The 230,686-nt window shown below is 50.5% G+C and carries 187 protein-coding genes and 1 CRISPR repeat array (1 of these 188 cut by a window edge); of the genes, 113 read left to right on the top strand and 74 right to left on the bottom strand.

Going from position 1 to position 230,686, the window contains the following annotated elements; genetic code table 11:
- The 6 genes from pepT to aroQ all read right to left on the bottom strand — a co-directional run.
- On the bottom strand, positions 1-317 hold the beginning of the coding sequence (gene pepT / locus BLX24_RS16740; protein ID WP_071504310.1) for a peptidase T. Its footprint begins 949 nt before the window's first position; 317 of the gene's 1,266 nt are visible here — the first part of the coding sequence; the start codon lies at positions 315-317; its stop codon lies off the left edge, out of view.
- Between the two features lie 18 nt (positions 318-335).
- Positions 336-800: a pyrophosphohydrolase domain-containing protein gene (locus tag BLX24_RS16735; protein ID WP_071504309.1), complete on the bottom strand. Its 465-nt coding sequence runs from the start codon at positions 798-800 to the stop codon at positions 336-338.
- Positions 801-1,103: 303 nt separating this feature from the next.
- Entirely contained in the window at positions 1,104-1,502 is a 399-nt protein-coding gene (locus tag BLX24_RS16730) for a GxxExxY protein (RefSeq protein ID WP_071504308.1), read from the bottom strand.
- A gap of 680 nt (positions 1,503-2,182) precedes the next feature.
- Positions 2,183-2,749, bottom strand: coding sequence for a MarC family protein (locus tag BLX24_RS16725; RefSeq protein ID WP_071504307.1), 567 nt, complete (start codon positions 2,747-2,749; stop codon positions 2,183-2,185).
- A gap of 39 nt (positions 2,750-2,788) precedes the next feature.
- Positions 2,789-3,826, bottom strand: coding sequence for an aminotransferase class V-fold PLP-dependent enzyme (locus BLX24_RS16720; protein WP_071504306.1), 1,038 nt, complete (start codon positions 3,824-3,826; stop codon positions 2,789-2,791).
- On the bottom strand, positions 3,823-4,245 hold the full coding sequence (aroQ, locus tag BLX24_RS16715) for a type II 3-dehydroquinate dehydratase (RefSeq protein WP_071504305.1): 423 nt from the start codon (positions 4,243-4,245) through the stop codon (positions 3,823-3,825). The genes BLX24_RS16720 and aroQ overlap by 4 nt, the downstream gene beginning before the upstream one ends.
- Positions 4,246-4,261: 16 nt before the next feature.
- Between aroQ and xerD the strand changes: the two genes are divergently transcribed.
- Positions 4,262-5,179: a site-specific tyrosine recombinase XerD gene (xerD, locus tag BLX24_RS16710; protein WP_071504304.1), complete on the top strand. Its 918-nt coding sequence runs from the start codon at positions 4,262-4,264 to the stop codon at positions 5,177-5,179.
- Between the two features lie 126 nt (positions 5,180-5,305).
- Here xerD and BLX24_RS16705 read toward each other — a convergent pair whose 3' ends face one another.
- Entirely contained in the window at positions 5,306-5,842 is a 537-nt protein-coding gene (locus BLX24_RS16705) for a DUF8685 domain-containing protein (RefSeq protein WP_071504303.1), read from the bottom strand.
- 79 nt (positions 5,843-5,921) lie between these two features.
- On the bottom strand, positions 5,922-6,503 hold the full coding sequence (locus tag BLX24_RS16700) for a class I SAM-dependent methyltransferase (protein ID WP_071504302.1): 582 nt from the start codon (positions 6,501-6,503) through the stop codon (positions 5,922-5,924).
- Between the two features lie 650 nt (positions 6,504-7,153).
- Between BLX24_RS16700 and BLX24_RS16695 the strand changes: the two genes are divergently transcribed.
- Positions 7,154-8,347, top strand: a complete 1,194-nt coding sequence (locus BLX24_RS16695) for an aminotransferase class V-fold PLP-dependent enzyme (RefSeq protein ID WP_071504301.1) — start codon at positions 7,154-7,156, stop codon at positions 8,345-8,347.
- Between the two features lie 118 nt (positions 8,348-8,465).
- On the opposite strand, the gene gloA2 is transcribed toward BLX24_RS16695, so the two are convergent.
- From gloA2 to BLX24_RS16675, 4 genes are all read right to left on the bottom strand, one after another.
- A complete protein-coding gene (gene gloA2 / locus BLX24_RS16690) occupies positions 8,466-8,855 on the bottom strand; it encodes an SMU1112c/YaeR family gloxylase I-like metalloprotein (RefSeq protein ID WP_071504300.1) in 390 nt (129 codons plus the stop codon).
- A gap of 10 nt (positions 8,856-8,865) precedes the next feature.
- The gene (locus tag BLX24_RS16685; RefSeq protein ID WP_071504299.1) at positions 8,866-9,099 is read right to left on the bottom strand and encodes a hypothetical protein; all 234 of its coding nucleotides are present in this window, start codon (positions 9,097-9,099) and stop codon (positions 8,866-8,868) included.
- Positions 9,096-9,596: a SixA phosphatase family protein gene (locus BLX24_RS16680; RefSeq protein WP_071504298.1), complete on the bottom strand. Its 501-nt coding sequence runs from the start codon at positions 9,594-9,596 to the stop codon at positions 9,096-9,098. Before BLX24_RS16680 ends, BLX24_RS16685 begins: the two co-directional genes overlap by 4 nt.
- Before the next feature lie 210 nt (positions 9,597-9,806).
- Positions 9,807-10,052 (bottom strand): hypothetical protein, encoded by a 246-nt coding sequence (locus BLX24_RS16675; RefSeq protein WP_071504297.1) that lies wholly within the window; start codon positions 10,050-10,052, stop codon positions 9,807-9,809.
- Between the two features lie 202 nt (positions 10,053-10,254).
- On the opposite strand from BLX24_RS16675, the gene gnd reads away from it, so the two are divergent.
- Positions 10,255-11,151: a phosphogluconate dehydrogenase (NAD(+)-dependent, decarboxylating) gene (gnd, locus tag BLX24_RS16670; protein ID WP_071504296.1), complete on the top strand. Its 897-nt coding sequence runs from the start codon at positions 10,255-10,257 to the stop codon at positions 11,149-11,151.
- Between the two features lie 78 nt (positions 11,152-11,229).
- On the opposite strand, the gene BLX24_RS16665 is transcribed toward gnd, so the two are convergent.
- Positions 11,230-12,645, bottom strand: a complete 1,416-nt coding sequence (locus BLX24_RS16665) for a pyridoxal phosphate-dependent decarboxylase family protein (RefSeq protein ID WP_071504295.1) — start codon at positions 12,643-12,645, stop codon at positions 11,230-11,232.
- A gap of 142 nt (positions 12,646-12,787) precedes the next feature.
- On the opposite strand from BLX24_RS16665, the gene BLX24_RS16660 reads away from it, so the two are divergent.
- The 5 genes from BLX24_RS16660 to BLX24_RS16640 all read left to right on the top strand — a co-directional run bounded on the left by BLX24_RS16660 (position 12,788) and on the right by BLX24_RS16640 (position 17,263).
- Positions 12,788-13,495 carry a hypothetical protein gene (locus tag BLX24_RS16660; protein ID WP_071504294.1) on the top strand — a complete coding sequence of 236 codons (708 nt, stop codon included), beginning with the start codon at positions 12,788-12,790 and terminating at the stop codon, positions 13,493-13,495.
- Positions 13,496-13,624: 129 nt separating this feature from the next.
- Complete coding sequence (locus tag BLX24_RS16655; RefSeq protein WP_071504293.1) at positions 13,625-14,695, top strand: fatty acid desaturase family protein; 1,071 nt, start codon at positions 13,625-13,627, stop codon at positions 14,693-14,695.
- 18 nt (positions 14,696-14,713) lie between these two features.
- Positions 14,714-15,154 carry a hypothetical protein gene (locus tag BLX24_RS16650; RefSeq protein WP_071504292.1) on the top strand — a complete coding sequence of 147 codons (441 nt, stop codon included), beginning with the start codon at positions 14,714-14,716 and terminating at the stop codon, positions 15,152-15,154.
- Between the two features lie 103 nt (positions 15,155-15,257).
- Positions 15,258-16,148, top strand: coding sequence for a trypsin-like peptidase domain-containing protein (locus tag BLX24_RS16645; RefSeq protein WP_071504291.1), 891 nt, complete (start codon positions 15,258-15,260; stop codon positions 16,146-16,148).
- A gap of 29 nt (positions 16,149-16,177) precedes the next feature.
- On the top strand, positions 16,178-17,263 hold the full coding sequence (locus tag BLX24_RS16640) for a M20 family metallo-hydrolase (protein ID WP_071504290.1): 1,086 nt from the start codon (positions 16,178-16,180) through the stop codon (positions 17,261-17,263).
- A gap of 73 nt (positions 17,264-17,336) precedes the next feature.
- Here the strand turns inward: BLX24_RS16640 and BLX24_RS16635 are convergent, their stop codons facing one another.
- The 7 genes from BLX24_RS16635 to BLX24_RS16605 form a co-directional block, all read right to left on the bottom strand.
- On the bottom strand, positions 17,337-18,614 hold the full coding sequence (locus tag BLX24_RS16635) for a hemolysin family protein (RefSeq protein WP_071504289.1): 1,278 nt from the start codon (positions 18,612-18,614) through the stop codon (positions 17,337-17,339).
- 9 nt (positions 18,615-18,623) lie between these two features.
- On the bottom strand, positions 18,624-18,854 hold the full coding sequence (locus BLX24_RS16630; protein WP_071504362.1) for a hypothetical protein: 231 nt from the start codon (positions 18,852-18,854) through the stop codon (positions 18,624-18,626).
- A gap of 238 nt (positions 18,855-19,092) precedes the next feature.
- The gene (ccsA, locus tag BLX24_RS16625; RefSeq protein ID WP_071504288.1) at positions 19,093-21,756 is read right to left on the bottom strand and encodes a cytochrome c biogenesis protein CcsA; all 2,664 of its coding nucleotides are present in this window, start codon (positions 21,754-21,756) and stop codon (positions 19,093-19,095) included.
- 79 nt (positions 21,757-21,835) lie between these two features.
- Positions 21,836-22,270 (bottom strand): cytochrome c maturation protein CcmE domain-containing protein, encoded by a 435-nt coding sequence (locus tag BLX24_RS16620; protein ID WP_071504287.1) that lies wholly within the window; start codon positions 22,268-22,270, stop codon positions 21,836-21,838.
- Positions 22,271-22,296: 26 nt separating this feature from the next.
- Positions 22,297-22,512 (bottom strand): CcmD family protein, encoded by a 216-nt coding sequence (locus BLX24_RS16615; RefSeq protein WP_071504286.1) that lies wholly within the window; start codon positions 22,510-22,512, stop codon positions 22,297-22,299.
- Between the two features lie 90 nt (positions 22,513-22,602).
- Entirely contained in the window at positions 22,603-23,262 is a 660-nt protein-coding gene (gene ccsA, locus BLX24_RS16610) for a cytochrome c biogenesis protein CcsA (protein ID WP_071504285.1), read from the bottom strand.
- 33 nt (positions 23,263-23,295) lie between these two features.
- A complete protein-coding gene (locus BLX24_RS16605) occupies positions 23,296-23,958 on the bottom strand; it encodes a heme exporter protein CcmB (protein WP_143092701.1) in 663 nt (220 codons plus the stop codon).
- Between the two features lie 277 nt (positions 23,959-24,235).
- Here BLX24_RS16605 and BLX24_RS31735 point away from each other — a divergent pair, with 277 nt between their 5' ends.
- On the top strand, positions 24,236-24,460 hold the full coding sequence (locus BLX24_RS31735; protein ID WP_083422020.1) for a FeoA family protein: 225 nt from the start codon (positions 24,236-24,238) through the stop codon (positions 24,458-24,460).
- Between the two features lie 12 nt (positions 24,461-24,472).
- A complete protein-coding gene (feoB, locus tag BLX24_RS16600) occupies positions 24,473-26,647 on the top strand; it encodes a ferrous iron transport protein B (protein ID WP_083422019.1) in 2,175 nt (724 codons plus the stop codon).
- 434 nt (positions 26,648-27,081) lie between these two features.
- Here the strand turns inward: feoB and BLX24_RS16595 are convergent, their stop codons facing one another.
- Complete coding sequence (locus BLX24_RS16595; protein ID WP_071504282.1) at positions 27,082-28,584, bottom strand: bifunctional ADP-dependent NAD(P)H-hydrate dehydratase/NAD(P)H-hydrate epimerase; 1,503 nt, start codon at positions 28,582-28,584, stop codon at positions 27,082-27,084.
- A 231-nt stretch (positions 28,585-28,815) separates the two neighbouring features.
- Between BLX24_RS16595 and rplS the strand changes: the two genes are divergently transcribed.
- Genes rplS through BLX24_RS16580 form a run of 3 tightly spaced genes read left to right on the top strand, consistent with a single transcriptional unit; the run spans position 28,816 to position 30,997 of the window.
- Positions 28,816-29,181: a 50S ribosomal protein L19 gene (rplS, locus tag BLX24_RS16590; protein ID WP_071504281.1), complete on the top strand. Its 366-nt coding sequence runs from the start codon at positions 28,816-28,818 to the stop codon at positions 29,179-29,181.
- Between the two features lie 60 nt (positions 29,182-29,241).
- Positions 29,242-30,015 carry a diaminopimelate epimerase gene (gene dapF, locus BLX24_RS16585; RefSeq protein WP_071504280.1) on the top strand — a complete coding sequence of 258 codons (774 nt, stop codon included), beginning with the start codon at positions 29,242-29,244 and terminating at the stop codon, positions 30,013-30,015.
- Positions 30,016-30,067: 52 nt separating this feature from the next.
- Positions 30,068-30,997, top strand: coding sequence for a bestrophin family protein (locus BLX24_RS16580; RefSeq protein ID WP_071504279.1), 930 nt, complete (start codon positions 30,068-30,070; stop codon positions 30,995-30,997).
- A gap of 8 nt (positions 30,998-31,005) precedes the next feature.
- Here the strand turns inward: BLX24_RS16580 and BLX24_RS16575 are convergent, their stop codons facing one another.
- Positions 31,006-31,314: a rhodanese-like domain-containing protein gene (locus BLX24_RS16575; protein WP_071504278.1), complete on the bottom strand. Its 309-nt coding sequence runs from the start codon at positions 31,312-31,314 to the stop codon at positions 31,006-31,008.
- A 120-nt stretch (positions 31,315-31,434) separates the two neighbouring features.
- Between BLX24_RS16575 and htpG the strand changes: the two genes are divergently transcribed.
- Positions 31,435-33,267, top strand: a complete 1,833-nt coding sequence (gene htpG, locus BLX24_RS16570; protein ID WP_071504277.1) for a molecular chaperone HtpG — start codon at positions 31,435-31,437, stop codon at positions 33,265-33,267.
- Positions 33,268-33,316: 49 nt separating this feature from the next.
- On the opposite strand, the gene BLX24_RS16565 is transcribed toward htpG, so the two are convergent.
- Positions 33,317-33,922 carry a DUF4126 domain-containing protein gene (locus tag BLX24_RS16565; protein ID WP_071504361.1) on the bottom strand — a complete coding sequence of 202 codons (606 nt, stop codon included), beginning with the start codon at positions 33,920-33,922 and terminating at the stop codon, positions 33,317-33,319.
- Positions 33,923-34,137: 215 nt separating this feature from the next.
- Here BLX24_RS16565 and BLX24_RS16560 point away from each other — a divergent pair, with 215 nt between their 5' ends.
- The 10 genes from BLX24_RS16560 (at position 34,138) to BLX24_RS16515 (ending at position 57,940) form a co-directional block, all read left to right on the top strand.
- Complete coding sequence (locus tag BLX24_RS16560) at positions 34,138-34,719, top strand: LutC/YkgG family protein (protein ID WP_071504276.1); 582 nt, start codon at positions 34,138-34,140, stop codon at positions 34,717-34,719.
- A gap of 83 nt (positions 34,720-34,802) precedes the next feature.
- Positions 34,803-35,393 (top strand): GNAT family N-acetyltransferase, encoded by a 591-nt coding sequence (locus BLX24_RS16555; protein WP_083422018.1) that lies wholly within the window; start codon positions 34,803-34,805, stop codon positions 35,391-35,393.
- Between the two features lie 111 nt (positions 35,394-35,504).
- Complete coding sequence (cmk, locus tag BLX24_RS16550) at positions 35,505-36,221, top strand: (d)CMP kinase (protein ID WP_071504360.1); 717 nt, start codon at positions 35,505-35,507, stop codon at positions 36,219-36,221.
- Positions 36,218-37,285, top strand: coding sequence for an NAD(P)/FAD-dependent oxidoreductase (locus tag BLX24_RS16545; protein WP_071504275.1), 1,068 nt, complete (start codon positions 36,218-36,220; stop codon positions 37,283-37,285). Before cmk ends, BLX24_RS16545 begins: the two co-directional genes overlap by 4 nt.
- Before the next feature lie 22 nt (positions 37,286-37,307).
- Positions 37,308-40,544 carry a TolB-like translocation protein gene (locus BLX24_RS16540; RefSeq protein ID WP_071504274.1) on the top strand — a complete coding sequence of 1,079 codons (3,237 nt, stop codon included), beginning with the start codon at positions 37,308-37,310 and terminating at the stop codon, positions 40,542-40,544.
- Between the two features lie 558 nt (positions 40,545-41,102).
- Positions 41,103-52,109 (top strand): SdrD B-like domain-containing protein, encoded by an 11,007-nt coding sequence (locus BLX24_RS16535; RefSeq protein WP_374755009.1) that lies wholly within the window; start codon positions 41,103-41,105, stop codon positions 52,107-52,109.
- A 5-nt stretch (positions 52,110-52,114) separates the two neighbouring features.
- Positions 52,115-53,092, top strand: coding sequence for a PorP/SprF family type IX secretion system membrane protein (locus BLX24_RS16530; protein WP_071504272.1), 978 nt, complete (start codon positions 52,115-52,117; stop codon positions 53,090-53,092).
- 206 nt (positions 53,093-53,298) lie between these two features.
- Entirely contained in the window at positions 53,299-55,701 is a 2,403-nt protein-coding gene (locus BLX24_RS16525; protein ID WP_071504271.1) for an OmpA family protein, read from the top strand.
- Positions 55,702-55,834: 133 nt separating this feature from the next.
- Positions 55,835-56,779: a PorP/SprF family type IX secretion system membrane protein gene (locus tag BLX24_RS16520; RefSeq protein WP_071504359.1), complete on the top strand. Its 945-nt coding sequence runs from the start codon at positions 55,835-55,837 to the stop codon at positions 56,777-56,779.
- 81 nt (positions 56,780-56,860) lie between these two features.
- Positions 56,861-57,940: an AAA family ATPase gene (locus BLX24_RS16515; RefSeq protein WP_071504358.1), complete on the top strand. Its 1,080-nt coding sequence runs from the start codon at positions 56,861-56,863 to the stop codon at positions 57,938-57,940.
- Here the strand turns inward: BLX24_RS16515 and BLX24_RS16510 are convergent, their stop codons facing one another.
- Positions 57,941-58,507 carry a cupin domain-containing protein gene (locus BLX24_RS16510; RefSeq protein WP_071504270.1) on the bottom strand — a complete coding sequence of 189 codons (567 nt, stop codon included), beginning with the start codon at positions 58,505-58,507 and terminating at the stop codon, positions 57,941-57,943.
- 296 nt (positions 58,508-58,803) lie between these two features.
- Between BLX24_RS16510 and BLX24_RS16505 the strand changes: the two genes are divergently transcribed.
- From BLX24_RS16505 to BLX24_RS16495, 3 genes are read left to right on the top strand one after another with little or no spacing between them, the layout of a single operon-like run.
- Positions 58,804-59,865, top strand: a complete 1,062-nt coding sequence (locus BLX24_RS16505) for a sensor histidine kinase (RefSeq protein WP_229201829.1) — start codon at positions 58,804-58,806, stop codon at positions 59,863-59,865.
- Between the two features lie 2 nt (positions 59,866-59,867).
- Positions 59,868-60,953 (top strand): sensor histidine kinase, encoded by a 1,086-nt coding sequence (locus BLX24_RS16500; RefSeq protein WP_071504269.1) that lies wholly within the window; start codon positions 59,868-59,870, stop codon positions 60,951-60,953.
- 42 nt (positions 60,954-60,995) lie between these two features.
- On the top strand, positions 60,996-61,787 hold the full coding sequence (locus BLX24_RS16495) for a LytR/AlgR family response regulator transcription factor (protein ID WP_071504268.1): 792 nt from the start codon (positions 60,996-60,998) through the stop codon (positions 61,785-61,787).
- A 1-nt stretch (position 61,788) separates the two neighbouring features.
- Here the strand turns inward: BLX24_RS16495 and BLX24_RS16490 are convergent, their stop codons facing one another.
- Together BLX24_RS16490 and BLX24_RS16485 are read right to left on the bottom strand one after the other, a co-directional pair.
- Positions 61,789-62,271 (bottom strand): low affinity iron permease family protein, encoded by a 483-nt coding sequence (locus BLX24_RS16490; RefSeq protein ID WP_071504356.1) that lies wholly within the window; start codon positions 62,269-62,271, stop codon positions 61,789-61,791.
- A gap of 98 nt (positions 62,272-62,369) precedes the next feature.
- The gene (locus BLX24_RS16485) at positions 62,370-63,452 is read right to left on the bottom strand and encodes a glycoside hydrolase family 76 protein (RefSeq protein ID WP_218160702.1); all 1,083 of its coding nucleotides are present in this window, start codon (positions 63,450-63,452) and stop codon (positions 62,370-62,372) included.
- A 220-nt stretch (positions 63,453-63,672) separates the two neighbouring features.
- Here BLX24_RS16485 and BLX24_RS16480 point away from each other — a divergent pair, with 220 nt between their 5' ends.
- On the top strand, positions 63,673-65,544 hold the full coding sequence (locus tag BLX24_RS16480; RefSeq protein WP_071504267.1) for an ABC transporter ATP-binding protein: 1,872 nt from the start codon (positions 63,673-63,675) through the stop codon (positions 65,542-65,544).
- A gap of 30 nt (positions 65,545-65,574) precedes the next feature.
- Here BLX24_RS16480 and BLX24_RS16475 read toward each other — a convergent pair whose 3' ends face one another.
- From BLX24_RS16475 to BLX24_RS16460, 4 genes are read right to left on the bottom strand one after another with little or no spacing between them, the layout of a single operon-like run.
- Positions 65,575-66,720 carry a site-2 protease family protein gene (locus tag BLX24_RS16475; protein ID WP_071504266.1) on the bottom strand — a complete coding sequence of 382 codons (1,146 nt, stop codon included), beginning with the start codon at positions 66,718-66,720 and terminating at the stop codon, positions 65,575-65,577.
- A gap of 9 nt (positions 66,721-66,729) precedes the next feature.
- A complete protein-coding gene (locus tag BLX24_RS16470) occupies positions 66,730-67,368 on the bottom strand; it encodes a DUF8845 family protein (protein WP_071504265.1) in 639 nt (212 codons plus the stop codon).
- Positions 67,369-67,370: 2 nt separating this feature from the next.
- Positions 67,371-67,862 carry an RNA polymerase sigma factor gene (locus BLX24_RS16465; protein WP_071504264.1) on the bottom strand — a complete coding sequence of 164 codons (492 nt, stop codon included), beginning with the start codon at positions 67,860-67,862 and terminating at the stop codon, positions 67,371-67,373.
- Between the two features lie 36 nt (positions 67,863-67,898).
- Complete coding sequence (locus BLX24_RS16460; RefSeq protein ID WP_071504263.1) at positions 67,899-68,756, bottom strand: TraB/GumN family protein; 858 nt, start codon at positions 68,754-68,756, stop codon at positions 67,899-67,901.
- A 111-nt stretch (positions 68,757-68,867) separates the two neighbouring features.
- Here BLX24_RS16460 and BLX24_RS16455 point away from each other — a divergent pair, with 111 nt between their 5' ends.
- Positions 68,868-69,569 (top strand): NUDIX hydrolase, encoded by a 702-nt coding sequence (locus BLX24_RS16455; RefSeq protein ID WP_071504262.1) that lies wholly within the window; start codon positions 68,868-68,870, stop codon positions 69,567-69,569.
- 259 nt (positions 69,570-69,828) lie between these two features.
- A complete protein-coding gene (gene xylA, locus BLX24_RS16450) occupies positions 69,829-71,160 on the top strand; it encodes a xylose isomerase (protein WP_071504261.1) in 1,332 nt (443 codons plus the stop codon).
- A gap of 152 nt (positions 71,161-71,312) precedes the next feature.
- Here xylA and BLX24_RS16445 read toward each other — a convergent pair whose 3' ends face one another.
- The 4 genes from BLX24_RS16445 to BLX24_RS16430 form a co-directional block, all read right to left on the bottom strand.
- A complete protein-coding gene (locus BLX24_RS16445) occupies positions 71,313-72,056 on the bottom strand; it encodes a GLPGLI family protein (RefSeq protein WP_071504260.1) in 744 nt (247 codons plus the stop codon).
- Between the two features lie 76 nt (positions 72,057-72,132).
- Positions 72,133-74,985 (bottom strand): TonB-dependent receptor, encoded by a 2,853-nt coding sequence (locus BLX24_RS16440; protein WP_071504259.1) that lies wholly within the window; start codon positions 74,983-74,985, stop codon positions 72,133-72,135.
- A gap of 259 nt (positions 74,986-75,244) precedes the next feature.
- Positions 75,245-75,472: a hypothetical protein gene (locus BLX24_RS16435; RefSeq protein ID WP_071504258.1), complete on the bottom strand. Its 228-nt coding sequence runs from the start codon at positions 75,470-75,472 to the stop codon at positions 75,245-75,247.
- A gap of 73 nt (positions 75,473-75,545) precedes the next feature.
- On the bottom strand, positions 75,546-76,829 hold the full coding sequence (locus BLX24_RS16430; protein WP_177225857.1) for a TlpA family protein disulfide reductase: 1,284 nt from the start codon (positions 76,827-76,829) through the stop codon (positions 75,546-75,548).
- A 447-nt stretch (positions 76,830-77,276) separates the two neighbouring features.
- On the opposite strand from BLX24_RS16430, the gene BLX24_RS16425 reads away from it, so the two are divergent.
- Complete coding sequence (locus tag BLX24_RS16425) at positions 77,277-77,645, top strand: helix-turn-helix domain-containing protein (RefSeq protein WP_071504256.1); 369 nt, start codon at positions 77,277-77,279, stop codon at positions 77,643-77,645.
- 97 nt (positions 77,646-77,742) lie between these two features.
- Here BLX24_RS16425 and BLX24_RS16420 read toward each other — a convergent pair whose 3' ends face one another.
- Entirely contained in the window at positions 77,743-79,011 is a 1,269-nt protein-coding gene (locus BLX24_RS16420) for a sensor histidine kinase (RefSeq protein WP_071504255.1), read from the bottom strand.
- 209 nt (positions 79,012-79,220) lie between these two features.
- Between BLX24_RS16420 and BLX24_RS16415 the strand changes: the two genes are divergently transcribed.
- Positions 79,221-79,697, top strand: a complete 477-nt coding sequence (locus BLX24_RS16415) for a response regulator (RefSeq protein WP_071504254.1) — start codon at positions 79,221-79,223, stop codon at positions 79,695-79,697.
- A 46-nt stretch (positions 79,698-79,743) separates the two neighbouring features.
- Here the strand turns inward: BLX24_RS16415 and BLX24_RS16410 are convergent, their stop codons facing one another.
- On the bottom strand, positions 79,744-82,416 hold the full coding sequence (locus tag BLX24_RS16410; protein WP_071504253.1) for an MGH1-like glycoside hydrolase domain-containing protein: 2,673 nt from the start codon (positions 82,414-82,416) through the stop codon (positions 79,744-79,746).
- Between the two features lie 731 nt (positions 82,417-83,147).
- Here BLX24_RS16410 and BLX24_RS16405 point away from each other — a divergent pair.
- The 11 genes from BLX24_RS16405 to BLX24_RS16355 all read left to right on the top strand — a co-directional run bounded on the left by BLX24_RS16405 (position 83,148) and on the right by BLX24_RS16355 (position 101,682).
- Positions 83,148-85,379: a hypothetical protein gene (locus BLX24_RS16405; RefSeq protein WP_071504252.1), complete on the top strand. Its 2,232-nt coding sequence runs from the start codon at positions 83,148-83,150 to the stop codon at positions 85,377-85,379.
- 83 nt (positions 85,380-85,462) lie between these two features.
- Positions 85,463-90,718, top strand: a complete 5,256-nt coding sequence (locus tag BLX24_RS16400) for a beta strand repeat-containing protein (protein ID WP_143092699.1) — start codon at positions 85,463-85,465, stop codon at positions 90,716-90,718.
- A 96-nt stretch (positions 90,719-90,814) separates the two neighbouring features.
- Positions 90,815-92,212 (top strand): hypothetical protein, encoded by a 1,398-nt coding sequence (locus BLX24_RS16395; RefSeq protein WP_143092698.1) that lies wholly within the window; start codon positions 90,815-90,817, stop codon positions 92,210-92,212.
- A 32-nt stretch (positions 92,213-92,244) separates the two neighbouring features.
- Positions 92,245-92,838 carry a hypothetical protein gene (locus tag BLX24_RS16390; protein WP_229201828.1) on the top strand — a complete coding sequence of 198 codons (594 nt, stop codon included), beginning with the start codon at positions 92,245-92,247 and terminating at the stop codon, positions 92,836-92,838.
- A 168-nt stretch (positions 92,839-93,006) separates the two neighbouring features.
- On the top strand, positions 93,007-93,405 hold the full coding sequence (locus tag BLX24_RS16385; protein WP_143092697.1) for a hypothetical protein: 399 nt from the start codon (positions 93,007-93,009) through the stop codon (positions 93,403-93,405).
- An 18-nt stretch (positions 93,406-93,423) separates the two neighbouring features.
- Complete coding sequence (locus tag BLX24_RS16380; RefSeq protein ID WP_071504248.1) at positions 93,424-94,266, top strand: hypothetical protein; 843 nt, start codon at positions 93,424-93,426, stop codon at positions 94,264-94,266.
- 303 nt (positions 94,267-94,569) lie between these two features.
- Positions 94,570-95,619, top strand: coding sequence for a hypothetical protein (locus BLX24_RS16375; protein ID WP_071504247.1), 1,050 nt, complete (start codon positions 94,570-94,572; stop codon positions 95,617-95,619).
- 103 nt (positions 95,620-95,722) lie between these two features.
- Entirely contained in the window at positions 95,723-97,921 is a 2,199-nt protein-coding gene (locus tag BLX24_RS16370) for a S9 family peptidase (RefSeq protein ID WP_071504246.1), read from the top strand.
- A gap of 143 nt (positions 97,922-98,064) precedes the next feature.
- Entirely contained in the window at positions 98,065-99,576 is a 1,512-nt protein-coding gene (locus tag BLX24_RS16365) for a D-apionate lactonase family protein (RefSeq protein WP_071504245.1), read from the top strand.
- A 251-nt stretch (positions 99,577-99,827) separates the two neighbouring features.
- A complete protein-coding gene (locus tag BLX24_RS16360) occupies positions 99,828-101,111 on the top strand; it encodes an acetyl-CoA hydrolase/transferase family protein (RefSeq protein ID WP_071504244.1) in 1,284 nt (427 codons plus the stop codon).
- A 196-nt stretch (positions 101,112-101,307) separates the two neighbouring features.
- Positions 101,308-101,682: a group III truncated hemoglobin gene (locus BLX24_RS16355; RefSeq protein WP_071504243.1), complete on the top strand. Its 375-nt coding sequence runs from the start codon at positions 101,308-101,310 to the stop codon at positions 101,680-101,682.
- A gap of 46 nt (positions 101,683-101,728) precedes the next feature.
- Here BLX24_RS16355 and BLX24_RS16350 read toward each other — a convergent pair whose 3' ends face one another.
- From BLX24_RS16350 to rplU, 8 genes are all read right to left on the bottom strand, one after another.
- Entirely contained in the window at positions 101,729-103,474 is a 1,746-nt protein-coding gene (locus BLX24_RS16350; RefSeq protein WP_071504242.1) for a M14 family metallopeptidase, read from the bottom strand.
- Positions 103,475-103,480: 6 nt separating this feature from the next.
- The gene (locus tag BLX24_RS16345) at positions 103,481-105,163 is read right to left on the bottom strand and encodes a M14 family metallopeptidase (protein ID WP_071504241.1); all 1,683 of its coding nucleotides are present in this window, start codon (positions 105,161-105,163) and stop codon (positions 103,481-103,483) included.
- Between the two features lie 154 nt (positions 105,164-105,317).
- The gene (locus BLX24_RS32740) at positions 105,318-106,151 is read right to left on the bottom strand and encodes a hypothetical protein (protein ID WP_071504240.1); all 834 of its coding nucleotides are present in this window, start codon (positions 106,149-106,151) and stop codon (positions 105,318-105,320) included.
- Positions 106,152-106,271: 120 nt separating this feature from the next.
- Positions 106,272-107,567, bottom strand: a complete 1,296-nt coding sequence (gene nhaD, locus BLX24_RS16335; protein ID WP_071504353.1) for a sodium:proton antiporter NhaD — start codon at positions 107,565-107,567, stop codon at positions 106,272-106,274.
- A gap of 1 nt (position 107,568) precedes the next feature.
- Positions 107,569-108,975, bottom strand: coding sequence for a DUF5723 family protein (locus BLX24_RS16330; protein WP_071504239.1), 1,407 nt, complete (start codon positions 108,973-108,975; stop codon positions 107,569-107,571).
- Between the two features lie 122 nt (positions 108,976-109,097).
- Positions 109,098-109,700 carry a NifU family protein gene (locus BLX24_RS16325; protein ID WP_071504238.1) on the bottom strand — a complete coding sequence of 201 codons (603 nt, stop codon included), beginning with the start codon at positions 109,698-109,700 and terminating at the stop codon, positions 109,098-109,100.
- A 186-nt stretch (positions 109,701-109,886) separates the two neighbouring features.
- On the bottom strand, positions 109,887-110,144 hold the full coding sequence (rpmA, locus tag BLX24_RS16320; RefSeq protein WP_071504237.1) for a 50S ribosomal protein L27: 258 nt from the start codon (positions 110,142-110,144) through the stop codon (positions 109,887-109,889).
- A gap of 43 nt (positions 110,145-110,187) precedes the next feature.
- Positions 110,188-110,505, bottom strand: coding sequence for a 50S ribosomal protein L21 (gene rplU, locus BLX24_RS16315; protein WP_071504236.1), 318 nt, complete (start codon positions 110,503-110,505; stop codon positions 110,188-110,190).
- A gap of 109 nt (positions 110,506-110,614) precedes the next feature.
- Between rplU and BLX24_RS16310 the strand changes: the two genes are divergently transcribed.
- A complete protein-coding gene (locus BLX24_RS16310) occupies positions 110,615-111,280 on the top strand; it encodes a Uma2 family endonuclease (protein ID WP_071504235.1) in 666 nt (221 codons plus the stop codon).
- Here the strand turns inward: BLX24_RS16310 and BLX24_RS16305 are convergent.
- Positions 111,263-111,616 (bottom strand): LytTR family DNA-binding domain-containing protein, encoded by a 354-nt coding sequence (locus tag BLX24_RS16305; RefSeq protein ID WP_071504234.1) that lies wholly within the window; start codon positions 111,614-111,616, stop codon positions 111,263-111,265. The genes BLX24_RS16310 and BLX24_RS16305 overlap by 18 nt on opposite strands.
- Positions 111,617-111,822: 206 nt before the next feature.
- Positions 111,823-112,266, bottom strand: a complete 444-nt coding sequence (locus BLX24_RS16300) for a PaaI family thioesterase (protein WP_071504233.1) — start codon at positions 112,264-112,266, stop codon at positions 111,823-111,825.
- A gap of 216 nt (positions 112,267-112,482) precedes the next feature.
- Here BLX24_RS16300 and BLX24_RS16295 point away from each other — a divergent pair, with 216 nt between their 5' ends.
- The 6 genes from BLX24_RS16295 (at position 112,483) to BLX24_RS16270 (ending at position 117,838) form a co-directional block, all read left to right on the top strand.
- On the top strand, positions 112,483-113,253 hold the full coding sequence (locus BLX24_RS16295; protein ID WP_071504232.1) for a phosphosulfolactate synthase: 771 nt from the start codon (positions 112,483-112,485) through the stop codon (positions 113,251-113,253).
- Between the two features lie 54 nt (positions 113,254-113,307).
- Positions 113,308-113,961 (top strand): DedA family protein, encoded by a 654-nt coding sequence (locus tag BLX24_RS16290; RefSeq protein WP_071504231.1) that lies wholly within the window; start codon positions 113,308-113,310, stop codon positions 113,959-113,961.
- A 29-nt stretch (positions 113,962-113,990) separates the two neighbouring features.
- The gene (locus BLX24_RS16285; protein ID WP_071504230.1) at positions 113,991-114,866 is read left to right on the top strand and encodes an aldo/keto reductase; all 876 of its coding nucleotides are present in this window, start codon (positions 113,991-113,993) and stop codon (positions 114,864-114,866) included.
- Positions 114,867-115,098: 232 nt separating this feature from the next.
- Positions 115,099-115,881 carry a shikimate dehydrogenase family protein gene (locus BLX24_RS16280; protein WP_071504352.1) on the top strand — a complete coding sequence of 261 codons (783 nt, stop codon included), beginning with the start codon at positions 115,099-115,101 and terminating at the stop codon, positions 115,879-115,881.
- 4 nt (positions 115,882-115,885) lie between these two features.
- Entirely contained in the window at positions 115,886-117,052 is a 1,167-nt protein-coding gene (gene nagA, locus BLX24_RS16275) for an N-acetylglucosamine-6-phosphate deacetylase (RefSeq protein WP_071504229.1), read from the top strand.
- A gap of 183 nt (positions 117,053-117,235) precedes the next feature.
- Positions 117,236-117,838, top strand: a complete 603-nt coding sequence (locus BLX24_RS16270) for a Uma2 family endonuclease (RefSeq protein WP_229201827.1) — start codon at positions 117,236-117,238, stop codon at positions 117,836-117,838.
- Here the strand turns inward: BLX24_RS16270 and ribD are convergent.
- A complete protein-coding gene (gene ribD, locus BLX24_RS16265; protein ID WP_071504227.1) occupies positions 117,819-118,886 on the bottom strand; it encodes a bifunctional diaminohydroxyphosphoribosylaminopyrimidine deaminase/5-amino-6-(5-phosphoribosylamino)uracil reductase RibD in 1,068 nt (355 codons plus the stop codon). The genes BLX24_RS16270 and ribD overlap by 20 nt on opposite strands.
- Before the next feature lie 24 nt (positions 118,887-118,910).
- Positions 118,911-120,443 carry a P-loop NTPase family protein gene (locus BLX24_RS16260; RefSeq protein WP_071504226.1) on the bottom strand — a complete coding sequence of 511 codons (1,533 nt, stop codon included), beginning with the start codon at positions 120,441-120,443 and terminating at the stop codon, positions 118,911-118,913.
- Positions 120,444-120,722: 279 nt separating this feature from the next.
- Here BLX24_RS16260 and BLX24_RS16255 point away from each other — a divergent pair, with 279 nt between their 5' ends.
- Together BLX24_RS16255 and BLX24_RS16250 are read left to right on the top strand one after the other, a co-directional pair.
- A complete protein-coding gene (locus tag BLX24_RS16255; RefSeq protein ID WP_071504225.1) occupies positions 120,723-121,418 on the top strand; it encodes a head GIN domain-containing protein in 696 nt (231 codons plus the stop codon).
- Between the two features lie 179 nt (positions 121,419-121,597).
- On the top strand, positions 121,598-122,671 hold the full coding sequence (locus BLX24_RS16250; protein WP_071504224.1) for an endonuclease/exonuclease/phosphatase family protein: 1,074 nt from the start codon (positions 121,598-121,600) through the stop codon (positions 122,669-122,671).
- 185 nt (positions 122,672-122,856) lie between these two features.
- Here BLX24_RS16250 and BLX24_RS32180 read toward each other — a convergent pair whose 3' ends face one another.
- A complete protein-coding gene (locus BLX24_RS32180) occupies positions 122,857-123,018 on the bottom strand; it encodes a lmo0937 family membrane protein (protein ID WP_143092696.1) in 162 nt (53 codons plus the stop codon).
- 508 nt (positions 123,019-123,526) lie between these two features.
- Here BLX24_RS32180 and BLX24_RS16245 point away from each other — a divergent pair.
- Together BLX24_RS16245 and BLX24_RS16240 are read left to right on the top strand one after the other, a co-directional pair.
- On the top strand, positions 123,527-123,892 hold the full coding sequence (locus tag BLX24_RS16245; RefSeq protein WP_071504351.1) for a response regulator transcription factor: 366 nt from the start codon (positions 123,527-123,529) through the stop codon (positions 123,890-123,892).
- Between the two features lie 233 nt (positions 123,893-124,125).
- The gene (locus BLX24_RS16240) at positions 124,126-125,604 is read left to right on the top strand and encodes a sigma-54-dependent transcriptional regulator (protein ID WP_071504223.1); all 1,479 of its coding nucleotides are present in this window, start codon (positions 124,126-124,128) and stop codon (positions 125,602-125,604) included.
- A gap of 96 nt (positions 125,605-125,700) precedes the next feature.
- Here the strand turns inward: BLX24_RS16240 and BLX24_RS16235 are convergent, their stop codons facing one another.
- On the bottom strand, positions 125,701-126,348 hold the full coding sequence (locus BLX24_RS16235) for a porin family protein (protein ID WP_071504222.1): 648 nt from the start codon (positions 126,346-126,348) through the stop codon (positions 125,701-125,703).
- Between the two features lie 272 nt (positions 126,349-126,620).
- Between BLX24_RS16235 and BLX24_RS16230 the strand changes: the two genes are divergently transcribed.
- The 7 genes from BLX24_RS16230 to BLX24_RS16200 all read left to right on the top strand — a co-directional run bounded on the left by BLX24_RS16230 (position 126,621) and on the right by BLX24_RS16200 (position 133,247).
- Positions 126,621-128,465, top strand: coding sequence for a sensor histidine kinase (locus BLX24_RS16230; RefSeq protein WP_071504221.1), 1,845 nt, complete (start codon positions 126,621-126,623; stop codon positions 128,463-128,465).
- 70 nt (positions 128,466-128,535) lie between these two features.
- Complete coding sequence (locus tag BLX24_RS16225; protein WP_071504220.1) at positions 128,536-128,958, top strand: response regulator; 423 nt, start codon at positions 128,536-128,538, stop codon at positions 128,956-128,958.
- 160 nt (positions 128,959-129,118) lie between these two features.
- Positions 129,119-130,600 carry a hybrid sensor histidine kinase/response regulator gene (locus BLX24_RS16220; RefSeq protein ID WP_071504219.1) on the top strand — a complete coding sequence of 494 codons (1,482 nt, stop codon included), beginning with the start codon at positions 129,119-129,121 and terminating at the stop codon, positions 130,598-130,600.
- A gap of 383 nt (positions 130,601-130,983) precedes the next feature.
- Positions 130,984-131,169 (top strand): DUF2188 domain-containing protein, encoded by a 186-nt coding sequence (locus tag BLX24_RS16215; RefSeq protein ID WP_229201826.1) that lies wholly within the window; start codon positions 130,984-130,986, stop codon positions 131,167-131,169.
- Positions 131,170-131,227: 58 nt separating this feature from the next.
- On the top strand, positions 131,228-131,644 hold the full coding sequence (locus tag BLX24_RS16210; RefSeq protein WP_071504217.1) for a four-helix bundle copper-binding protein: 417 nt from the start codon (positions 131,228-131,230) through the stop codon (positions 131,642-131,644).
- A 243-nt stretch (positions 131,645-131,887) separates the two neighbouring features.
- The gene (locus tag BLX24_RS16205) at positions 131,888-132,394 is read left to right on the top strand and encodes a pyridoxamine 5'-phosphate oxidase family protein (protein ID WP_071504216.1); all 507 of its coding nucleotides are present in this window, start codon (positions 131,888-131,890) and stop codon (positions 132,392-132,394) included.
- Positions 132,395-132,515: 121 nt separating this feature from the next.
- Positions 132,516-133,247 carry a DUF3891 family protein gene (locus BLX24_RS16200; RefSeq protein WP_071504215.1) on the top strand — a complete coding sequence of 244 codons (732 nt, stop codon included), beginning with the start codon at positions 132,516-132,518 and terminating at the stop codon, positions 133,245-133,247.
- A gap of 56 nt (positions 133,248-133,303) precedes the next feature.
- Here the strand turns inward: BLX24_RS16200 and glgX are convergent, their stop codons facing one another.
- From glgX to BLX24_RS16160, 9 genes are all read right to left on the bottom strand, one after another.
- A complete protein-coding gene (gene glgX, locus BLX24_RS16195; RefSeq protein ID WP_071504214.1) occupies positions 133,304-135,430 on the bottom strand; it encodes a glycogen debranching protein GlgX in 2,127 nt (708 codons plus the stop codon).
- 166 nt (positions 135,431-135,596) lie between these two features.
- The gene (locus tag BLX24_RS16190; protein WP_071504213.1) at positions 135,597-136,448 is read right to left on the bottom strand and encodes an SDR family oxidoreductase; all 852 of its coding nucleotides are present in this window, start codon (positions 136,446-136,448) and stop codon (positions 135,597-135,599) included.
- A gap of 104 nt (positions 136,449-136,552) precedes the next feature.
- On the bottom strand, positions 136,553-137,416 hold the full coding sequence (locus tag BLX24_RS16185) for an AraC family transcriptional regulator (RefSeq protein ID WP_071504212.1): 864 nt from the start codon (positions 137,414-137,416) through the stop codon (positions 136,553-136,555).
- 131 nt (positions 137,417-137,547) lie between these two features.
- A complete protein-coding gene (locus tag BLX24_RS16180; protein WP_071504211.1) occupies positions 137,548-138,003 on the bottom strand; it encodes a ferritin-like domain-containing protein in 456 nt (151 codons plus the stop codon).
- Between the two features lie 103 nt (positions 138,004-138,106).
- Complete coding sequence (locus BLX24_RS16175) at positions 138,107-138,454, bottom strand: DUF3140 domain-containing protein (protein ID WP_071504210.1); 348 nt, start codon at positions 138,452-138,454, stop codon at positions 138,107-138,109.
- Between the two features lie 3 nt (positions 138,455-138,457).
- Positions 138,458-138,673, bottom strand: coding sequence for a hypervirulence associated TUDOR domain-containing protein (locus BLX24_RS16170; protein ID WP_071504209.1), 216 nt, complete (start codon positions 138,671-138,673; stop codon positions 138,458-138,460).
- Positions 138,674-138,691: 18 nt separating this feature from the next.
- Entirely contained in the window at positions 138,692-139,402 is a 711-nt protein-coding gene (locus BLX24_RS16165; RefSeq protein ID WP_071504208.1) for a YiaD family glycine zipper/OmpA-like lipoprotein, read from the bottom strand.
- 304 nt (positions 139,403-139,706) lie between these two features.
- Positions 139,707-139,925, bottom strand: a complete 219-nt coding sequence (locus tag BLX24_RS31730) for a type II toxin-antitoxin system VapC family toxin (protein WP_262482994.1) — start codon at positions 139,923-139,925, stop codon at positions 139,707-139,709.
- A 69-nt stretch (positions 139,926-139,994) separates the two neighbouring features.
- On the bottom strand, positions 139,995-141,647 hold the full coding sequence (locus tag BLX24_RS16160; RefSeq protein ID WP_071504207.1) for an Ig-like domain-containing domain: 1,653 nt from the start codon (positions 141,645-141,647) through the stop codon (positions 139,995-139,997).
- Positions 141,648-141,844: 197 nt separating this feature from the next.
- Here BLX24_RS16160 and BLX24_RS16155 point away from each other — a divergent pair, with 197 nt between their 5' ends.
- The 9 genes from BLX24_RS16155 to BLX24_RS16115 all read left to right on the top strand — a co-directional run bounded on the left by BLX24_RS16155 (position 141,845) and on the right by BLX24_RS16115 (position 152,999).
- A complete protein-coding gene (locus tag BLX24_RS16155; protein WP_071504206.1) occupies positions 141,845-142,537 on the top strand; it encodes a hypothetical protein in 693 nt (230 codons plus the stop codon).
- Positions 142,534-143,829, top strand: coding sequence for a hypothetical protein (locus BLX24_RS16150; protein ID WP_229201825.1), 1,296 nt, complete (start codon positions 142,534-142,536; stop codon positions 143,827-143,829). Before BLX24_RS16155 ends, BLX24_RS16150 begins: the two co-directional genes overlap by 4 nt.
- An 18-nt stretch (positions 143,830-143,847) precedes the next feature.
- The gene (locus BLX24_RS16145; RefSeq protein WP_071504205.1) at positions 143,848-144,222 is read left to right on the top strand and encodes a hypothetical protein; all 375 of its coding nucleotides are present in this window, start codon (positions 143,848-143,850) and stop codon (positions 144,220-144,222) included.
- A gap of 211 nt (positions 144,223-144,433) precedes the next feature.
- Entirely contained in the window at positions 144,434-145,912 is a 1,479-nt protein-coding gene (locus tag BLX24_RS16140; protein WP_071504204.1) for a hypothetical protein, read from the top strand.
- A 43-nt stretch (positions 145,913-145,955) separates the two neighbouring features.
- A complete protein-coding gene (locus tag BLX24_RS16135) occupies positions 145,956-146,171 on the top strand; it encodes a hypothetical protein (protein WP_071504203.1) in 216 nt (71 codons plus the stop codon).
- Positions 146,164-146,583 (top strand): PIN domain-containing protein, encoded by a 420-nt coding sequence (locus BLX24_RS16130; protein ID WP_071504202.1) that lies wholly within the window; start codon positions 146,164-146,166, stop codon positions 146,581-146,583. The genes BLX24_RS16135 and BLX24_RS16130 overlap by 8 nt, the downstream gene beginning before the upstream one ends.
- A gap of 62 nt (positions 146,584-146,645) precedes the next feature.
- On the top strand, positions 146,646-150,212 hold the full coding sequence (locus tag BLX24_RS16125) for a hypothetical protein (protein WP_071504201.1): 3,567 nt from the start codon (positions 146,646-146,648) through the stop codon (positions 150,210-150,212).
- A 60-nt stretch (positions 150,213-150,272) separates the two neighbouring features.
- Positions 150,273-151,601, top strand: a complete 1,329-nt coding sequence (locus tag BLX24_RS16120; RefSeq protein ID WP_071504200.1) for a hypothetical protein — start codon at positions 150,273-150,275, stop codon at positions 151,599-151,601.
- 123 nt (positions 151,602-151,724) lie between these two features.
- The gene (locus tag BLX24_RS16115; RefSeq protein WP_071504199.1) at positions 151,725-152,999 is read left to right on the top strand and encodes a WG repeat-containing protein; all 1,275 of its coding nucleotides are present in this window, start codon (positions 151,725-151,727) and stop codon (positions 152,997-152,999) included.
- Positions 153,000-153,007: 8 nt separating this feature from the next.
- On the opposite strand, the gene BLX24_RS16110 is transcribed toward BLX24_RS16115, so the two are convergent.
- From BLX24_RS16110 to BLX24_RS16100, 3 genes are all read right to left on the bottom strand, one after another.
- Positions 153,008-153,754: a hypothetical protein gene (locus BLX24_RS16110; protein ID WP_143092695.1), complete on the bottom strand. Its 747-nt coding sequence runs from the start codon at positions 153,752-153,754 to the stop codon at positions 153,008-153,010.
- 163 nt (positions 153,755-153,917) lie between these two features.
- Positions 153,918-154,847 carry a hypothetical protein gene (locus BLX24_RS16105; protein WP_071504197.1) on the bottom strand — a complete coding sequence of 310 codons (930 nt, stop codon included), beginning with the start codon at positions 154,845-154,847 and terminating at the stop codon, positions 153,918-153,920.
- 28 nt (positions 154,848-154,875) lie between these two features.
- Positions 154,876-155,208, bottom strand: a complete 333-nt coding sequence (locus BLX24_RS16100; RefSeq protein WP_071504196.1) for a PKD domain-containing protein — start codon at positions 155,206-155,208, stop codon at positions 154,876-154,878.
- A gap of 219 nt (positions 155,209-155,427) precedes the next feature.
- Here BLX24_RS16100 and BLX24_RS16095 point away from each other — a divergent pair, with 219 nt between their 5' ends.
- Positions 155,428-159,126, top strand: coding sequence for a PAS domain S-box protein (locus tag BLX24_RS16095; RefSeq protein ID WP_083422012.1), 3,699 nt, complete (start codon positions 155,428-155,430; stop codon positions 159,124-159,126).
- 306 nt (positions 159,127-159,432) lie between these two features.
- Here the strand turns inward: BLX24_RS16095 and BLX24_RS16090 are convergent, their stop codons facing one another.
- The gene (locus BLX24_RS16090) at positions 159,433-160,029 is read right to left on the bottom strand and encodes a 3-keto-disaccharide hydrolase (RefSeq protein ID WP_071504195.1); all 597 of its coding nucleotides are present in this window, start codon (positions 160,027-160,029) and stop codon (positions 159,433-159,435) included.
- A 202-nt stretch (positions 160,030-160,231) separates the two neighbouring features.
- Here BLX24_RS16090 and BLX24_RS16085 point away from each other — a divergent pair, with 202 nt between their 5' ends.
- From BLX24_RS16085 to BLX24_RS16055, 7 genes are all read left to right on the top strand, one after another.
- Positions 160,232-160,669 carry a response regulator gene (locus tag BLX24_RS16085; RefSeq protein ID WP_071504194.1) on the top strand — a complete coding sequence of 146 codons (438 nt, stop codon included), beginning with the start codon at positions 160,232-160,234 and terminating at the stop codon, positions 160,667-160,669.
- 146 nt (positions 160,670-160,815) lie between these two features.
- A complete protein-coding gene (locus BLX24_RS16080) occupies positions 160,816-163,080 on the top strand; it encodes an ATP-binding protein (protein WP_262482993.1) in 2,265 nt (754 codons plus the stop codon).
- 26 nt (positions 163,081-163,106) lie between these two features.
- Positions 163,107-163,553: a response regulator gene (locus BLX24_RS16075; RefSeq protein WP_071504193.1), complete on the top strand. Its 447-nt coding sequence runs from the start codon at positions 163,107-163,109 to the stop codon at positions 163,551-163,553.
- A 5-nt stretch (positions 163,554-163,558) separates the two neighbouring features.
- Entirely contained in the window at positions 163,559-164,155 is a 597-nt protein-coding gene (locus BLX24_RS16070) for a biliverdin-producing heme oxygenase (protein WP_071504192.1), read from the top strand.
- Positions 164,156-164,157: 2 nt separating this feature from the next.
- A complete protein-coding gene (locus BLX24_RS16065; RefSeq protein ID WP_071504191.1) occupies positions 164,158-164,550 on the top strand; it encodes a response regulator in 393 nt (130 codons plus the stop codon).
- Between the two features lie 173 nt (positions 164,551-164,723).
- Positions 164,724-165,551, top strand: coding sequence for a 4,5-DOPA-extradiol-dioxygenase (gene ygiD, locus BLX24_RS16060; protein WP_071504347.1), 828 nt, complete (start codon positions 164,724-164,726; stop codon positions 165,549-165,551).
- A 53-nt stretch (positions 165,552-165,604) separates the two neighbouring features.
- The gene (locus BLX24_RS16055) at positions 165,605-166,246 is read left to right on the top strand and encodes a YceI family protein (protein ID WP_229201824.1); all 642 of its coding nucleotides are present in this window, start codon (positions 165,605-165,607) and stop codon (positions 166,244-166,246) included.
- A gap of 179 nt (positions 166,247-166,425) precedes the next feature.
- On the opposite strand, the gene BLX24_RS16050 is transcribed toward BLX24_RS16055, so the two are convergent.
- The 4 genes from BLX24_RS16050 to BLX24_RS16035 form a co-directional block, all read right to left on the bottom strand.
- Positions 166,426-167,256, bottom strand: coding sequence for a molybdopterin-dependent oxidoreductase (locus tag BLX24_RS16050; RefSeq protein ID WP_071504189.1), 831 nt, complete (start codon positions 167,254-167,256; stop codon positions 166,426-166,428).
- Entirely contained in the window at positions 167,219-167,908 is a 690-nt protein-coding gene (locus BLX24_RS16045) for a cytochrome b/b6 domain-containing protein (protein WP_071504188.1), read from the bottom strand. The genes BLX24_RS16050 and BLX24_RS16045 overlap by 38 nt, the downstream gene beginning before the upstream one ends.
- 101 nt (positions 167,909-168,009) lie before the next feature.
- Positions 168,010-169,914, bottom strand: a complete 1,905-nt coding sequence (locus BLX24_RS16040) for a CocE/NonD family hydrolase (protein WP_071504187.1) — start codon at positions 169,912-169,914, stop codon at positions 168,010-168,012.
- Positions 169,915-169,999: 85 nt separating this feature from the next.
- Entirely contained in the window at positions 170,000-170,803 is an 804-nt protein-coding gene (locus BLX24_RS16035) for a transglutaminase domain-containing protein (RefSeq protein ID WP_071504186.1), read from the bottom strand.
- Between the two features lie 259 nt (positions 170,804-171,062).
- On the opposite strand from BLX24_RS16035, the gene BLX24_RS16030 reads away from it, so the two are divergent.
- The 10 genes from BLX24_RS16030 (at position 171,063) to cas4 (ending at position 180,821) form a co-directional block, all read left to right on the top strand.
- Entirely contained in the window at positions 171,063-171,947 is an 885-nt protein-coding gene (locus BLX24_RS16030; protein WP_071504185.1) for a helix-turn-helix transcriptional regulator, read from the top strand.
- A 145-nt stretch (positions 171,948-172,092) separates the two neighbouring features.
- Positions 172,093-173,985, top strand: coding sequence for a TIGR02556 family CRISPR-associated protein (locus BLX24_RS16025; RefSeq protein ID WP_071504184.1), 1,893 nt, complete (start codon positions 172,093-172,095; stop codon positions 173,983-173,985).
- A 5-nt stretch (positions 173,986-173,990) separates the two neighbouring features.
- Positions 173,991-174,887 carry a type I-B CRISPR-associated protein Cas7/Csh2 gene (cas7b, locus tag BLX24_RS16020; RefSeq protein ID WP_071504183.1) on the top strand — a complete coding sequence of 299 codons (897 nt, stop codon included), beginning with the start codon at positions 173,991-173,993 and terminating at the stop codon, positions 174,885-174,887.
- The gene (gene cas5b, locus BLX24_RS16015) at positions 174,884-175,636 is read left to right on the top strand and encodes a type I-B CRISPR-associated protein Cas5b (protein WP_071504182.1); all 753 of its coding nucleotides are present in this window, start codon (positions 174,884-174,886) and stop codon (positions 175,634-175,636) included. Before cas7b ends, cas5b begins: the two co-directional genes overlap by 4 nt.
- Positions 175,636-178,065 (top strand): CRISPR-associated helicase/endonuclease Cas3, encoded by a 2,430-nt coding sequence (locus tag BLX24_RS16010; RefSeq protein WP_083422011.1) that lies wholly within the window; start codon positions 175,636-175,638, stop codon positions 178,063-178,065. Before cas5b ends, BLX24_RS16010 begins: the two co-directional genes overlap by 1 nt.
- A complete protein-coding gene (locus BLX24_RS16005) occupies positions 178,062-178,775 on the top strand; it encodes a CRISPR-associated endonuclease Cas6 (protein ID WP_229201823.1) in 714 nt (237 codons plus the stop codon). The genes BLX24_RS16010 and BLX24_RS16005 overlap by 4 nt, the downstream gene beginning before the upstream one ends.
- Positions 178,776-178,834: 59 nt before the next feature.
- A complete protein-coding gene (gene cas1 / locus BLX24_RS16000) occupies positions 178,835-179,608 on the top strand; it encodes a CRISPR-associated endonuclease Cas1 (RefSeq protein WP_310590786.1) in 774 nt (257 codons plus the stop codon).
- Between the two features lie 26 nt (positions 179,609-179,634).
- The gene (locus tag BLX24_RS34000) at positions 179,635-179,871 is read left to right on the top strand and encodes a hypothetical protein (protein ID WP_310590785.1); all 237 of its coding nucleotides are present in this window, start codon (positions 179,635-179,637) and stop codon (positions 179,869-179,871) included.
- Between the two features lie 52 nt (positions 179,872-179,923).
- Positions 179,924-180,214 carry a CRISPR-associated endonuclease Cas2 gene (gene cas2 / locus BLX24_RS15995; RefSeq protein ID WP_071504180.1) on the top strand — a complete coding sequence of 97 codons (291 nt, stop codon included), beginning with the start codon at positions 179,924-179,926 and terminating at the stop codon, positions 180,212-180,214.
- Between the two features lie 34 nt (positions 180,215-180,248).
- Complete coding sequence (gene cas4, locus BLX24_RS15990; protein ID WP_071504179.1) at positions 180,249-180,821, top strand: CRISPR-associated protein Cas4; 573 nt, start codon at positions 180,249-180,251, stop codon at positions 180,819-180,821.
- A gap of 196 nt (positions 180,822-181,017) precedes the next feature.
- A CRISPR array of direct repeats spans positions 181,018-189,096; the repeat unit is 37 nt; unit sequence CTCCGTGAGCATCATCCAGCAAAAGAAGGATTGAAAC.
- 76 nt (positions 189,097-189,172) lie between these two features.
- Here the strand turns inward: cas4 and BLX24_RS15985 are convergent.
- Entirely contained in the window at positions 189,173-193,558 is a 4,386-nt protein-coding gene (locus BLX24_RS15985; RefSeq protein ID WP_071504178.1) for a beta strand repeat-containing protein, read from the bottom strand.
- 420 nt (positions 193,559-193,978) lie between these two features.
- Between BLX24_RS15985 and BLX24_RS15980 the strand changes: the two genes are divergently transcribed.
- Positions 193,979-194,260, top strand: a complete 282-nt coding sequence (locus BLX24_RS15980) for a DUF427 domain-containing protein (RefSeq protein WP_071504177.1) — start codon at positions 193,979-193,981, stop codon at positions 194,258-194,260.
- Between the two features lie 78 nt (positions 194,261-194,338).
- On the opposite strand, the gene BLX24_RS15975 is transcribed toward BLX24_RS15980, so the two are convergent.
- Positions 194,339-196,819 carry a TonB-dependent receptor gene (locus tag BLX24_RS15975; protein ID WP_071504345.1) on the bottom strand — a complete coding sequence of 827 codons (2,481 nt, stop codon included), beginning with the start codon at positions 196,817-196,819 and terminating at the stop codon, positions 194,339-194,341.
- 267 nt (positions 196,820-197,086) lie between these two features.
- Here BLX24_RS15975 and BLX24_RS15970 point away from each other — a divergent pair, with 267 nt between their 5' ends.
- The 11 genes from BLX24_RS15970 to BLX24_RS15920 all read left to right on the top strand — a co-directional run bounded on the left by BLX24_RS15970 (position 197,087) and on the right by BLX24_RS15920 (position 210,327).
- Positions 197,087-197,380 carry a hypothetical protein gene (locus tag BLX24_RS15970; RefSeq protein WP_071504176.1) on the top strand — a complete coding sequence of 98 codons (294 nt, stop codon included), beginning with the start codon at positions 197,087-197,089 and terminating at the stop codon, positions 197,378-197,380.
- Between the two features lie 26 nt (positions 197,381-197,406).
- Entirely contained in the window at positions 197,407-198,117 is a 711-nt protein-coding gene (locus tag BLX24_RS15965) for an ABC transporter ATP-binding protein (protein ID WP_071504175.1), read from the top strand.
- Positions 198,118-198,238: 121 nt separating this feature from the next.
- Positions 198,239-199,699, top strand: a complete 1,461-nt coding sequence (locus tag BLX24_RS15960) for a sensor histidine kinase (protein WP_071504174.1) — start codon at positions 198,239-198,241, stop codon at positions 199,697-199,699.
- A 148-nt stretch (positions 199,700-199,847) separates the two neighbouring features.
- Entirely contained in the window at positions 199,848-201,194 is a 1,347-nt protein-coding gene (locus BLX24_RS15955; protein WP_071504344.1) for a TolC family protein, read from the top strand.
- Positions 201,195-201,254: 60 nt separating this feature from the next.
- On the top strand, positions 201,255-202,397 hold the full coding sequence (locus BLX24_RS15950; RefSeq protein WP_071504343.1) for an efflux RND transporter periplasmic adaptor subunit: 1,143 nt from the start codon (positions 201,255-201,257) through the stop codon (positions 202,395-202,397).
- Positions 202,394-205,576: an efflux RND transporter permease subunit gene (locus BLX24_RS15945; protein ID WP_071504173.1), complete on the top strand. Its 3,183-nt coding sequence runs from the start codon at positions 202,394-202,396 to the stop codon at positions 205,574-205,576. Before BLX24_RS15950 ends, BLX24_RS15945 begins: the two co-directional genes overlap by 4 nt.
- Positions 205,577-205,636: 60 nt before the next feature.
- Complete coding sequence (locus BLX24_RS15940) at positions 205,637-207,190, top strand: ABC transporter permease/substrate-binding protein (protein WP_071504172.1); 1,554 nt, start codon at positions 205,637-205,639, stop codon at positions 207,188-207,190.
- A 97-nt stretch (positions 207,191-207,287) separates the two neighbouring features.
- On the top strand, positions 207,288-207,965 hold the full coding sequence (locus BLX24_RS15935) for a hypothetical protein (RefSeq protein ID WP_071504171.1): 678 nt from the start codon (positions 207,288-207,290) through the stop codon (positions 207,963-207,965).
- Between the two features lie 174 nt (positions 207,966-208,139).
- Positions 208,140-209,369, top strand: coding sequence for a sterol desaturase family protein (locus BLX24_RS15930; RefSeq protein WP_229201822.1), 1,230 nt, complete (start codon positions 208,140-208,142; stop codon positions 209,367-209,369).
- Between the two features lie 39 nt (positions 209,370-209,408).
- The gene (locus BLX24_RS15925) at positions 209,409-210,020 is read left to right on the top strand and encodes a peroxiredoxin family protein (protein WP_071504170.1); all 612 of its coding nucleotides are present in this window, start codon (positions 209,409-209,411) and stop codon (positions 210,018-210,020) included.
- Between the two features lie 52 nt (positions 210,021-210,072).
- On the top strand, positions 210,073-210,327 hold the full coding sequence (locus BLX24_RS15920) for a hypothetical protein (RefSeq protein WP_071504169.1): 255 nt from the start codon (positions 210,073-210,075) through the stop codon (positions 210,325-210,327).
- 63 nt (positions 210,328-210,390) lie between these two features.
- Here BLX24_RS15920 and BLX24_RS15915 read toward each other — a convergent pair whose 3' ends face one another.
- From BLX24_RS15915 to BLX24_RS15895, 5 genes are all read right to left on the bottom strand, one after another.
- A complete protein-coding gene (locus BLX24_RS15915; RefSeq protein ID WP_071504168.1) occupies positions 210,391-212,820 on the bottom strand; it encodes a TonB-dependent receptor in 2,430 nt (809 codons plus the stop codon).
- Between the two features lie 300 nt (positions 212,821-213,120).
- Positions 213,121-213,921, bottom strand: coding sequence for a LytR/AlgR family response regulator transcription factor (locus BLX24_RS15910; RefSeq protein WP_071504167.1), 801 nt, complete (start codon positions 213,919-213,921; stop codon positions 213,121-213,123).
- 3 nt (positions 213,922-213,924) lie between these two features.
- Positions 213,925-215,454, bottom strand: a complete 1,530-nt coding sequence (locus tag BLX24_RS15905) for a histidine kinase (protein ID WP_071504166.1) — start codon at positions 215,452-215,454, stop codon at positions 213,925-213,927.
- 13 nt (positions 215,455-215,467) lie between these two features.
- Positions 215,468-216,121 (bottom strand): hypothetical protein, encoded by a 654-nt coding sequence (locus BLX24_RS15900; protein ID WP_071504165.1) that lies wholly within the window; start codon positions 216,119-216,121, stop codon positions 215,468-215,470.
- A gap of 86 nt (positions 216,122-216,207) precedes the next feature.
- Positions 216,208-218,403: a TonB-dependent receptor gene (locus BLX24_RS15895; protein WP_071504164.1), complete on the bottom strand. Its 2,196-nt coding sequence runs from the start codon at positions 218,401-218,403 to the stop codon at positions 216,208-216,210.
- Positions 218,404-218,655: 252 nt separating this feature from the next.
- Here BLX24_RS15895 and BLX24_RS15890 point away from each other — a divergent pair, with 252 nt between their 5' ends.
- The 13 genes from BLX24_RS15890 to BLX24_RS32735 all read left to right on the top strand — a co-directional run bounded on the left by BLX24_RS15890 (position 218,656) and on the right by BLX24_RS32735 (position 230,660).
- Positions 218,656-219,033: a response regulator gene (locus BLX24_RS15890; RefSeq protein WP_071504163.1), complete on the top strand. Its 378-nt coding sequence runs from the start codon at positions 218,656-218,658 to the stop codon at positions 219,031-219,033.
- A gap of 89 nt (positions 219,034-219,122) precedes the next feature.
- A complete protein-coding gene (locus BLX24_RS15885; RefSeq protein WP_071504162.1) occupies positions 219,123-219,884 on the top strand; it encodes an MBL fold metallo-hydrolase in 762 nt (253 codons plus the stop codon).
- 53 nt (positions 219,885-219,937) lie between these two features.
- Complete coding sequence (locus tag BLX24_RS15880) at positions 219,938-220,936, top strand: oxygenase MpaB family protein (protein WP_071504161.1); 999 nt, start codon at positions 219,938-219,940, stop codon at positions 220,934-220,936.
- A gap of 176 nt (positions 220,937-221,112) precedes the next feature.
- A complete protein-coding gene (mnmE, locus tag BLX24_RS15875) occupies positions 221,113-222,486 on the top strand; it encodes a tRNA uridine-5-carboxymethylaminomethyl(34) synthesis GTPase MnmE (protein WP_071504341.1) in 1,374 nt (457 codons plus the stop codon).
- Between the two features lie 238 nt (positions 222,487-222,724).
- Positions 222,725-223,285 carry a helix-turn-helix domain-containing protein gene (locus BLX24_RS15870; RefSeq protein ID WP_071504160.1) on the top strand — a complete coding sequence of 187 codons (561 nt, stop codon included), beginning with the start codon at positions 222,725-222,727 and terminating at the stop codon, positions 223,283-223,285.
- Positions 223,282-224,400: a site-specific integrase gene (locus tag BLX24_RS15865; RefSeq protein ID WP_071504159.1), complete on the top strand. Its 1,119-nt coding sequence runs from the start codon at positions 223,282-223,284 to the stop codon at positions 224,398-224,400. Before BLX24_RS15870 ends, BLX24_RS15865 begins: the two co-directional genes overlap by 4 nt.
- A gap of 198 nt (positions 224,401-224,598) precedes the next feature.
- Complete coding sequence (locus tag BLX24_RS15860; protein ID WP_177225856.1) at positions 224,599-225,021, top strand: helix-turn-helix domain-containing protein; 423 nt, start codon at positions 224,599-224,601, stop codon at positions 225,019-225,021.
- Positions 225,018-225,881, top strand: a complete 864-nt coding sequence (locus BLX24_RS15855; RefSeq protein WP_071504157.1) for a hypothetical protein — start codon at positions 225,018-225,020, stop codon at positions 225,879-225,881. The genes BLX24_RS15860 and BLX24_RS15855 overlap by 4 nt, the downstream gene beginning before the upstream one ends.
- Before the next feature lie 77 nt (positions 225,882-225,958).
- Positions 225,959-227,191: a P-loop NTPase family protein gene (locus BLX24_RS15850; protein ID WP_071504156.1), complete on the top strand. Its 1,233-nt coding sequence runs from the start codon at positions 225,959-225,961 to the stop codon at positions 227,189-227,191.
- 82 nt (positions 227,192-227,273) lie between these two features.
- Positions 227,274-228,407, top strand: coding sequence for a PriCT-2 domain-containing protein (locus tag BLX24_RS15845; protein WP_071504155.1), 1,134 nt, complete (start codon positions 227,274-227,276; stop codon positions 228,405-228,407).
- 15 nt (positions 228,408-228,422) lie between these two features.
- A complete protein-coding gene (locus BLX24_RS15840; RefSeq protein ID WP_071504154.1) occupies positions 228,423-228,932 on the top strand; it encodes a hypothetical protein in 510 nt (169 codons plus the stop codon).
- Positions 228,919-230,409, top strand: a complete 1,491-nt coding sequence (locus BLX24_RS15835; protein ID WP_071504153.1) for a terminase large subunit — start codon at positions 228,919-228,921, stop codon at positions 230,407-230,409. Before BLX24_RS15840 ends, BLX24_RS15835 begins: the two co-directional genes overlap by 14 nt.
- 92 nt (positions 230,410-230,501) lie before the next feature.
- Complete coding sequence (locus BLX24_RS32735; protein ID WP_177225855.1) at positions 230,502-230,660, top strand: hypothetical protein; 159 nt, start codon at positions 230,502-230,504, stop codon at positions 230,658-230,660.
- The last annotated feature ends 26 nt before the right edge of the window (positions 230,661-230,686 follow it).

The following is a 230,686-nucleotide window of genomic DNA, read 5'->3' as shown; positions in this document are numbered from 1 at the left end:
CTGCCGTCGTAGTTGTAATGAATAATCGGCTTCACCCCGGCTCCGGTTACGTCCGGCGAGGTATCTACGTGCGAGCAGAAGCAGATGACCGGCACATTCGGTTTATCCGTATTGGCCGGAATGGTGGCATACACGTACCCGAACGGGTCGAGTTCAGCGTCGGCAATGCCCATGTCCAGTAATTCCTGCACCAGCACGCGGCTTAGGTTTTTCTGCTTTTCGGTCGATGGGTTAGCCGTTGACTGTGGGTCCGACTGGGTATCGATCTGTACGTAGCGCAGAAAACGGTCAACGACGGTGAACGAATAGGGTTTCATAGACGGGAAAGAAGCCTGTTAATTTAAAATTGAAACGAGATCGGCCGGTGAATAGTTAACGTTTTTCAGCGTTTTCTGATCGGCGGTCCGGTAAACGAGGTATTTGCCGTCGGACTCAATATAATGGCATTCGACGCCTTTGGCCTGATAATGCGCCACAGTGGCTTCGGCTTCTTCGACTGTATGGCAGGCTTTGCTGAGGTTCGACCGCTGTACTTCGTCGAACAGTGTTTTAAATTTCCCGCCCAGCCCAAACTCAAGGATGGCACCGGCCAGGACGTATTGCAGGTCGCAGAGCGCATCGGCTACTTCGACAATATCGTTTTGGGCAATGGCTGTTTCAAGCTCTTTCAATTCTTCGGCTAATAACGCGATCCGTAACTGGCAACGGTTTTCGGCCGGAATCTGAGGGGTTTCCAGAATCGGATGATGAAACGTACGGTGAAATTCCGCAACGTCGTTTAAGGCGTCTGGTGACTGCATAACAGGACTATGATTCGGACTGTGATTAGTATGGTTCAATGATTGAATGATTAAGTGATTCGGACTGTGATTGGTATGATTCAATGATTAAGTGTTCGGACTGTGATTGGTATGATTCAATGATTAAGTGATTCGGACTGTGATTAGTATGATTCAATGATTAAGTGATTCGGACTGTGATTGGTATGATTCAATGATTCGGGCTGTGATTAGTATGATTCAATGATTGAATGATTAAGTGTTCGGAATGTGATTAGTATGATTCAATGATTACGCTGATTTTGGCTCAATGCTCGTACTGAATCAGGGTAATGGTTTAAATTTATTGTTGCTGACCCGCTTGAACTGGAGACTCCGGCTGCCAAAATTAATGAGTAAGCCGATTTCCAGGTTATAGGCTTCGAGGTAATTTATGGCCTGAGCGAGATGAACGTCTTCCAACTGGATAACGGCCTTGAGCTCAACAGCCAGTATGTCTTCAATTAAAAAATCAACACGCCGTTTGCCGATCAATTGTTGCCGGTAGTAAACGGGCATGACGAACTCGCGTTTATGCTCAATACCAGCCAGGTCGAGCTCAATGGACAAGGCTCTCTGGTATATTACTTCCTGAAAGCCATTTCCAATCTGTTTGTGTACCTCCATAGCACATCCGATAATCCGGCCGGTCAATTCGGAATGTTTATACTGGTGGTCAATCATCGTCTCAATGTTTTGGTGAGTGAATACGCTGACGTCTGTTCATCAGCGCCAAACCATATTTAGACGATATACCTCAAGCCAAGTAGCTATCTGTTTTAAGATTAAATGAGCTTGCTGATTAAAACACGATCTGCCACATCTTCACTCCTGAAAATCATAGGTCCGCAATCCTGTCATTCATTCAATCACAAAAATCATAGGTCCGCAATCCTGTCATTCATTCAATCACAAAAATCATAGGTCCGCAATCCTGTCATTCATTCAATCACAAAAATCATAGGTCCGCAATCCTGTCATTCATTCAATCACAAAAATCATAGGTCCGCAATCCTGTCATTCATTCAATCACAAAAATCATAGGTCCGCAATCCTGTCATTCATTCAATCACAAAAATCATAGGTCCGCAATCCTGTCATTCATTCAATCACAAAAATCATAGGTCCGCAATCCTGTCATTCATTCAATCACAAAAATCATAGGTCCGCAATCCTGTCATTCATTCAATCACAAAAATCACAGGTCCGCAATCCTGTCATTCATTCAATCACAAAAATCACAGGTCCGCAATCCTGTCACTCCTTCAATCACAAAAATCACAGGTCCGCAATCCTGTCATTCATTCAATCACAAAAATCACAGGTCCGCAATCCTGTCACTCATTCAATCATAAAAATCATAGTCAGAAGTTACTCTTGAACAGTTTAATGGCAATAGCGAGGAGGATGATGCCGAAAATTTTCCGGAGCACATTCAGCCCGCCGGGACCTATGCGTGTTTCGAGCCACTCCGAAGCCCGCAACACAATATAAATCAGGGCCAGATTGATCAGAATTCCGCCAATGATGTTGATTGTCTGATACTCAGCTTTGAGCGAGAGCAGGGTCGTTAAGGTACCGGCCCCGGCAATAAGCGGAAACGCAATCGGCACAATGTGGGTAGCCCCCCCCGTTGAGACTTCCGCTTTAAAAATGGTTCTTCCCAGAATCATCTCCAGCCCGATCAGAAAAATGATCAGCGCTCCGGCTACGGCAAACGACGATACATCGACTCCGAAGAGCTTCAGAATGCTTTCGCCCAGAAAAAGAAACAACAGCATGAGCAGGCCCGACGCCAGTGTTGCTTTCTCCGATTCAATCTTCCCGACCTTCTGGCGAAGGTCAATGATAACCGGCAGTGAGCCGACGATATCAATCACCGAAAACAGAATGAGCGTTACCGAGATGACTTCTTTAAAGTTGAGTTCCATAGGTTGATGACATGATAAGAAGCGGCAAAGATCGGCACATTACGCACGGAAACCGTATTCCTGACGTAAAAAGTCTTTTAAATTTCCGATCTCTTCGGCTGTTATGGCCGGGAAATTGGCAATCCGGAAGGTGTTATCTTTCCAGTTGCCGTAGCCGCTGCCCAAGATCAGGCCAGCCTGTTTTGCCTTCGTTTTCACCGCTTTAATATCCGCCTCCGCGCCTGTCACGGCAATGACTGTATCCGACCGGACAGCCCCCTCCGCGTCTTCTGCACCGATCAGCGGCCGGAAGGGCGAGCGGGCCAAATCCTGCTCAAAAAAAGCGTACCAGCCGGCAGCCCGCTGCCGGATCAGCTGATCGGTTACGGCAATGTCCGGGATTTGCTGCAATACCCGCATGAGCAGGTAAATGCCCAGGCCGTTGGGGGTGTAAGGCGTCTGAAACTTCCGGAAATTGTCGTGCATAAACAACAGACTGTTGTAGTGCGCCTGTTCGCCGATGCGTTCTGCCTGTTCGAGGGCCTGCGGGGAGTACACCAGCACCGCCAGCCCCGCCGGTAGGCCGAAGCATTTTTGTACGGAGGCAAACCAGACGTCGGCCAGCGCCCAGTCGAATTGAAGCCCTGCCATCGACGATACCGCATCAACCGCAATCAGGCCACTGAATTGTTGCCGGAACGTGGCCAGCATCGACATCGGTACCTGGGTGCCGTTGGAGGTCTCATTCTGGACAATGCACAGCACGTCGGCCTCGCTGATGGTATAAGGTGGTTTGATGCGGTGGGCATACTGCCGCCACTTCTCTCCAAAAGCGCCGTTGGTGGCGTGCAGGCTGGTCTCGGCGGTCAGCGATTGGGCAACTACTTCCCAGCACTCCGTTGCCGAAGACGTAAAGGCAATATGGTATCCAGCCGGAATGGCCAGTTTTTCGCGCAGGAGCCGCATGGTTTCGGCCACTATGCCCATAAATTCCGGACTGCGGTGGTTCTGGCTGACGATGCCATCACGCAGGGCTTCCGCAGCATAATCAGCTACCTGCGGGTATATTTTCGACGGACCAGGATAAAACGTAATCATAGGCTGAGCAAATAGCGAACGGCCATCTCGTAGCCCATTAGCCCCAGACCAACCACAACCCCTTTGCATTTGGCCGACAGATAGCTGTGATGACGGAATGCCTCACGGGCGTGTACGTTGGAAATATGCACCTCAACGGCCGGTGCCGTTACCGCCGATAAGGCGTCGGCAATGGCAATGGAGGTATGGGTGTAAGCACCGGCGTTAATCACGATGCCGTCGATGGTAAAGCCCAGCTCATGAATTTTATCGATCAGTTCGCCTTCGTGATTTGACTGAAAATAGTGAATTTGCACGTCGGGAAACTGTTGCTCCAGCGTTTCGAGGTAGTCGATAAATGTCCGGCTGCCGTAAATATGGGGTTCTCGTTTGCCTAACAGATTGAGATTAGGGCCGTTCAGTACCAGAATTTTTTTCATGCGTAAATAAAGGAGTATGTGGCAAAGTTATATAAACGCATTCAAGAACTACCTGACCCTCGAGCGTTCGCTGTCAGAAAACTCCGTAGAAGCGTATCTGCACGATGTAGCGAAGCTTTGGGAATACCTTGAGCTGATGGGGCAGGAGTCGGGCCATGACGTACCGTCGCCGTTTCAGGTGACGGAAAAACACCTGATGAATTTCCTGAAATACCTGGCCGAAATGGGCTTGTCGGCCCACAGTCAGGCGCGGATTCTGTCGGGGCTGAAAGCGTTTTATAAGTATTTACTGCTGGAAAACCTGATTCAGCACGATCCGACGCAGCTGGTCGAAGCCCCGAAGCTGGGCCGGAAATTACCGGATACGCTCAGCTTTCCGGAAATTGAGGCCATGCTCGCCGCCGTTGACCTGTCGACGCCGGGCGGCACGCGCGACCGTGCGATGCTCGAAACACTCTATAGCTCGGGCCTGCGGGTGTCGGAACTGCTGGATCTCCGGCTGACCAACTGCCACTTTGACGTGGGATTTATCCGGGTTTTCGGGAAAGGCAGTAAAGTGCGGCTCGTACCGATCGGAAAAGATGCCATTCATTACACAAGTCTCTACATTGAGCATGTGCGGCAGGGGCTGGAAGTACAGAAAGGAGCCGAGGATCTGGTGTTTCTGAATCTGCGGGGTGGAGGATTATCGCGGGTATCGGTGTTTAAGACCATACAGCGGCTGGCGCTGGAGGCAGGGATTCAGAAGTCGATCAGCCCGCATACCTTCCGCCATTCGTTTGCAACCCATTTGATTGAGGGCGGGGCCGATTTGCGGGCGGTACAACAGATGCTGGGCCACGAATCCATCACGACAACGGAGATTTATACGCACCTCGACCGCGATTACCTCAAACAGACTCTGATCGATTATCACCCGAGAAGCCGACGGTAAGGGCACAAAAAAATCCCCGCCATCACGAAAGCGGGGATTCCACTGTCTCTGTTTTAACCCTAGTCCAATACACTATTTTATCTGTCTGTACCTAAAAGTAAATGTAGCCATAATCATGCCAATTTCCTAGCTATCTGCCGAGGATTTATCTCCGGTAAAGCCCTGAACACTATTTTTGAATAATAAGTTGAATGAAGTGAGACTCCCGTATATACGGGTGATGTATTGCTGGATGTTTATTTTCGCTTCGTCGTCGAGCTCGCTGGCATTTACCCGCTGCTCGAGTACGCGCAGCCGGTCGCGGATCATGACAATTTTATGGAAGAATGTGTCGATCGGTATTTCCTTGGTTGCCAGGTCGTTTCGCCCCGGCTTCAGGATGAGCTTACCGCCTTTCCACCTGTCGCCGAGGGGGATTATTTCAGTCTGATCAACCCATTTCTGCAGGATGCGTGAAAGCGATTGCTCCACATCAAACAGACTGACAAGGTCACTGTCGGGTTCGATTTGTTCGATGACATCGAGCGGGGTGTCAAATTTTATGACTTTGACACCTTCTTCCACGAATGTAATGGTATATCCGGTAGATTTAAGATTGATAATAACCCCTACGCCGAATTCGCTGTGACGGACGCGTGAGCCAATACCCAGTAATAGCTGCATAGTACGGAAAGCTGTTTTTATGGCCTCAACCGGCAAATCATGTGCCAGGGAAGAGGGCCGGATGCATTAAGCGTAAAAATTAGTGAGGCCGGAAAACACGGCAGTCGAAAACGCCCTTTGATGTGGTTACGACAGTTTCGTCAACCAACTGAACACCAGCCATAATTTCAGTCCAATAGGTATCGCTGTGCTTATGCTGGTTGATCGTAATCAGGAATAAACCATCGGGTTTCAGAAACTGTGAATACCGTTGCAGGGTTTTCAGGATGTGTTTGCTGTAATAAACGGACTCGCTGAAAACGATCATGTCGAACGTGCCTTCCGGCGTGTACCGGTCCATATCTGCCACCAGATAGGTACATTTCGGATCGGCGTCAGCCCGCGCGGCGTCAATGGCTCTGTCTGAAATATCGAGGCCGACGAAGCGCCCGTAGTTCTGTTGCTGAAGGCGTTGCTGCAAAAGACCTTCGCCGCACCCGATTTCGAGAATGTCGGGTTGATCCGGCTTTAAAAATTTTATGTACCCGACCACAACGCTGAAACGACCTAATTCATCGAGGGCTTTCAGACCATGCCACAGGCCTTTATCGTACTGATAATTCCAGCGGTCGCGGTTGACACGGAAAACTTTTCGTTTGATAAGCGAAAGGATAGAACTCATGGGTATCCTGGCCTTGGTTTATACGCCAAAGAAACGTGTTTTTCCTTAACTTGCCTATTGCTGGTTTAACGGCCGACCACGTGGGGTGTGGCTTTATTGGGCGACCACGTGGGATGTGGCTTTATTGGGCGACCACGTGGGATGTGGCTTTATTGGGCGACCACGTGGGATGTGGCTTTATTGGGCGACCACGTGGGATGTGGCTTTATTGGGCGACCACGTGGGATGTGGCTTTATTGGGCGACCACGTGGGATGTGGCTTTATTGGGCGACCACGTGGGATGTGGCTTTATTGGGCGACCACGTGGGATGTGGCTTTATTGGGCGACCACGTGGGATGTGGCTTTATTGGGCGACCACGTGGGATGTGGCTTTATTGGGCGACCACGTGGGATGTGGCTTTATTGGGCGACCACGTGGGATGTGGCTTTATTGGGCGACCACGTGGGATGTGGCTTTATTGGGCGACCACGTGGGATGTGGCTTTATTGGGCGACCACGTGGGATGTGGCTTTATTGGGCGACCACGTGGGATGTGGCTTTATTGGGCGACCACGTGGGATGTGGCTTTATTGGGCGACCACGTGGGATGTGGCTTTATTGGGCGACCACGTGGGGTCGCCCCTACGGTATTTCAATAAACAATCTGTATGTCAATCACCCATCATCAACTGACCAGTCAGAAACATCTGTTTGCGTTGCCTGCCAACGTGCATTATATCAATTGTGCAACCCGTGGTCCGTTTAGCTTGTCGGTGGCACAGGCAGGGCATGCGGCTATCGACGGGCAACTGAATCCGTTCGGGTTACCGCCGGATGCGTTTTTTTCGGGAGCCATTAGCGTACGGGAACTGTTCTCGCAGCTCATCAATGCCAATGATCCGGACCGGATTGCGGTCATTTCGTCGGTGTCGTATGGCATGGCGGTTGTTGCCCGCAATCTGCACCGGAAACCGGGGATTAAAGCTGGTCAGCACATCCTGCAGATTGATGCGGAGTTCCCGAGCGATGTCTATGCCTGGGATCGTGTAACCACCGGACTGGGCCTGACCATCAAAACGGTTGCGATGCCGCAGGTGCCCGACGGTGAATCGGTCAGTGCCCGCTGGAATGAGGCAATACTGGCGGCAATCGAACCGGATACGGCGATGGTTGTTGTCCCGCATGTGCACTGGATGTATGGTAACCGGTTTGACCTGGTTGCCATCGGCGAACGGGCGCGGTCGGTAGGAGCGTGGCTGGTCGTTGATGGTACACAATCGGTCAGCGCCTTGCCGTTTGATGTCGCTGCAATTCGGCCGGATGCGCTGGTTTGTGCGGCTTACAAATGGATGATGGGCCCGTATTCGACGGGTTTAGCTTATTTCGGTGAAGCATTCGACGGTGGCGTACCGCTGGAGGAGACCTGGATGAACCGCCTGAACAGCAATCAGTTTCACCGCCTGACCGACTATCAGCCGGCTTATCGGGAGAAGGCATACCGCTATAATATGGGAGAACACTCGCATTTTACGCACATGCCGATGCTGGAAGCGGCACTGACCCAGCTGATGGGCTGGCAGCCTGAGCGTATCCAGACGTATTGTGCCGGTTTGCTGGACGAGCATCTGCCGGCATTTGCCCGTCTGGGATGCCGCATCGAACCGGCCGCCGGGCGGGGGAATCACCTGGTGGGTGTCTGGCTACCCGAAACGGCCGACCCGATGGCGGTGCAGCACGTTTTACAACAAAAGCGGGTGTCGGTTTCCGCCCGTGGCCGTGCGCTGCGTGTTGCCCCCAACGTGTATAACGAACCGGAAGATATCGCGGCCTTGACCGAAGCGCTTGCCGGATGCGGTTTTTAGTTTTGGTTGCCGGGTTCTGGTGGCTACCGGATTTTGAGTTGTAGTGGTGGCATGAGCTGGTTTAACCCGGCAACTCAGCGCCAACAGCAACAAAAAAACTCCGGTAACCCAAAACCGGCTAGAGCGAATAGAGTTCGAGCGGCAGGCCGTCGGGGTCTGCGAAGAAGGTAAAGCGCTTGCCGGTCAGCTCGTCAATGCGGATGGGCTCCGGTTCTACCCCTTTTGCCCGCAGGTCTGCCACGGCCTCGTCGATGTCTGTAACCGCAAAGGCCAGATGGCGGAGACCGGTGGCTTCCGGCCGCGACGGGCGACGGGGCGGATCAGGAAACGAAAAGAGTTCAATCTGATACTGCCCGTTTACCGCCAGATCAAGCTTGTACGACTGGCGTTCGGCCCGGTAAAACTCCTGAATGATGGTCAGGCCGAGCACTTCGGTGTAAAACTGTTTTGCCCGTTGATAGTCCGAGCTGATGATAGCAATGTGGTGTACGGCGTTTAGCAGGGCCATGCGTCAGGCGTTATTTCGTGTTAACAGTATCAAGACCGGTTGTGTCAATGGCCGTGCCATCGATAACGGCGTTAGTATCCCGTCCGGATTGGCCCGGAAGGGCCCCGCCCGGAAGGGCACGTTCCAGTTGTTTGCGTTTGTTCCAGGGAGCGGTCGTGCGGCGCGCCATATCAATGGTAATCAGGATAACGACCAGCAAAAAAGCAATAAAGACAGTAATAAAGATGCGTTTGTTACGGTTCATTGCGGTAACTGTTTGGGTGCAATGTAATAACTCAGATTTCCGGTCCGGCCCGATACGTCGGCCCAGTTCAGGTCATCAAAAGTAATAGCTGCAACCGAACCTTTACTCATCGAACCGATATCCTGATGGGTTAAAAATTCCGAAAAGTAAGAAACATCGGGATTGTGTCCCACAATCATTACGGACGAAAAGGTTTCCGGCTGTTCATTGACCGTTGCCAGATAAGCACGGGGGCCGCCGTCAAAAAGATGCTCATTAAAGATAATGCTGTCCGTGTCATAGCCCAGCTGTTCGGCAATGACCTTGGCTGTATCGCGGGCCCGGTTGGCTGTGCTGCTGATGATCACATCAGGTTTTACCGTTTTACTTTTCAGGTGAACACCCATCCGCGCGGCGGCCATAATACCGTCAGGAACTAAATCGCGGTCATGGTCTTGCTGAAAGATGGCACGATCTTCGGCTTTGGCGTGGCGGACAACATACAGAGTTCGTTGCATAGGTTAAGTCGTTTAATGAAGAGATAGGTTATGTAAAGCGTTCAGGTACGTAAAGATGGTAAATATGTACTGTTTAACCTTTATGACTCAGAATTTTACTAAGCTATATACGTTGACAGATGCCGGAAAACAGCTGTTTTGTTTAGTGAACGTTTCACAAAACGCCCTCTGCCGCTACGGTAAGGACGCAGCAGCAGAGGGACGCGGGTGTTAACTGTAAGAAGGTTTGTCGATGTCAGGCTTGTTCAGATTGCGGTTCGGATGTTTCATCGGCAAATCGGCCGACGGGTTATCGCCATCCATGTATTTGTCTTCAAATTCGTCGGGTTCCGGCTCCGGAACGTCGTCCATTTGAGCCGCCGGGCCATTAATCCCCTCTGCTGACCGATCACTCATGCCCTTTGGCGAAATGGCTTGTTTCGCCCGGATTTCGTCTTCATTTGGTTTGTTCTCCATAACGATAACTGGTTTCTGAAAAAAACTCCGGACACCCTGAATTGTTCAGGTGAAGAAGGCGGTTGCAGGGCCGTAAAGCGGTAAACGGTCTGCGGCTGCCGACAATGCGGCAAGGATTTGAACAATTTTACGACTTACTTTGTAGCACAAATAGACAGCAGTGGCTGTCTGCGGTTGTTATTGTTGATAAACTTGCTACCAGATGCATATCGGATTTATTGGCCTGGGCAAGATGGGGTATAACCTCGTCGTGAACCTGCTACGGCACAAGCACACAGTTGTCGGCTACGACATTAACGAGGAACTGGTTAATGGGATCAAAGCCGAAGGCGCCGAAGGCGTTACCACTCTCGAAGCACTTTATGAGTCATTGCCGGAGCCGCGTGTGTTATGGCTGATGATTCCGGCAGGCCCGCTGGTTGATACGGTAATCAATCAATTGCTGGCGTTCCTGCACCCCGGCGATACCCTGATCGATGGCGGTAATTCACATTATCAGGACTCGGTCCGGCGCCATCAGTTTCTGAAGGAGCGGGGCATTGGTTATGTCGATTGCGGTACGTCGGGTGGTATGTCGGGCGCGCTGAACGGTGCCTGTACCATGTACGGCGGTGACCCGGAGGTGGTCGAGCCACTGCACCAGGTCTTCAAGGATATTTCGGTGGAAAACGGTTCGCTTTACACCGGCCCGGCCGGTAGCGGTCACTTCACGAAAATGGTGCATAACGGTATTGAGTACGGTATGATGCAGTCCATTGCCGAAGGGTTTGAAGTGCTCGAAAAAAGCCAGTTCCCGTTTGATTATGAAGCGGTTGCCCGTTTATGGAACAATGGCTCGGTAATCCGCAGCTGGCTGATGGAACTGACTGAAAATGCGTTCCGGAAAGATGCAAAACTGGATGAAATCAAGGGCCGGATGCATTCGTCGGGCGAAGGTAAATGGACGCTAGAAACGGCGCTCGATCTGGGTGTACCAACGCCGGTTATTGCGCTCTCGCTGCTGATGCGTTACCGGTCTTTACAGGATGATACGTTTACCGGGAAAGTAGTGGCCGCCCTGCGCAATGAGTTCGGCGGACACGCAGTAGAGAAAAAATAACGATACCGGCTATCATAGAAGGCCCCTGAAGAGCAAAGACGCTGATCGTGTTACTGCATTTTCAGGGGCCTTAATTAATTATACCATACCCCGTATTTCCGTTAAAAGTGCATCCAGATCATGGGTAGTCGTGAGTGGATTCATAATCGAGACGCGCAGGTAAACCGCCCCGTTCAGCGTTGTCTGAACAATGTAAAACCGCCCTTCGGCTAACAGTCGTTGCCGGATAAGGCTGTTGCGCTCATTTACAGCTGCCATATCGTTTTCCGGCTGATAGCGAAAACACACAATATTACTTTCGGGCCACAGCGCCAGCGTAAAGTCAGGCGCGCTGGCAACTGCCCCGGCAAAATACTGTGCCAGACTGTGTAGCCGCTCTATGTTTTCGGCCAGTATCTTTTCTCCGTACGTTTTCAGAATGGCGTAAATCTTAACGCTCATCATCAGCTTTGTGCACTCAAACGTCCGTTTGCCTGAGTTAAACCAGTCGGTCGATTGCTGATCGGCCCACAGGTATTGTGCCTGCTGGTGGAACGTCTGAAACGCATCCTTGTTGCGACGGAAAACCAGTGCCGTTGCCAGGGCCGGGACCATCAGCATTTTATGCCAGTCGACAACCACGGAGTCGGCGCGGTTAATGCCGGTGACCAGATGCCGGTATTGCTCTGAAAATACGACCGCCCCGCCATGGGCTCCGTCGACATGCAGCCATAACCCGTTTTTTTCGCAGAAGTCGGCTATCGGCGGAATGGTATCGTAGGCACCCGTGGAGGTAGAACAGGCGCTTGCTACCACAGCAAAGACCCTGAGTCCGTCTGCTTGTGCCTGCCGGAAATAATCGCCGAGGAGTTCCGTCCGCATCTGAAAACGGTCATTTACCGGAATTTTAATGATACCCCCAGTGCCTAACCCCATGATGCGGGCCGCCCGGTCGACACAGTAGTGGGCTTCTTCCGAAACCATGATGGCCAGTTTTTCGCTGCTCCCCGCTTGCCAGACCGTTGGCGCATGAACCGCGCGGGCCGCCAGCAGGGCCGTCAGGTTGGCCAGTGTACCGCCCGAAGTCAGCAAGCCCGACGACGTCTGCGGGTCAAAGCCGATGCGTTGGGCCAACAACTCCGACACAATGCGCTCCAGGGGGTTTGAGACAAGCCCCATTTCGTAGACGGCCATACCGTTGTTAAGCAGACCCGACAGCAGGCCGGCCAACGCTGCCACCGGCAGGGGAGGAGCGACCTGATGCCCCATATAGCGGGGATGATGTAAGTGCGTCGACCGGCTGATTACCTCATTGAAAAAGGCATTCAGGTCGCCGGAACCCTCTGCAAAATCAGCTTGCCAGTACCGGTAGTTTTCGTCGGGTGATTGATACGGAATAACCGTAGACAGGGTTTGATCCTGAGCCGATTGCAGATAGCCGGCCAGCTGGTCGACAAGGTCGTGGGCTTGCCGGCGGAAATTCTCTGCCGAATAGGCATTGGTAAGAAGCTCCATGTGTTGTTGTACAATTGTCAGGATAAAAGTAGCGGCTTACTCCTCTTGCTCAAAACAATAGCCGGAAACTATGCGATTATGTGTTCTTTTGTAACCGTATTAACCCGTGTGCTTTGTATTAACCCGTTATTAAAACCACTTTATGCGTAAATTACTACTTCCTCTTCTGGGGCTGGCGCTAAGTCTGACCGCACAGGCGCAGGCGTTTTTACCTTCCATTGACCGCTTTTCGGGCAGTAAGCCTGGTTATCTTATCACCAAATCGGGTGAACGCATTGACTTCATACTGGATGATCTGGACCGTAAAAAAGGACTGATTATCCGGGTCGAAGGCAAAACAACGGATGGAAAAAAGTTTAAGTATGAAGCGGCTGACATTCAGGAACTGGGTTTAAATCCGTCTGATTATGCGAAGTTCAGTTCGGTCATGAACAGCACAAGTTCGATTGTAAAGGCACAAAAAACAAAAGTCAGTGAGTCAACGCGGAACCTGGTTATCTTTTCGCAGGAGCATCTGGACGATCAGGACCGGGATGTGTTGGTGCAACTGGTGAATCCAGGTTTCGACTCCCGGATTAAGGTATTCGACGATCCGTTTGCTACCCAGACAATGGGGGTTGGGGTTTATGGCATGCAGGTCACCGGTGGTATGGACAAGTCATTCTATGTCAAAGCCAATGGCAAGGTATTCCGGTTAAAGAAAAAGAATTACGACGAATATTTTCCGATTCTGTTCGGCTCGTGTCCGGCGGTTATGTCGAAATACGGAAAAGGCTTTGCCTGGCGCGACTTCAACGAGCATGTCTTTTTGCTGGATCAGGAGTGTGGCGGCGAGATCAGTGCAAAGTAGTAAATAGGATTATGCCCCGCAGGTTTGATTCGGGGGATTAAATCGATATGTTTGATAAACGGCAATTCGCAGGCGCTTATTGCCGTTTATGATATATACCCGATTGTTCGACCCCTAAACTGAGCCTGCATGAAGCAACTTGGAACGATTCACGACCCGACCTTCTCTCCCAAACCCCATACTGCCCTCGACCGCTTCTATCTCCGTTTTATTAAAGACGAACGCGACCTGCCCTTTGCTTACCTGATCGTCAAACTAACCTTCACTCTTATTCCGCTGGCCGTACTGCTGTTTCTGCCATTCATTAACGGATGGCTCTGGGCGTTGCTGGCAACGGGTTATCTGGTACTGAATAATCTGGTTTTCAAAGGTCCATATGGACTAATGCTGCATTGTACCAGCCACCGGCCGTTATTTAAACCGGAATATAAATGGATGAACTACCACCTGACGTGGGTAATCAGTTTGTTTTTCGGGCAGACACCGGAGACCTACTTCAGCCATCACATTGGCATGCACCATCCCGAAAACAACATTGATCCGGATGAAAGCAGTACCATGGCGTATCAGCGCGACAGCTTCCGGAGTTTTATGGCCTATTTTGGTGACTTTTTCTTTTTCGGTATTGCCGAGCTGGCTGCTTATCTGAAAAAGAAAAACCGGATCAAGCTCTTATACAGGGCATTGCTGGGCGAATTCTGCTTTCTGGCGATGGTTGCAGTGCTTTGTTTTGTTAACCTCGCCGCAACAATGGTGGTGTTTATCATACCGTTCCTGATCTATCGGTTTGTGGCCATGGTCGGTAATTTTACCCAGCATGCCTTTGTGGATGCCAATGACCCGAATAATCCTTACCGGAACAGCATTACCTGTATCAATGTGAAATACAATCATAAGTGCTGGAACGATGGCTATCACATTAGCCACCATTACCGGCCGGCCATGCACTGGACCGAGCACCCTTCTTTTTTTCTGAAGACGGCCGATAAGTATGTGCAGAATCAGGCGATTGTTTTTGACGGGCTCGACTTTCTGAAGGTTTTTTATTACCTGATGAATAAGCGTTATGATGTATTGGCCAGTCATATGGTAAACATCAACGGGGCGTTCCGCGATGAGGCAGAAGCCATTGCCGTCATGCGTGCCCGGACGCAGCGGATTGCACCGGTTAATATACCCAAAACCCTGGAACTGGCGTAGGTCCATTTGTCTTCACTGATGGCAGGTCAGGTGCCATATATCCTGGCAGGGTTGCGCGCCGGTATGGAGTCCATGCCGGCTTTTTTAGGTATCAACGGCACGACTATCAGGGAGCATCCGCCGGAAGCGATGCAGGGCGTCGGCCATTTAGAAAACTCCCCTCTGAACCCGAATATCCCGAAACGTACGGAAGGCGAACGGGGGCAACAGAATAATCGCTGGTTTTGCCGGATATTGGTTTTTGGGGCGATAGTGGTCGCCGGCCTGGCCATTCAGAAATGCCGGCAGCCCCGGGACAGCACCAACGGCGTGTATACTGATACGACCAGCCGTGCGGAGCCAGCCGCTGTTGACGATACATCGACAGCCAGCAAACGCCGCGTTGAGCAAACAAACGGTCAGGTTTATGACTCAACTGGTTCGGGGCCGCCGGGTACACGGGACTCCTCAAACCAATAATTGAACCGACGACCATATAAAGAATAACAGACAGTGTTGGTGGATGATGCGGTTGGTTGTATGTTTGTGGTATAACAGACCATTATCGACTTACCATTACTGTATGTTTGTAGACGCTATTGAGCGCATTAATCAGTTCACGCGGCCTTTGCATTCGATTATTCGTCTGTACGGTCACAGTGAAATCATTCCCGGCAGTGCCACCCTTTTTTTTGTTAACGACGAAGCGTGTGCCATCACCTGTAAACACGTTGCTGAATTAATCGTAACCGCTGACAGTATTTACCGGAATTACCTTGATTTTCTGGGCGAACGGCGTCATTTGGTAAAAGACGGCCATTATGGCAAACATTTATCGAAACTTGAGGAAAAGTATAAGCTCCGGCCGGAAAGCATGGTCCGTATCCGCAACAACTTTCACAACTGTGTGGATACGTTTTCTGAGCTGAAAGTAGACATGCACCCCCATGTTGATCTGGCGCTGATCCGTTTTCTGGGATACAATCAGATCCTGTATCAGTCTCATGCCCGCTTTTTGAAAGACAGCAGCAAGATAAAACCCGGACGCAGTTTATGCCGGTTAGGATATCCTTTTCCTGACTTTACGAATTTCCGGTTTAATCCCATGATTGACGATATTGAGTGGACGGCGGAGGGACGGTCAAGTTCGCCTCCCTTTCCGATCGATGGCATCGTTACCCGTTTGATTTCCGAACAGAATATGCCCGGTATTTCGGGAGTCGAAATCAGTACGCCGGGGTTACGCGGGCAAAGCGGCGGACCTTTATTTGATATAAACGGAGTGATATACGGGCTTCAGAGTTCGACCCGGCATTTACATCTTGGCTTTGACATTGAAGATCGTGAAGTACTGGTAAACGGGCGTAAAGCAAAGGTGTCTAACTACCCGTTTCTGAATGTCGGGCAATGTGTCCATGTCGATGTTATTAAGAACTTTCTAAGGGAGCGCGGGGTGAAATTCCGTGAAGAATAGGTATCTTTGACTAACAATGCCCACAAATTATGTCTCTGTTAACTGATATATCTTCCCGTCAGGCCGTCTTAACAGAAGCCGCTATTGAGCTGCTTAAACGCCTGATTGCTACGCCTTCGTTTAGCCGTGAAGAGGACCGGACGGCCCTGCTGCTCGAAGCGTTTCTGACTGATCAAAACATTCCTTTTCAGCGTAAAAAAAATAATATCTGGGCGTATAATCTGCACTTTGACCCGACCAAACCAACGGTTTTGCTGAACTCTCATCATGATACGGTGAAGCCGAATAAATCATGGACCCTTGACCCCTTTGCGCCAATTGTCCGTGATGGCAAACTGTACGGGCTGGGCAGTAACGATGCCGGCGGGTGTCTGGTTTCCCTGATTGCGACGTTCTGCTACTTTTATGATCGTGCCGATCTGAGCTACAATGTCATGCTGGCGATTTCGGCCGAAGAAGAAATTTCGGGCCGGGATGGCCTTGAGCTGATTGTCGATGATCTGCCGCCGATCAGTTTCGCTATTGTTGGTGAGCCTACCGAGATGCATCTGGCGGTAGCAGAAAAAGGCTTATTGGTGCTGGACTGTACGGCACGCGGCCGATCAGGACATGCCGCCCGCAACGAAGGCGAAAATGCTATCTACAAAGCGATTCAGGATATCAACTGGCTGACAACCTACCAGTTTCCGAAAGTATCGCCGACACTGGGACCGGTAAAAATGTCGGTAACCATTATCAACGCCGGTACGCAGCATAACGTGGTGCCGGATGCCTGTACCTTTACGGTTGATGTGCGGGTGACCGAGCAATATACCCTTGAAGAGGTAATTGCCATTATCCGCGAAAACATTGCTTCAGAGGTCAATCCGCGTTCGATCCGGCTGAAGCCGTCGAGCATTCCGGTTGACCATCCGATTATTCAGGCCGGTATAGCGATGGGGCGTAAACCGTACGGTTCACCGACTACTTCAGATCAGGCATTGCTTGACTGTCCGTCGCTGAAATGTGGCCCCGGCCATTCAGAGCGTTCGCATACGGCCGATGAATTTATCTACCTGCACGAAATCGAAGAAGGCATCGGCATGTATATTCAAATGCTGGAAAAGGTCGTGTAAAGACGCAATATTTTGCGTCTCATTTTTTGGTTACAGAAAGCTGGCGCATGCAGAGACGCAATATTTTGCGTCTCTACAACAAGTTGTTTACATAGACCTTGACGGTATTGATGCGGGTGCCGTCCATGGAATCGATGGTAAAGACAAACGGGGCAAAGTCAATGATTTCGCCGGTAGCCGGCAGGTCTTCATTTACGGCCAGAATCAATCCGCCAAGTGTGTCGTAATCACCTTCCGGAATGTCCCAGCCGTAGGTTTCGTTCAGGTAGTCTATTTCATGGCGCGCACTCAGCAACCACGTATGTTCGTCGAGTTGCCGCTCTACCCAGTCTTCGTTGGCGTCAAATTCGTCCTGAATCTCGCCGAAAATCTGTTCCACGATATCTTCTACAGTAATGATGCCGGCTGTACCGCCGAACTCATCAACGACCAGCGCAATGCTTTTCCGTTCGGAAAGAAACCGTATCAACAGGTCGTTGGCGGGCATCGTTTCCGGAATCGTCAGAATCGGGGTCAGGATACTGGCAATAGAGGACGGCTTTTTGAAGAGAGCCAGGGCATGGCAATAACCGATCACATCGTCAATATTGTCACGATAAACCAGAATTTTCGAGTGGCCGCTTTCCTGAAACGCTTTCCGGAGTTCATCCAGCGTATCTTCAACATCTACGGCACACACTTCCCGGCGTGGCACGAGGCAATCCCGTACCCGTACATCCTTAAACTCAATGGCATTGTTCAGAATACGGGTATCTACCTCAATTTCCTCTTCAGGTGATACCTTCTGATTAACCTGCTGGAGATAATGGTTTAAGTCTGTAAGCCCGAAAACCGGTTTGATCTCCGGTGATTTTTGTCGCAGAATATAGCGGATAAACAACCGTGCCGTGCCAACCAGCAACCGTACAATCGGAGCAATGGCCTGATAAATGACCCAGATCGGGATCGCCAGGCGTTCCATGAAGGCATCCGGGTGAATCAGGGCCAGGCTTTTGGGCAGATAATCGGCAAATGGCAGAAAAAAAGTGGTCAGTATAATGGTTTCCAGCAAGATAACAATGGCTGGGTTGTCGTAGTTATCGGGCAGAACCGACACCAGAACCGGATCAAGGGCCAATACACCAAAAACGGCGTACAGCACCAGAAAAAGCGTGTTACCGGTCAGCGTTGTGCCAACGAATAAGATTGGTTTTTTGAGGAAACCGTAGACCAGTTTTTCTCCCAGCGGGCTGTTTTTTCGTTGTAGTTCGAAATACAAGCGGTTTACCGAGGCGTAGGCTGTCTCAACTGCGGAGAAAAAGCCTGCCAGAATCAACGCCAGAAAAGCACCCAGCAATAAGCCGTATTCCATAGGAGGGAATTATTTTTTCTTCTTCTTTTTACGCTCAGCCATGTCCTTAATCGTTGGCGAGACTTCTTTATTTTCCTGACGACGCTTCACGCGGACAAATTGAAACGCCAGTAAAAATGCCAGTGCCAGCATCAAAAACGGATAGCTGTCCGCAAAGTTATTTGTCCGGCGGATTTCAAGCACCCAAAGTAAGAAACTGCCAATGGCCAGTGAGAGCAGAACGGTATCTTTCAGTTTCATGATCTGTAAGCAGCAATACATAAAAACGGGTACGGCGCCCGAATGTTCTGCCGTACCCAATGCTTGTTTAAATGAATAATGAGCAATGTGAAATGGATAATGAACAATGTAAAATGAATAATGAACAATGTAAAATGAATAATGGAAGGAATGCACCGGCTAAACCCCAAAGCATTCATTATTCATCAACCATTGTCCATTATTCATTAACTATTATTCATTTTACATTGCCCATTCGTTAATCCCGCAGCCTCATTTTAGAGAAATCACGGTAACGACGGACGGTTGATAGGCCAAAGCCGAGCACGACAATCAGCGTACCAATCCATAACAGGTTAATGTATGGTTTCTCAAGCGCTTTCATCACAATCCACTTCCGCTGGGTACGGTTGACGGCAAACGTGAACCGGCCCGTAGTCGGGTCAATTTCGTTCAGCTGAATCCGAAGGCCCAGTTCTTCGTTGGTTTCGGCTTTGCGGCCTACAACCCGGTCCTTGATGATAAAAGCAGGGGTAATGATATGCTCCTTATTTTTGTCGAGTACCCGTACAACGGCTTTTACCGCTGCATCCTGCGGCCCGAGCGTCATGCCCTCGATGTCGTTGGTCCGTACGACGTTATCCAGAATCGCTACATAGTCGTTGAGGAAAAAGGTGTCCTTGATCGCTACCTTGTAGGTTTCTGTCTTTTGCCACTCGGCCCCTTGTTCCGGATCCGGAATCGACGAAACGTAGGTGTACAGGTCGCGGCCGGCTTTACGCTTGATATCAGGCGAGGCCAGTAAACCCATTTTTTCGTTTACCTGTGCGCGCGGATAGAGCGAGAAAATCTTGCCGTCAGGCTCACGGTATTCTACTTCGTAATAAGTATTTTCCGGATAAACCGCCATGGTATCGCCTTTTTTGTGGTATACCTGCCCGTTCTGGATAATATCCCGCTGCGCCACACCGTGGAAATCGCCTTCAATGACCGACACCCATGAGCGTGGGACATAACCCGGTACGTCCCGGATTTCGATACGCTCGCCGCGGTAGGTCAGCTGGTAGTTATCCATTTTCTCCGGCTGGTTCATCCACAGCAACACGTTTTCTTTATTTTCGCGGTTGTTGTTCTTTGTGAATTCTTCCTGACGGGAAATCAGCAGACCGCTGTTGTTGAGCGATACCACGTGCGAATAACCGGATGAAAACAACACCCCGATCAGCATCAGTGCCAGACCAATATGCGCCACGGCACCGCCCGAAAGTTTGTAATTACCTTTCAGAATGCCAATCATAATGGTTGAATTGGTCACTAGCGCAAAAACCGACGAAACCAGCAAAACCATGTAGATCGGGTCACCGACTTTGGCCAGGGCAATGATGGCGGCACTGATCAGCAGGGTCACGATACCCGGCGTAACGAGGGCATTCAGATTACCTTTTTCAATTTTACGCCACCACAGGAACTGGCCGATGCCGGTCAGGATCGCAATCGCAACGAAAAACCAGATCTGAAATTTATTGTAGTGGGCTGCCTGATCGGCGGGAAGCGCCAGGTTCGATACTACACCAAACAGCTCGGCCACTTTGTTATAGACCGGAATAGACGTTGTGGCAATGACCTGGAAAGCGGCCAGTGACAGAATCGTTGCGCCGACAAAAATCCAGAATTCCTTGTTATACACGGCTACTTCCTGCTCATCGCCTGGCATCAGTTTCCATTTGCTGACCATCAGTGCTACCGAAAGCGCAATGAATGCCAGCAGATAAATCAGGAGCTGACCAGACAGACCCAGATCCGTAAACGAGTGGACCGAGGCATTACCAAGGATACCGCTCCGTGCCAGGAACGTCGAATAAATCACTAACAAAAACTGCGTAATAGTCAGGATAATGGCCGTTTTTAGTCCGGTAGAGCTTTTGCGGGCAATCAGCATGGTATGAATGGCACCAACCAGCACGAGCCACGGTACATAAACCGCATTTTCGACAGGGTCCCAGTTCCAGTAGCCGCCGAAGTTCAGCGTTTCGTAAGCCCAGTAGCCGCCCATCATAATACCAACACCCAGAACCAGGGCGCCCAGTGATGACCATGGCAGAGCCGGACGAATCCAGTCGAGGGGTTTATTTTGCCACAGACCGGCTATGCAGTACGCAAACGGAACCAGCGTCAGGGCAAAGCCAAGGAACAGGGTCGGCGGGTGAATCACCATCCAGTAATTTTGCAGGAGTGGGTTCAGACCGTTACCATCCTTTGGAATAAAATTCGGATCCATGGTAAAGACAGGTGCATCCGGAATCGCTTCTTTCAGCAGCAGGAAGGGCGAGCTGCCCAGCTTGAAGGTCTCGCCGAAAACCACACCCAGAATCATAGACGCGAGGAACGCCTGTACGAGGGCAAACACCGTCATCATCGGACCTTCCCACTGTTTACTGTTGCTATTGATCAGCCAGATTCCCAGCAAGGCATTCCAGAAAAGCCAAAGCAGGAAGCTTCCTTCCTGACCTTCCCAGAAACACGAAATCATGTATTTCAGCGGCAATGCCCGCGATGAATGACTCCACGCATAGTGGTACTCGAAATAATGGTTGTAGACAATGGAGAACAGGCAGTAAATGACACCGAGAATGGCTACTGCATGAACATAAAACGACCAGCGGGCCAGTTTCCGCCAGTCGTCACTGTTTTTGTCGGTTGCAGAAGCGGCCGGTGAAGCAGCCCTGGCAGTTGTTCGCCGGGAAGTTTTCACTACCGTACCGTCGGCCGAGGCATAAGCCAGTTCCGGCTCTTCGTCGGCCGGGACTACAGCGGTTTCTTGTCGGTTGAGTGCTGAAATGAAGTAGGCAATCGTCGACACCAGTGCCGTCACAAACGACAGAATGACAAAGAAATGACCTACATTACCAATTGTTGTATGCATAAGGCTTACATGGAATGAATCAGTGGATGTGTGAATGAGGCATTAGCATGACTAATCCGCCCATCCGGTCATACACTCATTAAACTTTTTTTGCTGTGTATTCTTTGGTCTCCAGTTTGTTTTCCTGGTATTTCGACGGGCACTTCAGCAGAATTTTATCTGCTTTAAAATGATTCCCCTGCATCGCGCCAATCACAACAACCTGTTCCGAGCGGTCGAAGTCCTGTGGTTTCGGGGCATTATAGATCACCTTGCAGGGTTTATTTTCATTATCGATCAGCGTAAACTCAAAGTGGTTCGGATCAATCTGCGGATCGTAAATCAGATCTGTTGCCTGGCCGCTGGTATTTTTCTGTAATTTACCAACGACGTGGATCATGTCGTTATCACCATTGCTGGCCATTTCCTGCGCTTTCGTAAAGGTTACGTATGAACTGGCGTCGCCGGCAGTAGACACGATAATACCGATCGCAATGGCGATCACGATAATGCCGAATATGTGAGAGATTTTCATGGTTTTAATAGAATAAAGGGAATAAATCAGGAAATCCGTGCCGCTGATTTTTGTGATTGTGTTTCCTTGACCTCTTTTTCCAGCTTACCTACTTGCCGGTCGAGCCGGATCAGATACGTGATAATACCTGCGAAAACGAGGGCTATTACCGCCACAACGACCCAGATTTTGCCGTCGGCCCGGAGCTGATCAGCCATCTCGACCTGCTCCTGAAGTAGGGATACTGTTGATAACAACGTCATACTGTATGTTTTTGGGTAACAAACATGAGCCAGATACTACAGTTCGTTACATTTTGTGAAACAGAAAAAGAAAATAAAACATTCCGCCGGTTATGCTTCCAGCACAGCGCGGATACGGCGTAGCCGCACCCGTACTTCCGTAATCCAGACGCCCAGCAGCGTAAACCCAATCACAGCCGGATAAAACACCAGACGCATCTGGCTATCCATGTCGTATTGCCCAAAGGCAGGATTGCCGCCGTTGCCGGGGTGCAGGGAATCTGTCAGACGGGGTAAGATGAAAATAAGCGGGATAAAGACCGCAAAGGCAAAAATATTGTACACCGCCGAAATCCGTGCGCGGCGCTGTTCATCATCGAACGAGCCGCGCAGAATCAGGTAGGCAAAATAAAGCAGCATGCCTACGGCAACACCGTTTAGTTTCGGGTCATTCGGCCAGGGGTCGCCCCAGGTAAAACTGGCCCAGGTCGATCCTGTCGCACAGCCCAGTATACCGAACAGAATGGCCGTATTAGCAAACTCAACCGCCACAAGATCATCGTCGGGCCGGCCATTCCGCAGGTATCTGACCGAGAAAATCATGGAGGTTAAGAGCAGGATAATCATCCCGAACCAAAGCGGTACGTGAAAATATACGTTCCGGATACTTTCGTTCAGGATAGGTTGCCGCGGAACGCCTCCGATCAGCCCCCAAAAGATGACGTATGTTAAGATTACAACGCTAACAATTTTCCACCAGGCAATGCGCATATACTTTATTGCAAAATCAGAACTAAGAAAAAATTAACTCCGCCATAAAAACGGAAACAACATCCATGAAAGTGCCAGTACGATGGCATCAATCGCCAGCAAAATACTGACCTCATCTAAGCTTACGCTACGATCAAGCCCATCAAGTGCATTTTTTGATACGCGAAGCAGCATAAGCAGCAACGGGAGAACTACCGGGAAACTCAGAATGGCCATCAATGTCGCTGAGTTCTCTGCCTTAGAGGCAATACCGGCAATCAGCGTAAGTGATCCTGCAAAGCCAATAGCGCCCAAAACCAGAGCGGCTATATACAACGGAATATCGTTGACGGGATTCCCTAACACAAAGGCATACACCCCAAAGCCAAGCCCCGCCAGCACCAGCATTAAAACCGTATTGTACAGAATTTTGGCAATGATAATCTGCTGCGGACTGGCCAGTGTATAATAGTAAAGCATCCGGCCGGCCCGTTCCTGAACAAAACTTTTGGCAATGGCATTAATGGCAGAAAAAAGCAGGATAATCCAGAACAGCGTATTCCAGACGATCGGAGTCAGCAGATTCCGGCGGGCGTTAAAACTCAGATAACAAACAAAAACGGCTCCTACAATGTAAAGGAGCATGCCATTGAGTGCATACCGCTGCCGCCATTCCAGTAAAAACTCTTTACGCATTAATGCGCTGATCTGTCGCATAGACCCTGTATCAAAAGTCGTTATCCTAAAACTTGTTACCCGCTTTAGGTACTATTGACTACAAAAATACGACAAAAAGCAATCGGTAGGGGGAGATTTCGCAGGTGATTGTGGTCAGCGGAGATACCTGCCGGCATACTGATTAAGATCATGGAGGAATAATTCCGGTAAAGTTTGGTAAAACAAACTTTCTGCCGTAAAATTGCGTTAATTTGAATGAGTCTAAATAGTTCTAAGGCTTATTTTTTACCCTGACGGACACCAACTGACTACCAACATGAGCAAAAGAAGTGTAGCTGACCTGAAAATTGGAGAAAGAGCCACCATTAAGTCATTTAATGATCAATGGATGTCTTTGAAGTTGCTGGAAATGGGTTGTCTGCCTGGTGCGGAGGTATGTTTACACTGCAAAGCTCCGCTTGGTGATCCGATTTGTTTAAATGTATCAGGCTACTGCTTATCGATGCGGAAGTCTGAGGCTGCCACGATTCTGGTAGAGTAAAGGAATGTAATTATGTCGAGTCGTGAACCGGCCGGACTACAACCGGCCAGGTCTTCCCGGATAGATTCATTGAAAGCGTCGCCTGTATTAGCTTTAATTGGTAATCCTAACGCTGGAAAGTCCTCCTTATTTAATCAGTTAACCGGTTTACGGCAGAAAACCGGAAATTTCCCGGGCGTAACGGTCGACAAAAAGTCGGGTACCTGCATGCTCGATGTCCAGACTGAGGCCACCGTCATTGACCTCCCCGGTGTTTACTCCATCTACCCTAAATCTCCTGACGAACAGATTGTAACTGATATTCTGGCTAATCCCGTTCACCCGGATTATCCGGATGTTGCCGTTGTTGTCGTCGATTCATCAAATATTCGCCGGAACCTGCTGCTGTTCACCCAGATTACCGATTTAGGGGTTCCGGTTGTGCTGGCTCTGAATATGCTGGATGTAGCCAAACAGCAGCATCAGGAAGTAAATGCCGTAAAGCTGGCCATGCGGCTTGGTGTACCGGTTGTCCGCGTCAATGCCCGTACGGGTGAAGGCCTTGATCTGTTGAAAAAAGCAGTTATCGGTCAGTTACGTCAGCCTACGCTGCCTGAACGCCTTTTCTTTGATCCGGCACAGGATGTGGCTGGTTTAATTGATGATACAAAGGCCCGGTACGGGCTTACGAATAATTACCTTGCGCTGCAATATATCATCCAGCACGACGGGTTTTCGTTTCTGAATCCGTCACAGCGGGTCGGTCTGGATGAAATTATTGATAAGCATCAGTTTGTCGAAACCGAATTTCAGGCCAAAGAAACCATTCAGCGCTATCAGCGGATTGCCGCAGTGGTGACCGATGCGGTAACCGACAGCCGGCCACTAAACCAGCCGACATGGAGCCAGAAGATGGACCGTGTTCTGATGCATCCGGTAGGCGGGTATATTTTCTTTGCGCTGATACTGCTTCTGATTTTTCAGGCGATTTTTGCCTGGGCTCAGCCTTTCATGGATGCCATCGACGAAGGAGTAGCCTATCTGAACGGCGCCCTGAAAGAAAGTTTGCCCCCGGGGGCTTTCACCGATTTACTAACGGATGGTATTCTGGCCGGTATTGGTGGCGTATTGGTGTTTATTCCGCAGATAGCAGCCTTATTTCTGTTGATTTCTATCCTGGAGGAGTCCGGATATATGTCGCGGGTAATGATTCTGATGGACCGGATTATGCGTCGCTTCGGCCTTAACGGACGGAGCGTAGTGCCGCTGATTTCCGGGGTAGCCTGTGCTGTTCCGGCCATTATGGCGACCCGCAGCATTGGTACCCGCCGTGAGCGTCTGATTACCATTATGGTCACGCCGCTGATGAGCTGTTCGGCCCGTTTGCCGATTTATACGATTTTGATTGCCCTGGTCGTACCTGATCAGCATGTGCTTGGTTTCCTGAATCTGCAGGGCCTGGTATTAATGGGTTTATACCTGCTTGGTCTTGTGGCAGCCTTATTGGCCGCATGGGTCTTCAAGAAACTGCTTCGGGTAAACGAACGGAGTTTCTTTATCATGGAACTGCCGACGTTTAAAATGCCCCGCTGGAATCACGTGGGCCTGACTGTATGGGAGAGCGTACGGGCGTTTGTCTGGGAAGCAGGCCGGGTTATTGTTGCCATTTCAATTGTGCTTTGGGTGCTGGCCAGCTATGGCCCGGGCGATTCGCTGGATCAGGCCGAAGCAAAAGCCCGTCAGCAGTATGCCGGACAGCCGGCAGCAGCCATCGACGGGCATGTAGCCTCGGAACGGCTGGAGGCATCGTATGCCGGCCGGTTTGGCCACGTGATTGAACCGGCTATTAAACCACTGGGTTACGACTGGAAAATCGGAATTGCCCTGCTCAGTTCGTTTGCTGCCCGCGAGGTCTTTGTGGGAACAATGGCTACCATTTACAGCATTGGGGGCAGTGATGCAGACGACGAATCAACCGTTCGGGAACGGCTACAGGCTGAGCGGAATCCGGAGACCGGCGGGGTGATGTATACTCCAGCCTTAGCCTATTCATTACTGGTATTTTACGTATTTGCGATGATGTGTATGAGTACCATCGCAACGACTTATCGGGAGACTAAAGAATGGAAATGGCCCGCCATACAGTTACTGTATATGACGGGCCTGGCGTATATGTCAGCGTTTGCTGTATATCAGCTATTCCGGTAGTAATCAATCTACCATAGTAAACCTTTGGATAGTAACGGGTAAATGAAATGGTAAAGGATATAGGTGAATAACGCCAGCGTAACTCCCCCCAATGCCACAGTCTGATCCAGACCTTGCGCCGCTTTTTTCGAAGAGCGGTTATTCCTCCAGTCTCGTTGCGCCAAATTTTTCATATATACGTATCGATTTAGTATTTGCTACGGGACAAAATTTGTGCCATCAAAGCAAATATTTTAGCGTACAACTACGGAATTTAGCATGCAGGTAGAAATACGGTTGCAGGCTTTACAGAGGGAGGCTTGCTGACATAAAAGAACTCGCTGGTAGATGGGATGCATTGAGAGGAGTGTAGAAAAAAGCCTACAGATGTGGCAGAAATTTCTACACTCCCCTTAGTGTTATAAATGTAAGGGGCTGATATATAGGTGTATGGCTTAGTTCTCCCAACGTAATGAATCGATCACATCAGAGGCCACCATACCAATCTGGCCGCGGGCGTCTGCGGCATGATCACCAGCCAGACCATGGCTGAAAACACCCAGAACCGCCGCTTCAACCGGGTCGTAACCCTGGGCCAGAAGAGCAGTCAGTACCCCAGTCAGCACATCGCCGGTACCGCCGGTGCTGAGTCCGGGGTTTCCGGTTGAGTTGAAGTGAATGTCACCTTCAGGAGTTGCGATAGCCGTATGGGCACCTTTCAATACCACCACGATCCGGAAACGGCGGGCGAAGTCCTGAAGAATTTCCAGTTTATCATAATCGTTTTGCCAGCGCTGGGTCAGCCGCTCAAATTCTTTCGGATGCGGTGTCAGAATACTGCGTTCGGGCAATAGGCCCAGCAGGTCACGGTTAGCGGCGAGCAGATTCAGGGCATCTGCATCAATGACCATCGGTTTCCGGATCGTAGTCAGAATATCGCGGAGCATCGCCAGTGTTTCCGGCGCCTTACCAATGCCCGGGCCGATGCCAATGGCGGCGTAATTGTTCGGGGGGAGGTTATCGACTTCGGTATGCCCCGTCAGGACATACGGATGGGTATCCGGCAGACACATAGCTTCGGGGACAGCCGTTTGTATGACGCTGTAACCACATAAAGGCGTCTGGACAGTTAATAACCCTACACCGGAGCGTAAACAGGCTTTGGCCGCCAGGACAGCCGCGCCAACCTTGCCATAACTGCCCGCCAGAAGCAGCGCATGCCCGAATGTCCCCTTGTTTGCATGGCGGTTCCGTTTCCGGATCAGCAGCCGGGCCTCTTCCGGCATGGTATAGTAATAGGATGTCGGGGCCTGGTCGATAAAGCGTTGATGGAGCTGGACATTAACAATATGCCATTCGCCGACAAACCGTTCGTTTTTGGGAAGCAGCAGCCCCAGCTTCGGCAGCTGAAAGGTGACGGTATAATCCGGTTCAATAATGATATCTTCTGCCTGATTGGGCTGGTCGGCATACAAGCCGCTGGCAATATCAACGGCAATGACCGTAGCCGGAGACCGGTTGATCCCCTGGATCACTTCTTTAATTATTCCCTCCGTCGGGCGCGACAGGCCCGAACCCAGAATCGCATCAATCACGATCTCATGGTGCCGGAGCGCCGGAATATCATGAGGCTGTTCGATGTAGATGGGGGCTGTAAGCAATTTTAATCGCCGGTGGTTATGGGCAAAATCGTCGGATTCACGCGGAGCGTAGCGCACCACATACACCTCAACCTGATAATCGAGCTGGATCAGCAACCGTGCAATGGCCATGCCATCGCCTCCGTTGTTGCCTAAACCACAGAAAACCTTAACGGGCCGGTTCGATGAAAAACGCACGCCATACCAGTTAACAAAGGCCTGGGCAGCGCGTTCCATGAGGTTAATCGGAGCGATCGGTTCATGTTGAATAGTATACTGATCAAGCGCGTGTATCTGATCGATATTAAGTATTTTCATGCGTGATTATGCGGAAACAAAAGGTTTATTTAGAATAGCAATTAGTTAAAAACAAGCCAACTGTACAAGCTGTACGCTTATTTCACCAACTTATCCATCAGTTATTCAAGAAATTAATACGGTGAGATTTTATCCTACCGAAAAAACGGCTATATTTGCGGCTCATTTCGCTTCGGCACCGGGTAGCCGGAGTGGTCCGACGTAAATTCCTATCTGACGATATATACAGTCATGAATGAACTGATTAAATTGGTAGAGGCTGAAAACGCATCACGTCGCAGCGAACTGCCAGAGTTTCGTGCCGGTGATACAGTTAATGTGCACGTGAAAATCCGCGAAGGTAACAAAGAGCGGATTCAGGTCTTTACAGGTACGGTTATCCAACGCCGTAACCCAAACACAAATGGCGAAACGTTCAGCGTTCGCAAGGTTTCTAACGGTATTGGTGTAGAGCGTACATTCCCGCTGCTGTCGCCAAACATCGAGAAAATCGAAGTAGTTCGTCTTGGTAAAGTACGCCGCGCCCGGTTGTTCTATCTCCGTGGCCGTCAAGGTAAAGCTGCACGCGTTAAAGAGCGTAAAGTTAAAAAAGCATAGTACTAGCCAGCACTACCAACTTATATAAAGCTGTCTGAAAGGACGGCTTTTATTTTTCCTATGAACTTCTACAAATACCAGGGGACAGGCAACGATTTTGTTATGATCGATGACCGCGCCGACAATTTTCCGGCCGGTGACCAGGCATTAATTGCCCGTCTGTGTGACCGTCGGTTTGGCATCGGTGCCGATGGCCTGATTTTGCTGCGTGTAGACCCCGACTATGATTTCCGGATGATCTATTTCAACGCCGACGGAGCAGAAGGAAGTATGTGTGGGAACGGCGGACGTTGTATTGTGCAGTTTGCCTATGACCTCGGCATATTCACCGATACAACGCGCTTTATTGCGGTCGATGGTGAACATACCGCCAGCGTATCCGACGATGTCGTATCTCTGAAAATGAGCAACGTGACGGGAATGGATATGCAGCAGGACTACACGTTTCTGAATACCGGTTCTCCGCATGTCGTCCGGTTTGTCGATGATCTGGAATCGTATGATGTTGTAGGCGTTGGTAAACAAATCCGCTACAGTGACACCTTTAAGCCAGGGGGGACCAACGTGAATTTTGTGCAGGTTATGCCCGACAAGACGCTATTTGTCCGGACCTATGAGCGTGGGGTTGAAGATGAAACCTATTCATGCGGTACGGGCGTAACGGCCGCTGCTTTAACAGCCTACAAGCAATTCGGTCTGCCAAGCCCGGTTTCAATCAGAGTACTGGGTGGACAGCTCCGTGTATCTTTTGAAGAAACAGGTGAAGCTACTTTCGAATCTATTTATCTGACCGGACCGGCCAAACAGGTTTTTACGGGAAGTGCAACAGTTTGATGAGTTTGTGGTTAGCATACTGACCACAAACTTATTCACTCATCGTTAGCACATGATTCTCTATAACCGGCATCACTGGCTGCGGGCCATCTGGCATTTTCATACGGGAAAAACAGCTATTTCCCTGATTAAGCGTTTATTCTTTGTCGGATTATATGTCACAGCGGTAACCATCACCGAACTGACTTTCTACGACATAAAGCTTTCGTATACGCCTGCCGAATTTTTCGGGGCTATGGGGATTCTGCTAAGCCTGCTCTTATTATTCCGCACCAATACGGCCTATGACCGCTTTTATGAAGGTCGCCGGACATGGGGCGCTCTTGTCAACACCACCCGGAATCTGGCCGTTCTTTATCACGCCATCCTGCCAAAAGAAGCCATTGAAGAGCGGCTCTATTTTGCCAAGACAATCTCTAACTTTCCGTTTGCACTGAAAAACCACCTGCGTGCCACCCGCGATTTTACTGAGCTGGATGAAGCCGTCATCGGCGGTATTGCCGAGCTGGAAAAACGCAGCCATGTACCGGGCGGAGTTGTCAGTCAGTTACGGAACCGTACAGAAGAACTCTACAGGAAAGGCACCATTTCCGACGCGCAATCCATCAATCTGAATACGCTCCTGATTCTGTTACTTGACATCAACGGTATTTGTGAGCGCATTAAAAGTACACCCATTCCGTTTTCCTATAATTTCTTCATCAAGTTTTTTATCACGGCCTACCTGATCGTATTGCCTTTTACGATCATTGAGGAGTTTGGTTATCTGACGATTCCGATTGTGTTGTTGGTATCGTATGTGATGGTCGGGCTGGAAATGATAGGCGAGGAGATTGAGGAACCGTTCGGGCTGGAGCGCAACAACCTGCCCCTCAACCAGCTTTCGCAGATGATGCGGGTAAATGTGCACGAGATTTTCGGCATTTACCTGCCACAGGTCGAAAAACAGGCCGCTATCCCTGATTTTATGGTAGTGAGCTAGTACAGTACTTATTCGGTTTCCAGAATACCACCGTTAAGGTGCAGGATCGTTTTTTTACTTAATTCCGGCTGGCGTAAGGCATCTTTGGCGGCAATGCGGCTGCGCACACCATTCGTACAGATAAAAATCAGGGTATCATACCGTGTCAACTCACCTTTGCGCTCGCGGATAGCAGGCAACGGAATGTTGAGACCACCAATATTAAATTCATCAAACTCCCATTCGTCGCGGACGTCAATAACAACCGTGTCAGGATTGTCCTGTAACTGCGTCAGTTCAGGCAGTGATATATCGTTGTAGGCAGGTTTGTCTTGCATACCGCTAAAACAAGGGCCGCAAACAGGAAGTTTCTGCCAATCTGTCAGCCAGGGGCGATCTGGAACAAAAATTGCCGGTCGGCCAATAACACAGTATTAAACCAATCAATTAGTCATTTTATGGAAGCCGTACAGACAGAAAAGGGGCAAATTTCCATCCACACGGAAAATATTTTTCCGATCATCAAGAAGTTCCTGTACTCTGACCATGAGATTTTCCTGCGTGAGCTCGTTTCCAACGCCGTTGATGCGACACAAAAACTGAAAAAGCTGGCGTCGTTTGGCGAAGTAAACAGCGAAATCGGCGACGACCTGAAAGTAACGGTAACGGTCGATGAAGAAGGCAAATCGATTACCATCAGCGATTCGGGTATCGGGATGACTGCTGATGAGATTAAGAAATACATTAACCAGATTGCCTTCTCAGGGGCATCTGAGTTCTTAGAGAAATATAAAGACAAAGTCGACGACAAGGGGGCCATCATCGGCCATTTTGGTCTGGGTTTCTACTCTGCCTTTATGGTTGCTGAGCAGGTAGAAATTGTTACCCGTTCGTACAAAGAAGGAGCGGAAGCTGCCCGCTGGGTATGTGATGGCTCAACCGAATTCGAAATTTCGGCGGCAGAACGGGCAGAACGCGGTACAGATGTGATTCTGCACATTGCCCTTGATTCGGAAGAATTCCTGAATAAGGCCCGCATCCGGTCAATTCTGGAAAAATACGGCCGGTTCCTGCCTGTACCGATTGAGTTCGATGGTGAAATTATCAACGACGCAACGCCGATCTGGACTAAAGCCCCGGCTGACCTGACAGACGAAGACTACAAGAAATTCTACCGCGAACTCTACCCGATGTCGGAAGAACCACTGTTCTGGATTCACCTGAACGTGGATTATCCGTTTAACCTGACAGGGGTATTGTACTTCCCGAAACTGAAAAACGACTTCCATGTGAAGCGGGAGAAAATCCAGCTGTACAGCCGTCAGGTGTTCATTACGGATGAAGTGAAAGACATTGTACCGGACTTCCTGATGTTGCTGCACGGGGTCATCGATTCGCCGGATATTCCTCTCAACGTATCGCGCAGCTTCCTGCAGGCAGATTCGAACGTGAAGAAGATCAACGGCTACATTACCCGTAAGGTGGCCGACAAACTGACAGAGTTGTTCAAAGCTGACCGGAAGGCGTTCGAAGAGAAGTTTGACGATATCGGATTGTTTATCAAATACGGGATCATCAGCGACGAAAAATTCAACGACAAGGCCAAAGAGTTTGCCCTTCTCAAAAACACAGAAGGCAAATTCTATACGTTTGATGAATACCGCGAGCACGTACAGGCAAACCAGACAGACAAAAATGACGCCGCAATCTGGCTGTATTCGACAGATCAGAAAGCACAGCACGGCTATATCGAGTCGGCAACCCGTCGCGGATATGATGTATTGGTGCTGGATACGGTGATCGATCCGCACTTTATCAATCACCTTGAGTATAAGCTGGAAAAAACGTCCCTGAAGCGGGTAGATGCTGATACGCTGGATAAACTGATTGACAAAGGATTGGCGAATCAGAGTGTGTTGTCGGAAGCCGATCAGACAAAGCTGAAAGAGCTGTTTGAGACAGTGCTTGATAATAAGAGTCTGAATGTCAGCGTAGAGGCAATGCCAGCCGACGAAATGCCGGTAACCATTACCTTACCGGAGTTTATGCGCCGGATGAAAGATATGTCACAGCTGAGCGGCGAGCAGTCATTCTACGGAGTCATGCCGATTACGTACAATCTGGTAGTTAACGCAAACCACCCGCTTGCCGACCGTGTACTGAAGCAAGGCGACGAAGCGGGTCAGAAACAACTGGTGAAGCAGTTGTATGATCTGGCACTGTTGTCGCAAAACATGCTGACAGGTGCCGATCTGACAGCGTTTGTAAAACGTACTGTAGAGACACTGTAAACAAGATACAGATCATTTGTTGTATGAAAGCCGGGATAACTCCCGGCTTTCATATTTTTGGCGGAAGCGGTCTGCGCTGCGTGGCGCGGGTAAACCAGACACGCCCCTTGCGGGCCAGCTGAGCGGCAAAAAACAAGACAACGACAAACAGGACCACAAACGCAAAAAGCGGTAGCAGAACGGCCAGAATAGAAAAGCCGAACGAGGCGGCATTTTCGGTGGTCGCTACTACGGGGTTAGCCAGTCCGCCTGTGGTGGCTGTTGAGCCAAGGCGCAGCAAACTGGTACCGGCCTGAATAAGTCCGGCTGAGCCACCGCCCAGCATGAGCCCGAGGCCCCAGTCCATAACAGGGTTATCGATTTTCAGAAACGAGGTGCTGAGTAGCGTACCTGCTACGATAGCGGCCGGAGCGGCCAGCGTATCCAACACATTATCGAGCCACGGAATATAATATGCCCCGATTTCGACAAGTGTAGCTATTCCCAGTAACAGCAACCCCGGCGTGGTGCTGATCCACTCAAAGCCTTGCATAGGAGCAATGATATGCAGCTTTGCCGCAATGCTGGCGATAAGCATGGGAACAAAAATCCGGAAGCCGCAACAGGCGGCCAAACCGATTCCTAAACAGGCACTGATAATCCAATCCCAGTTCATAATCATTCAGTTAAAAGAATGGGTGAATGTACGTAATTAAAATTTAATCAGATAGGGGAGGGGGGAAACCTGACAGTACAGGCACCTTCGGATTATAAAGTTGTATAACTTGCCATTTATAAACGCCTTTAACCCCGACACTGCCATAATCAACTGCTGAACCATAGGCAGGGTTTGGGTGACAGCATAAATAAAGTAACAAAACTGTGTAAACCATGAGCGTCCGCGATTCGATTCTGGCCAAAATCCGGAGTAACAACCTGACTGAATTACCGCTACCGGAAATCCCTTTTTTTAATGATGGTCGTACTGACCTGCTGGCCCGCTACAAGACAGTGCTGACGTCGATTGGCGGAACGCCCCGTGAGCTGGCAGAGGCCGAAACACTGGAAGATCTGATCCGGGAAGTATATCCGGATGCAGAACGGATTGCGTCGTCGGTCCCGCTGGCTGGTATTCCGCTGGTTACCATCAGTGATGAGACCGATAAGGCAACGTTGGAAGCCATGGATGTCGCGATTCTGAAGGGAGAATTTGCGGTGGCCGAAAACGCGGCGATCTGGGTGCCCGAAGCGAATATGCTGAACCGTGCCTTACCTTTTATTAGTCAGCATCTTGTCCTGCTTGTTGAAAAGGATAAGCTGGTGCTCAACATGCACGAAGCCTACGAACACATTGATACAGAGTCGCTAAGCTACGGCGTGTTCATTGCCGGTCCTTCGAAGACTGCGGATATTGAGCAGTCGCTGGTGATTGGGGCACACGGTGCCCGTAGCCTGGTCGTTGTGTTTCTGTAAGGCAGTTAGTTTTTGGCAACATTCTGTAGTAGTGGATTGTTATTCGGCTAACAAACGCGTAGTTTACGAAAAAAACGTATCCTTTGATTACATTTCAACTCAATACGTGCCGGCTTCGCCCCTGGCGGGATGGGGACGAAGAGTCGTTGGTTTATCATGCCAGTAACCGCCATATCTGGAATAATGTACGCGATTTTTTCCCGTATCCGTACACCCAGCGCGACGCCTATTCCTGGATACGGTCAAATAAGTCGTACCAGCAGCCCATGAATCTGGCTATTGAAGTCGATGGACAGGCGGTGGGGAATATTGGTTTTACGATTAAAGATGACATCTATCGGTATAATGCCGAAATCGGTTATTGGCTGGGAGAGGCTTACTGGAGTAAAGGAATCCTGTCTGAAGCGCTGCCGGTTATGGTAACCTATATTTTCAAATCGTTTCAGCTCAACCGGATTTTTGCCTGCGTACTGGAGGGTAATCAAGGCTCCATGCGTGTATTGGAAAAAGCAGGATTCCGGCCGGAGGCTATTCATCGGAAAGCAGCAATCAAGAACAATAAGTATCTGGATGAGCATGTATTTGCGCTGCTGAAACAGGAGTATCTGGAATCCGCAAAACGGGCTCCTTACGTAAAAGAACCGGAAAGTCAGACCTATAAGGACAAATGTTAAGCCTGCCTCTGAGCTACTTCTTGCTGGGGCTATGATGCATATTCTATGCCCCCTGCTAATTTCTTCGTTTCTTTGCGGGATAATTCGCTGCTCCGGCAGTCCGATGAATTTATGTCAAAAATCGTAATTGCTATTGATGGCTATTCGAGTTGTGGCAAGAGCACAACCGCAAAAGCTGTCGCCGCCCGACTGGGATATGCCTACATTGATACCGGTGCCATGTATCGCTCGGTTAGTTTATTCTTCAGCCAGAATCATGTTACGCTGACAAATACGAAAGAGGTACTTGCAGCTCTTGATCACATTCATATCACATTCCACTACAATCCGAAAACATGCCGGAACGAGACATACCTGAACGGGTTGAATGTAGAGGATGAAATCCGGAAGATGTACATCTCGAATATGGTGAGTGAGGTAAGTGTTATTCCTGAAGTACGCCGTGCTATGGTTGCCCAGCAGCAGAAGATGGGGCGTAAGCGGGGAGTCGTGATGGATGGCCGCGATATTGGCACTAAGGTATTCCCGGATGCAGAAGTTAAGATCTTCATGACGGCCGATACGCTGATCCGGGCCCAGCGCCGGCAGCAGGAGCTTCTGGCCAAAGGCGAGCTGGTTAACCTGGATGATATCATTCAGAATCTGGAGAAACGCGACCGGATTGACTCCACCAGAGCCGAAAGCCCTTTACGCCGTGCTGAGGATGCATTGCTGCTTGATACATCGAATATGAATCTTGAAGATCAGATCCAGTGGGTCGTTGACCGGGTCGGCGAGCAGGTTGAAGCCATTAAACAAAAAGAAGCGACAGACCCCAAAAGGTTATGAGGACCGCCGACTATCTGATTGTTGGTCAGGGTGTGGCCGGATCCGTACTTGCCTGGACATTAGATCAACTTGGTTGCAAGGTTGTTGTTACCAATGCACCCGAACTTCCGTCGGCCGCCCGTGTAGCGGCCGGTATTGTGAATCCGCTGACCGGCCGTAAGCTTGTACAGACCTGGCAGGCCGATACGCTGTTTCCGTTCCTGCATCAGTTCTATCGGGAGATTGAGCTTAAGCTTGGTGTCCGCTTTTTCCATCCACGGAATATCTATCGTCCGTTCCGGAATTTAGCCGAAAAAGACAGTTATCTATCAATAACAAAAGATCCTTCAGTGGCTAAATATATCATGGAAGGTACTGAGGATGAGATGTATAGTGATGTAATAAACAACCCGTTTGGTGGCTTGACCGTGACGCAGAGCGGGTGGGTTGATCTACCTGAATTTCTCAAAATTATCAAAGGCTATTTTCTTGAAAAAAATCAATATGCTGAAGTAAAGGTTGAGGCAGATTGGCTGGAAATGAACGGAGATTCAGTGGTTGTCGATAATCTGGAAGTTAAAAAAGTAATATTTTGCGACGGGGCGCAAGGCCACGAGAATCCGTTATTTAGCTGGCTTCCGTACAATCCTGTCAAAGGACAGGTTCTCACGGCGACGGTAAGTTATTATCCTATTAAGAATATAGTCAATCAAGGGATTTTTATTTTGCCGCTTCGGGACGGGTTAATAAAAATCGGGGCAACCTATTCGTGGCATGATCTGGATTGGCAAACAACAGAGGATGGTCGTGTGTTTCTGGAAAAGAAAGTACAGGAGCTGATCAAAGTACCCTATCAGATTGTGGCTCAACAAGCGGGCATCCGGCCGTCAACAAAAGACCGCCGCCCTTTTCTGGGGCTGCATCCGGAATATGCCTCTGTCGGTATTTTTGGCGGGCTTGGTACCAAAGGCGTATCGTTGGCGCCATACCTGGCCAGCCAATATGCGGGGTTTTTACTTAATAACGAAGAATTAGATCCGGAAACGAATATTAACCGGTGTCTTTCGTTATATTACCGAAGTTAATATTAAGGGCTTAGCGTTTTTTATGCGAAAACAATACCTTTTGCTGGTAAGTCTGCTGCTAGGGCTTTTGCCGGCGGCTGTGGCACAAAACTATCCATCCCAGGAGCAATTTGGTAAAAACCGTATTCAGTATCGGGAGTTCAACTGGAAGATTGTCAAGACAGCCAATTTCGAGATTTATTTTTATCAGGACGGTAATCAACTGGCAAATCTGACGGCACAATACGCCGAGTCTGAATTTGACCGGATTACTGAGCTATTGGGCTATACACCCTATAACCGCATAAAAATCTTTTTATTCAATTCGCCTGCTGAGCTAGCCCAGAGTAACATCGGCTTAAATGCCCTCGGTGATCTGAACGGCCGCGAGCTGGACATGGCAAAATCAAGGCTCGAAATCGCCTTTACCGGTGATCAGATGAGCTTCCGCCGGCAGCTGATCCGCGACGTTTCGATGTTGTTTGTGTATGACATGCTGTATGGTGGTAGTCTGAAAGATGCCCTTCAAAGCTCTTTACTGCTTACACTGCCAGACTGGTTTATGCCCGGAATTGCTTCCTACATTGCTGAAGGATGGAGCGTTGAGCTGGACGACTACATGCGGGATGTCGCCTTAACGCATCCTGTCCGTAAACCCTCGCTGCTTACAGGACGCGAAGCCGAACGCGTAGGCCATTCCATCTGGAATTATATTGTACAGAAATACGGACGGGATAATATCTCAAACATCCTGAACCTGACCCGTATTATCCGCAACGAACAAAGTAGTATACAGAGTACGCTGGGCGTACCGTATAGTCGTTTCCTGCGCGAGTGGCGAGACTATTATGTCGGTATGGCTGGTACGGTCAGTAAATCCTATCAGGAAAGTAAAGACGATTTCCGGATCAGACTGAAGGCCGGTGATGGTACTGCTACTCTGAATGATGTGAAACTGAGCCCTGATAAACAGTTTATTGCTTACACAACCGTACACGATGGCCGTTACAACATTGAGGTTGTGAATACAGGCAACCGGAAAAAAATGAGCATTGTCCAGGGGGGGTATCGTCTGGACGGGCATGCTACCTATACACGTACGCCGTTAGTGACCTGGCAGAAGGGAAATAATCTGGTAATTATTACTGAAGAACGCGGTAAGTCATACCTATATATATATAGTGACCTCGAAAAACGGCCTAAACAAAAAATCAAGCGGACAATCAATGGTTTAACCCAGATTGTAAGTGTTGATGCATCAGATGACGGAGGTAGTCTGGTGTTCAGTGCTGACCGCCGCGGGCAAAATGACCTGTTTTTGTACAGCATTAACCGTGGTAACTATGCCCAGCTAACCAATGATCTGTATGACGACATGAATCCGACCTTTGTCGGGCGTACTGCCGGGAAAATTGTTTTCTCATCGAACCGTAAGCTGGATACTCTTGGGGTTGATAAAGGTTCATACAAGACTATTCAGGATCGTTTCTCCCTGTTTTTACACGAAGGAGGTGCCCGCGCAACGACAGTCAGCCGCCTGACCGACTCATTATCAAACGCATACAGGCCAATTGCAGGTGGTGAGAATACCATTTACTTTCTTGGTTCGGCCAGTGGTATTCAGAACCTGTATCGCCTTAGTCTGCAAGACAGTACGATACGGCAAACAACCGCATTTGCCAGCAGCATTTATCAGTATGATCTGGCAACATCGGGTGGTGGATTTGTTTATAGCAGCCTCCGCGATGGCGATATGTATATCGGATACCGATCACAGTTACCACTTACGGCCTCCGTTGATCCGGCTCCTACTCAGCGCAATCAGCTGCTTGGTTTAGTAGCTAAACCGGTTATAAAAGAAGAGGTTAAAGCCCCGGTCCCTGTCGACACAGCCGCGCAAAATGGTAAGGCCGCCCCGGTAGATACGGTTAAGCGAATGGCGCTGGCTCCGGGCGAAGTAGATGTTGATAACTATAAGTTTGATCCGGACGTACTGAAAGCTGCTGAATATCGTCAGCGCCGTACATCAACTTCATTGTCTATTGGATCAGCGCTGCCACCACGTAATCGTCGCCGGGAGAACGTAACCATTCGCGGGCCATTCAACTATCAGGGTTTGTTTACTGTCAATGACGGCCAATCAAACTGGCGGGTCGATCCGATACGGGGCTTTGGTTTTCAGCAAAATGTAACGATGAATGATTTGCTGGAAAATCACGTCATAAATGCCGGTTTCTTTATTACAACAAATCTTCGTAACAGCGATTTATTTGCGGAATATAAGAACCTGAAGCACCGGATTGATTACGGCGCACGGTTTGACCGGCAAACATTATTTCTGGATAATCAGCTGCTTAGTCAGCGATACAGATACAACCGCGTTGCTTTTATGGCTTCGTATCCGGTGTCTGCTACGACGCGTTTTACCCTGTCACCGTTTTATGCATTAACCCGCCGGGTAGATTTATCTAATCTGGCACAGGCAGATATGACATCCGATTATGCTGGTATCCGGGCAGAAGCTGTATTCGATAATACGAAAACAAATGGTATGAACATGATTGCCGGTACAAAGGCAAAAGTACGTTTTGAAAACTATGCCGGTATCCGTTCCGCTTCCCAAAGTTTTAACCGCCTGTCACTTGATCTGCGCCATTATCAGAAAATTCACCGTGATCTGATTCTGGCCGGTCGTTTGTCATTCAGCCAGTCTGGTGGCGCAGCGCCCAAGCAGAGTACACTAGGCGGGATGGAGAACTGGATTGGTTCGCCGGATATTCAGAAAGAGAATGTCGCCACCAATCCGCTGAAGGTACCTAATCAGCTGGCTCCTGAGCGGGAAGATTTCCGTGATGTTTTCTTCCTGGATTTTGCATCAAATCTGCGCGGTTTCCGTTTGGGTAAACTGACGGGTAACAGCCACTTGTTGATGAATGTAGAACTGCGCATGCCACTGATTAAGTATCTATATCGTGGGAACATTACCTCAAATTTTCTGCGGAACCTGCAATTAGTGGCCTTCACCGATGTAGGGACGGCCTGGGTTGGCCGTGGCCCGTTTAATCGCCAGAACAGTCTGAATACAGAGATTATTGGTGGCGGAAACCTGCCTTTCCTGGCAACGGTAACAAACTTCAAAAATCCGTTTTTGATCGGATATGGTGCCGGTGCCCGTACCATGCTGTTTGGCTACTATGTTAAGTTCGATTATGCCTGGGGGCTTGAAAACAACGTTGTCAGCCGGCCGGTTGCTTATCTGACGCTGGGTTATGATTTTTAATATATCCGATATATGCTGTTACAAAAATACCCCTTCCCGACAGGAGGGGTATTTTTTTTGTAACGGTACCTTAAGGTCATAGGGAATTAGTTATCTTTGCCTGCACATTACGGCTACACACCGCTGATGTCTTTCTTACTTCCGATATATTCTCTCTTCCTGAACAATCTGATCGCCTGTATTTACCGTAAAGGCGTTAGATAAGACTATTCATAATACATGTCGTTTACGAACTAATGCCTGATTTTTGGCATAGTTTTGGCTAATTTGGGAAACTTTCCAGTTGCTGGGTTATAAGTAAACATACAGACATGAAAGTGTGGTCCTGAATTGCTTTTTGACGTACATTGTTTTGGCCAAATGCCTGATAGTCACCTTTGGATTAGTCATTTTTTTATCTTAACAAAGTGTATTGCAGGTTTTGGCATAATTTTAGTTAATTCTTAAGGAAATAAAAGTGCCGACAGGCATTTTGCGGAGAATGATATTTTATTTTTCGTGAACTGTTGTTTGCCGGTAACTGAAAATAAGTAGTACACCGCCCAAAACAAGTTGCAGATGAAAGTAACTTTTACATTGAGAACTGGTACGTGGCAACAAAGGCCAAACCAGTCTCGGCCCATTCAGTCAGCCGTTGTGGTGGACCGAAGCAGTAGGGTAATGATGGTGATGGGACAAATTGTTCAGTACTTATTACAGACAATTTGCCGAAGGCCCGTTTCGGCTACCTCCTCTCCGCCGGACGGGAGTGAGCGTGGGCAGGTGAAATCATTGGAACCAGGGCCTTTAGGACACGCCAGATCAGCTTTATCAGCGGGGATGCGCGTCGAACCCCCTGACGGCCGCGAACCACCACCATTGAAACAAAAAACGTTTTTGCAATTAATTCCAATTTACAAAATGAATGAGCAACCTTTACTGAAAGGCTCTTCCTGCCCACCTGAAACCCCTCCGCACCGATCGGAGCGGGGTTGGTTGTCTGCGGTCCGAAGAGCACTACTTCGGAGAGCGAGCAGTCCAGAGTATCAAACGTTTGGCGGGTTGACTCATCGGATGGCATTCGCTGGCAAGCAGGGTTGGGCTATTGGTAGCCTGATGATGCTGTGCATGTTGCTGATTGCTCCGTTGAGTAGTTCAGCCCAAGTAGCCAATGTGAACTTGTCTTTATCTAAAAAGATAAGTAACAAAACGCCAAACCTAAACGATGTTGTTTCTTACACTGTAACCGTTTCTAATGCGGGTCCGGCAAGTTCGACAGGGGTTGTGGTCAAAGACAGTCTTTCTACTGTCGGAGCACAGCTGTTAAGTGTTTCGGTACTTAACGGTGCCGGTTCTTATACATCTGTTGCTGCCAATGTGACTCAGTGGAATGTAGGAACACTGGCTTCAGGTCAGTCTGCAACGCTTGTACTGACAGCCCGCGTGATCGAACGTGGTGTGTCGTTCAATACTGCAGAAATTATCGCGGCAAGTGGTACGGACATTAACTCTTCGCCTGCTGTGCATAGCATCATTGAAGATGACTATGCCAATGCTTGTTTTACGGTACCATTATTATGGTATACCGGTGAAGAGTATACTGTTACTATCCCTATTCAGGGATTCACAGGTACACGTTGGTATTTAAACGGAAATGAGATCGGAACTTCCAGTGTTCCGGCAACCCTTGCTTCGATTGAAGCAAACGGCGACCTGGTGATTAAAAGTCCGGGCGTTTATTCGTTTGTAACATCATTGAGTGGTTGTGCAACCGGAAATTGCTGCGACATTATCGTGCAGCAAGGCCCGCTTGCGTCGCTTGGTGATTTTGTCTGGAGTGATAATAATGGTGACGGCCAGCAAACGGCCGGTGAGCCGGGTGTATCAGGTGTAGTTGTTACCCTGTACAGCCCGACCAGCACAACGCCGCTGGCATCAACGACAACCGATAGCAATGGCAGGTATTTATTCCCGAACTTATTGCCGGGTGAATACTATGTTGTGTTTACAACACCGGGCGGTTATACATTAACCGGTCAGAACTCAACGAATCCGTTGAGCGGAACGATTGCCGATACAGTGGATAGCGATGCCGACCTGCTTACAGGCCGGACACAGACTTATACACTGGTTGGTGGTGACAGTAACTTAACGGTTGATGCCGGTTTAATTCCGCTGAAGGCAACTCTGGGCAATTATGTCTGGGTTGATACGAACGGAAACGGTATCCAGGATCCGACAGAGACAACGGGCGTAAGCAGTGTAACGGTTACACTTTACAATGCCAATAACAATCAGGTTGTTTCTACACAGGTAACGGGCAGTACAGGACTCTATTCATTTACGGGTTTAAACGCCGGCTGCTATAAGGTAATGTTTACACTACCTTCCGGTTTTACCTTTACTACTCCGAAAGCCCCTGGCAGTACCACGGCTAACGATAGTGATGCCGGTGTCGGTGGTATGAGCGACGTTGTGTGCCTTACTGCCGGTCAGGTTAACCTGGATGTCGATGCGGGCGTAATTCCGCTCAGAGCCACATTGGGTAACTATGTGTGGGTAGACACAAACAGTAACGGTATTCAGGATAGCGGTGAGACAACCGGTGTGAATGGAGTGACCGTTGTGTTAACTGATGCGACCAGCGGTACTGTAGTCGCTACCCAGATTACCAGCGGGAACGGCAACTACCTGTTCACAAACCTGAATGCAGGTTGCTACAAAGTGACATTCACAACACCAGCGGGCTACACATTCACGGTGGCTAATGCCGCAGGCGCTACTGAAGCGACTGACAGCGACGCCGGTGTGGGTGGTATTACCGATACCGTATGTTTGACTGCCGGTCAGGTAAATCTGGATGTCGATGCGGGTGTTATTCCGCTGCGTGCATCTGTGGGTGATTTTGTCTGGGTAGATACAAATGGTAATGGTATTCAGGACAGTGGTGAAACCACCGGTGTAAGCGGGGTAACGGTTGTACTGACTGATGCCAATAGCGGTACTGTCGTTGGAACACAAATCACAGATAGCAATGGCAGGTATTTGTTTACAAACCTGAATGCAGGTTGCTACAAAATTACGTTTACGACGCCTGCAGGCTTTACCTTCTCACCAGCTAACGCGCCTGGCTCAACAAGCGCCAATAACAGCGATGCGGGTGCAGGTGGTACAACAAGCACATTCTGTCTGACCGCCGGTCAGGTTAACCTTGATATTGACGCGGGTCTTGTTCCGCTCAAAGCGACATTGGGTAACTTCGTCTGGATCGATACAAACAGCAATGGCGTTCAGGATCCAACGGAAATGGCTGGTTTGAATGGTGTAACAGTTGTGTTAACTGACGCCAACAGCGGCACCGTTGTAAGCACACAAATTACAGCGAACAATGGCAGCTATCTGTTCACTCAGCTGAACCCGGGTTGCTACAAAGTAACGTTCACGTTACCATCAGGTTATACCTTTACAATGGCTAACGCTGCCAATGCTACTGAAGCAACTGACAGCGACGCCGGTATAGGTGGTATAACCGATACCGTATGTCTGACTGCCGGTCAGGTGAATCTGGATGTTGATGCGGGTGTAATTCCAACCTGTGCGACTATTACGCTGGCAGTTAATAATGTAACGGTTTGCGCCGATCAGACTGCTTCTGTAGTAGCTACCGCTTCGGGAGTACAAAGCACAACGATCAACTGGTACCTGACTCCGGTTGGCGGCGATGTACTGTATACCACAACAAGTGGTCAATCATTAACAATCAATCCGACAACAACAACGATCTACTACGCAGAGGCAGTAACAGCCGGTGGTTGTAAGAGCGACCGTAAGCCGGTTATCGTAACGGTAACGGCAATCCCGCCAACACCAACCTGCCCTGAGCGTCTGACGGTTTGTTCAAACCTGCAGCAGACAATCAATCTGACAAATGTACCGATCAACCAGCCACGTCCGGGTAACCGTTTCGAATGGCACACCGGTGCGTTGCCAACATCGCCGCTTGTGACAAACATAACGGCTGTTGGTGCCGGTAAGTACTATCTGTTTGAAGTATCGCCAAACGGCTGTTTCAGCAACCCGACTGTATTAACAGTTGAAGGTATTGACTGCCGTTGTACAAATGTTGCCAGCCTGACAATCGGTCAGACCCCTGCCATCTGCGAAGGACAGTCAATTGTTCTGGTTGCTACATTAGGTGGTTCGGCATCAAGCCTGAGCTGGACAGCCGCAGGTTCTGGTACGTTCGTAACGACGACCGGTACAAGCACAACGTATGTACCATCGTTAGCGGATATTACACGAGGATTTGTTGAATTTACTGCCAGAACAAATGACCCTGACGGCACCGGTATTTGCTTGCCGGCAACCTTGTCACGCGTTGTTCAGATCAATGAGCGTCCGGACGCACCAATTGGTGTTGCCTGTGATGATACACTGGTTTGTCAGGGCAGCAGAACGAAGCTGATCGGATTTGCGCCGGGCAACCGGATTAACTGGTACTCTGCAACTGGTACGCTGATCGGGACAACGGAAAGCGGCGGTAAACTGACAATTGCTCCGAATGTAACATCAGTATACTACGCTGAATCAGTAAGCCCTGAAGGCTGCGTAAGCGGAACCCGTACCGCAGTAACTGTAACAGTAGGATTCTGTAATGCTGATCTGGCGGTAACGAAAAACGTTACACCGAGTGGGCCATATCGCTTAGGTCAGAAGATCACCTACATCGTTACTGCAACGAATAACGGCCCTGTTTCAGCTTCAGGTGTGACTGTAACTGACCGACTGCCTGCATCGCTGTCATTTGTCGCTGCAACTGCCTCAGTTGGATCGTACAATGCAGCAACAGGAATCTGGACTATCGGTGAACTGGCTACAGGTGCAAGCCGTAACCTGTTTGTTGAAGCGGTTATCAGAGCAGGTGGCTCCGTACGGAACGTAGCTGTTATCACGGGTACAAACGATGATCCGACTAAGCCGGAGAACAACACATCAACGGTTACGATCGGAATCGAAGAATGCTCGGTACAGCCGCCTTATATCCACTGTGCAATCACAGAGATCTGTAAGGATGGTAGTGGTACAACAATCTACGCAAACAACTGTAGCGGAAACGTAATCTGGTCGAATGGTGGTAATGGTACCTCTATTCAGGTGAATCCAACGGTAACAACAACTTATACAGCAAGCTGTGTAGTTGGTTCATGTACAAGCCAGGCGTCCAATCCGATTACGGTGACTGTAATCAGTGCACCAAGACCAACCATTCTGGCAAGTACTACCAGCATCTGTCCGGGAGGCTCAGTAAGCCTGACCGCGATTGGTTGCGATAATGGTACGATCAGCTGGTCTACAGGCGCTTCAGGTTCAGTAATTACCGTGAATAATATTCAGACGCGGACTACATATACTGCGACATGTTTTGTGAAAAACTGTCCGGGTGCTCCGGCTGAGCAAACAATCGATCTTGGTAATACACTTACCAAACCAACAATTGTTTGCAGCACAACGGTCGTGTGTCCTGGTGAGTCAGTAGAACTGACTGTTCAGAACTGTCTGGGTACGCCAATCTGGAACACAACTACGGAAACGACGACGCGAATCATTGTTCGTCCGACGGAAAGCAATAACCGCTACTCTGTAATCTGTAGAAACGGTACATGTAGCAGCCCTCAGTCAGATGATTATGTAATTAGTGTGGTTAGACCGGTTAGACCAACTGTTACGCCATCTAGCGCAACAATTTGTGCAAGTACCAGTGTAACATTGGTAGCAACTGGTTGCAACGGGAACGTGGTATGGAGCGATGCGGCACAGACAACGGGTAATACCCTGATTGTCCGTCCGGCTAACAGCATCAGCTACTTTGCTACCTGTCAGTTCCGGAGCTGCTCAGAGCGTTCTGAGTCAGCAGCAATAACGGTGGTTAACCCAACGGCTCCGTTGATCCGTGCAGACAAGCGTCTGATTTGTTCTGGTGAGCGGGTAATTCTGACGGCTGAAGGTTGTACCGGTGCGGTGGTATGGAGTGGTCTGACACAGACATCTGCCTCTATCGAAGTTATGCCTGGTGTAACAACTGATTACACGGCACGATGCCAGACCGGATCATGTTTGAGCGAAGCCTCGAACTCGCTACGCATTACTGTTAACTCAACGGGTACTGCACCGGTGATCAGAGCGCCACAGACAGTTGCCTGCAACGGCGAAGTTGTCTCTCTGACAGCAACAGGTTGCACCGGCGGTGTTGTCATGTGGTCAGATGGTCAGACAGGTACAGTTGCTTCAGTAACGGTTTCTGCTACAAACAACTTGTTCTACGCAATCTGTAAGCAAAGTGATCAGTGCGGTAGTCCACGTTCGAACACGATTTCGTTCAACATCCGGACAATTGCTAAACCAACGGTAGTGTGCAGCGATTCTGCGCTTTGCCCTGGCGAATCACTGGCGTTGACCGTTCAGAACTGCGAAGGTACACCATACTGGAGCACAGGTCAGGTTGGTCAGGTGAGTATCACCGTAAGTCCTACCGTGACAACCGGTTATAGTGTAACCTGCCGTTCAGGTGCTTGTGTAAGTCCTTCGTCAGATATTTACACAATCCGGATCATCCAGCCTGCGTCACTGACAGTAACTGCTTCAAAAACAGAACTGCAGCCAGGTGAAAGTGTACTGCTGACTGCATCAGGCTGTCAGGGTACAGTAACATGGAACGTAACAGGTGCACCTGCATCGACAACGTTACTGCTGCAACCAGATGCAACACGTACTTATATTGCTTATTGCCAGTATCGTACATGTCGTAGCGAGGGATCAGTAACAGTAACCGTAAGGCCGGTTGGTTGTCTGGCCAAAGCAGGTACGCTACGGACAGATACACCTGAAATATGCGCTACTTCGGATCGACTGGCTTTAAGAGCCGTTGCAAACGGTGGCCTTGTCGTGCCGAATGGATACTCTGTACTGTATGTCCTGACAAAAGGTACGGACAAAGTCATTCAGCAGACAAGCAACTCGCCAAGCTTCACAGTTGTCTCTGAAAATACAACGTACACGATTCATACACTCGTATATAACGCCAACCCATCAGATCCTAACTATCTGAATCTGTCAGGCGTAACACCGGGTGTGACAAGAGCATCGGATGTGATCAGCCTGATAGGTTCATCAAGAATATGTGCTGATCTGGATGTAACGGGTGCGCCGATACGAATTAAGTCGATCGCTCCTCCGGTACTCCATACTGATTACCTGACCATTTGCGCAGGTGCTTCGGTAACGATCACTGCATCGGGTTGCGAAGGTGGTGTTGTCCGTTGGATGAATGGTCAGACAGGAAATACGCTGGTAATCAATCCAGTTGTAACTACAATCTGGGAGATGGCTACATGTCTCAAAGATGGTTGTGAAAGCAGACCATCAGCAAGCATCGATATCTATGTCGTCATCCCGCGTCCGCCAACCATTGCTGCTGATAAAGCAAGCGTATGTGCTGGTGAAACAGTAGTACTGACAGCTGTAGGTTGTGAAGGTGGTTATCCGGAATGGTCAAATGGGGCAACAACATCTAGTATCACTGTGACCCCAACCGTCGGTAACAATACCTATCGTGCTAAGTGTATCCTCGGTGGAGGTGGTTGCATAAGCCCGTGGTCAGATAGTGTATCGATCGCTGTGGGTAACCCGAATGCGCCAACTGCCGGTGTGATGTCTGGTACAAGCGTCGTAACAAGCTACACAAGTTGTTTCGGGGCACCGATTATGCTGGTTGGCCAGGGATGTCCGGCTGGTAGTTATGTGATCTGGTCAAATGGTAACGTTGGCAGTACAATCACAGTAACGCCAGGTATCAATATGACTTACACGGCACAGTGCTGCTCGTCAACAAACTGTAAGAGTGCACCGTCGAGAACGATCACAGTTACAGTATTGCCAAAAGTTGGTATACCTGTAACGCGGGACCTGACGAGTACATGTCCGTTTAACACAGTTAACCTGGCACAAGGTGTAACAAGCAATGTAACGACTACAGGCGGTACGTTTGAGTTCTATACCTCAGAAACACCAAGTGCAGCAACCCGTGTTGCGAACCCTGGTTCGGTAGGTGTATCAGGCAGATACTATGTGGTAGAACGTTCTGCATCGGGCTGTTACAGTGCGGCATCGGTTATTAGTGTTGGTATTGTTTCGTGTGACGGTGCACAAACACCATGTGACCAGGCTAATCCAGTTACGGCAGATGCCGGAGCAGATGCGTCGATCTGTGCAGCGAAAACATACAAGCTGACCGGTAGAACAGGTGGTGCCGTTGCCACATCACAGTGGACAACATCAGGTAGCGGTAAATTTGATAATCCGTTTGCGCTGAATGCAACCTATACGCCATCGCTTGCCGATGTTCAGGCTGGCAGTGTCACTCTGACGCTGGCTGGCCGCTCGAACAACCTGGCTTGTCCGACAGCACTGGCGCAGGATGCCATGGTATTAACCATTCAGGGCATTAAGACAGTACCAACCGTCAGTGTGGTTCAAGGTGCCTTGAATCTCTGCTACGGCGACTCTGTAACGCTTGAAGCATCAGCTGGTAGTGGTTATCTGTGGAGCAATAAGGCAACTACCCAGCGGATCACAGTTAAGAAGACTGCTTCTTACAGCGTTCAGCTGATCGATGCCAACGGTTGTAGCTCACTGCCATCGGATGGGGTAATCGTAACGGTAGCAGACAAAGTGCCGGCGCCGATCGTTTCGAGTCTGCGCAACACATGCTCAGCCGTAACGGTTGACCTGAACACGGCAATCAGCAGCCTCAATACGGCAGGTAAAACGTACGAATTCCGTACCAGTGAGTCAGCAAGCTCTCCAACTGTGTTAACGCCGGCTTCGGTAGGTGTAGGTACTTACTACATCTTCGAACGCACACAAACAGGTTGTGTGAGTCTGCCAGGAAAGGTCGAAGTGAAAATCTTTGACTGTAAAACAGATACAGCACGGGCAGATGTAGCGATCACCAAGTCGGTGAACAAAACACGACTGAACCGTGGTGAGGTTGTAACGTACACGATTAAGGTAAAAAACAACGGCCCTCAGAAAGCAACAAACGTAAATGTACGTGATGTGCTGCCTCAAGGACTGGAGTTAATTCAGGGTGCGTACAACTTTAATCTGTCGGGTGGGGTCATTCTGAAAAGATATGATTCACTGGCTGTAGGTGCTGCCGACTCGATCAGCTTCCAGGCACGGTTGAGTAAGAAAGGAGATATCGTAAACACGGCTGAAGTAACTTATGCCGATCAGGTAGATCCGAATACGGCTAACAATAAGTCGACTGTAACAGTTGCTGATACATCGACGTCGTTCAAAGCCAGTACGTTGGGTATTGCCAAGGGTGTTAGCCAGTCTCGTATGATTGATGCCAATACAGCTGAGATCACATACGGCTTCTATTTGGTGAACTATGGTGACGAAGCACTGACAAAAGTTCGTGTCCAGGATGACTTAACAAATGTCTTCGCGTCTCATAGCATAGAAGAAGTAACGCTGACGTCATCGTCGAACTATAGCCCGACGCTGAAAATGAACAATAACTACACAGGCTTTGGCAGCAATATTCAATTGCTTGATTCTGCAAGCACACTGAATCCGAATGCTACAGCTTCGTTTACTATGCGAGTGAAGGTGAGACTGAACGCAAACGATACGACCCGTACATTCAATAACTCAGCGCTGGCTTCAGCCATGGGTGGTGCGGGTCGCCTCGAAGATGCGTCGGTAAGCGGTGCAGATCCGGATCCGGATGGTGATAAAAACCCGACAAACAATGCGGGTATAACAACCTTCCGTCTGACTCCTGAAACGGCAACTAACCTGATCGGTGTAGCCATGGCGGCCGCAACGAATAAGAAAGATGACGGTAGCTACGATGTAGTGTATACGATCACAGTGAAAAACTTTAGCGATAAAGTCCTGAATAATGTTCAGGTCACTGATAATCTGACACAAGCTTTCGGTGCGCCGGCCGCCTTCTCGGTACTTGGTTCTTCCGTTGTTCAGGGTAGCCTGACAGCGAATACAGCCTTCACCGGTGGCAGCAATCAGGAGATTCTGTTAGGTGGTACACTGGCTGCTAAAGAAACAGGTGTTGTTTCAGTGACGGTCAATGTGAAGCCAAATGGTAACAACGGTCCGTTCTATAACAGCGTTGTCGCAAAAGGTATCGTTGAAAGTACTACGGTTGTCGTTCAGGATGTATCAAACACAGGTGTAGATCCGAACCCGACAGGCGAGGTACCGACAGCTGTTCGTTTCGACCTGCCGGATGCCTTGATTGGTGTAGCGAAATCGGTTGGTACACCTACTCAGGTTGATGATGGTGTGTTCGATGTGGCTTACTCAATTAAGCTGACGAACTTAGGCCGCAATGATCTGACGAAAGTTCAGGTGGTGGATGATCTGACGAAGACCTTCAACACCGCCGTGATTATGAGCAGTGGTATCTCGGTATCTGCAACATCAGGTCTGATCGTGAACCCGCTTTACACAGGTCAGGGATCGCAGACTAAGCTGTTGAAAGATACAACAGCCAACGTGTTGCCGGCCGGTGCAAGCCGTGTTCTAAACTTCGTTGTCCGGGTGAATGTGGCCAATGCCAATACACAGACGTTCTACAACTCGGCAATCGCTACCGCCTTCAGTGGCAGTGCGATGGTAGCGGATACGTCTACAGCCGGTACCAATCCGGATCCGAACAATACACTCGATCCACGGACAAGCAATACGCCGACACCGGTTGTGTTGAACAGCGTACCGCTTCGTCCATACATCGGGGTAGCGCTTTCGGTGAAAGATACCGTACGTCAGGCTGATGGCAGCTATAACGTAACCTACATGGCAATTGTGAAAAACTACGCGACTGTGCCGATGACTAATGTTTCGCTGACGGATTCGTTGTCGAAAGTATTCAACGCACAGAATGGCGCAAGCTTCAAAGTAGTTGGCACAGCAATTGCTACAGGTAAGACAGGCTTGAAGATTAATACAGGCTACAACGGCTCAACGAGCGCTGATCTGTTAGTTCCGGGAAGCAGCACATTGCTGGCCGGTCAGAGCGATACCATCCGCTTTGTGGTCAATGTGAAGACCGACGGTACAACAGGCACGTTCCTGAACTCGGCAAGAGCGAAAGCGACAGCAGCGGGTAGTGAAATCACCGATATCTCGACAAACGGTCTGGTGCCAGACGTAAATGGCAACCGCAACCCGACAGACTCGAATGAAAGTGAAGCAACACCACTGAATCTGCGTATAAGCGATGTGGCTGTGTTTATTCCTGAAGGTTTCTCGCCAAACGGTGACGGTATCAACGACCGCTTCGTGATCCGGGGAGCTACAGGTACCGTGCAGTTAGAAGTCTTCAACCGCTGGGGTCATGTAGTTTATAAGAGCGACAACTACCAGAACGACTGGGATGGTACATCCAACACAGGCGTGAATGTAGGCGGTAACGGTGTACCGGATGGTACGTACTTCTACCGTGTCAAACTGAGCGATGGCCGTCAGTTCGTGCGTTACATGACGATTAACCGCTAATACTGATGTTTATCAAATTCTCTCTGAAAAAGAGTGCAATCGTCCTGCTGCTGGCCCTCGTGGCCGGCAGCGGCCGGGTGCACGCTCAGCAGGACAAGATGTTCTCGCAATACATGTTTAACATGATGGCGCTGAACCCTGCTTATGCCGGTAGCCGTGACGTACTCAGCATGACGGCTATGTACCGGAATCAGTGGACGGGCCTTGAAGGCGCCCCACAAACGGCGACGTTCACCGCAGATATGCCGCTTAACCGTGAGCGTGTCGGGGTGGGTTTGCAATTGTATAATGATCGGATCGGGGTGTATAACGAAACCGGCGCGTTTGCGTCGTATGCGTTCCGCATCAAACTGGGTTCGCGCTCAACGCTGGCTCTTGGTCTTCAGGGCGGTGTAACTAACCTGTCAGCTATGTTGACTGAAGTAAAACTGGTACCGGCCGGTGTTTCTGCCGACCCTGCTTTTGCTCAGAACATCAACAAAATGCTGCCAAACTTTGGTACCGGTATCTACATCAGTAATGACCGTTCGTACCTGAGTGTTTCTGTACCGCGTTTGCTGAAAAACAAGCTGTCTGACTATGATTCAGGCGTAAACCGTGCCGTTGTCCGGCGTCATGCCTATGCTGCTGCCGGATTCGTGGTTGGTCTGAGCCCTGTGCTGAAATTAAAGCCATCCATGTTAGTGAAGTATGCTGAAGGCGCTCCGCTTGGTTTCGATGGTAACGTCAACCTCTGGATTAACGACCGGGTGGCACTGGGGGTATCACTCCGGAAAAATCAGTTCTACTCATTTACCAGTTATACAAACGACGCCGTTGTGGGTATGCTGGAATTACAGTTGAGCGATCAGTTCCGTTTGGGATATGCTTATGACCGTACAGTAAGCCGTTTGGGTCAGGTTGCTCCCAGCTCACACGAATTGATGCTGCGTTACGAATTCGGATTCGGTAAAAACAAAATCCTTACGCCTCGTTATTTTTAATCGATGGATAAGGTAACCGATCAAAGAATAATGGAATAAAATTACATGCAGCGTATTTAAAATACTTTTCTCCGGTTTCTGGAAAAACTGACGGACTTCGGAACAGTATTTGCTATAAAAAGGGTACCTTCTAACAGATTTCTACGTCTGTTCAGAAAGTACCCTTTTTTCTTGGACTTTGCATCTTCTCACAACAATTACAGCGTATGAAACGACACTGTATACTCTGCTATGTACTGGTAGCGCTGGCTGGTCCGGTATTCGGGCAGTCACTAACGAAGCAGGGCGATAATCAGTTTAATCTGATGGCCTATTCAAAGGCGGCCGAATATTACGAGCAGGCACTTCAGAATACCAAATCAATGCCTGAAACAGATGTTCGGGCAGCCAAAGCCAAATTAGCATATAGTTACCGGCAAATCAGAGACACGCAGAAAGCAGAACAGGCTTACCGCGATCTGATTACCATGGGTGAGCTACCTGCTGAATACGTGCAGTGCTATCTGTATTACGCGCAGGCGTTAGCCAGTAACGGTAAATACCGGGAGGCGCAGGAGGCATACGAGAGATACAATGCCGTGCAGAAAGATGATCAGCGGGGGCCGCTCTTCTCGAAACTATACCGGGATGTCAGTTCACTCTCGAAAAATGCCGGCAGCTACAAAGTCGATTTCCTGAGCCTCAATACGAAAGCAGCTGAATTCAGTCCGGTCTACTACAAGGATGGTCTGGTATTCGTGTCGGCACAAGGCGGTGGCAATGGCATCAAACGCGTATTTAACTGGGATAATACGCCCTTTCTGGATCTCTATTATCTGCCGGAACGAAAAGAAATTAAAGGCGAAAAAACAGCTAGCCTGGGCGGGTCTGTGAATAAGAAACAACCGGTCACGCACAAAATCGGCCGGATCCTGGGAATGGATGATTACACGGCTCCTACCTCAAACGATACCCGGACAGTCGGGTATTATGGCGGCACAAATGTTAATGCCGGTCTTGGATATGAAGATGAGCCACTGACCGAATCGGCACGTTTTAGCCAGACATTGAACACTAAATACCACGAAGGCCCGGCTACATTTACTAAAGATGGTTCGCGGGTGGTATTTACCCGTAATAATTATAATAACGGTAAATACCGGGAATCTTCGGATGGGGTCAATAAGCTGAAATTATATACAACAGTCCAGACAAACGGCGACTGGCAGGCAGTCGAAGAACTGCCGTTCAACAGTAACGAATACTCAACGGGTCACCCTTCATTTAGCCCGGACGATAAATTGCTGTATTTCTCATCGGATATGCCCGGCGGATTTGGCGGAACGGATATTTACGTGACAAAACTGCAGGACGGGAAATGGTCAACACCGGTTAATTTAGGGAAGGAGATTAATACTAAGGGCAATGAAATGTTTCCGTTTGTTGATGAAAAAGGTAATCTCTATTTCTCATCGGACGGACAACCGGGCTTAGGCGATCTGGACATGTTTTTTGCCCAGCTGGAAAGTGACGGCGTGCATGCAAAATGGGTGCAAAACCTGGGCGAACCCCTGAATTCCAACAAAGATGATTTCGGCATTGTAACGGACGGTGAGCGTCGGGGAGGCTATTTCAGCAGTAACCGGAAGAATGGCGGTACTGACGATGATATTTACCGCTTCAAACGCGAAGGACCGTTGTATCCTTGCCGTGAACTGACGGTGGTTGTATTCGATTCTGAAACAAAAAAACCATTGGCCAATGCGTCATTGAAAGTTGATAATAAGACCAATGAGAGCGATAGCAAGGACCTGAAAACGGATAGTGACGGTAATATTCACCTGTGTCTGGACGCTGAAAATGACTTTCAGCTGGCTGCTGTAACCGAAGGCTACCTGGATAGTCAGATAGGTTTTTCAACAAAGGGCTTAACAGATGATATGCCGTCGCGTCTTGAAATTCCGCTGGCAAAGCCGAAAATAGTAGCACCGCCGGTAAGTGGGCTGGATCTGGCAAATTCAAAACTGCGTGGCAGGGTAACCACCCAGCAGGGGAAACAGCCGATGGTTGGCGTCAAGGTAATCCTGACCAACGAGTGTGATAAATCAAAGCAGGAAACGGTAACCGATGCCGACGGGGCCTATGAATTTGCCATAAAACCTGGTTGTGATTATTCACTCGAAGCGATTAAGGACAGCATGGGCACAACCGGTACCCGGATAACCAAAGAAGGGGCGGGTATTACTGATCTGACTATGTTCAGAAAAGGAGATGTAATCCGGATCGATAACATCTATTACAACCTGAACAAAGCGACAATTCGCGCTGACGCCGCAGTTGAACTGGACAAACTGGTTAGCCTGATGAAGAAATATCCGACGATGAAAATCGAACTACGGTCGCATACGGATAGCCGCGCAACGGCACAGTATAACAAGACCTTGTCGACAAACCGGGCAAAATCGGCGGTGGCCTACCTGAAAGCAAAAGGCATTAAGGCAACCCGTATGATCGCTAAAGGCTACGGCGAAAGCGAATTGCTGAACCAGTGTAAAGACGGGGCAAACTGTACGGAAGAAGAACACCAGCTTAACCGCCGGACAGAGATCAAAATTCTGTCCCTGCAATAAAACAAAAAGGAAAGGAAAAACTGCTGAATCAATCCGGGCAGACCGGGTTCTTCAGCAGTTTTTTTATACCTGCCAATCACGGAATGAATTAGGATTTTTGGCTGAAAAAGCCAATTTTCGGGGACAATTTCTGATGCTTATGTCTATGATTCACTGGTCAAAGCGAATTTTTGCTGTCGCACTGATAAGCGTACTTTGCGGGAAGCGTGCTCATGCTCAAAAAGAAACGCTTTACTATCAATACCAATTCAGCCCGATGACAATCAATCCGGCCGCTACCGGATTGCGTGAACAACTGCATATGACGGCTATGTTCCGTAAGAGAGGCTTTTTTGTACAGAGCAAACAGCAACAGCAAATGAGCGGTGGCGGCCAATCCTCCCAGACATTAGCCATGGATGGTGCCGTCGCCGATGGCAAGGTCGGGATCGGGCTACAGGCCGTTAATGACCGGCTGGGCACGTTGGGTACAACGGGTGTTTACGGCTCGCTGTCATACTGGATCAACCTGCCCGATGGAGCCACCGTATCGGTTGGCGGGTTGGCCGGGGTGAGCTTTTTGCCGGTATACGATCAGGTAAGCCTGACGAGTACAAACAAGGCCAACATGAGCTATGGCGGCGGAATTTATTATTATTCGGATACGTTTTTCGGCGGTGTGTCAATGCCGGAAGCTAAAAAAGGCGTGTATGGCTTAGGAACAGGCCAAGGTTCTTACCAAAGCGTACGGCCGCTTTTTATTCAGGCCGGGTATAAACTGGAATCAGGGGAAAATTTATCGCTGATCCCGTCTGTATTAGTCACACAGGCAACCGGCCGGCCGATCGGCATTGATGTCAACGCCAAAGCCTGGTTTATGGAAAAAGCGGGTTTGGGGCTTTCGTACCGCCACAATAGCCTGGGCTATCAGCCGGTCAGCTATGTGCAGGTATCGGCAGAGTATCAACTGTCAGATGCAATCCGGGTAGGCCTGACCTATAACTCAACCGCGCCGGAAGCACCGGTAAACACATTCCAGAAAAGTGTGTTTGAGTTGCTCTTCCGGTATGTCCCCAACCCACAAAAATTTACGTTCTGACATATTTTCTGTATATTAGGCTATTATTAAAAGGTAGTTTCTCCCTTGAAAAACGAGTCAGACAATTCAGAATTACGTACCGTGTTCGGAGGTTGGAAAAAATGTGATGATGAGGTAGGGGAGCGGATTCATAATTTCCATATTCCAAATGACCTGGAGCGCGAATTTCCGATTGCGCCCCACTTTGTACAACGCTTCGGGCAGTACCCGAACTATATTTATTTCAGCGATGATTTCCGGCCGACGGTCCGTGATTTGTTACAGAGTCGCGGCTTTAGTGTTATCAATTCATCGCTGCGGATGACGGAAAAAGGCTGGCAAACGGTTGAACAAATACTGGAACACCCCGACGGCATTTTGCTCAAACTCGAACTAATGGGGGATCGCTTCTGCCGGATACATGGCTATTTTCAACAGGAAGACGTGACCAGGGCGTTGCTAAGTGACGTTTACGAACATAAATACCAACACGAAGAAAATCAGACCCACATCTACCTGATCCAAAGCGGGATGGGTGGGCTGCATACAGAACGGGTAGAAATAAAACCGCCTGACATCGACCTCGAACTGCATTATAACGACGATTTTCTGCCGGTTCACGAACGACTGGTTTCATTGCTGGAACAGCCGAAAAGTAAAGGCCTCATTTTGCTGCATGGCGAACCCGGAACCGGCAAAACAACCTATATCAAGCATCTGAGTGCCATGGTCAAAAAGGATATGCTCATCCTGCCGCCTTATATGACCAATTACCTGACCTCGCCGGAGATTATCCCGTTTCTGCTCGAAAATAAGGACTCGGTCCTGATCATTGAAGATGCCGAACGTATTCTGCAGGCACGGGAGGCAGGAGGGGATACAAACAGCGTCTCGAATATCCTTAACCTGACCGACGGGCTGCTGGCCGATTGCATGCATATTCAGGTGATTGCCACCTTTAATGCCAATAAAAGCTTACTGGATAAGGCCCTGCTGCGTAAAGGCCGCCTGATGGTTGATTATGCATTCGGTAAGCTGACGGCCGAAAAATCGAACCGGCTGCTGAATCATCTGGGATCTGATTTCCGGACAAATGACCCCATGACACTGGCTGAAATCTTCAACCGCGAAGACCAGACCGTGTCCGGAGACCGGCCCGAATCCACGCGGGTGGGCTTCTGATTACTGTATTTTTACATACTCCTCCTGCAGCCGGGCAGCCATGCCGGTCGATACCGCGCGGTTATACAACCATTGAATCATCGGATTTAAAATGGACAGCGGGCCCGCCAGCTTGGTATCAGCCAGCGCGTAGGTATACGCATGCATCAGCCAGCTGCTGGGTGAACCGGTTTTAGGACTGCATTTGCCGTCGTGAGCAAGCCCGTACCGGATCTGGAGGGTTTGCTCAAAAGCAGGGTTGCCGGGCGAAATAACGCACTTAAACCGGCAGGGGGCACTGGTTGCGTTAACGAAACGGTGCGGTGTTCCGGCCACCGCCGACGCATATTGTCCGGGCTTCAGATTCAGCTCCTTGCTCCCGATCTGCAAACGTAGCTGCCCTTCCAGACACATAAACGTTTCGTCGTGTTCTTTGTGGTAGTGTAAACTGACACCGCGTCCCGGAGCGAGTATAACTTCTACCCAGGTATGACTATAGCCGCTTTCCTGCGCCGTTCTGACAAACGTGACATGATCGTTTATGAATGGGTGGTGAATCGTGCGTGATCCGGATAGTTGAGCTTTCATAGGGAAAGAAATTCGTTGTTTACGGGACAAATATGTTCTCCTGCACGCGTATACTACAATCGAAAGCCGTTGAAGTGAATCGTTAGCCGCCTGAACCGGGAAAAGGCCTCAATGAGTTGTTGTTCGCTTTTCCTGAAACAGGTGTGCCGCAAGGCTGCCGGTCGCTAATTCTGCCTACAATTCATACCTGAATTGTACGGGTTGAGCCGCTGAAAATACCGGTCCATACAGAGTCACCTGCAAATTGAGTAGATTGTAACTTAATTTGGAATATTCTTACAAAGCAGCTGCTGCCGATGCCAACCCCCCGGATCATAGCCGTTTATTTCACGAAACAGGAACTGTGGTATCATATCCTGATGATGCCTGTGCTGTTCCCGGTCGGAAATTACTTTTTGGTTGGGCCACGCTATTTTCAGTCGCTGGATGTGCTGTTCTACGGCACACTACTGGTGTTCTTTCTCTACTGGTTGTCGATTATCACCCTGACAGTCACCATTCGGGAAATCATCGACCGGTTTCCGGAGGTGCATCAGACACTCATGCGGACGGGGATTATGTTTCTGAGCGTCGGGCTGTTAACCATCGTCCTGGCTTGTATCGATGTTGCGGCCTATCATCTGTTTCCGGTCTTCAATACTCCGTTTGACTGGTCTACCGTACGGACCATTATGCTGCTTGGGCTGGTCTTCGATATTTGCCTTTGCTCGGTGCTGAGTTTGCTGTATACCTATAGCCGCTGGCAGGAGAACCAGGCTGAAAGCGAGTATCTGAAACGAATGGCGTTACAGACTCAGCTCGATACCCTGAAAAGCCAGGTAAATCCCCATTTTCTATTCAACTGCCTTAATTCGCTTTCATCGCTCATCGGCGAAGATAAGGTGCTTGCCGAACAATTTGTGGATGAGATGGCTAAGGTCTACCGATACATGTTGCAGGCTAATCATCGGGAAACCACGACGCTGGAATCCGAAATCCGCTTTGTCGGTTCATACGCGTTTTTACTCCAAACACGCTACGGAAAAAGCATTTCAATCAACATAGACGTGAATCCTTCATATTTACACTGTTACTTGCCGCCGCTTACGTTGCAGACCCTCATTGAAAATGCGTTGAAACACAACTCCGTTTCTGTAGAGAAACCACTGCTGATCGACATTTTTACAACGGAGGAGAAACTTGTAATTCGTAATAATGTGCAAAAACGGATTGTCAGAGTACAGACCGGCCAGAATGGCTTATCCAACCTGACTGCCAAATATGAGATGATTAGTATGGAAAAAGTAAACGTTTATGACAACGGCCAGCAGTTTACGGTTACATTACCTTTATTGACGCAACCGATTCACGTGCCGTAACCATGACTGCGATTATTCATCAACAAATGCCCCGATGGTTTAAACCGACCCATCAGTTGAGGCTGCATTTTATGCTGCTGTTCCCATGGTTTATTCCGCTGATTTCGTATCTGTTACTGGGGCGGATTTATATACAGGACATTCCGACCTTTATGGCCGTATCGGGCATTAACCTGGCTATTGCGCTGACCTGTCTGTTTACCATTGACGGGTTAACCAAATTGATTATCGGATGGTTGCCGGATCTGAAACAGGCACTGACACGGATCATTCTGCTGTTTTTGATGTTTTCGACCGTAACGCCCGCGTTCATTCTGGGCAGTATCTGGATGTATGACCACTTTCACTGGTTCGGCTATGCCTTCGACTGGACAACGGTTAAATATATCCTGATTGTCAATATCCTGGCAAACATAGTATCGGTTGCGGTTTCTGAAAGCCTTCATTCACTGGCTAAATGGCGCGAAACGATGCTGGAAAAAGAACAACTCCGGAAAGCGACACTTCAGGGACAGGTCGAAAGCCTGAAAAATCAGGTAAATCCGCATTTTCTTTTTAACACGCTGAATTCACTTTCCTCGCTCATCAACGATGAACCCGAACGAGCCGAGCAGTTTGTTGATGAAATGGCCAATGTATATCGTTATCTGCTTCAGACCAACGACCGGGAACTGACGCTGCTATCCACTGAAATCAATTTCATCAGCTCGTATTTCCATCTGCTGAAAACGCGGTATGGACAAGGTATTGAGCTGGAGGTTGCCATTGCCGAAGCGTTTATGGATGAGCGGTTGCCTCCGCTGACGTTGCAGATGCTGGTCGAAAATGCGGTAAAACATAACGTGATTATGGCCAACAAACCATTACAGATTTCGATCAGAACCACACCTGACCGGCGCCTGATTGTAGAAAACAATTTGCAGCGGAAAGCTTCCCGGATAGCTTCCAATAAAGTGGGACTGGCCAATATCTCGGCCAAATACCGGTTGCTGGCCCAGACCGATGTGGTGGTTCAGGAAACCGGCGACCGCTTTACGGTGATACTGCCCCTGATTGAAAAGGGGACAGGCCTGCTGAGTACATTTTAACCCCGAAACAGATTAAGTATACGCGTTAATACCCTGCATACCATGAACGTATTACTAGTTGAAGATGAGGATTTAGCTGTCCGTAAAATCCGTAAGCTGCTGTTGGAGATTGATCCTTCGCTGAATATTGCCGGTGTAACGGCAAGCATTGAAGAAACGGTTGCCTATCTGAGTGATACGGAAACCAATGAGACGCCCGACCTGATTTTTATGGATATCGAGCTGGCCGACGGGCAAAGCTTCGAGATATTTGATCAGGTTGAGGTAAAAAGCACGGTCATTTTTACGACCTCCTACGACGAATATGCCTTGCAGGCCTTTAAGGTAAACAGCATCGATTACCTGCTGAAACCTATTCAAAAGGAAGACCTGGAGCGAAGTCTGAAGAAATTCAGGGATCTTGCCGCCCGCCGTACTCCCGCCGAATCAGGTAGTGCAACGACGATTAACCTTAACAAGCTGTTGCGTGAACTACAGATTCAGCAGCCCAAAGAACACCGCCGCCGGTTTCTGGTACGGCAGGGGCAGCGTCTGTTGTCAATTGAAGTCAGTGAGATCGCGTTTTTCTATACCGAAGAACGGTTCAGCTTTTTCAAAACGTGGCAGAACCAGAAGTTTCTGGTCGATTACACACTCGATGAACTGGCTGAGGCGCTCGATCCCGACCAGTTCTTTCGTGTCAATCGCGGCCTGATTATTACCCATAACGCCATCGAGCAGATACAACCTTATTTCGGCAACCGGCTGGCGCTGACGTTGCGTCCGGCGTTCGAAAAAGAAGCGCTGGTGAGTCGCGAGAAGGTGGCCGATTTTAAAGTCTTTATGGGGAAATAGCCTATTTTTTGTGGTGGTGCTGTTTCCGGATTTTAACCACTTCCTGTTTTTCATGATGGCGTTCTTCCGCTTCTTCAATGGAGTGTGATTCGGTCAGGTTCTGATCCTGTTCCGCTTTTTCTGACAGAATCGTAAAATAGCGGTGTAGGGCGCGGAGCTCGGTTTCGCTCAGATCTTCGACGTTGAGCAGGCGGTTACTGGCGCCGGTGGTAGCCGCAATCAGCTCGTTCAGCTTGATCTGAATGGCCAGCGAGTCTTTATTCTGTGCTTTCTGAATAAGGAAAACCATCAGAAAGGTAACGATGGTTGTGCCGGTATTGATCACCAGCTGCCACGTATCAGAGAAATGAAAAACGGGCCCTGTAACCACCCATGTGATAATGGTTAACAGGGCCAGTAAAAAGGCCGTCGATGAGCCGGTGGCCCGGGTGATGTATGAGGCAAACTGCTCGAAGCGTTGGCCGAGGAAACTTTCTGGGTTCATGGTATCGTGCGTTTTAACAGAATACCATGCCTGCCGCATTTTGTATAAAAATCTGATTGTATGACCAAAAGCACGTCTGGTGTAGGCCGCGTGTTTACTTATGACTTTGCTGCCAGTTGTGCGAGGCGTGCATAAATTTCCATCATGGCGGCCTGATCAATCAGCGTTTTTGCTTTCTGGCGGCCAAGGTAGTTTTTGTCGTCCCGCTCAGCTTGCCAGATGCGTTCGGCGTCGTTAATAAAAAACTGTAGCTGCTGCCGGTTTTTGTCAACATCGTAAAGGGCCAGATAGCCCCGCAGCAGAACGGCATTGAACCAGTAATGGGTAGGGAGTTTGCCGTTGCGGAAAAAATGTTTTTCGGCTGCCTGCGCAATACGCTGTGCTTCTGTCAGGTATTTTTTGTCCTTAGTAAGCGTATACAGCAACACATTGGATTGTAGCATGGTGCCGGTATTGTAGGTGTAGGTGGCCGAATCGATTTTCATCGATGGTACCTTGATGGCATCGTAGTAAACCCCTTTAGGCGACAGCAGGTGTTTGTTTGTCCAGTCGTAAAGCAGGATGGCCGTATCGAGGTAACTTTTCTGCTTTGTAATTTTATAGAGATGCAGGGCAATCAGAATCCCGGGGCCGTTCGAACACGTATTTTTGGTGTTCTTTTCGTCTTCTTTCCAGTAAATCCCGCCGCCGGTTTTGGTATCGAATCCTGTCATCATGAACCGGTAAATGCGTTTGCCAAGTTCCAGATAACGGGCATCGTGCGTACGGTCATAGGCGTCCAGGCTGGTGATACCAATCCATTGATTATCGTCGTAAAAGCGCGTATCCTGCCTTTCTTTACGCACATAGGCCTGATACCCCGGTGCCGGCTGATTGTCGTTATAGTACTGGTCAATGGCGTTCATTACCCAGGCATTGTATGGCGTTGACCGGTCTATCCGTTCGACTTCATTCGTCGCTTCGAACAGCGCACAGAGCGGCCACAGGAACGAGTGCGGCCGTTCGTTTTTGGCCGGATCACTGGTTTCGATAAACAGGCCGTCCTTAGGCTGATAAAAGGTCTGGTAAATGTTCTCGTAGATGAGTCTGGTGCGGGCTTTGTACTCGTCAGCAGTTGGCTGGGCACAAAGCGTAGTCGCACAGAGGCAGGCGGCTGCAAAAGCCGTGAAATGCATCTTCATAAATTGTGTTTGTTTTGGTCAGGCATTACCGGAATTGGTGCCGGTTTGTGTAAAACAGGATTTATAGCTGAAATATACTCACTGAGCCATGAAACAGTAGAGACGCAACATCTTGCGTCTTAAATGACCGGTTTTATGTAACTCAAATATCTGGTTTTAATGGCAATAGCCGGCCTGTATGAGAAAAGAACTAAATCCCTGATTCCATTGTCATTTAAGTATGATGAAACCTCCGAAATCAGAACGGCGGGTGAATGCCAATACCACGGCTGAAGAGCTTTCGTGGCGCGACCGTTTTCTGGCTTTACGTAACTTACCTGCTTTTTTTCGCTTAGTATGGGCGGTGTCACCGGCCCTGTTTCTGGGTAATGCCATAACGCGTTTGTTCCGGGCAGCGCTGCCGGCGGCAACGCTCTTTGTTGGGAAGCTGATTATTGACGAGGTCGTCCGGTTAAGCGGTCAGCAGGGCGCGGCGGATACCTCGCATCTCTGGTGGCTGGTTGGCGCTGAGTTTGGCCTCGCTATCCTGTCTACCGCCTTCGGGCGGCTGGTGTCATTGCTGGATAGTCTGTTGGGCGACTTGTTTGCCAACCAGACATCGGCTCGTTTGATGGAGCACGCCGCTTCGCTCGACCTCGAGCAGTTTGAAGACGCAACCTTTTACGATAAACTCGAACGCGCCCGCCGGCAGACAACCGGCCGGACTGTGCTCCTGTCGCAGGTGTTCGGACAGGCGCAGGAGTTGATTTCGGTGGGCTTTCTGGCCGCCGGCCTGGTCGTCTATAACCCGTGGCTGTTGTTGCTGTTGCTACTGGCTGTTACACCGGCCTTTATTGCCGATAATTACTTCAACCAGCGCAGCTATTCGCTGTCGCGCAGCTGGACGCCCGAACGGCGCGAACTCGATTACCTGCGCTACGTCGGGGCGAGTGACGAGACGGCCAAGGAAGTCAAAATTTTTGGCCTGTCAGACTTTCTGATCGGCCGGTTTAAAGAATTATCATGGCAGTATTATGTCAAAAACCGGAGCCTGGCCGTTAGCCGTGCCGGTTGGGGAACGGTGCTGACTGCGCTCGGAACGGCTGGTTATTACGGGGCTTATTTCTGGATCGTGCTGCGGGCGGTAAGCGGGCAGATTTCGCTCGGTGACCTGACGTTTCTGGCAGCTTCGTTCCGGCAGATGCGTGGCTCACTGGAAGGCATTCTGCTGCAGTTCAGCAGCCTGACCCAGGAATCCATGTACCTGCAGGACCTCTTCGATTACTTTGCGATACAGCCGGCCATTCATTCAACACCGGATCCGCTGCCGTTTCCGAACCCGATCCGCGAAGGATTTGTGTTCGACAATGTCGGGTTCAAATACGCCAACGCCTCATCCAACGGCAGAGAGCGCTGGGCGTTACGGAATCTGTCGTTTACCCTGCAACCCGGTGAGAAACTGGCGCTGGTAGGCGAAAACGGTGCCGGTAAAACCACGCTGGTTAAACTGCTGGCCCGGCTTTACGATCCGGCCGAAGGGCGGATTCTGCTCGATGGGCATGACCTGCGCGCGTATGACCTGGCTGATCTGCGCCGGCATGTGGGGGTTATTTTTCAGGATTATGTCCGCCTGAAAATGTCCGCAGGGGTTAATATTGCCGTCGGCGATATCGACGAACGGACCAATAAACCACGCATTGAGCAGTCTGCCCGGCAAAGCCTTGCGGATACGGTCATTGCTAAACTGGAAAACGGGTATGATCAGCAGTTGGGTCGTAGCTTCGGCAAAGGGGTTGAGTTGTCGGGCGGGGAGTGGCAGAAAATCGCGCTTGGCCGGGCCTACATGCGTAATGCCCAGGTACTGATCCTGGACGAGCCGACGGCCGCCCTGGATGCCCGGGCAGAATATGAGGTCTTTCAGCGGTTTGCCGGTCTGACCGAAGGCAAGTCGTCGGTGATTATTTCGCACCGCTTCTCGACCGTTCGCATGGCCGACCGGATTCTGGTGCTGGAAGGCGGGACACTGCTCGAAATCGGTTCACACGCCGAGCTACTGGCTGCCAACGGCCGGTATGCTGAACTCTTTCAGCTACAGGCCAGAGGTTACCAATAAACGAAACGCCCGGACCGCCGGGCGTTTCGTTTATGACAGTTGCCGGAGCAGCCGGCCGACAAGCTTATGTTCGGCCTTGACGATGGGCGAGGGCAGGAGTGCCAGCCCGTTACCGGCGAGCTGCCGGGCGTCATTGCTCAGGTCGGATGCCTGTGCAATGGAGGCTTTGATGAGGTAGGTTTGTGGGGTCTTCTGCTTGTCGGGCGAGGGTACAATGCGTTCCCAGATTTGCCGGGCCAGTGAGGCATCACCTTTGATATAGGCATGGGCAAAGGCGACTTCCTTCAGCACTTCGTTTTTAAACAGCCCGGGTTGACCATCCAGCAGGTCGGCGGCTTGCCGGATATGTCCGAAAGCCGTTTCCAGTTCGTTCCGGTCGAGATGGTAGTAATACAGCAGGGTATGGGCATAGCTTTTGAAAAAAGCCTCGGGCTCTTCCAGCAGCAGGTGAAGCTGACTGACGTTCAGCTCGGCATAGGACTGACCGGAGTTGGTATGCGCCATGGTTTCAAGGATAGCCTGTTCGATTTCTGCCGTGCGGCCCCCGCGGATCAGCCGGAAAAAACGGGCACGGTCGGTGTAAAACACGCCGGTCCGGGAGGGTAAGGTGGTAGCCAGAAACAGGAGCAGCGACACAAGCCCGAAGGTTAATCCAAAAAGAATCAGGCAACGCATAAACGCCGTTGATGCCGGTGTCAGCCTGATGAGCCCGTAATACGAAATCCCCAAAACCAGAAGGCCGCCAAGCAGGCTGACGATTGGCCCGGCAATGACAACACGGGCAAATTGCCGGCGGAGGTTGTTTGTCCGTTTGGTCGGAATCGATGCGGCAACGCCCCCGAAAAGCTGCATGTCTTTATTCAGATAGACCTCAACGGCATCGGTCTCTGCATGTCGGCGAATACCGAGAAAACCGGCTACATACAGGTTAAACCGGAAGCCCTGTGCCAGCCCGGTTAACAGGTGTCCCAGTTCATGGGCGGCCAGGGCGGCCCACATGGCCACAAAAACCAGTACGAATTTAATCAGTGTCTCCGCTCCGGAAACGGGTGAGGCTAAGGCATCCAGATGATCGCTGAGAAACATTTTGCCGGCTTTACCGACGAGGTAACCAAAACCCGCGCCGGCGACCAGACCAAGCAGGAGTTGAATCAGAATTTTCTTTCGCTTATTCATCGTTATTGTTTATTGGTCAAGTTCGGTCAGACAGGATTTGAGCAGATCGAGGTGCCGGCCATATAACCAGCGGATATAGAATTTGAAGAAGTGTACTATGCCGGCCAGAAACCCAATGACACCAATCAGCACAATCAGCAGGCCCCACGGCCCGGGGTGCAGCTTATCAATCGGATTGAGAAAAGGATCCTGCCGGTTTTGTGAGGCAATGGTATAGCCCAGTATGCCGCCCAGGACAAAGCCAACCGGAATGGAAATAAGGCAGAAGGCAAGGTATATCTTGACAAAACGCTCGATTACCTGAATCTGCTGCTGCAGGTGCGACCGCAGGTCAACCACCACAGGCAAAGCCGTCGCCTTCAATTGTCTGTATTGCCAGCTGAAGGCGATAATCTGAACAATGCTCAGAACCCAGACCGCGCCCGCCAGCCAGTGCAGCGTAATGGACGGAATGCGGTAAGCGATAATCGACATGCCAATGATGCAGGCAAAGGCGACACCGATCTCTAGTAACAGATTCCGCAAAATCCGGTCCAGGGCCGTACCGGAGCGGTTTTTGATTTTCCGGGTAATATCGTCAAGGCTTTTCTGCGCGGGCGACTCTTCAAACCGGGCGTTAAAAAGAGCGCTGAATTCGTCGAGTTCCATAATTAGAGGTGTTTTTTTACGGCTTCCTTCAGAAAGGCTTTAATGCGGTTCATCCGTACAGCCACGTTGTTGTCGGTCAGACCCAGCATCTGGCCAATGGTCCGGTAATCATACTGCTCGATATACAGCGTGACAATCGCTTTATCAATCCGGTTTAGTTCGCCGATGGCCAGGTACATGGCCTTGAACTGCTGTTCGGTATCGTCGTCGGCTGACGGCGAAGCAAGGCTGATCGAGGCATCGATTGGCTGACGGACCGGCTGCTTTTTATCCTTTCTGAAATAAGAAATGGCTGTGTTAAGGGAAACCTGATAAAGCCAGGTCGTAAATTTTGCCTCTTGCCGGAAAGCAGGCCAGGCTTTCCATGCATGCAGTAAAATCTCCTGAAAAAGGTCTTCACGGTCTTCGGGCGTGTCGCCGTAGAGGTGGCAGACTTTATGGACAATTTTCTGATGCTTCCTGACCTGCTCAACAAAATCGGGGGCTGTCGCCATAGGGGTGAAAGGTTGACCAAACGGGTTGCGCTGGAACTACTTAACCGGCTGCACAGTGTATCCTTTCTGGCGGAGGAGCCGGATGACGCCTTTTTCGCCGGCCAGGTGTCCGGCACCCACGGCGAAGAAGGTTGGTTTTTCTTTGGCTGCCTTTTCAATGACCGGAATCCATTTGATATTCCGCTGATCGAGCAGCACCTCCTCAAACCCTTCGAACTCCGAAAACTGGCTGGCGTCCATTAGTTTCCGCAGTCCCTCAAGATCCTGCGCTTTATAGAGGGTTATAAGCTGCCGGAATTCGTTGGTCGCTTCGTCTTTCTTTTTCACCATGTCAACGAGTTGCTGAGCCATCTTCTCCGCCGGCATTTTGTCGAAAATAGACATCTGGTCATCGATGGTTTCCAGGCCAAGTACTTCTTTTTTCTGCGTACCGGCCATTTGTGTGAACGTCATTTCGTAGCTCTGTGGCTGGCAGTTCAGCAGGGCCATGTATTGCAGCGACATGAGCGCGAACGGCTTCATCATACTCAGCTGGCTCAGACCCATGTGCAGGTTGGCGGTATAGTAGTCGTCCAGGAGTTTATAGTCGTCGGCACTCAGCAGGTCTTTGAGGGGCTTCCCGGAGGTGTTCATCATACTTTTCTGCATGGTTGTCATCAGAGCCGGGTCGTCCATATCGATCTCCAGATAAACCTGACCGGTTTGAGCCATGGCGTTTTTGGTAGAGTCGGACAGGGAAAAATCAGTCGGGCAGATCAGGTGAATGGTACCAAACAGGTAAGAAGGCTTAGTCAGGCCGTTGCCGGATATCTTCCAGAGCAGGGATTTATCCTGGGCAAATCCCGACAGGGCCAGACAGATGAGTAAAAGTGAGGCGATGGTTTTCTTAAGCATGTTGTCTGATGTTTACTTGAATGTACCATATTAGTCGCAGGCGAAGTCAAAACCTTACAGCCCGGAGTAATTTTTTTTTAATATTTGTGTTTCATTGCTTTCCGCTTTTGCATGCTAGACCTTTATAAAGAACAACACGCGTATTTACTGGCCCTCGATTCAATTATTTTTGGTTTCGATGGCGAAAGCCTGAAGATTTTGCTGGTAAAACGGGGCGTTGAGGAGCAGACCTGGTCGCTGATGGGAGGATGGCTGCAACCCCGCGAAAGCCTTGAACAGGCGGCGGCCCGGATTTTGTTTGAACTGACGAGCCTGACGGATGTCTATCTGGAGCAACTGTATACGTTCGGCGATCCGGACCGTGACCCCATTTCCCGCACGATCTCGGTAGCCTACTTCGCGCTGGTGAATGTGGCCGATTATGCGTCGAAAATCTCGGAGACTTATCAGGCCCGCTGGTTCTCGTTGTATGACCTGCCTGTGTTGTTGTTCGACCACGGCCAGATGGTTGATCTGGCCATTAAGCGGCTGCGCTATAAAGCGGCTCAGCATCCTATCGGCTTTGAGCTGTTGCCGGAAAAGTTTACCATTCCGCAGCTCAAGAAGTTGTACGATGCGATCTACAATACCGAATTCGACAAACGGAACTTCAGCCGTAAAATTCTGTCGACCGATTTGCTCATCAAGCTGGATGAGAAACAAAAGGGGTTTTCGAAAAAGGGGGCCTACTATTATCAGGTCGATAAGGCAAAGTACCAGCAGCAGACGGATTCCTTCCTGAACTTCATTCCCAATCCCGAAGCCAGTCTCTGACTTATATTTTACATTAGCCACAAAGGCGCTAAGTAATGAAGGAGCACAATGCGTAAAAATAAAAACTTCGTGCTGCTTCTGCGCTTCCCGTCTTCGTGGTTAAATCAAAACAAGCGGTAGTTAAGGCCGGAATTAGACCGATCAAAGATTGGTTGCGAAAATTTTATGAAAAATAGTTTAGGTGTCATTATGACATTTAAAAAAGAAATCTCAACTTTACATCACAAAATCAGTCATAACCAATCATTCCCCAATACACATGGCAAACATCACGCTGGGCGATCAGGAATACTTTAAAGGTATCGGTGCAATCGCCTACGAAGGTCCTAAATCTAAAAACCCGTTAGCGTTTAAATGGTACAACCCTGAGCTGGTTGTTGGCGGCAAAACCCTGCGCGATCAGCTGCGCTACGCCATCAGCTACTGGCATACATTCTGCGGCACAGGCGGTGATCCGTTTGGTCCGGGAACCCGTGTGTTTGCATGGGATCAGAGCAACGATGCGGTTACCCGCGCAAAACTGAAAATGGATGCAGCGTTCGAATTCTTCACGAAAATCGGCGCCCCCTACTATTGCTTCCATGATGTTGACCTGGTAGACGAAGGACCGACTGTTGCCGAATACGAAAGCCGTATGCAGGCCATTGTTGATTATGCCAAACAAAAGCAGGCGGCCAGCGGTGTAAAACTGCTTTGGGGAACAGCTAACGTGTTCTCGAACCCACGGTATATGAACGGCGCGTCGACCAACCCGGATTTCTCGGTGGTTGCCTATGCCGGTACGCAGGTGAAAAACGCGCTGGACGCTACCATTGCGCTGAACGGTGAAAACTACGTGTTCTGGGGTGGTCGTGAAGGCTATATGACGCTGCTGAACACCGACATGAAGCGGGAAGTGGAGCACCTGGCACAATTCCTGACTGTTGCCCGTGATTATGCCCGTAAGCAAGGCTTTACCGGTACGTTCTTTATCGAGCCGAAACCGATGGAGCCAACCAAGCATCAGTACGACTATGATGCCGCTACGGTAATCGGTTTCCTGCGTCAGTATGGTCTGGATAAGGATTTTAAACTGAATATCGAAGTGAACCACGCGACACTGGCGGGCCATACCTTCGAACACGAGTTGCAGGTGGCGGCTGATGCCGGTATGCTGGGCAGCATCGATGCCAACCGTGGTGACTACCAGAACGGCTGGGATACAGATCAGTTCCCGATCAATATCTACGAACTGACGGAGGCTATGCTGGTGATTCTGCAGGCGGGTGGTATTCAGCCGGGCGGTATCAACTTCGACGCCAAAGTACGCCGTAACTCAACGGATATGGACGATCTGTTCATCGCGCACATCAGCGGTATGGATGCCTTCGCCCGCGCGTTGATCGTGGCCGACAATATCCTGAAAGATTCCGATTACCTGAAATTCCGTCAGGAGCGCTACGCGTCGTTTGATTCGGGTTCAGGCAAAGCCTTTGAAGAAGGTAAGCTGACGCTCGAAGACCTGCGTTCGTTTGCCGTCGAAAATGGTGAACCTACTATGCGGAGCGGTAAGCAGGAGTGGCTGGAAAGTATTATCAATCAGTATATCTAAAAAAATCGCATAGGGTTTACCTTATGCGATTGATTGAGCCCTTTCAGGGCGATCCTGAAAAAGCCCTGAAAGGGCCTAATCAGTCGCCGGGGGCACCGCCCCCGGTAGAAAAGAATAAGATAATAGCCGGAGGATCACCTCCGGCTATTATCTTAATACCGGATGGCCCAGAACGGGTTCCGGCTCGCCTTCATGCTTTCCTTGATGTGATTACTGATAATCGTGTCGTAATCGCTGTCCTTAATCTTCTTGCCTTTTGCCTTGGGTTGTTTCAACTCATTGGCAACCGGTTTAAACTCGACCTTCGTTGCTTCAATAATCACGTCACCTTCGTTCATATCGATGCCGAGAATCATGCCGGGTAAGCCAAAATAGCGTTCCGGACCGGCACCGACCGGAATATCCTGCGCAAACCAGACCGTTATTTTCTGGCCCCGGACAGGATCGTCCATGGTTGCCTTCATGCAGATAAAGCCGGCAATGTCTTTGATCTGGTTAGAAATCTTCCATTTCGGCGTGTGCAGGGAGTCGTCCACGATATACACTTTGCCAAGCATCTCAATGACATCAAACTTCTTGTCCTGATCGAAATTGCGGTAGATAGAGTATTCGTCCTTACGCCATGAGTACCCTGCTCCTTCAATTTCATCGTTGTTGTAGCTGTAGAGGCTCTGCGACGGCGAAAAAAACAGCTTCATCTTTTGCGTGTAGCCGTCTTCATTTTTCCAGGTCATGGCCGAACGATCTTTTTCTTCCTTGCTCAGGAACGTAAGCCGCTTGATGATTTTGGTCCAGTACTGGGTATAGTTGTAATAAACAATGCCCTCCGTCTGCTGCTGTTGGGCAGATACCTGTATGGCCAGGAAGAAGAGCGGAATAAGAAGGTATTTTTTCATAGTTAAGACGATTGTAGAGCCGCAATATTTTGCGGCTCAGTTTATAGCAATATTTTGCGGCTCAGTTTTATAGCTATCAGAAGAAATTCTGACGCTTCATTTTGGCCTGAACACCCCGCATGTTGTACGTAAACGACACCAGGAAGTAACGCGACAGCGTCTGCACACGCTCCTGCGATACCGAGTTGGTGAATGCCGACTGCGACACGGCCAGGTTACGGTTCAGCATATCATAGGCGGTGAACCGGATTTCTGCCTTTTTCGCTTTGCCCAGAATGGTGTACAGCGATGAGTTCCAGATCGGAATATGCTGGTTGAAGCCGAAACGGTCGTTTTTGTACACGCGGTAGTTCAGCGTTGTGTTCAGGTAGAAACCAAGCGGCAGCTTCACGTTGGCCTCACCACCGTAGAAGAAATTATAGATCGTCTGGTTCTGACCGGTGCTGATCGAATACTTCGTGTTGCTGATGTTCCAGTTGGCGTTGGCATAAATCGTGATCTTGTCGTTTGGCGTCAGATCAAGGCGCGGGCCGATACCGATGCTGCTGGTGTTGGTTTCGTTCAGCTGACCATTGATGTTGGTCAGGTTTTTTCCATAATTGATGTTGCTGTAAATATTGAAGTTCGCCTTGGTCTTCTTCAGCGGGAAGCCGAAACCAATATAGCTACCCACGTTCTGACCACCGGAGATGTTCGCAGGTTTGGTGCGGGTAATCAGCGTTGTCGGGTCGACAATCTGGTTGTAGACAATCTGGTTTACGTTGTAGGTATAGTTCAGGCTGAAATACAGGTTCGTAAACGTACCCGGGTTGAACATGTTATACCCACCACTCAACTGGTGCCGCAGGGTAGGCAACAGGTCCGGATTACCTTCGGTGATATACAGCGGGTTGGTGTTGTCGATAACCGGTTGCAGGTCACGGGTCGATGGCAACTGAATGCCCACATCATAGCTGAAACGCAGGTATTTGTTGCCTTTCATGCTGTAGTTGAACGACACGTTCGGGATTACGTTGGTAAACGTCCGGTTGATTTTGTTGAACGTTGCTGCTGTCTGATCCGGAGCGTATTCACCGGCCAGTTTGAATTGCTGACCAGCGGCACCTACTAACAGGTTAACGCCTTTGTTCGAATACCGGAGGCCGGTTCCCAAACGGTTGAACAGGTAATTATTTTCGTAATAGCGGCTCAGCACGTTGTTCCGCGTTTCCTGACCTGATTCCCCGCGATCCATTACATCCCGGTCAACCACGTCGTTCCGCAGGCTGAAGTTATAGAAGCTTTCCCAGAAGAATTTTTTCGACAGCGGTTCCAGATACAGGGCACTTATTTTGTACTGACTACGCTTGGTATCGGTCGTCTGCAACTGACGGATAATCCGGAGCTGATCGTTTACGTTCGTGGCCTGGAAGAATTCGTTAATCGAGTTCAGGTTCATTTCGGCATCGTTCAGGTTCACCTGATAGGTTGCGCTGAGGGCCAGGTTCCGGCCTTTTTTCTTGAACTTAGACCGGTATACGACAGAGTTTGCCGTTCCGAACGCATCCGTATTACCGAAGTTGTTAATCGTTGTCCGGGTCGACAGGGCGCTTAGCCGGTAAAGTTGCTGCCAGCTGTTGAGGTTGGTGTTGCCCTTGCTGAACCGGCTGTTGCTCAGAATAACCAGCGTCTGCATCGAGTCCAGTTCCTGCTGGAAACGAAGGCTCACGCGGTGGCTGTTGTTAAAGTTAAGCTGACTGCTGGAGTCGGTGCGGTTGAATGAACTGTTTTCGAGGAATGTCTGGCTCTTCCGTACCGCGTCGATGGTCTGGCGCGTCTGGCTGTAGTAGTAGCTGCTGCTGAATTTGGTTTTCTTGGTATCGTAGTTGTAGTTGATACCGGCCGCTGCATTATTCGAATAGCCACGGCCCGAACCGCCACCGATCGGAATACCCAGGTTGTCGTCGTCATCACCGCCAAAGGAAATAAACCGGCTGCCGCTGCTGAATCCGAAGTCGGCATCGTCGTTCCAGTTGAACGAGTTACTGCCTCTGAAGTCCTGATAGTCATCGAATGAAAGTCCGGTCTGGTTGGTGTTGTTTCCCATACCGATTACCGAGAACTGGCGTTTATCGTCGAAGCGGTTGTAATTGCCTTTGAGTTCGGTACGGGCAGTACCATCACTGTTTGGCCGCAGATCAGAACCGACACCGGCGGTAAGTTTACCAAAGGAGCCTTTCTTAAAGCCGTCTTTCAGCTGAAGGTTCAGTGTTTTTTCTTTTTTACCGTCTTCCACACCCGTCAGTTTCGCCTGTTCGGTTTTGTCGCTGAAGACCTGCACTTTAGAGATCGCTTCGGCGGAGAGGTTTTTGGTAGCGGCCTTCGGGTCGCTGCCGAAGAACGTTTTACCGTCAACCGTTACGCGTTTTACATCCTCGCCCTGGGCCTTGATATTGCCATCCTGATCGATCTGCATGCCAGGCAGACGCCGGAGCAGGTCCTCGACCGTTGATCCCGGCGGTACTTTAAACGAAGCTGCGTTGTATTCGATGGTATCGCCTTTGATAGTCAGCGGGGCGCGGGCCGTTTTAACAACTACCTCAAACAGTTCCTTGGCAATTGGTTTCAGCTTGAGCGGGCCGAGGTCTTTATTAGGCTGATCGCCGGTGTCGAGCAGTTTGTCATAGGGAATAAAGCCGACATAGGAAATTTTCAGAATGTAGGAGCCGCGCTTCACATTTTTGAGGCTGAACATACCGGCGTCGTTGGTCCGGCCAAAAGTAACGAGCGACGAATCGGTCGTCATCAGGAGCATTACGTTGGAGCCAGGAAGCACCGCACCGGTGGTGTCGGTCACCTTCCCCTGAATCGAAATTCGGTTGGCTGGTGTCTGGGCAAAAAGAGACGTAGTCAGCAACACGCTGAAAACGAGCAGGAAAAGGTTTTTCATAGAGGGATTGCGGTAGTTATTGTGGAGTAAAGTAACGTCTTATTTGGTTTATGGTGACAATATTAACAAACTTTAACTAAGGGTTTAAGTATTCAACTAAAATTATAGTGAAAAATTGTGTATTCACCCGTATTCGTTGATGCTAAAGACGAGTGATTTCCACAAATGTTGCACGTAGGTTACTTCATTTTGTAACAAAAGTGATGAAAGGGTAGAAAAAAGGGGTAGAAGAAGGGGAGGGCGGGATTAGTGGTTGGGGTTAAAAGGAAGCTTTATCGCGGAGCAACCCCCTCAATCCGGTAAATGCCTGTTCGAGCAGCCGCCGGTTGTCGGTGATGATGTCGGCAGTGCCGGTTAGCTCAGGCCTGAAGCGGAGTGGTTTGCCGGCCGTATGCGTCGTCAGTAGCCCGTCCGGAAGGCTGACTGTTGCCCGGTATTGCCGCCGGTCGGGTGTTGGGGCAATTTGTTGTACATACCCCCGTAGCATACCAAACTCCTGATACGGATAGTCAGGATCAATATGGTCTACGCCTACGGCTATATTGCGTGTAATCGTATCCCTACTTTTGAGACAGTAATTTTTCGATTTCTTCTTTGACTCCGGCAATACCTATCTTTCTCATTAATATTTTATTATTAGCGTCTATTAATATAGTAGTAGGAAAAGACTCAATTCGTAGCAGTTTAACAAGTGATAGCACAGACTCCTTTTTGCTGGTTTCTAGTAGATGGAACCAGTCCATCCTTTGTTCCCGAATTAACCGGGCCACCTTAGTGGTATCCTCTGTATTTTCATAAGAAATGCTAACAATGTTTAACCTATCTCCATATTGTTTTTTTATCTCTCTTAATTCTGGAATTGCTTTAATGCAAGGGACACACCAGGTACCCCAAAAATCAAGAAGTGTATATTTTTTGTGTTCATTATTTATTTTCTTCCCGAAAATATCATTAGGCATTTTAAATGAGGGAGCAGTGTTTCCTGTTCGGAAACCTATAAGTGGCTTCTGATAGGGAGTAATTGAGAGATATAGTGTGTCTGTCCAGAGTGAAAGAGAATCAATTTTTAAAATATGGTTATTTAAGACTAAACTATCACCAACTATGAAAAGTGGGTTGCCTTCGCTTATATATTTGTTAGTTAGAGATGTGCTGATAACAATGTCTGCTAATTGATCATCTTCATAAGCACTGGATAATGCAACCTGATAGTTATCTTTATTTATAGTAAAATGTCCTTTTTTATGTTCATTTAAACCAACCGGAATATGTAAGCTGGCCAATTTTTTATTAGCATATCGGTAAGATCGATTACCTATGATAATATTCATATTCTTTTTCCTTCTTTCTATTTTACCATGATTCATTATCTCAAACTCAATAGGAATACTTATAAGTGAGTCTGGTGCCTGATGGAATCTATTTATACTAAGGCTCGTATCACAGCTAAAAGTAATTTCATCACTAAAGGATTGGTTAAGGTTTGTATCAAAGCCGAAATAATACTTATTTCCTTTTATTCCTGAAAAAACGAAAGAGTAACTTTTATAATTAACGTTATTTTGGCTAGTATCTAACTTGAAACGATTAATTAAATTTTGATAAGATTTTAAACTGATGCCCCCTGATCTGTATAAGTGATAGTTTGCCTGGCTTCGACCAAAGTTCAATCGCCAAAGGACCACTGTGTCTAAATCTTCAGGTATTCCTGAAATATGCTCGTTGAGCGTATCCTTGAGAGGTTGTATTCCTCTGATAGTAAAATAAAAAGGGCCTTTTCCCTTTTCAACAAATAGAGGTACTTTAATTACTTTTGACTTATTCTGGATAGTTTTCTGGCTCATTGCATCGGGTATATATACCCAGAAGCACAAAAGCAGTATTATAGAAAACAGGTAGTACTTTTTATGCGAATTCATTATTTGGTAAGTAATCGAGTGAATAAACAACTGAAATATAGTAGTTTGTTTACTGATAAAATATAAAATAATTTTGTTTGATTACTTATCAGTCATATTACAACGGATCAAGACCCAAAACTAAACTTAATTCCCCAACCTGCTTTAAACATACAATTAATCTGTACTAATGATTATTCAGAATTTATGCAACGTAACAGAAATAACTGTAATGAATTTGTACTTTTCACTGTTTTAGCTGCAAATAGACTTTTTTAGGCCTATTGTGATTGTACAAAACGTATGCATAACGTATTCAGAAAAATTAACTTATTGACTTATTTGTTGGCTGGCGCTATATTGCATGTGCTATACATGTAAACACCTGCATATATGAATCCTGCTACCACCCGTCAACTTAGCCGGAATATCCGGCAATACCGGGAAGACCGGAAGATCTCTCAGGAGGCAATCGCATTTCTGATCGGGGTTTCACAATCGACGCTCTCCCGGCTCGAAACAGGGCAGCATCTGATAACAACGTCATTACTGCACCAGCTTGCACGGGCATTTAAAACAACCCCGGCTATTTTGCAGACCTATCATCTCACCAAAAGCGATCCGGCGGAAACAAATAACGCGTCATTACTCGCTCAGAAAGATTTGATTATTACCGCACAGCAGGCCGAAATAGTTTTTCTACGGCAAAAGCTCTCCGACCTGCAACAGCTTCTGGCAAGTAGTTTGCAGGGGAGCAATTAAAGAGCGGAAGAGAGAAAGAGTGAAAGAGCGATCCCACGGATGGGAGAAAAGTGGTAACCCCGAGCATCAGCAACTCAGAACCACCACCAACAAAAAATCATTCCGAATACTGAACCGGAAACCGGATGCGGATGGTGGTGCCACGGTCAGGTGAGGCTTCAACTTCCATATTGGCGTTTAGCAATTCGCAAAGCCGCTTCACGATGTGCAGACCGATGCCTTCGCCCCTTGGTTGGGTCGATTGCGGTAACCCGGCCGTTTTCTCTGGCTCACTGCTTTTGACGTTTATAGTGGAGCGTGCCCCTCTGATGCTGACCTTTTCCAGCGACGGTTCCAGGGTAAGGGCTGTCGCTGACTTTTCGGTAAGGCCGGGGCCGGTGTCACTAACGGTTAGCAGCCAACGCAGCGGGCCCTCGGTCGACCAGTGCAGGGAGACGCCTCCGTGGTAGGTGTATTTAAGGGCATTCAGCAGCAGGTTCTGTACAATGCGCTGCACTTTAATGGAATCGCCTTTAACCGCCAGCGTAGCCGGACCATTGGTTTGCAGATACAGGTTGCGCTCTGCCGCATAAGGCTTCAGGGTTTCGGCCACACGAAGCAGCAAGTCAGACGCATCAAACGACTCAATATAAAGCGTTTCCTGACCGGCTTCGAGCCGGGCCAGGTCCATGAGCTGGGTCAGCATGGAGGTTACTTTCGAGAAATTCCGCTGAAGCATCTGGAGCATTTCCGTGCGTTCTTCCTCGGTATTGCCGGGCTGATCCAGGATGTAGGCTGCCCCCCGCATCACCCCGAAACTGCCGCGCAGGTCGTGCGACGCCATCCGCAGCACATCCGACCGCCGCCGGATCAGATCGTTCAGTTCATCCAGCGTATGCTGGAGGTTGGCTGCCCGTTCGGCCGCACCAATCTTCTGTAAATCGTTGTATTGGGTCACGCTGCCGGAAATAGCTTCATGAATCAGATCGTTTACCGACTGGTGAATCAGCTGTAAATCGGCAGGATCATGCGAGGGATGGTCATGTACGTAGGCACCGATTTCATCAATCAGGCCGCTGTGCAGATGGGCAAATTCACGGAGCAGTTCTTCGAGAGCGTAGCCAAGTCGCCAGCGATGCAGGCCATGTTCCCTGGCAATTTGTGCCGGGCTAAACGGGGACTTTTCGTTGGTCAGCCGTTTGGTAAACGCAAGCAATAAATCAGGTACACGGTCATTAAACTGTTCCTGACTCAGACTATTAACAGTAGGCAATGATGGATCTGCCTCACATCGGTGACGCCAGGTGATCAGAAGTTCCCGCTGTCGGCGGCTTAGCCAGTCGGCTAAGCCTTTCATCCATATATGTAGCAAAGTTACGTCAGACATCAATCGGAAATCGTTTATACAAAAGTAATAGCCGGACAAATGTGGCTGACTGACCAATACCAGATTATTGCCCGAACTATTTTCGCCTCGACAAGTTAATGTATTTAAGCTTAAGTTAACACTGTGCGGATAATGAATGCATTTTGGTTTTTATAGCTATATTTGTAATATATGAATTTTTATTGTCTGGTAAAACCCCGATAAAGCCCATGACTTCACCAGTCATATCAGAATCTAAACGCACCGAAAAGCATTCAAGTGTATTAATTGTAGAAGACAACCGGGACCAGCAGGTACTGATCCGGTATGCGCTACAGCAAAGCTTTAACAAGGTTAAGCCTGTGTGTGTTGATAATGCCGAAGAAGCGCTGGCTTACCTGGATTCATGCGTTGAAAACCAGGAGGAATTGCCAAAGTTAGTATTGCTGGATTTGTATTTGCCTGAAGCGGAGCAAGGCTGGCAATTATTACGTCAGATTAAAGAGTATCCGGTTGGCCGCAACATGCCTGTGGTTGTGTTGAGCGTATCCAACGCCGACGAAGACATCCAGCGGTCGTATCAGCTCGGAGCAAACTCATACATTGCCAAGCCGCTGGAATATGAACAGTGGCTGACTTATTTTCAGACCATGCGGTTATATTGGTGGGAGACTGTTACGCTTCCCCGCCAGCCTTACAAACGGTAAAGAGCTGCCAGGTTGGCCTGGCAGCTCTTTATTTTATGAGTCAGGGTTATTTAGTAACCGGTTGCCGTACGCCCTGTTTCTGGTATTGATACCAATACTCGATGAGATCGGCAATCAGACCTGTCCAGCCGGTTTGGTGGCTGGCTCCCAGCCCGCTGCCGTTGTCGCCGTGAAAATATTCGTAGAATAGATACAGACCATCAAAATTCGGGTCAGTCTGCTGTTTTCCGACCTGCCCTAATGCCGGGATCTGCCCGGTGTTTTCATCCCGTTTAAAGATATTGATAAGCCGGCCGATGACGCGGACCGTTGCTTCCTTGATACTCATGATTTCGCCGGAGTTGGTCGGGTATTCCAGTTCGAAATCATCGCCGTAGTACTGGTAAAATTTAAGCAGCGAGTCGATCAGCAGGAAGTTTACCGGGAACCAGACCGGCCCCCGCCAGTTTGAGTTACCGCCGAACAGGCTTGTCTCTGATTCGGCCGGTACATACTTCACCCGGAACACTTCGCCGTTCAGCGCAAACTCATACGGATGCTCTTCGTGGAATTTCGACAGTGCCCGGATGCCGTAGTCTGACAGAAACTCGGTTTCGTCGAACATCCGCTTCAGCAGCATTTTCATCCGGTGACCGCGCAGGAGCGAAAGCAGGTGCGTGGCTCCTTTACCGGGCTCATGCCAGCGGGAAATTAACGAGGCCAGATCCGGGCGGTTGGTCAGTACCCACTCAATCCGGCGTTTGAAGTCAGGCAGTTTCGACAGCAGCTCCTCATCCAGGATTTCAACGGCAAACAGCGGAATCAATCCCACCATCGACCGGATTTTCAGTAGCCGAGCGTTGTTGTCCGGCGTGTGCAGCACATCGTAATAGAACTGATCTTCTTCGTCCCACAGGCTGATCTGCTGCTTACCGAGGTTGTTCATCGCCGAGGCAATGTGCAGGAAGTGCTCGAAAAACTTACTGGCCATGTCCTGATAGGCTGGCCGGGTCAGGGCGATTTCGCAGGAGATCCGGAGCATGTTCAGCGTATACATCGCCATCCAGCCGGTACCGTCGGCCTGTTCAATGCGGCCGCCCATCGGCAGGGGCTGGCTGCGGTCGAAGACCCCGATGTTATCAAGGCCAAGGAAGCCGCCGCCGAAAATATTGTTGCCCTCAACGTCCTTGCGGTTAACCCACCAGGTAAAGTTGAGCAGCAGTTTATGGAAAACGCGTTCCAGAAAGCCGATATCCCCTTTTCCGTTGAGGTCGCGGTCGATTTCATAGACCCGCCAGGTTGCCCACGCGTGCACCGGCGGGTTTACGTCGGAGAAATTCCATTCGTAGGCCGGAATCTGTCCGTTCGGGTGCATGTAGTATTCGCGCAGAATAACGGCCAGCTGCCGTTTGGCAAAGTGGGGGTCGAGCCGGGCGAGGGTCAGCGTATGGAAGGCCAGATCCCAGGCAGCAAACCACGGGTATTCCCACTTGTCGGGCATCGACAGGATGTTGGCCGTGTACATATGCCGCCAGCTTTCATTCCGGGCATAGACCCGACCCTGAAACGGTATCGGCATCTTCGGATCGCCCTTAAGCCATTCGTTGACATTATAGTAGTAGAACTGTTTGTTCCACAGCATACCGGCGTAGGCCTGCCGCTGGATAGCACGCAGCTCCGGATCGGTCACATTTTGCTGAAGCTCATCATAGAAGGCATTAGCCTCCGCCAGCCGTTTCTCAAAGATGTCATCAAATGAGGCAAACGGGTTTCCCTGGTGCGTGGTATCGCTGAACCGGAGCCGGATGGTTGTGCTTTGTTTTGGCGGTACAACGCGTTCGTAACGCGCCGAGGCCTTGGTGCCGATCTGGTTGGGGTTTACAAACTCCTTCCGGCCGGTAATGATGTAATTATTGATGCTGTCTTTCGGGTAGGCCGTGGTGTTTGCACGCCCGTAAAGCCGTTCTGTATTCGTTTCGTTTTCGCAGAACAGCAGCTCGTTGGCACCCTCGCAGTAGAGCTTGTATTTGCCCAGCTGCCGGTGATTAACCTCGATCTGACTGGTGGCAATACCGTTCAGGATCGGGCGGGCGCTAAACTGTTCGTACCCCCACGACCATACATTCCGGAACCAGATGGTGGGCAGGAGCGTAATGGGGGCCGGTTTGTCGGAGCGGTTAGTGGCCGTAACCTTCACCAGCCAGTCGTTCTGATCGGCTTTGGCATACTCGATGACAATGTCGAAATATTCGTCCTGATCGAAGATGCCGGTATCGGTAAGCTCAAATTCAGGGTCGACCCGTGACCGGCGCATGGTTTCGATCACCAGCCGGTTATACGGGAACTCCTGCTGAGGATACTTATACTGCATCTTCATGTAGGAGTGGGTAGGCGTACTGTCAAGGTAATAATAGAGTTCCTTAACGTCTTCACCATGATTCCCTTCAGGGCCTGCCAAACCGAAAAGCCGTTCTTTGATAATGCTGTCCTTATGATTCCAGAACGCGAGCGCGAAGCAGATAAACCCTTTATTATCAGAAACCCCGCCGATCCCCTCTTCGCCCCAGCGGTAAGCGCGGGAACGGGCCATATCGTGTGTCACATAGTTCCATGCATCACCATACGGACTATAATCCTCCCGAACTGTGCCCCAGGAGCGTTCTGACAGATAGGGCCCCCATTTTTTCCAGCCTTTATTGTCGGGCCGGTCATAGATGCGTAGTTTCTCAGCAGCAGCCATGAATTTGCTAGTTACGAATGTAGGTAATTAGGTACCAGCCATGAATTGCTATCAGCAGTCTGTTTGATATACCCATTAACCGCCAAATATACAACCCTTGCCTGATACTTTATTGACTATTCGCAGGGTATTTAGTTACGATGTCGTGTTAGTGTAGGCTTAGTTGGTTTTTTATGTTAGCATCTGACTCAGGGCTACGATGACTGGTACGGGCCTGGCGGAATTTTGGTAAGTCAATCAGGTTGCCAACAGTCGTTTGTTATCTGGAAAGGCGATTATGGAAAATTATATACTAATTTGTGCATAAAGGTTAATAAAAACGTGTATTTGTTTTTTTATGGGTAGGATTGATACTACTAAAGTATTTATTTTAAGCCTTTTAATGACACCATGCCATTCCATGTTTACTCTTTTATACTATTCAGGCCGGCTATTTCTAAACAGCGTTCGGCGCATCTTCATAAAAATCAATATTTTTTTTGATTTACAAATCTGTAGTTTCGGAATCACCGTATACTTGCTATCATGATTATATGAATATCTTGTGACTAAAAATTTAATTTTAGTATATAAAAGTATTCTTTTTGACGTGCCTTAAGAACACTCACCATAAATCAACTACGACCATGCTACACAATTGGGTGATTGTTTGGCGTATATACAGTAAGAGCAAAGGGAATGGCTATTCTACAGATTCATGTGCCCACAGGAGTCTGGCTGTTGTTGCATTTATGTTCTTTTTGCTCTTTTTCAGCCTCGATGCCTATCCGCAAACCTATACTAAAAACAACCTGTCGCAGTTCTCAAACCCGGCCGGGCAGTATACTATCACCGTAAACGGCTGTAGCCTGTTGTGCGGTTATAGCGTATCCAATGCGTCGGCGGTTGCTTCCACGACCTTAACTGACTTTGCCACTATCAATATTTCAGGAATCAGTCTGTTGACGGGTATCACCTCATCAGTCAGGGTAAAACTACAGTCGTCTACGGTCTCAAAAGCAGGTGATTATGCCGGTCTTGTGATCGGTACGGGCTCCACGCTGAACGTGAATCTGTTTAATGCCATGAGTATGAAAACATACAAAGGTGGTGTGAAACAGGATGACGTTTCCAGTTCGCAGTTATTAAGCCTTGATCTATTAGGTTTACTGGGCAACACCCAGCGCGAAATTGCCTTCAAAACAACCAAAGACTTTGACGAAGTTGAACTGGTTATTACCGGCAGCAGCTTGCTTGGGCTGAGCTTGTTTAACAGTGTTGAATATTACTATGCCTTTGGCGGGCAAACGCTGGGGACATTTGCCTTCAACTGTGGTTCGGCGTCGACTTCAGGGATTTTTGTGGCCGGTACGCCCTCATCCGGAACGCTGACTGTACCAGTGACAGGTTCGACGTCCGGAATTGTTTCGTTGTCAGTAACCGGTACGGGCTTTACCAGCGTGCCGCTTCCTTATACAACTACCATTACAAACGGGCAAACCAGTATTCCGGTGCCGCTTACCTTCACCGGCGCAGGTAGTGCCGGTACGCGGGTATTAACCGTCGCTTCTTCCTATACTTCGGCCTCAGGCCCCGGGAGCTGTACGGCACAGGCAACGGTTTATTTACCCGCAACGATTACCATACTGTCGCCGGCTTCGGGCTCGCAGACCTATCTGACTCCTGCCGTGAACGGAACGGCCAATGCCGGAGCGAGTGTCACGGTACTGGCACCCGGCAACCCGGCCTGTGTGGTCACGGCCAGCGGCGCCGGAAGCTGGACCTGTACATCGCTTTCCCTTTCGCCGGGGCCGGTCACGGTGACCGCCGTTGTCACAACCATCGCCGGGACGGCTTCGGCAACGGTGAGCTTCACGGCGTTGAACCCGCCCTGTAGCACACCCTCTGCCTTAACCGTCACCCCCGTATCGGCCTCACTGAACATTGGCAGCATAACAGATTTTAGCGCAACCGGCGGATCTCCGGGAACGATCAGCTGGAGTGTCAACCCGGCCACCGGATTAAGCCCGGCCACAAGCGGTACGGGAACGACCACCGGTGGGCTCATCTTTGCCGGCGCCGGCTCGTTTACCCTGACCTTTATCGCCAGCAACAGTTCCAGCCCTGCCAGTTGTACCACCGCGCAAAGTGTAACCGCTACCGCCATAATTGTGGTAACTGACCCCTACGCAATTGTCAGCGTGAAAGTATTGCTGGGGGGAGCCTATGAGGCGACAGCCGATCTCATGCGTGACGACCTGCGGAGCCGGAATTTGATCCCGATGATTGAGCCGTATTCGTCGTCGGCGCTGGTCGGTACCGGCTTTACGCATACCGGCGGAGGGGGCGGCGAAATGACGACCAGCAGTGTATTGAGCACAACCGGCAACGACGCCGTGGTCGACTGGGTATTTCTGGAGCTGAGAGCACCCGGCAGTAGTTCAACGGTGATTGCTACCCAGTCGGCGTTTGTACAGCGCGATGGCGATGTGGTGGCCCGGGACGGAGTTTCGGCGGTGCCGTTTGCGGTCGGGGCCGGTAATTACTATGTCGCAGTGAGGCACCGGAACCACCTCGGCGTAATGACGGCGACGGCATTGACGCTGAGCAGTACGGCCGTTACCGTTGATTTTACGTCACCATCGGTGAACACCTATGGCGCACAGGCGCAGCGGCTGATCGGTACGACCAACAAGCGGGTACTGTGGGCAGGAAATGCCGGGACCAACCGGTCAGTTATTTATCAGGGAGCCAATAATGATACCAGCCTGCTGCTTGCTCAGGTGCAGCTTGATGGCGGGAATGTCGACGGTGTGCTGACCTATATTGTGTCAAAGTATTTATCGGGAGATCTGAATATGGACGGGCGAATCATCAGTCAGGGCCCATCCAATGATCTTCAAACGCTGTTTCTGAATGTGTTACTACATCCGGATAACGGAAGCAGTTCGTTGTCGCATATTATTCAGGAACAACTGCCCTAGCCTGTGGCATGGCTCTGTTCGTGTGCGATTGAGTATGAGTAGATTAACTATATCGTTTATGCAGCAACTTAATTATATCGTTTATGAAACATGCACGTTTACTACACCTTCAGAAGAGCAAACGATGGTTGTGGGGCCTGGCGCTGGTACTGATTAGCATCAGTAGCAGTTATGCACAAGGCATCCGGTACTCCGTTAAACTCCTGTCCGACGGTATTACCTATCAGGTTTCCTTATCCAGTACGGTTACCCTGAATGGCACCGACCAGCAAACGAACAGCGGGCAGATTACGATTGTGGCACCCGCCGGTAGTTTAACCATTGCCAATCTGACCAATGTCGGCAGCAGTACCTGGGCAAACAACACAACGGTCCGGGCACCATCACAGAATCCGGCAAAAGACTACTTTATTTTTGGCCTGACCAGCTTCGGGGCTTCGATCCCTTATGCGGCCGGTGTGGAGATTCCGCTGTTTACATTCCGGAACACCGGTAGCTGCGCGGGAGCGATTGAGGTATGGGCCAGTAGCGACCCGTTCCAGCCTAACCCGCCGAGCCAGCCCATCAACGTCGGTAATGACCTGACGGCCCTCGGTTTTCTCCGGTCAGGCATCTCCAATGCCTGGCTCGGAAACTACGGTGTCGGTACGGCTAACTGCTCCCTGTTGCCGGTGGTTGCCTTCAGCATACCAACGCCCAATAGCTTAACCAGCCTGACCCCGACCGTGACGGGCACGGTAACCGCCGGATCGTCGGTTACCGTATTAGCGGCCGGCAGCCAATCCTGCATTGCCACCGTTACCGGAACCGGCTGGACCTGCACCGGACTAACATTACCGGCCGGCGTAAATACCCTGACCGCCCTCTCCGCCAACAGTATCGGACCGGGCAATACGGCAACGGTTAGCTTTACGGCCGTGGCCCTGCCAACCATTGCCATCACTAGTCCGGCGGCGAATGCACAAACCAGCCAGACACCGGTTGTCAGCGGCACGGCAACGCCCAATACCAGCGTGACGGTGACGGCGCCGGGCGGCAGCTCCTGCGTGGTCGTGGCCGATGGCAGCGGCAACTGGTCGTGCAGCTCCCTGTCTTTGCCCGTCGGGCTGGTAACGATTACGGCTACGGCCGGTAATATCAGCGGCCGCACATCCGCTACGGTGGCTATTACAACGATTGCTCCACCAACAATCAGCATTGTCACACCGGCGGCAAATGCAACCATTTCCAGTAGCCCGACGGTGAGCGGCCTCGCTACGGCCGGTGCCAGTGTAACATTGCTGGGGCCTAACAGTCAGTCCTGTACAACAACAGCCGATGGGGGAGGCAACTGGTCATGTAGTTCGTTCAGCCTGCCCGCCGGACCGGTTACCTTAACGGCCATTGCCGGCAATACCGGTGGTACCGCCTCAACGACCGCCAGCTACACGGTACTGACAACCGTGGCCGGTTGTGGCCAGCCGCTCAACTTCCTGAGTTCATTTACGGCAACGGCCCTGCGAACCGTCGATCCGACATCGGTACAGGTGGTGACCCAACCGGCGAGTGGCCGTGTTTATGTAAACAGCGACGGAACCGTACGGTACCAGCCCGCCAGTTCGGCGGCGGGGTCGGCTTCGTTTACCTTGCGGGCTGCCCAGCTGTCGTCGGGTGAAAAACGGACAAGCTCAGGCTTGGTCGTTTCTCAGAACGGATTGTGTTTGTTGTGTTCTGTAAGTACGCCCAATAACGTCACGACTACCTCAACAACCGATTTTGCCACCATTGATCAAACCCTGTCGGTGGGGGGAACAACCACAATCCGGGCCAAACTCAGCGGAACCGCGCCGAAGGGGGATCGGGCCGGCTTCGTGATTGCCAATCCGGCCTTGTTGAGTGCATCCGTGCTGCCGACGATCACTGTCCGGACATATCTGGCGGGTGTGCTCAAGGAAACCTACACGTTACCGGCTTTAGCCAGTATCCAGATTTTATCTGAGGCCAGGCAGGAAATAAGCTTTGTGACACAAACGTCGGATTTTGATGAGGTGGAGTTAAGCTACCGGACAACCGTGGGTGCCCTGGCTTCACTGGATGTGTATTATGGCTTCGGCCGGCCAGAGCCAATTTATCAGACCATCAGCTTCAATATTGCCTACAACGCAAACCTGTGTACAGATGTGCTGTCGCAGACAACCTGCCCGCAGGCGTTTTCGGTACTGACCAACGATATCGTGAGCGGGTCGGGCATTGTTGACCCGACATCGGTCAGTATTGTGTCGCAGCCCGCCAACGGCAGCGCTGTCGCCAATGCCGATGGCACCGTGAATTTCCGGCCAACTGATCCGGCGGCGGGTGCGGGCTCGTTTGTGTATCAGGTGTGTACCAAAGTAGATCCGGCTGCTACGGCCAACAACTCGACAAACGGCGTAACCGCCAGTGGTATCAGCAGCGCGGTGTGTGTCGGGTGTTCGGTAACGAGTGCTACGGCAGTAGGGGATGCCAGCCTGAGCAATTTTGCCACTATATCCCTACCGGTTGGGGCGGGAGGCTATGCCTTTATCCGTACTAAGCTCAGCCGGATGGCACCGGCCGGCGACATGGCGGGCTTCGTGGTCGAAAATACATCGCTGGTGTCGGCCGAATTAGTAAGTTCTGTAACCATTAATACCTACAAGGGGGGATTTCTCCAGGAAACCGCCATTTCGACCGGACTCCTGAGTCTGTCGGCGCTTGGCGGCGGCCAGTATGAGCTGAAGTTCCAGACAACAAAAGAGTTCGACGAAATCGAAATCCGGACAGCTCCGGTCGTCGGGGTTTTATCGACGACCAGAGTCTATTATGGCTTCGCCCGATTCGGCCGCACCTGTACACAATATAACGCAACGGTTAATTTTCCGGCCGGTATGGCGTATCAATGCCCGGGGGCCTTTACGTTCGGCAACTGCGCCAGCGCGGCTACCAGCGGCACCTTTGTGGTAGGATCCCCGTCTTCGGGAACGCTAACCCTGCCGCTGACGGTCAATTTATTAGGAACCGTTACGGTGAATGTATCAGGCAGCGGCGTAACCGGCAGCAGTACCCAGACAATCGTGAGCGGACAAACCTCCTACACGCTTCCGTTTGCCTATGACGGCAGTGCCCCGCGCTTTACCCGTACGCTGAGTGTTACATCGGGGCAGGCAACGGGTTCGTGCTCAACAACGATCAACGTGTATGTGATGCCGACGGTGGCCATCAACAGTCCGGCCGCTAATGCACAGACCAACCTGACACCAACGGTCAGCGGCACCGTTACAACACTCGCCAGCCTGACTGTTTACGGACCGGGAGGGCAGACCTGTACGCCAACCGTTGACGGTGCCGGTAACTGGAGTTGCAGCTCCTTTGTCTTTACACCCGGACCCGTTACGCTGACCGCCGTGACCGTTAATGAGGTGGGTAGTCAGACCGTAACGGCTACGTTTACCGCTGTTGCGCAGCCCACTATTGCCATACTGGTACCGGCACCCAACAGCCTGACCAGCCTGACGCCGGTTGTCAGCGGTACAACAACCATCGGCGCCGCAGTTACCTTGCTGGCCCCCGGCGGACAAACCTGTACGCCAACGGTTGACGGCGCCGGTAACTGGAGTTGCAACTCCCTGACCCTGACCGGTCAGGTAACGTTGACGGCCATTGCCCGGAATGTTGGCGGGCAGGCAACGACCACTACGACCTTTACGGCGATTGCCGCTCCGACGCTGGCGATCACAGCGCCCGGACCGAACAGTTTAACCAGCACAACGCCGCTGGTAAGCGGTACCGTAACGGCCGGTTCTACGGTAACGGTACTGGCAACAGGCGGACAAACCTGCGTTGCAACCGTTGTGGGTAGTTCGTGGTCGTGCAATTCCCTGACGATCCCTGCGGGAGCCAATACGCTTACTGTGGTGGCGGCCAATGCCGGTGGCAGTACAACGGCCACGACAAGCTTTACCGCCGTGGCGGTACCGGCGATTACGATCAGTGAGCCGGTAGCCAATACCACGACCTATCTGACGCCGGCTGTCAGCGGTACTGCTACCCCCAACACCAGTGTAACGGTACTGGCTGCGGGTAATGCCGCCTGTGTCGTAACGGTTAGCGGGGCCGGTAACTGGACCTGCACCTCCCTGACGCTGACGCCGGGCCCGCAAACGGTTACGGCCATTGTGACCAACGTAGGCGGAACGGCTTCGGCAACGGTCAGCTTTACGGCGCTGAATCCGCCTTGTACTACGCCGGCGGCGCTGTCATTAACGCCATCGTCTGTTACGCTCAATATCGGGGATGCGACCGTGATTTCGGCCCTGGGCGGCTCGCCGGGTGTGCTGAGCTGGACTATTAATCCGGCAACGGGCATTACACCGGCAACAAGCGGTACCGGTACCTCAACCGGATCGCTGACTTTTGCTGTTGCCGGTGTCTATACCCTGACGTATACGGCAACCAACAGTACCTTGCCGCCAAGCTGCACAACCGCCCAGAGTGTGTCGGCAACCGTAAATATTGTGGTAACCGATCCGCAGGCTGTTATCAGCCCGAAAGTGATTTTGGGCGGGGCCTATAGTACGGCTACGTCGCTGATGCGGGATAACCTGCGTAGTGCCAGTTTGTTACCGCTGGTTGAGCCGTATTCATCGTCGGCTCTGGCAGGTACCGGCTTTACGCATGTAGGCGGCGGGGGCGAAACAACAACGGGGAGCGTGCTGAGCGTAACCGGTAATGATGCCATTGTCGACTGGGTATTTGTTGAACTGCGCTCGCCGTCGAGCAATACAACGGTAATCGCTACCAAATCGGCCTTGTTGCAGCGCGATGGCGATGTGGTGGATGTCGACGGGGTGTCGCCGCTACGGTTCAGTGTCGGGGCGGGGGACTATTACGTTGTTGTCCGGCACCGGAACCACCTGGGGGTGATGACTGCTGCTACCGTACCGCTAACCAGTACGGCTACTACGGTTGACTTTACCAGTCCGGCTACAACGGTATATGGGACAAATGCACAGCAGACCATCAATAGCATCAGGGCCTTGTGGCCGGGTAATACCAACGGGGCTGATAATGTGTCGGGTTCGCTGAAGCGGCAGATTATCTACCAGGGTAGCAACAATGACCTCAGTGTCGTGTTTAGCCAGGTTTTCCTGGACTCCGGTAATCAGAGTTTTGTGCCGACTTACATCGTGCAGAAATACCTGACCAGTGACGTTAACCTCGACGGGTTGCTGAAATACCAGGGAGCTGACAATGACTTACAGGTCATTTTCGCGACGGTCCTGCTGTATCCGGCAAACCTAAGTTTCCTGGCAACGTACATTGTGGAGGAGCAGATTCCTTAATATTCACTGCCGGACCGGCCTGCGGGCTGGTCCGGCAATTATTCTCAGCGAAGACACGATATGAGTGGCATAGATAACAGAACGATAAGAAGAGGAATGGGCAGGCTAATGGTATGCCTGCTTTTTCTGCTGGCAGGCCATGTGCCGGCTTTAGCACAACAGGGCATCCGTTATGCGGTCCGACTGCTGGCAGATAAGGTTACGTATCAGGTTTCGCTGTCCAGCACAGTGACACTGACCGGGGCCGAACAGATTACCAACAGCGGGCAGGTAACAATTGTCGGGCTGGCGGGCCGGCTCAACATCACCAATGTGCAGAGTGTAAACGGGCAGTGGTCCAATAATACCACGGTCCGGGCTCCGTCGCAGAGTCCGGGGTATGATTACTTTATTTTTGGATTAACCCCGAATACGCCTCAGATACCGTATAGCAGCACCCAGGAGACGGTCTTGTTTACTTTCCAGAGTTCAGGGGCCTGCCCGGGAGCCGTCGAAATCTGGACAAGTACGGACCCCTTCCGGCCCAATCCGCCGGTACAGACCATTAACGTCGGGAATGACCTGACCGCCCTGGGGTTCCGTAACGGATCGACTTTATACAATGCCTGGCTGGGCAACTACAATGCCGGACAGGCAAACTGCGAAACACCATCAACCGTGACGCTGCGGGTAAAAGCGTTGTTACAGGGAGCACTCGCCGGTACGTCGGACGGGCTGATGCGCGACGACCTGCGAACAAACGGGGTATTGCCGCTGACGACGCCTTATTCATCGACCGTTAGTACGCGTTTTAACCAGACCGGCGGAGGGGGCAATGAAACGGCACCGGCAACCGTAACGACAGTAACGGGAGCCGACGCGGTTGTTGACTGGGTTCTGGTTGAACTACGGAATCCGGCCAATACGTCTGCGGTAGTGGCAACCCGGTCAGCACTTGTGCAACGGGATGGTGATGTGGTATCGCCGGCCGACGGCACATCGCCGCTGAGTTTTACCGGCCTGTCAGGAAGCAGTTTTTACGTCAGTATTAAACACCGGAATCACCTCGGTGTAATGACCGCTAGCCCGCAAACGCTGTCGGCCACCATCAGTTCCGTTGATTTTACCACACTGGCAGCGGCGAATGTCTGGAGCACAACCGCTAACGGTTACGACTACAACGGCTATGAAATGGTATCGGTCGGCGGTAAAAATGCCCTTTGGGCGGGTGATGCCAACCACGACGGCAAGGTGGTCTATACCGGTCTTACGACCGACCTGAACACCATTTTTACCGAAGTACTGACCGCGCCCGGCAATACGGTTAATCAGCTGTACAATTACAACAGTGCGGTCGGCTACTATTACGGGGATGTCAATATGAATGGTAAGGTAAGTTATCAGGCAGTCGGCAACGATAGCCAGACAATCTTTACAAACTTATTGACTAATTACCTGTTAAACAGTGCTAAGCTGTACAATTTTACCTTTTTTGTTGAGCAGATTCCAAATTAGTGCGGGCGTACCTTCCGTATAAACAATACATTATGGCTATTATCCGACTGCTGATTGTTTGTTGTTTGATCATGAGCGGCTTAGGTGTACGGGCGCAGAATCAGATCGATTTAACACTGAAATATAATACCTCGTTATCCCGCTATGAAGTGTATGCCCGGCCAACAACCGGGTTTTCGCGGGCGGGCTTTCCGTGGGGCAGCTCACAGATTACCATCGTGGCACCGGCCGCGCTGAGTAATGCGGCGCTTACTGTCACGGCAGTCGCGGCCGGCAACTGGTCTGACAATTCACGGTTATATGCGCCGGCAGCCGCCCCCGCCCTGGATTTTCACGGAATCGGGTCGACCGGCGCGGCTATTGACCTCACGGCGGGAACCGAGGTGTTGCTGTTTACTTTTACCGTCCCTGGTGGCGGGTGTCTGGCCGGTATCCGGCTGTTTATCAACGGTGTCGACCCGGATCCCTCGGCCCAGACCTCGGGCGGCGATTTCCGGAACTATACCTACGACGGTAACGATCTGTTGGGACAGAACAACTACTACGGCACCAACTACGGTCCGGCGTCGCCCTCCTGTTCAAATGCCTGTAATCTGGAAGCGCCTGCCTTACAGTGGATTCGCTGAGACAGACGTTGCCGCGATGGTGAGGCCATCGCTTTTGTGAATAAAAGATTGATTCGTTTATGTTTCGTATGATACTGGAAAAACATCGTGAAAGCGAGCTTATATTTTTTATCACTGGCTGTGCCCGGGGCATACGCCGCCACAGCAGTACAGCCTTTCAGCCCGTCCATGGCTATTATCAGTAAACAGATGCAGCCCGTCCGGCAACAGAGGGTAGCTGTTCTCCCGGGATATGTACAGATTGGCCAGCCGATTGCCTTTCAGGCCGTGGGTGGCAGCGGAGGAACAGGGGTGCAGACCCGATACGCCCTGACCGACCTGGCCGGAAAAATTGTACAGGTTGCTTCGGAACCCGTATTTACATCGACGGCGCTAAGTGTGGGCGAATACCGCATTTATGCCGTTACCTACTCCGATGATCAGACCATTCAGCACCTGACAGCCGATCAAACCAGCCTGATTACGGATGTGACGGCCAGTTGTCTGGCTATTTCTACGCCGCTGGCGGTGCATGTGATCGATTGTGCGCCCGTTTGTGTGCCGGTCGTGGCGCATAAGATTCGATAAGATAAAACCGGTTAGACCATGAAAAAAAATCTTATTGGCTTAGTAGTAGTCGCCTGGTTGTGTAGCCTGTATGCGGTTGCCCAGCCTAAAATTGTGTTGCGGATGGCTTTTAACGCAGAGCAAAACCGGTATGCAGTATTTGCCCGCCCCAATTTTTCGGCAAACCAGTTTGCCTGGGGGCCTTCGCAGGTCTCGGTTGTGTTGCCGGCAGAAGTAGCAGACCAGTCGGTGTCGGCGCGGAGTACCAACATCGGCGTCTGGTCGGATAACTCCCGTGTTTTCGCTCCCGAAGCGGTTCCGGGTGTTGATTTTCACGGGTTTACAACCCAGGGCGGAAAGGTCGATCTGGTCGCCGGGGATGAATTCCTGCTGTTTGACTTTACGCTTCCACAAGGGTATATCGAAGGGGTACGGCTGTTTGATACGCAGAAAGACCCGTCAGCCGCTAAACCGGGCATGAAAGGCGGCGATTTTTCAAGCTATATGGCCGATGACAAGGGAAAGAATTTACTCAATATGGATTTGAGTCCGCCCAAACTTGACGTTAAGGACGAAGGAAAACTGGTGTCGGCCATTCTGGGTACGGCGCTGGAACCGTCTGTACGGGTAGTGGCCTATCCTAATCCGAGCCCGTCCGGTGTCTTCCGGCTGTTTCTGCAGGGATTCGACCGCTCTGAGCGGCTGACAGTCCAGATTACTACACTGACTGGTAAGGTAATGCAGTCTTTTTCGGAGCGGGCGGATGTGCTGGCCGGTAAGGCTCTCTCACTGACAAACGCCGCTGATTCGTTTCTGATTCTGTCAGTTAGCCGGCCTGATAAGCAACAGACATTCGCGCAGAAGCTCTGGTTGCGGGATTGATGTAACGGCTAACCCTTCAGTAGTAGCTTTACATTGAATGATAAAGTGTTTGTTTGTTAAAACTGGAAGATGAAAAAGTAAGGAATGTTTTTATGTACAAAAAATAGGGTTTTGCTAACAAAAACAAGGGTTTCGTGGACTTTGTATGTAAGTTGTAGCTTATGGTATTAGGTTGATTTATTTTTATGCCAATATAGAACCTGAAAGTGCATTATTTAATCTACAAAAAAGGTTCTTGGGGTATTCTTCTGTCAACCTTTCACTATACCTATGTTTAAAAATTGTACTATTATCAGAGCTACAATGGTAGCTTCTGTTATTTTCCTGTGTCTGATGACACACACGCTGGTTGCGCAGCAGACGACGAGCGGAACGAACCGGCAAAATCTGCTTGAGAGAATGAAAAAGAAAGGGCTCTCGTCGAAATTTAGCCGACAGCAAGCCAACAGTAATCTGTCGACAAGAAATAAGGTGGCATTCACCAAAAAATGCTATGATGTAAAAGTGCCTTGCGGTGATATTGATGGTATATACACACTAGGATTTGTCGATGATGACGGCACTCAGCTTTATTTTGGCAATACCGAAGGTGGGGCCATTATCGAGTATCAACCTAATGCAACCGAACCGGGGTGGTATATTTTCGGGGATGATGATGAAAAATGGTATTTTAACCCTTCAAGTTCAGACGTAATGCCTACGGAGGGGTGGGTTAATATAACCAATGGTTGTGGAGAGGCAGATGCACCTGCAAGCCTGACATTTGCGGAAACAACGTGTGCTCCTATACCCGCTCCCATATGCCGGCAAGTGGTTTCAGAATGTAGCTCGATTAGTGGTAAATATAATGAGATTGGTTCATTTCTTGGCAGACCATTACTCTTAAAAGAAGATAACAGCAAAATAATCGTCTACCTGGGTATTTGGATGATATTTGAAGGATATGATGCGCCTCCTTCTGCTATAGCCGAATCGGATGATAATTTACCTCCTGTTTCAGATTGGTTTGTAATCGCTGAAGGCTGTGAGGAAAATGCGCCAATGTCTGTGAAAGACTGTAGCTGTACGCCGGAGCCGGTAAATGCGTTAAGTACGCTGGTAGTCAATACATTGAGCGCAACAAACTGCCCGATCAATCTCCGGCTGCCGGCTTACGGTAGCATGGCGGTCATTACCGGACCGGATAACTATGTCTTTTCCAGCGTTTACCGTAAACCCGGGCCTTATTTGATGAACATCAATGGCATTAAAAAGCCAGGTACTTATACTGTTACTGTTAGTGCGGCAAACGAGTGCGGAGAAGTTACATCGAAAGTCGTTACGTTTGTGGTAAACGGCCAGGGATGTAAATAATATATCAGGCTATAAACACCTTTCCGGAGCGCCCGCTGTGTCAGACGACACAGCGGGCGTTTCTTTTTACTAAATTTGGTGATTGCTTAGACTAAATACCTTCATGCAACACAACACCCGATTGATATGGATCGCTTTACTGCTGCTGATCCCTGTCGCCTCCTTTGCCCAGACAAAACAACGGTATACCTCCCTTCAACAGGCCCTGACGTCGGGCGGTCAGTTGTCCGGTGCCAGCGGCCCGCGCAGTGTAAACTGGATCGACGGCGGTAACCGCTTTTCCTACATCGAAGGACAAAATGTGATCAAATCGTTTTCGCCGAAAGACCAGCAGGAGAGTGTCGTGTTCGATGGCAGTCAACTGACGTTTCCCGGCACCACCGAGCGCTTCCGGTACGTGTCATTTGAGTGGTCGAAAGACTCAAAAAATCTGGTATTCCAAAGCAACTTCCGGCCGGTTTGGCGGCGGTCAGGCATTTCTGACTACTATGTGTATTCGGTTGCCGGGAAGAGCCTGAAGCTGGTCGCCAAAGATGCTCAAACGGCCGAATTATCGCCGGATGGCACGAAGGTCGGCTATGAGCGGGGCGGTGATCTGTTCGTATTTGATTTTGCGACGCAGACAGAAACGCGCCTGACCACCGATGCCAAACCTGCGTTTTATAACGGCCGGTTTGGCTGGGCCTACGAAGAAGAATTCGGCCTGGCACAAGCGTGGGAATGGTCGCCCGACAGCAAGTTCATTGCTTTCTGGCAGTCGGATGAGCGGCAGGTTCCGATGTATCGCATGACCGACTACAAAGGCTTCGACGAAAAATATGACTCGCTGCCTTATCCGCGCGTGGGCGATGCCAATCCGCTGGTACGCATCGGCGTCATTGAGGTTGCCAACGGCACGAAGCAATGGATGAAGGTTGATTTAGGAGACGGCTACATTCCCCGGATTTACTGGACCTCGCAGGAAGGTCAGCTGGCGCTTGTTCACCTGAACCGGAAGCAGAATCACCTGAAACTCTTCATGGCGAACGGCCGCACCGGCGAAGCTCGGCAGATTATGGAAGAAACCTCGAAAGCGTGGGTGGATGTGTTTGATTTCTTCGCCGGTATCATGCATTATTTCTACTTCCCGGCGGGCGTGCAGGAGTTTTACCGGGTATCGGAGCAGGATGGCTATGCCCACCTGTACCGTTACGACTACACCGGTAAGCTGCTGAATCAGGTGACAAAGGGTAATTGGGAGGTGACGTATGTACACCACATCGACGCAAAAGCTAAGAAGGTGTACTATACCTCAACGGAGGTTTCACCGCTGGAACGCCAGTTGTATGTCGTTGATGCCGACGGCAAAAACCGCCGCCGGCTGACCAATACGGCCGGTAAACATGCGGTCAACTTCTCGCCGAACGGGCAATATTACATCGATCGCTACTCCAACGTCTCGACGCCGACGCAGGTAGAACTATGGGATACCAAAGGGACAAAAATCAAGTCGCTGGAAACCAACAGCCGCGTAACGGAGTATCTGGGCACGCATACCTATGCGCCGAAGGAACTAGCAAGCTTTACCACGTCGGATGGTCAGAAAATTGACATTTCGATTGTCAAGCCGATCGACTTCGACGCCTCGAAGAAATATCCGGTGCTGGTAGATATTTACGGTGGCCCCGGCGCGCAATCGGTCTACAATGAGTTTAATACCGGTGGCTGGCACCAGTGGCTGGCTCAGCAGGGTTATGTGATTGTGAGCGTCAACAACCGGGGGAGCGGGGGCTACGGCCGCGATTTTGAGAAAATCGTGTACGAACAACTCGGTAAATATGAAAGCCTTGATTTTGCCGAAACCGCAAAATACCTGGCAACGTTGCCGTGGATCGACGGCACCCGCATCGGTATCCGCGGACACAGCTATGGCGGCTACATGAGCAGCTACACTATGCTGACGCATCCGGGCGTCTTTAAGGTATCGCTGGTCGGTGCACCGGTGACCGACTGGCGGCTCTACGACAGCATTTATACCGAGCGCTACATGGGTCTGATGCCTGAAAATGAGGAGAAGTATAAAGCGAGTGCCTCAACTACCTACGCTAAAAATCTGGCCGGTAAAATGTTTATTGCCCACTCGACAATGGACGAAAACGTGCATGTGCGCAATACATTCCAGCTGATGAATGCGCTCGAAGATGCCGGTAAGGACGCCGATCTGCGGATTTATCCGCCGGGTGCTCACGGCGTGGCCTATAGCGGCACCACGTCGCTGCTGCTCTACACACAATACACGGATTATCTGTCGCGGAATTTATAAGCGGCTTCCGGCCCCCGTAGGGGCGACCCCACGTGGTCGCCCTGTTGAAAGCCCCACATGCGGCAAATAAAAAGGGCGACCACGTGGGGTCGCCCCTACGGACATCAATAAAATAGACGGGACACCAATAAAATACATCCGATATGCATTTAACTGCCGGCCCGATTACCTTGCTGTATGACAATGGGTTCCCCCGTTATTTCCAGCTGGGCGACGATGAAGTCTTACGCCGCATCTATTTTGCCCTGCGTAATCAGGACTGGGATACCGCCAGCCTGACGTTCAGTAAGGAGACCATTACCAAAAATCCCGAATCGTTCCGCGTCGATTATGACTGGGCCGCCAATGATCTGGGGATGCAGATGACAGGCCACGTCACCATCGAAGGTGCCATTGACGGAACGATTACCATGAGCTGGTATGGCAAAGCGCTGAACACATTCTGGCGGAACCGTGTGGGTTTCTGCATATTGCACCCGATTGACGGTGTGGCCGGCCAGCCCTGCCACATTCAGCATGCCGGAGGCGATGAGTCTGTGGGGGAGTTTCCGAGACTGATTAAACCCGATCAGCCGTTTCTGAACGTACAGGGTATGCGCTGGCAAACCACCGCCGGTCATGAACTCCAGCTGACGTTTACCGGCGATGTCTTTGAGACCGAAGACCAGCGGAACTGGTCAGATACATCCTATAAAACGTACTGCACCCCGCAGGAACGCCCTAAACCGGCGCAGGTTGAGGCAGGTACAGAACTGTTTCAGCAAGTTGTTTTCCGGCCGTTGACTATCGGGGAAGGCACTACGGCTATCACTTCCGGAACATCCGTTGAAACGCCTGCAAAACCACTGCGCATCGGATTAGGGCATAACCCGTACGATGGCCCGCTGACCGCTAAACAGATTGACCGGCTGCGTTCCGTAGGTTTTTCGCACCTGCGTACCGACGTTTTTCTGACCAACCCGGCCTGGCGACCAGCGTTTGAGCGGGCTGTTGCCGATGCCGTGGCGCTTGCCTTACCGCTGGAAGTGGTGCTGTTTTTCGGGGATGCACCGGCAACCGAACTCGCGGCGTGGCTGGCTGATGTAGACGCGCAACAGGTTGTGTTATACAGTGTGGCGGTGCTTTGGGAGAAAAACCGCCTGACCGACGATACGCTGCTGGCTGAGGTAGTGCCCGCCTTGCGCGAGGCCTTGCCCGGCATCTGGATTGGTGGCGGGACAGATGCTAACTTCGTGGATGTCAACCGTAACCCGTTCGATTATGCCTGGGTAGATTTTGTGACCTACTCAATTAACCCGCAATCACACGCGACGGATGATCTGACCGTACTGGAAAACATCGGTGCTCAGGCCGATACCGTCCGCTCGGCGCGGGTGTTGTCGGGCGGCAAGCCGGTCCATGTATCAGCCGTGACATTGAAAGGTCGTTTTAATCCGGATGCGGCTTTGTCGTCAGCGCCGGTTGCGCCCCCCGCCGACCACCGGCAGTCGACGGATTTTGCGGCCGGATGGCTGGCCCAAAGCCTGCAAACCCTGGAAGGGGCCGGTACCGATTCGGTGACGTATTTCGAGACACACGGCCCGCGTGGCCTGATGGACGCCGACGGGGCATTTCCGGTTTATGACGTACTGGCCGCTTATCATGGCGTGGAGTAGGATGTAAAAAAGACGTTCCTGGAGCAGAGACAGACGGACAGAAAAATACCGGGGACGGTCATATTCCGGTATGATTGTTCCGGTAAATTCCCTGCGTTTACGGGCCGTATTTCGCGTTTTTAAACCACAGAGTTGCACAAAGTATGGCACGGAGTTTCACCGAAAACTGTTTTCACTTTGTGTAACTCTGTGCTGAAACTTCGTGTTCTCTGTGGTTAATCGCATTATCCACTCAAAAATCAACACCCCATATGCCAGTTCATTTGCCGATTGTAAGCCCCGAAGAGGCGGTTGCCTGTATCCAGTCCGGAAACCGCGTGTTTATTCATAGTGTTGCCCAGACCCCGCACCGGCTCATTGCCGCCATGGTTGCGCAGTCGGGGCGGTTGCGCGATGTAGAGGTTTGTCACATTCATACCGAAGGACCTTTGCCGTATCTGGAACCCCAATACGAAGGTATATTTTACCCCAATTCATTTTTTATCGGGGCCAACATGCGGAAACAGCTTAATCAAGGCCATGGCGATTATGTGCCGGTTTTTCTGAGTGAAATCCCGCTGCTGTTTACCCGTAAAATCCTGCCGGTAGATGTCGCCCTGATTCAGGTGTCGCCGCCGGATGCACATGGTTACTGCTCACTCGGGCCATCGGTCGATGTATCGCTGTCGGCCATTGTGTCGGCGAAATATGTGATTGCACAGATCAACCCGAATGTGCCCCGTACGCACGGCGATGGCATGATTCCGGTGTCGACCATTCACGCGGCCATCGAGGTAGATGACCCGATTTACGAAGTACCGGTGGGCACTATTTCGCCCATTGAGCAGCAGATCGGAAAAAACGTAGCCAGTCTGGTAGAAGACGGTGCAACCCTGCAAATGGGAATTGGCGGGATTCCGAACGCTACTCTGGCCGAACTGGTGCATCACCGGAAGCTGGGCGTCCATACGGAAATGTTCTCCGATGGCGTGATTGACCTGATTGAACGCGGTGTGATTACGAACGAATGTAAAAAAGTAATTCCGTACAAAACCGTAACGGGGTTTGTGATGGGCAGCCGCCGGGTCTATGACTTTATCGACGACAACCCGGGCGTTGCCATGAAGTCGACAGCCTACACCAATGACACGGCTATTATCCGCCGGAATCCGAAAGTGACGGCCATCAACAGCGCCATTGAAGTAGACCTGACAGGGCAGGTGTGTGCTGATACGATCGGAACGTACCAATACTCTGGTGTGGGCGGGCAAATGGACTTTGTACGGGGAGCGTCGCTGTCGGAAGGCGGTAAGCCGATTATTGCTCTGCCGTCGGCAACGAAATACGGGGAGTCTAAAATTGTACCGTTTCTGAAAGAAGGAGCGGGGGTAACCACGACCCGGGCCCACGTGCATTACATTGTGACCGAATATGGCATTGCGAACCTGTACGGAAAAAACCTGCGGCAACGTGCCCGTCTGCTAATCGACATTGCGCATCCCGATCACCGCGAAGAACTCGAACGCCAGGCTTTCGCCCGCTTCGGCCGCGTGTAAAGGGATTTACGAATTACGAATTACGATGTACGATTGACGGACAGATAGGGATAAAGGGATGTACGAATTACGAATTACGATTTGCAGGGTGAGAGACATGTGTGCTATATACGGGCGACGGTTATGAAACGTCTACTGGCTTCGCTCTTTCACTCTTTGTCCGCGTAGCGGCCACTCTTTCACTCTTTAAAAAGAAATGTCCGACATCAAAACACGCGCCGACCTTGAGCAACTGGTCAGGCGTTTTTACGAAAAAGCCATGCAGGATGCGGTCATCGGGTTTCTGTTTACCGATGTGGCAAACCTTGACCTGGCGAGCCATGCACCCGTTATCGCCGACTTCTGGGAGATGGTATTATTAGGAGGAACCGCCTACCGGCAGAACCCGATTCCGGTCCACCTGGCCTTAAACCGGCAATCGCCGCTGACGGCAGATCATTTTGACCGCTGGCTGACGCTCTGGAAAGAAACTGTCGATGAGCTGTTTACCGGCAACACGGCCGAACAAGCCAAAATCCGTGCCTTGTCTATCGCAACGGTGATGCAGACGAAGATATATAATGACCGATAAATCACAGAACGTAGCGACAAGGTACGCCTTGTCGCTACGTTTTATCCTACAACGTTTTCTCGACAACACCACCTTTGCGGCTGTCGACTTCGACGGTATATTTACCGGCGTTGCCTTTCACAATCCAGCGCACTTTGACGAAGCCCATGCCCGGAATGGTTGGTACTTCGATGGTGCCCGGCGTGTGGCGCTGCTCACGGGTAATTCCCATATCTTCGTTATCGACAATCATACCAGCCAGTACATTGGCCCCTTTGAGGGTGATGTAGTCAGGCCGCTCGATTTTAAACTTCACGTCGTGGGTCGAGTGGGTCGGGATAACCCGCTGGTTTACAACGGTAGCGGTGACTTCCGTTAACCCGTTGCCCAGTGATTTCGACGTAATGCTCTGAACATCCAGTTTCGGGGTCTGAAACGCATGAAACAGCGTAAAGGCCATGTTCCGGTGTGCATCCTCTTCGAGCATAAAACCAGGGTGGTTCCGGATGTAGTTTTTCTTAGGTCCGCCGATTTCGATGTCTCCGTACTGCGGGTGCTTAAACGGTTTCCACGGCACATACGCATCGTCCATCAGCAGGTACTTGCTGAACTGGTTAAATTCGTCGTTCTGGAAACGGTCGTCATCAGACTTGCGGTTAAAGAGTTTGTACGACGTCATCAACTCGTTTGAGAACGTGAAGATGCCTCGTCCCAGCGCAAACCAGTCGATTTCACCACCATAAACGGTATACAAATCCTTGTAGATGACGAAATAGCGGTACCCCGGCAGCATTTTTTCACCGGCTTTGCCCATCACATCATACACGGCAATGTCGGCCGGTGAGTAGTAAGGCACGTCCTCTTCCGAGCCCGGACCACGCAGCATCATCCCGCCATAGTTGTGGTAGCTTTGGGCACCGGCAATGTTCGGGTGGGCAAAGAAAAACTTCTTCACCGCCTGTGTCTCTGGCAGTGTGCCCGGGTAAAAGAGTGCCCCCCGCTGGATATAGTCCGGTTGCCAGCCCCAGCCCCAGTCGCGGTTCGGGTCGTAAGAGCCTACCAGATCTTCGTTGACCAGCCCGTCGCCGTCATTGTCGAGGCCTTCGTAGCCCAGCATTTCATACTCGCCCGGCTCGTCGGGTTTGGCAGGAACCATGCGGGTCGGGTCGGCAGGGTCTTGCTTCATGCGGCCCAGCGGCGATTTCCGGCGCATCATCACAATGTTGCCGTCGCCGTCGAGATCGTCGTATTTGTCTTCGTCAATCTGCCCGTCGCCGTCGTCGTCCATCGGCATCATACCCGACCGCGGCGAGTTCGGGTTGTTCGGGTTGCGGATAAAGTCCTCGCGGGCATCGGGGTTGATGGTCGGTGCGATGTAAAATACCTTGTCCTGCAACAACTCCTTAATGTGTGGCTGATCGGCAGCGGTTTCGACCAGATACCAGGCCGTATACATTGCAATTTCGGAACCCTGTAACTCGTTGGAGTGAATGTTGCCGTCGATGTAGAAGCCCGGCTTACGGTCGGCTTTGCCGGTCTTTGAATCTGTGATCACGAGCACCCACATGTCGCGTCCCTGAAACGATTTGCCCATCGATTCGAGCCTGACGTATTCGGGATAAGCTTTGGCCAGATCCTGACAAAACTTCGTGATCATGCCGTAATCATTGTAATGATTCCAGCGCATGGGTACTTTCGGGTTGGCGGGGGAGCCAACGGCACGGGTGCCGTCAGGCAGCACAGCGGGTTTATTCTGCTGCGCAAAGGCGGGTATTGATAAGAGGCTGACAGCCAGTAAAAATATCTTTTTCACAGCGGATTAGTTAAGCGTTAGTTCGGTTGATTTGATTCCGGTCATGGCGTTTCCGGCTTCAAGAGTGACTTTACCCGCACCGTTTACCAGGAAAGTGACGTCTGTTGTTTCGCCGGCGGCCATGGCTCCGCGCAAAATCATCCGGCGGCCCGAGAGGACGGTCTGACCATTGGCCAGCTTGAGTTCAACCTTCATTTTAGGCACGTACCGGACGCGGTCACCCATTTCGGAGCCGGTTGGCAGCAGGCCACGGTTCACGACCTGGGCCGATACGCGCGTCAGTCCATTGCCCAGTGCTTCTGTTTTTACGTTCACGATGTCAATAACCGGCATCTGGGTCGCAAACGCCGTCAGGAACCGGAGGTGGCGGCTGGCATTGTCGTTCAGGAACTGTACCGGCGGGTTGTATTTGGCAAACGGCGCAATGCCGCCTACCTCCGCTTTGCGGCCCGGAAAATCGGGATGTTCTACTGCGGTCCAGGCCGTAAAGGCACCGCCTATCTTGTTGGCATCGGCCCATTTCAGATAACGGACATCGTCGTTATCGCCGGTTGCCGGAGCGGGTACGCGGCCTGCCTGCGCGCGTCCGCGGGCGGTATCGGCCGGAACCGTGGTTTTAGGGGCCCACCAGCCGGGTGTCGAGAAACTCAGGCGGCCGTAGTGGTAGTAGGCTGTCTGGGCAAAATTACCGCGTGTTGCAGGCATGGCCGGTGCGTCTTTCAGGCTGGTTTGCCCGTTATAGAGCTTCGACACCTGATCGCCCACGGTGGCATCTTTCTCCAGAATGCCGGTGATGATCCGGCGGGCGGTTTTGCTGCGGTCGAATTTCGGCGCCTCGCTCAGGTTGTTGTACGGGCCAAAGGTAAAGACGGCGTAGACATTCGGGGCCTTGTAGAGAAAGTCAAGCAAAGCGCGGTTTTCCGGCTCAGAAACCGGCATCTCGCCCGCGCCCGGCGTAAAAAACGGGTAGTCGAACGTGAAGTTTTTGTCGAGAGCAACCCCGCCGGGGCCATCCTCGTTGAATTTGCCGTCTTTGTCGTTGTCGATACCTTCGGTGATGAGCAGGTAGCGGCCGGTTTCGCCTTTTGCCGGATCGGCCTTTACCAGCACGCGCGGATCGTCCTTACCCGGAATATACTGACCGGTCGGGTCTTCAATCCGGATCTGGGAGATAATGCCGTCGCGGTTAAGGTCTTCCGCCGGGTCTTCGTTTACGCGGCCGTCGCGGTCATCGTCGGTTTCCTGATCATTGCCGCTCCGTTCAAATTTGAGAGAGGCAAAGGCCTGGCTTTGGGCATCAGGGTTTACAAGCGGGAAAATGTACAGGGTTTTGGTATCCAGCAGGCGCTTTACGCTGTCGCTCTGGGAGGCCAGGAGCTTTTCGGCCAGCTGAACGGCCAGTTCAGTACCGGCCAGGTGGCTGCCGTCGATTCCGGCCACAATGGCAAGTGCCGGTTTTTGGGCAGCGGCCCCGCGTCCGAGCGTCAGGAGCCAGATGTCTTTGCCGCCAACCGATTTGCCAACCGACTGTAGATTGGCAGTCCCGTTGGCCCGGCTGCTCAGCGTACGAAGCCGGTTGGTGAGCTGGTTGTAATCGGCATAGCCTCCGCCGCTGTTCGGGGCGGGTTGGGCCATAGCCAGCGTACTTGCCAGCAAGGCAGGGGCAAGTCCGGTAATGAAGTGTTTCATGTAATCGGGAAAAGATTATTTTGAAGGGTACAAGTTTACACAGAATATATATAACCTGTTTCTTTTAGCCGCAAAGAGTAAAAAAAGCAGAAGCCCGGTCGTCCTGTGGCAGGAACAACCGGGCTTCTGTCGGAAGAGGTTGCTGAGCGTGTTCTTATTCGACTTTAAAGTCAGACTCTTTCAGCCCTTCGTTGAAACGCACCTTGTCAATCGATGTTTCGCGGGGGCCCTGCGGGGTTTCCTGCATCTGAATGGTCGGGTATTTCAGTCCTTTAAAGTCCTTGTATTTGCTATACTTAACGGTTTGCAGCATCGGGCCGCCGCCACCTTGCCGGCCACCGCCCTGACCACCTTGTCCGCCGCCGGGAGCACCGCCCTGACCCTGACCGCCGCCGGGAGCACCGCCCTGGCCACCTTGTCCGCCGCCACGGCCACCCATACCGCGACCGCCCATACCGCCTTTCGATACGGTCTGTACTTTCAGGCCGCTGGCAACGTCATAAAACTCAGACCAGCTTACCGATCCGTCGGCGTTGGCAAACGTCACTTTGTAGGCATCCTGACCGTCTACTTTTTCGGTCCCGTCAACGGTTGCTTTCAGACCAAGCTCTGCATAGTGGGCTTCCGGGAAAAGTGAGTTTTGCAGAATATAGCTCTGGGCCGCCGCACCTTCCATAGCCTGCGTGCCACGCATACCGCCGGAAGCCGCTTTGGTGCCGTCGGATGTCATTTTCATCACTTCCATGCCGTTCATGTTGATCGTCATGGATGATTTGTTGGGTGCCTTAGCTTTGCGGGTAATCAGGGCGGTATTACCATTAAAATCTGCCGACATTTCGATGCGCAGATCCGTAATGCCCTTAACAAAATCTTTGCCGCCGATGGCCGCCAGATACTTGTCCAGCACTTCGTCGGCTGAGGGTGTTTGTGCCATGGCCGCAAAGAGAGCCGCCGGCGTCAGTAAAAAGGTTAGAATGAGCTTTTTCATGTGTTTGACCACCTAAAGAAAAACAGGAATACGATTTGCCAAAGGTAAAAATTCAAGTAAAAACCCGGCAATTTTTTGACTATTTATTCCGGGAATAGTTTAACCTGAACGAAGCTGTTTTTAATGAAGAAGGGCAAACTGGGCCAGATAGATAGCGGCTCCTGTGATGTAGCCAATGAGCGCCAGCCAGCTGATTTTGCGGAGATACCAGCCAAAGTCTAAATGCTCCATGCCCATAACAGCGACTCCCGCTGCCGAACCGATCACGAGTATGCTGCCACCCGTTCCGGCGCAGTAGGCAAGAAACTCCCATAGCTTATGGTCGGCCGGGAAAGTCTGAAGATCATACATACCCATGGCCGCTGCCACAATCGGGACGTTATCAACTACGGCCGAAACGATACCGATCAGCAGCACAATCAGATCAAGGTTGCCAACGGCTTTGTCGAGGGCCTGGGCTAGTGTGGTCAGTACGCCGGTTACTTCAAGGGTGCCTACGGCCAGCAAAATGCCCAGAAAAAACAGAATACTCGGTACATCGATCCGGCTGAGAGCATACGCAGCCGTAAATTTCCTGCGCTCTGCCTCATCTTTATCTTTATGAATCAGCTCTGACGCGACCCAGATACAACCCAGTACGAGCATCATGCCCATGTACGGCGGCAGGTGGGTAACCATCTTGAAAATCGGAACAAAGAGCATACCGCCCAGACCAATCGATAACATCAGGCGGCGGTCGCGGCGGGCCTGCACGTTAACATACGGGCGGCTGATTCCTTTGGTGGCCGATGTACTGGTCACCTGCGTTTCGGCCGGATAGCTAAACGTAAGAATCGTGAGCGGCACCAGCAGGGAGGCCAGGCTCGGGATAAACAAGGTGGTAATGATATTGCCCGTGGTAACCTGTCCGCCGATCCAGAGCATGGTCGTCGTGACATCACCGATCGGCGACCATGCACCACCAGAGTTGGCCGCAATAATGATCATGCCTGCAATGATTTTCCGCTGCTCTGCATTTTTGACCAGCTTACGGGCAACCGACACCATCACAATCGAGGTAGTCAGGTTATCGAGCAGGGCCGACATAAAAAACGAAAGAAGACAGATAATCCAGAGCAGGGTCCGGGTGTTGCGGCTGGCGATGCGGTCGGTGATCAAGGTAAATCCATCGTGGGCGTCAATGAGCTCAACGACGGTCATGGCCCCCATCAGGAAAAACAGAATCTCGGCAACGCTGCCCAGATGTTCGGTCAGCTGCTCCGTTACGAGGTGGTTGTCGGCCGTCATCAGGGCATATGCTGCCCAACACAAAACCCCCGTTATTAAGGCCGTGGCGGTTTTGTTAATGTGAATCGGATGTTCTAAGGTAATCAGTAAATACCCAAGCAGAAAGATGGTAATGAGTGAGATAATCATGTCAGAAGCCGAAGCATACCCCGGCATACAGATCTGTACCCCGCGGGTGAATGCCGTTGTTACCATTCCCAATTAGGCCAAAAATATTGTCAGATCCAAGCCAGAACGGACCGACACGGGCCGAAAGTCCTAGTAAAATGGTCTGATTGAGGTAGGTAACCGGAGCAGCAAGCGTAATAAGTTTGGTATCGTAGCGTGGCACAACCGATAGCAGTGTGGGCTGACGAACTGCCGCAGCCTGGCTGCTTAGTACGTTTTGCCGCCAGACAAAGCCTATGCCAACCTTATCCGTTGCCTGTAAGTCGGCCGTCAGGTTGAGGGCCGTCGGGAGGGTCATTTTAAAATGGCCGATACTGGTAGCCGGTGACAGATTCAGCTTTTCCCGAACCACATTGGCCACCTGCTCAGGACTGGTGACTGAAACGTTGTTAAAATCGCCCGGCGTGATTTTGACATTCTGCTCGTTGATGTCGTACGACTCTCCGTTATAAAAAATGGTCCCAAAATCGGTCAGACTCAGGCTCAGCTGCCAGACCGGCTGATCGTCTTCGACCTGATTCATGATAGCGATGCCGAAATCTGCCCCTACTCCTTTACCAGGCACATTACCCGAGAAGAACGTGCTCATCGTCAACGGTTTGTTTTGCAGGTAGTTGGTAAATGCCATGCGGGCATCAATCTGACTTATCTGCAGGTAAGGGTTATTAGGCGGGGTTGTTTCTGATTGCAGGGAGTAATTCAGCTGGTTGTTGACCAGATAGCCGGCTGTAAAGCCGCGCAGGTATTTCAGGGTAGCTCCCGCCAGGACGCGGACCGCATCGGTTTCGGCGATGGGTTTGGCATAGGTAAGGGCATATTCCGAATACACATTTGCGCCGACATTGAACCGGTTGTTCTGGTTCGGAATGCTGTATAGGGCATTATCGGCGAGGCTGGCGCGGATGGCCGACAGCAAATCTTCTGACGCACCCAGCACCTGAGCCGTTCCGCGCAGACGGGTGCTCAGCGTCAGGCTACCGCCTTCACCCACAGGCAGGCGAAGGGCCGGGCCGCGAAGCTCGCCCCATACGGTGACGTTTTTAGGCTGGCCGTCCAGAATTTCCTTCGTGTAAGCCGGTTTAAAATCAAGCGATCCGTCCGGCCGTTTGTACTGATCCGGTACGTTGTTGGTCAGCAGGGTAAGGATGGAATAAGGTGCCTGATACCGGACAAAGTTGTTGTTTACGTGAATATTCGCCGCGGCTATATTCAGGTCGAACTTGTGCGGAGAGTCGGCCGACAGGGCCGGATTAATGTATGTACGATGCGTTCCGCTACGCGGATTAGTCGACAGTCCCAGAAAATTTTGAGCCGGGCTTGCTGTTGCGAGAAACAACAGGCCCGGCCCCAACAAAAGCCTTACATTCATGCCTCAGGCGTTTTTTGCCCCAAAATAAGTAAATCAGTAGCAGTTGGCAGCAGCTTCAGGGAATATTTTGTCTTATTTACTGATGCTACTGCCGGATCTGCTGCTACTGTACCACACCACTATTATACACCTTCAGCTTCTACTTGTTTGACTTCCGGGACTAAACGGGTCATCAGATTTTCGATACCTGCCTTGAGGGTCAGGGTCGATGATGGACAGCCGCTGCATGCGCCCTGAAGTAATACCTTTACCGTGCCGGTTTCCGGATCGAAGGAATAAAAGTTAATGGCTCCTCCATCTGATTCAACTGCCGGACGAATATATTGTTCGAGTACAGCCTTAATTTTTTGAACCGTCTCGGAATCAGCATCAACCCGCACCGAGTTAGCATCTACCGTACGTTGGGCAAAGACCGGCTGCTTTTCGTCGAAGTATTGTTTCAGAAACTGTTTTACCTCAAACATGATCTCATCCCAATCGGTCAGATCATCTTTGGTGATGGTAATGAAGTTGCTGGCAATAAATACGCGGCGGACAAAGTCAAAGCCAAATAAAGCAACCACCAGGGGCGAGGCCTTGCCATCGAGCAGCGCTTCGCCTGGTTCTGCATAATCGAATGAAAGTCCATCAGGTACGAGCTCTACGTTCAGCACAAACTTCATCGAGTTTGGGTTCGGGTTTTGCTGCGCGTAAATAGATACAGGACGTTGAAGTAGATCGTTCATCTTGGGAGTTTGGCTAAATAGCCTCGTGTTTCCCGGTTTTATCCAGGCTATCCCTACAGACGGGAGAGGCGTTTTCTGTGTCTGAAACAAACGCCTGTGCATTTTAGTTGCGTGTGCTCCAAACGAAAAATCCCGCATGGGATGCCATGCGGGATTTTTCAGGACTGTATGTCGGTTCGTAATTGCTTATTCAGCAGGTACGATGTGAACATACGAGCGGTTGCTGCGGCCAGCCTGGAATTTAACCACGCCGTCGACCAGAGCAAACAGGGTATGGTCACGGCCGATACCTACGCCCTGACCAGGGTGATGTTGTGTACCGCGCTGACGCACGATGATGTTTCCGGCGATAGCTTTCTGACCACCGAACAATTTAACGCCAAGGCGCTTGCTTATCGAGTCACGGCCGTTCTTGGAACTACCTACACCTTTCTTGTGTGCCATTTTGTTTTGTGTTTAAGGCTTAACGTGCGTTAAGAGCCAAACGTTACAGAGTTATATCTTCGATTAACACCTTCGTCAGGTACTGACGGTGGCCGTTTTTCTTTTTGTAGCCTTTCCGGCGTTTCTTTTTGAAGACGATTACTTTTTCGCCTTTCAGGTGTTCAACGATTTTCGCCGTTACAGAAGCACCTTCAACTACTGGAGCACCTACAGAGATGCTGCCTTCGTTATCAACAAGGAGAACTTTCACCTTGTCGGATGCAAGCACAGCGTCAGCGTCGCCTTCTAAACGGTGCGTATAGATAGAGCGACCTTTCTGAACTTTAAACTGCTGTCCTGCGATCTCTACGATTGCGTACATGATTCGTGTATAATTTTGGAAATGAGGGTGCAAATATAGGGAAATCTATTGATTAAGGCCAGTGTAACGGCGGAAAAAATGTATCTTTGAGTAGTTGTCTGAGCCGATTATGAACGAATTAGCCGCCCGTTTACTGGAATCCCCGAAAGCACCGCAGATTATTCAGCAGGTGCAGGCCATTCTGAATGATGAACAAAACCGCCGCCGTGCGTTTTATGAGTGGATGGATGATACGATGAAAGCCGAGTTTATCAACGGAGAAATCGTTGTGCACTCGCCCGCATTACACAAGCATAACATGGCGGTAATGCATCTCGGAACATTGCTCAATGTCTTCATCATGCGTCATTCCCGGGGCATTGTCGTTGTTGAAAAAGCCCTCGTCGAACTGACGCGCAACAGTTACGAACCGGACGTGTGCTACTTCGGGCCTGCCAAAGCAGCACACATCAGTCCTGATTCCTTGTATTATCCGGCACCTGATTTAGTGGTGGAAGTCTTGTCGAAAAGCACGGAGAGGAATGACCGCGACATTAAGTTTGATGATTATGCCGTGCATGGTGTTGCCGAATACTGGATTGTTGACCCGACACGCCAGACTGTTGAGCTATATACTATTGACGCTGATACCGAAGCCTATGCCTTACAGGGCCGCTACCAGATTGGCCAGACCGTGTCCAGCGTTATCCTTCCGGCTTTTACGATTCCGGTAAAGGCAGTTTTTGATGCACATGCCAATATGATAGCGCTACAGGGGCTAATTAGCAGCGTGTAACGGCCCCTTTTCATACTGGCCGTCCTGTAGCCGGCGCTTTACAAAAACCTGCCGGCGGCGGGCCACTTCTACTTCATCGCCATTACTCAGCAGCAACCGCAGCCGCCGCGGCTGACTGGGCGTCGACAGAACAGCCCGGATGTGTTGCGGGTTCACGATGGCATCTTTCCTGACTCTGATAAAATCGGCTAGTTGTTCCTGATACCACTTGAGTGTGTAAGCACTCATTTTTGTGGGTTTATCCTGCTGATAAATACGGGTGTAATTCCAGTCGCCTTCCAGCCAGATAATGGACCTGGCGGCGATGGCTTGCTTGTCGAAACGGATAAATGTCATAACGGATATGGCTTTAGGCAGGTGTCTGAGTCTGACACCTGAGCAAATTTCCCTATCCGGTCTGCGGATTGCTATCCTGAAATTCAGGGATTTTATCCCTCATAACCGGGGATCTGCTCCGCATTTTGTAATTACCAGACTCATAAGACCCGATAACTTATGTCGCCCGTTTCGTAAACTATAAACGGGAACGCATTGCTAATGGCTCAAAACGGCATTTTTACCGAGGTCTGAATCAGGTTCGTGGCCGCTTTAGCGATGATTTTACCGTCGGCGGCGCGGATGACGCTCTCGGCATGGATGATGTTTTTGCCGGTCCGGACGGCCTGAGCGGTCGCCGTAATGGTTTCTCCCAGACGGGCCGCGTGCAGAAAATCAACGTTCAGATTCACCGAAGTATACGCGTATTCGCGGCCGAGGGTAAAGACCATGGCCCCCGCAATGTCGTCAAGAATAGCCGCTGCGGCCCCCCCGTGCAGTACGCCGGCCGGATTGGTCAGGTCTTCGCGGACAACATAGTCGACAACCAGTTTGCCGGATTCAGCCTCCCGTAAAGTACCGTTCAGCCAGCGGCCGACCGGCGAGGGGCTGTTGGTCATGGACTGACCCAACATCGATTGAAAAAAACGCAGGCGGGGGTTTGTTTCCATTATTACTCCTCAATTTTAACTGCACAAGTTTAGCTGATGAACGCTTAACGGCGAAATATGTACACAAATATATTCGCCTTGAGTCGATATAGTAGTTGGATTTAACCAGGCAAAACCCCGTTCGCTTGCTTAAATTTCTGTACTTTCCTGTGAGGTTTCGGGTAGTTGTGTTACTTTTGGGCGTTTTTTTTTCAAGATCTTCCCCTACACTAGCGGATGAACTATACACTGACGCAAATCCCCGAGCGTACCGTGAAACCCCGTCAAAGCGGGTTGACAATGGTCATGGACAAGGGCTTGAGCATAAGACAGGTCGAAGACTTGTTAGCAACATCAGCCAACTATATTGATATCGTAAAATTGGGTTGGGCTACATCGTTTGTTACCCCGAACCTGAGCGAAAAGCTGGACGTTTATCGTGACGCCGGCATCCCTGTTTACTTCGGCGGGACATTGTTTGAAGCCTTTGTGGTCCGGAATCAATTCGAAGATTATCAGCGCCTTCTGGATCGGTATGACATGAAATACGCTGAGGTTTCGGATGGGTCTATCGAAATGCCGCAGGATGTGAAATGCGAATACATCAGCAAACTGGCAAAGCAGGTTACGGTCTTGTCGGAAGTGGGCTCGAAAGACGAAGCCAAGATTATTCCGCCCTATAAATGGATTCAACTAATGCAGGCCGAACTGCAGGCCGGTGCCTGGAAAGTAATCGGCGAGGCCCGCGAAGGGGGAAACGTCGGTCTGTTCCGCTCGAGCGGTGAAGTGCGTCAGGGGCTTGTCGAAGAAATTCTGACGCAGGTGCCTTTTGAAAGCATTATTTGGGAAGCTCCTCAGAAATCGCAGCAGGTCTGGTTTGTTAAATTACTGGGTACCAACGTGAATCTGGGTAATATCGCACCACACGAGGTCATTCCGCTCGAAACGATCCGTCTTGGCTTACGTGGCGATACCTTCACCCATTTTCTGGATAACGCAAAGCAGTAGTCCATCAACCAACCCGCTGATTGCTTCGGCATCGCGTAAACCAAAAGCAAACCAATGGAGCTGATTAAATCTCTGATCGATTTTTTACTACACCTCGACCGCTACCTCGATGCGTGGGCCAATGACTACGGCTTGCTGCTGTACGCCATCCTGTTTCTGATCGTCTTCACCGAAACCGGTCTGATTGTGATGCCGTTGCTGCCGGGCGACTCGCTGTTGTTTGCGGCCGGTGCGCTGGCCGCCCGCGATACCAACGACCTGAGTGTGGGTGTCATCATTCCGCTCCTGATCGTGGCCGCCCTGATGGGCGATAACGTGAATTACTTTGTCGGGAAAAAGCTGGGTGCGCAAATCAAGATGAGGGACCGTATTCTGTTCTTTAAACGGGAATATATTACGGAAACCGAGCAGTTCTATGCCAAATATGGTGGCCGGACGGTGATTATCGCCCGTTTTATCCCGATTGTGCGTACGATTGCTCCCTTTGTTGCCGGTGCCGGCAGCATGAACTACGGGACGTATATCCGGTTCTGCATTGCGGGTGCCTTGCTTTGGGTAACGAGTATTTCGTTGCTGGGCTATTTCTTCGGCAACATTGAAATCGTTCAGAAAAACTTCGAGCTGGTCGTGTTCGGCATCATTGGTTTGTCGGTCCTGCCCATGGTGTATGAAGTGGTTAAGCGCAGGATGCGTCGTACTGAAGCCTAGTCAGATCATAGCTGAAAAACCGTAGACTCATGAAAAAAGTATATTTAAGCGATTCCGGTCCTAAAGTCACCGAAGCGATCTATGGCTTCTGGCGCTGGGAAGATAAAGGTGCTGAGACAATCGGCACCATGGAAAAAGTCGTTAACCTCTGCCTTGAGCTGGGTATTAACACCTTCGACCATGCCGATAACTACGGAAACGGGGCAATCGAAGGGTACTTCGGCCAGGTAATCAAGCAGAAATCAATCCGGCGCGAAGACCTTGTGCTGTTCAGCAAGTGCGGGGTCCGGACGTCGGCGGCGGGTTTTACCTATTACGACAACACCCGCGAATACATCACCAAAAGTGTCGAAAACTCGCTGCGGAACCTGCAAACGGATTATCTCGACATTTTCCTGCTGAATCATCTGGATATGCTCAGCAATCCGGAAGAAACGGCGCATGTGCTGACCGAGATGGTCAATGCCGGAAAAATCCGTCATCTGGGCGTAAGCAACTTCTCGGTCTTTCAGCATCAGCTGCTGGAATCGAGCCTGCTGCAGCCGATCGTTACGAACCATATTGAATTGAACCTGGTCAATACGTCGGCGCTCGAAGATGGCCGGATCGACTTTATCAAGCAGCGTTTCAGCAAGCCGCTGGCGTGGGCCCCGCTGGCCGGTGGCCGTATCCTGAGCGGTAATGACCATAAAGCGGTGTTGCTGCGGACAAAGCTGGAAGAAATCGGACAGAAACACAATGCCAACGTTGAGCAGATTGCGGTGGCCTGGCTCTATCAGCTTGGTACCCTGCCTATTATCGGCTCGTTATCTGAGCAGCGTATCCGGAATGCAGTAAATGCAGCGGATATTAAACTCTCACACGAAGACTGGTACATGCTGTATGATCTGGCCATGCTGAAATAACAGCGTTTATACATTAAAATACTATTTACGGCCTGTTTGTCTGCTTATGCACGACGGACAGGCCGTTTTGTTGAGCAGGCTATGCCGGTTATTGCATTGATATCCACATCTTCCTGTAACCGGAATATCATTCCGGTTTACCTTTTGCGCAGTCGTAAAAGATTCACTATTCCCCTTGTTAATCCTGGCAAAAGCAGATAATCTTGCCGGAAATTTAACCGGACACACGCGTATGACACGTTTTGGCCTGATTGGTTTTCCGCTGACCCATTCGTTTTCCCAAAAATATTTTACCGAAAAATTCGCCCGCGAAGGCATTACCGACTGCCGTTACGATCTGTTCGAAATGCCCGACGTGGCCACGGCACTGCCCGAACTGCTGGACTTACCCAACCTGCGTGGTCTGAACGTAACCATTCCGCACAAACAAGCCGTGTTGCCTTTCCTGAACCGCCTCGACGCCTCGGCCGAAAAGGTTGGTGCGGTAAACGTCATCCGGATTGAGGACGATGGCTCCCGTACCGGTTTTAACTCAGATTATTACGGCTTCCGTCAGTCGCTGGAAGCGTGGATGGGCGAAGAGCGGAGAGCGGAGAGCTTAGAGCAAGGGGAACCCTCCGCTCTAAGCTCTCCGCTCCGCGCTCTTGTCCTCGGCACGGGTGGTGCGTCGAAGGCGGTCGTGGCGGCATTGACCGATCTGGGCATCCGCCATAAAATGGTATCGCGTACAAAAACGGATGAGAACCTGACGTATGCTGAATTACCGGCGGTTATTGAGCAGTACCGGCTGATTGTCAACTGCTCACCAGTGGGGACCTATCCGAACATCGATACCGCTCCTGAATTGCCGTATGAGCAACTGACGGACCGGCATTGGCTGTATGATCTGGTATATAATCCGGCGGAAACGCTTTTCATGAAAAAGGGCCTTGCGCAGGGAGCACATGTCATGAACGGGCTGGAAATGCTGATTCTGCAAGCCGAGAAAGCCTGGGAAATCTGGCAAACCAAGTAATACGATGATTTTTACGAATACCACGGTTTTTACCGGAAATGATTTATTGTCCAATGTCTTTGTCCGCGTAGACGACGGGCAGATTGTTGAGGTGGCCCCAATACCGGCAGACGGACTGGTTGTCGGGGAAGGGGAGGACGTAGTTGACTTGCAGGGCGATTACCTCGTGCCTGGCTTCGTTGACCTGCAACTGTATGGTGGTGCGGAGACTTTCCTGAACGAATCGCCGACGGCTGAAACCGTACGGCACATCCTCGATACGCATCGGTCGGCGGGGACAACCTCGGTGGTGCCGACGCTCTATTCAACATCGCACGATGTCATTTTGCAGGCCATTGAGGCAGTGCGGGAGGTGCAGGCCGAAGAGCCATTCGGTGTGTTGGGGCTACATGTCGAAGGCCCCTATATCAACCCCGTTAAACGGGGCGCACACAGCATAAACTACGTGCGGCAACCCAACGAGGATGAGCTGGACGAGCTGTTTGACAAGGGCGAAGGGGTTATTAAAATTATAACCATCGCGACGGAGGTATTTGACGAAATGCAGTTGCTGCACATTCAGACGTACAAGCCCGAAGGTTGTCTGCTGTCACTGGGCCATAGCAATGCGACTTACGAAGAAGCAACGAGTGCTTTTACAGCCGGTATTCCGCTGGCCACGCATCTCTTCAACGCCATGCGTGGTTTTGAGAGCCGCGAGCCAGGTGTTGTCGGGGCCATTTTCGACCACCCGACGGTGCGGGCGAGCCTCATTGCCGATAGCTTTCACTGTGATCCGGTAGCGATCCGGATGGCGCACAAGCAGATGGGCGACCGCCTGTTCCTGATTTCCGACGCTACGTTTGCCAGTCCGGGCAATCCGGCAGGCCCCCGCGCCAGTCTGGATTTTGAGGATTTTATCATCCGGTACGAACAGGTAGAGCCCGGCCTCGGGCGCTATACCAATCAGGAAGGAAAACTGGCCGGTTCGTCGATTACGTTGCTGGATGCGGTAAAGGTCTGTGTCGAAAAGGCGAGGCTGCCGTTAATGGATGTGTTGCGCATGGCGTCGACCACCCCGGCCGAAATCATCGGGATGGGGCATCAGCTGGGCAAAATTGCGCCGGGCTACATGGCCAACCTCGTCCGGATCGACGCGAATCTGGGTATTAAAGGGGTCTGGGCCGTGTAACGATTGCCGGTTATTGGTGGCACGACCGGAGGATACCCTCGGGGGGCCTGGTCGTGCCACTACCAGACGATAGTCCTCTGTATTCTTTTCAGGATTATTCGTAATTTAGTAAGCAGAAAAAAACGGGAGATGCGTACTCAGTTAATAGAACAGATTTTAGATAGTCCGGAAGCGTACCTGATTATGCAGGAAGTGCAGGTACTATTGAATGAAGAACGAGCAAAGCGGGTTGCATTCTATAATGCTATTGATGAAAGCATGAAAGTTGAGTTCATTAATGGCGAGATCATTATGCATTCACCGGTAAAAAAAGCGCATAATGAGGCGACAAAATTCCTGAGTGAACTCCTTGATCTTTACGCCCGTAAACACAAGCTTGGTTTCGTCGGTATCGAAAAAATCATGACGGCGCTGACCCGTAACGATTATGAACCGGACATCTGCTTTTTCAAAAAAGAAAAGGCAGACAGCTTTGTGCCTGCCCAGACCTTATTTCCGGCTCCTGACCTGGTTGTAGAGGTTTTGTCGGAAGGCACTGCAAAACGGGACCGCGGTATCAAGTTTTACGATTATGAAGCGCATGGGATTGAAGAATACTGGATTATTGATCCTGATGCACAGACGATTGAGCAATATCATTTGGTAAACAATGCGTACGAACTCATTCTGAAAGCCAGCGAAGGAACAATTAAAAGTTTTGCCCTGACCGGCTTTCAGATACCAATCCGTGCAGTCTTCGATGATGGGGCGAATATGGACATGATCGCTACAATGGCGAGGGGTTAACCAGCGTCCACAACTCATCATCGCCGACCGGTTCACGGCTGAGCAGTGTACCTTGTATAGTCGGTGCCTTGATGCCGCCACCCAGCAGGTTTGGCGACCGGAAAACCCGCATCTCATCCCACAGCCCGGCATCGAGCAACGAATTCAGCAGCGTGGTGCCGCCTTCTGCCAACACCGATTGAACCTTCCGCTTGTGCAGGTCAGCCAGCAGTTGCGGCAGAAAATCCTGCTCCGGATGGAGTACAATAACCTCGCCCCGCCGGGCATCCTGTGGTTGTTTCAGGGTATAGATAAGTGTCGGCTGTGACCCGTCAAACAGGTGCAGCGTTTCCGGCAACGTGCCGTTTTTATCAATCACAATCCGTATGGGTTGCTGCCCGGGTTGCGCAGGCCATAGGCGCACGTTGAGCTTCGGGTTATCGTGCCGGGCGGTATTTGTGCCAACCATAATCGCATCTTCTTCCGTACGCCAGCGATGCACAAACCGCTGCGCCATAGGCCCCGAAATCTGTACTTGCCGGAAGTCAGGGCCAGCCAGGTATCCATCGGCCGTTTCGGCCCATTTGAGCAGGATATATGGCCGTTGCTGCTCCATCATGGTAAAAAAACGGGCATTTAAGCGGCGTCCCTGCTCGGCCAGCACGCCGGTAATGACCTCAATCCCGGCCTCGCGGAGTTTCTGAAAGCCTTTGCCCGCCACCAGCGGATTCGGGTCGTCGTTGCAGCAGATAACGCGCTTGACCCGTTTGCTGATGAGCAGGTCGGCGCAGGGGGGCGTTTTGCCGAAATGGGAGCAGGGTTCGAGGGTTACGTACACCGTCGATTCGGGCAGCAGCGCGTCGTCGGCAGCAGCAACGGATTGCACCGCGTTTACCTCAGCATGCCAGCTGCCATACTGCCGGTGCCAGCCTTCGCCAATAATCCGTGGCTCTCTGTCTGAAGCTTCGTAAACGATAACGCAGCCCACCATCGGATTGGGGCTAACAAAACCGCGCCCGAGAGCAGCTAACTCAAGGGCGCGGAGCATAAATTGTTCGTGTGTTGTCATCCGGCAATCGCCAATAGCAGGTTATCAGTACTGATCATCGTCGTCTTCGTCGTCATCCTGGCCGAAGGCGCTGTCGGGATTAAACATTGACCCCAGCAAATCCTTGAACTGTAGCCCGGTATCGAGCGCTTTTTTACCGATGAGCGAATGCTCGGCAACACCATGCAGCGCAAACTCCATCATAAACAGCTTTTCGGATTTAGTCAGGCGCGGCATCAGGTCATCAACCAGATCATCTAGGCCGTCGATGGTACGCAGACGGGCTTCGTAATCGCGGTTCGGCAGATCGCTCAGGATATCCATCGTATTACCATCGCTGAACCAGTCGGTGATTTTTTTGTACGGGTTACCGCGTTTGTCTTTCTTGGCTTTCTCCGGATTCGGGAAGTATTGCAGAAACTGATTCCGGATGGCTTTCCCGATCAGACTCTGGGCCACAATTACCGGTCCTTCGACCTCTCCTTCATAGACCAGCTCGACTTTACCGCAGATTGCCGGCACCACACCATACAGATCCGACACACGGACGTAGGTTTCTTTTTCACCATTAATCAGGGCACGCCGTTCGGCCGCCGACACCAGATTTTCAAAGGCTGAAATGGTCATACGGGCCGACACACCACTTTTGGCATCGACATACTCACTTTCGCGGGCTTCAATAGCAACCTGTTCGATGAGGTCGGCCACCAGGTCGTTGGTTTTCACCATGCCTTTTTGTTCGGTCTTGATGATAGCTTCCTGTTGCGTAATTTTCCGGCCAATCTCAATCGACTTCGGATAGTGCGTCACAATCTGGCTGTCGATCCGGTCTTTCAACGGCGTAACGATACTGCCACGGTTGGTATAATCTTCCGGGTTAGCCGTGAAGACAAACTGAATATCGAGCGGGAGCCGGAGTTTAAAACCACGGATCTGAATATCCCCTTCCTGTAGAATGTTGAACAGCGATACCTGAATACGCGCCTGCAAATCAGGTAATTCGTTGATAACGAATAAGCAACGGTGCGAGCGCGGTATTAAGCCGAAATGGATTGTCCGTTCGTCGGAATAAGGCAGTTTCAGGGTCGCGGCTTTGATCGGGTCAACGTCGCCGATAAGGTCAGCCACCGATACATCGGGTGTCGCTAATTTTTCGGTATACCGGTCGTTGCGGTGCAGCCAGGTAACAGGGGTTGCATCCCCCTTTTCAGCGATCAGATCGTGTGCATAACGCGAGAGCGGTTCCAGCGGATCATCGTTTAACTCAGAACCGTCGACCACAGGAATGTACTCATCAAGCAGGTTTATCATCAGCCGGGCAATCCGTGTTTTGGCTTGTCCGCGCAGACCCAGCAGATTGATGTGGTGCATCGACAGGATGGCGCGTTCGACATCCGGGATAACGGTGTCTTCGTATCCCCAGATACCCGGAAAAACGGCTTCCTTGCGTTTGATTTTGTCAATCAGGTTGTCTCTGAGTTCCTGTTTAATGGAGCGAGGCTGATAGCCTGCTGCTTTCAATTCACCGAGGGTGTTGATTTTGAGAAGTTCTTTTGCTTTCAGGCTTCGGTAGCTCATGCGTTTAAAGATAGTCAATTACCTAACAGCGATTTGCCGGAAATGGTTTTCTGTGTGCCTTCCGGCCCGAAATATGTGGTTTATCGGCCAATATAGCCACCTGTTAAGGCCCGGTAACCGTTTGTGGAAATCGGGAAGGATCATACCCGGAAACGACTTTCTTTGTAGCCACATACCAGAAACAACATACTACCCGCTGCATTTTCCGGCAACCGATAGTTGGTAGATGAATTGATTTATATAAATTGCTCAAACACAGATACTAAACCAGAAACGAACATGAAAAAGGCAGGTTTATCCGTACTTTTATTACTGGCAGGCATGTCAGTAATGGCCCAGAGCTGGAAGTCAAGCCAGCATATTTCCGGTATCAACAGTTTGCAGGTAAGCCACGGGATCGATGTTTACTTAACGCAGGGAAACCGCGAGAGTCTGACCATCGAAGCCAAAGGATTTGATAAGGATGAGGTGAAGGTGGATACCCGAAACGGTGTACTACGCCTGTCGACCGACCGCTCATGGGGCTTTAACTGGGGTCGCGACCGGTACGTAAAAGTATACCTGACCTTTAAAGAACTGAACAACATCCGGACGTCGGGCGGGGCCGATCTGTTTTCAGAAGGTACTCTGTCGTTTGACAATCTGGTGATAGATGCGTCCGGTGGTTCTGACGTGAAGCTTGACCTGAAAGCCAACCGGCTTGAGGTTGATATTTCCGGAGGGGCCGATGCCCGGCTGCGTGGCTCTGCCCGGCTGCTTACTGCCGAAAGCTCCGGCGGTGCTGACCTGGATGCGCGGCAGCTGGCCTCCGAAATCTGTATGGTAAGTGCCAGCGGTGGCTCCGACGCTTACGTCCATGCAACCCGGGAGATAAAAATGCGGGCTTCCGGTGGCAGTGATATTTATTACTATGGATCGCCCAGGGTGATCTCGAAAAATAAGTCGGGCGGAGGAGACATTACGCGGCGGGACTGATGCTGTTGCGTGAATCCGGATGACCGCTGCCCGATAAATGCGTTGCCATGCCGTACCTGACCAGGGTACGGCTTTTGTATTTTGCAGGAAAACACTAACTTTTTAAGCCGAAAAGCCTGTTTTTAAGTTACGGTCAATGAAGTGTACCATCATTCCTGAACAAAACTAGTATGCCTTACATGGACGTAATACTGGCTATCTATGCCGGTTTTGTCATCTTTGGGTCCTTTGCTCACCTGATCCGGCTCGATTACTGGTGGATACGCATCTGGGACTTTCCCCATTTACAACTGGCTATTATGGGAGCCATCGGGCTCACGGCCTATGTGGTGGCAGGATACGCCGGCAACTGGGGCGGACTCTGGATTCCGGTCGGGCTGGCTGCCGGCCTGGGCTATCAAAGCTGGCTGATTTATCCTTATACTCCGCTGAAACCGGTGCAGGTGCCTCGTTTTAAGCGGATCAAACAGGAAAAAGACCGCGTCGAAGCCAACAGCATCCGGATTCTGACGGCAAATGTATACATGTATAATACCCATATGCCGGAGGTAAAATCGCTGGTTAACCGCTATGAACCGGATATTGTGATGGTTTTGGAAGCAAATAATGCCTGGAAGAGTGCCCTGGAGCCGATTGAGGAGACGTATCCCTACCGTATTCTGATGCCGCTGGAAAATACGTATGGCATGTTATTCTATTCAAAACTGCCCATCCGCAAAGACGAACTCCGTTTCCTGATTCAGGACGATATTCCGTCGATTTATACACAGGTACAGTTGCCGTCAGGAGTTTGGGTGAATTTTTATGGGGTACATCCGATGCCCCCGAGCCCGACCGAACATTACCGGTCGACAGAGCGGGATGCGGAGCTGGTGCTGGTAGGGCGGGAAGCCCGGAAGAAAACCGGGCCGGTTATCGTGGCCGGCGATCTGAACGACGTCGCGTGGTCGCACACAACACGCTTGTTTCAGCGGCTGAGTGGTTTATTTGACCCCCGTATCGGACGCGGGTTATACAGCACGTTTCATGCGCGTTATTTCTTTGTCCGCTGGCCACTCGACCATATTTTCGTATCACACCATTTTCAGCTGCTGGCCCTTAAAAAGCTTCCGAACTGCGGTTCTGACCATTTCCCGATTCTGGCTACGTTTATGTATGCCCCTGATCCCGCGCGGCTTGACGACCGCCCTGAGCCGGAAGGCGATGATCTGGAAGAGGCCCGGGAAAAAGTTGAAAAGGCCCGCGAAGACTAAGCGTGCCGGCCGGCTTTACCGGCCGGCAACAAAAATCCCTGGGCTCAATGTTGGCCCAGGGATTTTGTACCCACCGTAACTTGTACTTAACCTAAAATGAAACCACCTAAAATGTTGTGTACCACTAAAAAAGGTACTTGCTATCTCACCGGCTATATAAGTAGCCTATAGCATTAATTTCTTGTTTAAACCCCTCTTCCGCGGATTAACCGGAGCAGCACCGCAACAATCGCAATCACCAGCAGCACATGTATCAGATTGCCTAATCCAAATCCGCCAAAGCCAAAATAGCCCAGCAACCAGATGATGATCAGTATCACGGCGATTGTATACAAGAGGTTTCCCATAACGTAACGTTGTTGAGTAAATCAGATCGACGTTGAGTAAATCAGTTTTGGGGTAAGGCTTACCACTCTGTCTCGCTTACACAGAAATATTTAGAAAAAGTTATGCCAGAATAGCCAGATAGACAGGAATCATAGGCTATAGAGGCCTAAAAGCCTTGTAAATCAAATGAAAAGGGCGAAAAAAAATAAATTGTTACCAATAGAAAGTCATAGTTAACTATCGGGAACTGTAGAAAAAAATCCACATGTGTAGAAGGTAAAGTGTAGAGAATTGACGCACCCGGGGTTTGTTTAACGACTCTTAAACAATCCGGTAAGATATTAAATTATTGCTAACTGGCTAATATATTGGCATTTATGGAGGCGGGACAGCTTTTTTTTGTGTACTTACATATTTAGGCACATTATTTAATATAGCTATAATGAAGTACCGTAAAATATATTGCTTGTGGAGAGGACAATGGGAATAGGCGCGGGACAGCAATTTAGACCAGCCGTTGTAAGTAATATGAACACCGTAAAACGTGTCCTGATCGTCGATGACGAGGCTGATATTTGTTTATTATTATCAGGCTTGCTCCGTCGGATGGGGTATCAGGCAACTTGTGCACATTTTTTAGAAGAAGGCCGTCGTTGCCTTCGCACACAGGATTTTGATGCTGTGTTTCTTGATCTTAATCTGCCCGACGGGCTTGGTTTTGATCTGTTGCCCAACATAAAAGGGACACATAATGAGACAAAAGTCATTATGATCAGTGCCTTCGACGGTCTTGCCGAAAGAAGACGGGCCACCGAGCAGGGAGCCGACTTTTTTATTGGCAAACCTTTCACACGTAAAACTGTGGAATCAGCTTTACAATCCCTCCAGGTTTGAGTATTTTTGTTTTGCATGTTTACCGCGAAAAATAAAATCAGGCGAACAAAAAGGTGTTGAGCACTGCCGTTAATGGTCAGCAAACATCATGATGCCACCGACTGTACGTACCTTTCCCATGATCTGACGTCCTGCCAGGCACTGAATGAGGTAAGCGTGTGGATCCGGAGCCAGGCCGCCGACTAATTTTCAGGAAAAACGTCTGCCACTTCATACCCATCATCACCCATAACATGGAGCGTATTTTAATAATAGACGATAACAGCGATATCTGTTTACTGCTCGAACGCTTTCTGAGTAAACAGGGATATAAGACCGCTTCGGCGCTTAAAGGCGAAGATGGTTTAACCTTATTGCGTAAAGACGCCTACGGACTCGTCATATGCGATTTTAAGCTGCCTGATATTGATGGCCTTGAAATGCTCCGGCGGATTAAGGTATTGAACCCGGCTACTGCTGTAATTATCATCACGGGATACTCGGATGTCAGAGTGGCGGTACAGGCCGTGAAATACGGTGCCTTCGACTATGTTACAAAGCCTCTCTATCCCGACGAAATTCTGTATACGATAAAAAGTGCTTTTGAACGCCGCGCGCAGATGATGGCCCAGCCTGTTGCTCCGGCCGCTTCATCAGCTTCCCCTGCTGCTACTCCGGCCAGCAAAGCGGTAGGGCGACCCGCAAAGACAGCTACACTTGCCCCGAACGGGAAACGCTTTATTTTCGGAAAAAGCAAATCCGCAGAACAACTCCAGAAGCATATCGAATTGATTGCACCGACCAACATGTCGGTTATCATTACCGGCGAAACCGGTACGGGGAAAGAGTTTGTGGCCAATGCTATTCACCTGAGAAGCAAACGCGCTGATAAACCGTTTGTGGCCATTGACTGCGGTGCGCTATCAAAGGAGCTGGCCGGTAGTGAGTTGTTCGGCCACACGAAGGGCGCTTTTACCGGTGCACTGAATGACAAGGCCGGTAGCTTTGAATTTGCCAATGGCGGCACCTTGTTTCTTGATGAAATCGGGAACCTGTCCTACGATAACCAGATCAAGCTCCTGCGGGTATTGCAGGAACGAAAAATCCGTCGGATTGGCAGTAATCAGGATATTTCGGTAGATGTCCGTATTATCTGTGCTACCAATGAGGACCTGCGCGATGCCGTTCGGCAGGGGCGTTTCCGGGAAGATATTTTTCACCGGCTCGATGAGTTCAGAATTGAGCTGACGCCGTTGCGTGAGCGCCGGAGCGATATCATGATATTTGCCGATCATTTTCTTGAACTGGCCAATAACCAGCTTGAAAAAGATGTCAAGGGATTCGAAGACGATGCCCGTGAGAAGCTTAAAGACTACTACTGGCATGGAAATCTTCGTGAGTTACAGAACGTCATTAAACGGGCTGTTTTGCTGACACAGGGGGATTATGTCCTGGTTGAAGCTTTGCCGCATGAAATTGTGCACCCTACCTATCTGGCTCCGGAAGAACCGATTATGCAGACATCACAGGTGATGGATACATTGCGGCCCGGAACGGCGGTTATTACCCAGCCAGCCAGCAACCTGAAATCGGTTTCTGAAAACGCTGAACGGGCTGCCATTCTGAAAGTGCTCGAAAAAACCGGATACAACAAAACCAAAGCAGCAGAAGTGCTGAATATCGACCGTAAGACCCTGTACAACAAATTGAAAGCATACGATATACATCTTTAAAATGAATAAGTCTTAATGAATAATGTATAATGAGATGTGCAGCCAATTCGCTGACGGATACCATTATACATTATTCATTAGATCATTGTCCATTTTTTAATTCAGGCTTACCCCGAGAGAAATCATGCCAACGCCGTTTTTGGCATTACCCAGAATAGCCCGCGATGCGTCTGAATTGGCAATCCGCTGTAGTCCCTGGCCATAACGTAAGCCCAGAAAAGCTTTGCCGAAGTAAATATTCAGGCCACCGGCAACGCCGTAGTCAAATTTGTTAAAAGCGTCCCGGTTAAGTGTTGTCGTTCCACTTCCAAAATCACCATTCGTGCTGATATCAGAATTAAGCAGATAAGAGGCATAAGGCCCTGCCTGTAATTCGACAGCATTACCCAGTTTGAATGTTGCCAGAACAGGAAGCTCGGCGTAGTTCATCCGGAATGTATTGCGGCCTGTGAAGCCAAGAACATTATAATTTGCCGAAGCCCCCTTTGTTGTATATAGTAGTTCGGGTTGGATAGCGAAGAATTCGCCGGCCGGAATCTGAGCGAACACACCGGCGTGGAAGCCATAGCGTTCTTTCCGGTCATTCGCGTTTGCGTTATCGTAGTACAACGTGCTGGCGTTGAAACCACCTTTGATCCCTGCACGGACTTTTGTCGTTGATTGTGCCTGCGTTTGCTGCACGGCTTGTGTGCCGGCAAAAACAACGGCACTTAATAACAAGGCTTTACTCCATTTTGTAGCCATCTTGGTGAGAAGTTTTATAGTTTTGAACTAATTCGCTGTCGTATACCGCTGTCGCAAATTCGTGCCAGAATCATATTCCGGCAAAAGACGGGTTCTGTTTAGGGTTGATAGTCAGCGATTTACTACTATTGATTTACTATTAATCTTTGGACAGTCCAACTGGAGCCATAGTCATTTGCGAGGAGGAGGTTCTACAGTTTGGGGAAGAACACTATCATGAGCGTATGAGTACGAGACAGGTTTCCGAACAGCCGGGCCTCCCATTGGCACAGATGTTAGATCTATTGCCTGATGGTGTGGTATACTACCAGACTATCCGCGATGAATCAGGGGAAGTTGTTGATTTTCAGCTGGTGTATTTTAATCAGCAGATAGCGAATATGGCTGAAGGCCGGTATGAGGTATCTCCCGGCTTATTGCTGCTTGGAGATAATACGGCGCATGAAGCCTCGATCCGGCCACTTTTTGAGGAGTACAAGGCGGTACTGACTCAACGAACGCTACGGGAATATGACTACTTTGACCCGAACCTGAAAGGTTATTTTTCCCTGCGCATTAATAAGCTGAATGACGGGGTTCTCGTGTGCAGCCGGTTGATCGACAAAACGGCATCTCTCCGGATCCAACAACAGGCCACCTTACTCCAGAATGTGCTGAATGGCTCCATTAACGGAATCATGGCCTACCGTAGCCTTCGTGATGAGGCAGGTCATATCGTTGATTTTGAACTGCAGTCGGCCAATAAGGCGGCAGAAGAAATGCTTGGCCAGCAGGCAGGGGAGATTGTTGGCAAAACCCTGCGCGAATTATACCCCGAAGAAATCGAGATGGGGTTATTCGACTGGTACTGTCAGGCTGTAGAGCGTGGTGAGCCGCAACGCACGCAGGCCCGCTATCATGAGCCAGTCGGGATTCGCTGGCTCGATTTGTCAGCTAACCCGCTGGATGATGGTATTGTGGTTACGTTTATTGACATAACGAGTAGCCGTGAAGCGCAGGTACAGATTGATAATCAGGCCAGTCTGTTTCGTACGATGTCGCAAAGTGTACCAGATCTCGGTGTGCTGGTCTGCGACCGCGATTACCGGATTTTGTTTGCCAACGGCGACCTGCCCGCTATTTTCCTGACGGAGATCAAAGACCTGGTCGGGCATATGCTGGAAGAAATTTTACCGGCTGAGATGGCTGCTTATATCCGTCAGAACTTTTCGGATGCGCTCGCCGGCCGCAGCCGCTACATGAACGAAGAAATTGCGGATCAGTATTACGAAGTATTTGTCGGACCGGTTAATGATTCGGAAGGCCAGACGGTGATGGCCGTTGCCACATTACGCAATATTACCGCTGTAAAACATGCCCAGCAGCAGCTTGAATCATCGGTCAATGAATTAAAACGATCCAATCAGAACCTTGAGCAATTTGCTTATGTGGCATCCCACGATTTACAGGAACCACTCCGGAAAATTCAGTCATTCGGCGATGTGCTGCGCGACCAGTATGAGGAGGTTCTGGGCGATCAGGGAACGGATCTGATCCGGAGGATGCAGAGTGCGGCCAGCCGGATGTCGGTCCTGATTCGCGACTTACTGATGTATTCACGGATTGCCTCCTATCGGGAAGCGTTCGGAAAAATTGACCTCAATCAGGTACTATCTGAAGTAACGGATGACCTCGAGGCAATAATTGCTGATAAAAAAGCCATTATAAAAGCAGAGACCTTACCAATAATACAAGGTTCTGCCTTGCAGTTACGGCAATTGTTTCAGAACTTGCTATCAAATTCCTTGAAATTCAATAGAGCTAATGTGCCGCCGGTAATTGAAATTACTACGCAGAACCGGTCGGCCACAGAATTGCCTTTTTGGTCTGAATCCGATAAAAAAGCAAGTGCCTATGTCGAGATTACTGTCTCTGACAACGGTATTGGTTTTGACCCGGCTTATTCAGAACGCATCTTTCATGTTTTTCAGCGATTGCATGGTCGCAGTGAATATAATGGAACGGGGATCGGGTTAGCCATTGTTCAAAAGGTAATTGAAAACCATCAGGGAGATATACGGGCAACGGCAGCTCCTGGTGAAGGGGCAACGTTTACCATTTTATTGCCGTGCCGGTAAGCTGTCGTTGTAGACTCTTTTCAGTTTAACTTGCTTATAAGCAGTATTTTAAAGAAAACGCCATCAGAACATGTTAATATTAATTGCTGACGACGATGCGGATGATCGTATGTTTCTGGAGCAGGCACTCCGACAGAGTGGCTATACGAACGACATTCGCACAGTCGAAGATGGCGAAGATTTGCTGGATTATCTCCGGCAACACGGGAAGTATGAAGGCCAGGAAACCCCGTGGCCAACCTTGCTGATTCTGGATCTGAATATGCCCCGCAAGAATGGCTTTCAGGCCCTTTCCGAAATTAAGGATGATCAGCGGCTGCGTCGTTTACCGGTAGTCGTCATGACTACCTCTGCCGCCGATGAAGATGTCATAAAAACGTATAACCTTGGTGTTAATTCATTTATAACCAAGCCATTTAATTTTAACAGACTTGTTGAAATTATTAGTGCACTGAAAGTGTACTGGCTCGAAACTGTTAAATTGCCCAAATAAACCGGGGCAACCAGGTGAAGTGGTTAACGTGTTACCGGACCGCTATCCATTTGGCATAATCCATTCGGTTTCACGGACACAATCCGATGAACTCAACGTTACTGTATCGCCTGGCCGGCCGATTTGATCCGTAAGCGATGTGGTAGATAGCTTAAACACTATGAATCAACTGGAGCTAACACTGGACGTAACGACTAAAAAAGACAAAATCAATGTCTTGCTGGTCGAGGATGATGAGGATGATTATGTGCTGACCCGCACCCTTGTTTCGTCACGGGAGAACGCAAACATCCGCCTTGACTGGGTGGATAGTTATGCCGATGCACTGAAAGCCGTTTGTAACAATAAATACGATGTGTACCTGGTCGATTACCGGCTGGGAGAATATACCGGTATTGACCTGATTCAGGAAGCATTCCGGCACGGATGCCATGCCCCGATGATTTTGCTCACAGGTCAGGACGATTTCAGCGTCGATCAGTCGGCTCTGGAACTGGGAGCCGCCGATTATCTGGTCAAAGGCCGGATTGATGCCCAGGTGCTGGGCCGTAGTATTCGTTATGCACTCAAGCAGGCCGAAACGCTGGCTGAGTTGTCGAAAAACGAAAATAAGTACCGTACCCTGTTTGAGCGATCAATGGACGCCATCTTTGTGATGGATAATAAAATGCAGTTCCGTGATGCAAACCCTTCCGTTGAACAACTGCTTGGTTATTCCCGGGAAGAGTTGCAGCGGCTGAATCCGGCCCGCCTGTTTGTGGGCCTTGATTTTCTGCGGCAGTTGCGGGTAACGGTGCGGGAGTTTGGCCAGATCAAAGATTTTGAAACAACGCTGATCAGTAAAAACGGTCGCCGGCGCATTTGCCTGATCTCGGTATGGTCGGTTGAGGATGTGATGGGGCAGACCGACTGGTATCAGGGCATCGTGCGTGACATTACCGAACAGAAACGCGCCCAACAGGAGCTGATCATTGCCGAAAAGCTGAGCATGACCGGAAAAATTGCCCGTAGCATTGCGCATGAAGTCCGGAATCCGCTCACTAACCTCAGTCTGGCGCTGGAACAGCTGAAAGAAGAGCTGCCGTCGGACGATGAGTACCTGACGATGTATACCGACATCATCAACCGGAACGTAAACCGGATCGGTCAGTTAATTACCGAAATGCTCAATTCGTCTAAGCCCCGTGAACTGGACCGGAAGGCGCAAAGCCTCAATGATGTGGTACGGGATACGATTGAACTGGTAGCCGATCGTCTGAAACTGAAATCAATGCAGTTAATAACCGACTTTACCGAAGAAGACTGTACGGTGATGATTGACCGTGAACAGGTAAAAGTGGCGTTATTGAACGTATTTATCAATGCCGTAGAGGCCATGGAACAGAACAAAGGCGTACTGACTATCCTTACGAGTTGCACCGACGACGATGAACTGGTTTGCGTAATGGTCTCCGACAATGGGAGTGGCATTACTGAAGAAAACCGTAAACGCCTTTTCGACCCTTTCTTCACTGGTAAATCGAGTGGCATGGGCCTTGGTCTGACAACTACACAAAACATTGTCAACAGCCATCGTGGGACAATTGATGTAGAAAGCCGTTTGGGAGAAGGTACCACCTTTAAGTTATGTTTCCCTAAATAAACGGAGTCATTGCATGAACCGCCGGGCCGGTTACCCCATGCTTACTGGGTAACCGGCCCGGTTATTTTTAAGCCAACCATTTTATTGTCTCCTACGATAATATATACTGATACTATAGAATTTATTTACTGAACGTAGAATAAGTGTGTAATAATCTCCCCAATGCTCCACGGATTTCCACATCTACAATAAAAAACCGAAACAATTTTATGGTAACTGGCACAGCAAGTGAAAATAATAACTCGCTTTTAATCAGCGAGTTTTAAGTTTTTTGTTACCTCTGTTCTATGTCTCCGTCTATAATGGCACTAAATCAGCTATACAGTTAATCAAAGAACAAGACAGAGAAAGCTATGTGGAGCAATACTCATTTTCCGGCAGCCATGCGATCGTTGAATCCAAGCACACGTGAGAAAGCGATTGAGATAGCAAACTTCCTTCTCGCAAACGGTGAGGTCGACAAAGCACAGGCCGTTGCCATCAGCATTGCTGAAGCACGTCGGCTGGCCCGTCAGGCACGGATGGTTAATGAGCCTGCTCCCGCTTACTCGTATACCCGCCGACTGTAATAAACCCTGCAGCGCGCTATCGTTCACCCGTTACCAACATTGAAAATTAACTTAACTTATGAACTGGAAGAAGAGTATCTACGACACCTTGACTAGCTGTGCAGCCCTGTGTGATGAGTCAGCAACTGCATGTTCAAGAAAAAACGATATTGAAAACTGGTACCGCTATATCTTCCTCAACCTTGATTGTGCAGATGTTTGCCGTCAGGTAGCCATGTTGTACGTACGGGGATCAGAAAACACCCGGTTATTGGCTAAAACCTGCATTGAAATCTGTGAAAAGTGTGCCGACGAAGCGGCTAAGTTTTCAACAGAAGAAAGCGCTCAGGTATTTGCGATGTGCCATCAGACGATCCGCAGCTGCGTGTCCATTCTGGAAATGGCCCATCAGGAAAGTATTGAAACAACCAATCCGGCAACAACACCTTCTTCTTTGTTTTACGGAATCGACCTCCGCGAAACATTATACAATTAATCGACAGTAATCAGCCTGGTACCGGCAATACCGGTACGAGCTGACATCGATAAAAATATCCGGAAGCAAGGGGTCATGGCAGGTAAGCAGATGTGGAGTGAGATAGTAGTTGCTGCCTGAATGCTGAAGCTGTAGAGGTAAAAATCAATAGCGGACAAAATCCTGTTATGATCCAACCCTTCCGGGCTTATTACTCAACAGTGAATCCGGGCCTTCGGGCCACGGTTTACGACTCTCAACGTTATGGATACGCAACAACAAAACAATGAACACCTTAAAAAAGTCCGTGAGCTGATCGACGATATCAAAATCGGTATGATGACGACAGTCGGCAGTGACGGCAAACTACTGAGCCGCCCGATGGCTACCATGCAAGTGGATGAGGCAGGGCATTTATGGTTCTTCACAAAAAAACATTCTCCGAAAACAGAACAGATCGACAATCATCAGCAATTGGTTAACGTCAGTTATGCCAGTGTGAGTGACGCGTCGTATGTGTCGGTGGCAGGTCATGCCGAAGAGGTAGATGATCAGGCAAAGATTGATGAACTTTGGTCGCCAATTGCTAAGCCATGGTTTCCGGAGGGAAAAGAAGACCCGAATCTGACCCTGCTCAAAGTAGAGATGGACACGGTAGAGTATTGGGACTCCACTTCCAGCCGCATGGTTCGTTTGGTTGAAATGGCACGCGCCATTCTGACCGGTGATACCTACAAGGAAGGGGAGAACGAAAAAGTAGTATTACATTAATTATGGTTCCGTAGGTGAATGTTTACCAGAGCGTTTCACCGGTATAGCTTCCTCTTTTTAACGAAGCCACTCCGCAAGGAGTGGCTTTTTTTACGACTCAACGACTTGACTCAATACGTACATGATTGTTAAACAGATCGATATTGGCTGGCAGATTATTCATCAGCAGGCCCATGGTTTGCTGGCGTTTCAGCTGGCCTTGTGCTGGAAAAAACAACTGCGCCCGACACATTGGGTTGAAACACTCATCGCCTTAACCGAACACGACGACGGGCAGGATGTGTGGGCTGAACGAAACCATCTGACTAAGGCCGGCGCCCCGCTCGACTTTAAAATACTGGAATATTCCGTGGAGCAATGCCGGAATATGATCCGGATTGGTCTGGAAAAGAGCCGCTGGAATGCCCTGATGTTATCCATGCATACCACATTCCTCTATGCTACTAAAAAAGGGCATGATAAGGCGCTGGATGCTTTTCTGGACGAACAGCTACAAAATCAGCAAACGTGGCGTGATGCCTGTGTAGCGTCAGAGAAAGAAGCAGATTATGCGTACGCATTTCTGCAGTGGTGCGACGCACTTTCGCTGATTTTGTGTCAGGACCTGCTGCCACCGGAAGGCCGGCGTCTGGAAATCAGCAAAGGGCCGGACGGAAAAACATATTTCATTTATCAGCAGCCTGAGGGGGCCGTCAGTGTTGATCCGTGGCCATTCGGGCAGGAGGCTTTTACCGTACATGTGGAAGCCTATCAGGTGCCTCAGTTAAGCTTTACGTCGGATGAAGAATTATACAATGCGATTCACGACTGTGAAGTGGTGCAGTTGATGTGGGAGTTTGTGAAGGGCAAATAAAAAACTCCCCGGGAGTTGAAAGCCCCGGGGAGTTGAAAGAGAACAGCTAAACAGCACTATGCCAGGCAGTGCAGCAGCACCGATGACCGCGCCGGTAGCGTAAAGCCTTCACCGCCACGTACAACTTTTTCTTTCGGGTACACCTGTCCTTTGGCTGTGTCGGCCAGAATATGCCAGCCTCCGCGGCTTCCTTTCGGCATATGGAACGTGAGGTCTTCCCAGTAGGCATTCATCAGCCAGAGCAGCATTTCTTTTTTGCCTTCCTTCTCGCCGATTTGATTGCCATCTTCCGTTTGTTCGTCTACGGCAGAACCGTCAATCAACAGGCCCAGGCAACGGGTCTGACCGTTTTCGTAATCACCGCTTTCCATTGGCTGGCCATCGCAGCGAAGCCACGTGATCTGATCGGTGGTATAGAAGCGGCGGCGGCTCAGTAAGGGTGTCTCCTGACGGAGCGCCGTGAGTTGAGCAGTAAAGTCGAATAACGCCTGCTGTTTATCGTCCCACTGCCAGTTCATCCAGCTGATTTCGTTATCCTGGCAATAAGCGTTGTTGTTACCCTGCTGCGTACGGCCGCATTCGTCGCCCATCACCAGCATAGGAGTTCCCTGGCTGAAGAAAAGCGTCGTCAGGAAATTACGCTTCTGGCGCTCGCGGAGTTCATTGATTGCCTCGTCGTCGGTCGGACCTTCGGCGCCATGGTTCCAGCTCAGGTTGTCGTTGTGGCCGTCGCGGTTATCTTCGCCGTTGGCGTCGTTGTGTTTGTCGTTATAGCTGACGAGGTCATTCAGCGTAAAGCCATCGTGAGCGGTAATCAGGTTGACGCTATGGGCCGGAGAGCGGCCGTCGTTGGCATACATATCCGGACTACCCAGTACGCGGCAAGTCATTTCATGGGCTTTACCTTCGTCTCCCTTCCAGAAGGCACGCACACAATCGCGGTAGCGGCCATTCCACTCTGCCCACCGCACGGGGAAGTTTCCAACCTGATACGACTGAATATCCCACGGCTCGGCAATAAGCTTCACCGGAGCCAGGATCGGGTCCTGTGCAACGGCATCCAGGAACGAAGACACGCGGCCGGTTTCTTCTTCGTCGCGGGTAAGCGCAGGGGCAAGGTCGAAGCGGAAGCCGTCGACGTGCATTTCGGTTACCCAGTAGCGCAGGCTATCCATGACCAGCTGCAGCACCCGTGGATGAGTTAAGTCCAGGGTGTTGCCCGTACCGGTATAATCCATATAAAACTCCGGCTGTGATTCAACCACGCGGTAATACGACCGGTTGTCAATGCCCTTAAACATGAGGGTCGGGCCATACTGATTCCCTTCGCAGGTATGGTTATAGACCACATCCAGGATCACTTCAATGCCTTCTTTATGAAGCGCCTTTACCATTTCCTTAAACTCGGTCACCTGCTGGCCCATCATTCCTGAGGAGGCGTATCCGTTGTGCGGAGCAAAGAAACCGATGGAGTTATATCCCCAATAGCTGTCGTTGGCAAACTGATGAACCGGCAGGAGTTCAACAGTTGTTACGCCCAGTTTTTTGAGGTAGCTAATGCTTTCGGGCGTACCGAGGGCCGCATATGAGCCACGAATAGCTTCACTGATAGTCGGGTGTTGATGCGTAAAGCCTTTTACGTGCATTTCGTAAATGACCGACTTATGCAGCGGAACGGCTGGCGGGGTATCCTCCCCCCAGTCAAACGCCGGATCGATCACCACACTTTTCGGGGCTGTAGGGCCGCTGTCGCTGTCGTTAAAGACACGGTGCCGGTTCTCATCCTGACTCATGAAGTCGTAACCAAGCAAGGTGTTATCCTGCGTTACAGGCGCGTTGATGGCCTTGGCGTATGGATCCAGCAGTAGTTTGTTCGGATTGAAATAATGGCCGTTTTCAGGCTCGTAGGGCCCTTCAACGCGATAGCCGTACAGTTGGCCGGGTTTAACGTCATCGAGGTAAATATGCCATACGAGCTCAGTGCGTTCGGTAAGCGGAATGCGTACTTTTTCCTGATCAGGTTTATCGGCGTCGTACAGGCAAAGCCATACGGCCGTCGCATTTTCACTAAAGAGTGCAAAATTGGTCCCCTCGCCATCAAAGTTGGCACCACGCGGGTAAGGCTTACCTGGCTTCGACTGAATCGACTCCTGCGAAGCGTCTGCAGTTTCTGTATTTTTCATAACGTGTAGTGTTCCTACCAAAACTATATTGAGTATTTGATAGGAAACTACAGGTGCAGGCAGAATGTTTTTAAATGTAGAAACGCAAGATCTTGCGTCTCCTCTAACATATCCTGTTTATGGCATCTCAGGCTGTTAATGCATTACAGCGCAGCGTTTTATGAATTTATAGCGCTGCCAGTGCCGCAGCTACTGTTTCGGCCAGTGGCGTGGTCGGGCGGCCGATCAGTGTCGACAACTGACGCCCCTCGTCAAATAAATCGCCTTTGGCAACGGATACGTCCCAGCCGGCAATGGCATGCGCAAAGCCTTCCGGAATGCCAAACGACGCCAGAACAGCCGCATATTCGCCTTCAGGCAGGTTTTTGTAAGGAATATCTTTTCCTGTTTGTTTTGACATCTCGGCGGCCAGGTCAGTCAACGTATAAGCCTGATCACCGGCGAGTTCATAGGTTTTACCCTGATGGCCTTCAGTTGTCAGCACGACAGCGGCAGCTTCGGCAAAGTCCTGACGGGCGGCTGAGGAAATTTTACCGTTGCCCGCACTGCCTAAAAATGCGCCGCCTGCCACGGCACCGGCTATCGAGCCGGTGTAATTTTCGGTATACCAGCCATTGCGCAGCAACGTGTAGGGGATGCCCGATTCAGCCAGCAGCGCTTCCGTCGCCAGGTGTTCACCCGCGAGGCTGATGGTTGACGTATCGGCATGCAGCAGGCTGGTATAGACGATCCATGTAACGCCGGCTTTTTGGGCAGCTTCAATAACGTTTTTGTGCTGAGCGGCCCGCTTACCGATCTCGTTGCCGGAAATCAGTAAGAGCGTATCAACGCCATTCAGGGCGGCTGTCAGTGTTTCCGGTTGTTCATAGTCAGCCTCCCGTACGTCGACGCCTAAATCAGCCGCTTTGGTGGCCGAACGGACCAGGGCGACAATATGTTCAGCGGCTGTTTTTTCTTTCAATATCGCTACCACAAGGCGGCCCAGCTGGCCGGTGGCTCCTGTCAATGCTATTTTCATGGTATTGTATTAGTTATCCTGATAATGATTCTGATGGCAAATTTCAGCATAAAAAAGGGAGCTATAAAGGTAAAAACGGGTAAAACGATGGTACTTTTCAGCCGCTACCGGGCCGGATAGCTTTCTCTGAACGCAACAGGGGTTTTGCCGGTATGCTTTCTGAAATATTTCACGAAATAAGTAGGATCATCGAATCCAAGTTCGTAGCCAATTTCCTTTACCGAAAAGCTGGTATGTACCAGCAGGCGTTTGGCTTCCAGCATGACGCGTTCATCGATCAGGTTTTTTGGCGATTTATCAAGCGTACGGATGGTGGCCGTGGTGAGTTTCTTTTCGGAAATATGCAGTGCTCCGGCATAGTGACTCACCGATTTTTGCGTTGCAAACTGTTCTTCCAGTAACTCTTTGAACTGAATGGTATAGGCAAGATTCAGGTCCCTGGCGAGTTCGGTATAGCCCGCGCGTTTCCGTTCGCGTTCGGCCTTTGTCAGCAGTGCTTTCAGCAGGCTATGGACAATGTCGTATTGATAGGCGTCATTGTCATGGGTTAGCTCCGTTTCAATTTCATTGAAAAGCATCTGGAGCGAGGGGAGATGGCCAACGGGTAGGGCTGTGGTTTCGAGCAGATCATTGAAGAGAATAGAACGGTGCAGGGAGGTAGTATCTTCCTCGGTTCTGGCAAAGAAATCGTCGGTAAACAGGAGGATTTTACCGTCGTGGGGGGCATCACTGGTGAGGGCTTTAACGCGGTCTTTATTGATAAACAGAAACGAGTTCTCCCGAATCTGGACTGGTTCAAAATCAATCAGAAAGGTAGCGGTGCCTTGCTGTACCCAGACGATGTGGTAGAATGTAGCCCGATGGGGACGGGTAATCGATTTATGGTTCTGAACGGTTTTACGGATCGGAATCACCTCAATTTCCATAGGGAGTCCGCCCTTAAAATTGACCTCGGTAATTTTTGACATGAGACCTTACGCAAGCGTATTACAATCAGCGGCGAAAAGCCTAATATAAGCGGTTGCTGCCAATTCCGTCGGTTGCCGGAAACAAAAAAGCCTGCACCCAAAGGGCGCAGGCTTTCCAATCCCACCATTCACTACACTACCAAGGCTAGCCGAGTCATCGAATTATGTGCCGATTCGATGCTCTCTTTCTGACGCAGCAACAACTCACGGGTGCTGGCCGCCAGATCAGTTTCTTGTAAGACAGCTGTATAGTCGTTCAGCGCTTCCTGGTCGCCGCGCTTACATTCTTCAACTGTCGCTTTATCATCATCGCTTGCAAAAGCAGATTTAATGTTGATCCATGCACGGTGTAAGTCCGATAATACACTGGTGCTGTTGTCCGGATCTCCGCCTAAAGCGCGGACTTCACGGTCTAATTCCATCGCATACTCGCTGCGCTGACGCGACTGGGCCAGAAACAGGCTTTTCAGTTCGGCATCCTTAGCGTTTTCAGCGGCTTCCTGATACCCTTTTTCGGCATCGTGGCTACGGGTCAAAAGTTTGTTGAGTGCGTCGAGGATTTCACCCCGTGTTTCTTTAACTGTCATGATTTCGTTGAGTTAATGGTAATTGTTTTTAAGCTTGATAGACTTTGTCTACAATTACAACGTAAAAGTTGAATAAATGTCTTTTAATGGCAACTAAAACCTATTATTTGGTTGGGTCGTGCCCCCAGTTTTTGAGCGAATAGGCCCAGTTGCTCTCTTCCGGATGCGCAGGTTTCTGCGCGGAGTGCCGTTTAATGTAACTGACTACTTTCTGCATGTGCTCATAGTCGGTACTGTCTAACTCACTCACTTTCTTCTGGAGAATGTGGATAATTTTTTCACCGGACTGATGACCGATTGACTCTGTGCTATCGCCTTTTTTCTGGCCAACAGCTTTAGACTCATCGGTTTTAAGCCAGGATTCTATTTGTTTCGGCGTCATGTTGACCAACGCCTCGAATTTGGCGCGAATATCCTTTTTCTCTTTATCGTCTACCGTGATCGTTGCCATACGTTAGTGTTTTCTGACTTCGCTGGCTGATTTTACCACCTGGTTCCCATTATCCTGTTTGATAACCAGAGCGGGTTCGTCGGCGGAGCCTTTTCGTTTCACTTGTTTACCTTTAATGGTTTTGGTTATGTCATGGTCCGACACCTTGTCGATCCGGCCGTTGGCTGTGCCGGTGCCGTACTTCCATGAAACCTCATCGCCTTTTTTCAGCGTTGCCATGTGCTTACCGGTTAATGATTAGTCGAGATCGCCGTTTTTAGCCGCTTTCTTCATTTTATCATTTGCGAAGACTGCGATATCAACCCGACGGTTTTTGGCACGACCTGCTTCCGTGTCGTTATCGGCTACCGGTTGGCTTTCACCATAGCCTTTTTCATCAATCCGGGCATTTTTTACGCTCCGTGATTTCAGATAGGCCGCTACGGCATCGGCCCGACGGCGCGACAATTTGAGGTTATAATCATCAGGGCCTGTAGCGTCAGCATGGCCTTCGATAACTATGTCCGTGTCGGGATATTTGTTGAGCGTTTCGGCGAAATCATCCAGTTGCCGTTTGGTGGTGGACTTCAGGTCATATTTGTCCACATCGAATAAAATATCGGAACCGAATGTAATTTTAATGCCTTCACCGACCCGCTCGACGGTTGCGTTAGGTAACTCGCGCTGCATCTCCTCTGCCTGCTTGTCCATGCGCCGCCCGATTACTGCTCCTGCTGCGCCACCCACGGTAGCCCCCAGAATCGCACCAATGGCCGTGTTACCTGATCTCCGTCCAATAACACCTCCGATAACAGCGCCTGAACCAGCACCGATAGCCGCTCCCCGCTGTGTTTTGTTCGTGTTATTCTTTATGTTTTTGCAGCTCATTAAACCATCTCCGGTAACTAAACTGACGGCCAATGCAACAATGGCTACTTTTCTGCTGTGTTTTTTTCTGATCGTGTCCATAGTGGGGTAATGATTGGTTGATTTGTCCAGTCAAAGGCCAAATGCTGTACCAAATTTTACCGGATCATGATGAGTAACGCCAGGGATGAGAGGCAATGTATTGTTTATCAGTGTTTTGTGGTCCGGCTTGTTGTCCGAAAACCATGGGAACGGGAACCTGTGCCAACACCAGCCGGCCCTTTTGCTGAACAGAGTTTCCTCATTCTTGTAGAATCAATTCTACAAAAAAAGTAGAGTATTGGGGAGGGGAGGAGCAGAGTGGGGAGACGGAAAATGGGGCTTTGGGAAGAGGGATGGCGGGGCTTTACCAGATTAACTGTACGACACCGTCATAAAGCCGGAATTTTTCATCGGCGGAGATCACGGGCCAGTTTTCGGCCAGGGCAGTGGCGAGAATTAGCCTGTCGAACGGGTCGCGGTGCTGATCGAAGAGCGGGATAACCAAATAGCTTAAGATATGGGCATCCATAATAGGATAGACTTGAATACGCTCTTTTTGTAAATCCTTCGTAGATGGCTTCAATGGTCGTCAGCATAGTTTTGTTCTTTAGTCGTTTTCTAATATAACAAAAAAGCAGGACACGTGTCCTGCTTAAAAATCGATATCCGTGAATTCGAAATCGCGTTTGAGGGTAATGATACCGTCCTGCATACCAGGGTGATAAATGATCTCTTCGGGTTGTTCCAGCCGGTGGATATTGCCCATGTCGCGCCGTCGGTTGGCATTGCTGTCGACAATAAGCCGGAGACGGTAGCGGCCGGGTTTAAGCTTTGGAAAGGAGTAATTCTGTGTATTATAAGCGGTCCGGACGACCTTGTAATTTTCGTCGGTAAGTTCGAGAATAAAGTTCTTTTCCGGCCGGTTGATATGCCCTGCGATAAGTCCGTAATCGTCCGCTTCCAGCACCCTGTACACGTATTTCTGCCGCGTCAAGGTATCGCCCTGAACGCTGAAAAAGGCGCCTTTCTGTATCAGCAAGGTCATGGTATCGCGCAGGGTGGTCGTACGGGTAATACGGACCTTGGCCGAACGGTTACTCCACGTCAGGTTTTCGTCCTTCAGGGGTTGGGTTTTCGTACTATCTGTGCGGTACAAAAGGATTTTCGACAAGTCAGTCTGCTTTACGGGCTTATTGAAGGTGATGTTAATCTCTACGGCTTTATCCACGCTTTCGCCGGATTTCGGCGTAACATCGGCGTTGAACTTAGCCTTGTCTTTGGCCCGTGATTTCAGGGTCGAAAAATAAATGCGTTCCTTAAACTGATTCCGGTTCCCGGTCGAGTCTTCGGTTGTAATCAGCACATGGACCGTGTCAGTCGCGGCTTTGGCGGGTTGCTTATAAAGGCGGATCAGGGTCGGCCGTTCCAGAAACGAAATCAGCGTATCCGACGGGCTGGACAGCACGGTCGTATCACTGATCGATTTCAGGTATCGGATTGAGTAGCTGGCCATGCCACCGCTGAACTCGAGTCCGACGGTTTCGTCGGTACGCTCGCGGCGGCTGATGCGGGGCTTTACATAACTCTTAAAGGCCTTGAGATTGATGTTTGTGAGGTTTTTGTTCAGGTCAATCACCGAGTCGCGGAAGGCAATGCGCTCACCCGGCTGGTTGTTGACCAGATTCAGGTCCTTGTCTTCGAACGCATAAATCTGATACAGGTCCGATTTGACGTTCTCAAGCAGGTAGTTGCCACTGCTATCGGTGCGCGCAAAATACTGCGGCCGTTTGCGCTGGATCGGCAGCGTATCTTTCGGGCTGAATAACCCCACAACCATACCCAGAATCGGTTTACGGGTTTCCGCGTCTTCGACCGTTCCGCTGATTTGCAGCGAGTCAATCGTGTTGCCGGTACTGAATACCAGTTTGGGGTTTTTAGCAATGTTGCGTTCTGTGATGTCGCGGATCGCATCGGCAAAACTGATTGTGTAGGTTGTATTGGGCTGAAAGGGCTTGTTAAACGTCAGGCGGATACCCTCCGGCAAAATTTTCGGCACAAAGGTGTTGCTGTCCTGCGGGGTAATCAGCACCTTTTGCACCAGATTTTCTGCGTTGATGTATTCGCTGAAGGTCAGCTCAATGGTTTTTCCACGGTAGTTGAGGGCGCGGTTTGCCGGTATACTTTGCAGCAACACGGGGGCCAGAGAATCTTTTTTGCCACCCGGAGGCTGGGCCACCTGCGCGCAACGGCTCAGCAGGATGGGTAGCGAAAACAAAAAAAGTATAACAGGCAGTCTGTAGTTCATAAATAGGCTTCGACTTTGCAGTCTCCCGGGGATTCGCAATAAGCTGCGGTACATCCGGAGTACTCCGGCTACAAAGTTAAACGCTAACCCGACTATTTTTGATGTTAACCTTTCTTAAAAGGCCGTTTGTCATATTTCCCGTACGGAATACCATAAAATCCCTTTACATTCGTTTTACCCAAAGTTGTTTTTAATTCATGCAGGGAACCGTTATTCACTATGATCCATTGACGCGCTGCGGCGTGCTGCAGGCCGAAGATGGTCAGGTGCACTACTTCAGGGAAAACCAGCTGACAGATGCCGGTCAGGTTATCGATAACCAGCGCGTACGGATCACCGGCGAGGGGGAGTCGATGCAGATTGCGACCCGGTTATCCGCACTTTCGCAAACGCCGGCCGGTTCACCGCCACAAGCGGCTACGACGATCAGTAACGGTAAGCTCTCTCCGGCAGACTATGACCAGCTTTTACAATCGGCTCCGGCTTATCCGCCGTCTCCCGCACCGGTCCGGGTGGTTGAGCGCGAGTCTGGGGGTATCCGTAACTGGCCGGGTACGGTCGCGGCGGCGCTTGCCTTCGGGCTGCTGCTGATTGCCGGCAATGGCATGAAACCCGGGCGGCCTGAGCGTAATATTCCCCTGCTGACCTCATGGTGGGCGGTCGGGTCGGCGGTGTTGCTGATCGGGATGACGTATCTACAGGCCATAGGGGGCAGTTTACTACGGGTACGGTCGGCGTTCTGGCTGGTTGCTATCTGTTCCGGACTGGCCTATCTGATGCAAAGCTGCAAAGGTTTTGAAACGGATACGGTTACTCAATGGTATTTTTACACGCTCGTCGTGTTATGTCTGATTATTTACATTTTGCCCTACAATCGCAATCGTTCATGAAATCAACCCGCTATACATTATTCGCCGCGGCAATCGCCGGCCTCTTGATGCTGCCAGGCTGTGGGGGCTCTAAACGGGAAAAAAAAGAAGAAGCCGGGGCCAGTGAGCCATCGAAGGCCGAAAAGGCCCCGTCGCTGAAAGAGGTTAATTTTTTTCTGGAAACGTCGGCCAGCATGGGGGGATACCTGAAAGGCGGAACCGGGTTTAAGGACATTGTATCGGAGGTTGTCACGAAAGCCAACCAGATTAAGCCGGTAACGGTCTGGACCATTGCCGGTAAACCCGAAGCGTATAGCGGCGATGTCAATACGTTTGTGACCAGCCTGGCTACAACGCCGCTGGCAACAGGCCGCAGTTCGGAACTGCATAACATCTTTAAGCAGGTAGGCGACAAGGCCCGCGGTAATGCCATTTCGGTGCTGGTCTCAGACTGTATTCTGTCATTTCCGGATGCCGATATTAAAAAGAACCCCGAAATTAACCGCAACGATGCGTCGAGCGTGCTGAAAAATGCCATTTATGATGAGTTTGCCACGCTCAATAAGCAGGGCATCGGCGCGACGGTATATGCGTACCGCTCGGGCTTCAACGGCACATATTACACCTACCAAAACCAGAAGCAGACACTCAGCGGCGAGTCGCGGCCGTTTTATATCTGGGTAATCGGCAAGCAACACCTGCTGGCTGATTTCAACGCACAACTGCAGGACCTGCTGAGCACCAAACCGGCACAACGGCTGGATTTCGGCGCGGGTGGTGGTCTTAAAACGTATGATCTGCTGTTTTCGGTCAATAAAAAAGGCGATTGGCGGGCTGAACGCGGAAACGTAACCGAAATCAAGGCAGGCAAGAAAAGCGAGCCGGCTGAGTTTGCCATTGCGGTCAATCTGGGCGGATTACCAACCTATGCCCAGGCCGAAAACTATCTGAAACAAAACCTCAATATCAAGGCTGATAACGCCAGCCTGAAGCTGGTAAGTGTTAAACGCCGCGAAAACCTGGGCGCAACCCAGCGCATCAGCGACCGCGAAATGCAGCTGCTGAACGCGAATACGCACGTATTAACGTTTAAGATAGAAAGCCAGTTTGCCGAAGAAGCATCCGTCAGCGTGAAACTGCCGGTGCGCTTCGATACCTGGTATACCGACTGGTCGACGATGGATGACCGCAGCGCCGATGGCCGCCGCAACAAAACCTTTGCTTTTGAACACCTGATGAGCGGTGTTCGTGAAGCCTATCAATCGTCGGGCAACGACTTCATCAACCTGACGTTTAAGCTGGAAAAAGACTGAAATAAAAACCACTAAAACATGTTTATTACCCTGTATGAGCTTTGGTTGGGTCAGAATAATGACCCCATCTATGCGGATGAAATTTTTACGCCGGTCGGTGTGATTACGCTCATGGTGTCGCTGATTCTGGCGGCCGTCTTTTACGTCATTCTGGGGCGGTGGAAATCGGTATTTTCGGGCCGTGGTCCGTGGGTGATTACGTTGGTGGCCGCCCTGATTTTTGCCTTTGCCTATGCCCTCTGGTATGCCATGGACCGGACAGGTGCCGATGAGTCGGATAGTTACATGACAGGCTTCGGTGCCATCAATACGCTGTATGCGGCTATCTACTTTTTCGTATTTTCCATTGCCCTGAAACGCTTCTCCATCTTCGCCAAACATACGCCGTTCTGAAATAAAGAGCGAAAGAGTGAAAGAGATAAAGAGCGAGTGAGGGCTGTCGCGCTTCAAATGCATAGAGGTATGGCCTGCCTGATTCCGAGCCTGTGGTGATTGGCCGGATATTATTAAGGACGTGACAATCGTTGTAAGAGAATAATAGAAACCTCGCCGTGTTGCCGGCGCACTATTGGTGCCGGAAACACGGCGGGAGGACGGATACCATATGAAACTTTTTCTTTTTGGCATTGGGGGGACGGGAGCGCGTGTGCTTCGTTCGCTGACGATGTTACTCGCTTCGGGTGCCCAGGTCCCCGCTGATTTGACCATTATCCCGATTCTGCTCGATATGGACATGCAGAACGGAGACACCGAGCGGTCGCTCCGGCTTGTTGAGCTGTACCGGAGCATCCGGCAGACTGCTTACGAGCGCACGGGCGAACAAACAACGCGCCGGACTTTTTTTTCGACGCCTATCCGTCCGTTAGGGACGTTGCAGGCCGAAAATGCGCAGGAAAAAATCGGCGATTCGGTGCTCCCTAAACTGACAGATCATCAGGGCACGTTCGAAGAGTTTCTGAACGTCAGCAGTATGGACGAACTGGATCGCGAGCTGCTTAAACTGCTCTACGACAACTCGGCCAAGCCAACTAATGCGGAGCTGAAACTGAACCTGTCGGTCGGGTTTAAAGGCAATCCGAACATCGGCAGTGTAGTATTTAATGCACTGGAAGATTCGCCGGTGTATAAATACTTTACCGGCGCCTTTAACGACCAGACCGACCGGATTTTTATCATCAGTTCGATTTTCGGCGGTACGGGTTCGGCCGGGTTCCCGCAGCTGGTGAAGCTGTTGCAGCACCCGGGCCAGAAATTACAGATCCGGAATGCGCGCAAAGGTGCCGTTACGGTAATGCCGTATTTTGCCCTGGAAGAAAACAGCCAGAGTGCCATCGACCAGAACCGGTTCCTGTCAAAAACCAAGGCCGCCTTATCGTACTACCAGCACCAGATCAATCTGGATGCGCTGTATTACATCGGCGACCGGCCGGGAGCGAAACTATATCCGAACGTTGAAGGGGGGAGTCAGCAGGCAAACAGTGCGCACGTGGTCGAAATGCTGGCTGCCGAAGCCATTCTCGATTTTGCCCGTCGCGGTCAGGATGATTTTTCGGATGCCAAACGGTATTTTGAGTACGGGATCCGCCGTAATGACCGGATTCTGGACCTGCCTCACTTCGCCGATACGACTTACCAGCAGGTGTTGGATCCGCTGGTCCGGTTTACCTACGCCACCAAGTTCTTTACCGAGTTTGTGCCTAACAACCTGAGCGAATCGTTTGCGAAAAACCTCGGGTTGCCACAGCAGCTCCGGACCAGCACTTATTACACGGCACTGGACAACTTCATGAACCATCACTTCAAGGCATGGTTGCGTGAACTGGCCGGCAATGACCGGGGCTTTGCTGCCTTTGATCTGGAGTCAGACTTTAATGCACTCGTTCGGGCCAAACGGATCGAAACCGGCTTTTTTGACAAGGGCATCAGCACCCGGTTCCTGCAGGATGCCGCCGGTAAAATTGAAAACAGCCTTCAGGCCGGTTATCCGCAACCCGAAGCCCGCCTGATGCAACTGCTGATCGATATCGCTGACCGCTGTATGGAGAAGCTTGGGCCGATTAACCGCCAGCTTGCCGACGCGTAGGTTGGCAGGTCAGAATCGTTATTTTTGATAAAATACAAGAGACATGACATCTATTCATCTGGAAAGCAATCAGGACCGCTATACGATCTCAATCGATAAAAATGCCGTTGATAAAGCCTGGATGATTAAGCTCATCGAACGGCTACGGATGGAAGAACTGGCTCATCAATTAAACTTCGATGAGTCGGTGGAGGAGCTGGGCGAACAAATTAAGGCTGATTGGTGGGCAAAAAACAAATCCCGCTTTATCAATGAGTAAAAAAGTTGTAGTCATTGATACAAATGTGGTGTTCAAGGCGCTGCGTTTACAGTTCTCCTCATTTCGGGAGGTGATCAATCGTGACGAGTATCAATTTTGTGCGCCAAAGTTTTTGCTGGTTGAGATTTTCAAACACAAGGAAAAAATACTCAGGAATAACCAGCAGGCAGAGGATGATTTTTACGAATATCTCAACCTGCTGGTTAATCGTATTTACTTTGTTAATGAAGATGTTATTGCGCTGGGCTGTTATGTGGAAGCGTACCGTCTGTGTAAAGATATTGATGAAAAAGATGTCCCTTTTGTTGCATTAGCGATTGAACTCGACTGTGACTTTTGGACCTATGATTTTCTGTTAAAAGAAGGGCTTGTTACGAAAGGGTTTAGCCGTTTTTTTGAGCCTGTTTTTTGATACTACTTCATGTAGATTGGAGAATTGAATGACCTCCGATCCGCAAAAAAACACGATACTAAATGCCTCATATACTCCGCATTGATACTGATCCGAATGTCAGTCAGCAGAACCACCAGGGCTGGACACCAAGCCCGAACGGCTTGACCGGCAATCGCATCGAACACGTACCCGATACGCTGTCGGGCGCCGCACCCGGCGGCGCTGCCGGTCTGGCAGCCAAGGCCGGAACGTCCATTCCGTCGCCGTTTGCCCGGTTATACCTCTTTGATACGGCCTTCCGGATGGTGAAAAACCAGCTCCAGCCGCACGAACTGTCGATGTACCACGTGCTGGTGTCGCACTGCCTGGACTTGCTCGAACTGCTTTTTCAGGCGGGTGGCAGCGACGACCTGACTTACCGGGTCTGGAACCGGCAGGAACGACTCGACAAGCTGAAACAACAGCAGAATATTCCCGGCGCGGCTCACCGGCATTCGCATCAGATTCTGGCCAAAGCGCTGGAACTGGATTTCCGGAACGAGTTGGGCAATATTCAGAGCTTTACGTTTATTTATTACAAAGGGGCGCTGCTGGGCGGCACGTCGCCCCTGACGCTGGTCTTTACCTCGCCGAACTGGGAGCAGGAGCGGCAAAACCGGTTTATCGATCCGCCGAAAAGTGCAACCGGCCGGCTGTTGTTCCAGAATGAATACGTACCGCTTCAGTCCCGCGACGAGGCGTTTGTGACCTACCTGCGCCGGTTCTACGATCAGTATAACATGCAGATGCCGCAGGGAGGCTTCAAGGAATACCTCTACAAAGTCTTTTTCGACAGCCCGATGCCGGTGCAGATCGCGCAGGGCACAACGCTGGCCAACTTCATGCCGATCACAACGGGGGGCGAAAGCAACTCGCCGCTACAGGTGTTGCCGGGGCTGATGCTCTACCGTGTCCGTGAAGACGATGTGCTGAACGATATCGAAGAAAACAGCGACTTCGTTATGCAGTCGACGGTGGATTATTTCCAGCGGGAGGCACGGAACGGGGCCCCTACCAACGTCCGGAAACCGTTGGCGCTCGCCTCGCGGATGGATGTGTATGGCCGCTACGTGAAAAATACCAACTGGAACGCCAGCACGGTGATCATGCGGTCGCTGCTGAATGACCTGAGCCGTGGCGATCTGCTGAGCGAGCGTTATCTGCCGGGTGTCGACAATGTCCGGTATCCGTTTGTAACGACCGATGATTTTCTGGAAGATTTTCTGGTGAAAATGCCGTTTAAAATCAATAACGGCCGCTTTTTCACCGGTACAGCAGGAGACAGCGAATTTCTGCTGCCGATCCGGAAAGAGTATTTTAACTTTTTCCGTACGGAAGATCTGCAACGCCAGTTTGGGTTCCGCGCCGAAGATCGCGGCATGGACCGGATTGTGATTGCCACGCTTCAGATTCCGATCAAAAATAACCGGACCATTGAATTCCGGAAAGAATACAACCTGTCGCGCCCGGAAACCGTGCTCGACTTCCGGGCGGGGATGGCGTTCTTCCCGTTCTACCGCATTACCGTACCGGATACCTACCTGCAAAGCCTGAATCAGTATACCGTGATGCTGGTCGATGCGAGTCAGGACAATGCCAGTTTCCGCGCGGGTACGTCGGTGAAGTTCTACCAGCTGCCACAGGTCATTACCAATCAGCCGCTGAACGTACCGGCTCCCGATCACCGGACACCGAAGTCGGATATCACCGGAGCCGCCTCGTATTACTACAAGGTGCCGCAGGCGTTCGACCTGATGGAAGTAAAACTGGAACGTAACGGCATGCCGTATCGCGGCCTTGTGTTGCCGCAGTTTACGATCATTGACCAGCGGGGCTACAAGCCGTTTACGTTTGCCATCGACTTCGGCACGTCGAATACCCACGTGGCGTTTGCCGATTCGACCATGGGGAACGCCGATCCGAAACCGCTGACTATCAGCGACGATAAGGTAAACCTCAACCGCGATGAGCTGCAGATGGTAACGCTCAACAAACCATACGACGGCTATGAAGTAAAGAGCCCGTATGACCGTTACCACCTGAAAGTGAGCTATGGGCAGCTACCGGAAATGGAACGCCTGATCCGCCGGGAGTTTATGCCGTCGATTATTGGCCGTGAGCATGGGTCGCCGTTTGCGTTCCCGCTCCGGACAACGGTGTTTGAGCGCACGGGTATGACCGACAGCGGCGACAACCTGTTTACCCGGCTAAATCTTGGGTTCAATATCGACCTCGAAGACGGCAGTACGGGCGTGAACCGGTATGTGACCAACCTGAAATGGTTGTTCGAAAATCAGCCGGGCGATACCCTGAACCGGCCACGGGTACGGGCGTTTTTTGAGACGTTGCTGCTGATGATCCGGAATAAGGTTATTCTGAATCAGGGCGATGTGCAACATACCCGCGTGGTCTGGCTGGCACCGTCGTCGATGGGGATGGATGTGGAAGATAAGCTCGTGGGTGAGTGGGAAAAGGCGTTCCGGCAGGTATTCGGTCATACGCAGAACTTCTCGGCTCAGCCGATTCCGGAATCGCTGGCTCCGCATTTCTACCTCATTACCAAAGGTGTGAAGTCCTTTGCCGATGCGGTCAACGTCGATATCGGGGGCGGCACAACGGATATTATGCTGTTTATGAAGCAGCAGAACCGCTACCTGAATACCTCGTTCCGGTTTGCGGGCTACGACATCTGGGGGGCGGGCCTCGACCAGCAGGGCCATCCGTCGCACCAGAAAGACAACGGCTTTGTGCAGAATTACCTGCAATACCGCCGGTCGCTGAGTCAGGCTCATTCGTCGGAAGATCAGGTGTTTGAAACGTTCCTGCAAAACCCTGACCTGACGGCCGAAGACATTGTCAGTCTGCTGTTTAAGTACGATTCGCACTTCAAGTTTACCCAGTCGATTCAGGATGGGCGGCCTGCCCTGCGCATTGTATTGTATCTGCATTACAGTGCTATTGTCTACCACCTGGTTCAGATGACTGAGGCCCATAACCTGAGCCTGCCGCGTTACCTGACCTTTACCGGTCGGGGTAGTCAGTACCTGAACATGCTGGGCACCCGTACGCGCCTGATTCAGTTTACCAAGCTGCTCTTCAAGGCGTATACAACGCTGCCGGTTCCGCCTGATTTTGAGGTAATCCTGACGGATAATCCAAAAGAGACAACTGCCAACGGAGCGGTGCTGTTCGAAAATGCAGGGATGGAAAAGGCGCGGTATGAAAACCGGGAAACAACCTGCTACTGGGGCAATGAACCCGAAAAACCGGTTTCGTTCCAGTACCGGCTCACGCAGATCGGCGATGTGATTCCGCAGCAGGAATTTCACCATTCGGTGCTGAACAACGTGAAAACGTTCCTCGAAAAAACACTGAAAGACCCGGGCATTGCCAGCTTCCTGAGCGAATACAACATTCGCCGGCCGGAGCAGTATCTGGATTTTCTGGTCGGTGTCGACGTGACACGCAACGGCCGCCTCTACGACAGCTACATGCTGGCCCGTACTGGTCTGGAGCGTAATGCCGACAAGTTTCTGGCCGAAACGTACTTTTTCCTGCCACTCAAGCACGCATTATACGAATTATCGAAACAGATTGCTGTTTCATAACGACCATCGCAGCCGCTACTCTGACCGGGTAGCGGCCTTTTGCCCGAACTAACGAAGGTTATGTTTCAGAAAACGATTTTCCTGAGCCTGCTGGTTACCCGACTGGCTGTTGCCCAGACTACCGATCAGATTGGCGGAAAAGCCTTTGAAATGACCAAAGCTACGGTCGAATTCCTGGCTACCGACAAGAAAACCTATGGCTATCAGACCAAAGAAAGCTGTCCGGCCTGCGTAAGCTATCAAACCCTCAATAAGTTTATCGCCGACAATAAGCTGACGAAGGCCGATGAACTGGTCAATGCCGCTCAGAAGAAGACAGCAGAGCTGACCAGTCAGAAAAAGCCGGATGCGGAAGTACTGAAAGAACTGCGCAGCTTCTTGCTGGAACGCGTGACCGGCGGGGCGGAGCGGAAACACCGCCTGACGTTAAAATCATTTGCCGCTTACCAGAATCAGCTGAATACCCTGGCAGGGCTGGCACCCGTCGAGGCCGCTCAGCCGCCGGTTGCTGAAACACCGGTAAGCGATCAGGAAGATCAGGAGGTGGCACCCGATACGGTAGCTGCCGAACACAGTTCTGCCACGGCGACATCATCAACCACAGAAACTTCTTTCTTTTCTATGTCTTTATTTGCGTTAATTGCCTCACTGCTGAGTCTGGCAGGGGTTGGGCTGCTGTTTCTGCGTAAGCCAAAGCAGCAGGAGACAAACGCTTCCGACCAGAAGATTGCCGAAATGAGTGATCAGCTCTTTAAGCTGAAAGGAGAGTATTCCGCTGCCCTGCGCCGGATTGAAGCCCTCGAAAAGGCATTAAGTCGTCAGGCGGTACCTCAGCCATCCGCGCCTCAGCCGGCCGCATCGCAGCCTTCTGCGCCGCAGCCGGTGAATGCGCCGGTACCGCCACCTGCCCCGCGGCCGGAACCCGCACGTGCGGGTCAGAACGTGCCGCGTACCCATACAGAGCCCTATGGGCCGCCGGTAAATCAGCCCGCTGCCGGCTTATCAACACCGGAGGGTGCGGCAATACCACCGGCCATGCCGGCTTCATCGGCTCCGGCTGCTCCGAAACCGGGTATCAAATCCGAACGGTATGCCCGTACGGCCGACCTGGGCGATGGCTTCAGCATGGGTGGCCTGCTGCCCGCTGCCGAACGCGGTACCATTTATCAACTGGCGCTGGAAGGCCACATCGGCACCTATCGCATCGTAGAAAATACCGAATCGCAGCAACTGGCGCTGAGCGACCCGTACTCGTATCTGAGCGATGCCTGTGAGTACCTGAACCAGCCGCGGGCTAATGCGCGTATTATGACCGAAAAACCCGGCCAGGTGTCGCTACAAGGCGATAAATGGAAAATTGAGCAGAAGGCGCGGGTTTCGTTTATGTAGTTATTTTTCAGCCTGATTAGCAGAAGACACGGTTTACGGCAGTGAAAAAACTGCGGCTAAACCGTGTCTTCTGCGTGTAATCGAGGCCGGAACATTATAGTTTTGCAACAACAAATACCACCAATGACAGTCGAGGAACTACGCGAACGCATCAAAAATCAAATTGTCCTGCACGACGGCGATCTGGCCGACTGGCAGTGGACACCGACCGGCCTGCCTGCTGAAGCCACCGAGCTGGGAATAACCGATTTCCGCCGGTTAGTGAATGATGTCAGCCGGCAACTGAACAGCTATTTCGGCCGTATTCTGGACCTGAAAGAAAAGGTCCGGGTGCAGGCACGCAAGCAGCAGAAGAAGCTCAGCAACGGGGATATTGATGAGATTGTGCAGGAAGCCGAACGCCTGACCCTGTCGCGCGGATTTGTGGCCGATCAGTGGATACCGGCCATTTTGCAGACGGTAACTGATGTCGATGCCGCGCCGGTTATTCCGGCCGCCGTAGCAGACCGGAAGCCGGTGCCGGTTGCGCCGTTATCGGAGTCAGACGCCTCGATCCGGCAGAAGGTCAATGAGATCCTGGACGACTACGACCGCCATATCCCGGTGCAGACGCTGCGGACGTTGTTCCGTGCGATAAATGCCGAAGAACAACAGCTGGCCGAAGCGGTACAGGCATATTTATCGGCTAACTTTTTTGGGGCCGAGACCGAACCGAACGGCAATACGCTGAAAGAAAAGCTGCTGTCGACCGATTGGCGGCATCTGAGCTGGTGGAAGGCACGGACTGCTCCTGTGACACCGCTGCCGGCTGAGCCCGTTCGTCCGCCGGTTGCACAACCCGTGAACCCATCGCTTGGGCGAAGCAACCACCCGATGGTCGATACCAATTACCGCACGCCGCCGGTTGCACCGCCGCCCGTGAACGTGCCACCCCGCCGTAACCTGGCCGGTTTCTGGGGGGTATTGTTCGCACTTGCCTTTATGCTGATTATCTACCTGATGATCAAGGGAGGTAAAAAAGATTCGTCTTCACAACCCGGGGAGCAGACACGGACGGAGCAAACCGAAACGCCTTCGTCAACGAAAAAAAAAGGGAAAAAGAAGCGTAAACAACCGGCAGAAGATGTGGCCGGCGACACCCGCGAAAACGACCGCACGGGTAGTGAAAGTAGTGCGCCTGTTAAGTCGTTGCCGGAATACGAAGAGTTACGGGATCAGGTTGGTCAGTACAAAGAGCAACCGGCCATGAAGAAAGGGAAATGGGGACTCTGGCGCAACGAAAAGTGGTTTATCAAACCGATTTACGACGACATCACGGTGTTTGAGGATGGCCGTGCTACTGTCACTCTCGGCGGCGCATCTTTCGAAATCGACCGCTACGGAAATCGGGTCCGGTAGAGACCATGTCAGTTTGAGACCAGTGTTGTTTTGGACAGGGCCGGGGGGCGCAGCCGGACAAGCAGGTTGCGGAAGGAGATGCCATCGCCGCCCGTCATCACACCGATATGGTTGCCCATAAAGTAACGGAACGGAAAGGGACTGGTCGTTACCTCTTGTTTATTGATATAAACGTGCATCAGGTTACCGATCCGGCGGACGGCCAGGGTATTGGTCTCCAGTCTGACACTGCGTTGCGGCGATGAGATACCGCCCGGAAAATACCGGCTTGATACCTTCCCGTCGATCACCATGCCGATTACCAGTTGGCCCTGATCAGTCAGGCGGATCTGGCAGTAATTCAGTGAGTCGAGCATACCAATCAGCAGCCCGCCCTCCGGGATGGTGCCGGGTTTACCAACAATATCCACCTGTACAGTAAACGAATCAGCTTTGTTAAGGTTAATATTTTCGGGCAGGCTAATATAGCTGTAGGCAAACCGTTTGCTTTCGGGCTTTTGGCGGTGAATGGTATAGCTCCCGTTTTCAATAACATAGGCGTAGTCGCCCTGAATGCCCTGGCGCCATGCATGCTGGTTGTTAGTGAACGTTTCCCTGAACGCTACCGGAGTCGGTAACGGATTCGGGTGGGGAGTCTCGGGACTGATTTTGACCTTAACCCATGTGCTGGATGCCGAAGAAATTACCGGGTCCTGTGACCACGCGGTTAATCCCATCCCCACTAGAATGAGTAGCAATAGTAAACGTTTCAGCATAGTAAGTACGGTCGTTGATAGCTTGTTATACGTCGCTACGATGATATTGTCCGGAGTACGACAAGATAAATTTAATAAAAAGTCATACATAGTTCAGTCTTTTGATCGGTAAAGCGCAAAAGGCACGGACTATGGACACACATCAAAGACAGAGAAGACGACGCTATAAACGGATACTGACTACACCAACCAGCTGACCGGCCTGAATGCCGGGCGCAAAGGAAATACCGGCATTGTTCTTTTTAAAGCTGTGATTGCGGATGCCCCGGATCAGCGTCAGGGTCACATCAGTCAGCCAGATCGCGGCCGCAGCGCGGGTAGCCAGGTAATACCGGTGATGGTATTGATTGGCTTGCTGATAATACGGTTCACCCTCGGCTGCATTCTTCTGTTGTTTATACAGACTGTAAGCGTTCTGAGCTTTAGGCTTATGTTGTAAGCCGTAAATGAGCAATCCATAAAAGCCCACCGTTACCAAAGGACGTAACCCGACCCTGAAAACCGGCTTATGTTGCTTGTCCGTCTGAACGAACATATTACCCACACCAGGCAGTACGGCCGACACCAGCGCCCAGCCCGGACCGGGTGTCCAGCGTTTTCTGGTTTTTGGCCGGGTCGTATCGGCTTCGGCCAACGTCTTCTCTTTAGATTTAGACGTATCCGCCTGCGTTTGGTAACTCTTATTGGCCGAATTACTCAATTCTGTGGATGCTAAAGTAACAGAAGATGGCGTAGTTTGGGGGAAAATAGCCCCTTTGTAACCAGCAGGCTTGATGTATACGGTTGCGCGAACCTCCCCGTTCAGAGCAAAGCCGTTTTCACCGGCCCGCCAGATGATTTTTTTGTCGGGCCCTGGCTCCAGATCAAGACCAAAATCGCCCGTAACAAATTCTTTTTTAACAGCTAACCGGCCACCAAACCGGCTCTCTACCTGAAAGTAAACCGAATCGCCGGTCTGAATGGCATCGAGGCTATAGCGGATTTCGATCCGGTTCTGGCTAAGTGCCCGCGTACGGACATTCGACACCGATTGCTGGCCGCAGGCAAAATGGGAAAGAATTGTAAAAATGATCAGTACAAAAGCTGGCTTCATAGCAGGTTGTCTTCAGTAGTCAGGTTAATTACGGCTTTACGGTGATTTGCGTTGATGCCTTAACGACATCATTACAGGAATTCGCCATCAGGATGCTGACCGTGTAAGTGCCTGCTTTCTGATAGCCATACACGAATCGTTTGCCGACACGGTTTTGCCCGTCGCCCAGATCCCAGCCTACTGAACCGATTTCCCCTTTTTCTCCGGTCAGATAAAATTCGACGGTTAATCCTTCCGCGATATAGGCGATGGTGGCCGACGGTTTTTCACAGACCTTGAAGGTGTTGCGTTGGAGGTTATACGGCTCACAAGCTTGTAAGCCTGTCAGAATCAATAAGAAAGAAAGGTAGCGCTTATGCATTGAGCAGAAAATTAGCCGCAAATGTACAAAAACACAGGTATAGCTCCTCTAAAACACACAGTATCAACTATACCTGATTTATAAAATGGTAAAAAAGCAATATTTGGGCCAGAAAATAGACGATGCTCCCGGGAATTGAGAAAAGGCACGCCTTTTTGGCCTAAAATTCGCTAACTTAACCTTTCATTACCACATACAACCATTAACCACTGTGTAACTGTGCGCTGGTCTGCTAAAACAAAACAGGAACTGGTAGCCGATATTCGCCGGCTTAGTAAAGAACTGGATGTTCTCAATACCCTCGATGGACTACCGCGCTCATCGCAGGCATCATCCTTTGATGTACGCAATACCGTCGATCAACTGAATCTGATTGGCCTCACGATTCAGTATGACGGCACGCTGACCTATGCCAATCCGTATACCTATCGGGTTACGGCGTGGAGCCCGGAAGAAATCATTGAAAAAGACTTTTTCAATACATTGATTCCTGCCTCAGAACAGGAGGCGCTACGGCTTGAGTTTGCCGATGCCGTTAACCGGGGCGGGTTCATTGAACCGAAAGAAATAGATTTGCTGACCCGGAGCGGGGCTTTGCGGCAAGTACAGCTGAACTCATTTATTGTCAATAAAATAGCGGGCGATCTGATCTCGTTTACGCTCATCGGCGAAGACGTGACTAACAAGCGGCGGGTGGCCTCGGCGCTGTCGTTTTCCAATGCGCAGCTGCAGGACCTTGTCGACAATACGAGTGATCTGATTCAGTTACTGACCCTCGACGGTAAGTTTATTTTCGTGAACCGGGCCTGGAAAGAGGTGCTGGGCTATAGTTCCGATCAGATTGCCGCCCTGAATCTGCGCGATGTACTGCACCCGGATTATGTCGACATTACGTTCGACCGGCTGAAACGCATTCAGGATGGCGAGAAGATGCCCCATTTTGAGACCGTTTTTAAGTCTAAAAATGGCCGTACCATCTTTCTGTCGGGGAGTGTGAACTGCCGCTATGACCAGGGTCGGCCAACGGCTTTCCGGTGTATTCTGCACGATACGACCAGTAAAATCAGGGCCGAAAAAGCGCAGAAGCTGTACTACAGCATTGCCAACTGGACCATGAATTCGCCCAATCTGGAGGATTTGTACAGCCGCATTCACCGCGAACTTGGCAACATCATTGATGCCCGGAATTTCTTCATTGCGCTCTATGACCAGAATAAAAAATACCTCCATTTTCCGTACTATATCGATGAATATTTCACGGGAAATATGCGGTTTACCAAGCGGCGGCTCGGCACGGGCCTGACCGAATATACAATCAGGGCCAATAAACCGCTGTTTCTGTACGAAAAAGATATCCGGCAACTGGCCGATGACCACGAAATCGACCTGTACGGACAGAAACAGCCCAAAGTGATGCTGACGGCGCCACTCCGCATTGACGATCAGATTACGGGTATTATCGGGGTGAAGTCCTATGCCGATGAACGTAAGTACGGCCCCCGCGATCTTGAACTGCTCGAATTTATTTCGGGGCAGGTGGCCCTGGCCATCGCCCGGAAACAGGATGAAACAGCCCTCGATAAGCAGAATGCACGCCTCAACGCAATATTCGATAGCAGTACATACCTGATCTGGTCGGTCAACAAGGCCCTGCAGCTGACGTCGTTCAATAAAAATTATACCCGGCTGATTGAGCACCATCTGGGTAAAACGCCTGCCCTCAACCTGACCACCAACCAGCTTGGCTGGCGGATGATCGGCGATGATAACCGGAAAATGCTGGCCGAACGCTACAAACAGGCGTTCCGGGGCATACCGCAAAACTTTGAGCTGCATTTTGAGACCGATAAGGGGGAGACCTGGCTTGAGTTTCACCTGAATCCGATTCTGCTCTCGGGCGGGGTTATCGAAGAAGTGTCGGGCATTGCGCGTGACATTACCAACCGGAAACGGGCGCAGCTGAGTATGCAGCAAAGCGAGGAGAAATTCCGGGGAATTTTCGAAAACCTCCAGGATATCTATTGCCGTGTCGACCGCGACGGGCGGATTACGATGATCAGCCCGTCGGTGTTTAAGCGGATGGGCTACACCACCGATGAAGTGATGGGGCAGGATGTAAACCAGTTTTTTGTCGATAAATCGGTATTGCGGCATGCCATCGTCCGGCTGCGGCAAAATCACAGCCTCCGCAATTTTGAGGCAACCATGCGGCGCAAAGACAGTACCGAACGTCAGTTTATGTTCAATATGTTGCTCCTGCAGGATGAACATGGCGAATATACGGTAATTGCTGCCCTTGCCCGCGACATTACCGAACTGAAGCGGCAGTCGGCAGAACTGGTAAAAGCGAAGGAAGAAGCCGAACGCTCGCTGAAAGTTAAAGAGCGTTTTCTGGCCAACATGAGCCACGAAATCCGGACGCCAATGAACGGGGTGATCGGGATGATTGACCTCCTGATCGATACACCGCTCAACGAAGAACAGCACGATTATGTCCGGACGATCAAACGCTCGTCGGAAACGCTGCTGAACATTCTGAACGATATTCTCGACCTGTCGAAGATCGAAGCCGGCAAGATGGTGCTGCACGAAGCACCGATTGCCTTCCGCGAGGTATTTGATAAACTCATTGCCTTATTCGGGCAGCAGGCGGCCACCAAGGGAAATACGCTGACGTATCACCTGCCGGCCGAGCTGCCTACCTATGTCATTGCGGATCAGACACGTCTGTTACAGATTCTGTCGAACCTGACCTCAAACGCCATCAAATTTACCGAACACGGGTCTGTGCGGGTTGAGGCATCACTGGTTAGTAAGAAAGGTAAATTTAACCGGATCAAAGTCGAAGTTAAGGACTCTGGAATCGGTATTTCGGCCGAGAACCTGAAACTGCTCTTTAACTCATTCAGTCAGGTCGATAACTCGTCGCGGAAGTCGTTTGGCGGTACCGGTCTCGGGCTGGCCATTTCGAAAGAGCTGGCGCACCTGATGAAGGGAGAGGTCGGCGTAGAATCGGTGGTCGGTATGGGCAGCACGTTCTGGTTTATCATTGAACTGAAAGAAACGGCTATTGCTCCAACCGTTACAGCAGCCGAAGCCAATGAATTAACGCTGATCAATTTCTTCAAAGACTACCATCCGGATGTGTTGCTGGTAGATGATAATGCCGTTAACCGGAAGGTAGCCAGCGAGATTCTGCGGAAATCGGGCTGCGTGGTGACAACGGCCGGCAGCGGACCGGAGGCGATTGAGAATGTACAGAAGCGCAGCGCCGACAATAAGATGTTCGATATGGTCTTTATGGATATTCAGATGCCGGATATGGACGGGGTCGAAACGACACGCAACCTGCGGGAGCAGTTTGGCAAAAGCCTGCCGACCATTGTGGCCATGACCGCGTATTCGATGCGCGAAGACCGCGAACGCTTTCTGAGTCAGGGACTGGACGACTATCTGGCCAAACCGATCCGGGCCCAAAGCCTGATTGCTAAGGTGAAGGAGATCGTAGATGCGTCGAGCCAGAAAAAACAGGATGTAGCGCTTCAGCAGAAGCATCAGGAGATAGCCCAACAGATGATTCTGCCCATTGTCGATCCTGAAATTGTGGGCCAGTTGCGCGATCTGGGCGGTCAGGAGCTGGTCGACTCTATTTTTGAAGAGTTTGTCAACGAGGCCACCGACCTGGTCAACGGCGCAAATGATGCTTTTGCCCTGGGCGATATTCCGACCGTGAAAAGCAACCTGCACACGTTGAAGGGGAGTGGCGGTACCATCGGTGTCTCACGGGTGGCCCACATTGCCAAAGAAGCCGAAGGCAAACTCAAAGTGAATGACACCAGCCTGCTGGCGCAGGAACTGATTGAGCTAACGAAAGCGTTTGATGAGTTTCTGACACACTATCAGCCATTGATTCAATAAACCGGATTGGCTTGGCTATGCCATGCTATTGCTCATGCCATTGCTTATGCTATTGATATGTACGGGCGACCCCACGTGGTCGCCCTTTTTTATTGTTCTTTTCCTGGCTTTAGGCGAACAAGCGAGCTTTGGGCACCATTTTTGGCTTTAGGCGAACAAGCGAGCTTTGGGCACCATTTTTGGCTTTAGGCGAACAAGCGAGCTTTGGGCACCATTTTGGGCTTTGGGCGAACAAGCGAGCTTTGGGCACCATTTTTGGCTTTGGGCGACCACGTGGGGTCGCCCGTACGGGGTGGGGCGGGAGCCTTAAATTTCTTTCAGTTCCAGTTTTCGCCAGCGGACTTTAATGCCGCCGCCATCGTGAATCTGGAGGGCTACCGAGCCGTTGGCCGCCCCGATTTTTGCATCGGTCATATCGACCATCGGTTTACCGTTGAGCCAGGTTTGTACGTGATCGCCTTCAACGCGGATCCGCATGGTGTTCCATTCGCCGGCTTTCAGGATATTTTCTTTTTCGTCGGGAATCTGAACGAGCCAGCCACGGCCGTATGATTCGTAGATACCGCCGGTGTCGTGGTTTGGCGGGGCTACTTCAACCTGCCAGCCGCTGATTTTAGTGCCCTCGATGGTAGACCGGAAAAAGACACCGCTGTTGCCGTTGGCTTCCTGTTTAAACTGAACGGAAAGGTCAAAATTTTTGTAGAATGCTTCGGTCGCCAGGTAACCGTAGCCTTTGTCGGGGCCGCTTTCGCAAATCAACTCGCCATTGTCGACATACCATTTTTCGGTGCCGTAGATTTTCCAGCCGGTTAAATCTTTTCCGTTGAATAAGCGGATTTTTTTTGCCGGAGCCATGCTGAGGCTAATCAGGGCTACGGCCAGCATTAATATGTATTGTTTCATACCATAGTGTTTTTTGTAAAAGCGAGTTCCAACCAACTTTACTGATCTTTTTCTGTAAAAACAACTTACCGGGGTTGTGAAGCAATAAAGTATGTTTACTAATAAGTAAATGTGTGTTATTTTAACTTAACTTTTGGTAATTTTAGACACTTATTACCCACATAAACGCCTGATGATATAAGGGGCGTTCTAAAAAGATAGCATGCATAAGACATCACGTGGCTTTCCGGTCTTATTTATTGATGACAATCCTGCGGTGATTGAGATAGTGGACCGTGCCATGCAAAAGGTATTTCCGGAGGCAAATACCGCGTATAAACAAAGTATAGAAGAAGCAAAGGTGTATCTGGAGAAACCGGAAACGATTGCTTATGGCGCTTATCCTAAGCTGATTTTGCTGGATATTCATCTGCCGGATCGTAACGATGGCTGGCAGTTACTGGACTTTCTCCGCAATCATCCCAAATGGCGGCTGACCCCTGTGGTGATGCTGACCTCGTCGGACGATGATATGGATGTTTTGGAGTCGTACCGGCAAGGTGCTTCGTCATTTATTGCGAAACCTGCCAGTTATTCTGAATGGCAACACTGTTTACGGGCTATCCGGAATTATTGGTATGATGCGGTAAAAACCGTTTAGCTCCCGCTAAAGGGTTTTTATAAAACGTTTATTCCGGTGCGTTCAGTAAGTTTTTTGTCCCGCAGGATAACAGTTTAGCTTCATGTTGACCTATGTTTTGCTGATAGCAATATATTTGTTTAGTACGCATTCAAACACTCAACGTTTTGTCGCTTTCTGATGATCAATCGCCGCTGTTTCAGGTAGACCTGACCAATTGCGAACGGGAACCCATTCATATGCCTGGCCGGATTCAGGCCCATGGCTTTCTTGTTGTTATCCGGCCCGATGATTTTGTTATTGTCCAGGCCAGTGAAAATACACATATCCTGTCCGGTATTCCGGTACAGGAGCTGATCGGAAAGCGCGTAGACGCTCTGCTGGCCAATACAAATGTGAATGGCAGTAGTTTACTGGAAATTATTAATGTAGCGCTCCGCAACCGGCAACCTGATTCACTGAATCCTTACCGGCTGGAAATTAATAATGAACCAGCCAATATTATCCTGCACGTACATGACGGAGCGTTAGTGCTTGAATTTGAGCCAACCGACGATCTGTCGAATGGTTTTCTGCTCCAGCAACGGGTGGCTCAGGCCCTGGCCGATGTACAGGCCAGCCGGACAATGGATGAACTCCTCAACAGCGCGGCCCGGAAAGTTAAGGACCTGACCGGCTATGACCGGGTCATGATCTACCGCTTCAGCGAAGACTGGCACGGCCATGTCGTGGCGGAAGAGAAAGAAGACCATCTTGAGCCGTTTTTAGGGCTTCATTATCCGGCCTCCGACATTCCCCGGCAGGCCCGCGAATTATACAAAATCAACCTTGTCCGTTGCATAACCGACGTAAATCAGGAAAGCATACCGATTTATCCCGTGTTGTATGCCGACCGGAAAAAGCCCTTTGACCTGACCCATTCGGTGCTGCGGGCAGTCTCGCCGATTCATATTGAGTACTTGAAAAACATGGGCGTACAGTCGTCTATGTCGATCTCGCTCATGTATCGCGGCGAGTTGTGGGGGCTGATTGCCTGCCATCATTATTCGCCGCGGTTTATCGATTACCCGACGCGGATGTCGGCCAAATTTATTGCTCAGTTGCTTTCGGCATCGCTGGAGTTCCGCAAAAATGAAGACGACCTGGCGTTTTGGCGTCAGATCCGCAATCAGGAGCAGGTCTTGCAGGAGCAAATGCTGCGCGACTGGGATATTAAAAAAGGGTTGTTAGACCATCCTGTCACGGCACTGGATATCAACTCTGCCATTGGCGTTGCCGTCTCCTTAAACGGAGAAGTGCATACGCTGGGCAAAACGCCTTCACCGGAACAGGTCAAAGATATTATTGAATGGATTAAACTGACCTCTACAGATACAATTCTGCAAACCAGTCAGTTGCCAAATTTGATGCAGGGTGCAGAAACGTACCGTGAAGTCGCATCGGGCCTGCTGGTCATTGAGTTGTCGCGGGAGCTGGATGAGTATATCCTGTGGTTTAAGCCGGAGCGGATCACGCAGGTAGACTGGGCCGGTAATCCCGACAAGCCCGTTACGGTCGATGCATCGGGAGAAGCCCGCATCAGTCCGCGGAAAAGTTTTGAGAAATGGACGCAGGAGGTCCGGAACCAGTCAGAGCCCTGGCGCGAGGTTGAAATCGCGACCGCATTAAAACTACGGGAAGATATCCTGCAAATCATCAACCAGAAAGCCAACCATATCCGGATACTGAATGAGCAGCTCCGGGTGGCTTACGAAGAGCTGGATGCCTTCAGCTATACGGTGTCTCATGATTTGCGAACGCCGCTTTCGTCGGTTAAAAGTTATTCTGAAATCATTCTGGAAGAATACAGCGACGAACTGAACGACGACGTTCAGGATCTGCTGAACAAAATTATCGCGGCCTCCGACCGGATGACATCACTGATCCGGAACATTCTGCATTATTCGCGGATGGGGCGTACGGAGCTCAATGCGCAGATGCTCGACATGGCGTCGATGCTGACCATTCTCCGGGAAGAAATTGTCGCCACCGAAAAAAGCCGGGCGCTGCAGTTGATCATTAAAAACACACCACCTGTTTACGGAGACCATACAATGGTGTTACAGATCTTCAGTAACTTGCTATCCAACGCGGTAAAATACACCCGGGATAAACAACCGGCTATTGTAATTGTTGATGGTATAGAACATGATCGTGAAGTGACCTACTCGGTGCAGGATAACGGTATCGGCATTGACATGCGGCAGGCCGGCAAAATGTTTGAACTGTTCAAGCGGCTGGAAAACGCACAGGATTATGAAGGTAGTGGGGTAGGGCTGGCTATCCTGAAACGGATTCTGGGCAGACACAACGGGAAAGTCTGGTTTGACAGTGAACCGAACCGGCAAACAACCTTTTATGTGTCATTTCCTAAGCCGGTACAATCACAGTAAAGCCATTGTATTAATCAGAAAGATTTATGCTGGACGTACTTTATATTGAAGACAACAAGGATGAGATCAACATCTTTGCCCGGCTATTAAAGAAAATAGATCAGCCCTATACCTTTCAGCTGTTTGAGACGGGGGGAGAAGCGCTGAATTATCTGTTGGAAAAGGGACCTTTCGAGGGGCAGCTGACTTTTTTGCCCAAACTCGTTATGGTTGACCTGAACCTGCCAGGGTTAAACGGATTTGAGGTGTTACAGCAACTACGGGCAAACAAACGGACCAAATATCTGTCGGTGGTGGTCTATAGTACGTCCGAAAGCCCGACGGATATCCGCCGCGCTTACGAGCTTGGTGTCAATGCGTATGTTATTAAACCAGGGGGCTATCGGGCATTGAGCCAGACAATGTTGCGGGTGCTGGATTTCTGGATCAATGAAAATCGCGTTGACCCGCATACGGGCCGCGCACAATACTAAACGTTATGTCTGTCTTAGCAAGATTAAAAGAAGAAACAAAATCGCTGCACGAAATGACCGAGGCGCTGTTACTGGGCCCACGGATTATGGCCGGTGAGCTAACCCCGGATGAATATAAACTCCTGCTGGCAGTCAATTTTGCTTTTCATGCGCCTTTAGAAGCCGCTATCCGGCAACATGCCGGTTTTTTTGCCGGCTACGAAGCTACGCAGCGCCGGAAAACACCGGGTTTGCTGACAGACATCAAAGCGATGGATGAAGAGTTACCGGATATCGATATGGATTTTTTCCGGAACTGGACCCCTTACCAGTTGCTTGGAGCAGCGTATGTGGCCGAAGGGTCGACACTCGGAAGCCGGTTTATCAGTAATGCGCTGAAGAAAAACCGGCATTTACCACAGGCTGCACAGCATTCGGCTTTTTATGAAGGATATGGCCCTGAAACCGGAAACCGGTGGCAGACCTTCAGGAGCTTTTTGTCGGGTTTGGCAATCGGACACGAAGATCAAGTTGTCGGGGGAGCATTAGCGGCCTTTCAGGCATATCGTGAACTGTTTCTGTCCCTTTCTACACCCGTTGAACAACCTGAACGATTTGTCTGATTATGAGTTTACGCCTGTCTGTTTTATTATACGATGATGATGCCGATATGCGGGAGTTAGTGCCCAGAGTGCTGCGTAAGCAGTATGATGTCATCACCCAATCCCGTTTACAGGATGTGGTGGCAGAAGTCCGTCATCTGAAACCGGATCTTATTCTGATGGATTATTACATGCATACCTCTGACAGCAGTGCCGTAATCCGTAAACTTAAGTCGGATCCGGCAACCGTGCATATTCCGATCATTTTGTTTTCAAGTCATAAACACGGCGACCGGCTGGCCAATGAGTTGCCGGTAGACGGTTTTTTGCCCAAGCCGTTTTCGCTGAACACCATCCGTACCTGTGTGGCAGAAGTCCTGGACCGTATGGCCGTTCCGGTTAATCAGCCTCGCTGAGGCTGGCTGTTGCCGGGCTATTTCCTCTATTCACATTCTGTTTAGAATCATTAACAAGCTGTTAACAACTGGATTTGGAATTTATCCCGTTAATTGTGCTGTTATTCCCATGGTTTATGAACAGAACAGAATTTTTACGGGCCATCGGCTTGCTAACCACCGGAGGAGTAGCTATGAACTTACAATCCTTAAAGAATATTACGGATCCGTTTCTGAAAACGGAGACAATGCCTGTGTTATTTATTGGCCATGGTTCGCCAATGAATGGCATAGAAAATAATGCATTCAGCCAGTATTGGGCAACGCTTGGCAAGGAAATACCGACCCCAACGGCCGTATTGGTTGTCTCTGCCCACTGGCTGACACGTGGCACCCACGTGACGGCGATGGAGCATCCCAAAACCATCCATGACTTCGGCGGCTTTCCGCAGGCGTTATTTGCCGTGCAGTATCCGGCACCGGGCAGCCCCGCCCTGGCCCTCGAAACGCAGCAGCTTATTAAATCGACGCCCGTTGGACTTGATCACGAATGGGGCCTCGACCACGGGACCTGGACCATCGTGCGCCACATGTACCCACAGGCTAATGTCCCTGTTTTACAGCTAAGTATTGATTTTTATAAACCCGCTCAATACCATTATGATCTCGCTAAGGAGCTGACCGCGCTCCGTAAAAAAGGCGTGTTGATTATCGGTAGCGGCAACATGGTGCATAACCTGAGGATGGTAGCCTGGAATAAACTGAACGAGCCGGAATACGGTTTCGACTGGGCCCACGACATGAATAACCTGTTTAAAAAACACATTACCGCAGGTAGTCACAAGCCGCTGATTGAGTATGAGTCGATGGGACAGGCCGCCAAACTGGCTATCCCGACCCCCGACCACTACTATCCGCTGCTGTATACGCTTGGTTTGCAGGATAAAAACGATGCGGTCTCGTTTTTCAACGACCGTGCCGTTGGTGGCTCGCTGACCATGACCTCTGTTAAAATCGGCTGAAAACGAATTACTTAAATCCTGTAATACACAAAAATCAACCAATCACAATGAAAATGAAACAACTTGCCCTTGCCTTAGCGGCAGCTATTCTGCTGGCCGGAACGTCTGCTTCTGCCACTACCAAAACACCTGCGGGTATCGAAAAAAAAGCGAAAAAAGCCGCAACGTATACCGTTGACGTAGCAAAAAGCAGCATCGGCTGGAATGCTAAAAAAGTTGGCGGAGAGCACAGTGGTACAGTCAATTTCTCGAAAGGCGAGCTGACCCTTGACGGCAATAAGCTGACCGGCGGCAGTTTCGTAGCCGATATGACGTCGATCAAAGACACCGACATCACCAACGAAGGCATGAACGGCCGTCTGGTGGGTCACCTGAAATCAGATGATTTCTTCTCGACCGAGAAAAACCCGACATCGACATTTAAAATCACTAAAGTGGCCCCGATTGCCGGTGCGGCGGCGGGTGCACCCAACTACACGGTATCGGGTGACCTGACCATCAAAGGCATCACAAAGCCGGTAACTTTCCCTGCGGTGGTGACCGTATCTGGCAATACGGCAGAAGCATCAGCCAAAGTTGAAATCAACCGGGTTGATTATGACATTAAATACCGCGCGGCTATCATCGGTACGGCCGCCGACAAAATCATTGACGATAAGTTTACGCTGGACCTGAAAATGGTAGCTGGTAAGTAAACCGGATAGGCTGAATACTGGATGATCCGGATGCTTGATACTGGATACTTGTAGTGGTGGCACAATTTTAAATTACGATTTACAAAGTACGATTTACGATTTAAAAAGATGCAGAAAACTGTGTAGCTGCTTTCTCGCATCATTCATATCGTAAATTGTCCTTCGTAAATCGTAATTAGTTATAATCCCACGAAATAATCATATCCCCGTTCGTGCCAGAAGTCGCGCGGGCGTTGGTCGGTGAAGAAAATACGGCCGATGCGCTTAAGGTTTTTGACCCCGTATTTTACCGGAATCAGCAGCCGCAACGGGGCGCCGTGCGGACCGGTCAGGGGTTGCCCGTTCATTTCGTAGGCAAGCAGGGTCTGCGGGTGCAGGGCACTTTCGATATCCAGCCCGACATAATAGCCGCCGTTGGGCGTTTCCAAACCCACATACTGATACCAGTCTCCGGCCGATTGTGCCGGGTGGCCGCTGCGGGTGCCGACTCCGTATTTCGCAACGAAATCAGCAAAGCGGGCGCCACCCCAGTGCTGAATCTGACTCCAGCCTTCGACACACTTAAACTCAATCACCTGCTCTACTTTAGGCAAGGCTTTAATGTCTTCCAGCAACAGGGTAAAACGGCGGTTGGCCTCGCCGGAAGCGGTCTGCTCAACCTTGAGTGACCAGGTTGCGGGGTCAAAATCGCCTTTCATACCATCCGAGCCGTTGACCCGCACCTTTTTGGCGGCATCTTCGGGCGGAAACGTAGGCGCAAGGTGATTATGGCTCAGAAACAGACTCGCAATCGCTTCGTTGCCACCCAGTACGGTCCGGAACGTTTTGGGTAAACCGTTGACTTTGGGCTGCTGCTGAATCCATTTCCAGACACCAAACGGTACAAGGCTTGCCGCCCCGAACAGGGCAAAGGCCTTGATGGTGCGCCGGCGGATTTGCTGCTCCGTGGTCAGTTCGTCGCGTTCGGGCAGGTTAGGCATCTGTTCGTTCTGATTGTCCTGTGTTTCCATAATCAATTACATCAAAGCCTGCGACCATACTTCTGAAGTTGTTCCATCCGGCGCGGATGACCTGTAGAATGTGTACGACAAAAAATAAAAGGTAGCCCATGGTCAGCGCAAAATGAATAACCCGCGCCGACGTGTAGCCGCCAAACAGCCAGGTGACCCACGCAAACTGGATGGGTTTGTAAATGGCCAGACCGGTAAGTAACGAGCCCAGCCCCATCAGAATCACACCCGAATAGGCAATCTTCTGGGCCGCATTATACTTGGTTTGCAGCGGCGCTATTTTCCGGATACCCAGATCGTGCAGCACCACGTCCCACGCCTCCCGGAAGGAATGCCGGTCGGGGATAAGATAGCGCCATTCGCCCGAAAGCCAGGTATAACCCACATAGAATAATCCGTTGAGCATAAACAGCCACATGAACACAAAATGCCACGCCATGCCTTCGGCCAGACGCCGCCGGAGCTTCAGGGCAATGAACAGCCAGTCGGGGAAAAATTTGACCAGCACCCAGTCACCTACCTGAATTTTATAGGGGTGATACGCCCAGTAAATCAGAAGCCCGCTCCAGATCATGATGCCCAGCAGCGGGAAGTTGACCCAGTGAAACCACCGGATAGCCAACGGGTGTTTATTGTCAATGATCCGCTTCATTTGTATAAAATGTATGATGAATAATGAACAATGGAAAATTAACGTGTATAAACGCGGGCCTCGTGGTAGCCATTATACATTATTCATTTTCCATTATTCATTCATTTTAATACCTGCACCTCAACAGCCGAACTATCATAAACGCGGTGGGTTGCTTTCTGAAAGTCTGCTTCATCGGCCTTGAAGATGTTCGGTACAAACTTCTGCGGATTGCGGTCGATGAGCGGAAACCAGGTGCTTTGTACCTGAATCATGATCCGGTGCCCTTTTTTGAAGGTATGCAGCACATCCTGTACGCGGAAATTCACGTCGGTTACGTTGCCGGGCTCAAACGGCTCGGGTTTCTCAAACGAATTCCGGAAACGGCCCCGCATCACTTCCGACCGTACCATTTGCTGGTAGTTGCTCAGGTGAACGGTCTTGTTGGGCATGTAGGCATGGTCCGGTTCGTCGGCCGGATACACATCGATGAGCTTAACCACCCAGTCGGCGTCGGTGCCGGTTGTGCTTACTTTTAGTTTGGCCGTGATCTCGCCGCCAAGGGTCAGGTCGTCGGTCAGTGGTTCGGTCTGGAAAACCAGTACATCAGGGCGGCGGGCCGCAAACCGCTGGTCTTCCGACATGTAATTAAAGGGCGTAAAGCCTAACATCTCGGCGTAGTTTTCGCTGCTTGGCACCGGCTTCATCGGATCGCTGACAAATTCTGAATAGCCATTGCCTGCACTGCTCGCCAGTTTACCGGTCGACGAAAGGTAGAATGTCAGATTCTGCGCGTCTTTGGCCGGCCATTTGTCAAAGGTTTTCCATTCTTTTTTACCCGTATCAAACAAGTACGCATCCGGCAGGCCGGTTTTGCCGTCGCCCGTCCCTTTCAGGAAATGGCTGAAGAATTTCGCCTCAATGTTCCGCTGGTAGAAGGTGGCAATGCTGTCGCCGAAATACACGTTGCTGTGGAGCGTATGACCGGTTTCGGCCGACCAGCGGCCGTGGCCGAACGGACCCATTACCAGGGTATTATACGTGTTCGGGTTGTTTTTTTCGATGGTTTTGTAGACGTTCAACGGACCATACAAATCCTCGGCATCGAACCAGCCGCCGACGGTCATCACAGCATGGTTGATATTTTTGAGATGAGGCAGGATGCTGCGTTTCTGCCAGAATTCGTCGTAGTTCGGGTGTTCGACGGTTTCCTTCCAGTAAAAGTTGTCTTTGTAGTATTTATCCGCGTTTTTCAGCGGGCCCAGGTCATACTGCCACTGGTAGCCGTCTTTGGTGCCGGTTTTGATAAACTCGTTGTTATACCACGCCTCCGTCGTTGGCTTCGGGTGTTGCAGGCCAAAAACGGGATACGTGAAAATATACGACTGAATAAAGGCGCCGTTGTGGTGGAAGTCGTCGAAGAAGAAGTCGGAGACCGGTGCCTGGGGCGAAGACGCTTTCAGGGCCGGATGCGCATCGACCGCACCGGCGACGGTATAAAAGCCCGGGTAGGAGATACCCCACTGGCCGACGCGTCCGTTGTTGAATTTCACGTTTTTCAGCAGCCACTCAATGGTATCGAAGGTGTCGGAGCTTTCGTCGGGCGATCCGGCCGTGGTGGCGGGAGCCGGTCCTTTCCTGCTTCCTTTTTTAGCGGGAGCCGGTGCCGGATCCGGAATATTGGGCGTCATGTTGGTCCAGGTGCCTTCTGACATCCACCGGCCGCGAACGTCCTGATAAACAAAGATATATTTGTCGCGCATCAGCGTTGGCGACGGGCCGAGGCGCTGCGGATACTGGTCGGGGCCGTAGGGTGCCACGCTGTAGCAGGTCCGCTGCATCAGAAACGGATAGGTATTGGTTGCCGATGCGTCTTTGGGGACATACACCGCCGTGTGCAGTTTAGTACCATCCCGCATCGGAATCTGGTACTCAAATTTCTGGTACGTATCCCGTACGAATGTAGTTTGGGCAAAGGTGCTCAGGGCCACCAGGCAGCTCATGAGCGTCAGGAAGTAACGATTCATGTGTTGACGATAAAATTTAAAGCAATTTCTGCAAAGTCAGCCACAAAAACACCAATGCCCGTGCGTAGATTAGGGAATATGCTTCTTAAGTTGGTGTGTCGGTGTCGGCCGGTTTCACCCAGACCTCCATATTGTCTAATGTCATCGGCCCGAACTGGGTCACAAAAGCAACGTCGGCGGCATCACGGCCATAGGCTACGCTGATGCGGTTTCCTTTGGGTACGGCCTGGGTGGCATCGAACGTATACCAGCGGCCGTTGACAAATGCCTCAAACCATGCGTGCAGATCCATCGGGTCCAGCTCGTGCAGGTAACCGACCACCATCCGCGCCGGGATGTTGAGGCTGCGGCACAGGGCAATGCCCAGATGGGTAAAGTCGCGGCAGACACCAATGCGGTTTTCGAGCGTTTCCAGGGCTGACGTCTGGGCATTGCTGGTGCCATATTGATAGGTAATCTGTTCGTGAATCCATTTCCGGATGGCTTCCGCCTGATTGTAGCCAGGTAACAGCCCGTCTACGATAGCCGCTGCCTGTTTTGCGATGGCCGGTTGGTCAGACGGGCAGTAGCGGCTGGCGAGCAGAAAACCCAGAACGTCGGTCGGCAGGTCCTGCACGGGCGTATAGGGTGCACCAACGGCCACATCGATCTCGTCGGCGGTTTCTGCCTGCGTGGAGGTGCTGACCGTGAACGGCCCGGCCGGAACGACCAGTCGCTGACAAAGATTACCGTAGCTATCGGTGAATTCGGTGACGGGAACAACGGGATCGATCAGGTATTGATCACTGACGATCCACTGCGCATCGCCCGAGCGGGGGCGGAGCATCAGAATGATGGGTACATCGGCTTCGGCCGTAAACCGCAGCTCGCACCCTGCCTGTATTTTCATAACGTATCGTAAATGTCTGTTCGCAGAGCCGCAGTATCCTGCGGTTCTACAGTTGGTTATCGTTTCCTGTAGTTATCGTCTGCTGTGGGTATCCACCAAAAGTTGACGGAGTTTTCATGAGATACAGAGGAGTAACTGTTTGGCGGAAAAAATGTTAGAAAAAATAAAAATTAGATAACCGAAAAATAAACGGTTGCTGCGTTAATGTTGCTTTGTTGTATAAAAAACGACTTATTTGAGCATGCATTAATACAATGAAATGATTCCACAGCAGAAACTTTTACGCCTCTTTACGTTGATCCGCCTGTTAAAGCAGCCCCACACCATTGGTCAGTTGGCCGTACTGCTGGAAACGAATGTCCGGACGGTATACCGTTATCTGGCGCTCCTGGGTGAAATTGGGTATTTAATTGATAGTAACCCGCAAACAAACCAGTATTTTTTATTTGAGCCTGGCTCAACGGCGCGGCCCCTGTTTACGCCGGAGGAGACGGCGGAGCTGCAAAAGTTACTGGCATCGCTTCCGCCAACCCATACCCTGGGCATGAGTATCCGGCGTAAACTGCATATGTCTGGGGAGTTGGTGCCGCTGGCTGATGAGTTGCACGACCGACATCTGGGCCGGATGATTGACCGGTTGAATCAGGCGATTGAGGAGCAGAAACAGGTCCGGCTGGTGAAATACCAGTCAGCGCGTTCGAATACGATTTCGACGCGGGTTATTGAGCCAAAGTGGTTTACCGATAATTACGCCCTGCTGTGGGCGTATGATCACGAGAGCGCTGAACGGAGGAGTTTCAAGATCAGCCGGATGGAGGATGTAGAAGTACTGACCGTTGATGCTACACATGCGGTGGCCGAACCGGTTGTCGATGCCTTTGGCTGGTCGGGGGCTGCCCCGATTGTGGTGACCCTGCAGCTGAGTTTGCGGGCTTACCGGCTGCTCTACGAAGAGTATCCGGCTGCCCGTGCGTTTCTGCTGCCACAGCCTGACAGTTTGTTCCCTTACGTGTTTCGGGGCGAGGTGTACAGTTATATCGGCATTGGCCGGTTTGTACTTGGCTTGCCGGGCGAGATCAGGGTGACGGGGCCGGCCGGGTTCCGGGATTATCTGGAAGGGCGGGTAGGGGAGCGGTTGTGGTGAATGGGGAGCAATACACTCGCCTGTGAGCACTGTGACACAAGTTGTCACAGCCTTTTCTGACCTTTGAAAAAAAATAATGAAAGCTGACTTACCTTTTTAGACGTCGGCAGATTAAGGATAAAAGATATAAAATATATGCACACTTATGCAGGATAAAGCAATAGCTGCAATTGGACGCCTGACTCTTCAAAAAGAGAGTCAAGCGGAGCCATACATGTTGTATGTTCAAAATATGTTCCCTGGCATTAACTACGATATGATACTGGCGGTTTTCTCGCTTACTGAGCAAGATGGTCAACAAAGTTGCCAATTTAGAGGGGTTGACGTTGAGAAAGTGAGCGAGAAAACCTATCAAAAGTATCTGTATAGGGGGGGATCGTCACGAGGTGGCGATATTACGTTTACGACAAAAACAGGAGACTTAACAAAGAAATTAAATACTCTGCTAACAGTTCAGTTAAAAAATGTGATTGCTTTAAGTCGTGTATTAAACTTTCAGAAAGACCTAAGATTATTATTGGCCTTACAACATCGACTTACTGTTGAATATGAAACTGTTCTCGAATCCTTGAAAAGTGCTTATGGGCAAATGGATAAAAAGCGGCAGCAGTCGTCCGGATTTAGTATCTGTTTTGAGTCTGATGGTACGCGTTTGTATTTGTCTGATTTTCCTACTTTTCAACAACAGGTTTTACTCAGTGGTACATCGGGTAAATCAGAGAAATACGGCGTAAGCTCACAGGGTAAAGACCAGTTGTGTTCAGTCTGTCTCAAAAAGAAACCGTTGTTACATGGGTTTGCTTCACCGTTTAAGTACGCTACGGTCGATAAACCGGGGATGGTAAGTGGATTCTTTGATCAGCGTGGAAACTGGAAAAACTACCCCATCTGCTCGGACTGTTCTCTGGAGTTCGAACATGGACAGAAGTATGTCACCCAAAAACTAAAACGGTATTTCTATGGCAGTAGCTATTTCGCCATTCCTAAAACGATTTTACGTACCGATACCAAGGGTTTGGAAAAAGCTTTAAAGTTAATCACAGGACTGGAGTTCCAACTGTCAGAGGCTGAAAGAGAAAAACGGGTAGAGGATCGGATTATGCAGGAGATAGGTAAAGCAGATAATTACTTCACGTTAAATCTGCTTTTTTTTGAAGAGAATCCAACCACGAAAGCAATAAAAATAAGGCTGTTGCTCGAAGAGATTTTACCTTCTCGTTTTCGTAAGTTGTTTTCCGAAGTTCCGGCAGCTGTTAACTCTAGCCCTTTGTATAAAGCGGCCTATCGCATCAAGAAAGAACCGCAAAATCTAACCTTTTCGTTTGGGCTTTTCAAGCAATTCTATGAAGATGACTTCTATGGAATTATGAATGATGTATTTGTTGGACTTCCAATTAACCAACAGACGTTATACAGCCGTTTCATGGCGCAGATTCGGTCAAACTACAATAAAGCACAAACATCAGAAGGATACCTTGAACCTACTGGTTTAACTATTTTAAAAGCTCACCTTCTGATTAACTACCTTACTCAGTTATCACTCATTACCACAAACCAAACCATACTTATGCAAGCTGAAGATTTAACTGAAGAAACCCGTATAGAGGAAAAATACGGACGGGCGTTCGATGAAAATCTGTTTCGACAGTTCGTTGCAGATAATCCAAGTTTTTTAGATGATAGTTACAAAGTAGGCATTTTTGCTGTAGGCGTTCTGGTAAGACTATTACTTAATATTCAGCAACGGGAATTAGGTGGGACGCCTTTTGAAAAAAAATTAAAGGGATATAATCTTAACCCGGAAACGTTGAAAACAGTCTATCTTGAAACGATGGCTAAATTAGTGCAGTACCGAGATTATGGCAGGCGTTATGAACCATTGAGTCAAATCATAAGTGAATATTTTACCTTAAATAGTCATAAACTGCCGTCTATCTCCAACAACGAGTTGTCCTTCTATTTTGTGGCAGGCTTAGAAATGGCCTACCGCTTCCGAATTGAAAAAACAGAAACTAACGAAAACAAAACTAATAATTAAGAGACATGGCTACACCGCTAAGTAATCGTACTGAAATTCTTTTTCTCTACGAAATCGAAAATGCAAATCCTAATGGTGATCCGTTGAATGAAAACCGTCCGCGCTACGACTCCGAAGAAAACCGTGTTTTGGTATCGGATGTTCGCTTAAAACGTACAATACGCGATTATTGGTACGAGTATAGAGGCTATAATGGTACGAACGGGAAAGACATTTTCGTCCGCGAAACAACATACCAGGATGGGGACAAAACATACATTGTAGACGGTAAGCGTCGGGCAAAAGCGTTTCAAGAAAAGCGCGAAACGGTTTTGGCTCAGTGCATCGACGTTCGAACTTTTGGGGGCGTTTTACCCTTGGATAAAGATTCTATTACGTTGGTCGGCCCTACTCAATTTCAAATGGGTAAGTCGTTGAATAAAACGGACATTGTGACAGAGCAAGGTACTGGTGCATTTGCTTCGGGAGATAAAAAAGGACAAGCTACCTTCCGAACAGAATACAAAGTGCCTTATGCACTTATTGGCTTTAACGGAATTATTAACGAGAAAGCTGCTGCTTACTCATTAATGTCTGGAGAAGACAAGGACTTATTACTGGAAGGTATTTGGGAAGGAACCAAAAATCTAATTTCACGCTCTAAATTCGGTCAGACTCCCTTACTTCTCCTAACGGTTGATTATAAAGAGCCATTCTACATTGGAGGTTTACGACAACGATTGAAACTTATATCGGAGAAGAACGAAATGCAATTACGTAGCACGGATGATTACATACTTGACGTAAATGAACTGTTAGCTGAGTTAGGGCGCAACAAAGGTAAAATCAGCGGGGTAACGGTACGGATCGATCCACGGCTGAAAACGTCGCAGCTTTTGAACAATGGCCCGTTATCACTATGAATAACCGGCTAATCGTCTTTGAATTATCGGGCGAGTATGGCCATTTTCGCAAGTTCAACACAACCACTTCGCCCCTGACCTACCCAATTCCAACCCGAACAGCATTAGTTGGGTTGTTGGGCGCGGTGCTTGGTATTGAGCGCGAAAAGGCCCCCGGTCACTTTCCGGTTAGCATAATACCGGTTCAGGAGTTGTTTAATAGCACCGTTTGTGGTTTGACTATTCAGTTGCTTTCACCAGTAAAAAGGGTGAATATCGGTTTCAACTTACTTGATACAGGAAATTCCTTTTTTGAAATAAAAAAAAGTGGACGAACCCAAATTGAGTTTGAACTGCTGAAAAATCCAGCATTTCGGGTATTTGTGCAGCATCAGGACACTGCTCTGTTTGACAAGCTGGCTGACAGGTTGGTAAATGTGGCACATCATTTTACGCCTTATCTCGGCTTAAGTCAGTTTACGGCTACACTTAAAAATGCCGTTGTATGTCCGGTAAAGCAGGGGTCGGGATTGGGAGGTAAAATATCTATTCAATCGGCCGTGAATCTGTCTAAACTGACGGCTAACCCGCCGATTGAATTTAGCCAGACTGCTCATTATTACGTCGACACTATGCCAATTGAGCTATCACGCGACCGTGTGGTGACTCGCTATGGCGAGGTACTTGTTGATGCTGACGGCAAAGCCGTTTCTGTATACACCGACCATTGGTTTGAAACGCCTGATTTTGGCAATATCCTTTTTCTCTAATGCTTTATTCACACCCTGGCGTTCCGCTAATTGTTCATTTGCGGCAGGTAGCCGAGTCATGTCGTCAATTATTGCAAAGTCGAAAAACAGTATTCGACCTTCCTAATGGTTTGCTGGCTGACTTAGGCTACCTTGCCGGGGTTACCCATGATATTGCGAAAGGAACGCGCTATTTTCAACATTACCTGCTTTCACCTGACCACAAGGTTACCGGCCCCAAAGAACACGCCTTACTGTCTTCATTACTAGGGAAGATGGTTGTTGAACAGTATTTAGCCCCATTTGATCTTAGTGAAATAGACCGTCAACTATTGCCATATTTGGTGTTTACAGCCATTAAACGGCACCACGGGAATTTAAAAGATTTTACAAAAGAGTTATTTCTGGAAGAAAAAGCGGCTATCTTATCGGAACAAATTATAGCGTTTCAGGATGAAACAGAGGTGCAGTCTATTTTGGATGAACTACTTTTGGTAGTAAACTTTTCCTTTGATTGGACGGTATTCAAAGATTATATTCAGAAAGAAACATACTTGGATGAGTATGCCGATTTCTCACTTGATTTTTTTGACCTCGGTGACTATGAAGACCTACCTGCCGAAGCCAAAAATCGTTATTTCTACTGGCATCAGTTGTTTTATGGGACATTGCTGCTATCCGACAAGTCGGACGTTATTTTGAAAGATATTGAAGTACCCCTGTCAGTACAACCGTCTTTAATTGCTTTAGAATCATACCGACAGAGAAAAGGCTTTGATTTCCCTCAGACTAGCCTCGACGAATTAAAGAATCAGGCATACCATGATACCTTACGTGAATTGGAAAATGTCTTTCGGCCCGAGCAGCATTTGTATTCTATTACATTACCTACAGGCTTAGGCAAAACCTTGACCTCATTGGCGACTGGTTTGGCTTTGTTGCAGAAATTAGGACCTTCATTTGGACGACTGATTATTACAATTCCGTTTACATCTATTATCGATCAGAACTTCGCGGTTTTTCAGGATGTGTTTGGTAACCCAACCTCAGACGTTCTACTGAAACACCACCACTTAGCCGAACCTGCGTACAAGGTTGGAGACGATACACTTGATCAAGATAAAAGCCAGTTTCTAATTGAAACATGGCAGTCGGGCATCGTTGTCACTACATTCGTACAGTTGCTTGAAACGCTGTTCTCTAATGACAAAACCAAGTTGCTTAAGCTGCCTAATCTGGCTAACTCTGTTATAGTACTGGACGAGGTTCAGCAGGTAAAGTATGAGTTGTGGCCATTAATTCGGCAGGCATTCAAAACATTGGGCGAACGCTACAACTGCTATTTCATTTTGATGTCGGCTACTCAACCGTTGATTTTCATCCCCGATGTGGAGATTAAGGAGTTGGTGCCAAACTACCGTAGTTACTTTAAAAGCCCTCATTTTAATCGAACTATCCTTATCAATCGTACTCGGCAAGAAGTTAGCTTTTCAGGGTTTAAGCAGGATGTAATAGATTACTGTAAAAACAATTCAGCTAAAAACGTTCTGGTAATTCTAAATACAAAACAGTCAACTTTAGAGTGCTTTAAGGCTGTTGCAGCTGAATTGGACGGAGAAACGACAGATGTTTATTACCTGACAACGCTCATTACCCCATACGAACGGAAAAGAATAATTGATCGAATTAAAAACTACAACGGGCCAAAACAGCAGGTCATTATATCTACCCAACTTATAGAGGCCGGAGTTGATATCTCGGTACATACTGTTTTTCGAGCAATGGCTCCTCTGGATTCTATCATTCAAGCAGCTGGTCGGGCAAATCGGTATAATGAGAAAGAAACTAGTGGTGAAGTGTTTCTATATGCCATCGCTGAGATGCGTCGGGCAAGTGGGATGGTATATGGTGGCGACCTAATGGTAAAAACCACCAATGTGTTAAAGGGCATGTCAGAAACAGACGAGCATGGTTATCTAGCATTAATTGAAGCGTATTTTAAAGAAGTCAAGAAACAAGCTGATGTCCTTATTTCACCTGAACTAACAGCCTTGCAGGCATTGGATTTTGAAAAAGTTGGAGCCTTTAAGTTTGTTGAAGAACAAGATACAGAATCAATTTTCGTACAGTTGAATGAAGAAGCTGAGCAGCTTTGGAATCAATATGTTGCTATTCTTGATAAAGTTGAACTTAAGCCTTATGAACGCAAGCGTGAGTTTGCTCTAATTAAAGCAAGGTTTTATGAATACGTTGTAAATGTTCCACTACCTTACTTACCAACTGGAGGTAAAGCCCAAAATATTGTTTTTGATACACCCAAGGAAGAAAAATATTTCTTCTACGTATCTAAGAGAGCGAATCCATCGGCTTGCTACAAGTACGAAATGGATGACTTTCGACACAATTCAGGATATATTCCAATTTCACAACCATTAACTTTTATATTATGACCACCGCCATCCTTTCCCAAACTCGTATCCCCATAACCACCATTACCTTTCCCGAAGTTGCGTTGAAAACCCGTGATGCGCATAAGCTCAGGGGGTATTTCGGGGAACTGTTCCGCGACCATTCGCCGTTGCTGCATAATCATTATGAGGATGGCAGTTTCCGGTATGCCTACCCGCAGGTGCAATACAAGGTGCTGAACAAAATACCTACTCTCGTCGGCCTCAACGAAGGCGCCTCCCTGCTGGCTCAGTTGTTTCTCACCATGCGGCACCTCGATATCGACGGCACCGCCTATCCTATTCTGAGTAAACACATCCGCCACGAACAGGCTACCATCGGGCTGAGCGAGGACCTGCACCAATACCGGTTTCAGACGCTCTGGATGGCCCTCAACCAGGCAAACTACCAGGACTACCGCCGCCGCGAACCAGCCGAACAACAGGCACAACTGAAACGGGTACTGATTAACCAGATACTGAACGTATTCAAGGACATTGGCCTTTGGCTGCAACCGCAGGAACGGGTGCTGGTGAGCCTGAACGTAGAAGAACGAACCACCCAATTTAAAAATCAGACCATGATCGCGTTTACCGGTAGTTTCACGACCAACGTCCTCTTGCCCGACGGCCTCGGCCTGGGCAAAGGCGTTGCCCGGGGATTCGGAGCGCTCTCAACGAGTGAACGAACGAACGAGCGAACGAGCGAATAGCTCTCTTCGCGCCCCGCTCGTTCACTCTGCCACTCGTTCACTCTTTCGCTCTTTAACCCATGCAACTCCACATTAATACATACGGCACCTATGTACACGTCTGCGATCAGATGTTTGAAGTGCGTCGCCGGCTTGACTCAGGGGAAGTCGAGAAAAAGCCGTTTTCGGCGCAGAAAGTCACCCATATTATCATGACGACAGGCACCTCGCTCAGTGCCGATGCCATTAAACTGGCCATGATCCATAACGTAGACATTGTGTTTGTGGAGCAGAGCGGCGACCCCATCGGCCGGGTCTGGCACGCCAAACTGGGGAGTACCACCCGCATCCGGAAACGTCAGCTACAGGCGAGTTTGTCGGTGGTTGGTGTGAGCTGGGTCAAAACGTGGCTGCTCACCAAGATGGACAATCAGCTTCAGTTTATCAAAGACCTGAAGAAACACCGGCCACAACACGCCGATTTCCTGGCGGATAAGCTGACACGGATCGAGGCCTTGTGTGTGTCGGTAAATACGCTGGAAGCTCCGCAGGTTGCTGCCATTGCCGAAACGTTGCGGGGACTGGAAGGTACGGCCGGCCGGTTGTATTTCGAGACGCTGAGTTATGTCTTGCCGAAAGAATATCAGTTCAGCGGGCGGAGTACCCGGCCGGCCAGGGATGCGTTCAATGCCTTCCTGAACTACGCCTATGGTATCCTGTATGGTAAGGTAGAGAAAGCGCTGATGGTGGCGGGAGTGGATCCCTACCTCGGTTTTCTGCACCGCGATGACTACAATCAACTCAGTATGGTGTTCGACTTCATTGAGCCCTACCGGATATATGCGATGAGGTAGTTTTCCGGCTGTTTTCGGCCAAAAAGGTGAACAAAGCCCACACATCGCCCCTGACCAACCGCAACGGAGAGGCCGGTACGAGTCTGAATGCCGAAGGGAAGGCGTTACTGGTGGGGGCGTTCAACGACTTTATGGACAAGGATACGATCCGGTACCGTGGCCGGAATCTGGTCCGTAGCCACTGTATTCAACTGGACGCCCATCAGTTTGCCAATGCGTTGATTAAGGAAGACGGGGCGGGGCCGGCCGACAGTACTGCATAGGATAACAGGTAGAGAAATACCTTTTTCAACAACACATACATATCGTTTTGTTATGATTATCTGGGTTTTATACGACATCGTCAAAGACCGTTCCCGGACGAAGGCGGCTAAATGCTGTCAGCAGGCGGGGCTGTATCGGGTACAGTTTTCCTGTTTTCTGGGTACGCTGACACCAAACCAGAAAGACACCTTACGGCTTCAGCTGGAAGACCTGATTGATGAGGAAACGGACAAGGTTTACCTGTTTCCGATGAGTCGGGGCGAGCTTCAGCAAACCGATTTATTGGGGCAGGCCTTCGACAAGAAACTGGTTACCGACGAAATCAGGGCTTTATTTTTTTAGACGGGAATTGTTTACCAGCCATGAGGTTACGGCTATGACTCTAACACCATCACACATTATTGAATATTTGTTTTGTCCGCGGTTTACCTATTTTGAGTATGTCCTGCGGATACCGCAGTACGAGGAAAAGGACTACAAGGTAATGCGGGGCAGGCAGTTGCACGACGACCGGCTGGAGCAGAACAAGGAGTATCTGCGGAAGCGGTTGGGAGTAGTGGATAAGCATCTGGATCAGTACCTGACAAACGATCTGATCCGTGGTCGGGTCGATGAGGTGTTGGTCTTGTCGAACGGGGAATATGCGCCGCTTGATTACAAATTTGCCGAGTACAAGGACAAGGTTTATGAGACCTACCGGACGCAGTTGTACTGTTATGCCTGGCTGATTGAGGAAAACTTCGGGGTGAAGGTCCGGAAAGGGTTTCTTGTGTATACGCGGAGCCGGCATAAGGTAGTGGAGGTTGCGATCAATCCGGAAGATGTAGAGGAAGTAAAGCGGGCAGCGCGGTCAATATTTGCGATTATTGATGAAAATAGTTACCCGAAAGCTACCAGATACAAAGCCCGTTGTGTAACTTGTACGTATCGGAATTTGTGTATCAAATAACGTCGTTCCGGCCGGTAATTTATTTGAGCCGGTCGTTTTTTAAGGGGTATTCATTTAATGGTCAGTGGGTTACGTTTCCGGAAAATGGGCAAAAAGGAGTTTCAAAAACGTTATTTGACATATTGTTTTACTCAAAAAGAGGAAGCGTCAATATGGGGTAAGTTGTTGTCTGTCTGCGGTTTACGCACCCGGACGGCTCCGTGAGCATCATCCAGCAAAAGAAGGATTGAAACACGACACCGATGATATGCCCGCGCTGAAAGACACGTCTCCGTGAGCATCATCCAGCAAAAGAAGGATTGAAACTAACACAGTGATGTATAAGTAAAACACAGATGTGTGCTCCGTGAGCATCATCCAGCAAAAGAAGGATTGAAACCCAGGAAAGCAAGTTTTGTACGAACGGTTGCAGGATCTCCGTGAGCATCATCCAGCAAAAGAAGGATTGAAACTTGAAGAAGAAACCGATTCGTCACTGATTCATAACACTCCGTGAGCATCATCCAGCAAAAGAAGGATTGAAACCCTTTTTTTGCAGGGCAATCGCCTGCGTGCAGCAGTCTCCGTGAGCATCATCCAGCAAAAGAAGGATTGAAACTGATTTTCCCACAGTGCCGCCAGTGCCCGTGTGGGCCTCCGTGAGCATCATCCAGCAAAAGAAGGATTGAAACTTCACATTTGACCCGACAGACCCAAACTCAGCTAACTCCGTGAGCATCATCCAGCAAAAGAAGGATTGAAACTGTGCCCTGCCAATTACCGCGTTTGTCCGCCGGTAGCTCCGTGAGCATCATCCAGCAAAAGAAGGATTGAAACGAATTAGCCCGACTTGCATTCAGGCCAACAATAACCTCCGTGAGCATCATCCAGCAAAAGAAGGATTGAAACACTATTTCACCACGTCGGTTCACTTCCAGAAAGCGTCTCCGTGAGCATCATCCAGCAAAAGAAGGATTGAAACTGATTTTCCCACAGTGCCGCCAGTGCCCGTGTGGGCCTCCGTGAGCATCATCCAGCAAAAGAAGGATTGAAACTTCACATTTGACCCGACAGACCCAAACTCAGCTAACTCCGTGAGCATCATCCAGCAAAAGAAGGATTGAAACTGTGCCCTGCCAATTACCGCGTTTGTCCGCCGGTAGCTCCGTGAGCATCATCCAGCAAAAGAAGGATTGAAACGAATTAGCCCGACTTGCATTCAGGCCAACAATAACCTCCGTGAGCATCATCCAGCAAAAGAAGGATTGAAACACTATTTCACCACGTCGGTTCACTTCCAGAAAGCGTCTCCGTGAGCATCATCCAGCAAAAGAAGGATTGAAACAGTGTAGCCCCGATCACATAGGCATCAAGCAGGCGAACTCCGTGAGCATCATCCAGCAAAAGAAGGATTGAAACTGTACTAGAATATTTAGCCGACGGATCAACCAAAACCTCCGTGAGCATCATCCAGCAAAAGAAGGATTGAAACCCCGAATCCCGAGTTTGTGGCGTGGGTGAAAGGGTTCTCCGTGAGCATCATCCAGCAAAAGAAGGATTGAAACACTTCTTCACCACGTCGGTTCACTTCCAGAAAGCGTCTCCGTGAGCATCATCCAGCAAAAGAAGGATTGAAACTGTACTAGAATATTTAGCCGACGGATCAACCAAAACCTCCGTGAGCATCATCCAGCAAAAGAAGGATTGAAACCCCGAATCCCGAGTTTGTGGCGTGGGTGAAAGGGTTCTCCGTGAGCATCATCCAGCAAAAGAAGGATTGAAACACATGGAGTTCAGGGCGCAGGAAAAATCATCAGCCTCTCCGTGAGCATCATCCAGCAAAAGAAGGATTGAAACTTCAGAAAGAAGCCGTTACTATCATCGAGCAGGCGTCTCCGTGAGCATCATCCAGCAAAAGAAGGATTGAAACGATTAAACTTACACAAATATAGTAAAAAGTTTCTGCCTCCGTGAGCATCATCCAGCAAAAGAAGGATTGAAACCCTTCAGCTGGTTGAACAGCTTCGTGGTATCAGAAACTCCGTGAGCATCATCCAGCAAAAGAAGGATTGAAACCTCAGTAGTGCCGCGTTCAGCTCCCCGGAACGCTGTCTCCGTGAGCATCATCCAGCAAAAGAAGGATTGAAACGATTAAACTTACACAAATATAGTAAAAAGTTTCTGCCTCCGTGAGCATCATCCAGCAAAAGAAGGATTGAAACCCTTCAGCTGGTTGAACAGCTTCGTGGTATCAGAAACTCCGTGAGCATCATCCAGCAAAAGAAGGATTGAAACTAGCGATCGAACGCTTCAACGGCTCCCAGATCATGACTCCGTGAGCATCATCCAGCAAAAGAAGGATTGAAACACATAGACGAAAACTGTATCAGTGCATACACGGTGTCTCCGTGAGCATCATCCAGCAAAAGAAGGATTGAAACTTGACGAAAATTTTTCATTCACTGGCTTGAAGGTGTCTCCGTGAGCATCATCCAGCAAAAGAAGGATTGAAACGATTAAACTTACACAAATATAGTAAAAAGTTTCTGCCTCCGTGAGCATCATCCAGCAAAAGAAGGATTGAAACCCTTCAGCTGGTTGAACAGCTTCGTGGTATCAGAAACTCCGTGAGCATCATCCAGCAAAAGAAGGATTGAAACCGATAACCGAGTCGTTCCAGTACCAGATTGCCGCAGACTCCGTGAGCATCATCCAGCAAAAGAAGGATTGAAACACATAGACGAAAACTGTATCAGTGCATACACGGTGTCTCCGTGAGCATCATCCAGCAAAAGAAGGATTGAAACTTGACGAAAATTTTTCATTCACTGGCTTGAAGTTTTCTCCGTGAGCATCATCCAGCAAAAGAAGGATTGAAACGAGAAGTTCTGGAAACTGGAACTCTCAGGGGATGCTCTCCGTGAGCATCATCCAGCAAAAGAAGGATTGAAACAGTTACAGAATGTCACCAAGGCCGAGCTGGGCGNATCATCCAGCAAAAGAAGGATTGAAACGAGAAGTTCTGGAAACTGGAACTCTCAGGGGATGCTCTCCGTGAGCATCATCCAGCAAAAGAAGGATTGAAACAGTTACAGAATGTCACCAAGGCCGAGCTGGGCGTGCCTCCGTGAGCATCATCCAGCAAAAGAAGGATTGAAACTAGCGATCGAACGCTTCAACGGCTCCCAGATCAGGACTCCGTGAGCATCATCCAGCAAAAGAAGGATTGAAACAATCCTTATCGGGAGCCTGATTTGACGCCAGTGTCAACTCCGTGAGCATCATCCAGCAAAAGAAGGATTGAAACCTGCGGTTATAGGCATCTTCGATGGCCTTTACCTCCCTCCGTGAGCATCATCCAGCAAAAGAAGGATTGAAACATATCTGCCTTGCCTCCCCGATCCGTTTCATATCCTTCTCCGTGAGCATCATCCAGCAAAAGAAGGATTGAAACATATCCTGCATGCCCGCGTCGGTTGACAGGGCATTGCTCCGTGAGCATCATCCAGCAAAAGAAGGATTGAAACCCGTTGTCGTCGGTCTTATCACGGTCAAGAACGATTCTCCGTGAGCATCATCCAGCAAAAGAAGGATTGAAACCTGCGGTTATAGGCATCTTCGATGGCCTTTACCTCCCTCCGTGAGCATCATCCAGCAAAAGAAGGATTGAAACATATCTGCCTTGCCTCCCCGATCCGTTTCATATCCTTCTCCGTGAGCATCATCCAGCAAAAGAAGGATTGAAACATATCCTGCATGCCCGCGTCGGTTGACAGGGCATTGCTCCGTGAGCATCATCCAGCAAAAGAAGGATTGAAACCCGTTGTCGTCGGTCTTATCACGGTCAAGAACGATTCTCCGTGAGCATCATCCAGCAAAAGAAGGATTGAAACCCGATCAGCACGAAGAATACAGCGGCAACGGTCCAGCTCCGTGAGCATCATCCAGCAAAAGAAGGATTGAAACTCCAGCAGCTCACCGGCGCCGTAGCGGTGCTTCTTGCTCCGTGAGCATCATCCAGCAAAAGAAGGATTGAAACTGACTTCGTGCGTTTCGTCCACCGTGTAGCCCGTTTCTCCGTGAGCATCATCCAGCAAAAGAAGGATTGAAACCCGATCAGCACGAAGAATACAGCGGCAACGGTCCAGCTCCGTGAGCATCATCCAGCAAAAGAAGGATTGAAACTCCAGCAGCTCACCGGCGCCGTAGCGGTGCTTCTTGCTCCGTGAGCATCATCCAGCAAAAGAAGGATTGAAACCGATACGGTTGCACATACGCTGGTAGGTAAGTCAGTCTCCGTGAGCATCATCCAGCAAAAGAAGGATTGAAACTGTAATACGCCCAGATGAAAACAGGGAGCCATACCGCTCCGTGAGCATCATCCAGCAAAAGAAGGATTGAAACATCAATCCGGCGGGCACCATGTAGAACCGGTACTTTCTCCGTGAGCATCATCCAGCAAAAGAAGGATTGAAACTTTTTCTTCTATACAGAAGTTAGGCGGATTGCCACACTCCGTGAGCATCATCCAGCAAAAGAAGGATTGAAACGGACTTCGTGCGTTTCGTCCACCGTGTAGCCCGTTTCTCCGTGAGCATCATCCAGCAAAAGAAGGATTGAAACATAATGACTGTGTTGAAGAGTTTTCCAATCTTCCGGCTCCGTGAGCATCATCCAGCAAAAGAAGGATTGAAACCTCAGCGTACCAAGCGGCAGCAGCGGCCGTCGGTCGCTCCGTGAGCATCATCCAGCAAAAGAAGGATTGAAACAAGTTTTCAAATTCGTAGGCGGTGCCGTGCTCGCCGCTCCGTGAGCATCATCCAGCAAAAGAAGGATTGAAACATTTGTCCGGCGCGTCACCATCGGTAACCGCCCGCGCCTCCGTGAGCATCATCCAGCAAAAGAAGGATTGAAACCCGACGCGGGGGCGGGCGGCAAGTACAACCAGCGTTGCTCCGTGAGCATCATCCAGCAAAAGAAGGATTGAAACAGGTAGAACGGTAGCTTATCAATGACTCCCTGAAACGCCTCCGTGAGCATCATCCAGCAAAAGAAGGATTGAAACACAATACTGACCGTTTTCAACAGGCTGTCGCCGGTCTCCGTGAGCATCATCCAGCAAAAGAAGGATTGAAACTTTCTATTTCAATCCGGTGCAGAACGTGCCGGTTAGCTCCGTGAGCATCATCCAGCAAAAGAAGGATTGAAACTTTCTATTTCAATCCGGTGCAGAACGTGCCGGTTAGCTCCGTGAGCATCATCCAGCAAAAGAAGGATTGAAACCTTCTACGCTACCTTTAAATGGGTCACAAACGGCGACTCCGTGAGCATCATCCAGCAAAAGAAGGATTGAAACTAGTTATAGCGGGTCCGTACTGTGTGCTTTTCTCCGCTCCGTGAGCATCATCCAGCAAAAGAAGGATTGAAACAACGCTTGAATAGCTATGAAAGAAATCATCCTGACTCTCCGTGAGCATCATCCAGCAAAAGAAGGATTGAAACGAGGCTTCGTATCGTTCTTCGAGTGTTACTACGTACCTCCGTGAGCATCATCCAGCAAAAGAAGGATTGAAACTTTTAAAAATGCCCGGAAGTCACGGTTTGAAAAACGTCTCCGTGAGCATCATCCAGCAAAAGAAGGATTGAAACAGGCATTGGCGACCGTCGTAACGATGTGCGACAGGGCTCCGTGAGCATCATCCAGCAAAAGAAGGATTGAAACACCAGCTTGGTAATCGGGATTTTGTGGAACTTATCTCCTCCGTGAGCATCATCCAGCAAAAGAAGGATTGAAACATTGAGTTTTTCAGCATCTGATTGGTAGCTCCGTACCTCCGTGAGCATCATCCAGCAAAAGAAGGATTGAAACCCGGAGTAAGTACGATGATCTGCAACCATTATCAGAACTCCGTGAGCATCATCCAGCAAAAGAAGGATTGAAACTACCGGATTTGTATACCCACGATTGTCCGTTTCCCACTCCGTGAGCATCATCCAGCAAAAGAAGGATTGAAACACTGTATTCTTGTTTGCCTGTGAGTTAAGTACGGGAGTCTCCGTGAGCATCATCCAGCAAAAGAAGGATTGAAACTGGAAGAAATGGAATTACTGAAAGAGCTGTTAGTTGTACTCCGTGAGCATCATCCAGCAAAAGAAGGATTGAAACTGAGGCTCGTTGAGGATGTCGAGCCGGTTTTCGACGCTCCGTGAGCATCATCCAGCAAAAGAAGGATTGAAACCCGGAGTAAGTACGATGATCTGCAACCATTATCAGAACTCCGTGAGCATCATCCAGCAAAAGAAGGATTGAAACTACCGGATTTGTATACCCACGATTGTCCGTTTCCCACTCCGTGAGCATCATCCAGCAAAAGAAGGATTGAAACACTGTATTCTTGTTTGCCTGTGAGTTAAGTACGGGAGTCTCCGTGAGCATCATCCAGCAAAAGAAGGATTGAAACTGGAAGAAATGGAATTACTGAAAGAGCTGTTAGTTGTACTCCGTGAGCATCATCCAGCAAAAGAAGGATTGAAACTGATTTCAGAAATGATTCAAGCCAGGCGGCTGACCGCTCTCCGTGAGCATCATCCAGCAAAAGAAGGATTGAAACCGCCCTGATTACTTTCTGCTTGTCGCTGCCACGATAGCTCCGTGAGCATCATCCAGCAAAAGAAGGATTGAAACGGAATAATTACCGACGGGAGCCGGTCGGCGTCCGGCGTCTCTCCGTGAGCATCATCCAGCAAAAGAAGGATTGAAACAGTTTTGGTAGCCCTTTCGCTAAGGCATGAACAAAGCTCCGTGAGCATCATCCAGCAAAAGAAGGATTGAAACTGCGGCTCGTTGAGGATGTCGAGCCGGTTTTCGACGCTCCGTGAGCATCATCCAGCAAAAGAAGGATTGAAACGCGCCTGGGTCACCATGGGCACCTCGCAGTTCAGCTCTCCGTGAGCATCATCCAGCAAAAGAAGGATTGAAACTTCTTAAACTGTACCACTGCTACTTCTAAATCGACACTCCGTGAGCATCATCCAGCAAAAGAAGGATTGAAACCGACCGCCAACGGTGGCAAACCGGCGGAATTCTTCGCTCCGTGAGCATCATCCAGCAAAAGAAGGATTGAAACATCGCACCTAGAAAGTACAGAGAATAAGACACTTATCTCCGTGAGCATCATCCAGCAAAAGAAGGATTGAAACAATATCTGAACAACGAAACCGAGATTTTCCGGCCGTCTCCGTGAGCATCATCCAGCAAAAGAAGGATTGAAACGATTTATGCCGAGGATGGTACTGGTACCGCAAAGGGCTCCGTGAGCATCATCCAGCAAAAGAAGGATTGAAACAAAGCTCTTCAAATGCATTGTAAAGCCGTTCTGAAACTCCGTGAGCATCATCCAGCAAAAGAAGGATTGAAACCGACAAGTGGATACATTGGAAAGCCATTCGCCATGAGCTCCGTGAGCATCATCCAGCAAAAGAAGGATTGAAACGAGCCTTAAACGGTCTGGATTGGCATGCGTATAGACTCCGTGAGCATCATCCAGCAAAAGAAGGATTGAAACCATACCTACTCGGTATTTTACCGCGTGTTCTCCAGACTCCGTGAGCATCATCCAGCAAAAGAAGGATTGAAACCCTCTGAGCCCGTTACGTCGATGGTTCATTATGTAACCGTGAGCATCATCCAGCAAAAGAAGGATTGAAACTAAATTCGCAACTAACGTCACCGGAACATCAAGCAACTCCGTGAGCATCATCCAGCAAAAGAAGGATTGAAACCGGAAGTCTCCCGAATTTCCTGTATCATTAAATAAACTCCGTGAGCATCATCCAGCAAAAGAAGGATTGAAACTTGACACCTCGCAATCGTGATAAGTTGCGTTAAGCTTACTCCGTGAGCATCATCCAGCAAAAGAAGGATTGAAACTTGACTATTTGCAGCTAATACAATTAGAGGCCGGTGCTCCGTGAGCATCATCCAGCAAAAGAAGGATTGAAACTTGTTGGGATTCATTGAGGGCACGTTGTTTGAATTGCTCCGTGAGCATCATCCAGCAAAAGAAGGATTGAAACTGGGCGCTTTTTGGCTACGGGGTCTCAGAACACATCCTCCGTGAGCATCATCCAGCAAAAGAAGGATTGAAACGAAATGTTCTGCCTGAACGATAAGGGCGAGGTTGTTTCTCCGTGAGCATCATCCAGCAAAAGAAGGATTGAAACTCTATTTCCCTTACCGGAAAAACTGGGCGTTTCCGGCTCCGTGAGCATCATCCAGCAAAAGAAGGATTGACGTCGTAAAGAACGGCTTCGGGCATAAAAAAAGAAGAGCGGGTTAGGCTCTTCTTTCATCTGCGTTATATCCTGCCGCACTACGGGCACTGCTTCACGACCGTTACTGTCTGTACCGCATTCGTTGTGCCGCAAACCGTTGTGTAGTGCACATAAAAGGTATAGTTGCCCGGTTTCAGTGCGTTCGGTGCGGTGACGCTGTAGGTGCCTGGCTGCCGGTACACACTACTGAAGACATACCCGTTCGGTCCGGTGAAGATAAACGATGTACCGGTTGCGGCACCCTTCAGCTTAACTGGACATGCCGACTCATCCGCGCTGACACTGTTGATCGTAGCGGGCGGTGGCAATACGTTGGCGGCAACTACCACCGAACCGGTGACGGTTGTGCTACACTGACCAATGGTACAGGTTGCCGTAATGTACGACGTTTCAGCCCCTGCGGTGAGTGTTATCGTATTGCCTTCGGTGCCGTTTGGCCAGCGGACAGTACCGCCCGTACAGCCCGTAGCCTGAAGGGTAACGGCCTGACCGGCACAGACCGTTTTCGAACTGATGCTAACAACAGGCATCGATAAATCCTGCGTGAGCTGGATCGGGGCGCTGGCGGCCGTACAACCCGCTGCTGCGGTTACCGTTACCGAATACGGCCCCGCCTGATTAGTGCCTGTCGTGCTGACAACAATGCTTTGGGTGGTTTCGCCGGTTGACCAGCGCAGGGCTGTTTCCGATGTCCGGGCTGTCAGCGTCAGGCTAGGTACGGTACAGGTCAGTACGCTGCTGCTGGCGATAATTGTTACATCCGGCTGGTTTACATGCAGGGAGAAGCCGGTTGAGGTCAGGCTGCCGCAGCTTCCTGTTACTACAACCGAATACGTACCGGTGCTGGCGGTGGTGACATCGGGCAGGGAAAGGGTAGCGGCCGTCGCCGATGCATGGCCGGTCAGGACTGCGCCGTTATGATACCACTGATAGCTCAGGTTGTTTTTACCCGTTGCCGGCGATCCTGTTGCACTGACCATGACTGTAACGGTCGCACCCGTACAAACGACTGAGCTGGCTACAGGTTGCTGCGTAAGGCCCGCCGACTGATTGACCGACAGGCTGAAGACGGTTGACGTTACACTGTTACAGGCTCCTGTAACGACCAGCGTGTAGGTGCCGGCATCGGCTGTCTGGATGCCCGAAAACGATAAGGTTGCCGTTGTCTGGCTGGCTACCGGTGTTGCAGAGCCGTCTTTGTACCAGCGATAGGTGGTTGTTGGTTCTCCGCCGGTGACACTGACCGGAATCGAAAAGTTAGTGCCTGCGCAAACAACCGACGACTCTGCCGGTCCGGCGGTAATACCAACCGGCGCGCCGACAGCTGTGGTAAACTCATAGGCGCCCATATCAATAGCTGTCCCTATAATCCGCTGGTTTCCGGCTACATCGGTTGTCAGGGGGGCGGCCGCCGTGAACAGAGCCGAATTGCCGGTGTTGACCGCCGGGGAACAGGCCGGTACACGGAGGTCATCGGTAGCCGGGCTGGTAAATTGCGGATCCGTGTTTTTGTTCCCTCCCGCATCCGTAAACGAAGCGCCCGATTCGGCAAGGCTGTTTTTCAGGCTGATACTGCCCTCGAAGGTCGTAGCCGGGGTGCCATTACCCCAGAAGATACTGTTGCCGGCCGATACGCCGGTGCCCGATACGGCTGCGCCCGTTATCGCACTGTTGCTGCTGACACTGGTATTCAGGAGCGTTAAGGTATTGGGCGAAGTTGCATAGATGGCTCCGCCGCTGGTCGAGGCCCGGTTCCGGCTGTAGAGGCTGTTGATGGCCAGAAAGGCCCCGCCGTTTGTATAATGACCGCCACCGGTGTTGAGGCTGTTGTTGCCGGTAATCGTACTGCTCTGAACCAGACCAGCCGCCGCATAGAGACCACCGCCATCATTGGCCTGGTTTTGGCTGACAACAGACCGGACAAGCGTCAGAGAGTTGTTGCTGTAAATACCGCCGCCCTGTGAGGAGGTTTGATTCTGGCTGATGGTACTGCTGGTAATGACAGGATTATTGCCATAAACTCCGCCTCCCGGTGAACCCACAGCCGTGTTCTGAGAGACGTCGCAGTTTGTTATATAGGTCGTGCCGAACGAATTTATACCGCCGCCCGGGCCATTTGATACCTGGTTCTGCCGTACCCGCGAATTGGTGATGGTAAAATTAGCAACGGACGAATATATACCGCCACCTGAATATTGTGATTTGTTTCCTTCGATGATGACATCGGCTAAGAGAAAGCTGCTCCCGCCAGATGTATTAATGCCGCCGCCGGGGAAGCCACTGCTGTTCTGGCTAATGGTTGTGCTCTGAATAGAGATAATATTAGCAGACGACATGTTGATGCCGCCACCAGTGTTGCCGGCCGTATTCTGGCTGATGTCACTGCCGGTAATGGTGACATTGCCCATCACCCGCAACCCGCCTCCGCCGCTTGATGCAGCCGTGTTCTGCCTGAACCGGCTATTGGATGCGCTGAATTCAGATCCTGAATGATAGATACCTGCTCCTTCTGAGGCTGTATTTTGCGAAAAGCTGCAGTTTGTTATCCGGACAGACCCGTTGAGGGAAAAGCCGCCTCCCGGACTACCTGCCCGATTCTGTGTAAACTGCGAATTACTGACGGTAATGGTATTGCTGCTACTGCCGCCTACATAAATACCACCTCCTTCGGAAATAGCCTGATTGTTCGTCACAAGCAGGTTGTCGAACGTAAACCGGGCGTTTGATGCTGAAAAATACAACCCGCCGCCCGAACCAGAGCTGTTGATCTGGTTGTGAGTAATGGTGGTGTTACTGACAGAAGCAACCGTCAGCGAACTTCCGGTACTGTAAATGCCCGCGCCACCGAACGGGGCCGTATTCTGACTGATCGTACAATCGGTTATGTAGACATCACCGGGAACAGTAGCCGCTCCACCGATGGCTCCGCTGCTGTTTTGTGTAAACTGTGTGCTTACGGCCGAAAAGGAGCCTTTATTGTTGATGTGCACACCGGCACTGTTACTGATAGCCTTATTCTGTGCTATGATACAGTTCGAAAAGGATACAGGCCCATCGGTGTATATCGCGCCCCAGGTGCCCTGGTGTTGCCGGAACTGCGTATTGGTGGCGACGATGGTATTGCTCGATGCATTGGCGTAAATGCCGCCAGGTTGGTTAGCCTGTATCAGGCTGTTTTCCAGACGGAACATGGCGCTTCCTGTAGCCGAATAAATACCACCGGCAGGTGCGCCCGACGTTGCATTCTGGCCGATGGTACTGCTGACGGCCTGGAAGGCTGACGTTGCATTGAAGTACACACCACCGCCCTGTGCACTGGACGTATTCTGAGAAATATCGGTGCCGGTGAGATAAACGGGGCCGTTGGCGTAAATGCCGCCGCCATTGATACCGGTATTGCCAATAATCCGGCTGTTATTCAGCGTCACCGTAGTGCTTTGGGCGGCGTAAATTCCACCCCCGTGATTACCGGACTGAGCAGCCTGATTGCCGCTGATCAGGAGGTTGGTTAGTTGGGGGGTACCTCCGTTCAGGTATATGCCACCGCCTTGTCCGCGGCCACCGGTAATGACCACGCCGTCGAGCTGCGTAGCCGCGGAGGCATTCTCAAATGTAACAACTGAATTGCTGTTACCATTGATCTGGTTGTCGTTATTAATATCACCTGAGAACGTCGTGCTGCTTGGTTCATCCGTAACCGGATTGACGGCCGGCCGGTCACTGATTGATGTCGGGTAAAGAACCCCGCCAATAGGACCGTTATCGATGGTAGTATTAATGACAAAACCGCCATAGACTTTAGTCCCCGACGGAATCCGGAAGCTGGCCGCTTGATCGGTCGCTGTCGTTGTTGGTTTATAAAGTCCACTGGCCACCCATATTTCGGAGGCTGGCCCGCCGCAGGGGCTGACGTAAGTGAGTGCGCTCTGGAGACTGGTGAAGGCATCCGGCCAGCTGAGGCCGTTGTTTGCGCCCGTAGCCTTAGGATTTACATGAAGACGCCCTGGTACCGTGACGGTAACACCACCGACAGCTATTCCTGTCTGGTCATTTACGGTGACCGAAAAGTCTACGGCACCGGGAATATTACCCATTACTGCCGTTACACTGGACTGATCAGTCGGGCTGGTAAAGGTTGCTGAGCCTATCGATGTGGGAGAAATACCCCATGAGAATCCGTAACCTCCGGTCATGCCGGCGGCATTAGCTGTTAATACCACCGTCTGGCCCGGGCAGGCAACGCTGGCTGAGGTGGTCACGCTGAGAATAGACGGCTCTACGTTTGCAGATGGCTGTTCTGATATCGTTCTTGATCGTAAGGCAGGTACGCCACGTTTGACTATTCCCGGACCATGTGCCGGTGCCTTGTCATTGGCTGGCCGGGCAACCGTTGCCAGGCAGAGCAGCAGCAGACTGCATAGCATGGTTAGCTGGTTAAATCTGATAGCAGACAAAAGATAGCCCTGTCTGCCGTGTGGTACTGGTTTCTGCATTTTTGTTGGGTCTAAACGTTAAGATTTCTGTCAATCGTCAGGCCTGTTCAGCCCGCTGCAATTGCGTGATGAAATCTCCGGTCACCCCAACAAAAAGTAACTACCCCTCTGGGTAGTTTTCAGGAAACAGGCGGGTAGTTTTTGTGCCTGAAACGTAGTTTTTGTTGATAAATGGGTGGTTTTAGCTGAAGATGCGGCATTAAATGCATATTCGGACAGCTCAGTCTACTGGAAATGTATACTAATTTCTGCATATAAAAGACGGGCTTCCTTTACCATTTTCCGGTTTTTTTTGTTAATTAGGAAAGTGCAATAAAATCCTTTAAAAAGAAAGATAACCTTACCTGACATATGAAAGCTATCTGGAATAACAAAGTGCTTGCCGAAAGCAATGAGACCGTTGTTGTCGAAGGAAATCATTACTTCCCGGCAGACGCTGTTAATGCCGATTATCTGAAAACAAGCCGTACGCATACGACCTGCCCCTGGAAGGGCATAGCCTCCTATTACACGTTGACTATTGACGGGAAGACAAACCCCGATGCGGCCTGGTTTTATCCGGACCCTAAACCCGCTGCCGAGCAGATCCGTAACCGCATCGCCTTCTGGAAAGGTGTGCAGGTGGTTGATTAATGTAAAATGGACAATGTATACTGGTAATTTGCAGACACGCAGCTGCAGCTACAGTATTCATTGTCCATTTTATATTCGTTAAAAGTCGATTTTGTAGTAGAAGACCGGTAAAAAACCGAGCTGGTATTCCTGCCTGATAAAAGACCCGTCGGGCTGCGGGGCGTAGCTCAGCGTCAGTACGTTTTGTATGCCCAATACATTGACCAGGTCGACAGCAATCGTATGGGTAACGCTCCGGCGGTTATTTTTATAATCCAGCTTTACGTCAAAGCGGCGGTAGGGTGCAAACTGAAGGGTGTTCCGGGTGGCATCGGCATACACAATTTCCTGAGCCGCCTGCGAAGCCTGCTGATCGACAGGACCGTACCAGCGTCCGCCAACGGCGGTATATTTTGCACCGACATTCAGGCTGTTTCTTCGTTTTTCGTTCCGGCTGAGTACAAATTCCCTGGCTACCAGCGCATTGAATGCATACCGGCCGTTGAAGTCGGAGTTGCGTAATACGCCGTCGGAGCCTTTATATTTGGCGTCGAACAGCGAGCCGGTCACCAGAAAATAGTAGCCGTCGCTGAAGAATTTCTCCACGGTCAGCTCGGCGCCGTAATTCCGGCCGGTCCCGGTGTTGAGCAGCTCACGGGGAAAAATCCGGGAGAAGGCGGCACCGGTATTCAGAATCGAAAACGAACTCCGGATTTTTTCAACCGGTACGTTAAACAAGTACTGATAATAGGCTTCCAGTTTCATCCGCATGTTGCGGCCCAGCAGCCGGTCATAGGCCGCGACATAATGCCAGCTTTTGGTCAGACCCATCCCTTGATTCCGGGCGAGCAACGGGCCGGTTGTCGACGACGACCACAGCGGGATTGTCTTGTAGAAATAGGCGTAAGCCGGCTGTATCTGGCTGTGCAGGCCAGCCGCGATACTGATTTTCTGCCGGTTCGGCAGTTCCTGTACCAACCCGATCCTCGGCTCAACCGGCGAAAAACTGGTATTGTTCAGGGAGAAGTACGTACTGGTCAGGCCGGCACTGAGTGTCAGTTTTTCGGTCAGGTTCGACCGCCACTGCACATAGGGCTGAAGCAGGATCGCTGAGGTTTCGGTACTCCAGCGGGTACGCCACGGCTGAATCTGGGGCGTTGTGTTGGGTGGCGTAACCACCACGCGGGTGCTGTCGTGGAAGCTGAAAAAATACTGATCGGCGTTAAGGCCTGCTTTCAGGATGTTGCGCGGGTTGATTTTATGGTTGACGGAAACTGAGGCGGATCCCTTGTTTTCCTTAAACAGATAATCCAGAATCGGTACTTTCTGATCAATCACGTACCGGTTGTTTTGCACCAGGGGCTTGCCGTCGGCACCGTTCCGGATAAACAGATAGTCGTGGCTGGCATCCTGTACGTTGCCTGAAGCCGCCAGGGTAGCCTTCAGAAACGTTTTGCGGTTCAGGGCTTTATCATAGGTGATGCCGGTCACAAACATAGTGGAGGTATAATACTGGTCACGATCATTCTGGCCGAATATGTTCCGGTCAGAAACCTCCTGCTCACTGATCAGGATATCGATGGTGCTCGTGCCGCCAAAGCCCCAGAGCGCAATCCGGCCGGCATCTTTACCGGTCCGGGTCTTTACCGGAAAATGAAGCCGGAACGACGCATCCTGGTATGACGGAACAGCCTGCGTACCGATATCAATGCCGGCTTTACTGAACAGCCAGAGATTGGCATAGCGATAGGTGACAAGATAGGAAGAACCGGCTTTTTTAGACAGCGGTCCTTCCAGCAAGCCTTCGGTGCCGAGGAAACCGAATTGCAGCGAGCGCTGGTGTTTTTCGTTATTGCCGTTCCGCAGCTTCAGGTCGAAGACCCCCGCAATCCCGTTTCCGAATTCGGCGGGAAAGGCACCGGTGAAAAAGTCTGAGTTGGTCAGGGTGTTGTTCCGGATAATGCTGACAGGCCCGCCCGTTGTCCCGGGAATGGCAAAATGGTTGGGGTTGGGAATGGTAATGCCTTCGACGCGCCACAAAACACCGCCCGGTGAGTTACCGCGAATGACGATGTCGTTACGGGAGTCATCGGCGCCCTGCACCCCGGCAAAATTAGAGGCCATCCGGGCCGGTTCGCCACGGCTCCCGGCATAGCGGTCGGCTTCGTCGACGGTAAACTGACGGGCAGAGACGATGGCCATTTCATTGCGGGCATCACCGGTGCGCCGGGCCTTTACCGTTACGGTGGCCAGTTCGTTAATCGCTTCCTCCAGTTCGATGTCAAGAATCGTTTCGCGCCCTGCATCAACGATGATGTTGTTAAGCAAGGCATCCTTGTAGCCGACAACCGAAACCTTGACGGTACGGCGGCCAACCGGTACACCCGTAATCCGGTAACGACCGAGGGTATCTGCCACGGCGCCAGGAGGTTGGTTGCCCGTATCGATGATGAGAATAGTTGCGCCGGTCAGCGGATATTTAGACTCTTTGTCAATGATGCGGCCACGAACATTTTGTGTGGGTTGCGCCACCAGGGTATAGCTCACTACTAAAAGGAGAGCCGCTAAATAATGTTTCATTTCCTGCGTTTCGTGGAAAAGGACAATTCTAATAAATTCCTGTTTATTGAAAACCAATAACTAACAGAGCTGCTATATTAATTCATGTGCAGAAAAGGACCATATAGTTATTGAATAATAAAATTCAGAAAAAAAATACTACAGAATAGCTGATAATCAGTCTGCTTTTCGTTACCATCGAAAAAACTAGTAAAAAAACGTGAATCACAGCGTTACCTACACCAGGAATGCAGGTCTTAATGACACAAAAACGAAATTATGTACACTATGCTGTACGGATATCAACCTCATGAATTACCGTCTTCGGCCACACAAAAAGCGCTGGTTGATTTCAGACAGGAATTTGACGAACTGTGCCGCCGGCATGGAGTAGAGAATTACTTGTTTAAATTTGACTGGGTCTGCCCCGATACCGGCCGATACTATGAACCGATTGCCATTAAGGCAGAAGATATTGAAGGAGCCTATGGCATGGTTGAACAGCTCTTTTCGGATATCAGTGACTGGGCTGATACTATTAATCCGTGTGCAGAACACGATATAAACGATCGTTCAAATTAACGAAAAGGGTTTGTACCTTAGCAGGTATGATCCATGTTCGCCACCTGAGTAAGCAGTTTGGTAAGCAGACTGCTGTCAACGACGTTTCATTTGAAGTAGCCAAAGGCAATAATCTGGTCTTATTAGGAACGAGTGGTTGCGGTAAAACAACCACCCTGAAGATGATAAACCGGCTGATTGAGCCTTCCGGCGGTGAGATTGCGATTAACGGGGTTAACGTCAGACAGCAGGATGGCCCGACTTTGCGCCGCACCATTGGGTATGTGGTGCAGGAGTCGGGCTTATTTCCGCATTACACTGTCGCTGATAATATAGCCGTTGTTCCCAATCTGCTGAACTGGTCTGCGGATCAGATCCGTGAACGGATCCTCGAACTGATGCAGACGCTGCGGCTTCCGGAAACCCTGTTAAACCGATATCCGGACGAACTCAGCGGCGGGCAGCGCCAGCGTATCGGACTGGCAAGGGCTCTCGCCGTTCGGCCACCTGTTGTCTTGATGGATGAGCCGTTTGGAGCCCTCGACCCTTATACCCGCCGCCACATCCGGCGAGAACTCTTCGAACTCGATGAGCTCCGGCAAACAACAGTTGTACTCGTTACGCATGACGTACAGGAAGCCCTCGAAATAGCTGATCAGATTGTCTTGATGGACAAAGGGAAAATTGTTCAGGCCGGCACACCGGATGATTTCCGGCTCCGCCCCGCCAATGACTTTGTCCGCGACTTTTTAGGCTAAATCCGCTGATTAAAGAATAGCTTCTATTTGTTACCTGTTTGTAAATAGTGTGTAGAAAAAAGGTTGAACGCCCGTTTTCTTCGTATATTACTGCCGTTACAAGGTTCTCTACTCGGCAGTTATGAAAATTACACGAATCAACAGCTTGTTGATATCGGCTTTTGCGCTGGTGGTTATTCTGCTTATTTCCATTACCTGGTTATCCTGGGAATCCAACCAGAGGCAGCAGCGTGATGATGAATGGGTGCTGCACACCTATGAAGTGATATCACAGATTGAGGGCGTCTTCTCTTTGTCGCGCGACGGCCAGATTGATGCCCGTAATTATGCGACAACAGGTAACGCTTCTTACCTTACTTCGTTTGAACAAATCCGGAAAACATTACCACTCAGACTCGATAGTCTGGAGCAGATGATGCCCCCGGGCTCCATTCAGTACCGGAAATTACAGGCTTTACGGCCCTTACTCTTACAACGGCTCGGGCTCAATCAGCAGCTGGTAGAAAAAGTCCGGCAGGGCCGTGTGACACCGGTAGCCGCCGAAGCCATGCTGACGCAGGGACGCGTCATTCTGAACAAAGCCCGTCCGGCAGTGGCAGAGCTGGTTGGTATCGAGCGTCAGTTGATTGTAGAGCGGAAAGCCTTAGCCTTGTCAACCCACCGGAATACGCAGCGGTTGATTATCATGTCGGCCCTGGCCTCGCTCTGCCTCATCGGTATTGTGTTTCTGATGCTGCGCCGCGAACTGCTGCAACGGGTAAAGAACGAGCAAAAACTGCGGTTATATGAAGTCAGTCTGCAGGAGCAGCTGGTAAATGAACAAAGCCAGAACCAGCACCTCGAAGAACTGAATCAGGCCCTTCGCCTGTCGAATGACAACCTGGAACAGTTTGCCTATGCCGCTTCCCATGATCTGCAGGAACCCCTGCGGAAGATTCAGGCTTTTGGTAATCTCCTGCGCGATCAGTACGGACAGTCGCTTGGCGAAGAGGGCACCGACCTCCTGCTCCGGATGGAAGCCGCCGCCTCACGGATGCAGTCGCTGATCCGTGATTTATTGACGTACTCCCGCATTACCACCCATGCCGGTCAGAGCCAGCGGATTGTTCTGAACCAGCTCATGAATCAGGTACTGAACGATCTGGAATGGTCGACAGAGCAGCACGAAGCCACCGTGCGTGTCGGCGAACTGCCGGTGATCGACGGTTTTCCGCACCAGATGAGTCAACTCTTTCAGAATCTGATCAATAACTCGTTGAAGTTCAGGAAAAAAGATGAAAAACCGGAAATCAGCATCAACAGCCGGCCCCTGGCCCCGCACGAACACCAAAGCTGGATGAACGGGCATGCCGATCAATATGTCTGCATCGAGGTCAAAGACAATGGGATCGGCTTTGAACCAAAATACAGTGACCGGATTTTCCAGTTGTTTCAACGCTTGCATGGCCGTGATAAATACCCCGGCACCGGCGTAGGACTCGCACTTTGTAAAAAAGTAGTCGAAAACCATAAAGGCCAGATCAGAGCCGTCGGGGAGCCGCAGAAAGGGGCTGCCTTCCTGATTTACCTGCCTGTTGCCTGATGGTTGCTAAGTATACGATATGGGTAAATATTTTTAGTTAAGGAACATCTTTGAAAAAAATGTAGTTAACCAATAAGTTTATCCATTTTAGTACACTTGGTTGACTATACGTCTGGTGACATGACGGATGGCTCGCCAGCAAGGCGTTATGAAACATTTTTTTACGAGCCTCTTAAGCGGCGCAGGAGGCCTTTGGCTGTCTACTGCTGTTTTTGCACAAACGTCGCCGGATACGCTCCGGCAGGCAACCCTGGATGATTGTATTCAGTACGCTATCAAGCATCAGCCGATCCTGAAACAAGCGGTTATTGATCAGTCAATCACCGACAGAACCATACGCAGCGCACAGGCCGACTGGTTGCCGCAGGTGGGATTTAACTACAACATTCAGCATTATCTGAAACTGCCGGTTCAGTTGTTCCCGAACTTCAGCAACCCGGCTTCCGGTGAACGCATTCCGGTAACGGTCGGGGTCGCTAACACATCGACGCTGCAGCTGGTGGCGAATCAGACTATTTTTAACCGCGATGTTTTACTGGCCAACCGGACGGCGGAAACCTACCGGCAGCAAACCAAACAGGCCTACGTACGGACAAAGATTGAGGTGATAACCAGCGTCAGCAAGGCATTTTATGATGTATTGCTGAGTCAGCGGCAGGCCGAAATTATCAACCAGGATATTGTCCGGCTCGAACGCAGCCTGAAGGATGCGGTCAATCAGTACGAAAGCGGGATTGTTGACAAAACGGATGCCAAGCGGGCGTCGATTTCGCTGAACAACACCCGTGCCCAGCGTAAGCAGTATCTGGAGCAGGCAACGGCAAAGTATCAGACCCTGAAGCAACTGATGGGCTATCCGGCAACGGCAAAACTCGTGCTGGCGTATGATACGCTGCAACTGGCCAATGAAGTGATCGTAGACACGAACCGTATCGTTAACCCGCGTACCCGGATTGAGTATCAGGCATTGCAGACGCAACGGCAGCTCCAGGAAGCCAACGTACTGTATACCCGCTGGTCGTATCTGCCGACGGTCGGGGCGTTCGGGTATTACAACCTGCTTTATCAGAACGCACAGTTCGGGCAGTTGTATGCCCGCAGTTTTCCGAACTCATACATTGGTCTGAGCCTGGCCCTGCCTGTTTTCCAGGGCGGTAAGCGGATACAGCAGCAAAAAATTGCTCAGCTTCAGGTGCAGCGCGTCGATCAGGACTTTATCGCGCTCGCCAGCAGCATTGATGCCGACTATGCACAGGCCCTTGCTGCCTATAAGGGGAATCTGGCGAATTATATTGCCCTGCGCGAAAACGTAGTGCTGGCCGAGGATGTCTACCGGATTATTAATCTCCAATATCGCTCCGGCATCCGGACCTACCTCGATGTGACCGTGGCCGAAGCAGACCTCCGTTCTGCCCGGATTTCATTTTACAATGCCCTCTTTCAGGCGCTCATCAGCAAAGTGGACGTTCAGCGTGCCCTTGGCGACATTCAATGATTTACCATGGATTGGCTGACAACGACCGCTGATCCGTATCTCACTCATTTCCGGATTCCAATGAAACAAACAACAACCTGGATCGTCGTTACACTGGCTGGCTTTTGGGGGCTTGCAGGATGTGGCGATAAAAAAGAGCAGCAACAACAGCAGGCACCACCGCCGACACCCGTGTCGGTATATGCCGCCAGCCGCCAGAATGCTTCCTATTATGATGAACTGCCGGCGACGATTACGGCCGTGAACGAAGTCGAAATCCGGCCGCAGGTGGCAGGTTACATCACCGGCATCTTTTTCACAGAAGGCCAGCGGGTCCGGAAAGGACAAAAACTATATACCATCGACCAGCAGCAGTATCAGGCAGGACTGGATCAGGCGGTGGCCAACCTGAATGCGGCTAAGGCCAATCTGGTGCGGGCCCAGAAGGATGCCGACCGGTATCATACGCTGGCGCAGCAGGATGCGGTAGCGCGGCAACTGGTCGATAATGCTGATGCGACCCTGGCGTCGGCTCAGCAGCAGGTAGCTGCGGCTCAGGCCAATGTCCGGAGCGTATCGACCAACCTGCGCTATGCCACCATCTTTGCGCCGTTTGACGGGACCATCGGTTTTTCACAGGTAAAGCTGGGAACTGCGGTGTCGACAGGACAGACGATTCTGAACACCATTTCGTCGGACAACCCGATTGCTGCCGATATTGCCGTGGATGAGTCACAGATCATGCGGTTTACCCGGATGCCTAAAAATACCGGCGGTCGCGGCGATTCGACGCTGATGCTGGTCTTGCCCGATGGCAGCCTGTATCCGTATGCCGGTAAGGTGGGCCTGATCGACCGCGCCGTTGATCCGCAGACCGGAACCCTGCGCGTACGGTTGTTCTTCCCCAATCCGGACTATGCCCTCAAAGCCGGTCTGACGGTCAATGTCCGGATCCGGAACCAAACGCCGGGGCCGCAGCTGGTGATTCCGTACAGGGCCGTTGTGGAGCAGATGAGTGAGTATTTCGTGTATGTGGTTGGCGACAGCAGCCGTGCCGTACAGAAAAAAATTACGCTGGGTGCCCGCCTGGCCGATAAGGTTATTGTGAAGGATGGGCTGCTCGATAGCGATAAGGTGATTACGGAAGGCACCCAGAAACTGCGTGACGGCGCACCGATCCGCGTCGTGACGACAGGTGATACCACAAAACAGAAACCATTATGATTGCCAATACCTTTATCAACCGACCGGTAACGGCCATCGTGGCGTCCATTGTGATCGTTGCCATCGGTATTCTGTCGATTCTTAATCTGGCCATCAGCCAGTACCCCAACATTACGCCCCCCGTGGTGCAGGTAACGGCCAACTATACCGGTGCCGACGCACAGACGGTGGAGCAAACGGTGGCCACGCCCATCGAAACGCAGGTAAACGGTACGCCGGGTATGACCTATCTGCAAAGCAACAGTACCAACGACGGCCGGTTGAGCCTCAACGTCAACTTCGACGTGGGGACCGACATCAACATTGCCGCCCTCGACGTACAGAACCGCGTGGGCATTGCCCAGCCGCAGCTGCCGGAAGAGGTAACCCGTCTCGGGGTAACGGTGCGGAAACGGAATCCGAGTCTGTTCATGCTGGTGGCTATTTATTCGCCGAAGGGGACCCACAGTGTACCGTTTCTGGACAACTACGCCAATATATTTATCCGCGATGCGCTGTTGCGGGTGCAGGGTGTCGGTGATATTTTCAGCCGTGCCGATGATTTCAGTATGCGCATCTGGCTGCAGCCCGACAAACTGGCGCAGCTGGGTATGACCGCCTCCGAAGTGCTTGCGGCCTTACAGGAGCAAAACCTGCAGGTAGCGGCCGGTTCGGTAGGCGCTCCGCCGCAACCCCAGTCGCAAGCCTTTGAATATACAGTGTTTACGAACAGCCGCCTGAGTAAGGAGGAAGAATTCCGGAATATCATTGTCCGGAGTACCACAGGGAGTTCGTCGATTGTGTATCTGAAAGATGTTGCCCGGATTCAGCTCGGGAAGTTCTCCTATACCAGTAACTCGTTCGTCGACGGCAAACGGGCGTCGTACCTGCTGATTTACCAGCTGCCGGGGAGTAATGCCCTGGCCACGGCCGAAGGGGTGTACGCGGCCATGGACAAGCTAAAGCAGACGTTCCCTGCCGACGTAGATTATGTGGTGCCGTTTGAGTCGGTGTCGGTCGTGCAGGTGTCGATTGATGAAGTGGTGAAAACCCTGGGCGAAGCCTTGTTTCTGGTAGTCATTGTGGTTTTCCTGTTTCTGCAGAACTGGCGGGCCACACTCATTCCGATTCTGGCGATTCCGGTCTCTATTCTGGGGACCTTTGCTTTCTTCATTCCGTTTGGCTTTACAATCAACACCCTGACGATGTTCGGGTTTGTGCTCGCGATCGGGATTGTGGTCGATGATGCCATTGTGGTGGTCGAGGCCGTTCAGCACTACATCGATACCGAGCGCATATCGGCCAAAGAAGCGACCATAAAAGCCATGCGCGATATTTCGGGGCCGGTCGTGGCCATCGCCCTGATTCTGGCGGCGGTATTCGTGCCGGTGGGCTTTATTCCGGGTATTGTGGGGCGGTTATACCAGCAGTTTGCTATCACGATTGCGATTTCGGTGCTGATTTCGGCCTTTGTGGCCTTGTCGCTGACACCGGCCTTGTGTTCGCTCATGCTGCGGCCGCAGGAAGTAAGCGAAAAATCAAAGGGCCTTAACCGCTTCTTCTACAAGTTCAACCGATGGTTTGAGCGGGTGAGCCATGGCTATTCGGAAAGTGTCCGGAAGTGGATCAAAGGTACCCGTTATGTGCTGGTGATGCTGGTGGTTGTGTATGCCGGTACGGTGATGCTGTTTCAGATGAAACCATCCGGCTTTATCCCGACGGAAGACGAAGGCCGGTTGTTTATCACCTACGAAATTCCGGAAGGCGCCTCAACGACCCGAAGCTTAGAGGTACTGAACACGATCATGAAGACGCTCAAAGATCAGCCGTTTACCGGCCACTTTGCGGCGCTTGGCGGTCTGAATGCCATTACGTTCTCATCGAAATCCAACTCAGGTACCGTGTTCCTGCAATTGAAACCGTGGGATCAGCGCAAAGACCCGGGCTTACGGAGCGATTCGGTGATTATAAAGCTGCAAAAGCTGTTTGCGCCGATCCGCGATGCCAACGTAGTCGTTGTCTCGCCGCCGCCGATTCCGGGCCTCGGCCAAACGGCCGGTTTCACGTTTGAAATCGAACAGCGCGAAAGCAACGACGACATCAAGGCGTTTGAAAAGGTGGTGCAGAATTTTGTGGCCGAAGCCAATAAGCGACCGGAAATCAACCGCGCCTTTACCTATTTTACGGCCAAAACACCTGCCTATCGTGTGGAGGTTGACCGCGAAAAGGCTAAGAAGCTGGGGCTGAATATCAGCGATATTTACAGCACCATGCAGACCTTCCTCGGTAGCCGCTACGTCAACGACTTCATTGTGTACGGCCGGAAATTCCGCGTCGTGGCGCAGGCCGATACCATGTTCCGGAGCGATATTGACCAGCTTGGCAAGTATTACGTCCGGAATCAGGCGGGGCAGATGCTGCCGCTGAGTACGGTGATCAGTACAAAAATCATCGAAAATGCGCCGCTGATTCAGCACTACAACCTGTTTAAGTCTGTCGAAATAAACGGTGGTACGAAACCAGGGTATAGTAGTGGTCAGGCCATTGCGGCGCTGGAGGAGGTAGCCGCTAAGGTACTGCCTGCCGGTTACGGCTACGATTTCTCAGGCCTGAGCCGCGAAGAAATCCAGTCGGGGTCGAGTTCGATCTACATCTTTGCCCTGTCAATCGGGTTCGTCTTCCTGTTCCTCGCCGCCTTGTACGAAAGCTGGTCGGTGCCGTTCTCGGTGCTGCTGTCGGTGCCGATCGGAGCCTTCGGTGCCATTCTGTTCCTGATGCTGTTCCCGAGCCTGACCAACAACGTATATGCGCAGATCGGTCTGATTACCCTCATTGGTCTGGCGGCGAAAAACGCCATCCTGATCGTGGAATTTGCCAAGGAACGGGTCGATAGCGGGGTGAACCTGCTTGAGGCCACGCTGGAAGCCGTAAAACTGCGGTTACGCCCGATCGTGATGACCTCGCTGGCCTTCATTCTGGGGGTTATGCCGCTGGCCATTGCGACAGGAGCGGGGGCCGTTGCGCGGGTAACCATCGGCCGTACCGTATTGGGCGGGATGCTGGCTGCCACCACACTGGCCATCTTTGTGGTGCCGGTTTTATACGTCGGCATTACGCGCTTGTCTTACGGAAAAGCTAAATTGCAGGAATTGGAGGCCAGGGGCAAAGAGCATAAGCCGGGGCCGTCAGGACATCATTAACCTGCGTTAGCAACCGGCGGACTGCCTGCGCTATCTGCCGGTTGCTAACCCGTTTTCTGCATGACCGACTTCTTCCGTTTTCTGGCCGAACAGTCAGATAAAGTTATTGAGCAAATACTGCGGCACATCGGCCTCACCATGCTCTCGCTGCTGATAGCGATGACCGTCGGGATTCCGCTGGGTATCCTGATCTCACGTTTCAAACGGGTAGCCTCGGCGGTGCTGGGTGTTGCCGGTGTACTGCAAACCGTTCCGAGCCTGGCATTGCTGGGATTTTTAATTCCGGTCCTCGGCATCGGGATGGGCCCTGCACTGGTCGCCTTATTCCTGTATGCCTTACTGCCTATCATCCGCAATACCTTTGTCGGGCTTCAGGGCGTCAGTCCGCTGGTGAAAGAAGCCGCCAAAGGGGTGGGTATGACCAACCGGCAAATCCTGCTGAAGATTGAATTACCGCTGGCGCTGCCGGTTATCTTTGCCGGCGTGCGGACGGCGGCCGTCATCAATGTAGGGGTCGCCACGCTGGCGGCTTACGTAGCTGCCGGAGGGCTGGGAGAGTTTATTTTCGGCGGTATCGCCCTGAGCAACGTGAACATGATGCTGGCAGGAGCCATTCCGGCGGCTCTGCTGGCGGTACTGTTCGACAATGGCCTGGCGTTGCTGCAGCGGCTGAGTAGCCGGAAGAGTCGGGTAAGCCTGCTGGCCTTTGTGATCCTGCTGCCGCTCCTGACGGCGTTTACCATGTTGCCGGGGCATTCAGACAAACTCATTGCCGGTTTTGCCCACGAATTTTACGGGCGGGCCGACGGCTATCCCGGCTTGCAGAAAATCTACGGCCTGCAACTGCGTCCGCGCCTGATCGACCAGAATCTGATGTACGAAGCCATACAGCGGGAGCAGGTCGATATCATCAGCGGCTATTCGACCGATGGCCGGATTAAAGCGTATGACCTGCTGGTGCTGAACGACGATAAACAAGCCTTTCCGCCCTACTATGCCGCCCCGGTGGTGCGGCAGGCGGCCCTTGACCGGTATCCGGCGTTGCGGCCGACTCTGGATATGCTCGCCGGTAAGCTCACCGACTCGGCTATGACCTACCTCAACTACCTCGCCGATTACAAACACCAGGCACCGGCCGACATTGCGCGACTGTTTCTGAAAGGGTCGGGTTTATACCGGCAACCCAAAGCCGGGGCGCGGGTCAACCGGGTGGTGCTGGGGACCAAGGTGTTTACGGAGCAGTATATCCTGGCCGAAATTTACCGGCAGCTCATCGAAGGGCATACCGATTTAGGGGTCGATGCCAAAACCGGTCTGGGGGGGACACAAATCTGTTTTGATGCCCTCCGCAGCGGTTCCATCGACTTTTATCCCGAATACACCGGCACCGGCCTCCTGGTAATTTTACAGCCATCGGCAGCGCAGCTCAAGGCCTTGCCGATGCAGCCGGATTCGGTCTACGCCTTTGTGAAAAGCGAGACCCGGAAGCGGTTCAATGTGGTGTGGCTGGCTCCGCTGGGGTTCAACAACAGCTACGCCCTGATGATGCGGCGAAAACAGGCGCAGGCCCTGGGAATCAGTTCAATATCGGCGCTGACGAAGGGGTTGAAATAGCCTGTCGGATACTAGACTTTAAGCAGGAATTTTTGTATCTTTATTCCTCAGTATCAACAACAACTAATGGCTGCCGGCGCACGCGCAGCACTGCTTAATGGCTAGATCAAAACAACATCCAAACCAACTCGCCATCGACTTTCTGGCGGCTTATCGCCGTATGCTGATAAGCCTCGGAGCGCCCGATAAACTCGTGTATAATGAGTCGATGTTTGCCCGCCTGACCGACCAATGGGATCAATCGCACGTGTTGCCGGTTGATGTGCTGTTTCAGAAACTCCCCGTTGAGGCGGTTGTGTACCGCATGCAGAAAGTCGATGACCGGCTGCAGTTTCCCGACACGCTGATGGCGGGGGAGCTGCGTGGTGTAGAAGGGCTCACCGGCTTTTCGGGGCTGTTTCGTGAGCAAGGCTGGATTATTCTGCCCGCCGAACTCTCCGGTATGTATAAAAACCTGTTTCTGACCATCCTGACGGCTTCTGTCGGTCTGGAGAAATGGTATGCCTCCCGGCAGGAGCTGCTCGCCGAAGCCGAACGGGTAGCGCTGACTACGCTGTTGCCCGAAGCCGACATCCGTAATTTCTTCGGCCTCCGGCTGACCAAATTCCCTGACAGCTTCCGCTCCGAAGTCTCCGGCTATTTTAACCTGCCGTTTGACTTTATCCTGAAACGGGCCTATCATCTTGGCGCTGTTTCGGACGAGGTATTTGATGAAGCGAGCAACACTCGTAAACTGCGGACCCCCGGCCGGTCTGTTCAGCACCGGGCGGCTTAATTTCTTTTATGACAGATATACAGGTACCGGCATCCCGCCGGTGCTTTTTTATTTTTTTAACGGATCATTTTTACGGCTCTACTTGACTTGAATAGGCAGAAGATACGTTATTTGTAATAAATCCATAAAATCAATAGACTATAAATACTAAAACTCTATCTACAGCATCGACTAATGCTGTTATTGACTATGTACGGGATCAATTACATAGCGTTTGCCATACCCCTGTTTCTGCTGTTTATCGGGGTAGAATATCTGGTTGCGCGGCGGCAGGGGAAACACCTGTTTCAGTTTGACCGGTCCATTGCGAACCTGAGCATCGGCGTGGCCGAACGGCTGACCGATCTGTTTACTACCTCGTTGTTTTACGGCGTTTATGCGTATCTGCACGATCACTTTGCGCTCTTTGAGATCAAGCCAACGGCCTGGCTCTGGATATTGCTTTTGCTGGCAACCGACTTTCTGTGGTACTGGTATCACCGGCTTGGCCACGAAATCAACCTGTTCTGGGGCGTTCATGTGGTGCATCACCAAAGCGAAGATTTTAACTATACGGCCGCTACCCGCATTACCGTGTTTCAGGCCGCCGTCCGGACGATTTTCTGGGCTGTTCTGCCGGTTATCGGGTTCCCGCCCGGCATGATCATTACGATTCTGCTGGTACACGGCGCTTATCCGTTTTTTACGCATACGCAGACAATCGGCAAGCTGGGTTTCCTGGAATATTTTCTGGTGACCCCCTCGCACCACCGCGTTCACCATGCCATTAACCCGCGTTATCTCGACAAAAACTACGGCGATATGTTCATCATCTGGGATAAGCTGTTCGGGACATTTCAGGAGGAGGATGAACAACCGGTATTCGGCCTGACCAAGCCCCTCAACAGCCATAGTTTCCTGTGGCAGCACTTCCACTTCCTGATTGAAATCTGGTATGCGGTGCAGCGGCAGCACGGGCTGATCAATAAACTGAAGGTCGTTTTCGGTAAACCGGCCGACTTCGATGAATCACTTCGGGGGTTGGCCGAGCGGCAGTTTCTGTCGAAACACAAGCAGCGGGCCAGTACGCAGCGCTTTCGCGGATATGTACTGATCCAGCTCATTTTTTCCATTGTTTTACTATTTTTCCTGAGTCTCTTCGAGCATCAGGTTGCCGCATTTCCGAAGGCACTTACCGGCCTTTTTCTGGCCTTGACGCTGGTCAATATTGGCTGTATACTGGAGCAGCGCCGGTGGGTATTTTATCTGGAGTGGGTCCGGTTTAGTCTGGTGGCCATTGGCTTATACGTCTATTGGCCGCATACGGCTCTGATCATCACGGGTGGTGTGGTGGCGTTTATCTACGTCTTTTACTTCCGTGAGCTCCGGCGCTATTACCTGCAAACGCTCTATGGCAGCGTTTAACCGAAACAATAGACCTACTTGTACAAAACCGACAGAGCTATGCTGTACGAAATTGAAAACGAAGCCGAAGAAATTCACACGATCATGCTGAGAGACCGCACAGCAACCCAGAAAATAAAGCCGCTGGTTACGGGAGAAAAAATTCCTTATATCAATCTGGTAAGCCGGAGCGATGACCGTGACACGGCTATGAATAACGTTGGCGTACCCGGTTTCGCCACATCGCTTGACGACCTGATCGAGGCGCAGCCGCTGGTAATTGCCTTCTACAGTACCGGTTGGGGCCGGTTTGCCCGCCCATACCTCGATGCGCTGGTCCGGCTGTCGCTGGGTTTAAAGGCGATTGATACCCGATTGCTGGTGATTGCGCAGGACCCAGTCCGGTCGGTAAGCCGGCAGGTGGGAGAGAGCCGCTTTCTGGTGGCGCAGGATACCCGCTTTTCCGTAGCGCGCCGGTTTGGTATTTATTCGGAAGACGATCCGGTCTGGGATCGTATATCGGGAATTTCAGACGATGTCTTTATTCCGGCTGTTTATGTGGTCAATCAGGAACGTACCATTACGTACCATGCCATTGACGAATATTTTGAACACCCCCTCGATTTAGAACGAATTATTGACGCCGTACTGGAATTAAGTCCGGTCGTATAGATGTTATTCAGGTATATCTCACTTTTTATACGAACAAAACAACACTATAACCATGGAACACCACACAAGTTACCAACATCACGTTTACCAGATTCTGGGCTTCGACCGCATCGGTTTTGTGGGCGATCTGACCAATGCCATTCCGGCGGGCGAAGATTACCGCATTATGGGAATGCAGCTGGAAGGCGATGGCGTACGCGTCAAAGGCCATGTTGCTATTGCCGTCCCGGGGCAGGAAAAACCGGCAGGGCTGATGCAACTGATGCGCTCGGTGCCGGGCGTGGTGACGGTCAAGGTGGTTTCCTGACAGCATAAAAAAACTCCCGCCGGTGATTCACCGGCGGGAGTCTGCAAGGGAGGGATATGGCAATCAGAATTTATAGGTCAATGTGCTTGTGAACTGCCGCGGCGGAATCGGCATAATGCTGTACCGGTCGTGAATCAGGTAGTTCAGTTCATTGGTAATGTTAGACACCTTAGCCAGAATCGACACCTTTTTGTAGGTATAACCGGCCGACAGGTCGAAGGTCGCAAAGCCGGTCAGCGGAATCAGGCGGCTGAACTCCGGTGTCTGTCCGACCGTGTTGTTATTGCCGCCGTACCGGGCGCCCGTGTAAAACGCCGACGCGCCCAGTTTCAGGCCGCGCAGCTGCGGCAGATCAAACGTATAGAAAATCGTGGCATTACCGGTATGCGCCGGGTTGTTGGTGAGCCGCTCGCCCAGAATCGGTGATCCTTTAGCGGTCGACGTGTTGGTGTAGCGCATGTAGTTATAGCCATACCCGACAATGAAAAACCAGTTTTTGGACAGGTTCCCGTTCAGGTCTGCTTCCAGTCCGTCGCTGGTTGTCTGGCCGGTCAGCTCCTTCACGTTGGTATCGGTGTTGGGCGTACCGTCGGCTTTGGTCAGGGCCATCTGGGCGAAGTTGCTGTTCACAATCTTGTAGATGCTGAAATTAGCCCGCAGACGGCCGTCCAGAAATTCGTTTTTTACCCCTGCTTCAAACTGGTCGATAATCGACGGGCTCAGGATTTGCCCGTAAATATCGACACCGGTATTGATGGTGAAGTTGTTGGAATAACTGCCGAAGAACGATGTGTTTTTCGTTGGCTGGTAAATCAGCGCCAGTTTGGGCGAGAAAGCGCGGTCATATTTGGTCTGAGCCGTGCCACGGGTGGTGGCGTTGTTGCGGAGGTCGAGAATGCTGGTTTGCAGCGTCTTCTGATACGACCAGCGGATACCGGCAAAGACTTTGATATGATCGGTCAGGGTAATCAGGTCCTGTACGTATACACCGGCGCGGTACGACGGGGAGGTCGTGCGGGTAATCGCGCGGCTATCCGGGATGTCGGTCCGCTGCACGTATTTAGCCGGATCGAGAATGTTAATCTTATCGTAGGTCGTTACGCCCACGCCATTGCTGGTAATGGTAAAGGCATTGCTGACGCTGGTGATCGCTACCAGATCAGACCCGACCAGCAGCTGATGACCGATGCTGCCCGTCGAGAAGCGGCCGTTGATGTTCACCTGGGCCGTTTTGTTTTTCTCCGATGTCTGGGCACGGCTCAGCGCGCGGCTCCAGTCACCGTTGGCGGCTACGTTGTTGTTGGGTACACCGGCCCCGAACGAAGCGATGTCGGTTTGCTGCGCCGAAACGATGGCGTTGACCTTCCACTGATTGTTGAAATCGTGCTGGATATTCATCGAACCACTGGCTTGTTCCATACGGTTGTAGGCCCATACGGTATTGATAAAGCGTGACCGGGGCACATCCGGAATGATGGCGTTCATGTTAGCGTTCAGCGAGCCGACACCATTGTCAGGTGTGATGTTGGCTTTCAGGTAATCACCTTCGAGCAGAATGCTGGTTTTCTTGCCCGGCTTGTAGAGCAGGGAAGGGTTAATGTATACCCGATCCGACTTCACTACATCGCGGTAGCTCTTCGCATTTTCGTAGGTGCCTACCATACGAAACGCCAGATTCTTGCTCAGCGGGCCGTAGACATCAAAAATCGGTTTGTATAAGCCGAAGCTGCCGGCCCGCATCGACACCTCGCCGCCCCAATTGAACTTTGGTTTTTTCGTAACCATGTTCACCACCAGCCCGCCGGAAACGTTGCCATACAACAGGGCCGAGCTGCCTTTTAGTACTTCAACCGATTCGAGGGTACTGGCTTCCGGAAAACCGGCGGTGTTTGAGATGACACCGTTTTTAAAGATACTGCCGGCCGCACCGGCAATGCTGATGCTGTAGCCACGGGCTGAGAAGGTCTCGGCAACACCCTGACGCTGTTGTGTCAGCGATACACCGCTTACGTTTTTCAGCGCGTCGCCCAGACGTGAAATCTGCTGGTTTTCAATGACGACACGGCTGACTACCCCGGTTGTCTGAGGCATGTCGAGTGTGGCGATATTGGCCTTGCCTGCCGTTACGGCGCGGTTGGTGCCTTTTACGACCACCTCGCTTAGTTGCGCCGCATTCTCAATAAGCGAGAACGCAACGGTTACGGTCTGCCCGGCGTTTACCGTCACGGTTTTTTCCTGTTCCTTCAACCCGACGAAGGTTGTACGAAGGGTATAGGTGCCGGGCGCAATATTCCGGAGTGTAAACGAGCCGTCTTCGGCCGAGATTGTGCCTTTGCGGGTGTCTTTCAGACCCACGTTAACGAAGGCCGCAGGGTTACCGTCACTGGTTCTGACAATACCCGAGATCGTTCCATGATGTTGAGCAACGGCCTCCGATACAACAGTTAATACGCATAACAGGATAATTGTAACGAGGTTGTAGAATGGTTTCATTTATTTGGATCAATTATAAACAGTGCAAAAGTAGAGCCGCTGGTTTAATTATCCAATTTATTTAGACTGATTCTTAATATTGTTTTTTCAGCGAAAAAGGAGTAAGGGGCTGAATAGCCAATAATCTATTTTGTGATGGGCTTGTAGTCATGCCAATAAGTACGCCTGGGCGAAAAAAGAGATCTCAACGCATGTATAAGCCAGAGATCCCCGCACTGACGGCCCGGTCCTGTTGTCAGGATGACTAAAAAGCACGAAGCCGAAACCAACCAGATCAGGTAACCGATTACCCTCAGCTTTTCAAATCTCCATCAGCCGCCGGATGGCGTCGGCATAGGTAGAGCCGGTCTGGACTTTGGTGGCCTTTTTGTCGGCCATGACCAGCAGGAATTTGCCATCGAAATGGCGGTGGATTTCGTTGATTTTGTGGCTGTTGACCAGCGTTGACCGGCTGACCCGGACAAACGTTTCGGGAAGTTTATCGGCCAGGGTGGTTACGGTATAGCTCGTCAGGAATTTCTGGCCGTCGAGCGTAGACAGAAACACATATTTATCTTCCGCCTCGAAAAAGGCAATGTCGGAGAGCGGAACCAGCTTGATTTTATCGCCGGTTTTCACCGAAATCGAATAAATCTCTTTCTTCGGACGCATCTGCTCCAGCATCCGCATGAGGTTATCGGCCGGATGGGAAGCCATCAGGAGATCGTCGTCGGGCGTGGTATTGGCTTTGGACAGGTCGATAAACGACCGGATTTTCTGGACAGTCCGTTCGAGCCGTTCGGTTTCGACCGGTTTGAGCAGGTAATCGATGGAGTGCTCCTCAAAAGCACGGATGGCGTATTGGTCGTAGGCCGTAGCAAAAACGACCATGGGCATGTACGTCAGCCGGGACAGCATTTCGAAGCCGTTGAGCAGCGGCATTTCGATGTCGAGAAAAATTAAATCGGGGCGTTTGGTTTCGACCAGCGACAAGCCCTCGGCACCATTGGCGGCCTCGCCGATAATGTCGAAGCAATCGTCGAACTTACCCAATAAGCGTTTGAGCCGGCTGATGGCCAGGGCTTCGTCATCAATTAACAGAGTGGTTAACGGAAAATTCATACGTTAAGTGCGTGCGTCTGTGGAACCTTTAAAATTGAATTTGTCACTACTCACGACCTGCTTCAGGGTCGACATGCGCAACGAAAGCAGGACTTGTTTATACGGATGGTTGTGGAGTTCTACCTTCGCATCATCGGCGTAGAGCAGTCTGAGTTTGTCCTGGATACTGCGCAGACCATAGCCGCCGCTCATATCTTCGGAAAAGTCAGGCCCGTTGTCGTGAACACTGAGGTGGAGCCAGCCTTGCTGTTCATAGATTTTAATGTCGATCCGGCCCGAGTCAGCCCGTTTGGAAATGCCGTGTTTGACGGCGTTTTCGACCAGCGGCTGTAGCAGGAACTGCGGGATCTGCACGTCGCCGAGGTTGGCTTCCTGCAAATCGACGCTGAACTGAAGCCGGTCTCCGAAACGCACCTGTTCAACTTTCAGGTAGGTCCGGACCATTTCCAGCTCGTTGAACAGCGTATTGAAATGGGAGCCGTCGCGGCCGGTGGTGTAGCGAAATAGTTTGGACAGGAGCAGGGTCATCTCTTCGGCCTTATCGGGGTCGTCGTGGACCAGGCTGGCAATACTGTTGAGGGCGTTGTACAGAAAATGCGGGTTTATTTTGGCCTGAAGGGCATCCAGTTCGGCCCGCGTTTTCAGTTTTTCCATATTCAGCAGCCGGTATTCCTGTTCCGACAGTTTGCGGGTCAGCTGACGGCCCTGCCGTTGCAGATAATACAGCAGATTTGCCACCGTCAGCGGTCCCATGGCGTATAAATACCAGGGCAGCTGAACCATGGTGGCCTTGTATTTTCCGATGTGCGGCTTCAGGGCCATGATGGCGTCACGACCGCCGGCAAACTCAAACATAAACATTTGCTCAACCATCCAGAAGACGATGGCCAGGCCGGAGAGCAGCAGGTGCCGTTGCCAGACTTTCATATGCAGACTGTCCAGCCAGGGCGACAACCCACTGGCCAGCAATGAGATGGTTATGCCCGAGACCATGTTCTGCGTAAACACCCATTGGTTCATTCGGGCCAGGTTCGGGTCTGCCTGATTGGTCATTAAGCCCGTGAAATAGACGATTGCGCTGATCCCGTACAGGATAAATGCCCCCAGTACCATGGTAATGAAAATACCCAGAACACTGCGTTGCCGGAGCAGGGTTGTCAGCGTAATCGGCTCATCGCCCGCGAAAGGGTTGTGCATCTTCGGTGGACTGGCCGCACTGAACGACATCGACACGCCTTCGAGGTTGGCCCCGCTCAGGTCTGCCCCGTCGAGGCCGGAAAAATTGAGGTTAGCCCCCGTCAGATCCGCATCAACGAACGACGCATGCTGCAGGTTCGCAAAGCTCAGGTTCACCTCGTGCAGGATCGCCCCGTTGAAATTGGCGTTCTGCAGGTTGGAAAAGCTGAAGTCCGCCCCCGTCAGGTTCAGGCCGCTAAAATCAAAATTAGCCAGATTCGAACCCCGCATCCGGACCGGACGGGTTTTATCGGTGGCAGCATTCCGGAGCGTTTGTTCCAGTTGTTCGCGGGTCATAGTCATTATCGGCTTACTGACATTTGGCCAGCATCGGGCTGATTTCATTTTTACCCCAGTTAGGGTGCAGCTCGCTGGCAGGTTTAAAGGTAGTAAATTTTTCAGCGGCTTTCTGAAGCAGCGGGCAGGCGACTTTGGCCCCGCCGCCATACTGCTCCGGCGTATAGTACAGCGACTGTCCTTCGAGCACATAAGGGCGCGGGTTGTCTGCGTTCAGCGCTTTGGCTTCGGCAACGGCTTCCTGAAAGGTCGCCCCGTAGGTCTGCCAGCGGTTCATCGGGTCAACCACCATCCGTGACTGGGCGATATAGGCTTTCAGAACGGCCAGTTCATCGTTTTTCGGGGCCAGCGCCAGTGCTTCTTTCAGGTACTTGTCGGCCTGATCCAGGTATTTATCTTTTTCCGTGGCATCTTTGCCCATAAAGCCCAGATAAACATACATCAGCCCGGCATAATAGCGCGGCAGCCACTCTTTCTGCTCCACGCCGGCAATGCGTTCAAACTGATTGGCCGTTGCAAGCATGTCGGCCGGCGGCGTTTTTTCCGAATAGCCTTTCATGGTCCCGAGGGCGTCTTTCATGGCTTGTTTGTATTGTTCCGACTGTGCCCATACCGGTGAGGAAGCGCCTAACAACAAGGCAGTGAGGGTAATGATGATCGTTTTCATGTGTCTGGTTTGTGTTTTACTGGTGATTGAGTTGGTTTAAAATAGATCATGCGAAGTAAGCAGGCAGCAGTAGGCTCAAGTACTCGCTAAAGCTGGTTCAGGTCAACTTTCGCCTTTTTCGACAGCATCATCACGCCGCCGATGAAAAAGCTCCGGTAGGATTGCGGCCCGACGGCATAGCGCGTTTTGTTGTCGGGGGTATAGCGGTATGTAAAGACGTTGCGGGTATTCAGGATATTATCGACGGTGGCATAAAGGACCAGAAAGTTGCCTTTGACCGCCGTGATATAACTTGCCGAATAACTCAGGTTATGCACCGCCGGTGTACGGTCGCTGAAATAGTTGTCGGGGCGTTCATTTTGCCGGTTGGGGTTGTAGTAGGGGCGGCCGCTGGTAAAGGTGTAGGTCAGCCCCATGTTGGTCCGTAACTTGTTAAAATACCGCTTGGTAACCAGACTGGCGTTGTGGTTGGAGACAAACGCCGGCGTAGTTGCCATGCTGTACTGGCTGAACAGCCGTCTGGTGTCGACATAGCTGTAGGTCACCCAATAATCGAGTCCTTTTACTGTTTTCTGGTCGCGCCAGAAAAGGTCAAAACCCCTGGCATAGCCGTTGCCGGTATTGTCGGTACGTCCCCACGGAAACCGGTACGGGTTAGTGTCGAAGGGCTGCCCGGTAAATTCCCGTACCAGGGCGGCGTAGTTTTTATAAAACGTTTCGATCCGGAAGGTGCGCTGGTTTCTGATCAGCTGATAATTCAGAATCAGGTGGTCGGCCCGTTCGTAGGCCAGCCCCTGGTTGAGGTACAGGTAGCGGTAGTCGGGTGTCTGGTAGAACTGTCCGGCGGCCAGCGAAATCTGACTGAATGTCCCGGTTTTATACGCAAACGACAGGCGGGGGGCCAGATTAAAGGCCTTGAGCAGGGAAGAGTATTCGCCCCGCACCCCGATCCGGCCGGCGAGTTTCCGGCTCAGATACAGCTCTGATTCGACAAAGGTGGCAGCGTAGGTATCGCTGAGCTGATAGGTTGTCCCCATTACGCCGTTTTTCAAGGTAACGTGGTGCACTTCTGCGCCGAACAGCAATGAATTGTTGCGGGCCAGCAACCGGGTCAGTACGAGCCGCCCCTGCGTACGGCTGTCGAACCGGCCGAAGTCAAGGCCGTTAAAGGTCATACGGTCATGATTCCGGCTATACGAAAGGCCGGTGTTGAGCAGCCAGCGGCCTTCGTCCCAACTGTCGGTATAGGTGCTGGTCAGAAAGGCGTTGCGGTTGGTCTGGTCAATCGCCGTTTTGCCGGGACCTGCCGGACCGGTCTCCACCGATGGGTCACGGAAATTCATGGCCAGCCGGCTGGCCGAGTACATGCCATACACTTTCAGCAGCCCGTTTTTGGTAGGCCGCAGGCGGTAGGTCAGCGACGAGCCGGCAAATTCCGGATCGCGTACCCAGTCGATGTTCTGGCGGATGAGCGCAAACAGCGGTTTCAGATTGCCGTAATACAACGAACCGGAGATGGTCGAGTTCTTGGTTTCGTGGTCGATGCCGACGTTGGCACTGATCAGGTTAAGGCCGATGCTCAGGCCGTTGTTTGTGTTTTTGTCGTTGGTGTTCAGCAGCAGCACCGACGACAGCGCCTGGCCGTATTGTGCCGAATAGCCCCCCGTGCTGAACGACGTTCCCTTAAACATAAACGGCTGAAACCGTCCCCGCGACTGTACATCGGGCAGGGAACTGAAATACGGATTCTGAACAATCATGCCGTCGATAACCACCTTTGATTCCAGATTGGACCCGCCGCGGACAAACATACCTTCCTGCTCGCCGACGCGCTGGGCCCCCGGCAGCAGGTTCATGGTGGCCGTAATGTCGGCCTGGGCACCGGCGGTGGTCACGATGTCCATGGGTTTGAGCATAGTCATTTTCCGCTCATCAGACGCTTCAAAGGCCCCTGCCGTGATGACAACGGTGTTGAGTTCACTGGCGGCTTCCTGCAACCGGACCGCCACATCGGGCTGATTTGCCGACAGGGCCAGCTTTTTGGTAAATGATTCATAGCCGATAAACGACACCACCAGGGTGGCGGTATCGTTACGGCTGGTCCGGAAGCGGAAGCTGCCGGTACTGTCAGTATTTGCACCGTCGTAGGTGCCTTTGATGAAGACATTGGCACCCGGCAAGGCGCGGCCTTTGGCGTCGGTAACGCGCCCTTTGAGGGTAGTTTGGCCAAAGGCCGGCATCGTCATCAGTAGTGTTGTTCCGATCAGCAGTAGAAATTTCATGGCGGTTCAGCAGGTAGTTGCCGGATCAAAACTAGCGGCTCAGGCGGGCAGGCTGGAACCTTTTCCGATGAATGATGGTAAATGAGGAGTGAAACAGGGTAAAAAACGGGATGAAAAATGGAGGGCTGACAACACATGAAGCATGCGTCAACCGAACCGTTAACTGGTTAGAAAGTGCCAAAATCAGCGTTTCTTTTGCATTTACGGATTTATCGCTAATTTCACCTGCCCAAAAACATTCAAATTGCAACTATGTCAGCTAAGCGCGTCCTGATAGCCGAAGACAGTTCCGTTATCCAAAACCTGGCCCGCAAAATTCTTGAGTTCCAGAATTACGACATCACTGCCGTTAAAAACGGTGAACAAGTCCTTCAGATTCTGGATAAGGAAGATTTCAATATCCTGTTGTTAGACATTAACATGCCGATTATGGATGGTATGGAGTGTGTACGCCGGGTAAGAGCGTTGGCCGACGAGAAAAAAGCCGCTATTCCGGTGGTTGCCATTACCGGTAATGCCAAAAATTACACAGAAGAAGAATTCAAAACGGCTGGCTTCAACGATGTACTGGTGAAGCCCCTGAACTTTGACCGTCTGGTTGAAGTAGTGAACCAACTCACGGATAAATAATGAGTGAACGAATGAAAGAGTGAACGAGCGAGTCGCCGATACAGCGGTCCGCCCGTTCACTCTTTCGCTCTTTTTCTCTTTCACTCTGTATGCTTGTTACCCTCCTCGGCACCGGTACTTCTTCCGGGGTTCCGTTAATCGCTTGCGAGTGTGAAGTTTGTCGCTCGACCGATTTTCGGGATAAACGGTTACGCACCTCGATCCATCTGGCAATCGATGAGGTAAGTGTCGTTGTAGATACCGGCCCTGATTTTCGTCAGCAAATGCTGCGGATGGGATTGAAACGGCTGGATGCGGTGGTGTTTACCCATGAACACAAAGACCACACTGCCGGCCTTGACGAGGTACGGGCTTTTAATTTCCGGCAGAATCAGGAAATTCCCGTCTATGCCCGTGACCGGGTACTGGCGCAGCTTAAAAACGAGTTTGCCTACATCTTCGCCGAACACAAATACCCCGGCGTGCCCCATATTCAGCCACATGAGATTGATGATGAGCCGTTTGAGATTCGCGGTGTCCGGTTTACGCCCATCAATGTCATGCACCACAAACTGCCGGTTTATGGTTTCCGGGTGCACGATTTTACCTACCTGACCGACCTCAACTACATCTCAGACGAAGAGCTGGAAAAAGTATACGGCACCCGCGTGCTGGTGCTCGATGCGTTGCAGCGTCAGCCGCATATTTCGCATTTTACCCTCGACGAGGCCGTGGCCCTGGCCGAACGCATCCGCGCCGAACGGACGTATTTTACCCACATCAGCCACAAGCTGGGTACACACCGCGATGTGGAGAACGAATTGCCGCCCTACATCCGCCTTGGCTACGATGGCCTGCAGATTTCGCTGTAAACCAATCGGCTGAACAGACCGTTATGGGGGTATATAAACTGACCTGACCGGCTATGCCTGCTTATCCGATACAAACTACCCGTACATTTCCGGATCCGTTGCTGCACGCGTACCGGCAGCAAGGCGATCCGCCGGCCGATGCCCTGCTTGATACCCTGATTCAACGGCAGGGCCCAACCGCCCTGCGAACCCTGATGCCGTGGCTGACGACGGGTAAACAAACCGGCGATATGCCCTTTCCGGACCTGTTGGCTCCGTTCTTTGAGCAGCACCGGGAGCTCCCCGCCTGGGCCGATCCGGTCCGGATGAAGCAGGGAATGGCCGTTTTTGCGCAACACAGCCGTGCCGCTTCGCTTATCCTGGGGTGTTTTTCCTTACCGTACTGTTACCTTGGTGCCGATGGCGCCCAGGTGTTGTGGCTGACCGAACGCATCCGGCACGATACGACCCGCCGCCTCCAGGAAACCGGTGAATGGTTGTTTGCGGTGATGGATCCCAAAAACTGGCGTACAACCGAAGCCGTTGACCGGACCTTGCGTGTCCGCCTGATTCACGCTGCTTCGCGGTGGTTTGCGCAGCAGCATCCGGAGTGGAACATGGCCTGGGGGCTGCCGGTTAATCAGGAAGATATGGCAGGCACGAATCTGGCGTTTTCATACATTGTATTACTCGGATTGCGGGAAATGGGCATCCGCCTGAGCCGCGACGAGGAGGAGGCCTATCAACACCATGTCAACGTGGTCGGGTACCTCAACGGCGTGTCGGAAGCATTGCTGCCGCAGAATCTGCGGGAGGCGTTTCAGTTGGGACGCGCCATTGCGCGCCGGCAGTTCAAAGCGTCGGAAGCCGGGGCAGGCCTGACGCGGGCGTTACTACAGGCCATTGCTAAACAGGTAAATACTCCCGACAGCTGGAACCTCGCCGCGGGCGAAATGCGTTTCTTCCTGGGCGACGCCTATGCCGACATGCTGGGTATACCGGCCATACCGCTCGGCAAACGCGTGGCGGGTGTCGTCAACCGGCTGCCTTTATTCCAGACAGGATTACTATGATTTGCATGATTTTTGTGATTGGTAGTACGTCTGATTGGGATAATAAGGCAGGATAAGTATGAAGTTCCGGCGCTGTGTAACTTCGTGAGATTACTCTGTGTAACTCTGGGGTTGTTTATGCGTAGGCTTCTGTTCATCCTGTAAATCATATAATCCTGTCATTATTTACAACATTGATTTTTCAGTTAGAACCAATAGCGGCTTTGGCCACGGCTCCGGGCATAGGAGCCATCGCGGTGATCCGCGTATCGGGGGAAGGGTCCGTTGACCTGACCAACCGGATCTTCCGCGGAAAAGACTTAACGCAGCAAGCCAGCCATACGGCCCATTTCGGAACGTTGCGTACCCGCGAGGGAGCCATTATCGACGAAGTGCTGGTGACAGTATTTCGCGCGCCGAAGTCGTTTACCAAAGAAGATGTGGTCGAAATCTCGTGCCACGGCTCCGAATACATCATCCGGCAGATTTTGCAGCGCCTGACGCAGGAGGGCGCGCGCCTTGCCCGTCCGGGGGAGTTTACGCAGCGGGCGTTCCTGAACGGGCAGTTTGATCTGGTGCAGGCCGAAGCCGTTGCCGACCTGATTGCCTCCGACTCGGAAGCGAGTCACCGCACGGCCATGACCCAGCTGCGGGGCGGCTTTTCGAAAAAGCTGAAAGAACTCCGTCAGCAACTGATTGACTTTGTGGCGCTGGTAGAACTGGAGCTGGACTTCGGCGAAGAAGACGTTGAGTTTGCCAAACGCGATCAGCTCCGGACGCTGATGCTCAACATCCGGCAAGTGGTGCGGCCCTTGATTGAGTCGTTTGCGACGGGTAATGCCATCAAAAACGGGGTGCCGACGGTGATTATCGGCAAACCGAATGCCGGTAAGTCGACGCTGCTGAATGCATTGCTGAACGAAGAGAAAGCGATTGTATCGGACATTCCGGGGACGACCCGCGACGTGATTGAGGATGAGCTGTTTATCGAAGGCATCCGTTTCCGGCTGATCGACACGGCGGGGCTGCGACAAACAACGGATACCATCGAGGCCATCGGCGTAGAGCGGACCATGCAGCAACTCGACAAGGCGGCGCTGGCCATTTACCTGTTCGACGCGGCCGAAAACAGCGAAGCGGACATCCGCGCAGTGCAGGCCGACCTGCAGGTGCGCAACATCCCGTATTTGCTGGTGGCCAACAAAACCGACAAGCTCACCGAAGCGGCCCTCGCTGACTGGCAGGAGACTTTTGGCGACGATCTGGTGCAGCTACAGGCCAACACCGGTGCCGGGCTGGACGCGATGAAAACCCGCCTGACCGATTTTGTGAAGCGCGGCGCGACGCTTGCCGACACCACCCTGGTGACCAACGCCCGGCACATGGAGCACCTGACAGCCACCGACGACGCCATCAGCCGCGCCATCATCGGCCTCGACAGCGGCGTATCGGCCGACTGGCTGGCCATGGACCTTCGCATTGCCCTCCGCCACCTCGGCGAAATCACCGGCGAAATCACAACGAATGATTTACTGGACTCGATTTTCAGCAGGTTCTGTATCGGAAAGTAATTCCGTTTAACGTTAAAATAACGTCACATTGTAAAAGTGTATCAGGCCCCTAAAAAGGGCCTTTTTTGTTGTAGTGACGACGTTTTGGTAAATCATACTATTTGCTTAAAACTCTAAAATTTGTACCTTGGTTGTACCTAATGAGCTTGTTTTGCTACAATGCTCATTTTTTAGGCGAAATTATGCAACATGTAGCAACATACTGAAACTATTGGCAACATTCAGCAACACTTAATCTATGAGTTCTAACATAAGGGTAAAGCGGATATGTGAGTATTGCGGTAAAGAGTTTGAGGCCCGTACCACAGTCACAAAAACCTGTAGCGATGCTTGCGCCAAGCGGGCTTATAAAGCCAGAAAGAAGGCAGAAAGGATTGATGCCAGTAACGAGCATACGCGAAAGATTATAGAATACCCTATAGAGGTCATAAAGCAGAAAGACGGGCTTAACATTGCAGATGCCAGTAAGCTGTTAGGTGTAAGCCGTTGGACAATCTGGCGTAACATTAAGGCAGGTAATCTCAACGCCGGTAAAATCGGCCGTCGTACCGTCATACGGCGTGCCGATCTGGACAAGCTATTTAATCAGTCAACTATTCAACAGACTTCGGAGCCGGTAGCCGTATCGTTATCGGATTGCTACACGTTAAAGGAAGTACGGGAGAAATACGGGATTTCTGACAAAGCTCTTTCGGAATTGATACGGAGGAATGCTGTCCCTAAGCAATACAGTGGTATTTACGCCTATGTGCCTAGAGCTATCATTGATGAACTCTTTAATAGACCAACCCAGCCATGATAAAAGTTAAACTTCGTAAAAAGCCGATCACTGACGGCCGTAGTAGCCTCTACTTAGATTATTATCCGGCAATTCCACACCCTGACACCGGCAAGCCAACACGTCGGGAGTTTCTGGGTATGTATGTATTTGATAAGCCCAGAAAGATTTTAGACAAGGAACAAAACAAACAGATGCTAGAACTTGCTGAAACTATCAGGGCACAGAGGCAAATTGACGTACAAAAGGGCGCTTATGGGTTTCTTTCTGGTAAGCAGAAAGAAACGTGTTTTGTGAAGTACTTCGAAGAGCAGGCGGGAATGAAGACCGGCAGCAACGCTGATAACTGGCAATGTGCATTATTACACCTTAAAAATTTTGCTGGGTCATCGTTGAGGGTTGCAGACCTAACGGTAAAGAAATGTGAGGCGTTTCGGGATTATTTATTGACAACAGAAAGTAACAGAAACGAAAATAAGCTCTCGCAGAATACAGCACTTAGCTATTTCAACAAATTCAAGGCGGCGCTAAAGCAGGCATATAAAGACGGTTTGCTTAAGGATGACATTAACGCGAAGGTCAGTGGTATAAAATCGGAAGAAACTAACCGGGAGTATCTTACATTACAGGAATTACAGGCACTGGTCAAAACCGGTTTTTCGAAGAATCCGGAACTGGTAAAGGCCGCAATCTTTTCAGCCTTAACTGGTCTACGCTTCTCCGATATAACGCGGATTACTTGGGGGCAAATTCGACAGTTAGGGGAGGGTGAATACGCTATTCAGTTTACACAGCAAAAGACGAAAGGGGTAGAGCTTTTGCCCGTTTCAGCGCAAGCCGTCAGCATTTTAGGCAATCGTAAAGGGGACAATGAATGTATTATTCAGCGGTTGGACTACTCAACTAAGATAAACAACCACCTACGGTTATGGGCAAAAGAAGCAGGCATTAAAAAGCACCTCACATTCCACTGTTTTCGGCACACTTATGCGACGTTGCAGCTTACATTAGGTACCGATATTTACACAGTCTCAAAAATGTTAGGGCACCGTGAACTGAAAACAACACAGATATATGCAAAGATTGTAGATGAGAAAAAGCGAGAGGCAGCAAGTAGGATTAACTTGGATATTTAGAGGTTTAAGTGTTTGTTAGTCAGTTGTTTGTAGGCTTTTTGCGTGGGGTAAATATTTGAAGTTATCCGATGATTTTATGGTCTAAAATGCCGCAGAATTGTGAAAAAACCAATGCTTTTTCCGTCTTCTGCCAAGATGTAGAGGTGCTTGTAATGTAATATTGCATTGATGTTACATCAGATACTAAGACACGGCAAAATGATGAAAAAAGAAGGCGAAATCACAGTTGAAGAGGTAGTTGTTGCACTTTTCGCACTAAAGGAGTTTGTCCCTAAGATGGACCAAGTCATTAGCTTACTTTCTTTAGTCACCGAAAATGACAAAGAGTTAGATAAGCATTTCACTACAGAAGAGCTGTCTGATTATTTACCGGGAAAGCCCGCTGTTTCAACTCTAAGAAACAAATTTCAGCGGCGTGAAATACCAGGGCGGAAAGTAGGTAAGAGAATTGTCTTTCTCAAATCAGAAATCGACCAATGGTTGAAGGGTGAGCGGCCTGCCATGCAAGTAGAGCTTCAAGAGCAAGCGGAGGCCTACTTAAATAGTCGCCAAACTAAACGTAAAAAAAACGCTGCTCAGGTAGCATCGGGCCGTGCCTCCGTCAACCGGCGTAGAGCATGAGCCAAAGCAGAAGAGATTATCTTGAAATCGCAGTCTTCTTTTGGGCTATGGGCTTTCAGCGTAATGTTCGAACCAAGGTTCTTACTGATAAAGATGGTGGCATATTAGATGATAGGTATTGGGCGTCTATTGTCCTTGAGGCAAAAAATAAGTTTGGCTATGTGAGAGATATTGAGCGCACACTCTCAAGACTAAAAAAAATGGTGCCTGACTTTGATCCGGGAGAAGAGTTTTTTGAAAAGAATATTGGCTTGCGGCCATCGGGTACAATCCAACAGTTAGCCAATTGTTTTGAATTAAGCAACCCATTAGTGAAGCCATTTAATAGCCATGCCGAATTATTGCAGTATAGCTTCCGGAAATGGCTGACCGGACTTGTTGCATCTGTTTACGGAAAGCCTTCAGAGTTTACATTAGTACTGACAGATCACCCGTTTGCGATTGAGTTCTTTCAGTTGCTACTACCCAAGGAGCTGGCACGATATTGTACTGACACCAATCTTTGTTCTGGTAGAAGCGCCAAGCGGCATATGTGTGATAATATTTTGGTTTACGACTTCGACCTAAACCCGAATACAAATGCTAAACGTGCGCGATTTAACAGCCTTGCAACTAAAGATATGTTTACGTTCCGGAACCAGGGGCAATACTCTGACCGTAAGCGTTTAGCCGTTCTGGGCGGTATTGTGAGCAATGCACAATCCCTGGAGCGACTGCTCAACTATCCGGCATGCAATCGGCGAATTATTCCGGTTTATATTGATAATATAGACGAAGCTGCATTTAAGGCTATTGACAAAACAGCCCTGCTTATGGAAGCATTCCACGCATGGAAAGAAGAAACCTCAACACCCCTGTAGTACTTCAATAATTGCTTAAAAAACATGCTTTCCGGTATGGTCCTTAAAAACCGTACCCAGCTAAACTATTGCCTTTTATGAACGGTAAACAGCCATTTAATACACCGTTTGACGTGGAAATCCGTGGGTTTGACCCTGCCAAATTCGCTCAAAAATTGCCTGATAAAGGCAGAACCAGCCATAATGATCCAGACGGAAATATTGGCCTGATACAGGAGTTATTGGATCGGGAAGAAAGCCTTGCGCTGGCGGCAAGTAAACCGGTGGTTTTTACACCTCCGCTGATTAGCCGGAACGATACAGGTATCATTGGTAGAGGCACTATTAACATCATTCAGGGCGCCTATGGAAGTCATAAATCCCGGCTTGCGGAATTGTGGGCAGCGCTGATGCTGGCGGATAATCCAAGAGCCAAACACTTTCTTCAGTTTATAAGGGCTGAATTGGAGCGGTTTTGTGTATGCTATATTGACACCGAGCGCAACCAGAGTGAAGAACTACCATACGCTATCCAAAGCATCAAAGTGAATGCCGGCTTCCGGGTTGAAGACCGCCCGCCCGACTTTAGATTTACGTCTATTAAATCTGTCGAACGCAATCGCCGGTTTGATGCTATTGAAGGGTTTATTTCGGAAGTTAGAGACAGCACAAACCTTCACCTGTTTTGCCTGATTGATGTTGTCACTGACGCGGTTAGCGACTTCAATAATGCCACAGAATCTATGAGGCTGTTTGACTTTATCGGCAATCTCTGCGACCGTCATAATGCCACGTTTCTGCTGGTAATCCATCAGAATCCCGGCACAGACAAAGCCAGAGGTCATACGGGAACAGAAGCGGCTAATAAAGCAAGCACTATGCTTCAGATTGGTTATGAAAAGGATGCTAATGGAAATGATTCCGAATTGATTCGTCTTCGTTACTTAAAACTTAGGCGCGGGAAACGCCCTGATCCTCTTTACCTCCAATATAGTGAAGAAGCAAAAGGGCTTGTTTTAGCGGATAGTTCAGCCATATCAGCGCATATCAATCAGCGGAAGCAAAAAGCTGATATTGACGATATAACGGAACGATTAGTCAGCCTGCTCTCCGACGGGCGTATGCCTAAAAACAAAGTATGGGCCACGTTAGAAGCTGAATTCAATGCCAAGAATGCTACTATACGCAGCCGGCTAAAAGATATTATGATCCAAAAGCCGGTGATGTATAATGAGGAAGGGCAAGCGGTTCAGTTAGGGGATTTAACTGAAGGACGGGACCAGTTTTTTCAGTTAGTCATTCTGGATGATGAGGAAGGTGCTAACTGCTAAACCCCTTATATGGCCTTTAGCAGTTAGCACCTTCAAATAACCCTGCCAAAATCATTTTAGCACCTTTTTTAGCAGTATCAGCATGGCTACTTATCTGCCTGTTCACGATGTGTTAAATGTATCAGTTAGCTGCTTTGCCAACTATGATACGCCGGCAAATCCGGCGACTATAAGCCTATCAAAATGGCTGACTTCCGCCAAGTACAAATCTGAAGTTGAGCAATTACGTCAGATTGACGATAAAAGTATGCGCGACCGTATTAAGGGCAAGTTACCGGCAATTACACCCAGTGGTGTTTTTACTTACCGACAGGAATCATGTATGGTAGCCGGTAGCCATACGCGCTTAATCCAGTTTGATATTGATCCAAAAGACAACCCTGATATTCGTAATTATGAAGACCTGAAAACACAAATCAGTCATTTGCCATTTGTCGCGTATTGTGCCTTATCTGCTTCAGGAAAAGGATATTGGGGGTTAGTGCCGATAGCCGATATTGAAAAACACGGGCAGCATTTTGACGCCTTGAAACGGGTGTTTTCTTACTATGGAATTGCTATTGACTCAAAGCCGCGGAATGTTGCCAGTTTACGCGGGTATTCCTATGATCCCGCGCCCTATATACCTGAACAGGTTATGGTGTTTGAATTATATGACGCTCCTGAAGCTGCTAAGCCCCGTTTATTATCATTCAGCACTGATTCAGACGTCGAAAAACAGCGTGTAGAATGCTGTATAGACGAGCTGATCAAGCGCGGTGCGTATATAGGGGATAGTTACGGAGAGTGGTATGAGGTTGGCTGTGCACTAGCAAATTCATTTGGTGAAACCGGACGCGAATATTTTCACCTTATCAGTCAGAATTACCCCGGCTATCAGTCAGAGCAAACAGACAGGCAGTATACAGCTTGTTCGAAGGCCAAGTCAAAAGCGACACTAGGCACGTTTTTCTATCTATGTCAACGTCAGGGTATTGAATGGCGTGTTTTGGTCCCGCCAATTCAGCAGGTATACAACCAACTGACGATTTTACGCCAGTTCAAAGAAGACGATAATCATTCAGAAATCAATGAGTTTAAGGCCTCAGCTTACAATGAAGATTATCCTGTTTTCTGGGATAGCCAGCCCGACGAACGAACCCGCCTGGTACTTATTCCGCAATGGCCGGCAGAAATGACCGCGCAGCTTTACAAGCTTAAAACCATATCAATTTAAAACAGGACAAATACGATGGAAAGTAAACCACAGGAAACCAAGAAAAATCGGCGACCAACCAAATACAAACCGGAAAACGCTCAGTTAGCTTATCAACTCTGCCTGTTAGGGCTTACCGATAACGATATGGCGACATTCTTTGAAGTAACGGAGCAGACAATTAACAACTGGAAACAGAGTTTTCCTGAATTTTTTGAGTCCGTAAAAAAGGGGAAGATTGTAGCTGACGCGAACGTAGCAGCATCCCTGTATAAACGGGGTACCGGCTACGAATTCACGGAAGTAACTAACGAAGAAGACGAACAAGGCAGAACCCGTACCAAGGTTGTTCGTAAGCATATTCCGGCCGACACCACAGCCGCTATTTTCTGGCTTAAAAACCGTCAGCCTAAAGTCTGGCGTGATAAGCAGGAGATTAAGCTTTCAGGCTCTATTGCCGTCAATGATTTGCGGGACCTGACCGACGACGAATTAGCCAAACTCAAAGCGGATTTAGAGCGCCAGAACAACAATGAAGCCAATTAACCCGACACAAATACGGCTGGAACAGGTACAGCGGGAACAGGCACGACGTAGTTTTGTCTCCTTCGTGCCGTACCTGAAACCGGATTACGCCATGACGTGGTTTCATGAGATTATGGCGGGACAACTGGACGGCTTCGCCAAAGGGGAATTCAAAAAAATGATGGTCTTTGTTCCCCCTCAGCATGGCAAAAGCGAACTGTCAACCCGAAGTCTTCCCGCCTACCTGTTTGGCCGGAATAGCGCCCTTAAAATTGCGGTACTGTCGTATTCCGCCAGCAAGGCCAAGAAGTTCAACAGGGAGATTCAGGCACGGATAACAAGCAATGGCTACCGGGCCTTATTCCCTGAAGTCCGACTGGCGACCGCCAAAGACGAAGCGGCGACCCGTACCACTGAAGAGTTCGACGTTTTGGGCGACAAGGGTACGGGTTCGCTGAAGTCGGTCGGCCGTGGCGGGCCGCTTACCGGCGATCCGGTTGATGTGGCTATTCTTGATGACCTTTTAAAGGACCGCGAAGAAGCGCAAAGTCCGACTATTCGGGAAAAGGTCTGGGACTGGATCACCGACGTTGTAGAAACCCGTTTGCACAATCACAGCAGGGTACTTTATGTTACGACCCGTTGGGACGAAGACGATCCGGCAGGCCGCTGGCTTCAGCGCGATGGCGTTCGCAGCTCCGCCAATCCTGACGGGTGGGAGGTGGTTAAGTTTGCCGCGCTCCGGACAAACGATGTGCTGCCATACGACAACAGGCGGAAAGGCGAAGCCCTTTGGCCTGAACGCCACAGCAGGGAGCGTATAGAAGCAATCAAGCGCAATAGCCCGCTAACGTTCAATAGCCTGTATCAGCAGGACCCTAAGCCCAATGCTGAAAGCCTGATTTTCGGAGACTGGATAGAGGTTCCGGAAATGCCTGATTACTGTCAGAACTACTTTTACGGCGGTGACTTCGGCTTTACCAACGACCCAACGGCGCTGGTTGAAATCGGTATCTATGGCCGGAATCTTTACGTCAATGAGCTTATTTATCAAACCGGCCTGACAAATCCCGGCATACTGAGACTATGCAAGGCCCTTGGCGTTAATCCGAAGAGAGAAGCGTTCTGGGATAAGGCCGAACCCAAAAGCATTGCAGAGCTTCGCAGTAACTACTACACTGAAACCGGCGAAAGCTATTCCGGAATTAACGCCATTGAAACCATAAAGGGCGCTGGCTCTATCGTGGCGGGCATAAACAAGCTAAAGGACTATGTTGTGCACTATACCGCCAGTTCGCACAACATACGCAGGGAAAAGAACCTTTATCAGTGGATCATGCAGAACGGCAAGTCTACCAATGTGCCGATTGATGCCCACAACCATACGCTTGACGCCATTCGCGGGGCTGTGTATACAAAGTACTTCGAGCCGAAGGGTACGGCAAAAGCCCATCGTATACCGGTAAAAGTCGGGCGCTTCGGTCGCGGATCGCTCTAAAATTCAGGCATTTATTACTCAAATCTAACAGGCTTACTCACTTAGCCTGACACCCTCTTATTGTTTTTTTTTAATTCTAATCGTTTAAAATTATGTCACAAGAAACAGATCGCCTCATTTTCGAAATTGAAATTCGGGAAGGCGCCGCAAAGGAAAAGGCCAAAGCACTTCGTAAAGAAATTGAAGGCTTAAAGCAACAGAAAAAGGACCTTGACACCCTCAACAAAAACGGGGTGTTGTCGGCAGAATGATATGGTCCTAAAAATCCGGACACGAA

The organism is Arsenicibacter rosenii (assembly GCF_001870735.1).
GTDB classification, from domain to species: Bacteria; Bacteroidota; Bacteroidia; order Cytophagales; family Spirosomataceae; genus Arsenicibacter; species Arsenicibacter rosenii.
The sequence above is the reverse complement of the archived record's forward strand: the minus strand, read 5'-3'. Positions and strand labels throughout refer to the sequence as shown.

What these genes read in the sequence shown, in the direction of transcription:
- BLX24_RS16735 (WP_071504309.1), bottom strand. Translation starts at nt 800, where the DNA reads ATGCAGTCACCAGACGCCTTAAACGACGTTGCGGAATTTCACCGTACG.
- BLX24_RS16730 (WP_071504308.1), bottom strand. Translation starts at nt 1,502, where the DNA reads ATGATTGACCACCAGTATAAACATTCCGAATTGACCGGCCGGATTATC.
- BLX24_RS16725 (WP_071504307.1), bottom strand. Translation starts at nt 2,749, where the DNA reads ATGGAACTCAACTTTAAAGAAGTCATCTCGGTAACGCTCATTCTGTTT.
- BLX24_RS16720 (WP_071504306.1), bottom strand. Translation starts at nt 3,826, where the DNA reads ATGATTACGTTTTATCCTGGTCCGTCGAAAATATACCCGCAGGTAGCT.
- aroQ (WP_071504305.1), bottom strand. Translation starts at nt 4,245, where the DNA reads ATGAAAAAAATTCTGGTACTGAACGGCCCTAATCTCAATCTGTTAGGC.
- xerD (WP_071504304.1), top strand. Translation starts at nt 4,262, where the DNA reads ATGTGGCAAAGTTATATAAACGCATTCAAGAACTACCTGACCCTCGAG.
- BLX24_RS16705 (WP_071504303.1), bottom strand. Translation starts at nt 5,842, where the DNA reads ATGCAGCTATTACTGGGTATTGGCTCACGCGTCCGTCACAGCGAATTC.
- BLX24_RS16700 (WP_071504302.1), bottom strand. Translation starts at nt 6,503, where the DNA reads ATGAGTTCTATCCTTTCGCTTATCAAACGAAAAGTTTTCCGTGTCAAC.
- BLX24_RS16695 (WP_071504301.1), top strand. Translation starts at nt 7,154, where the DNA reads ATGTCAATCACCCATCATCAACTGACCAGTCAGAAACATCTGTTTGCG.
- gloA2 (WP_071504300.1), bottom strand. Translation starts at nt 8,855, where the DNA reads ATGGCCCTGCTAAACGCCGTACACCACATTGCTATCATCAGCTCGGAC.
- BLX24_RS16685 (WP_071504299.1), bottom strand. Translation starts at nt 9,099, where the DNA reads ATGAACCGTAACAAACGCATCTTTATTACTGTCTTTATTGCTTTTTTG.
- BLX24_RS16680 (WP_071504298.1), bottom strand. Translation starts at nt 9,596, where the DNA reads ATGCAACGAACTCTGTATGTTGTCCGCCACGCCAAAGCCGAAGATCGT.
- BLX24_RS16675 (WP_071504297.1), bottom strand. Translation starts at nt 10,052, where the DNA reads ATGGAGAACAAACCAAATGAAGACGAAATCCGGGCGAAACAAGCCATT.
- gnd (WP_071504296.1), top strand. Translation starts at nt 10,255, where the DNA reads ATGCATATCGGATTTATTGGCCTGGGCAAGATGGGGTATAACCTCGTC.
- BLX24_RS16665 (WP_071504295.1), bottom strand. Translation starts at nt 12,645, where the DNA reads ATGGAGCTTCTTACCAATGCCTATTCGGCAGAGAATTTCCGCCGGCAA.
- BLX24_RS16660 (WP_071504294.1), top strand. Translation starts at nt 12,788, where the DNA reads ATGCGTAAATTACTACTTCCTCTTCTGGGGCTGGCGCTAAGTCTGACC.
- BLX24_RS16655 (WP_071504293.1), top strand. Translation starts at nt 13,625, where the DNA reads ATGAAGCAACTTGGAACGATTCACGACCCGACCTTCTCTCCCAAACCC.
- BLX24_RS16650 (WP_071504292.1), top strand. Translation starts at nt 14,714, where the DNA reads ATGGCAGGTCAGGTGCCATATATCCTGGCAGGGTTGCGCGCCGGTATG.
- BLX24_RS16645 (WP_071504291.1), top strand. Translation starts at nt 15,258, where the DNA reads ATGTTTGTAGACGCTATTGAGCGCATTAATCAGTTCACGCGGCCTTTG.
- BLX24_RS16640 (WP_071504290.1), top strand. Translation starts at nt 16,178, where the DNA reads ATGTCTCTGTTAACTGATATATCTTCCCGTCAGGCCGTCTTAACAGAA.
- BLX24_RS16635 (WP_071504289.1), bottom strand. Translation starts at nt 18,614, where the DNA reads ATGGAATACGGCTTATTGCTGGGTGCTTTTCTGGCGTTGATTCTGGCA.
- BLX24_RS16630 (WP_071504362.1), bottom strand. Translation starts at nt 18,854, where the DNA reads ATGAAACTGAAAGATACCGTTCTGCTCTCACTGGCCATTGGCAGTTTC.
- ccsA (WP_071504288.1), bottom strand. Translation starts at nt 21,756, where the DNA reads ATGCATACAACAATTGGTAATGTAGGTCATTTCTTTGTCATTCTGTCG.
- BLX24_RS16620 (WP_071504287.1), bottom strand. Translation starts at nt 22,270, where the DNA reads ATGAAAATCTCTCACATATTCGGCATTATCGTGATCGCCATTGCGATC.
- BLX24_RS16615 (WP_071504286.1), bottom strand. Translation starts at nt 22,512, where the DNA reads ATGACGTTGTTATCAACAGTATCCCTACTTCAGGAGCAGGTCGAGATG.
- ccsA (WP_071504285.1), bottom strand. Translation starts at nt 23,262, where the DNA reads ATGCGCATTGCCTGGTGGAAAATTGTTAGCGTTGTAATCTTAACATAC.
- BLX24_RS16605 (WP_143092701.1), bottom strand. Translation starts at nt 23,958, where the DNA reads ATGCGACAGATCAGCGCATTAATGCGTAAAGAGTTTTTACTGGAATGG.
- BLX24_RS31735 (WP_083422020.1), top strand. Translation starts at nt 24,236, where the DNA reads ATGAGCAAAAGAAGTGTAGCTGACCTGAAAATTGGAGAAAGAGCCACC.
- feoB (WP_083422019.1), top strand. Translation starts at nt 24,473, where the DNA reads ATGTCGAGTCGTGAACCGGCCGGACTACAACCGGCCAGGTCTTCCCGG.
- BLX24_RS16595 (WP_071504282.1), bottom strand. Translation starts at nt 28,584, where the DNA reads ATGAAAATACTTAATATCGATCAGATACACGCGCTTGATCAGTATACT.
- rplS (WP_071504281.1), top strand. Translation starts at nt 28,816, where the DNA reads ATGAATGAACTGATTAAATTGGTAGAGGCTGAAAACGCATCACGTCGC.
- dapF (WP_071504280.1), top strand. Translation starts at nt 29,242, where the DNA reads ATGAACTTCTACAAATACCAGGGGACAGGCAACGATTTTGTTATGATC.
- BLX24_RS16580 (WP_071504279.1), top strand. Translation starts at nt 30,068, where the DNA reads ATGATTCTCTATAACCGGCATCACTGGCTGCGGGCCATCTGGCATTTT.
- BLX24_RS16575 (WP_071504278.1), bottom strand. Translation starts at nt 31,314, where the DNA reads ATGCAAGACAAACCTGCCTACAACGATATATCACTGCCTGAACTGACG.
- htpG (WP_071504277.1), top strand. Translation starts at nt 31,435, where the DNA reads ATGGAAGCCGTACAGACAGAAAAGGGGCAAATTTCCATCCACACGGAA.
- BLX24_RS16565 (WP_071504361.1), bottom strand. Translation starts at nt 33,922, where the DNA reads ATGAACTGGGATTGGATTATCAGTGCCTGTTTAGGAATCGGTTTGGCC.
- BLX24_RS16560 (WP_071504276.1), top strand. Translation starts at nt 34,138, where the DNA reads ATGAGCGTCCGCGATTCGATTCTGGCCAAAATCCGGAGTAACAACCTG.
- cmk (WP_071504360.1), top strand. Translation starts at nt 35,505, where the DNA reads ATGTCAAAAATCGTAATTGCTATTGATGGCTATTCGAGTTGTGGCAAG.
- BLX24_RS16545 (WP_071504275.1), top strand. Translation starts at nt 36,218, where the DNA reads ATGAGGACCGCCGACTATCTGATTGTTGGTCAGGGTGTGGCCGGATCC.
- BLX24_RS16540 (WP_071504274.1), top strand. Translation starts at nt 37,308, where the DNA reads ATGCGAAAACAATACCTTTTGCTGGTAAGTCTGCTGCTAGGGCTTTTG.
- BLX24_RS16535 (WP_374755009.1), top strand. Translation starts at nt 41,103, where the DNA reads ATGAAAGTAACTTTTACATTGAGAACTGGTACGTGGCAACAAAGGCCA.
- BLX24_RS16530 (WP_071504272.1), top strand. Translation starts at nt 52,115, where the DNA reads ATGTTTATCAAATTCTCTCTGAAAAAGAGTGCAATCGTCCTGCTGCTG.
- BLX24_RS16525 (WP_071504271.1), top strand. Translation starts at nt 53,299, where the DNA reads ATGAAACGACACTGTATACTCTGCTATGTACTGGTAGCGCTGGCTGGT.
- BLX24_RS16520 (WP_071504359.1), top strand. Translation starts at nt 55,835, where the DNA reads ATGCTTATGTCTATGATTCACTGGTCAAAGCGAATTTTTGCTGTCGCA.
- BLX24_RS16510 (WP_071504270.1), bottom strand. Translation starts at nt 58,507, where the DNA reads ATGAAAGCTCAACTATCCGGATCACGCACGATTCACCACCCATTCATA.
- BLX24_RS16505 (WP_229201829.1), top strand. Translation starts at nt 58,804, where the DNA reads ATGCCAACCCCCCGGATCATAGCCGTTTATTTCACGAAACAGGAACTG.
- BLX24_RS16500 (WP_071504269.1), top strand. Translation starts at nt 59,868, where the DNA reads ATGACTGCGATTATTCATCAACAAATGCCCCGATGGTTTAAACCGACC.
- BLX24_RS16495 (WP_071504268.1), top strand. Translation starts at nt 60,996, where the DNA reads ATGAACGTATTACTAGTTGAAGATGAGGATTTAGCTGTCCGTAAAATC.
- BLX24_RS16490 (WP_071504356.1), bottom strand. Translation starts at nt 62,271, where the DNA reads ATGAACCCAGAAAGTTTCCTCGGCCAACGCTTCGAGCAGTTTGCCTCA.
- BLX24_RS16485 (WP_218160702.1), bottom strand. Translation starts at nt 63,452, where the DNA reads ATGAAGATGCATTTCACGGCTTTTGCAGCCGCCTGCCTCTGTGCGACT.
- BLX24_RS16480 (WP_071504267.1), top strand. Translation starts at nt 63,673, where the DNA reads ATGATGAAACCTCCGAAATCAGAACGGCGGGTGAATGCCAATACCACG.
- BLX24_RS16475 (WP_071504266.1), bottom strand. Translation starts at nt 66,720, where the DNA reads ATGAATAAGCGAAAGAAAATTCTGATTCAACTCCTGCTTGGTCTGGTC.
- BLX24_RS16470 (WP_071504265.1), bottom strand. Translation starts at nt 67,368, where the DNA reads ATGGAACTCGACGAATTCAGCGCTCTTTTTAACGCCCGGTTTGAAGAG.
- BLX24_RS16465 (WP_071504264.1), bottom strand. Translation starts at nt 67,862, where the DNA reads ATGGCGACAGCCCCCGATTTTGTTGAGCAGGTCAGGAAGCATCAGAAA.
- BLX24_RS16460 (WP_071504263.1), bottom strand. Translation starts at nt 68,756, where the DNA reads ATGCTTAAGAAAACCATCGCCTCACTTTTACTCATCTGTCTGGCCCTG.
- BLX24_RS16455 (WP_071504262.1), top strand. Translation starts at nt 68,868, where the DNA reads ATGCTAGACCTTTATAAAGAACAACACGCGTATTTACTGGCCCTCGAT.
- xylA (WP_071504261.1), top strand. Translation starts at nt 69,829, where the DNA reads ATGGCAAACATCACGCTGGGCGATCAGGAATACTTTAAAGGTATCGGT.
- BLX24_RS16445 (WP_071504260.1), bottom strand. Translation starts at nt 72,056, where the DNA reads ATGAAAAAATACCTTCTTATTCCGCTCTTCTTCCTGGCCATACAGGTA.
- BLX24_RS16440 (WP_071504259.1), bottom strand. Translation starts at nt 74,985, where the DNA reads ATGAAAAACCTTTTCCTGCTCGTTTTCAGCGTGTTGCTGACTACGTCT.
- BLX24_RS16435 (WP_071504258.1), bottom strand. Translation starts at nt 75,472, where the DNA reads ATGCTACGGGGGTATGTACAACAAATTGCCCCAACACCCGACCGGCGG.
- BLX24_RS16430 (WP_177225857.1), bottom strand. Translation starts at nt 76,829, where the DNA reads ATGAGCCAGAAAACTATCCAGAATAAGTCAAAAGTAATTAAAGTACCT.
- BLX24_RS16425 (WP_071504256.1), top strand. Translation starts at nt 77,277, where the DNA reads ATGAATCCTGCTACCACCCGTCAACTTAGCCGGAATATCCGGCAATAC.
- BLX24_RS16420 (WP_071504255.1), bottom strand. Translation starts at nt 79,011, where the DNA reads ATGTCTGACGTAACTTTGCTACATATATGGATGAAAGGCTTAGCCGAC.
- BLX24_RS16415 (WP_071504254.1), top strand. Translation starts at nt 79,221, where the DNA reads ATGACTTCACCAGTCATATCAGAATCTAAACGCACCGAAAAGCATTCA.
- BLX24_RS16410 (WP_071504253.1), bottom strand. Translation starts at nt 82,416, where the DNA reads ATGGCTGCTGCTGAGAAACTACGCATCTATGACCGGCCCGACAATAAA.
- BLX24_RS16405 (WP_071504252.1), top strand. Translation starts at nt 83,148, where the DNA reads ATGTTCTTTTTGCTCTTTTTCAGCCTCGATGCCTATCCGCAAACCTAT.
- BLX24_RS16400 (WP_143092699.1), top strand. Translation starts at nt 85,463, where the DNA reads ATGAAACATGCACGTTTACTACACCTTCAGAAGAGCAAACGATGGTTG.
- BLX24_RS16395 (WP_143092698.1), top strand. Translation starts at nt 90,815, where the DNA reads ATGGGCAGGCTAATGGTATGCCTGCTTTTTCTGCTGGCAGGCCATGTG.
- BLX24_RS16390 (WP_229201828.1), top strand. Translation starts at nt 92,245, where the DNA reads ATGGCTATTATCCGACTGCTGATTGTTTGTTGTTTGATCATGAGCGGC.
- BLX24_RS16385 (WP_143092697.1), top strand. Translation starts at nt 93,007, where the DNA reads ATGGCTATTATCAGTAAACAGATGCAGCCCGTCCGGCAACAGAGGGTA.
- BLX24_RS16380 (WP_071504248.1), top strand. Translation starts at nt 93,424, where the DNA reads ATGAAAAAAAATCTTATTGGCTTAGTAGTAGTCGCCTGGTTGTGTAGC.
- BLX24_RS16375 (WP_071504247.1), top strand. Translation starts at nt 94,570, where the DNA reads ATGGTAGCTTCTGTTATTTTCCTGTGTCTGATGACACACACGCTGGTT.
- BLX24_RS16370 (WP_071504246.1), top strand. Translation starts at nt 95,723, where the DNA reads ATGCAACACAACACCCGATTGATATGGATCGCTTTACTGCTGCTGATC.
- BLX24_RS16365 (WP_071504245.1), top strand. Translation starts at nt 98,065, where the DNA reads ATGCATTTAACTGCCGGCCCGATTACCTTGCTGTATGACAATGGGTTC.
- BLX24_RS16360 (WP_071504244.1), top strand. Translation starts at nt 99,828, where the DNA reads ATGCCAGTTCATTTGCCGATTGTAAGCCCCGAAGAGGCGGTTGCCTGT.
- BLX24_RS16355 (WP_071504243.1), top strand. Translation starts at nt 101,308, where the DNA reads ATGTCCGACATCAAAACACGCGCCGACCTTGAGCAACTGGTCAGGCGT.
- BLX24_RS16345 (WP_071504241.1), bottom strand. Translation starts at nt 105,163, where the DNA reads ATGAAACACTTCATTACCGGACTTGCCCCTGCCTTGCTGGCAAGTACG.
- BLX24_RS32740 (WP_071504240.1), bottom strand. Translation starts at nt 106,151, where the DNA reads ATGAAAAAGCTCATTCTAACCTTTTTACTGACGCCGGCGGCTCTCTTT.
- nhaD (WP_071504353.1), bottom strand. Translation starts at nt 107,567, where the DNA reads ATGATTATCTCACTCATTACCATCTTTCTGCTTGGGTATTTACTGATT.
- BLX24_RS16330 (WP_071504239.1), bottom strand. Translation starts at nt 108,975, where the DNA reads ATGAATGTAAGGCTTTTGTTGGGGCCGGGCCTGTTGTTTCTCGCAACA.
- BLX24_RS16325 (WP_071504238.1), bottom strand. Translation starts at nt 109,700, where the DNA reads ATGAACGATCTACTTCAACGTCCTGTATCTATTTACGCGCAGCAAAAC.
- rpmA (WP_071504237.1), bottom strand. Translation starts at nt 110,144, where the DNA reads ATGGCACACAAGAAAGGTGTAGGTAGTTCCAAGAACGGCCGTGACTCG.
- rplU (WP_071504236.1), bottom strand. Translation starts at nt 110,505, where the DNA reads ATGTACGCAATCGTAGAGATCGCAGGACAGCAGTTTAAAGTTCAGAAA.
- BLX24_RS16310 (WP_071504235.1), top strand. Translation starts at nt 110,615, where the DNA reads ATGAACGAATTAGCCGCCCGTTTACTGGAATCCCCGAAAGCACCGCAG.
- BLX24_RS16305 (WP_071504234.1), bottom strand. Translation starts at nt 111,616, where the DNA reads ATGACATTTATCCGTTTCGACAAGCAAGCCATCGCCGCCAGGTCCATT.
- BLX24_RS16300 (WP_071504233.1), bottom strand. Translation starts at nt 112,266, where the DNA reads ATGGAAACAAACCCCCGCCTGCGTTTTTTTCAATCGATGTTGGGTCAG.
- BLX24_RS16295 (WP_071504232.1), top strand. Translation starts at nt 112,483, where the DNA reads ATGAACTATACACTGACGCAAATCCCCGAGCGTACCGTGAAACCCCGT.
- BLX24_RS16290 (WP_071504231.1), top strand. Translation starts at nt 113,308, where the DNA reads ATGGAGCTGATTAAATCTCTGATCGATTTTTTACTACACCTCGACCGC.
- BLX24_RS16285 (WP_071504230.1), top strand. Translation starts at nt 113,991, where the DNA reads ATGAAAAAAGTATATTTAAGCGATTCCGGTCCTAAAGTCACCGAAGCG.
- BLX24_RS16280 (WP_071504352.1), top strand. Translation starts at nt 115,099, where the DNA reads ATGACACGTTTTGGCCTGATTGGTTTTCCGCTGACCCATTCGTTTTCC.
- nagA (WP_071504229.1), top strand. Translation starts at nt 115,886, where the DNA reads ATGATTTTTACGAATACCACGGTTTTTACCGGAAATGATTTATTGTCC.
- BLX24_RS16270 (WP_229201827.1), top strand. Translation starts at nt 117,236, where the DNA reads ATGCAGGAAGTGCAGGTACTATTGAATGAAGAACGAGCAAAGCGGGTT.
- ribD (WP_071504227.1), bottom strand. Translation starts at nt 118,886, where the DNA reads ATGACAACACACGAACAATTTATGCTCCGCGCCCTTGAGTTAGCTGCT.
- BLX24_RS16260 (WP_071504226.1), bottom strand. Translation starts at nt 120,443, where the DNA reads ATGAGCTACCGAAGCCTGAAAGCAAAAGAACTTCTCAAAATCAACACC.
- BLX24_RS16255 (WP_071504225.1), top strand. Translation starts at nt 120,723, where the DNA reads ATGAAAAAGGCAGGTTTATCCGTACTTTTATTACTGGCAGGCATGTCA.
- BLX24_RS16250 (WP_071504224.1), top strand. Translation starts at nt 121,598, where the DNA reads ATGGACGTAATACTGGCTATCTATGCCGGTTTTGTCATCTTTGGGTCC.
- BLX24_RS32180 (WP_143092696.1), bottom strand. Translation starts at nt 123,018, where the DNA reads ATGGGAAACCTCTTGTATACAATCGCCGTGATACTGATCATCATCTGG.
- BLX24_RS16245 (WP_071504351.1), top strand. Translation starts at nt 123,527, where the DNA reads ATGAACACCGTAAAACGTGTCCTGATCGTCGATGACGAGGCTGATATT.
- BLX24_RS16240 (WP_071504223.1), top strand. Translation starts at nt 124,126, where the DNA reads ATGGAGCGTATTTTAATAATAGACGATAACAGCGATATCTGTTTACTG.
- BLX24_RS16235 (WP_071504222.1), bottom strand. Translation starts at nt 126,348, where the DNA reads ATGGCTACAAAATGGAGTAAAGCCTTGTTATTAAGTGCCGTTGTTTTT.
- BLX24_RS16230 (WP_071504221.1), top strand. Translation starts at nt 126,621, where the DNA reads ATGTTAGATCTATTGCCTGATGGTGTGGTATACTACCAGACTATCCGC.
- BLX24_RS16225 (WP_071504220.1), top strand. Translation starts at nt 128,536, where the DNA reads ATGTTAATATTAATTGCTGACGACGATGCGGATGATCGTATGTTTCTG.
- BLX24_RS16220 (WP_071504219.1), top strand. Translation starts at nt 129,119, where the DNA reads ATGAATCAACTGGAGCTAACACTGGACGTAACGACTAAAAAAGACAAA.
- BLX24_RS16215 (WP_229201826.1), top strand. Translation starts at nt 130,984, where the DNA reads ATGCGATCGTTGAATCCAAGCACACGTGAGAAAGCGATTGAGATAGCA.
- BLX24_RS16210 (WP_071504217.1), top strand. Translation starts at nt 131,228, where the DNA reads ATGAACTGGAAGAAGAGTATCTACGACACCTTGACTAGCTGTGCAGCC.
- BLX24_RS16205 (WP_071504216.1), top strand. Translation starts at nt 131,888, where the DNA reads ATGGATACGCAACAACAAAACAATGAACACCTTAAAAAAGTCCGTGAG.
- BLX24_RS16200 (WP_071504215.1), top strand. Translation starts at nt 132,516, where the DNA reads ATGATTGTTAAACAGATCGATATTGGCTGGCAGATTATTCATCAGCAG.
- glgX (WP_071504214.1), bottom strand. Translation starts at nt 135,430, where the DNA reads ATGAAAAATACAGAAACTGCAGACGCTTCGCAGGAGTCGATTCAGTCG.
- BLX24_RS16190 (WP_071504213.1), bottom strand. Translation starts at nt 136,448, where the DNA reads ATGAAAATAGCATTGACAGGAGCCACCGGCCAGCTGGGCCGCCTTGTG.
- BLX24_RS16185 (WP_071504212.1), bottom strand. Translation starts at nt 137,416, where the DNA reads ATGTCAAAAATTACCGAGGTCAATTTTAAGGGCGGACTCCCTATGGAA.
- BLX24_RS16180 (WP_071504211.1), bottom strand. Translation starts at nt 138,003, where the DNA reads ATGACAGTTAAAGAAACACGGGGTGAAATCCTCGACGCACTCAACAAA.
- BLX24_RS16175 (WP_071504210.1), bottom strand. Translation starts at nt 138,454, where the DNA reads ATGGCAACGATCACGGTAGACGATAAAGAGAAAAAGGATATTCGCGCC.
- BLX24_RS16170 (WP_071504209.1), bottom strand. Translation starts at nt 138,673, where the DNA reads ATGGCAACGCTGAAAAAAGGCGATGAGGTTTCATGGAAGTACGGCACC.
- BLX24_RS16165 (WP_071504208.1), bottom strand. Translation starts at nt 139,402, where the DNA reads ATGGACACGATCAGAAAAAAACACAGCAGAAAAGTAGCCATTGTTGCA.
- BLX24_RS16160 (WP_071504207.1), bottom strand. Translation starts at nt 141,647, where the DNA reads ATGAACTACAGACTGCCTGTTATACTTTTTTTGTTTTCGCTACCCATC.
- BLX24_RS16155 (WP_071504206.1), top strand. Translation starts at nt 141,845, where the DNA reads ATGCAGGGAACCGTTATTCACTATGATCCATTGACGCGCTGCGGCGTG.
- BLX24_RS16150 (WP_229201825.1), top strand. Translation starts at nt 142,534, where the DNA reads ATGAAATCAACCCGCTATACATTATTCGCCGCGGCAATCGCCGGCCTC.
- BLX24_RS16145 (WP_071504205.1), top strand. Translation starts at nt 143,848, where the DNA reads ATGTTTATTACCCTGTATGAGCTTTGGTTGGGTCAGAATAATGACCCC.
- BLX24_RS16140 (WP_071504204.1), top strand. Translation starts at nt 144,434, where the DNA reads ATGAAACTTTTTCTTTTTGGCATTGGGGGGACGGGAGCGCGTGTGCTT.
- BLX24_RS16135 (WP_071504203.1), top strand. Translation starts at nt 145,956, where the DNA reads ATGACATCTATTCATCTGGAAAGCAATCAGGACCGCTATACGATCTCA.
- BLX24_RS16130 (WP_071504202.1), top strand. Translation starts at nt 146,164, where the DNA reads ATGAGTAAAAAAGTTGTAGTCATTGATACAAATGTGGTGTTCAAGGCG.
- BLX24_RS16125 (WP_071504201.1), top strand. Translation starts at nt 146,646, where the DNA reads ATGCCTCATATACTCCGCATTGATACTGATCCGAATGTCAGTCAGCAG.
- BLX24_RS16120 (WP_071504200.1), top strand. Translation starts at nt 150,273, where the DNA reads ATGTTTCAGAAAACGATTTTCCTGAGCCTGCTGGTTACCCGACTGGCT.
- BLX24_RS16115 (WP_071504199.1), top strand. Translation starts at nt 151,725, where the DNA reads ATGACAGTCGAGGAACTACGCGAACGCATCAAAAATCAAATTGTCCTG.
- BLX24_RS16110 (WP_143092695.1), bottom strand. Translation starts at nt 153,754, where the DNA reads ATGCTGAAACGTTTACTATTGCTACTCATTCTAGTGGGGATGGGATTA.
- BLX24_RS16105 (WP_071504197.1), bottom strand. Translation starts at nt 154,847, where the DNA reads ATGAAGCCAGCTTTTGTACTGATCATTTTTACAATTCTTTCCCATTTT.
- BLX24_RS16100 (WP_071504196.1), bottom strand. Translation starts at nt 155,208, where the DNA reads ATGCATAAGCGCTACCTTTCTTTCTTATTGATTCTGACAGGCTTACAA.
- BLX24_RS16090 (WP_071504195.1), bottom strand. Translation starts at nt 160,029, where the DNA reads ATGAAACAATACATATTAATGCTGGCCGTAGCCCTGATTAGCCTCAGC.
- BLX24_RS16085 (WP_071504194.1), top strand. Translation starts at nt 160,232, where the DNA reads ATGCATAAGACATCACGTGGCTTTCCGGTCTTATTTATTGATGACAAT.
- BLX24_RS16075 (WP_071504193.1), top strand. Translation starts at nt 163,107, where the DNA reads ATGCTGGACGTACTTTATATTGAAGACAACAAGGATGAGATCAACATC.
- BLX24_RS16070 (WP_071504192.1), top strand. Translation starts at nt 163,559, where the DNA reads ATGTCTGTCTTAGCAAGATTAAAAGAAGAAACAAAATCGCTGCACGAA.
- BLX24_RS16065 (WP_071504191.1), top strand. Translation starts at nt 164,158, where the DNA reads ATGAGTTTACGCCTGTCTGTTTTATTATACGATGATGATGCCGATATG.
- ygiD (WP_071504347.1), top strand. Translation starts at nt 164,724, where the DNA reads ATGAACTTACAATCCTTAAAGAATATTACGGATCCGTTTCTGAAAACG.
- BLX24_RS16055 (WP_229201824.1), top strand. Translation starts at nt 165,605, where the DNA reads ATGAAACAACTTGCCCTTGCCTTAGCGGCAGCTATTCTGCTGGCCGGA.
- BLX24_RS16050 (WP_071504189.1), bottom strand. Translation starts at nt 167,256, where the DNA reads ATGGAAACACAGGACAATCAGAACGAACAGATGCCTAACCTGCCCGAA.
- BLX24_RS16045 (WP_071504188.1), bottom strand. Translation starts at nt 167,908, where the DNA reads ATGAAGCGGATCATTGACAATAAACACCCGTTGGCTATCCGGTGGTTT.
- BLX24_RS16040 (WP_071504187.1), bottom strand. Translation starts at nt 169,914, where the DNA reads ATGAATCGTTACTTCCTGACGCTCATGAGCTGCCTGGTGGCCCTGAGC.
- BLX24_RS16035 (WP_071504186.1), bottom strand. Translation starts at nt 170,803, where the DNA reads ATGAAAATACAGGCAGGGTGCGAGCTGCGGTTTACGGCCGAAGCCGAT.
- BLX24_RS16030 (WP_071504185.1), top strand. Translation starts at nt 171,063, where the DNA reads ATGATTCCACAGCAGAAACTTTTACGCCTCTTTACGTTGATCCGCCTG.
- BLX24_RS16025 (WP_071504184.1), top strand. Translation starts at nt 172,093, where the DNA reads ATGCAGGATAAAGCAATAGCTGCAATTGGACGCCTGACTCTTCAAAAA.
- cas7b (WP_071504183.1), top strand. Translation starts at nt 173,991, where the DNA reads ATGGCTACACCGCTAAGTAATCGTACTGAAATTCTTTTTCTCTACGAA.
- cas5b (WP_071504182.1), top strand. Translation starts at nt 174,884, where the DNA reads ATGAATAACCGGCTAATCGTCTTTGAATTATCGGGCGAGTATGGCCAT.
- BLX24_RS16010 (WP_083422011.1), top strand. Translation starts at nt 175,636, where the DNA reads ATGCTTTATTCACACCCTGGCGTTCCGCTAATTGTTCATTTGCGGCAG.
- BLX24_RS16005 (WP_229201823.1), top strand. Translation starts at nt 178,062, where the DNA reads ATGACCACCGCCATCCTTTCCCAAACTCGTATCCCCATAACCACCATT.
- cas1 (WP_310590786.1), top strand. Translation starts at nt 178,835, where the DNA reads ATGCAACTCCACATTAATACATACGGCACCTATGTACACGTCTGCGAT.
- cas2 (WP_071504180.1), top strand. Translation starts at nt 179,924, where the DNA reads ATGATTATCTGGGTTTTATACGACATCGTCAAAGACCGTTCCCGGACG.
- cas4 (WP_071504179.1), top strand. Translation starts at nt 180,249, where the DNA reads ATGACTCTAACACCATCACACATTATTGAATATTTGTTTTGTCCGCGG.
- BLX24_RS15985 (WP_071504178.1), bottom strand. Translation starts at nt 193,558, where the DNA reads ATGCTATGCAGTCTGCTGCTGCTCTGCCTGGCAACGGTTGCCCGGCCA.
- BLX24_RS15980 (WP_071504177.1), top strand. Translation starts at nt 193,979, where the DNA reads ATGAAAGCTATCTGGAATAACAAAGTGCTTGCCGAAAGCAATGAGACC.
- BLX24_RS15975 (WP_071504345.1), bottom strand. Translation starts at nt 196,819, where the DNA reads ATGAAACATTATTTAGCGGCTCTCCTTTTAGTAGTGAGCTATACCCTG.
- BLX24_RS15970 (WP_071504176.1), top strand. Translation starts at nt 197,087, where the DNA reads ATGCTGTACGGATATCAACCTCATGAATTACCGTCTTCGGCCACACAA.
- BLX24_RS15965 (WP_071504175.1), top strand. Translation starts at nt 197,407, where the DNA reads ATGATCCATGTTCGCCACCTGAGTAAGCAGTTTGGTAAGCAGACTGCT.
- BLX24_RS15960 (WP_071504174.1), top strand. Translation starts at nt 198,239, where the DNA reads ATGAAAATTACACGAATCAACAGCTTGTTGATATCGGCTTTTGCGCTG.
- BLX24_RS15955 (WP_071504344.1), top strand. Translation starts at nt 199,848, where the DNA reads ATGAAACATTTTTTTACGAGCCTCTTAAGCGGCGCAGGAGGCCTTTGG.
- BLX24_RS15950 (WP_071504343.1), top strand. Translation starts at nt 201,255, where the DNA reads ATGAAACAAACAACAACCTGGATCGTCGTTACACTGGCTGGCTTTTGG.
- BLX24_RS15945 (WP_071504173.1), top strand. Translation starts at nt 202,394, where the DNA reads ATGATTGCCAATACCTTTATCAACCGACCGGTAACGGCCATCGTGGCG.
- BLX24_RS15940 (WP_071504172.1), top strand. Translation starts at nt 205,637, where the DNA reads ATGACCGACTTCTTCCGTTTTCTGGCCGAACAGTCAGATAAAGTTATT.
- BLX24_RS15935 (WP_071504171.1), top strand. Translation starts at nt 207,288, where the DNA reads ATGGCTAGATCAAAACAACATCCAAACCAACTCGCCATCGACTTTCTG.
- BLX24_RS15930 (WP_229201822.1), top strand. Translation starts at nt 208,140, where the DNA reads ATGCTGTTATTGACTATGTACGGGATCAATTACATAGCGTTTGCCATA.
- BLX24_RS15925 (WP_071504170.1), top strand. Translation starts at nt 209,409, where the DNA reads ATGCTGTACGAAATTGAAAACGAAGCCGAAGAAATTCACACGATCATG.
- BLX24_RS15920 (WP_071504169.1), top strand. Translation starts at nt 210,073, where the DNA reads ATGGAACACCACACAAGTTACCAACATCACGTTTACCAGATTCTGGGC.
- BLX24_RS15915 (WP_071504168.1), bottom strand. Translation starts at nt 212,820, where the DNA reads ATGAAACCATTCTACAACCTCGTTACAATTATCCTGTTATGCGTATTA.
- BLX24_RS15910 (WP_071504167.1), bottom strand. Translation starts at nt 213,921, where the DNA reads ATGAATTTTCCGTTAACCACTCTGTTAATTGATGACGAAGCCCTGGCC.
- BLX24_RS15905 (WP_071504166.1), bottom strand. Translation starts at nt 215,454, where the DNA reads ATGACCCGCGAACAACTGGAACAAACGCTCCGGAATGCTGCCACCGAT.
- BLX24_RS15900 (WP_071504165.1), bottom strand. Translation starts at nt 216,121, where the DNA reads ATGAAAACGATCATCATTACCCTCACTGCCTTGTTGTTAGGCGCTTCC.
- BLX24_RS15895 (WP_071504164.1), bottom strand. Translation starts at nt 218,403, where the DNA reads ATGAAATTTCTACTGCTGATCGGAACAACACTACTGATGACGATGCCG.
- BLX24_RS15890 (WP_071504163.1), top strand. Translation starts at nt 218,656, where the DNA reads ATGTCAGCTAAGCGCGTCCTGATAGCCGAAGACAGTTCCGTTATCCAA.
- BLX24_RS15885 (WP_071504162.1), top strand. Translation starts at nt 219,123, where the DNA reads ATGCTTGTTACCCTCCTCGGCACCGGTACTTCTTCCGGGGTTCCGTTA.
- BLX24_RS15880 (WP_071504161.1), top strand. Translation starts at nt 219,938, where the DNA reads ATGCCTGCTTATCCGATACAAACTACCCGTACATTTCCGGATCCGTTG.
- BLX24_RS15870 (WP_071504160.1), top strand. Translation starts at nt 222,725, where the DNA reads ATGAGTTCTAACATAAGGGTAAAGCGGATATGTGAGTATTGCGGTAAA.
- BLX24_RS15865 (WP_071504159.1), top strand. Translation starts at nt 223,282, where the DNA reads ATGATAAAAGTTAAACTTCGTAAAAAGCCGATCACTGACGGCCGTAGT.
- BLX24_RS15860 (WP_177225856.1), top strand. Translation starts at nt 224,599, where the DNA reads ATGATGAAAAAAGAAGGCGAAATCACAGTTGAAGAGGTAGTTGTTGCA.
- BLX24_RS15855 (WP_071504157.1), top strand. Translation starts at nt 225,018, where the DNA reads ATGAGCCAAAGCAGAAGAGATTATCTTGAAATCGCAGTCTTCTTTTGG.
- BLX24_RS15850 (WP_071504156.1), top strand. Translation starts at nt 225,959, where the DNA reads ATGAACGGTAAACAGCCATTTAATACACCGTTTGACGTGGAAATCCGT.
- BLX24_RS15845 (WP_071504155.1), top strand. Translation starts at nt 227,274, where the DNA reads ATGGCTACTTATCTGCCTGTTCACGATGTGTTAAATGTATCAGTTAGC.
- BLX24_RS15840 (WP_071504154.1), top strand. Translation starts at nt 228,423, where the DNA reads ATGGAAAGTAAACCACAGGAAACCAAGAAAAATCGGCGACCAACCAAA.
- BLX24_RS15835 (WP_071504153.1), top strand. Translation starts at nt 228,919, where the DNA reads ATGAAGCCAATTAACCCGACACAAATACGGCTGGAACAGGTACAGCGG.
- BLX24_RS32735 (WP_177225855.1), top strand. Translation starts at nt 230,502, where the DNA reads ATGTCACAAGAAACAGATCGCCTCATTTTCGAAATTGAAATTCGGGAA.